Here is a 168,755-nt window from a genome sequence, read left to right as displayed (position 1 = left end):
AAAAACCCCCCCCCCCCCCCCCAAAAAAAAAAAAAAAAAAAAACACTGGGCAACGATGTTGACCAGTTGACCGGCTCCTACAGGGCTCCAACCACCTGAGGCACCGACATGGCTGCACCCACCAGTCACCAATCTACGGATCAGAGGATGAGATCAGGATGAAATGAGGTCAATCTACGAGCTCAATGAGCTCAAAAAAAAAAAACCATGTCCCGTATCCCCGTACTCTCCACTGTTTTCGAACAGGGCACCACCTTAAGTTCTGTCGAATTCCCTGCGTAATCACATCACGAAATCTCCGGGCGTAGGCCAGTGAGCCTCTTCCAACCTGTCAGTGAGGTCCGATAGTTGGCCGGTCCCGCAACATGAAGAAGCTCCTGGTAGACGGTGCTCGACCAAGATTCACCGTGTCCCACCAGGAGCCTCTCTTGCTTGTCTATCCGTCGGCGATCGATCTGTCCACCCGCACTCTCTGCGGCATCTGGCCGGGCAACTCGCCTCCCGCAGGCAGGAGATCGGTACGCGGTGGAGGTGGCTGACCGCAGGCCGTCAGGCCCTGCTCACTCTGGCGCATCTGCGGTGTGGTGACACCTACGCCCAGTTCGCGGCAGGGTTCGGTATCGGGCTCGCCACCGTGTACCGCTACGTCCGCGAGGCGATCGACGTCCTGGCCGTGCTCGCGCCGACGCTCAACGAAGCGATGGTGGCGACTCGCTCGAAGGCGTACGTGGTCCTGGACGGCACGGTGCTGCCGATCGACCGGATCGCCGCCGACCGCCCCTCCTACTCTGGGAAGAAGCGGCACCACGGCATGAACGTACAGGTGCTGATCGATCCGCGCGGCCGGCTGCTGTGGGCTTCGAACGCGCTGTCCGGTGCGACGCACGACCTGACGGCGGCCCGCGAACACGGCATCATCGACGCCCTCGTCGAAGCGGACCTCAAATGCTGGGCGGATAAGGCGTATCAGGGCGCGGCCGCAACGTGCGGGCCCCGTTCAGGGAGCGTCGGCTCAAGCAGTGGCAGCGGCGTCACAACACCACCCACGCCAAGATCCGCTGCGTCGGAGAGCAGGCCATGGCGGCTCTCAAGGGCTGGCGCCTACTTCGGAAGCTGCGCTGCGGCACCAACCGCATCACCGCGATCGTGAAGGCCGTCCTCGCCCTTCACCTCACTGCCAGGTCTGGATGAAAACCCCTCAGTGGCGCAGCGGAGCCGCTGCGCCTGCCGCGCTATCGGGCGCGGCGGGGGGGCTTATGGGTGGGCCGGGTTAGTGCACGCGGAATCCGTCGTGTCCTGTGTTGAACTTCAGGAAGTCCATCCAACCACTCATTCCATCAAGGAAATTCGGTGTTGACTTCCTTTTGGTCGTTCGGGTTGGCCTTGTTCCAGGGTTCGAGTGTGGCCGTGGTTTCTCGCTCGGTGACGAGCCGCCCGTCATTGCTCGTGAGGTTGTGGGCGGGAATTCCTGGTGTCTGCGGGTCCTGATCCCTGGTGTTGCGGGAGGCTTTGAGGAAGGCGCGTTCCCGGGGCGGTGAGGCGATCTTGTGCGGCTTCGTACTCGGAGCCTCGGGGGTGGTGGTCCGGGTCGTGTGTTGGCGGGCGGTGACCATGCTCCAGATGTTGGGGCGGATGTAGGGGCCGGTGCGCGCCTTGTCGTACGCGTCCCAGGCGGCGTCCGGTTCGCCCTCCATAGCGCGGGCGACCGTCTCGTTGCTGGCGTTCATGTAGTGGCAGCGCAGCTCTTCGACGCGTTCGGCGGCTTCGCCACCGTTGGTGCGTGTTGGCGCTGCTGTTTCGCGCTCGTGCGCTGCTGCGACCTGGCGTGGCGTACTCATCGGAGGTGTGTGGCACAGCCATGCGTCATGTGTCGCCGGGCTGCGGTGAACCTGTCATGGCCCTGTAACCGTCCTTTCGCAGGACGCGTCGGGTTCGGCAGGGTCGTTGGCGACCAAGCGCAACGATCAGCCGGTCAGCGACCGGTCCTTCACCGCTTCCGATACTTCGTCATGGGGGACATGCACATGCTCCGCAGTCACCGCCGCAACACGGTACTCGCCGCCACTGCTCTGCTGGCCTTGACCACGATGCTGACGGCCTGCCAGGAGAACGCCGACAGCGCCGGCGGCTCCGGGGCGTCCGCCGCCGCTTCGGACTCCGCGGCCAAGAACGACACTGCCAGCAGCAATGACCGCGGCAACGCCACCGGCGCCAAGGCCGCCGAGGGCTCGTCCGGTGACGACAGCACGGCCCCGGCCGCCGGCGCCTCCGTCGCGAGCGGCAATGGCGTCAGCCGCACCTACCTCGGCGTCGTCAAGTACCTCGCGCCCGGCAAGTTCACTGTCTCCAGCCAGGCCTTCAACGTCTCGGGCACCACCGGGATCGAGGGCCGCGGTGACATCTGTGGCCAGCCCGAGGGGCAGGCCACGAAGTGCTCCGGGGAGCAGTTGGAGAACGCCGCCAAGAACAAGCCCCTCAGCGCCGTGGTGAAGGTGGTGAACGGCCTCGCGGTCAACATCACCGATGACGCGAACGTCGGCAGCGGCGCCACGACCGGCAAGGTGTGGGGCAAGCTCGGTAAGGAGAGCCGGAACAGCTACTACGTGACGAACAGCGACGGCGTAAAGGTCTTCTTCGGGCTCCACCGCCTCACGACCTTCCTCGGCAGCGGACTGATCTGCGGCAGCGCGAGCGCACACGCCATCTGCACGCAGCCACAGTTCGACGCGGCCTCCCGCAAGGGCATCGAGGTCGTCGCCGACCTCGTCAACGGCACGGCCCTCAACATCGAGGAGAACCACAACTGACCCTGCACCACCATCGGCCCGGCCCCGTCCTCGGGCGCCGGGCCGCTTGCGGTTCACAGCCTGGGTGAGAGTGGCGGTGCGAGTCGTCGTGGCGCGTGGTCTCGGGGATTGTCGGCGTACACCTGAACGTGGCCCTGGCAAGATTTTCGTGAAGCCGGGGTGTGCCACCGTGCGCCGGTGACGCTCCGTCACAGGTAGCGGCGTCGGAGGTGGGCCATGAGAATGACGCGTTGACGGAGGAGCGGAACCCCCGCGCGGCCCGCCATGATCCTTTTCTGGAGCTTCAGATCCGTGATCCGGCCCTCGTTCACGCCCGAGTTGAACACTGTGGTGATCCCCTGCTCGACCGCGCGCTGGTCCTCACGGAGGGCTCTCGCCAGTCCGGCCATTGCCGGCAAGCGAGAGGCTTCGAGTTGGTCGAGCCAGTCCGGCAGTGGGGCAGCATCACGGGCATCGAGCATGGCGGCGAACTGCCGTACCAGGGCATGGGCGCGCTCCAGGCAGTGCTCCAGCAGCCGTCGGAGTGCCTCGGTAGCGTGCAGGCCGCGCCGGGTCGGTGTGGTGGTGATCCAGCGGGCGACCTGGCGGGGTGAGGGCGGCCGCTCGCGCGGTGTGTCGACCGGCAGCCCGAGACGCAGCGGTGCGATGGCCATTTTGACCCGCTGGTAGTGGCCCAAGTAGCCCTTGGCGACGATCTCCTGGTGCAGCACCGTCGCGGTGTGCTCGCCCTCCTCCCAGCGTCGGTGCAGATACTCCAGATACGGGTCGAGGCTCGTGGACCGGCGAGGCGGGGTGCGCCGTACGCACTCCTGCCAGGTGGCCGCACGTGCGTACTTGGCCACGGTGCGCCGGTTCAGCCCCAGCTCGCGAGCGATTGCGCTGAGCGAGCGGCCGGAGCCGGAGACCACGTGCACCGCCTCGAACAGTCGCTGGGCATGGCGGCGAGCGGGAGTGTCGGCTGCCTCGGGACGGTCCGTCAACGGCGTTGGAGCTGTGGCCGGTTCTGGTTCAGGTACTGCGGCGGGCAGGCAGGCGCGGTGGGCGGCGGCGATGTCCGACACCCATTTCGACAGTCCCTGCCAGAGATGAAAACGGTCACTGACCTGAACCGCGGCCGGGGCTCCGTCGGTGATGCCCTGCCGGTAAGTGAGCGAGCCGTCGCGGCACGCCACCTCGACGCCGACATGCGTGTGCAGCCAGGCGGCGAGCTGTTCGGCGTCGCGTCCGGCCCACAACGCGATGGGTAGCCGCGTGTCGGCATCTACCAGCAGCGTGCCGTAGACGTCCGCGTACAGCGCAAAATCGTCGACGCCCAGCACCCGCGGTGTCGCGACCGGTGGCAACGGCATGCGCATGAGGTGAAGCAGCACGCTCGTCCGTGACAGCGGCACCTTCAGGATGTGCAGGAGCCGGGCGCCGCCGCGGCCGGCGAGTAACACCCCGGCCATCTCCACGAGTTGCTGCAGGGGCGGGCTGCGGCGCTGGTATCGCACCGTCAGCCCCTCGACCTGCTCGGCAAAGGTCCGTCGTCCGCAGTTCGGACTGTCGCAGAACAGACGCCGCACCGACAGACCGATCAGCACCGGGCGGCCGCCGACAGCGACGTCGGCCAGCGTCCGGGAATACCGGCTGTGCACCCGCGCCGATCCGTGACCGCAGTCCGGACACGCCGCCCTCAACTCGCGGGTCCGAGCGGCGATACGGACCGCACCGCCCGCCGCCCACACCCGTTCCACCCGCACCACATCCAGATGCGGAGACACGACTCGTACGAGGTCATCACACTCGCCGACACTCCCGCTACCCGTGACGGAGCGTCACCGGCGCACGGTGGCACACCCCGGCTTCACGAAAATCTTGCCAGGGCCCTGAACGTCCCCACCCACGTACGGGCGAACGCGGCCAGTTTCTGATGTGTTGAGAAGGTCCGGTGGGCACTCTGCTGCGTAGTCGGTGTGCTGCGGCAGGGGGTGGTCGGCGGTGGTCCTGGATCCACGCCGGTGGTCCGAACTACGGCGTTTTCGCGGGTTGTTGGAGTCCGGGGCGATGAGCTTGTCGGAAATCGCCCGGGAGACGGGGCTGGACCGCAAGACGGTCCGCAAGTATCTGGCCGAGCCTTCGACGCCTCCGCGCCGCTCAGCGTTGGGCAAGCTGGTGCCTAGAGTGATCGACGAGTTCGCGCCGCTGGTCGACTCGATGTTGCGGGCCGAGATCCTGATGAAGGCGTCAGTGATCCACGAGCGGCTGGCCGCGGAGTACGGGTTCACCGGCAACTACCAGCGGGTCAAGCTCTACGTTCAGCAGGCCCGGCCAAGGGTCGCCGAGGAACTCGGCATCACTCCAAAGGAGTTGGCGGGCTGCACCGCCGCTTCGAAGTCATCCCCGGGGCTCAGGCCCAGGTCGACTGGGGTGATGAGGGCAAGATCCTCGCCCACATGGGCATCGGCAAGGTTTACTCGTTCCACATGGTGCTGTCGTACTCGCGCGACCCGTTCTGCTGCTTCACCACGAGTCAGGACCTGCAGGCCTTCTTCGAGTGCCACCGCCGGGCCTTCGCGCACTTCGGCGGGGTGCCGATGACGATCGTCTACGACCGGACCAAGACCGTCGTGCGCCGCCACGTCGCCCCGGGCGAGGCTGTCCCTCTGCATCCGGAGGCGGTCGGCTTCGCCGGGCACTACGACTTCGACATCGACGTCCTGGCCGCCTACCGACCCCAGGGGAAGGGCCGCGTCGAGCGGCAAGTTTTGATCGTCCGCGATCACGTCCTGTCCGGTCGGGCATTCTCCTCGATCGAGGAGATGGATGCCGCGTTCACCGCCTGGGTGCCGCAGCGGCGGGATCAGATCCACAAGACGCACCGAGAAGTCATCGGCATCCGGGCCGCCCGCGATCACGCGGCCCTCAGGCCGCTGCCGCCGACCCCGTACTTGGTGACCGCTCGGTATCTACGGCCGGTCGGCAAGGACTGCCTGGTTGCCTTCGACGGGAACCTCTACTCGGTGCCCGCCCGCAAGGTCCGACCCCGCCAGCTCGTCGAGATCCGAGCCACGAAGTCCCAGGTCATGCTGCATGCGACCGTTCCCGACGCCAGCAGGGAGGCCTTGTTGTCCACCCATGCGCGGGCGGTCGGCCGCGGTGCCATCGTCAAAGCCGACGAGCACTGGGACGGCCTGCCCACCGGCAAGAACCGTCGCACCACCACCGGCGACGGACCCCCGCCGCCGCGTCGTGAACCCACCTCCGTCGGTCAAGTCGGCTCGCTGCAGGCCCTGTTGAACCGGTCTGCGGCCACCCAGATCGAGGTCTCACGCCGTCCGCTGTCGGTCTATGACGAGCTGACCGGGACCCGGCCCTTCACCCCCAACTCGTCCACCAGGGAGTCGTCTTGAGCGAGCTGACCGGCAACCGCATCCGCAGCACGGCTGGCAAGCTCGGCCTGCCTCACCTGGTGGAGAACATCAACGAATACATCCGCCGGGCCGACGAGGGCAAGCTCGGCTACCTCGACTTCCTCGACCTGGTCCTCTCCGAGGAGCTGGCGGTCCGTGACGACCGCCGCTTCCGCAACGGCCTGCGGCTCTCGAAGCTGCCGCACCACAAGACGCTGGACGAGTACGACTTCTCCTTCCAGTCCGAGCTCGACCCGCGCAAGGTCAAGGACCTCGCCACCTTGTCCTTCGTCGAGGCCAAGGCCAACGCCGCTCTGCTGGGCCCGCCCGGGGTCGGCAAGACGCATATCGCCGTCGCGCTGGCGGTCGCGGCCTGCCGGGCCGGCTACTCGATCTACTTCACCAGCCTCGACGACATGGTCCGCCACCTCAAGGCCGCCGAGGCGGCCGGGCGGCTGACCAGCAAGCTCGCCACCTACCTGCGGCCCAGCGTCCTCGTAGTCGATGAAGTGGGCTATCAGCCCCTCGAGCGCGCTGAGGCGAACCTGGTCTTCCAGGTGATCTCCAAGCGTTACGAGAAGGGCTCGATCATCCTGACCTCGAACAAAACCTTCAGCGAGTGGGGCCAGATCTTCGGAGACGAGGTCCTCGCCACCGCCATCCTCGACCGCCTCCTGCACCACTGCGACGTCGTCTCGATCAACGGCAACAGCTACCGCCTCAAGAACCGGCTCCAGGCCATCGAGTGGGACACCGACGTCGCCTGAGCGGTGCACATAACTCTGTACTTGGTGGAGCATTCAGATCAGTACGGGGACAATCGGCACCGTCAAGGTCCTCGTCATCGAAGCTGAGATCACGGTTACCTGCACCAACGGAACCCTGTTCACCGGCTCCTACCGGCTGGTCACCACTCTGACCGATGTCTGCCGCCCCCCGTTATGGTCTTCGCGGTCCTGCAAGAGGGCCGCTGGCCTCCGGGCCCGGCATGACTGTGTCCCCCCTGTCGAACCGATGACCTGGGGGGTGGTGCCACCGGGCCCGAGAGGCGCCGTTGGAGACGCTGATGAGAGACCCGGCCACCGTCCCGCCGAGCGCAACGCCCGGCACCTCGAAGGCGGTAGGCCTGCATAACGTGGATGCGCGCACGACGCCAACGCCCAGGCCAGCACCGCACAATCCCGTTCGGGAGGACGGCTTGATGGACTACGACGAGACAGGCGTCCTCCTGGGCCTGGATGTCGGCAAGAGCACTCACCACGGCCACGGCCTCACCCCGGCCGGCAAGAAGGTCTTCGACAAGCAACTCCCCAACACCGAACCGAAGCTGCGGCAGGTCTTCGAGAAACTGAAGGCCAAGTTCGGCACCGTCCTCGTCGTGGTGGACCAGCCCGCCTCGATCGGCGCCCTCCCGTTGACCGTCGCCCGGGACACGGACTGCAAGGTCGCTTACCTGCCCGGCCTGGCGATGCGGCGGATCGCTGATCTGTATCCGGGTGAGGCGAAGACCGACGCCCGTGACGCCGCGGTCATCGCGGACGCCGCCCGCACCATGCCGCATACCCTGCGCTCGCTTCAGCTGACCGACGAGATCACCGCCGAACTGACCGTCCTGGTCGGCTTCGACCAGGACCTCGCCGCCGAGGCCACCCGCACCAGCAACCGCATCCGCGGCCTGCTCACCCAGTTCCACCCCAGCCTGGAACGCGTCCTCGGACCGCGTCTGGACCACCAGGCCATCACCTGGCTGCTGGAACGCTACGGATCGCCCGCCGCCCTGCGCAAAGCCGGACGCCGCAAACTCGTCGAGGCAATCCGCCCGAAGGCCCCCCGCATGGCGACGCGGCTGATCGACGACGTCTTCGACGCACTCGACGAACAGACCGTCGTCGTTCCAGGCACCGGCACCCTCGACATCGTCATCCCCTCCCTGGCCCGCTCGCTCGGCACCGTCCACGAACAACGCCGGGCCACAGAAGCGCAGATCAGCACCCTGCTGGAGGCACACCCTCTAATGCGGTGTGAAGGTCCGCACCCGCCTAGAGAAGCGAGTGCAGTCTGACAGTTGGGACTGGGTGCCCTTGTCTCCGTGACCTGTGGGGTCTCAAAGAAGAGCGACTCTGTTCCGGTGGTGAGCTTCGTGGCGGTGCGGTGGGCACCGGGGTGACTCCGAACCCTCTGCGGCACTGTGATGCCTATGGAAAGACCGGGAGCTCCCGGTGCTCTCCGGCCGCCGCGAAACTTCCCGGCCGGCGGTACGCGTTGAACATCGTGGTGCGAGCCCGCCGCACGGTGACCTCTTGCCTTTCCCCGCGAGCCGGTGAGCTCTGGGCAAGAACGGGGCCCGTGCGGTGCGCTGGTGTCACGAACGGCTAGTGAGATGGCGGACCGAGGAGTCCTGGCATTAGGGAGCCGCGTGACCCGCTTGCGCTCGCCACCAGCGCGAACGACCGGACGAAAGGCATGAACATGAACGTGTTCTGCGGGATCGACTGGGCCGAAACCCACCACGACGTCGCCCTGATCGACGACTTGGGCTCGGTGCTCGCCAAGACCCGCATCACCGACGACACGGCCGGCTACCAACAACTGCTGGATCTGCTCACCGAGCACGGAGACAGCCCTGACACACCGATACCCGTGGCGATCGAGACCTCCCGCGGCCTGCTGGTTGCGGTGCTGCGCACTGTCAAGCGGCAGGTCTTCGCGATCAACCCGCTCGCCGCCGCCCGCTACCGCGACCGGCACAGCGTCTCGCGCAAGAAGTCTGACCCCGGCGACGCCCTGGTGCTGGCCAACATCTTGCGCACCGACCTGCACATGCATCGGCCACTGCCCGCCGACAGCGAACTCGCGCGTTCCATCGCCGTGTTGGCCCGCGCCCAGCAGGATGCCGTCTGGAGCCGCCAGCAGCACGCCAACCAGCTGCGCTCGCTGCTGCGCGAGTATTACCCGGCGGCCCTCGCCGCGTTCGCCACCGGCCGCAAACGTGGCCTGGCCCACCCGGAGGCCCGCGCCGTCCTGGCTCTGGCTCCCACCCCGACTGCCGCCGCTAGGCTGACCAAGACACAGATTCAGGCCGCCCTCAAGCGGGCCGGCCGTCGGCGATATACCACCGCCGAGACCCAGCGCCTCCAGACAATTTTCCGGGCCGAGTACGCCCATCAGTCACCCCTGGTGGAAGAGGCCCTCGGACGGCAGATGCTGGCCCTGCTCGGGCAGCTCGACGCAGCGGCACAGGCCGCAGACGACCTCGCCGAGGCGGTCGAGGCGTCTTTCCACCAGCACCCGGACGCTGAGGTGATCACCAGTTTCCCTGGGCTGGGCTCACTCCTCGGCGCCCGGGTCCTGGCCGAAGTCGGCGACGACCGCAGCCGGTTCGCCGACGCACGGGCCTTGAAGTCATACGCCGGATCGGCCCCGGTCACCCGGGCCTCTGGCAAGAAGCGCCACGTCGGCCGCCGGTTCGTCAAGAATGACCGACTCATCCACGCGGGCTACCTGTGGGCGTTCGCCGCGATCACCGCCTCGCCCGGCGCTCAGGCGCACTACCGGCGCCGACGTGAGCACGGCGACTGGCACGCATCGGCGCAGCGCAACCTTTTCAACCGCATGCTCGGCCAGCTCTATCACTGCCTCCAGCAGAACATTCCGTTCGACGAACAACATGCCTTCACCCCCTTACCCCAAGCCGTTTCCGCTTGACGGCTTCAAGCCGTGAGATGTCTTTCCCAGGTCCTGACCTCGATCCCGGGAGTCGCGGTCAGGACCGCCGCCACCTTGCTGGTCACCGTCGGCGACGGCACCAGCTTCCCCACCGCAGGACACCTCGCCTCCTACGCCGGCCTCGCCCCGACCACGAAGACGTCGGGCACCTCGATCCACGGCGAACACGCACCCAGGGGCGGCAACCGCGTCCTCAAACGCGCCATGTTCCTCTCCGCGTTCGCCGCCCTGCACGACCCCGCCTCCCGCACCTACTACGACAATTGCCGGGCCAGAGGAAAGACCCACACCCAAGCCCTCCTCCGCCTCGCCCGACAACACATCAACGTGCTCTTCGCGATGCTCCGCGACGGCACCTACTACGAACCCCGAACCCCACGCACAGCTTGACCAAGGACATAGAGCCCCCCCCCCCCCCCCCCCCCGCGCCGTCACTCGATCATGGCCGGACGGAACCTTCGCTCGGGTGATCAGGCCGGTCTCGAGCAAGAGATGTGGGCCCCGCTCACCCTCTACCAGGCCCGGCGGTCCGTGGTGGTCGAGGCCGCCGAGTCCGTCCCCGGCACCGATCCGGACCGCTGCTACTCCCCCGTCGCACTCCAAAGCGCCCGTGACCAGGCCGAGCACGGCCATCTGATCTTCCTGGCCCTCCCAGCACGCCTGACGGATCTACCCGCGGCCGCCGTGGCAGATCGCCCGGGCGAGCCGGTGGCGGGACTCCTGCACGGTGAGCTGCCGGTTCATCAGACGCCGGTAGGTGTCGTCGACCGGGTCGACCACGGCGAGCAGGTACATGGTCTTGTCGGAGGACGCCGGGGCCCGGGGCGCCGTCTGGGCTGTAACGGTGCCCCGGGTGATGGTTTCCGCCTCACCTAATCGCCGCAGATGGGACGTAAACCACTCCGGCCAGGACCGGCCGGCCGCCAGACGTAATGGGAGCCGTCTGTCGGCCAGTGCTCCTGGACGAGCCGTGTCGCGTTCGGCGCGCGGCAGGCTCTCGGCCAGGGGCCCACGTGTCCGGTTGAATGGATGTGTGCCGCTGGCTTTTGCAGTTCTATCCCGAGGCCGCAGTGGCCGGGACACGGAGCGCGAGTCCCGAAAGCGGCTTCACTCATAAGTGTGACATCGAGGCGCCTTGGCTGACGCAGGTGAGCAACGCAGGAGCAGCACGGTCCGGGGGCCGGGCAGGGCGTGTGGCCGCGGATGGTGGGAGCGGGTTCGAGGCGGTGTTCCTCGACCCGGTGGGGCAGGCGGTCCAGCAGCGGTGGGCGGATGCCGCCATGACCGTGGCGTTCGAGGAGTTGCCGCCGGTGTCGGCGTTCCCGGCGGTCCCCGGGCGGCGCTGGGGGCCGGGCCTGTGGTGGTCGGCGACCACCGGGCGGCACGTGGTGGCGGGGTCGAACGCGATGCGTACCCAGCTGATGGTCCTGGACCGCGATCCGCTCTTCCGCGTCGAAGCGCTCGCCTTCATCATCGCTGTATTCCTCATGGTCCTTCACATCCCTTGACCACCGGGCCGGGCCGCGCGCACGGGGACCGGGCAGGACTGGGCGGGCGGGCGGTGAATGTGTCTCACAGTGAGACAGTTCCGCACCCGGCACATGACGAAATGGTCATGTACGGTGGGGGTATGACCGAGACACCGGTAAGGTCGACCGCTCAGGACGAGGTCTACCGGCACCTGCGCGACTACCGCGACACCTTCGCCGACGCGCAGCGCGAGAACGGCATGTTCTGGCCCGAGATCGCCGACAGCAAACTCGTCATGATGATGAGCCCGCGCCACCACCACCAGCGCATCAGCTCCAAGATCGTCCGCCAGCTCATGGAGCAGGCAGGCGACGACGTCGAGGTCTTCCAGGAAGTCGACACCGAGGACCTCGGCCGGGGCGTGCTGCGCGTGCCCGACATCGCCGTCGCCGATACCGACGCCCCGTCCACCGACACCGACCGCCTCGACCCTGTCGCGTGCCGGTTGATCATCGAGGTCGTCTCCCGGTCGAACCCGGACAACGACTACCTGGACAAGGTCCGCGACTACGCGTTCATGCGGATCCCGCACTACCTGATCGTGGACCCCCGCGACGGCACGTGCGTGCACTACTGGGAGCCGACCGCGAGCGGCGGGTGGGAGAACCGTCGGCACTACACCTTCGGCGAGAGTGTGCCCGTCGGTCAGTTCAAAATCGACACCTCGGTGATCCCCCGGTACAAGGAACAGCCGTGAGCACCGGCGACCTCGTGCGCGAATGGCGCACCCGGCGCGGCCTGACACAGGACCAGCTCGCCACCACCATCGGCACCGGACAAGCGGCGATCTCCCGTATCGAGAAGGGCACCGACGTGCCCACCCTGCCCCTGCTGGAACGCCTCGCGAGCGCCATGGGCTGCAGCGTGAACATCACCTTCACCGACAACCGTGAAGGCAAGGTCAGCGCCGACGAGCTCCTCGACGAGCTCATGGTCACCCATGCCGACACCCTGGAATACCTCAAGGCCAACGGCGACTGACCCGGCCGATAACCTGGCCCGCATGCCTGACAAACCCGCCCACGTCACCTGCGCCCAGTGCAAGACCACGGCCCCGATTCCCGAGGGCCGGGATCATCGGGGCCTGTGGGAGAACGGCTGGCGATGGAACGGCCCCGCGCTCGCCTCGTGCCCGGCCTGCCCGCCCGTCATCGTCGACGACGAGGACAGGCGCCACCATCTCGGCCCCGGCGCCACGGCGGCACCGGTGACAATGCTCTAAGCGCCCTCGCGGGGCGGGTCGATGTAGAGGGTCGCCACCCACTCCAGCTTCTCGCCGTCGAGCTCGACGTCGAACGAGACCAGATCGTACGGGCCTCCGGGCGCGCTGGCGGATGCTTCGAGGTAGTCCGCTGCGGCGCGCAGTACGGTGGCCGGATCGTCTGCACGGAACTCCACCCACGGACGCGTGCCGACACGGATCGCGGTGTCGGGGTTGCGATCGAGGATCCTGACCGTGGTCTCGGCGAGCCGGTGGGCGAGGTGCTTTTCCCAGGCCAGCCACGGGCTGGTCAGGTCGGCGTCGGCCAGGGCGAGCCGGTTGTAGTCACGGGGGATCTGGGCGAACAGAGGTAGCTGCCGCCAGCCAGGATCCGGGCGCCAGGCCGGTGCAGGAGGCGGCTTGCGCGGGGCTCCCCGCCGTCCTCCGCGCGTCCGAGCCGCGCGGGTCGGTCTTCTGCGGTAGTGCATCCCGACGAAGAACAGCTGGTGGTGTAGGACGACGGTGAGCCGGTTCCGCACGTCCGTCTCGTCCGTTGGCTGGCCGACGACGTCCTTCGCGCTGAGGTGGGCCTGGCACCAGCACAGGCGGCAGTAGTTCCACTTCAGCGGCTGGACACGGCGGCAGCCGATGCATGCGGCCGCGTCGTGGCCGCGGCCGAACATGTAGCAGGTGGGGCAGAGGCGGCCGCTGAAGTTTCCCCAGGCCAGGCAGCTGTCGCAGGAGTCGGTGGGCTTGACGTAGCCCTTCGGGAACCGTGCCACCGGATCACTCCGGCGGCAGCGACCGGCCGTCCCGGCGCTTGGGGATCACCCTCGGTGCGGCGGTTCCCGCACCGACGGCGGCCCGTTCCGTCTCCTCTGCCTGGCGAGGTCGGCTGACCTTCTCCGGTTCGTGGATCAGCAGGTCTCCGATCTCGCAGCCGAGGGCCACGCAGATGACGTCCAGGTCCTCCAGCTTGAGCGAGACCGGCTGGCCGGACCACAGCCCGGACATCTTGCCGGCCGAGATCACCAGGCCGTGCTCGGCCAGGCTCCGCTGGAGCTCGGACGCCTCCAGACACCCTTGTTCGCGGCGGTCAGCCGCAGGTTCCACCTCATCGGGCCAGTCCTTCCAGCCGCTTCGCGGCCCGTTCCATCCCGGCGGCCCAGGCGTCCTCGACCCGGGTCTGCTGCACGTGGATATATCGCATGGTCGTGGCGATCCAGGAATGTCCTAAGACCTCCCGAATTGCGAGCAAGTCCAGCCCGTTTCCGTAGAGTTGGGACGCGCAGAAATGCCGCAGGACGTGCGGTGTCAACCTGTCCGTCCAGGTCGGTAGATGAGCCTGGACTGCGTTGTCGAGCCCGTTGCGCAGGGCGTCGTCGCCGACCCGGCGGGCGGAGCCATTGGTGTTCTTGCGCTCAGAGGGGAACAGCGGGGCACCAGGGCGAGTGTGATCGTCGTCGAACTGGCCCCACACGTCCTCGATGAACCACCGCAGTGTCCGGTCGGCACCGTTGATCAGCGGGACCATTCGCTCGCGTGGACCCGAGCCGCGGGCGCCCTTGCCGTGGCGGACGTGGAGTTCGCCGAAGCGGCCCAGGTCCCACTTGATGTCGTCCAGGTCGAGGCCGCATGCCTCGCTCACCCGCAGGCCGGCCTGGGACATCAGCTTCGAAGCGGTGTAGTTCCGGGCGGTGGGGGCGAACTTCCGGCAGGTGGCCAGCTCGCCTCCCCCGGCCCGTGAACAGCGTCCCGATCTCGGGCTCGCTCGGTGGGATCCGCAGCTGGGCGTCCTTGGCCCCGCGCGGCCGGTTCATTTCGTCGATCGGGCACTCGACCACCCGGCCGGTCATCCGGTGCAGCTCGACCTTGTGCCGCAGCTCCAGGAACATGAAGTACGTGCTCAGCGCCTGCGACCGGCTCAGCCGGGTACCGCTGGGCGAGTGCCGCAGCACCTTCCCGAAGTACACGTCCGCGTCGGCAGGCTCCATGTCCCACAAAGGCCGGCCGAACCATGTCCTGATCTGATCCAGGTGACCGACGTCCCCGCGGATGGTGCCGTCCGCCAGCCCTGCGGAGGCCCGTGCGAGGACGAACCCGGACAGCACATCGGTCTCGAACCGCTCCAGCTCCTCAGCCAACGCGGGCGCCCGGTGCTCACGCAGGTCCCGTACGACCGCCAGCGCCGCCACCCCGAGCCTCCTCACCTTCGGCCCGACTGCGAATCGGTCGGACGAGATGAGAACGCTTCAAGAATCCCGAAGTTACGTCACAAGCCGACAGAGCACACGAAGGAGGAAGAACCCGCTGGCCACGAGCCCAGAGAATCAGCGGGGCTCGGGTGAACTCACGGGATGTCGCACAAGTGCGTCAGCCAGGAAGAACATAGGACATACTGCTCAGAAGGGACCTTTACTCGTATCGGAGGCAAATCGCATGACCGCAGTGACCGGGGGGACGCCCATCTGGGCGGACGCGATGTTCGATGACCTTGAGAAGGCCAAGGCGTTCTACGGGGACGTCCTCGGCTGGACCTTCGGCGAGTCCGGCGGCGAGGAGTTCGGGAACTACACCCAGGCCCAGGCCGGCGGGCATCCCGCCGCCGGTCTGTCACCGAAGATGCCGGGCATGGAAGACGTGCCCGCGGCCTGGACGCTGTACTTTGCAGCCCCTGACGCGTCCGCCACGGCCGGGAAGATCACGGCGGCCGGTGGTCAGGTGATGATGGGCCCGATGGCTGTCGGCCCGTTCGGCACCATGGCGATCGCCTCCGACCCCGCGGGGGTCGCCTTCGGTCTGTGGCAGGGCGGCAGCCACAGGGGCTGGGAGCCCCCGACCGGGCCGCCCGCACCCGGCATGTTCTGTTGGGCGGAGGTCAACACCCGCGATGCCGCCAAGTCAGACGCGTTCTTCCCCGCTGTCTTTGGCTTCGAGGCGAAGAAGATGCGGGACAAGGCGAACCCGGATATGGACTACGCGGTCTGGAGCCTCCCCGGCCAAGAGATGCCGGCGATGGGCCGGATGGCGATGCCCGCGAACGACTCCCCAGCCGAGGTCCCCTCGCACATCAACGTCTGCTTCTCAGTGGCGAACACCGACGAGGCCGTCGAGAAGGCGAAGAGTCTGGATGGCAAGGTGATCTGGGCGCCGTCAGACTCACCGTTCGGCCGCATCGCGACGCTCCAGGACCCGCAGGGCGCGGTATTCAAGGTCATCGACGTGACGTCGCCAGTGGGCGACATGCCGGAGTTCGACTGAGCCAGCGACTGACCGAAGGGACGTGACGCGAGGATTTCGCCACGCCCCTTCCACCGCAGGGTGGACTCGTCCGCAGGGAAACACCGCCCGGCGAGGCCAGTTGAAGGTCAGGCACCTCGTCCACGACCGCGAGATCGAAGACGGGTGCGGGGAAGACGGAGTGCTGGACCTCCTCGATCCTGGGGAGCGAGTCCAGGGTGACGAACACGGGTGCCCCAGGCGGCCCGGGTCGTGCCGGTCAGCCGTCCTGGAGCACGCCGAAGACGTTCCCGTCCACGTCCTTCAGGGATGCGATCCGTCGGCCGGGGCCGACCTCCGTGACGTCCTGGACGACCTCGGCGCCGGACTCGACCAGGGACTTGACGGTCCCCTGGATGTCGTCGACCGTCCAGTAGCCCACCGGACCGGTCATGCCCTGCTGGTGCCCGTTCGGATTCAGGCCGAAGTGCTGTCCCGCCACGTCGTAGCCCACGTAGTAGGCCTCGTCCGAGGACGGCTCGACACCGAGCAGCTTCGTATAGACGGCCTTGGCGGCAGCGAGGTCCCGGACGGGGGCGATGATCGTGTGCTGACCGCTGGTCATGGAGTACTCCTTCACTCGTTACGTGACTCTTACTGCTACGAACCAGGCCGGGGCCGGTGTGCGACGGCCGCCCGCGAAGAAATCCCGGAGAGGTCGTCTTACCCCATCATTCCAATCAAGGGTGGCATATGAGGATAAAACGACTTTTGGGGGTCGCTTTATCCTGCGCGACAGGACGAAGCCGCCGGCGGCGCGCCTCCACACCGGGGTATTCTTTCCGGTATACTTGTTGCGTGGATACGACGCTGAAGATCGGTGCAGAGACACGGGACAAGCTCGCCGCCCTGGCCGAGGCCAGGAACATGACGATGCGGGCGCTAATCGAAGAGTTCGCCGCGACCGCCCTCACCCCGGCGCAGCTGCAGGACCGGGCCGCGCGCACGGATGTCTTCCTCGCCGAGGAGTTCGGCCACCAAATCAGCGAGGACGAGGCCACGGCGCTGCGCGAGCGGATGCGCCAGGCGCAGAGCGCCCATCAGGTCAACTTCCGGGGCACGGTGGCGTGATCATCGAGCACTACGTCCTGGACACTCCCACGCTCCTGGCTCTCGGCTGCCACAAGCAGGTCTCCGGGCTCATCCATGTCGCCGCCGGCGACTCCACCGTGCGGTTGTGGGTGCCGATCGCGTGTGCCCTGGAAGCCGAGCGTGAACGAGCCGGCCTCGTCGGCTACCTCGGCATCCTCGATGTCCTGCACACCCTGGACGCCGACTATGCGACCGCCCACGCGGTCGCCGACCTGTACCGCCGAGGCATGCCTTACGGGATCGCGGCTGCTGCCCACTCCGTACGCCCCACCCTGGACCGCCCGGACGGCGCCCTCGTCGCCACCATCACCCCGGCCGTCTACGACAACCTCAGCACGCCGTTCGTGGACCTCAACCAATAGCGACCCGCGAGGACTTGGCGTGGTCAGCGGATCCGCATCACCGTGCCGTGCCGCCCAGGCCGGCGCTTCAACGACCAGGCCCGCTCCGTCGTTGTGTACCGCTCGCCGTCGTCCGTGCGCACCCTCCTGCCGGGCCCTGCATCGACGATGTGCTGGGCAATGTCCGCAGCCACCGGCGCGGTGCCTGTCGGGGAGGCGCAGCGCGCTGCCGTACAGGCCGCTTGGGAGCCGGGCACTGGACAACGAATTTCGCGACGGATGTCGACGAAGGCGGCCGCGCGAGAGTGGGCCTCCGCATGTGCCGTGCCGGTCTCTCTCAGAAATGAGTAGTTCCGAGAGAGACCGGACCCCCACCGGACTGCGCCCGATTTGCCCCTGATCTTCGTTCGCACAACCTAGAACGCTGTCATCAGCCGTAAGGGCAAGTGCCAGAAAAGCCGCCCACCAGGAGCTCCAGAGTTCAGCTCGACGCGCTCGCCGAGTCCGGATGCGACCCGGTCTTCTCGACCTCGCTCGGCAGCCGAAGTACTTCGCGCACTGGGTCTGGGTGAAACCGGCCGTCAGACGACAAGAACGACAAGAGCCGTATGACGCGAGAGTGTCACCTACGGATCTGTGCGAGCCCGGGGCTGAGATGCCCCGGGCTACCCGACCTTTGTCAAGAGGGCCTGCCGGGTTTCGCTAGGCTGAACAGCTGATCCGGCCCGGTCCTGTATCCAGTTGTGACAGCCCGCGTAACCGATGTCCGGACAGGTGAGGAGCAAGGCGCCATGGCGACCGTCTATCGGGTGGTGACCGTGGACGATGACGGCACCGAGACCGACGAGTGTTACCTCAACGCGGACGGTCGTGAGATTCCCGCCCCCGCCGCCGTCACGGAACACGCTCCGGCGGCTCGCACATCCGGGGTGACGGGGCGGATCGTCGCGCAGGCCCGGGGGGACACGGCGGAAGGAGTGCCCGTGGCGCCGGCCGAGGACGCGGCCGCGCCCCTCGGTGCCCGGCAGTGGGCTGCTCTGAGCAGGTGCACAGCGGTGTTCGTTCCCGACGATCCGGCCCGGGAAGGGCACGTCGCGTTCCACGCGGCCGGCGGCGGACGGTTCCCGGAGGGCCTTCCCGTCAGGGACTTCGACATCGCGGTGGCGCACGGGCGCGGTGCGCGGCGGCGGACCGTGCCCGCCGTGGTGCGGCCGGTCGCCGAGATCCTGCCGTGGCTGCTCACGGCGGACGGCTCGTCCGACGGCGCAGATGCCGGGTACACCGTCACGGTCAGGGCATGGCGTCACGCCGCGCTGTATGCCCTGCATATGGTGGGCCGGGGGCTGCTACTGCCGGGGCTGAGCGCGCAGGGGCACGATGCCTGGCGGCTGGGCCCGTACGCGGAGCAGGACGCGGCATGGGTCCGGGATCTGGTCGACGCGATGGCCCCCGCCGGCTACGCCGTCGCGCTGTCGCCGGAGCCGGGCGCGGGCAAGGGACCAGTACTGATCCCCGATCCGTACGAGCGGGTGCGGGCATACATGGACGCGGTCGCCGACCTTCTACCACGGACCGCAGCAGCGGCCGTCGCGGCGGGCATGGAGCCGTTCGCCGCGCGCGAGCCGCAGCACCTGCCCGAGCTGCGAGCCTGGGCGGCCCAGGTGGCGAACGGCCGGGATGCGGGAGTACGCCTCTCGCTGCGGATCGAACTGCCGGGCAGCCAGCGTGAGGCTGACAGCGAAGAACCTTACGGCGAAGAGCCGCAGGAGGACGCGCCGTATGGCGAATCCGACGACGGCTCATTCTTTGATGCCGATGCGGTACGGGCCGTGGTGCAGGTCCACGCGTTGTCCGATCCGCTGCTGCTCGCGGACGCGGCCGAGGTGTTCGCTGGTGTACCCGGAGGGTCGGGCACAGCCGGCTCGCTCCGTACCCCCGGCAGCTTCGGGCCGCGCGCAACCGACCAGGTACGCGAGCTGCTCGGCCGGGCCGCACAGGCGTGGCCGCCACTGGCCCGCCTCGTGACACGGCCGGTGCCGGACGAACTCGCCCTGGACGACGACACCTTCCTCTCGCTCCTCGACAGCGGCGCACAGGCGCTCGCGGTGACCGGCGTGGACGTACACCTGCCCAGGGAACTGGCCCGTGAGATGACCGGGTGGGCCCTCGTCGAACCGGATCGGGCGCCCGAGCGGGACGAGGAGGTGCCGGCGTTCTTCTCGTCCGAGCAGCTGCTCTCCTTCCGCTGGGAATTCGCCGTCGGTGACCGCACCCTCACCCAAGCCGAACTCGACCACCTCGCACAGGCGCGGCGCCCGCTAGTGCGGCTGCGTGATGAGTGGGTCGTCGTCGACGCCGACCTGCTGCGCAAGGCGCGGCGCGCCCGCCGCGAGATGGGCCCCCTGGAGGCCCTGGGCGCCGCGCTCACCGGCAGCGTGGAGGACTCGGACGGGACACTCGTACCGGTACGGCCCGGGGGCTGGCTGGCATCGCTCCAGGACCGGATCTCGGCGCCGGAGACGTCCGAGGCCGCCGCGCCCCAGGCTCTCCGGGCGGTCCTGCGCAGCTATCAGGCGCGAGGGCTCGCCTGGCTGGAGCGGATGACGGGCCTCGGTCTCGGCGCCTGCCTCGCCGACGACATGGGCCTGGGTAAGACGGTCACCACACTCGCCCTCCACCTGCGACGCCAGGAGAACGCGGATGGACAGGCGGGTCCGACCCTGGTGGTCTGCCCGGCCTCACTACTCGGCAACTGGGCCCGCGAGATCCAGAAGTTCGCCCCCGGCACACCCTGGCGCCGCCACCACGGACCCGGCCGCGACCTGGACGCGCTCAACCCGGACGAAATCGTCCTGACCACGTACGGCACCATGCGCCGTGACCTGGGAGAGCTGGCCAAGGCCGGGCCGTGGGGTCTCGTCGTCGCCGATGAGGCGCAGCACGTGAAGAATCCGGCGGGCGCCACCGCGAAGGCCCTGCGGGCCCTGCCCTCCCAGGCGCGTGTCGCCCTGACGGGCACCCCGGTGGAGAACAACCTCACCGAACTGTGGGCGCTGCTCGACTGGTGCACTCCCGGCTTGCTCGGCCCCCTGAAGACCTTTCGTGACCGCTACGGGAAGGCCGCCGAACGCGCCGCACGCTCCACCGCGGCCGAACAGGACACCGCGGCGGCCGAGCGCCTGGGCCGCCTCATCCGGCCCTTCGTGCTGCGCCGCCGAAAGTCCGACCCGGGCATCGCCCCCGAGCTGCCACCCAAGACCGAGACCGACCAGCGAGTCCTGCTCAGCCGTGAGCAGACCGTCCTGTATGAGGCACAGGTCCGTGAGTCCCTCGTCGCGATCCGCCAGGCCAAGGGCATAGCCCGGCATGGTCTCGTCCTCAAGCTACTCACCGCCCTCAAACAGATCTGCAACCACCCTGCCCAGTACCTCAAAGAGCCGGAAGGCGCCCACCTGACCGGACGTAGCGGCAAACTGGAACTGCTCGACGAACTCCTCGACGTGATCCGCGCCGAGGACGGCTCGGTCCTGCTGTTCACCCAGTACACGCAGATGGCCCGGCTGCTGCGCGAGCACCTGACCGCACGTGGCATCGACTGCCTTTACCTGCACGGCCGTACACCCGTCGCGCGGCGCGAGGAGATGGTGGACGCCTTCCAGGCCGGCCAGGCCACCGTCTTCCTGCTCTCCCTCAAGGCCGCGGGCACCGGCCTCAACCTCACCCGCGCCGGACACGTCATCCACTACGACCGCTGGTGGAACCCGGCCGTCGAGGACCAGGCCACCGACCGCGCCTACCGCATCGGCCAGACCCAGCCCGTCCAGGTCCACCGTCTTGTCACCGAGGGCACCGTCGAGGACCGCATCGCCCAGCTCCTCGCCGGCAAACGCGACCTGGCTGATGCCGTACTCGACGGACAGGGCGAGGCCGCCCTCACCGACCTGGACGACGACGAGTTGGCCGACCTGGTCTCCCTGCACAGCCCAGAAGGGACACTCCGATGAGTGGCCGCACGAGGGCCGGAACTCTTGTCGTACTTCCCGCGACGGGATCACTATGCGGGCGGCGGGAACTGGCGGACCAGTGGTGGGGCCGGTCGTGGACCGACTCCCTGGAGGACCCGGACGGACAAAGGGTGGGGTACGCCGACGGCTTCAGTTCCTCGGGCCGCGACGGCCGCCTCTCCCGCGCCCGCACCCTGGCCCGCAAGGGAGCCGTCGGCGAGATCGCCGTACGGGCCGGGTCCCTGACCGGCCGGGTCAAGGGCAGCCAGCGCAGCCCCTACCGCTGCGAGATCCGCGTACCCGAGCTCCCGGACGCGATGTGGGAGTCACTCCTGGACGCCTGGGCCGCCGCAGGGCCGGAGCTGCTCGCCGAGCTGAGCGACGGCCGGATCTGCGACCTGGCAATCGACACCGCAATCGACGCCGAAGTACTCCTCACTCCGACGCCCGACGAGTACGTCCACCACTGCTCCTGTCCTGACTGGGGCGATCCGTGCAAACACGCCGCGGCCCTGTCCTACGCCTTCGCCCACGCCCTGGACGCCCGGCACGACGCCCTACTCGCCCTGCGCGGCCGCCCCCTGGAGCGCGTATGCGCGGACCTCACCACCCGTATCTCACAGCGAGTACAGGAACAGGCCCTCTCCGACGAAGCTGCCGCACGGACGGCCCGGCCCGTCGGCGTACCGGCGGGCCCGGTCTTCGCCCGCGCCCGGAAGGCGAAGACCGGCCCCGCACGCCTACCAAACCTGCCCTCGCCCGTGAAAGCCCCAGCAGACATACCCACCCTGACCGTGCCGTTCACCATCGGGGAATCCCCCGACCCGGCCCCGCTACACCTCCTCGCAGCCGACACTGCCCACCGTGCCGCCACCCTTTACACACACCTGGTGGCGCCAGTCGGCGAAACGGGTACCACGGACGAGGCAGCCGCCACCACCGCACCCGCCCCTGGCCTGTGGCTCGACGCGGACCCCTGGCACGACACCGTCCGTCGCGCCGCCGACAGCGACCCGCACCAGTTCGGACGTCTTCTGAACAGCTCCGACACTGCACGCACCAACCTCGCCCGCGCCGCGCTCGCCTGGCGCCACGGCGGCCCTTCGGCACTCCCGGCCATGGACGGCACCCACGTACCCGACCGCGAGGCCGAGACCGCCGCACGCCACCAGCTCCTGCGGGCACTGGCCGGACGCTCCGCACCACCCCGCATCCGCCGAACTCGCGGCCGTCTGCACATCAACGGCGAGGACGTCGAACTGCGTTGGGGTCCCGACGGACGGTGGTACCCCTATCGCAAGGACCGCGGCCAGTGGTGGGCCGCCGGTCCACCGGCACGCGATGCAGCCGAGGCACTACGCGGAGCGCTCACTACCGACTGAGCGGGCAACACACCCTGCGGAACCTCAGAACCGGATCGCGGAGGGGAGCAGGGCTGGCTGGTGGAATGCCCGAGGGGCCGGTTCACCTGACGTGCACGGCATTCGGGGCTGTCCCTGCTGCCGGGTGATATTGCGGCGTGCCGTTCTGTCACCCCGCCCCATTGGTGGGTCATGGTGACGGCATGACTGTCCGGTTTCCCGAGGCCCGTGATCTCAGCGAGGACGAGCGGGGCATCCTCGTACGGCATGAGCAGGTGAGTATCGGGGAACTGTGTGACTTCTGCCGCATTACCGCCCCGGTCCGCTACTGGCATCTTGAGCCGGGAGCCGTCGACATTCCCGGGGCCACCGTCATCACCCCCGACTGCATGTATGCGTGCGGGGATTGTCTGCCCGCCATCATCGCCGCGCGCACCATGGACCAGCTCGACGTGGTGGCGGTTGTGCTGCCGGAGGAGAACCCTGCAGTGCGGCAGGCTATGTGGGCGGCATTCCTGACCCGCCGCCGGCACGTACCCATGTCGTCTACTCGGCCCGGCTGAGTTCTGTGTTATAAGACGTTATCTCATTTGGTGAGTCTGCGGTAGCAGATGAGGGTGCAGGCGATGCTGGTGAACGCGAGGAAGTGGTCGGCCTCGCGTTCGTATCGGCGGTGGAGTCGCCGGCATCCGGCGAGCCAGGACATGCTGCGCTCGATGGTCCACCGGTGGCGTCCGAGTCGCTGAGAGGTCTCAATGCCCTTCCGGGCGATGCGTGGCGTGATGTTCCTGCTGCGCAGCCAACGACGCAACGCCCGCTTGTCGTACGCCTTGTCGGCATGCAGCTTGGCCGGGCGGCGCCGCCGGGGACCGCGGCGGGACCGGATGGGCGGGATGCCACGCACAAGCGGCTCGAGTGCCTGGCTGTCGTGGAGGTTGGCTCCGGAGATACCGATGGACAGGGGCAGTCCGGTTCTCTCCGTGATCAAGTGGATCTTCGACCCGTACTTCCCTCGATCCACAGGATTCGGGCCGGTCAGGTCCCCTTTTTCATGGCCCGCATGTTCACCGAGTCGATGGCGCACCGCGACCAGTCCAACTCGCCGCGGGCGCCGAGCTCGTCGAGGACCAGGCGGTGCAGCTTGGCCCAGACCCGGGCCTTCGACCACTCCGCGAAGCGCCGGTGGGCCGTCGCTCCCGACGGCCCGAACGAGGCCGCCGGGAGCTGCTGCCACGTGCAGCCCGACGTGGCCACGAACACGATTGCAGCCAGTACCTCCCGGTCACCGTGCCGACGCCGACCACCGCCCTGCGGTCGGCTCGGCGCCTCAGGCACCAACCGCTTCACGATTCCCACAACCGCAGACTACCGAACCAGCCAAATGAGATGACGTCTAAAACTGAGGATCATGGTTGACACCTGGGTCTCCGATCACTACGGAGATCACCCCGAGAAGGTCAGTAGGCAGTCGAGGCGGTGTGACTGAACGCTTCGACTGGCCACTCTGTGCATCGCACCTGGTCAGGGTCCGACGATGGGGGGCTTTGCTCACGAGCCGCGGCAGCGAATGAGCACGGGCTTCGTGCAGCTCCTTGCCCGGCACGAATTCGAACTGTGCACGGCTTCGGCCGCGCCGATGAGAGACCGGACCCCGGCGTCCCGTGCTCGATACATCCCCGATTCCGGCCGTCCACGGTGATACATATGACTTCATCTCATTTTCTGACAAAAGGGGAGTCATGGCCGACCTGCATGACGCACGGCTGACGGGTGACGAGACGATCGAGACGTCGTTCGGCGCGCTCCGTCTGGAGCAGACGTTCCCGACCGACGACACCGCGACCCTGCTGTTCGACCAGCTCGACGCGCAACGCGCGGCACAGGCCTACTTGTGGTCACTGCCGCTGGCCGGGTTCGTGACGTGGCGCGAGCGCGCGGCACAGACCTTCGGGGCGTCCGGGTTCGACTTCGTCGTCTACGACTCGTTGCGGGAGAAGCGCGGGATCGTGACGGCGAACCTGACGACGCCGTACATCATCAACTTCACGAGCCTGGCGGACGGGCCCGTGCTGATCGACTATCCGGCCGGTCCCACGGCCGGCGGGGTCCTGGACTTCTGGCAGCGGCCGGTCACCGACCTCGGGCAGACCGGACCGGACCAGGGGAAGGGCGGCGGGTACGTCGTCCTGGGGCCCGACCACGACGCCGCCCGGTTCGAGGACTCGGGCCGGTTCCTGGTGCGCTCCGCGACGGTGAACGTGTTCATCGCGTTCCGGCTGCTCACCCAGGACCCCCAGCTCATCGCCGACGCCAAGAACGACCTGAAGCTCGCCCGGGCCGGCGCGCAGGCGGCACCGGTGCACTTCATCGAGGGCGTGGACCAGGAATGGAGCGCCACTCCCGCCCGCGGCCTGGACTACTGGCGCGACCTGGCCACGGTGTTGCGGGAGGAACCGGTCCGCGAGGTCGACAAGGCACTGATGGCGATGCTGGAGCCGCTCGGCGTCACCCGGGACCGCCCCTTCGCACCCGACGAACGCCAGCAGCGCATCCTGGCAGAAGGCGCGGCGCTCGGCGAGCTGATGGTGCGCAACCTTCAGGTCAACCCCCGCTACACGCACCCCTACTGGCCGGGCACCAGCTGGTACAAGAGCTTCGACTTCCAGACCGAGCAGGAGACCGACACCCTGCTCCAGCTCGACCAGCGGGCCACCTTGTTCTACGAGGCCGTCACCAGCACCAAAGGCATGGTCAACCCCGCCCCCGGTACCGGCCAGGTCTACATGACCTCCAAACGCGACAGCCAAGGGCGCCTGGTACGCACCGACCGCACCTACCGGCTACACATCCCCGCCGACGTCCCGGTCGCCCAGTTCTGGTCACTCACCCTCTACAGCGAGGACACCCGCCGCCCCTACGACAACGGCGGCACCGAGATCCGCAGCGTCAGCCTCGACAGCCGCGACCAGCAACTCACCTTCAACCCCGACGGCAGCATCGACCTCTACATCGGCCCCGACACACCCGCCGGAACCGAGAACAACTGGATGAAAACCCACGCCCCCGACGGCTGGTTCATCTACTTCCGCCTCTACGCCCCCACCCAACCATTCTTCGACAAAACCTGGACCCTCCCCGACATCGAAGCCATCTGACCACCCACACCCGCCCAGGCAGCACAACCCACCCTGCCCGAGCGGACGTGGCCATCCACCAAGGAACCACCCACTCCACAGTCCGAGTGCTGGATCTCCTCGATCCTGGGGAGCGAGTCCAGGGTGACGAACACGGTTGCCGGCTCGTCCTTCTTGGCGCGCTGGGCCAGCCAGTACGCCAGGTACTCCCCAGAGCCCGTGGACACCGCTCCTGCCGCGGCGAGCACGGGATGTCTGTCCGCGTTGAGTGACGAGACCGTCATCAGGGACTCGGTGTGGCCATCCGCACGGGCTGCTGCCGTCCGCTGTCGGGTCCCTGGAGGGCACCACCACCAGCAGGGCGGGTCTTGAGAGCTTCGGCTGTCCGTAGCGCGATGAGCGTCTTGCCCGTTCCGCGATGCGTGCCGACTGCGAGACCATTGTCTCCGAGACCGTCCACGCTCATGGTCTGCGCCACTGTCGCTGTCGAGGCTGGCGAAGGTACACGTTCAGCATGTCCTCACCGCCACCGGAACGAACATCATCCGGCTCAGCGAGTGCCTCCCGCCCGACACCACACGCCCACACATCCCATGGTCACTCACCCCATTCCAGCGACTCTGCCAGAACCCCGAACGCCCGCCTTCTGGCGGGCACCCTCCACAGCGTTGAGGTCTCGACGAGTAGGCCGCCCACGTTCGAGGCTCCGCAACAAGCAAGCGCCGCCAGCGCACGGGAGGGGTGCCGACGGGCGCGGCGACGACTTGCTTACAGAAGGAATATTTCCACACGAAGAGGCCGAAACCGGGTCAACGCGCCACCCCAAACCCACAAGACCAGACCATGGGCCGTAATCGGACAGAGTTGAGGACGGTATCTCCTGCGAGCGTCCATGTCCGCCCCCCTGGGAGACAAAAGGTGGCGCCCGGAGCTACAGCCCTCGAACCGGCGCGTTTTGATGCTCACCGAGCCCCGCCTCCTCCCCTCCCCCGAGTGCCGTTCGGTGGGCACACGACCAGTGGGGCACTGAGGTTTAAGATCCAATGTGGTGATCGAACTACCTGATAGTTTGATCGAATTGCAGCGCGTGACCGACGACGAGAGCCGGAAGCTGGAACACCTCGATGACGACCAGCACACGGTCTGGTTCGAGGCGGCGGCCCCCGTACGCATGCGAGAACGACCTCCACCAGTTCGACGTCGAGAAGCAACTCCGTCAGGTCACTGCGAAGCTGCAGGCTCTGCACGAGTAGGCCGCTCCTACCCGCCATCCCATTCCGTCAGGACCAGGTACCACGCCCTCGCGCACCGCCTCTCGGCGGAGCAATAGTCAAGACCTGTGGATCAAGTCATGGCGAGCTCACACCATGAGGCTGGCGGCCTCCTTCGTTGTCCATGGTTCAGTCTTCGGTCATGGGCCAGGTCTCCCGGACCAGGTCAAGGCGTCGGTATGCGTCGTCGAACCAGGCATCGACCAGTGGGATGGTGACCGTCACCGTCGTCAGGGACATTGAGTGGTCCTTGATCGTGACCTGGCAGCGGTCATCGTCCTCGTCGAGTTCGATGACAAGCCATGGAGCGCGTTTCCCCTCGCGCCAGGCGATGTCCTGTCCCGCGTCGAGTGAGTCCAGGGCCTGCTGCCATTGCCGCAGGTCCTCGGGGAAGATCCAGGTCTTGAGGGTGCCACGGACGAAGGGCGTATCGACCAGGAACTCTCCGACCAGGACATCGGCCTCAGCGGGACGCATCCGTTCCCCCTTCCCCGCGATCCGGAGAATGACGCTATTGCCCTCCCCTTCCAGGCGGATCAGGTCGATCGGATCCTCAGTCATGACTGCCCCTCCCAACTCGCGCATGCCGTCGAACACTAATCGTCGGCACGGACACAGGATCGGTTGAGGTGTGTCAGGCCGCGTGAGCTTCGGGGCGTTCGACGAGGTGTCCTCGTTCGAAGCGGGCTCCGGCGCGGACGAGGGCAACGAGGTGGGGTGCGTTCACGGCCCGCCACCTTTGCTGGGCGGACTCGACGAGCTTGAAAACCATGGCCAGGGCGGCGGTGCGGGAGCCGGCGCCGCGGGTGGCCTTGGTCCGCAGCCGGACGGTGGAGAAAGTGGACTCGATGGGGTTGGTGGTCCGCAAGTGGATCCAGTGCTCGGCCGGAAAGTCGAAGAACGCCAGCAGCTCCTCCTGATCGTCGGTGATCTTCTTGACCGCCTTGGGGAACTTCGCGCCGTAGAGCTGGGCGAACGTCTTGACCGCCTTGATGGCCTGGTCGCGGTCCTCGGCGTTGGAGATGTCCTGGATGGCCTTCTTCGCCCCGGGTTGCGCGGACTTCGGCATGGCATCGAGCACATTCGCGGTTTTATGAACCCAGCACCTCTGCTCGCGGGTTTCGGGGAACACCTCGGCCAGGGCCTTCCAGAAGCCCAGGGCGCCATCGCCGACCGCCAGGGCCGGGGCGCGCATGCCCCGGCGGGCGCAGTCGCGCAGCACATCGGCCCAGGACTCGCCGGACTCGCGGTAGCCGTCCTTGAGCGCCACGAGCTCCTTGGAGCCGTCGGCGCGCACCCCGATGAGTACCAAGACGCAGGCTTTGGCCTCCTCCAGGCGGACGTTGAGGTGGATGCCGTCGACCCACACGTACACGTAGTCGACCTCCGCAAGATCGCGGTCCATGAACGCTGTGTGGTCGGCCTGCCACTGCTGGGTCAGCCGCGTGATCGTGGCCGGGGAGAGCCCGGCGGAGCTGCCGAGGAACTGCTCCAGGGCGGGCACGAAGTCGCCGGAGGACAGGCCGTGCAGATAGAGCAACGGCAGCACCTCGCTGATCTTCGGCGACTTGCGGCACCACGGCGGCAGGATCGCCGAGGAGAACCGCTTGCGCTCGCCCGTCGCCTCATCGACGCGCTTGTCGTTCACCCGCGGGGCCTTCACCCTCGACCACGCCGGCCGCGGTGGTGACCTGCCGCGGCTGGTGGTAGCCGTTGCGGACCACGAGCCGCCGACCGTTCTCGTCGCGCTGGTCGGCCAACTCGGCTATGTAGGAGTTGACTTCGGCCTCCAGCGCGGCCGCCAGCATCCTTCTTGCGCCTTCCCGAACGATCTCGTCGATCAGCGACGACCCGTCGTGCGCGGAGCCGTCCTCGTTGACTACGGTGAGCACGGACGTACCTTCCCGGCCGGTGCTGCGAACACCGGTCTTGCTCGGTGACCTATCGATCAATCATCCGGGTAGGTACGTCCTCCCCGGGCTGATCCACAGGTTCTGAGCATTGCTCGCTCGGCGGCCCAAACCGCCAACCACCCCAGCAGGACGGCCCGAGGACACCGCCGCAGGGCCGATAGCGTGACGCGAGATGAGCAGCGCGCCGAGCTGGCCCGCCGGGCTCGCTTAGCAGGCCCACCGGGCGAGAAGCCGGCCGCAGGGCCAGGAGTGGGTGGCACTGGTGCGGCCTGGGCGTATGCGTGCGCGACGAAGGACCGATCGGGGACAAGACCATCGGTGGTCGAGGTTCGGCCTTCTGGGCCTGTGGCTTACTGCGCCGCTGTGCGGCACGTCTTCTGTGTGGATTCGGTGGCTTCCTGCTTCTTCGCGCCGTGCCGTTGCAGGCGCCCCTTCTCCTTGCGATGAGGGTGCCGGAGGCGACGATGTGCCGGGCGATCTCGTGGCCGGCTGGGCCGGGAATGTCACGGTCGAGGATGGTGATGCCGCAGGTGTTGATGTCCAGCAACTCGAACGCGGTGTCACCGTCGCTCGCGATGGCCGCGGCGGTCGCCTCCAGACGTAGGCCGTCACGGATGGCTTCCGCTATGTAGGGCCCGTCCTCGACGATCAGTGCTCGCATGTTCCGAATGCCATGAGTCGGGACATATCGCCGGCATATCGAAGACGGCATACACCCTGGCAACAGTGGATCTCCTTAACTTGTCGGCATGAACCACCGCGGATCACCGGACGAGCCCGTATCTGTCCATGCACCGACGCATCGCAAGACTCCCAGGGGCCTGGCTGTCGGCCTGCTGGTAGTCACGGTGACGGCGGCCACGGTTCTCGCGGCGCAGGCTCTGACACTCGAGTCCCAGTCCCAGACCGCGTCCCACTCTTCGGCGTCCCCGGCTGCGCACTCTCTCGGCGAGGACGGGGACGCCCCTGACGGCACGACTGTTTTCGACGAGGACGTCCGGGCCGTGGCCAACCTCGATCCGGATCTCCTCGACGCCCTGCAGCAGGCGGCGACGGATGCCGAGGACGACGGCGTCGACGCGTTCTACGTCAACAGCGGCTGGCGTTCCGAGGCGTACCAGCAGGAGCTTCTCGACGAGGCAGTAGCCGCGTACGGGTCCGAGGAGGAAGCCGCCCATTGGGTGGCCACCCCGCAGACATCCGCCCATGTGTCGGGCGACGCGGTCGACATCGGCGACTACGCCGCCACGACGTGGCTGTCCGCGAACGGTGTCGGCTACGGCCTGTGCCAGACCTACGCCAACGAGCCCTGGCACTACGAACTCCACCCCGAGGCGCAGGACGAAGGCTGCCCCGCCATGTACGCCGATCCCACCCAGGACCCGAGGCTCCAGCAGTGACCAGCGCTTTTCGTACGAGGAACAGCGACGATGAACGAGGACAGCAGATGACGAAGGTGGACACGGCGGAGACAACACAGGCCGAGGAGACGGGGTCGGCCAGGCAGCCCGTAGCCCCGAACCCAGGCAACCGGCGTGCGCGCGTGCGCCGAGCGGTCCGCCGCACACTCGGCTCCGTCGCCCGGCCTGAGCCCTGGAAGCGCGGCCGGGTGGTCGCAGCGCTCGCCCTGCTGCTGGGCCTGATCATGCTCCTGCACGCGCAGATACCGGACCTCGCCGGCCTCGGCAGCCTGGTGGAGACCTTCCTGCCATGGTTCGGCCTCCTGGGCATACCGGTGCTGTTCGTCGCCGCGCTCTGGCGCCGCTCACTGACCGCGGTAGCCGCTCTGCTCATTCCGGCCGTGGTGTGGACGAGCCTCTTCGGCGGCCTCTTCACTGGCACGTCCCACGAGGGCACCAGCGACCTCACCGTGGTCAGCCACAATGTCCGCGCGGACAACCCCGACCCGGCGGGAACCGCCGACGACCTGGCCGCCTCGGGCGCAGACCTCCTCGCCCTAGTGGAGATCACCCAGCAGGACAAGGGGACGTACGAGAAGGGACTGGCGCAGGAATACCCGTACCACACGGTGATCAACACGGTCGGGCTGTGGAGCAAGCTGCCCCTGTCGGACACCCAGCCCGTCGACACCGCGATGGACGCCGGGCCGCTGGGGGAAACCAAGTCAGCCGAGGAGAAGCAGGAATCGGCGCGGGCGTTGCGCACCACCGTGGCCACAGACGCGGGGCCGGTGGAGGTCTATGTGGCACACCTGGGGTCCGTACGCGTCCACGCCGACGGCGGCTTTACGACCGGCCAGCGGGACGACGGCGCCCAGGCGCTGGCCGACGCCGTCGCCGCCGATGAGCACGAACGCGTCATGGTGCTCGGCGACATGAACGGCACCACGGACGACCGCGCCTTCGACGCCCTGACCTCGGAGATGGACTCCGCCCAGGAAGAGGCTGGCGACGGCTTCGGCTTCAGCTACCCGGCCGCCTTCCCCGTCGTGCGGATCGACCAGATCCTGGTCAGGGGCATGGAGACGGACTCTTCCTGGGTCCTCCCGGCCACCGCCAGCGACCACCTGCCGGTGGCGGCGGGCGTCAGCTGGTGAAGCGGTCGGCCCGAGATCGTGTCGCCGACACCACCTGCATGGGCCGTACCCCGGGGCGGTGGGGATCGATCCGATCCGGTGTACCGGTCCGGGCACGGTGTGCGGGCGAAGCTCAGGCCGTGGCGGCAGTGATCACCATGGGCGGGTGTGCGCGTTCGGCCTCCCACCGGCTGCGGCGCAGCAGGGCCGGGTCCGCGAGGTCGCGGGCCTGTTCCACCGTGGGGCGGTACTGCGTGATGTCGGTGAAGCCTGCCTCGGTCAGCAGGCCAGGGTAGTGGCTGAGCGGCCAGTAGTAGTTGGTGAAGGTCTCCCACCTGTCGTCGGCGGCGCGCAGCTGGACCGGGACCGGGTCACCGGGCCGGTAGCGGGTGTCCGGCTCTGCGGTCCGTACCGAGGTGAAGGTCACTCCGTAGCAGGCGGGGTCGGTGTTGAGGAGGGTCAGCCGGGCTCCGGGGCGCAGCAGGCGACGGACCTCGGTGATGACGGCGCGGTGTTCGTTCTCGTCCGGGATGCAGGTCAGCACGAAGGAGCACATGGCTGCGTCGGCACACGCGTCCGGCAAGCTCTCCACTCGGTTGCCGGTGATGAGGTGGTATTCAGCGCCCGGTGTCGCGCGCCGACGTGCTGCCTGCAGCATGTCGGGGGCAGGGTCGGCTGCCAGCACATGCACTCCGTAGCGGCGGGCGATGTGATCGGTCACCATGCCGGGGCCACACCCGAAATCAAGGACGGTCGCTTTGCGTCGTGCGTTCAGGTCGAGTTCGGCGAAGACGAACGTATGGCCCAGCAGCCAGTCGGTCGCGCGGTCGGCCGTCAGGTAGGAGGCGGTCGCCTCCGCACTGTTGTACGACGGGTAGGGGCCGGGGATGGGTGGTGTGTGCATGCTGCTCCTCCTTGAGCGCCCACGCCTCGTGCCACTTCTGGGCGAAGGCCGGGTGTTGCGTGGCCTGGCGCCGCTTCCGGACGACACCCTGCTCGCTCTGCACCCGGTTCCTCATCGGCCTCCCCGTTCACGGCAGGAGGCCGAGGAAGTGATACTCCCTCGCTCCACCGTACGGCTCGGGGGCGTTTCGTGGGTGAACGTGTGCGGCTGTGGCCGTCAGTCCAGGGCGTGCCGGGGCCGAGGTAATGGATGCCGTTGCCTTCGTGGCCAGTTCCGGACTTCTTGCCGATGAAGCGGCGGCTGTGCGCCTTGTGCCAGCCCCACCGTTCGTCCCACACCAGTGCCGGCACGGGGGCGTTGGAGGCGAGGACCACAGCTGCGGTCACGACGCCGTCGGCCACGTACATCATCTCGGCTCGACGTCCTGCTGCTCCGCCGGTCCCTCGGCAACGAGCCTGTTCCGGTGTCAGGTCCTCCTCGCCTACGCAGAGGTCGGCGATCCTCTCTCCGCGTGGGCGGGGCATGGCCCGGGCGGCGGTCGAGTTGGCGATATCCGGCGCGTCGGTCAGCTTCGCCAGGGTCAACGCCGGGCCAGCGTCCAGGAGTTCACCGGCCCGGGCGCGGCTGGTCGCGGGGCACCATGCCGCCGCTTCCCTCGGGCCGGTGCGCAGCTCCGTCCGAGATTGCCGACGTCTCCTGGTAGGCGAGCAGGACCCCGCGCGGAGAGTGCTCCACTCCCCCGGCCTTCTGCCGGTGCGGCGCGGTCCGCGGGTCCTTCTTGTAGGAGTCCCAGGTCTTCGGCGACACGTTCAAGAATGCGGCCGCCACGGTCCGTTCGAGGAGGTCTTCGTCGTCATCGGTGTCGGGAAGCGTCGGCACCAGCGCGCTGGCGAGATATGCCGGGGTCTGCTCGCTGTCCCGCTGTATCCCCTTTGCCGAAGGGTCAGCGTCCAGGCCCTCCATCCTGGAGACCCCGCGCCCATGCAGCTCCGAGTCCGTCACCCTGACCAGCGAGCACATTTCAGGCATATTGGCGACGGTCGCCCGTCGGCGGACATAGAATGGTCGGGACACCGCCACGGGACAAGTCGGCCCGTGTGGCGTCAAAATCAGCTGTCATGGTTCCGAAGTACCGGTTCGCCCGTGAGCACGCGTTCACGGGCGTCTTGCTGTTCAGAGTCTCGGAGGACCAGGACGATCACCTCCGGCTCCCGCACAGGGCGGGACCGTTTTCGAGTCTCCAGGAGGACACATGGCCACCGGAACCGTGAAGTGGTTCAACACTGAAAAGGGCTTCGGCTTCATCCAGCAGGACGCCGGCGGCCCCGACGTCTTCGCCCACTACTCCAACATCAACGCCTCCGGCTTCCGTGAGCTCCAGGAAGGCCAGAAGGTCAACTTCGACATCACCCAGGGCCAGAAGGGTCCCCAGGCGGAGAACATCACCCCCGCCGCCTGAGCCGCAGCACCACGAGGGTCCGCCCCGGCCAAAGGCCGGGGCGGACCCTCGTGCGTCGAAGGGCCACATCTCCGGCGCGAGGGCAGGGGCGCGCGCCAGTGCCGTCGAGCGAGGAACCCGGCCGACATGCACGACGCCGCCGCTCACATGTGGGCGGCGGTGTGCGGGGCAGCACGGTGCCGTTCAGGGTCACGTACGCCTTCGAACTGGCTGCTGCCATCGCCTCGTCGAACGTCGGCGCAGGCAGAGACCGTTGGCATTTCTCGGGATTGACCTCACGTTCGCTTCGGTGCCGCGCGGAGAGCGCTGCGTCCTGGCCGTACGCCAGGGACGCTCGCCGGGCGTTCCGGCCAGCGAAGGCAGCGGGCTACGCACACCCCCGTGCGTGGGGCACCGACCGGAACACCCCCCATCGAGCCATCCGGACGAACCCGCACTCGCCGTACCGGCGCGCCGCCACCACCGGCACGCCCGCGCTCCGCTATAACTGGTCCAGGGCTGCACCTCTGTTTGCACCATCAGAGGACCGCCGTCCCACCGGCTGCCCAGACCTCTGAGGCATCTCGGCGGCCCGGCCCGCCCGCACTCACTTGCCAAGGTCTGCCGGGCGGGCCACCCCACAGAACTGTGGCTCCGGCTTCTGCCATTGTCGGCCAGAAGTCGGGAGTCGCAGCAGCGGATGCCGGGCACATCTGCCCGTTCCATGGCCTGGCGCGGTCACCCGCCCGGCATCCACATCCCCTTCCCGTCACACCTCTGGTCCTGACCGGTGGGCCGCTCGAGGTGTTGTCACCCGCAGTGCGGCGCGCCTTACCGGTTCCCTACAAGCGGAGCCACTTGCCTGGCTTGACGATTCATCAGACGAGTCGGGAGGCACGGGTGTTGGGGCCAGCGCGGAATGGACGCGTGAAGCGCGTAAGACGAGTGTCGGCAGCCAGCGCGGCCACCCCGCTCCTGTGCGGAGGCACACTTCTGAGCGCCGATCCGGCCGCCGCCGCAGAGGCATCACTGTCGGTCGCGATGAGCGCGGGGGCTACGGGGGCGGCTCCGTTCACCGCCACCGACGGGCCGGGTGGTGACTCCAGCGCCACGAACGGCATCGTGTACAGCAACGGCTCCGTCACCTACAACGTCGAAGTCGCAGCGAACCACGCCACGTCCGAGGACACGTCGATCACCATCGCCCTCGACGAGGGTACGGACCAGACGTGGCAGGAAGCGAACACCACTCAGGACACCGCTTCTGAGCAGCCACCGGATCTGAATGGGTGCGGCTCTTGCCCCATACAAGAATCACCAGATTCGGATCATCGAACCGGGTGCAGACCGCACCCGCAGCTTGGGGAAGATCGTGTCTCGGAAGTGCCTTGCTGATCGTGCGTGCTGGAAGGCTAAAAGGCTCCAACCATCGCAGGTCGCAAGGCACTTCTGCGTTCGTGTACTCGCTCACAGAAGTCGTGAGCCGGTGGGTCCGGGTTCAGGCGTTCACGTGACCGTAGAAGGTCGGCGTGATCCAGTCCGACATGTTGGAGATCTCCACCCCGGAGCTGGGGTTGGCGGCCGCCACGTACTGATCGCCGCCCATGTACATGGCGACGTGGTAGATGCCGTTGACGCTGCCGTCCCCGGACCAGAACAGCAGGTCGCCCGGCTGCAGCTGGCTCGCGGAGATCGGAGTGGTCGCCGTGTACTGAGCGGAGGCGACACGCGGCAGGGAGACCCCGGCCTGCGCGTAGGCCGCCTGGACCAAACCTGAGCAGTCCCAGCCGGAGGGCGAGGCACCGCCGTACACGTACGGGGCGCCGGCCTGCGACAGCATGTAGTCCAGGGCGGCCTGCTGCGCCGAGCCGTCGCTGCTGGATACGGAGCCGCTGCTCGACGTCGTGCTGTCGGTGGCCGTCTGCTCCGTGGCCGAGGACGTGCCCGTGTGCTGCTCGTACACGCTCTCGTGACTGGTCCAGTACCAAGCGCCGTTGGACTGATACCACCACACGTTGTCGGCCGAGTCGTGACCGGCCTTCCCCGTGAAGGTGGGATTGGTGCTGTGCCAGGACGACGAGGGCGTCGACGTGCCCGCAGCAGAAGAGGACGACGTGCTGCCCGTCTTCTGCTCGTACACACTCTGGTGGCTGGTCCAGTACCAGTGCCCCGTGGAGGCGTCCTGGTACCAGTACACGCCCTCGGCGGAGTCGTAGCCCTGAACCCACGGGCAGGCCAAATCGGCCGAGGAAGAGACCGTGGTCGTCGCGGGAGCGGTCGAGGCGAAGGCGCTCGAGCCCATGCCGAGCACAGAGCTGCCACCGATCGCCACCACAGCGGCGGTACGGGCCAGCCGGCGGCCCAGCCTCTTGCCGCCGGCGCGGCGGCGTCGGGCCGGGCCGTCGGCGGCAAGGCAGTGCTCGCAGGCGCAGCCGTCGGTCAGGTCTTCGGTGAAGTCGATAGCCACAGTGAGGTCTCGTCTTCCTGGTGGGGCGTTCAGAGAGTCAGCGTCTGACCGGCGTAGATCACATTCGGGTCGGAGCCGAGGGTGGAGGCGTTGAGCTGGTACAGCTCCTGCCAGCCGCCGTCCACGCCGTGGGCGGTCGCGATGGAGTGGAGGGTGTCGCCGCTCTGCACGGTGTACGAGCCGGCCTCCGTGCTCGCCGAGGTCGAGGAGCTGCTCGACGTGGACGAGTCCGAGGCGGCAGAGGACGAAGAGCTGCCGGACGTCGACGAGTCCGAGGCGGCAGAGGACGACGAGTCGTCCGACGTGGACGAGTCCGAGGACGACGAGGTCGCCGGCGGCGTGTACGAGGTGTCTGCGTTCGACTGGCTCAGGCCCGTGCCGCACACCGGCCATGCGCCCGGCCCCTGGTCGGCCAGGACCTGCTCGGCGACGGCGATCTGCTGCGACTCGGTGGCCTCGTTCGCCTGCGAGGCGTACTGCTGGCCGCCGTAGGCGTTCCAGGTCGACTCGCTGAACTGCAGGCCGCCGTAGTAGCCGTTGCCGGTGTCGATCGACCAGTTACCGCCGGACTCGCACTGCGCGACGGTGTCCCACTGGCTGGTGGTGGCGGCCGAGGCGGTGCCCGCGGCGAAGAGCGGGGCGACCAGGCCGACGCCGAGCGCACCGACCGTGGCGAGGCGCTTGCGGTGCGGGCGGGGCTTGGCGTGGCGGCGGCTCTGGGCGGGGGTGGTGTCCATATGGCGGTGTTTCCTCGTGGAACTCGGGTGCAATGAAATGACCCGGTTTCCCGGGCTATATCCACCTGAACATCAGGGATCACCCCGACGCAAGCCATTCACCGACCCCCGGGAAACAATGGGCGAATCCCGGACTAATTCCGGCCACATCATCACCGTTCGACTACACGGAATGGAGGAAATCCCATTCCGTGTAGTCGTTGGTACAAATTCGGATCAACTTTTTGGCCGAGCAGGGGAGAAAAAAGGTGACAGATCCCGAGAATCGGCAGGAGGCCCATGGCTTCCCGCCTCGCCGGACGTGGCCGCGCATGCATCTGGAGCTGTGGACCCGCCCGGCCGACATCCTCAACGAGACCCAGGACCGTACGGTCTGGCTGCCTGCCATCGGTGTCTCGGCCCTCGCCGGTGTGCTGGCGGTGCTCGGCGCGGACGGGCTGGCCGGCGCCTCGGCTGCCGCTGTATCCACCGTCTCGCCGCTCTGGCTGCACCTTCTCGTAGCGGCCGTCGCGCTCACCCTGGCGGGGCTCGGCCTGGGCGCGATGACCCAGCTGCTCGCGCACCGCAGCGGCGGGATCGGCCGGCCCGCTGCCACCGTGTCGATGTTCATGGTGATCCTGTGGACCACCGATCTCCCGCAGCTGGTCCTTGGCCTGTTCCTGGCCGACGACAGTCCGGCAATGCGCGCTCTGGCCTTCGCCACCTGGGTGTTCGGGCTGCTCATCGCGATGCTGATGGTCCGCGGCTACCACCGGATATCCGCGCCGCTTTCGACGGCCTGTGTCTTCGTGCAGATGGCGCTGGCCCTGCTCACGGTCAAGGGGCTGTCCGCCACCTGACGCGGGTGTGAGCAGGGCCACCGAGATCCTGCGGCTACTTCACGCGGTCCTCGACCTGCTTGGTGAAGTCGGAGGTCGAGATCGCCTTGCCGTCGCTGTCGATGACGGTCAGCTTCTTGCCGTTGAGCTCGACCGTCGGGGTACCGGTGACGCCCGAGGAACCGAACTGGTCCGACATCTTCTGCGCCCACGGGTAGTAGGTGCCGTTGTTCACGGCGTCGTTGAAGGACTGGTTGTCCTTGAGCGCCGGGACCTGCTGGGCCAGGTCGATCAGGTCGCTGTTGCCGGAGAACTTGTCGTCGTTCTCGTCGGGGTGGTTCTCCCAGAGCACGTGCTGGTACTCGGCGAACGCGTCGGTGGAGACGTTCAGTGCGGCGCCCAGCGCGTTGAGTGCGTTGATGGAGCCGGTGCCGCCGAGGTTGTCGTCCAGGAATGTGCCGAAGTGGTAGACGATCTTGTAGTCGCCGTCGTCGGCGAGCTTCTGGATCGTTGTGCCGTCGGTCTGCTCGAACTCGGCGCAGTACGGGCAGCGCATGTCCATGTACACGTCGAGGGTGTTCTTGCTGTCCTTGTCGCCGTAGGTGACGGTCGTCCCGTCCGTGCCTGATGTGTGCTTCGGGGCGGCGTAGGTCTGGCTGGTGAGCTGGCTCACCGACGGGCTGCTGCCGGCTTTCACCGCGTAGGCCACACCGCCGCCGAGGACCAGCGCGCCCGCGACGCCGAGCGCGACGAGAACGGTCCGCTGCCGCTTCTTGACCTTCCTCTTGTCCGCCTCACGCCTCGCCACCATCTCCTCGCGCCGCCTGCGCGCCTCGGCGTTGTTCTTCTTTCCCATCAGGACTCAGCTCCGTCTTCCAGCGAGGGCAGCACCTTCGTGACCGTGTCGGTCGGGGTGGCGAACCCGAGGCCGACGCTGCCGGAGTCGTCGCTCGGGGAGTGCATTGCCGGCCCGCAGCCCTCTTCACTCACACCCGGAAGCATCTCGCTAAGCCGTCTGGCATTCGCCCGGCGTAAACCGGCGAGAACGCTACCTTCCCCACGAGTCTATATTTTGAGGATTATGCCGAACAAAGCGACGAAGCGTTGAGTGCGGGGACTCCGGCAGCGGCCGGTGCCGTTACGGAGACGAAGCAGAAGCCGCCCCGTAAGGAAAGGATGAAGAAGGATCCGGTCGCCCGGCGCGCCAGTGTCACCGAAATCTCCATGCTGCTTTTCGCGGTACTGATCCCGGTCTACGCCTACATCGATACCGGCGTGAACATGTCCGGGAGCGTCCCGGTGGGCGCCGCCGAGTACGGCATCAGCCTCGTCGCGCTGGCATCGACCGCCCATCTGGCGGTCCGTCGCTTCGTGCCGTATGCCGACCCGTTGATGCTGCCGCTCGCGACCGTCCTCAATGGCATGGGTCTGGTCTTCATCTGGCGCCTGGACCAGGAGCCACAGCTGGCCGCCCAGGGACAGGCCGCCCCCAGCCAGTTGATGTTCTCCACGCTCGGCATCGGGATCTTTCTGCTGGTGATCATCTTCCTGAGGAACCACCGGGCCCTGGCCGGCTTCACCTACACCGCGCTCTTCGTCGCTCTCGCCCTGCTCATCTCGCCGATCTTCTTCCCGTCCATCAACGGTGCCAAGATCTGGGTGACGATCGGCCATTTCTCCATCCAGCCCGCCGAGTTCGCGAAGATCATCATCTGTATCTTCTTCGCCGGCTACCTGGCCCAGAAGAAGGACGCCCTCGCCCTCACCTCACGTCGCATCCTGCGGATCCGCGTCCCGCGCGGCCGCGACCTCGGCCCGCTCTTCGTGGTCTGGCTGCTCTCCCTGATGATCATGGTCATGGAGACCGACCTGGGTACCGCGCTGCTGTTCTTCGGCCTCTTCGTCGCCATGCTGTACGGGGCGACGCAGCGCCGGAGCTGGATCATCTTCGGCCTGGTCCTGTGCGTGGTCGGCCTGGTCGTCGCGTACTTCTTCGTGCCGCACGTCACCTCCCGCATCGACGACTGGCTGAACCCCTTCGCCTCGATCGATGCAGGTCAGGGCGCGAGCCAGTCCGCGCAGGTGATGTTCGCCTTCGGCGCGGGCGGCCTGTTCGGTACCGGACTCGGCCTCGGCCACTCCTACTTGATCGGCTTCGCCGCCAAGTCCGACTACATCCTGGGCACGGTCGGCGAGGAGATCGGCCTGATCGGCATAGCCGCGCTGCTCATCATGTACTTGCTGCTCGCCGAGCGCGGCTTCAAGACCTCGCTGCGTGCCCGCGACCCCTTCGGCAAGCTGCTCGCCTTCGGTCTGTCCACCGTCTTCGCCCTCCAGGTCTTCATCGTCGCCGGCGGTGTGACCGGCCTGATCCCGCTGACCGGGATGACCATGCCGTTCCTGGCCCAGGGCGGCTCGTCGGTGGTCACCAACTGGGCGCTGGTGGCCATCCTGTTGGTGATCAGCAACGACGCCCGCAAACCGGCTCCAGCGGACGCGGGCATCGATCTCGACGTGAATTCACTGGATGATCTGCCGACGCAGATCGTGCGCACAGCACCAATGGACTGAGGCGAAGCAGGGGACGCTCGGACCGTCGTCGCGGTGGGCCGTGCGGCGGCCACCGTGTCAGCGGTCACCCGGTGCCGGTGACCGAGCCGGCGCAGACCTGGGTGGACGGCCCGAAGCCCGGGTTGGACGAGGTCAGGATCGTGAGGTGGACGCGGCCCGGGCGTCGGTGGACTTGGGTATGCCGTGCCCATGGTCTTGACGTCACGGTCTGATGCGTTCCCGGGGTCCTGGCGGAGAGGCTGTTCGCCGGCCTCACTCCTTGTGCCCGTGCTCGGTCCTGAGCTGCGCCAGTTCCTCCCGTACCCGAGCCAGTTCGTCCTTCGTCTCGGCCAGCAGATGCCGCATCTCGCGGTCGCGGGCGTCGCCGACGCCGAAGCGGGAGGTGAACCAGGAGGAGAAGGAGGCGGTGAGGACACCGAGCAGGGCCACTCCCCCGGTCATCAGCAGGGCGGCGACCACCCGGCCCGTGGTGGTGACCGGATACGTGTCGCCGTAACCAACCGTGGTCAGGGTGGTGAAGGTCCACCAGATCGCGTCGCCGAAGGTCTGGATGGAGGCGCCGGGGGCGCCGCGCTCGGCGGCCAGGACGGTGAGGGCCGCGGTCAGGCCGAGCAGAACGACGGTGCCGGCGGTGTAGGTGAGGACCTGGCGGTGGAACCCGCGCTGGAAGCGGTGGTGGAAGCGCTGTGCGGCGGTGAGTATCCGCAGGACTCTGAGGGGGCGCAGGACCGGGATGACCAGGAGCAGCGCGTCGAGCCACTCTCGGCGTACGAACGCCTTGCGGCGGCGGGCGAGCAGCAGGCGTATCGCGTAGTCCGCGGCGAAGGGGGTCCACAGGGCGAGGTTCGCCGTCCGCCAGGCCCTGCGGCCGTCGGTGGACAGACCGGTGTCCAGGATGGGGACGGCGTAGGCGACGAAGAAAAGCACGGAGGCGGCGAGCAGCGGCCAGTCGGTGAGTTGCTGCCATCTCTCCAGGCGCTGCTCGCCGCCTGCGTTGTGCTGCGGCGTCATCGCGGGCGTCAGCGGGCCTTGCGGGCCGCCCGGCGGAACTCCTTGTTCATTGCCGCGATGGTGGGCAGCGGGATGCCCTTGGGGCAGGCGGTGGCGCACGCGCCGGTGTTGGTGCAGCCGCCGAAGCCCTCGGAGTCCATCTGCTCGACCATGTTCAGGACCCGGGTCTCGCGCTCGGGGGCGCCCTGGGGCAGGACGTTGAGGTGGGTGGTCTTCGCGGCGGTGAAGAGCATCGCGGAGCCATTGGGGCAGGCTGCCACACAGGCGCCGCAGCCGATGCACTCGGCGGAGACGAAGGCGGCGTCCGCGTCGTGCTTGGGCACCGGGGTGGAGTGGGCCTCCGGGGCGGCGCCGGTGGGGGCGGAGATGTAGCCGCCCGCGGCGATGATCCGGTCGAGTGCGGAGCGGTCGACGACCAGGTCCTTCACGACGGGAAAGACCGAGGCCCGCCACGGTTCGACGTCGATGACCGCGCCGTTCTCGAAGGACCGCATGTGGAGCTGGCACGTCGTGGTGCCCTCGGGGCCGTGCGGCTGCCCGTTGATCACCAACGAGCAGGCGCCGCAGATGCCCTCGCGGCAGTCGTGGTCGAAGGCGACCGGATCCTCGTTCCAGGCGACCCGGTAATCGCTCCGCTCGACCAGGTACTCGTTCAGTTTGTCGAGGACCTCCAGGAAGGACATCTCCGGAGAGACGTCCATGACGGGGTAGGCGACCATCCGGCCCTGCCCTCCGCGCCTCTCCTGCCGCCAGATCCGCAGCGTGACGTGCATGGTGTCGTTGTTCGTGCCGCTCATCAGGCGTAGCTCCGCTGGGTGGGGTGGACGTACTCGAACTGGAGGAATTCCTTGTGCAGGACGGGCGGCTTGCCGACGCCGGTGAATTCCCAGGCCGCGGCGTAGGAGTACTCCTCGTCCTGCCGCGCGGCCTCGCCGTCCACGGTCTGGGACTCGGTACGAAAGTGGCCTCCGCAGGACTCGGCCCGGTTCAGGGCGTCCAGGCACATCAGCTCGCCGAGTTCGAGGAAGTCGGCGATCCGGCCGGCCTTCTCCAGCTCCTGGTTGAGCAGGTCGCCGCGGCCGGCCACCTTCACGTCGCGCCAGAACTCCTTGCGCAGTTCGGCGATCATTCCGATCGCCTTTTTCAGTCCGGCCTCGTCACGGGCCATCCCGCAGTACTCCCACATGATGTGGCCGAGCTCCTTGTGAAAGGAGTCCGGAGAGCGCTCGCCCTTGATCGCCAGGAACTTGTCGACGCGTTCGTCGACGGCCTGCTGGGCTGCGAGGACCTCGGGGGCGCGCGGGTCGACCGGGTCCATCACGGTGGAGGCGATGTAGTCGTTGAGCGTGGCAGGGAGCACGAAGTAGCCGTCCGCGAGGCCCTGCATCAGCGCGGAGGCACCGAGCCGGTTGGCGCCGTGGTCGGAGAAGTTGGCCTCGCCGACGGCGAAGAGGCCGGGGATCGTGGTCTGCAGGTCGTAGTCGACCCACAGTCCGCCCATCGTGTAGTGCACGGCCGGGTAGATCCGCATCGGCTGGGTGTACGGGTCCTCGCCGGTGATCCGGGCGTACATGTCGAAGAGGTTGCCGTACTTGGCCTCGATGGCGGCGCGGCCCATCCGCCCGATCGCGTCGGCGAAGTCGAGGTAGACGCCCTGGCCGCCGGGGCCGACGCCCCGGCCCTCGTCGCACACGTTCTTCGCGGCGCGCGAGGCGATGTCGCGCGGCACGAGGTTGCCGAAGGAGGGGTAGATCCGCTCCAGGTAGTAGTCCCGCTCGGCCTCCGGGATGTCGGAGGCCTTGCGGGTGTCGCCCAGTGCCCTGGGTACCCAGATCCGGCCGTCGTTGCGGAGCGATTCGCTCATCAGGGTCAGCTTGGACTGGTGGTCGCCGGAGCGCGGGATGCAGGTCGGGTGGATCTGCGTGAAGCAGGGGTTGGCGAAGTGTGCGCCCTTGCGGTGCGCCCGCCAGATCGCGGTGGCGTTGCTGTTCATCGCGTTGGTCGACAGGTAGAAGACGTTGCCGTACCCGCCGGTGGCGAGCACCACCGCGTCCGCGAGATGCGTCGTGACGGTGCCGTCGACGAGATTGCGGACGACGATGCCGCGCGCCCGGCCGTCGACCATGACCAGTTCCAGCATCTCGGTGCGTGGGTGCATCTCCACCATGCCGGCCGCGATCTGGCGCTGCAGCGCCTGGTAGGCGCCGAGCAGCAGTTGCTGGCCGGTCTGGCCGCGGGCGTAGAAGGTCCGTGAGACCTGCACGCCGCCGAAGGAACGGGTGTCGAGCAGACCGCCGTACTCGCGGGCGAAGGGCACGCCCTGCGCCACGCACTGGTCGATGATCTGCACGCTGATCTCGGCGAGGCGGTGGACGTTGGACTCGCGCGAGCGGAAGTCGCCTCCCTTGACGGTGTCGTAGAACAGACGGTGTACGGAGTCGCCGTCACCGCGGTAGTTCTTCGCCGCGTTGATGCCGCCCTGGGCGGCGATGGAGTGGGCGCGGCGCGGGGAGTCCTGGAAGCAGAACTGCTTGACGTGGTAGCCCTGTTCGCCGAGTGTGGCGCCCGCACTCGCGCCGGCGAGGCCGGTGCCGACGACTATGACGGTGTGTTTGCGCCGGTTGGCCGGGTTGACCAGTTTGGCGCGGAAGCGGCGGGTGTCCCAGCGGTCGGCTATGGCGACGTCCGGGGCCTTGGTATCGGCAATCGGCTCGCCGAGGGTGAAGTTCGTGTAATCGGCCATGGTCGTGGTTCAGCTCACAATCCCGAAGGTCACGGCCAGCGGGACGATCATGAACCCGGCCGTGAGGAGAAGGGCGAGGACGCTCGAAGTGGCCCTCAGCGCGCGGTGGTTGCGCGCGGTGCACCAGCCCATGGACTGGGTGAGCGCCCAGAAGCCGTGCCGGATGTGCAGGCCCATGAAGACCAGGGCGAGCAGGTAGAAGACGGTGATCCACCAGTGGTCGGGCTGAAAGTCGGCGACCACGTTGCCGTACGGCTCGCCGGGGATCCCGGCCGGGTTCAGGTAGAGGAAGGTCAGGTCCAAGATGTGCCAGACCACGAAGAGTGCGATGACGATGCCGCCGTACCGCATGGTGTGGGTGGCGTAGCCGGTCGAGGGCCGCTTGTGCACGTACCTGCCCCGGCCCCGCTTGGCGCGCCGGGCGAGTTGGTAGGCGGCGGTGCCGTGGAGCACCACGCAGATCCCGAGCACGAGGCCGATGATCCACAGCGACCAGCCGTATGGGATGGCCGGAGTGCCGAGGCTCTTGAGCCACTGCGAGTAGTGGTTGTAGGCGTCCTCGCCGACGAAGATCTTCAGGTTGCCGACCATATGGGCAACCAGGAAGAGGATCATCAGCAGGCCGGTGACGGCCATGACCTGCTTCTTGCCGACCGAGGACTGCCAGTAGGCCCGTATCCGGGAAGGGCTCTTGTGGGGGGACACCGCTGTCATGATAATGGACATTACGCCGTAAACTTCACCTAATGGTCACCGGGTTGCGTGCCGACGCCCCCGGACACCCTCCCGCCCGTCAGGACGTCCCGTCGGACACCTTGGAGTCCGCCGGGTTCTGCCGCTGGCTGCCCACGATCGACGACGGGATCGCCTGGTCCTTCTTGAGTGCGTCCCAGACCTGACCGGCCTCCGGCTCCTTCGGCTCCACCCGGTTCGGGTCGCTCGGCGCCGGCTCGTTCGGCAGGGTCACCTGCGTGACGTCGCTCGGTCCGATGCCGGCCATGCCGCCCGCAAGCCCGAGCAGGGCATTCACCGAGGCGAGCCCGCTGTCGGTGGTCACCGACTTCGTCAGGTCAGAGGCGATGTTGTACGCCTGCTTCGGGTGTGCAGCCAGACCCAGGCTCTGCAGCCGGGTGATGATCGCGTCGGCCATCTGCTGCTCCAGCGTGATCCGGTCCAGATCCGAGCCGTCTCCGACGCCGTGTCGCGTGCGCACGTAGGCCAGCGCCTCGTCACCGCCCAGATGGTGTGTTCCGGCCGGCTCGTCGAAGCCACTGTCCGGGTCGTCGATGTCCTCTGTCGTCGTGATGGTCACGCCGCCGATGTCGTTGACGAAGCCCACGAAACCGGAGAAGTCGAGCTCCACGTAGTGGTTCAGCTCGAGGCCGCTCAGCTGCTCCACTGTCTTCACCGTGCACGCCGCGCCGCCCTCGCCGTACGCCGAGTTGAACATCGCGTCCTGCTGTGCGGGGATCGTCTGTCCGTCGCTGCCCGTGCACCGGGGGATGTCCACAAGGGTGTCCCGGGAGATCCACACCACGCTGGCCTTGGTGTGTTCCTGATTGATGTGCACGACGGCCGTCGTGTCGGAGCGAGAGGTCCCGTCGGTGTCCCCGCCCGCCAGGTCACCGTTCTCACCGGAACGTGAATCCACGCCCATCACCAGGATGTTCATCTCGCCCGAATCGTCACCCGGACTGAGTATGGAGGACAGGTCGAGGCTGGTGATGTTGTGGTTCAGTCGCCAGTACGCATAGCCGGCCGTACCGGCACCGGCGAGCAGAAGGGCCACACAGATCCACACGCCCCAGCGGACGACCTTCTGCCTACGGGTGCGGGCCTTCCTGCGGCGCCCCGGCTGGACCTTCCTGCGGCGTCCCGGCTTGGTCTTCCCACCCCTCCCGTCCTCCCCCGACGGCAGCGCGGACCACGCGGGCGAGAAGAGCTTCGCCTTGCCTCGGGAGCCCATACAGTCAAAACCTTTCACAATCAACGGCAAGTCGCCCCGGACAGCGCCGGACAGGCACGGCCGGTTGTATGCATCCCACTAGAGCTGTCCTCAAGGAGGATCAAGGCCATGCCATGACCACTTTCCATGGCCCGCAGGGATCCGGCGGAAGCGCAGTGGTCCGCGTTGGTGCCGTTGCCGCCCAAGCAGGTAGCCGGACAGCCTCCAACACACAGGAAGCGGAGGCTCGTTCGACGGCATACGCTTCCGCACCCGGGCGGCACGACCCGTGAGAGACCGTGGACACGCCCCTCCACATCGCCAGCGGGACAGTACCTGGCACCGGATCCGCAACGCGCTGCAAACCGACCCCGAAGTGCCCACAGCCTGGACCCCAAGCCGAGTCGCCCGGCGAGCACGGAATTCGGACGCTCCCGCGGCGGGCCGACCACCAGGATTCGCCTGGCGGTCGAGTGCGGGATCAGTCACCTCGAAAGGCACCGCACCGTGGCGGCACGCCATGACAAGCTCGCCGACCGCCGCGAGACGACCGTCCTCACCGCGGAAATCAACGAGTGTCCGTGACCAGTACTTTCGATACACGCCCCAAACCTGTAGATCTCGCGACGTTTTGGACAGGGCCGTACGACCCTAATACGTGAACGTCGCCTGGCCGACAGAGTCAGTGCCGCATGCTGCGCAGGACCGCGGTGACCTTGCCGAGGACGATAGCGCGGGAGGCATCCAGGGGCGCATAAGCGTCGTTGGCCGGCAGCAGCCAGGAACCGGTCGCGTCGCGCCGGTAGGCCTTGACGGTGGCCTCACCGTCGAGCATGGCAGCGACGATCTCGCCGTTCTCCACGGCGGGTTGGGAGCGGACGACGACCTGGTCGCCGTCGAGGATGCCGAGGCCGGTCATGGAGTCACCGGCGACGGTGAGGACGAAGAGGTCTCCGGAGCCGACGATGCTGTGCGGCAGCACGAGAATGTCCTCGACCTGTTGCTCGGCCGTAATGGGGGGACCGGCGGCGATCCGGCCGAGGACGGGGACGCGGGTTGCGTTGCGCGCGAACGGGCCAAGCTCGTCGGTGTGGAAGACACCCACCGCGGCCGACGGCCGGGAATCGTCGGCCGCGGTGGGGACGTAGGAACGTGGGCGGGCGGGATCCTTGCGCAGGTGTCCCTTTCCGACCAGCACGTTGATCTGGCGGGAGACCGAGGACATGCTGCGCAGTCCGGCGGCGTGGCCGATCTCGCGCATCGAGGGCGGGTAGCCGTGGGCGGAGATGTATGCGCTGATCGCATCGAGCACCTGGCCCTGCCGCTCCGTCAGACCTCGGCAGTCACCACGGCCTGAGCACTGATTCGCGGGGGCTGAGGTTAGTTCCATCAAAGGCTCCGTCGGGGGCGGTTGGCCGGGCAACCAGGGAAGTCACCTATGGGGCGAAAGTAACACAAACGACCTTGAGGGCTGCCCCTCCGACCCCCCGAACCCCGAGCCTGGAGATATGGCCGGGCGCGACGAAGATGTAGACCAAGGACCCCTTCTCCATGCCGGAAAGTTGACAGTTAGCACGACATACTGCGTTTTACTGCCATCTGACTTGGAGTCAGCTGGGGGCAGCGGCCTAGCGTGCCAGGGGGCCCCTCATCCGGGGCGCCGCATCCGCTCCCGACCCCGAAAGAAGCTCTGCCCCCATGGCCCGCCACTCCACGCCCCGCCGAAAGCCCATCCACACCGCCGTCCGCGCCGCAAGCGTTGCCGTGCTCACGGCGACGATCCCGCTGATGGCAGCGGCCCCGAGCTTCGCGGCGCCGGCGCCTTCCTCCTCTGTTTCCTCTACTTCCTCTTCCTCCTCTCCCGCGGAAGAGACCTACACGGTGAAGAGCGGCGACACGCTGGCCTCCATAGCCACCGCCCAGGACGTGGACGGCGGCTGGCAGACGCTGTACTCGGTGAACGAGGACACCGTCGGCCCCGATGCCGGGCTGATCCACCCTGGCCAGCAGCTCACCCTGCCCGCGGACACCCCGGCAGCTTCGTCCTCCGCCGCTTCGTCGTCCACGCCCGCCAGCTCCGCCACCGGCAGTTCGGCCGCGCAGTCGGCGGTCTCGTACTTCTCTTCGCAGCTGGGTGCCCCCTACGTGTACGGCGGGACCTCGACGTCCGGCTGGGACTGCTCGGGGCTGACGCAGGCCGCGTACGCGCAGGCCGGCATCTCGCTGCCGCGCACCGCCGACGCGCAGGCCTCGGCCACGGGGGCGACCGCGTACAACGACCCGTCCCAGCTGACCACCGGCGACCTGCTCTTCTGGTCCGACAACGGTGAGATCAGCGGCGTCTACCACGTGGGGATCTACATCGGGGACGGCCAGTACATCTCGGCCGCGAACCCCTCCAGCGGGGTCAAGCAAGAGGGCCTGGACTCCTGGATCTCGCCGACGTTCTACAGCAACCCGACTGCCTGACCGGCACGTCGACAAGAGAAGTGAGTGGTCCGGTGGCTGAGCCATCGGACCACTGAGCCTTTTCAGAGTTGCCGCTCCAGGGTGAGGACGGCCTTGACGACTGACGTCATTCGATTCGGGCTGCACCGTGACCTGCGGAAGATGTGCCACGACTTGAGTCGGGCCATGCCTTGCTCGACGGCCGCTCGCGCCGTCGAGAGCGCCCGGTTGACGGTCTGCTGAGTTGGCGTCAGCCCGCGCCCGGGCGGGCGTCGGAGTGGCGTGGTCACCCACGGTCCGGCGCCCGTATAGGCGCAGTCGGCCAGGATCGGGATGCCCTGGCGCTCGCAGATCCGGATGATCCGGTGGGTGCGGGCCGCGGTCAGGTCATGTGTGCGGCCGGGGAGGACAGGCGAGATCCACAGCGTGCGACCGGCTGGATCGGTTACCACCTGGACGTTCACCCCGTGTCGACGGTGCTTGTGGGAGTAGTCGGCCCGGCCGTCACCGACGCGGTCGCACTCGGCGAGGGCGCCGTCGAGCAGGACGTGGTCGGGATCGGTTTCACGCAGCGCACGCAGCAGGCCGGGGCGCGGTCGGCAAGCAGGTCGATCACGGAGGCGGTGTAGGCGTGGGCGGCGCCGACGGCGATGCCGAAGCCTGCTGCGATCTCGGTGAGTGTGTCGTGCCGGCGTAGGTACACCAGGGCGACGAGGGCACGTTGGTGCGGCGGGAGCTTGCAGCGGCGGTCACCCTCGCGGGCGACGATGAGCATGGTGACCCACTCGACCAGCGCGTGAGGCAGGTCGAGTGCGGCAGGATAGGGAACCAACGAGGCTCCTGTGCCAACGAGTTGAGACTTCGAACACCTCGCTCAACGGCACGGGAGTCTTGTGCGTTGCGGAGCACCAGCCCGTCACCCGATCAGTAGCCACGCTGAAAGAGCTCACTAACTTTTGCTGTCTCAGTTGCGGCGCTTGCGCGCCTTCACGACGCCCGCGACCGCGAGTCCGAGAATGACGAACGAGGCGGCGGCGATGCCAATGGAGCCGGCGCCGCCAGAAGAGCCGTCATCATTCCCGTCCGAGGACGCAGACGATTTGTCGTCGCAGCCGCCGTCCGGGTAGCCGTCGACCGCGCAGAGCAGCCCGCTGGAGTCGTAGCTCAGGTCGGAGTCCGCCTGGGCGAGGACGTCGGCGGCGCTCGCAGAGCTGTCGGCCTGAACACAGGCGGTCCGTTCGGCCGGGTGTGTGGCGCCGTTGGCGGAGTCGGAGCTGGTGCCGTAGTCGATGACCAGGCCAACCCGCTTCTGCTCGTCACTGGCGGAGATGGAGCTGCACAAGGAGGAGAAGTCGTAGTCGTCGCGAGGCGGTGCAGGGCTACCCGAGTCGTCGCTGGCTGCGAAGCGGAAGCCGATGACGGAACCGTCGGCCAGGACGTCAGTAGCGGGGCCTTGGGTGGCGTAGTCCCAGTCGCCGGAGGAACTCTGAGTCCAGTAGGCCCAGTAGCGGGAGGCGGCGGCAGAGTCGGCGGCCTGGGCGGGAGCAGCGGCGAACAGGACGGCAGCAGTGCAGGCGGCCAGCGTGGCGCCAACGCGGCGCAGAGGGGACACGGGGGATCCTTCCGGGCGTGGTCGGTGTCAGGCAGACCTCGCACATACAAGCCCTGATATTTTACGCCACTTTTATATAGATTTGCCGTATGCCCTTGGGCTACGCGCTGTCAGGCAGGCACCTGAGGGGCACCACATAGCAGGACCTGAGGCCCCTCTGTTCAGTCGGTCGGCACCGACACCAACCACCGCGTCTCCTGGCGGGGCCGCAGGTAAAAGGCCCAGTACAGCGTCGCCACCGCCATGATGCCGCCCGTCCACAGCAGGTACGTGACCTCCTGCTCGATCAGGATGTAGATCATCAGGGCGATCAGGATCACGGGGATGCCGGGCCACAGCGGCATCCGCCAGGCCGGCTGGTTCTTGTGGGTGCCGCGGCGGGCGAACAGGGCGGCCACCGCGACGAGGAGGTACATGCCGGTGACGGAGACGCCCGTCACGCCGTACAGGGTGTCGAGGTTGACGAAGCAGAGGGCCGCGCCGGGGACGCCGACGGCCAGGGTCGCGACCCACGGGGAGCCGAAGCGGCCGAGGCGGGACAGGGCGTTGTTGACCGGGCCGGGCCAGGCCTTGTCGCGGGCTGAGGCGAACAGGACGCGGGAGTTCTGGATGACCATGACGATGCCCGCGTTGATGATGGCGAGCGCGACGCAGAGCGAGACGAACGTGCCGACCGCCGAGTTCGACCAGGCGACGACCATGGTGCTGATGTCGCCCGAGGTGAGCGCCGAGAGGTCCTTGGCGCCCATCGTGATCGCGACGACGGGGATCAGGATGACGACGGTGGAGATGGCGAGCGTGGCGAGGACGGTGCGGGCCACGGACTTGCGCGGGTTCTCCAGCTCCTCGGAGAGGTAGACGGCCGTGGAGAAGCCCTGGGTGACGAAGAGGGCGATGGCGAGGCCCGAGACGACGAGCATGCCCGTCACCGCGTCCGTGTGGCCGCCCGAGCCCGCGACCTGCATCGAGCCGAGCGAGCCGATGCCGCGCTCGGCGTGCGCGAAGCCGAGGATCGCGACGAGGGCCGCCGCGATGACCTCGAGGACGAGGAAGATGCCGGTGATCCACGCGTTGGCGCGCAGGTCGAGCAGGCCCGCGAGGGTGGAGAGCAGCATCACGCCCGCGCCGGTCATCGCCGGGTCGAGGTGGATCAGCGGCTCCAGGTAGTCGGCCGTGCCCATGGCGATCACCGGCGGCACGATGAACACGACCAGCAGGGACAGGACGAAGACCAGCCAGCCCGCCAGGCGTCCGGCGAGCGTCGAGACCATGGCGTACTCGCCGCCGGCGCTGGGGATGAGGGTGCCCAGTTCCGAGTAGAGGAACGCCACGCCGATACAGATCAGTGAGCCGACGGCGATGGTGAGCGCCGTGGCGGTGCCGAGGCTGCCGAACAGGTCGGGGACGACGACGAAGAGCGAGGAGGCGGGCGTCACGCAGGACAGCGTGAGCAGGGTGCCTCCGACGACGCCGATGGAACGCTTGAGCTTCTGGGGAGAACCTTCGGGTGCCGTGTCCGGCAGGGGCTCCGCCGAGGGGGCGGCGGCGGTGCGAAGCGTGTCGGTCATGAAGCGGTTCCGATCGACTCGTGCGGCACTCAGAGGTCGAGCGGGCGGCGTCACCGCAGGTGCCGGTCCGGCCTCCAGGGATCCGAGAAGCCATCGGTGGAGCGTGGACGCTGAGATCTTCTGCCTCGCAGGTGTGCTCTGAGGGTAAAGAGCAGGATCGTTTCGTGACCGTCCCAGAAAGTTGACGAAGCGAATGCCATCGTCCAACCCAGCCCATCGCTGCTGTGGCAGGTCGGCCCTGTAGTGGGCGGCAGGCGTGTGGTGTGGCCGACGGTTCGAGAGTCCACGTGCCGTGCGGGCGGCGTTCCGGGGAGGTGCCCGGGGCGGGCACCTCGGCCAATTCGAGGGTGCCTCTGGCGGAGCGGGCCATGCGCGTGATCCGGAGTGCTTCGACATCGACGCATGACCCTGCCCGGGAACTCCCCGACCCCTGCCCCGAACTCCCCTTCCCCTGCTTTCCGTTGGCGCCGCGAGGACACGCTGCGCACGGCCGGCCTGATCGCGGTGATCGCCGCGCTGCACGTCGTCGCGTTCGGCGTGCTGTTCCTGCTCGTCGTCCCCGAGCACTACGAAGTGGGCAACAAGGCCTTCGGTATCGGCCTCGGCATCACGGCGTACACGCTCGGCATGCGGCACGCCTTCGACGCCGACCACATCGCGGCCATCGACAACACCACCCGCAAACTGATGGCGGACGGCAAGCGGCCCGTCTCGGTCGGCTTCTGGTTCGCGCTCGGCCACTCCAGCGTGGTGGTCGCGATGGCGGCGCTCGTCGCGGGCGGCGCGGCGCTCGCCGGCACCCTGATGAACGACGACTCCCGCACCCACCAGGCGCTCGGCATCGTCGGCACGACCGTCTCCGGCACGTTCCTGTACCTCATCGCCGCGCTCAACCTCGTGGCCCTGATGGGCATTCTGAAGGTCTTCAAGGCGATGCGCGCGGGTTCCTACGACGAGCGGAAGCTCGAGCAGCACCTGGATTCCCGCGGGTTCATGAACCGGATCCTCGGCCGCTTCACCAAGTCGATCACCCGGCCGGGGCAGATGTTCCCGCTGGGCTTCCTCTTCGGGCTCGGCTTCGACACCGCGACCGAGGTGACCTTGATGGTGATGGCGGGCAGCGGCGCCGCCGCCGGCCTGCCCTGGTACGCGATCCTGTGCCTGCCGCTGCTGTTCGCCGCGGGCATGAGCCTGTTCGACACGCTCGACGGCACGTTCATGAACTTCGCCTACCAGTGGGCGTTCTCGAACCCGGTGCGCAAGGTGTTCTACAACCTCACCATCACCGGCCTGTCCATCGCGGTCGCGTTCTTCATCGGCACGATCGAGCTCGTCGGCGTCCTGCACGACAAGCTCGACCTGAGCGACGCCGTCACCGGCTGGATCGCCGGTCTCGACCTCGACAACGTCGGGTACGTGATCGTGGGCCTGTTCGTGGTCGTGTGGGTGGCGGCGATCGCCTACTGGCGCCTGGCGCGGGTCGAGCAGCGGTGGTCGGCACGATTGGCCGACGCCGGATAAATCGGTTGCCGGGGTGCGCGGCCGAGCCGAGCTCCACCGCCGTCGGATGCGAGACCACGTTCGCGGGCTGTTCGCCCCTGTGCCTCACGGGTTACTCGCCCGGGCCATCCGCACGGTCAACGGCGGAATCGACCGCCCCAACAGAGAGCCCACCGCCACCGCCACCGCGGCCGCCTCCCGACCACCGAACCGCCCCGCTCCTGTCAGCCGGGCACGAACGCACCCGAACTCGCTGGAAAGCACGGCAAGTTCATCCCACCTAGCGAAGATCACCGACAGGGGACTCAGGAGCTAAGAGGAACGCGTGGCCTCCTCGAAACTCCTGGGCGGGGCCGAGCGGGGCGCGCGCTTCATATCGGGGTGACGACTCGCTGGAGACCGAGGCGCTCCAAGCCTCGCGGCGGTGCACGGTCCGGTCTGTCGTCGGGTCGTGAGTCATGACTTCATCGGGACTCAAGTCCCGCTGGTTCGCCGTGTCGACCGGGGCGGGCCGGGCCACACGGCGGAGGACGGGTCCGCAAAGGTCCCGCGGGCTACGCCTTTAATATCCGCATATTCCCCTTTCGTTCACCTTGAATTCGTAGCTTCCTCGGCATGGACAACCTGATGTTCCTCGTGACGATGGTCGTGCTCATGGCGCTCGCCTTCGACTTCACGAACGGCTTCCACGACACGGCCAACGCCGTCGCGCCCTCGATCGCCAGCGGCGCGCTCTCCCCGAAGGCCGCCGTCGGCATCTCCGCGGCCTGCAACTTCATCGGCGCCTTCCTCTCGGTCGAGGTCGCGCAGACCATCTCCGGCGGCATCATCAACGAGAGCGCCGGCATCCAGCCGGAAGTGGTGCTCGCGGCGCTCACCGGGGCGATCAGCTGGAACCTGATCACCTGGCTGCGGGGCATACCCTCCAGCTCCTCGCACGCCCTGTACGGGGGTCTGATCGGCGCCACCCTGGTGGCCGTCGGCACGTCCGGGGTGAACGGAGGCGTGGTCGTCGCCAAGATCCTCGTCCCGATGATCGTGGCCCCGTTCGTGGCGGGCGCGGCCTCCTGGTTCGCCACCCGCATCACCGACAAGATCGCCAAGAAGGGCGACGAGGCGACCAACCGGCGCGGCTACCGCGCGGGGCAGGTCGCCTCCGCCGGTCTGGTCTCCCTGGCGCACGGCACCAACGACGCGCAGAAGACCATGGGCGTCATCACCCTGACCCTGGTCACCGCGGGGCAGCTGCCCTCCGGCTCGGCGCCGCCCACCTGGGTCATCGCCGCCGCGGGCCTGGCGCTCGCGCTCGGCACGTACTCCGGTGGCTGGCGCATCATCAAGACGATGGGCAAGGACATCACCGAGCTGTCCGACGCCCAGGCCGCCTCCTCCCAGACCGCGTCGGCCGCCGTCATCCTCGCCTCCTCCAACCTGGGCTTCGGCCTCTCGACGACCCAGGTCTGCACCGGATCCGTCACCGGCGCGGGGCTCGGCCGCAAGGGCGGCAGGGTCAACTGGCCGATGCTGCGCACCATGTCCGCGACCTGGCTGATCACCCTGCCCGCCGCCGCGGTGGTCGGCGGCGTCGCCGAGCTGGTCGTCGAGCAGGGGCTGTGGGGCCAGTTGCTCGCGGTGGCCGGCACGATCGCCGTCGGCCTGTACGTACGGGTGGCAGCGCGCCGCGACAAGGTCACCGCCGACAGCCTCGACGCCACGAACTCCACCGCGGCCCAGGCCGCCTGACATCTAACGGCATGGGGTGGCTGACACCTCACCCAGACACAGGAGACACATCATGGGTATCGACTGGGCCGCCCTCGCGCTCGTCTTCCTCGTCGCGGTCGGCATCACCGCGATCCTGCTCGCCCTGTTCACCACCGGCATGGTCGCCCTGTCCCGCGCCCGCACGGCACACGGCGGCGGCGCCACCGCGACCCGCGGCGCCGCGTATCTGTGCTTCGCGGCCTGCGGCGGCGCGGCCCTGTACGCGCTCACCCTCGTGTCCTGACGGGCTCCGCTGCGGCCAGGTCCACGCCTACTCGCCCCGTCTTCACCGGCGTTGGATCGATCCTCCCGGTTCGCCTAATTAACCGCAAACCATGAACTATCGCTTCTCCAAGCGGGACGTCCTCTCAGATCCAGGTAGGCCACCACATGTGCTGGTGCCAGGTGTCATACGGAACCGCTGCCCCCACGTACAGCGGCAGGAAGTAGCAGAAGCAGCAGAAGACCGCGATCACGACTACCCCCGCCGCCACGGTCCCTATCCTCCGCCGTCGTCTGCTCGCCCCGTCTCTCCCCGCGATGATCGCCCCCAGCATCCCCGTTACCCCCAGGCACAGGAACGGGCTGATGACGACCATGTAGTACGAGAACGTCGTCCGTTCCTGCCACTGGAGCCACGGCACAAAGCCGGCCGCCACTGCGCACAGGACGGCTCCGAAGCGCCAGTCCCGGCGGAAGAACCACCGGTACAGGGCGTAGGCGAGGGACAGGCATGCGGCCCACCACAGCAGCGGGGTGCCGAGAGCGAGGATCTCGTGCACCGATCCGTCCGGGTCCTTCTGCCAGAAGAAGCAGACGGGGCGGCCCATGACCAGCCAGGACCAGGGGTTGGACTGGTAGGGGTGCGGAGCGGTGAGCGTGGTGTCGAAGTCCCATATCTGGAACTGGTAGTGGAACCAGGAGCCGATCGCGGTGGGCTCGGAGTGGCGGTCGTAGCCGTTGTCGGAGAGGAACCAGCCGGCCCAGGTCAGCACGTACACCGCGCAGGCGACCAGGACCAGCGAGGCGAAGGCGGGCAGCGCGTCGCGTCGGAGCATCGCGCGGTAGGGGTGGCGCGAGCCGAGGCGGCGGTGGTTGGCGATGTCCCAGCAGACGGTGAGCAGGCCGAAGGCGGCCAGGAAGTCCCACCCGTTCCACTTCACCGCGCAGCAGCAGCCGAGCAGTGCGCCCGCGGCCAGCCGCCACCAGCGCCATCTCGAGTACGGGCGCCCGGTGTCCCGTTCCCGGACGCGGTCGCGGTCGACGAGCAGGCAGCCGAAGGCGGCCAGCGCGAAGAACATCACGAAGATGTCGAGCAGGCCGGTGCGGCTCATCACCAGCTCCAGGCCGTCGCAGGCCATCAGGAGCGCGGCGGTGCAACCGAGCCAGAGCGAGCCGAACAGGCGGGTGCCGATCCGGGCGAGCAGGAAGATCGCGGCGGTGCCGAAGAGTGCCGTCATCACCCGCCAGCCGAGCGGGTTCATGCCGAAGACGAGCTCGCCCAGGCCGATGATCCATTTGCCGAGCGGGGGGTGGGCGATGAATTCGCCGCTGGTTCCCATAGGGATGTTCCCGGCCAGGATCTGCGAATTAGCGTCATCGGGCCAGACGGTCTCGGTTCCCTGGTGGACCATCGACCAGGAATCCTTGGCGTAGTACGTCTCGTCGAAGGTGAACACGTCCGGGTGGGAGAGGTCCCAGAAGCGCAGGATTCCCGCGAAGAAAGTGATCAAAAGTGGGGCCAGCCAGCTTCCGTGACGCCCCATCACACGAACCAGGAAGGCGTACGCGCGCAGGGTCGCAGTACGGAAGTGGATAAACACGTCGTCAATTCGCCGATTCGTCAGGAGGGTTCTTGCTGCACAATGCCGGGACTGCATGAGTCGTCATTGCGAAGCGTAGTCACCAGTTGATCCGGACCCGGAAACGGACCGGGGTCGGGAGTGGGAGCGGATGAGTAGCCGGACACGGCAGGCCGGGGGACGGGGCGCCGGCGCGGGAGGGCGGCCGCGGCGGGCGAGGAAGCCCGGCGCGCGCAAGCGGCGCGGCTGGCGGCGGATCTTCCCGACCTGGCGGATGGTGCTCGGCGCGTTTCTCGGGATCGTCACGAGCGGGGCGGTGGTGTTCGCGCTCGGATTCGTGCTCGTGGGTGTCCCGGACCCGAATGCGGAGGCGACCGCGCAGGCCAGTGTCTTCGAGTACGCCGACGGTTCGAAGTTGACGAAGACCGGTGAAACCAACCGTGAATCCGTACCGTTGAGTGAGATATCCGAGGCGGCTCAGCAGGCGGCGCTCGCCGCCGAGGACCAGAGTTTCTACTCCGAGGGTGCGATCAACCTCAAGGGGATCACCAGGGCGGCCGTCGACACGCTCGGTGGAAAGGGAATCCAGGGTGGGTCCACCATCACCCAGCAGTACGTGAAGAACTACTACCTCACGCAGCAGCAGACGCTGTCGCGGAAATTCAAGGAGATGTTCATCTCGGTGAAGCTGGACATCGCCGAGTCCAAGGACCAGATCCTGGACGGATATCTGAACACCGCCTACTACGGGCGTGGAGCCTACGGTATCCAGGCCGCCGCGCAGGCGTACTACGGCATCGATGCCGCACAGCTGGACGTGGCCCAGTCGGCCTACCTGGCGGCGCTGCTCAATGCGCCCGGCGTGTACGACGTCTCCACGGACACCCCCGACCAGCGGCAGGCCGCGATCGACCGCTGGGACTACGTTCTGGACGGCATGGTCGACATGGGGAATCTGAGCCAGTCGGAGCGGGCGGGGATGACCTTCCCCGAGCCGCTGCCGCCCCAGGCGTCGGACGGGATGAGCGGGCAGTCCGGGTATCTGGTGACCGCCGCCGAGCGGTCCCTCGTCGACAGCGGCACGCTCACCCAGGCGCAGCTCGACCAGGGCGGGTACACCATCGAGCTGACCGTCGACCCGATCAGTGAGAAGGAGTTGGAGGCGTCGGTCGAGAACAGCGGGGCGGGTGCCGAGGAGATGCAGACCGGGGCGGTGTCGGTCGATCCGCAGACCGGGGAGGTCGTGGCGCTGTACGGCGGCGCGGACTACGACACCCACTACGTCGACAACGCCACCCGGCAGGACTATCAGGTCGGTTCGACGTTCAAGCCGATCGTGCTCGCCGCCGCGCTCGAGGAGGGGGCGACGACTCAGGACGGGCGGAAGATCACGCCGGACACTGTGTACGGCGGAGACTCCGGTACCCCGGTGAAGGGGGGGACCGGCACGGCCTATGCCCCGCCGAACGAGGACGACAAGGACTACGGCGACGTCACCGTGCAACAGGCCATGGACTGGTCGGTCAACGCGGTCTATGCGCAAATGGCGCAGGACGCCGGGCTGCAGAACGTGGTCGACATGGCGCAGAAGCTGGGGCTGCCGTCCGACACACCAGGCCTGGACGCCCAGCCGTCGGTCGCGCTCGGTGTGTCGACACCCAGTCTGATGGACATGGCCGGGGTGTACGCCACCTTCGCGAACGAGGGTCAGCAGATCACGCCGTGGATCGTGAAGTCGGTCAGCCATGACGGACAGAAGGTCGAGCTGCCGGACCACACGGCGAAGCAGGCGATCAGCAAGGAGACGGCGGACACGGTCAACTCCGTGCTGCAGGGTGTGGTGAGCGGTGAGGGCGGCACGGGCTCGGAGGCCCAGAAACTCGGCCGTCCGGTGGCCGGCAAGACCGGTACCTCCGACGACGACAAGTCGGCCCTCTTCATCGCCCACACTCCCCAACTGGTCACCGCCGTCGGGGCGTTCGGCGAGGATCCCTCGACCGGGGCGCAGGTCTCGCTGGACGGGCTCGGCGGCAACGACCGGGTCAACGGCGGCGGCTACCCGGCGCAGATCTGGACCGCATACACCGCGGCGGCCCTGAACGGCACGCCGGTCCGGCAGTTCGACTCCGGCCCGACGCAGTCCGCGTACTGGCCGGACGGGCAGACGACGGCGGCGTCCGGCACCGGCAGCACCCAGCCGTCGCCCACACCGTCCCCGTCAACGCCCGTCTCGAGCGGCGGAAGCGGCGGAAGCGGCGGCGACGGTGACCCGGTCGGCGGCTCGCCGTCGAAGAGTGGGGACTCCTCCGGCCAGGAGACGCCGCGAAAGGACTCCGGGACGAAGAACTCCGGCCAGAAGGCGGAATCCGACGGCAAGGGCACGCCCACGACGGGCAGGGACGGTGCGAGCCCGTTGCCTTCCGAGGCCGGGACCGCCTCGCCGGGGGAGGGTGAGCAGAGCCCTGCGGCCTGACTCACGAGCGCTGCGTCTTGCTCTTCGCTGCGGTTTCGGTGACCGCCTCGACGGCCGGGTCCGTGACCGCCTGGTGGTCGGCGGCCGCCTGCAGCGGCGCCTCGGCCGCCGGGCCCGCCACCGGTATTTCGGGGCCCGAGGTCTGTGCGGTCGCCGGGAGGCCGACGGTCATGACGGCGGCGCAGGCGGCACCCGCGAGCAGGTAGCGGGCCCGGCGGAGGTTTCGTGTCAGGGTCTTCATTGTGGTTCGTCTCTTTCTGGATGACGAGTCGTCATATCTGAATTGTTCGTACATATCCCATTCCATCCAGGAGTGCTGGGAAGATCATCAACGGCTCCCTAAGAATTCATGAGAAACCCACAGGGAGTTGAAAGGACGTCACTAAGCGGCCGTGTGCCGCTCACGCACCGAGCGTGGCCTCCTCGAGGTCCAGCGCGTGAAGGATCCGCTGGCGCACCGCGTCAGGGACCTTGCCGGTGACGTACAGGTGCTGGAGTTCGGCGGTCTCGGCGGCCAGCACGTCACGGCGCAGGGTGCGATAGCGGTCCAGGGGGGTGGGACCCGTGGGGGCGTCCGGTCCGGACTCGGCGTGGGCGAGGCGGGCTTCGAGGGCCCGGCGGATCTGCTCGACCACGACCTCGTCGTCGTCGGCCGAGTCCTGCGGACCGACGCCGGTCGTCTCGCGCAGCCGAGCCAGGCCGGCCATGCTGATCAGGGCCAGCGCCTCGGCCTCCTCCTTCGCGGTGTCGGCCGGCTCCAGTGCGATGCCCGAGCGCCGCACCACCGTGCCGAGCGTGAAGCCCTGGCCCACCAGAGTGATCACCACCACGGCGGTCGTCAGGACCAGGACCAGCTCACGGTAGGGCAGGGGCGAACCGTCGTCCGTCACGTACGGGATGGACAGAGCAGCGGCCAGCGGCATCACGCCACGGGTGCCCGCCCAGGCCATCACCGCCGGGACCCGCCAGGACAGCGTGGTGGCGCCGCGGCGCTTCTGCATCGCCGCCGACAGGGGGAAGACCCAGAGCATGCGGGCCGCGACCGCGACCGCCGCGAGCACCAGGGCCTGCCACCACCAGCCGCCCTCGTCCGCCTTCAACCCGGCCACGAGCGAGGGGAGTTCGAGGCCGATGACCGCGAAGACGGCGGATTCCAAAATGAAGACCACGATGTCGTAGACCGCGTGCACCTGAAGCCGGATCCTGGGCGAGGTGAGCCGGTGCCCCAGCGAGCCGAGCATCACCCCGCAGACCACCACCGCCGTCACGCCCGAGGTGTGCAACTGCTCGCCGACCACATAGGACGCGTACGGAGTGACCAGCGCGATCACCGTCTCCAGGACCGGGTCCTCGGTACGCGACCGCAGCAGGGCGACCACGCCCGCGACCGCCGCGCCCACGGCCGCTCCGCCCCCGGCCAGCAGCAGGAACTCGCCGCCCGCGGCGGGCAGCGAGACCGCACCGCCCGCCACCGCCATGCCGATCGCCACCTTGAACAGGACAAGCGACGAGGCGTCGTTGAACAGGGACTCCGACTGGACCAGGATCTGCACCCGCGGCGGCAGCGGCAGTTTGCGGCCGAGCGCGGTCACCGCGACGGGGTCGGTGGAGGCGAGCACCGCACCGAGCACGAAGGCCGTCGCCGCGCCCATCGGCGTCAGCCACACCGCCACCGCGCCGATCGCGAACGCGGTCATCAGCACCAGGCCGAGCACCAGCACGGTGACCGGCCGCCACATCCGCCGCAGTTCCCGCCAGGGGATCTCGGTGGCCGAGGCGTACAGCAGCGGCGGAAGGACGACGGTGCTGATCAGCTCCGGCGGCACGTGCAGGTCGGGCACGAAGGGAACCAGACCGACCAGCACACCGGCCACCACAAGGAGTGAGGGCGCCGGCACCGACCAGTGCCGCGCCCCGGTGGCCACCGCGGTGCCCAGCATCACCAGCAGGACGACGGTGGTGATGCCACCCATCTCGTACTCCTTCTCCGCACCGAATGCCCCCCGGACCAAACGGTCATATTATGACCGGCTAAAGGCGCAATGCCTGTTTTGCCCCTTCCGAGGTTACGATTTGGCCGACGAATGCTGAACGCCGGAGCCCGGCACTGGCCCCCCATGACGATGCGAGAGACCCCCACGATGACCACCCGCTCGGACACCTCTACCAAGACCCGGGCCACACGGCCCTGGTGGCGCAGGAAGCGCTGGTACGCGCTGACGGCCGGCCTGATCGCGGTGGCGGTACTCGCCTTCGTACTGTTCGCGCCGACCTCGTCGAACACGATCAGCAAGGGCGGCCTGCCCTCCATCACCGCGGGCACCCAGTACGGCGAGAAGCCGACACTGGCCAAGGGCAAGGGCACCGCGCCCACCTCCCTGAAGACCGAGGTGATCAGCCAGGGCGACGGCACCACTCTCAAGGACGGCATGTCGGTCTCCGTCGACTACCTCGGCCAGACCTGGGACTCCACCAAGCCCTTCGACAACTCCTACGACCGAGACCAGAAGTTCACCTTCATCCTCGGCGAGGGACAGGTCATCAAGGGCTGGGACCAGGCCCTCAAGGGCCAGAAGCAAGGTAGCCGCCTCGAGGTCTCCATCCCGCCCTCCCTCGGCTACGGCGCCGCGGTACAGTCCGGCATCCCCGCCAACTCCACCCTGATCTTCGTCATCGACATCGACTCCGCGAAGGCCGGATAGACACACCAGCCCAGGCCAGCCTTCCCAGCCCCCCCGAACTCGCCGCCCCCACCGCATGAGTCTGCCCCGAACCCATGCGCTGGGGGCGGGCCCCGGGCAGCCACGGACGCGGCCGGGACGAGACTTCGGTCTACACGCAGAAGACCTTGGTTGACATCTCCTGTAGCCGGATCCCGGCAGGATTGAGCAGTTGGGCCGCGCGACCCGCGACGCCCCACCGCTCAATCCGCGTACCAAGAAGATCGGAACCACGTGAGCTCGCAGTCCGCCGGTGCCGCGCCCGGCGCCACAATCCAGCCCGACCCCCGCCGCTGGTGGGCACTGGCGGTCATCGCCACCGCCCAGCTGATGATCGTCCTCGACGCCACGATCGTGAACATCGCCCTGCCATCGGCCCAGGCCGACCTCGGCATGTCGGACGCCAACCGCCAGTGGGTGATCACCGCCTACACCCTGGCCTTCGGCAGCCTGCTGCTGCTCGGCGGCCGGCTCGGCGACCGCTTCGGCCGCAAGAACATCTTCATCGTCGGACTGCTCGGCTTCGCCGCCGCCTCCGCGCTCGGCGGCTTCGCCCCCGAGCAAGGGACACTGTTCGCGGCACGCGCGCTGCAGGGTGTCTTCGGCGCGATGCTCGCCCCCGCGGCACTGTCACTGCTGGCCACCACCTTCACCGACACCGCCGAACGCGCCAAGGCATTCGGCGTGTTCGGCGCGATCGCCGGCGGCGGCAGCGCCATCGGCCTGATCGCGGGCGGTGTGCTCACCGAGTACCTGGACTGGCGCTGGTGCCTCTTCGTCAACGTACCGATCGCCATCGCCGCCGCATTCGCCGCATCCCGCCTGATCAACGGCAACTCCACGCGGGACACCACCAGCTTCGACATACCCGGCGTACTCCTCGGCTCAGCAGGCCTGTTCGCCATCGTCTACGGCTGCAGCGAGGCCGGAACACGCGGCTGGTCGGACGGACTCGTCCTGACCCTGCTCATCGGCGGCGCGGCCCTGCTCGCCATCTTCACGCTGGTCGAGTCGAAGACCGCGAACCCGCTCTTCCCACTGCACCTGATCATGGACCGCAACCGCGGTGGCGTGGTGCTTTCCCTGGGCATCGCGGTCATCGGCATGTTCGGCCTCTTCCTCTTCCTGACCTTCTACCTTCAGGTCATCAAGGGATACTCGCCGATGGAGACCGGCTTCGCCTTCCTGCCGATGACGGCCGCAATGATCATCTCCTCCACACAGATCGCGGCTCGGCTGATGGTGAAGGTACCGGCCCGCGCCCTGATGGTGCCCGGCCTGCTGGTCGCTGCCTCGGGCATGGCGCTGCTCACTCAGATGACGCCGACCAGTTCGTACTGGGCGCTGGTCGCGCCCGTGGAAGTACTGCTCGGCCTCGGCCTGGGATGCACCTTCATGCCGGCCATGTCCCTGGCCACCTCGGGGGTCGCTCCGCAGGATTCGGGTGCAGCCTCGGCCAGTGTGAACACCGCGCAGCAGGTGGGCGGTTCGATCGGCACCGCGCTGCTCAATACCATCGCCGCCTCGGCGACCGCTGACTATCTTCTCTCGCATCCCGCCTCGCCCACCGCGCAGGTGGACGGCATCGTGCACGGCTACGTGGTGGCCAGTGCCTGGGCCGCGGCGCTGATGGTGCTGGCCGCGGTGGTGGCGTTCGTCTTCGTCAACCACCGTCCCGTGCCCGAGACGCGTACGGCAGAGCCCGTTCAGCAGAAGCGCGTGCCCGAATCGATGGGCTGACGGCCCGTCCCCACGCACCTCACGTCCGCTTCATTTCTTGTGGAGGTACTGGTCGGCCCAGGCGCTGAGAATGCGAGCGGCGCGCTGGGCCTGACCGCGTGCGGGCAGCAGGTGGTCGCCTCCTCGAGTGCGACGAAGCTCTGCGGATGCCGTGCCTCACGGAAGATCTGATCGGTGTTGCCGATGCCGACGGTGTTGTCGGTGGGAGAGTGCATCACCAGCAGCGGCCGGCGCAGCGAGCGGATCCGGTCGTGCAGTTGCGCACGGCGGACGTCCTCGACGAAGGCACGCTTGAGGACGAGAGTCCGCCCGCCGGCGCCCGCCGGGTGAACCATTCGTGCGCCGTTACTGAAAGTCTCAGCGGCTATCAGTAATTCCGACGTTTCTGACGGATTGGTTCGTGACGGTGTCACCAAAGCGTGAGCGCTTCGGTGTCCTGAGGACGGTCTCTCGTTTCCTTCCCGCGTGGTGCGGGGACTGCGCCACCTGCCCGCCCCGGCGTGGCCTTGTGGTCACGGCGGGTGGTGCGGGTCTTGTGGTCGGCTCCACGAGGTTTCGGCACCACCATGGTGGTGTCCTGGTCTCCGGCCACTCCGGTACCAGTGATACAGGCTGCCGCGAGGGCGGCGAGGTTGCGTGCGGCATTCGCGTCCCGGTCGAGGACCAGGGGGCAGGCCTCGCACTCGAAGGTCCGGATGTGCAGCGGCAGTTTGGCTTTCACCGCGCCCCAGCCGGAACAGGTCTTGGAGGAGGGGTACCAGCGGCTCGCAGCCACGAGGCGGGTGCCGTGGCGCTGGCAGGTCTTGTAGCCGAACTGGCGGCGGATCTCGGCGAATCCGGCATCCGCGATCTGGCGGGCCAGGCGCCGGTTTGTGAGCATCCCGGTGACGTTGAGGTCCTCGACCACTACGGTGCCGTACTCGGCGGCCACGGCAGTGGTGAACTTGTGCAGGGCGTCCTCGCGCAGGTGCGCCACCCGGTGGTGGACCTTGTTCTGCTGGGCGTTGGCCTTCTCCCACCTGCAGGATGGCTTCTGCCCGGTGCGCCGGTCGGGGCCCTGGCGGCGGGACACGATCCGCGAAGTACAGCGCAACTGCTTGCGTGCCCGGTCGTAGTGGTTCGGGTTGGGCACCTCGCGGACCTCGCCGGTGCTGTCTGTCATCACCGCGAGGGTCTTCACCCCGAGGTCGATCCCGACCGCCGCCTCGGGCCGGGCCACGCGCACCAGGTCGCGCTTCACCTCGCACTGGAAAGACACCAGCCAGCAGCCCCGCTCACACCGGACGGTCGCCGACAGGATCCGGGCCGTCCCGGCCCGCAGGCGGTCGAGAAGCTTGCCGGTGGGCTCGTGGACACGGACCGTGCCGAGCCGGGGCAGCGTCACATGCCGGCCGTCGGCCTCCACGCGCATCACGCCGGTCGTGAACCGGCAGGACAGGCGCGCCGTCCGCTTCGACTTGAAACGCGGCATACCAACTCGCTTGCCCTTGCGCTGTCCGCGCCTGGACTTCGCATAGGTGTCGAACGCGGCAGCGGCGCTCGCGAGCCCGGTGTTATATGCCTCCTTGGAATTGTCCTGCCACCAGGCGGCGAAGTGCGGGTCGGTGTGCTTCGCGGCGTTGAACGCCTTGCGCAGCGCGGGCAGCGACCACAACCGCCACGGCGTCAACTGTTCCTCACCCATGCCGTACGACTCTTCAGCCTTGCGCTGCCACCACGACGCCTCGACCCAGCCCACTGCCCAGTTGTAGGCGGCCAGCACCGCACCGCAGTGCGACCGCAACATCCGCTCCTGGGCGGCATTCGGGTACGTGCTCAGTCGTCCTTCTTTGTGCGGGCTATGCCGGCCACCCGGTACGCCTCGGCTTCCTCCAGCGTCTCGTTCTCCAGGAGCGCCTTGGCGAGTGCGTCGAGCTGTGGGCGGTGCTCGACGAGGAGTCGGCATGCCTCGGTGTACGCGTCGTCAACGATGCGGCGCATCTCGGCGTCGACCGCGTCCAGGGTCGCGGGCGCGGCGGTCAGGCCGTAGGGGGACTGGCCGTCGTTGGAGAGTGCGGTGAGCCGGCCGATGCGGGGGCTCATGCCCCAGCGGCCGACCATGCCGCGGGTGATGTTGGTGACCTGCTCGAGGTCGTTCTCGGCGCCGGTGGTGATCTCGTTGAAGACGGTCTCCTCGGCGGCCATGCCGCCCAGCGCGCCGATGATGCGGCCGCGCAGGTACTCCTTGGTGTACGCGTAGCGGTCGGTGTCGGGGGTGGAGAGGGTGACGCCGAGCGCTCGGCCGCGCGGCACGATGGTGATCTTGCGGACCGGGTCGGCGCCCGGCTGCAGCATTCCGAGCAGTGCGTGGCCGCCCTCGTGGTAGGCGGTGCGACGGCGTTCCTCTTCCGGCATGATCAGCGGGCGGATCGCGCCGAGTTGCACCTTTTCCAGGGCGTCGGAGAAGTCGGTGCCGGTGACGGTTTTCTGCTGGCGCTTCACCGCGAGCAGGGCGGCCTCGTTGGCCAGGTTGGCCAGTTCGGCGCCGGACATTCCCGGTGTGGTCTTGGCGAGCTGTTCCAAGTCGACTGTGGTGTCGAGCGGGATGTTGCGTGTGTGGATCCCCAGGATGGCCTGGCGGCCGGTCCGGTCGGGGGTGGCGACCTGTACGGTGCGGTCGAACCGGCCGGGCCGGGTGAGCGCGGCGTCCAGCACGTCCGCCCGGTTGGTCGCCGCGATCACCACGACACCCTCCGAGCCGGAGAAGCCGTCCATCTCGGTGAGGATCTGGTTGAGCGTCTGTTCACGCTCGTCGTGCCCGGACAGCGATCCTCCGCCGCGTTGCCGGCCGATGGTGTCGATCTCGTCGATGAAGATGATGGCGGGTGCGACCTTGCGGGCCTCGGCGAACAGCTCGCGTACACGCGAGGCGCCGACGCCGACGATCATCTCGATGAACTCGGAGGACGAGGCGGAGAAGAAGGGGACGCCGGCCTCGCCCGCGACGGCGCGCGCCAGCAGCGTCTTGCCGGTGCCGGGCGGGCCGGCAAGGAGCACGCCGCGCGGCATCCGTGCACCCATCACGCGGTAGGCGCCGGGCCGTTTGAGGAAGTCGACGACCTCGCTGAGCTCGGCCTGCACCTCGTCGATGCCGGCCACGTCCTCGAAGGTGGTGCGCTTGCCGTCCTGTTCCGGCTGCACCGGTTTGGGCCCCTTCTTCCCTCCGAGTCCGCCGGGTCCGGTGCCGCCGCCCATGGCTCCCATTCGTTTGGCGGCGTAGAGCCAGATGCCGACGATGAGCAGCATCGGGAGGAGCGAGATGAGCAGCGAGGTGAGGAACGAGCGGTGGGTGAGCACCGGTGTCGCGGTGATCGTGACGTTGTTCTTCTCCAGCGTCTGCCACACATTGTCGTCGGCGAACGAGGGGCGCTGGGTGGTGAAGTCCTTGTATTTGCCGTGGGCGTCCGGCACATCGGCGGACTTCTTCAACTCGCCCTGGATCTCGTCGCCCTGGACGTAGAGCTTGGAGATGTTGTTGGCGTGGGCCTGCTGGGTGAACTCGGTGTACGAGACGCTCGTCCCGTTGTCGAGGAACGACAACAGCAGCCGGGTGATCAAGAATGTCACCAACAGGGTCACGACCACCGGCCGCCAGCCGGGCATCTTGCGGCCCGGCTTGCGGTCCGGCGGAGGGGGCGGGGTGCCCTCCGATCGCCAGGGCCGGTCCGGGTTCTGCCTGGGTGGGGCGGGAGTGCTCATTCCTGCATCCTAGAGATGCAGTTGATATATACCGAAATCACGCGAGAAATCTTTATTCGCCCCTTAATTAATAGAGGGCGAGATAAACTTTCATTTGATCTTGTATGCGAGGATTCTCCCTATGTCTCCCATTCCTAGGAGCCCGGACCGCGAGCCCGACCTCGTCGCGGTCGCGGTCACCGTCGGCGTCGGGACGGCCCACGCGGTAAGGGAGATCGCGGCGGTCCGGATCCGTCCGGACGGGACCGTGCGGGAGGAGCTGTCCACGCAGCTCGCCGACGCGCCAGGAGCGCAGTCCGCGATCCTCCCGGACCTGGCGGCGCTGCTCAACGGCGCGGTGCTGCTCGGCACGGACGACAAGCGGCTCGCCCCCGCCCTGGCCGATCTGCTGTTCCTGGACGAGCGGGCCGTGGAGGAGCGCCTGCTGCGCATACCGGCCCTGGCCCGTGAACTCACCCTTGCCGACGGCTCCGACGTGGCGGAACTGACCCGGCAGCTGCGACCGGAGAGCTCCCCGCAGGAGCAGGGCACCCGGAAGCCGGGCGGCGTCCCGGCCCGCCCCACCCCGCTGCAGTCCGCCCGGCTGACCACGAGCTTGTACACGGCGCTCACCCCCCGCCTCGCCCGCGGCCGTCTGCCCGAACCGCTCGAACTCGGCGAGCCTCCGGCCCAGCCCGCCACCTGGCGGCCGCGCATCGCCCGGCTGCGCCGGGGCAGCCACGGCTGGCTGTGGTCGCTGGCCGAGCAACTCCCGTTCTCCGACCGGCCCGCCACCGACGAAGAGTCCGCGGCCCGTTACCGCGAACGCCTGGGGGAGCTGCTCGCCGGGGGTCCTCTCAACGGCAACGGCGCCAAGGAACTCGCCGAACTGGCCACCGCCGCCTCCTTCACCAGAACCACCCTGCACCGGACCCACGCCACCTGGCTGCGCGACTGGCGGGACCGGGAGACGGCCCGGCTCCTGCGCGAGGTGCTGAGCGAGGGAACGCACCGCGAGGTCGACGCTGGCACTCTGTCGGCCGAACTCCCGCGCAAACTCGCCGAGTTCGCCGAACTCCTCTCCGTCGCCGAGCTGTCCCCGGCCGGCGAGGACACCGTCGCCTGCGGCAGGGAACTCGAGGACGTGATGCTCCATCTCACCGCCCCCTCCGACGAGCTCTGTCTGACCGCCGCCACCCGCGCCCTGCTGCACGGCGCCCGCCTCACCAGCAACGCTGAACACCCCGGCACCACCGTCGCCCTCGTCCCGACGGCCACCGCCGGGCGGCTCGGGACGTCGCCCGCCCCCGCCTCGACCGTGGTCGTCGCCGAGGCCGCCCTGTCGTACATGGAGCGGCTGATCAGCCGTAGCCAGCGCAACGCCGACCTGCTCACGCTGTCCATCCCGAAGGTCACCCGCAAAGCGAGCCCCTATCTGCCGGGGCCCGACCGGCCGCTGCCGCGGATCGCCGGCGACATGTGGCGGGACACGGGTGGCGACGCCCGGCAAAGTAGCGACGCCGTACAGGAAGCCGTACAGGAAGGCGACACCCTTCAGATGGACGCCATCCGGATCGTGCCCGCGGACCGTCCCGACGGCGACGTCGGCCCCGCCCTGTCCGCGCACGACCGGCCCGCACCCGAGACCAGCGAGAACGGCGAGAACGCGCAGGCCGACGAAGACGCGCAGGCCGACGAGGCGCGCACAGGGCAGCGCACCGTCTCTCTCATCTGCGCCGCCCTGGCCGCCGTGGGACTTGCCGCGCTCGGGGGCGGACGCCTCGTCGCGCATGCGCAGCACGCGCTGCTCCCGCTCCTCCTCGGCCTGGCCATGCTGCTCCTCACCGCAGGCGCCGCGGCCCGCCGGCCCCGGAATTGACGCGGAGCGGCTATCGCGGCGCCGTGGTGTCACCGTCCAGAGCGACGATGTCGGTGGCCGAGTAGGCCATGTTCCCGGAGTCGGAGGTGCTGTCGGAGGTGCCGCGCACCCAGACCATGTCGCCCTTCTGCAGATCGGTGTTGCCGTACTCCTCGGCATCCGAGATGTCCCAGGTCCAGGTGGTGCCGTCGCCGCTCTTCACTGTGATCGAGTGGCCGCTGACGGCGGTGACGGTGCCGCGCTGGGTGGCTTGAGTCACCCACTGCCCCGTGGTCGTGTCCTTGACGGTGGACACGCTGTGCGCCGGTGCGGAGGCCAGCTTGGAGATGTACGAACCGGAGCCGATTCCGCCGTCCGAGCCGTCGCCCGGGAAAAGGACGCCTGGGCTGGACTGTGAAGTGGAGGACGCCTTGGCCACTCTGACCTCGTGCACCACGTAGCCCGCACCCACCGTGAGCACCGCGACCAGCGTCAGCATGACGCCGGACCGCGCGATCCGGCGCCGGCCCCGGGCCGGGGCCGGGGACACGTCGGCGCTCTGGTCCGATCCGGGATGCCCGGCCGGCAGGACCGGTGGTGGGCCGTCCGGGATGAGCGGTGGGCCGTCCGGGACAGGCGGTATCCGCATGGTCTGGTCGGGGACGGGCGGTATCCGAGTGGTCGGGTCGGTGTCGGGCTCCGGCGCGCCGGTGGCGTCCGGGCGTGGGTCCGTCATAGGGCCATGCCTCTCGTGCGGCGGCGGACCCGCGACGTGCTGTGGCGGGTCCGCGCGATGGAGGAGTCTTCCTCTCCATCGAAACACGACAAACCGTGCCAAAAGGCCGCACTGGGACGGTGCTGGAAGGCGCCGCCCTCCAGCACGGCCCTTTCGGCGACACCTCCCGGTACTTGTGGCCACAATCCCGGCCGCATCGGCACCCACCCCTCCACCCCGCACCCCTGTGGGATGGGGAGATGCTCAGCTTCGACAAGAACGGCACGGCACCGCCACAGAAACCCGATGCGGCCGATGCACCGCAGGTCACACTGCTGCCGCCGGACGCCGCAGACGCTGAGCGGCCCGCATCCGGTCCCGGATACCGGGTCCTCGCCGCCCCGGCCGTGCGGCTCGGCGCGCGGCTTCTGGACTGGCTGGCCATCCTGCTCTTCGGCATGACCGCGGCGCTGACCTTCGGGGCGTTCCTGCACGGTTCGGCGCTGGGAGTGGCGTACGTCGTGATCGGGCTGATCACTGCCGCCTACGAGCCGCTGATGGTGTGGCGCTACGGCGCCACCCTCGGCAAACTCTCCTTCAGGGTGCAGGTCGTACAGCGCGACCAGCCCGCCGAAACACCCGGCTTCTGGCGCTCCACGGCCCGCTGGGCAACCCGCTTCGTCCCCTCCGTCGTCCCGTTCTGGCTGCTGTTCGACTCCATCTGGCTGCTCTGGGACCGCCCGGGCTACCAGTGCCCGCACGACAAGGCCGCCAAGACGGTGGTCGTCCGGCGGCCGTGAGCGGAGCACTCCCACTCCCCCAGCCCTCCGGCCCCGGCAGCCCGAGGGCACTCACCGGCGCCCACGCCCGCCCGCGAGCCCCCCACCACCCCGGCGAACCCCCGCTCCCCTCCCACCTGTCCCCCCGCCGCCAACAAGCACGCCGGGACGAACAGGACCGGCGCAGGACCCAACACAACCCGCGCCGGCCGGACAGGCCCCACCGGTTCGCGAATCGGCCGCCGGCCGACTGGCGAAAGCGGATCAAACGCGGCGTGATCATCGCGCTCTGCCTGCTGCTGATCACGACCGGCGGCACCCTCCTGTGGGCCGACAACCAGCTACAGCGCACCGACGCGATCACCTCCTGGTCGGGTGAGCCGGCCGCCGGTCATGGCACCAACTGGCTGCTGGCCGGCACCGACAGCCGAGAAGGCCTGACCTCCGAGCAGAAGCAGCAGTACCACACCGGCTCCGCCTCCTCCGCCGAGGGCAGCCGCGCCGACTCGATCATGATCCTGCACGAGGGCGACGACGGCCCGGCCCTGATGTCGATCCCCCGCGACTCCTGGGTCACCATCCCCGCCTACACCGACTCCGACGGCACCACGCACCCCGAGAACCAGAACAAGATCAACACCGCACGCACCGAGGGCGGCCCCCAACTCCTGCTCCAGACCGTGGAGTTGAACACCAACATCCACATCGACCACTACATGGAGGTCGGGTTCGCGGGCCTGGTGAACGTGGTGAACGCCCTCGGCGGCGTCGACATGTGCCTGTCCGAGCCGGTCCAGGACGAAAAATCGGGCGCCGACCTGAACGCCGGCTGCCAGACCCTGAACGGCGAACAGTCCCTGGCATTCGTCCGAACCCGCTACTCGCTGCCCGACTCCGACCTCTCACGCATCCAGGACCAACAGCAGTTCATCAACGCCATGACCAGCGAGATGACGTCCTGGTCCACAGTCCTGAACCCCTTCAATCTCTACCCGCTGCTGAGCGCAGGCCTCAACTCGGTCACCGTCGACGACAACACCTCAATGTTCTCGATCTTCAAGATGGCCAAGAACCTGCTGAAGGCGGGTGACAGCAGCGGCACCGTCCTGACCGTTCCGATCTCGAACCAGGACTACGAGACCAACGCCGGATCGGCGGTCCTGTGGGACTCCGACGCGTCCCAGACACTCTTCGGCGAGATCCAGAACGATCAGCCGATCACCGTGACCTCTTCGGACGGCGGCTGACGACCGCACCCGCCGAAGACACAAGCCAACCGGAAAGCCCAAATCCCCCACATCCCAAGGAAACAAGGAAGGAGGAGCAAGCCGCATGAACAAGTCACTACGCCTGGTGTCGTCGTTCTGCATCATCCTGGTGCTGGCCCTACTGGCCCGGCTGACCTGGGTGCAGGGCTACCAGGCCCAGGCACTGGACGACAACAGTGCCAACCGGCGGGTCGCGATCACCCAGTACGACCAGCAGCTCGGCAACATCATGGTGGACGGCCAGCCGATCACCGGTTCCGCCGAGGAGTCGTCCGGCGACATGCAGTACAAGCGGACCTACACCGACGGCGCACTGTACGCCCCGGTGACCGGCTACAACTCCCAGGTCTACGGTGCCACCCAGCTGGAGGGCATCTACCAGGACGTCCTCGACGGCGAGGACCCCATGCTGGCCACCGTCGGCTCCACCCTCAACGGCAACCAGGCCAAACCGGGCGATGTGTACACCACCATCGACCCGGACGTGCAGCAGGCCGCGTACAAGGCGCTCGGCGACGACGTCGGCGCGGCCGTCGCGATCGACCCGCAGACCGGGGCGATCAAGGCAATGGCCTCGACCCCGTCGTACGACCCCTCGAAAATCTCCGGCGACACCTCCAGCGACCAGGAAGCCTGGAACAAGCTCCAGGACGACGACGATCCGCCGATGCTCAACCGGGCGCTGCGACAGACCTACCCACCGGGTTCGACGTTCAAGCTGGTGGTGACCGCGGCCGCGCTGGAAGGCGGCTACGTGGACAGCATCACCGCGCCGACCAACTACCCCGACACCTACACGCTGCCGGGCACCACCACGGTCCTCACCAACGAGAACCAGGCAGACCCGTGCTCCGGCGCCAGCCTCGAAGTGGCCCTGGAGTACTCCTGCAACACCGTCTTCGCACCGCTCGCGGTCGAGATCGGGCAGAAGAACCTCAAGGAGATGGCCGACAAGTTCGGCTTCGACGACGACAGCCTGGACGTACCGACACGGGCAGCGAAGTCCACTTACCCGACGGGAATGTCCCCCGACGAGGTCGCCCAGACCGGCATCGGCCAGTTCGACGTCACCGCGACCCCCCTCGAAATGGCCATGGTCTCCGCAGCCGTCGCCAATGGCGGCACGCTGATGCAGCCGTACATGGTCGACAAGATCACCGACTCCGGCGGAGAAACGGCCGAACAGACCAGCCCCACCACCTACTCCGAGCCGGTCTCCTCATCCGTCGCCGAACAGATGCAGCAGGCCATGATCGCGACCGTCACCGACGGCACAGCCTCGACGATGGCGATCGACGGCCTCACGGTCGGCGGCAAGACCGGCACCGCCCAAAACGGCGTCGACAACTCCAACAAGCCCTACGCCTGGATCACCGGTTACGCCGAGGACAGCTCCGGCAACGACGTCGCGGTCGCGGTCGTCGTCGCCGACTCCAACGCCTCGCGTGACGAGGTGTCCGGCGGCGGCCAGGCCGGCCCGGTCGCCAAGGCGATGATGGAGGCCGCGCTCGGCAACAGCTGATGCCGAGCGGGAAGAACCGACAAAAATCATGATGGGAACCACCCACGCCGCGATGGGCGCGGCCGTCACCACCACGGTGGCGGCCGTCGCCCATCGCGTGTACGGATACGACATCGGCGCCGCGCACCTGGCGGCGGCCGCGGTGACCTGCGCGGGTGCCGCGCTGCTCCCGGACCTGGACCACCCGGGCTCTACGGCAGCCCATGCACTGGGCCCGTTCACCGGCTTCCTGGCGCGGTGCACCGAGTGGTTGAGCAAGGTCGCCTACAAGCTCCTCCGGGGGCCGCTGGACCCGCCGGACGCGGGCGCCCACCGCACCCTGACACACACGCTGTTCACCGCCGCGGCGACCGGTTACGGCACCTGGGCGGCGATCACGGCCTGGGGAAACGCGGCAGCGTTGGTCACCCTCTTCCTGTGCTGGACACTCGCGGCCTATGGCCTGGCCGGCCACCGCGCACACAAGGCAGGCACCTGGATCACCGCCATCGCCGCCGCACTCGCGGTCTGGGCGGTGCTGCGCTGGGCACCACAGGCGGTCCCGCCCCCACTGGTGGCCTGGTCGGTCACGGCCGGCTGTGTGGTGCACCTGCTCGGCGACGTGGTCACCGACCACGGCATCCCGGCCTTCTGGCCGCTGCCGCTACGGGGCCGCCGCTGGTGGCACCTGTGCCTGCCGGGCCCGCTGCGCATCACCACCGACGGCCCGGTCGAGACCAAAGTCGTCGTGCCGCTCTGCGCAGTACTCACCCCGGTCGCCACCTGGTGCGCACTCACATCCCCGTTTCATCACTAACGTGCTGCCCTGCGTGGTCTCCCTGAACCGGCTTGAGCATCAAGGCCGTTGGAGGCCTTCACCCCATGTCAGCACACATACGATTCCGCAGCGTCGTCGACCCCGAGCTGGCCGGCACGATCGGCCTGCCGGAGGGCGAGGTACGCGACTGGGGACTCCTCGTCCACGGCTTCACCCTCGGCAAGGACTCCCCCGCCGCCTCCCGCGTCAGAGACTGTAGTCCTATCGATCTTGAGTGCGGTGTGATCGAAAGTGGCTGGTGGGCTGGGTGATTCTGCCGTGGCCGCGCATGAACACAGGGCCTCTGGTGCAGTTCGGAGTTGCTGAGACAACGAACGCGCCAGGAGGCCCTGATGACTCTGTTGTACGCGGTCGAGCCCGATGAGCTCAACTCGTCGGCCATGTCGTGCGATTGCCTCGCTCATCGGTTCGGGAACGCGGCCGACCAGCCCGACAGGGCCCGGGCCTACGACACGGACCTGACGGACGCCCAGTGGCAGGGAGATCCGGCCGCTGCTGCCGGTGCCGGGGTGGCTGGAGGGCCGGGGCGGACGCCCGGAGGGCTACTGCCACCGGATCATGCTGGACGCCGTGTTCTACGTGGTCGACGGCGGCATCAAGTGGCGGGCGGTGCCGGCCGATTTCCCTGCCTGGGACCGGGTTTACGCCTTCTTCCGCCGCTGGCGGGAGCGCGGGCTGATTGCCGAGCTCCACGACCGGTTGCGCGGCAGGGTCCGGATCGCGGCCGGCCGGGAGCCGGAGCCGAGCGCGGCGGTCATCGACTCGCAGTCCGTCAAGGCTGACGCGGTGGTCGGCTCCGGCAGCCGGGGCTACGACGGCGGCAAGAAGATCAACGGCAGGCGCCGGCACCTGATCTGCGACACACTCGGCCTGCTGTTGATGATCCATGTGAGTGCGGGTGATGTCACCGACCGGCAGGCGGCCACCGACATGTTGCCCGCTCTGACCGGCCGTTTCCCCACGGTCACGAAGCTCTGGGCCGACGGCGGCTACACCGGCACCCTGATCACCTGGGCCCTGGCCGTCCTGCACCTGGTCGTCACGGTGGTCAAGCGCACCGACGACCTCAAGGGTTTCGCCGTCCTCCCGCGCCGCTGGTGCGTGGAACGATCTTTCGCCTGGCTGCTTCGCTCACGCCGCCTCGCCCGCGACTACGAACGCAGGCCCGACTCCAGCGAGGCGATGATCCAGTGGTCGATGACGATGCTCATGATCCGCCGCCTCGCGGGCCCGCGGCGAGCGCGAACCGCCCCGACGGCTCCTTGACCAGCCAGCCCCTGCGCACCAGCCGGTTCGCCTTGGACCGCACTCCCTCCAGCTTCGCCGCCACCGGCTGCACCCCGAGCCCCGCAGCCAAGTCCTTGCAGGTCAACGCCGACGCGGAAGCGGTCAGGACCGCCAACATCCGCTGATACTCCGGCGACAGCGCCGACACCTTGAGCCCTTCGCACCACGCGGGCACCACCGAACCCGGCACCGCACCCGACGGCGACGGCGACGGCGACGGCGACGGCGACGGCGACGGCGACGGCGACGGCGACGGTTCAGGATCCCCGGACGCCGGCGGGTCCGCCTCCACCACACCGTCCGGGTCGGCGAGAACCTCGACGACAGTCTCCCGGGAGACGACGAACCGCTCCCAGTCGAGTTCCGCTTCCCGCAACGCGGCCAGCACCCGGTCCGCCTCGGCCCGCAGTACTTCCACCCGCTGAGCAGCAGCGCTCGTTCCCGCTCCTCCAGCAGCCCGATCACCGACGGCATCCCGCACCTCCACGACCGCACCGACACGACGTGTCCTTGCTGCCACAGAACCCATCACACTATGCCTGACCAGCGCGAACCCGACGATCAAGTACGGAAAGACAACAGCCTCTCAGCTTGACTCTGTCGGGGATCTTGGAGCTGGCAGGTCAAGTCCCCAGGGTGCGCCAGGATTTCGGCCGGGGTATCTCGCGTTGATCGAGGTAGCTCTGGAAGGCAGTCGGTCGCCGGGGTGTGGGGGCTTGTTCGGTCGGTGGTAGTCCGCTGAGGTGCTCAATGTTGACGGCGATGGCCGTCAGGACGTGCTGGACGTGGGCCTTTCCCTGTCCTCGGTAGCGGCAGCGTCGCATGCCGTGTCCGTGGGCGAACTCGTTGACCGTGCCCTCCACTCCGGAGCGGACGGCGTAGCGGGCCTTCCATTCGGGCGTCTGTTGCTCGGTGCGGACGCGGAGTTGCAGGTCGCGGAGCTCTCGTGGAGGAAAGCCCACGGTGCGGTGGGTTTCGCGGGAGGTGGTGCACTGAGCGCGAGCCGGGCAGGGTTGGCACTGGCTCTTGGTGAACCGTGCCACGATCAGCGGGGCCGCGGTGGGTGAGGAGGTCGGGTAGGGGCCATGCCAGCCCGCGCTGACCTGCCCCTGGGGGCAGGTGACCTGCCGACGCTCGAAGTCGATGTGAAAGTCGTCCCGGGCGAAGCCCTCGCCTCGGCGGTGCTGGCGGGTGGGGTTGCTCTTCAGCGGCCCGGAGACGGTGACCTGGTGGTCGCGGGCGGCCTGTTCCAGGTGGGGCAGGAAGGTGTAGCCGGCGTCGACCAGGTGCTCGGCGGGCAGCAGGCCGCGTCGGGCGAGACGGGTGTGGATGCCCGGCAGGATCTGGCTGTCGTGGGTGGTAGCCGCTGTGGTGGCCACGTCAGTGATCACGTTGGGGCCATCCGCAGCACAAGTCTCGGTCAAGTGGGCGGAGAACCCCTTCCAGCTGATGATGTGTCCGTGCCGTGCATAGCGGGCCGAGGTGTCGTAGGGCGAGACGATCGCCCGCGACGAGGGCGGCAGCCCGGGTCCGTCTTCCTTCTCGGCCGTGCGCCAGCGCAGGTGTCCTGCGGCGTCATGGTGGTAGTTCTGCACCATGATCTGGCGCAGAGCCTGGACACGGGGACCGGACGTGCGGTCCGTGCCGTGCCGGTAGAGGTGTTCCAGGAGCCGGACGGCGTCACCTCCGGTGGCAAGGATCCGGGTCTTCGGTTTGGTGGGGTTCTTGCCCAGGCGGACCGGCCGGCCGTAGCGGCGCCCCCAGTCCTCATCGACCAATTCATCGAGCAGGTTCGGGGCGCTGCCGACGACTTCTTCGAGCGCGGCGCGGACCGCCTCGGTGATCAGCTCCAGGCGGGTCAGGTCACGCACCGCGGCCAGGACGTGGGTGGAGTCGGTTCGCTGCGTGGTGCGCTCGCGCACCAGACCGGCCTCCTTGAGGCGGGCCAGCGCGAGGTCCAGGAGCCGGTCAGCGCGGTCGTCCTCGGTGAGACGGTCACGGAAGTCAGCCAGCACGCTGTGGTGGAAGCCGGGATCGTCCAGCTCCATGGCCATGGCGTACTTGAAGTCGATGCGACAGCGCACCGCCTCGGCCGCCTGCCGGTCCGACAGTCCGAGCAGGAACTGCAGCACGCAGACGGTGGCCAGCTGTGCAGGTGAGAGACCCGGGCGCCCGTCGCGGGGATACCAGTCGGCGAAGTCCTCGTCGCACCACAGCCCATCGAGGCGGTCGCGTACCCATATCGCCGTCGTACCACCCGGGTTGCTCGCCCGCGCGACCTGCGCAGTCAGAGACGGGACGTGCTCACCGGAACGCGGGCGCAGGGACAACGGGCACCTCGACAACTGCATCGGTCGGCGGAACCACCCGAGCATGCCCGTTGATCATGCTGCCACGCCGGGAAACTCCAAGATCCCCGACAGAGTCAAGCTCAGGTGCCAGCGGTATGGCCGTGCCGACCATCCGCACCTGCGCCAGCTCGGCCTTCTCAAGTGGCCATCCGCGCCGCTGGTCAACGCCTAAGACGATCTTGGAAGACCCGATCCCTATACAGACCCGGACCCGGGCACCGGTTCCTTCTGCGACCGCGCCCGCGCCCGTTCCCTGCGTCCCGGTCCCGCCGCCGGATCGGCGCGCAACTCCCGTACCAGCGCGGCGCACATGCCCAGAAGGACCAGTACGAATGGCAGGGCGACCACGATCGTCGCGCTCTGCAACGCGTCCAGCCCGCCCGCGAGCAGCAGGGCGGCCGCGGCTGTGGACATCACCAGGCCCCAGGTGACGACCAGCCAGCGACGGGGGTGCAGGGCGCCGCGTGAGGTGAGCGAGCCCATGACCAGCGATGCGGAGTCGGCGGACGTGATGAAGTACGTCATCACCAGGATCATTGCCAGGACGGAAGTGACCGCGCCGAACGGCAGTTGGTCGAGTACGGCGAAGAGGGAGGCCTCTGCGTCGGAGGCGGAGTTCACGACCGCGGTGACGTTCTGTTCGGCCAGGTGGAGGCCGGTGCCGCCCATCACGCAGAACCAGACGACGGTCGCGCCGGAGGGCACCAGAAGCACGCCGACCAGGAATTCACGGATCGTACGGCCCTTGGAGATACGGGCGATGAACGTGCCCACGAAGGGCGCCCACGATATCCACCAGGCCCAGTAGAAGATCGTCCAGGAGCCCATCCAGGACGGGTCGCTGAAGGCATCGGTTCGGGTGGCCATCGGGATGAGGTTGTCCAGGTAGCCGCCGACGGAGGCCGGGATCGTATCGAGGATGTACGTGGTGGGGCCGAAGAGGAAGACGAACATCATCAGCAGCGCGGCCAGGATGACGTTGAGCGTGGACAGCCACTTCACGCCCTTGTTCAGGCCGGAGAAGGCCGAGGCGGCGAACGCGGCCGTCAGCGCGATGATGATGATCATCTCGACGGCCTCGGTCTGCGTGATGCCGGTGGTGATGTCGAGGCCCTGCGCAACTTGAAGGGTGCCGATGCCGAGCGAGGTGGCGGTGCCGAAGACGGTTGCGAACACGGCGAGCAGGTCGATGACCTTGCCCAGCCAGCCGCGGGCGCGCCGCTCGCCGATGAAAGGGACGAAGGCGGCGGACATGGTGTTGCCGCGGCCCTTGCGGAAGCAGGAGTAGGCGAGCGCGAGGGCGGCGACGCCGTAGATCGCCCAGGGGGTGAGCGTCCAGTGGAAGAGGGAGTACTCCAGGGCGGACTGGGCGGCGTTGGTGGTCTGCCCGATCGCTTCGGCGCCGGGGCCGGGGTCCATGTAGTGCTGGAGCGGTTCGCCGACGCCGTAGAACATCAGGCCGATGCCCATGCCGGCGCTGAACATCATCGCGATCCAGGCCAGCCGGCTGAATTCGGGACGATCGCTGTCCTTGCCCAGGCGGATGCGGCCGAATCGGCTGAAGACCAGCCAGACGGCGAGGACCAGGAAGGTGTCGGCGGCCAGGACGAACAGCCAGTCGAAGTTGGTGAGGACCTCGCCCAGTACGGCCGAGGAGGCCGAGGAGAAGGAGCCGGGCCAGAGCAACGCCCACACGACGACGGCAAGGACGAGGATCAGGCCGAACAGGACCAGGAAGCGGTCGGGGCGATTGATGGCACCAGTATCCGCGTCGGGACCGAGCCCGGGGCCTGCGTCGAGGCCCGCGTCGGCGGAAGGTGGGGCGTGCGGGGCCGGAGCGGTGGCGCCGGGGTCGGTGCGGACGGTGAGCTCGGGATCATGGTGCTCCTTACTCATATCGGTCACCGTAGGCAGGTGGACGGGGCGTGGGAGTAGGCTCCCGGCCGGTTCCCCGCCCGAGGGACAGACTTCGGCGCCGGGAGTTGGTGCTCTTTATCCCCCGACGGCCCCCTCCGTGAATCCAAGGAAGACGTTTGGCGTGGCCAGGACTTGCTCGGCACGACGTCGCGTAGCGGGACGCTGGTGGCCGGTATCGCTCTGCGGGTGGCGGGTGTTGCGCGACACGGGTCTGGGCGCCCGGACCGGCCGGGGCTCCGGAGCGGGTACACGCGGGCCGGCCGTTACGTGTTCGGCTTCTTCTGCGACTTCTTCTGTCTCCCGTCCGGTACGGACAGCGCACGCAACACGGTTGGCAGGACGTCCCATTCGAGGCTCTCGTACGCGCCCGGCGGGCGGCCGGGGGTGGTGTACCGCTGGGCGGCGAGCCCCTCGTGCACGGCCAGGGCGAGGCGTCCCAGGTCGCGGGGAGGGAGGTCGCTGGTGCGGCCCCAGGACGTGAGGATGCGGCCGAAGATGGCGCCAACCCCCTGGTGACGTGCGGCCTCACGCTCCGCTAGGGCCTCGGCAACGGTCGCGTCGCGCATGGCGAGCAGGCCGAACTCGGCGGAGATCATCACCCATTGACGCTCGCGGTCGTCGTCGACGGCGGCCGGCCCGGGACTGCCCCCGGGCTTGAGCACGTGGCGCACATGGGCCTCGAACCGGGCCATCCGCTCGGCGACGACCCGGTCGTACAGGGCGAGGAAGAGGTCCTGTTTGGTGGCGAAGTTGGAGTAGAAGGCGCCGGTGGTCAGGCCTGCGCGCTCGCAGATGTGGCCGATGGAGGCGCCGTGGTATCCGCGTTCGGCGAAGGCGTCGAAGGCTCCGGCGAGCAGGGCGGCGACCGTCTGCGGGCGGCGGCGGGTGGGGTTCTTGGGCATGGGCGGTCTTCCATTCGGGAGGGACGTCTTGCAGGGGGCCGCTTGCATCGATAGGGACTGCTATCCGATAGGGACCTCTATCCGATATGTTACGTTCGCCCTATTACGCCACCTTCTTCTGTTTTCTTCGATTCTTTCGGATATGTCGCTTTCTACTCTTCATTCGCCTTCGCGCTGAAGTGACAGCAGGAACGGACCGCCCTTCTCATGCCCGCCACGACCCGACCGGCACCCACCACCCCAGGACCCGTGCACCACCACGACACCCCGCACCGCCACGACGGCCGCACCGTCCTGGCTCTCGCGTTCGCGGCGATCGTGGTGGCGATGACACAGACGCAGCTGGTGCCGATCCCCGCGCTGCTCGAACAGCAACTGCACACGAGCGCCGCGAACATCAACTGGGCGACCACGGCCGCGCTGCTCTCGGCGGCCGTCGCCACCCCGCTGCTCGCCCGGGTCGGCGACCAGTACGGCAAGAAGAGGACGCTGACCTCTCTCTTCCTGCTGATGATCGCCGGGTCGCTACTCGCGGCGCTCACCACCTCGCTGGCCTGGCTGATCGTCGGGCGGGTGCTCCAGGGCGCCGCGACCGCGATGTTCCCGATCGCCTTCTCGGTGGTGCAGGAGTCGGTGGCCCGGCGCCTGGTGCCCACCGCACTGGCCGTCATCAGCGCGGCGCTCCTGCTCGGCGCCGGCATCTCGATGGTCGCCACCGGCCTGCTCACGCACGGCCCCAACGCCGACTACCACGCGGTGTTCTGGCTGCTCGCCGCCCTGTCCGCGCTCGCACTCGTACTACTCGTCGTCTGCGTACCCAAGGACGACGCGGTACCGCGCGGCCGGGTGGACTGGCTGGGCGCGCTCACCCTCGGCGCGTTCCTGGTGACCCTGCTGCTCCCTGTCTCGGAGGGCGGCGACTGGGGCTGGTCGAGCCCGTGGACGATCGGGCTGTTCTGCGCGACACCCGCGCTGGCGGCCCTCTGGCTCATCACCGAGTCGCGGGTCCGCGCGCCACTGGTGGAGCTGCGCACCTTCTTCCTCAAGCCAGTCGCCTTCACCAACCTGGCCGGCCTCTTCTTCGGCTTCGGGATGTTCGTGGCCCTGATCGGGGTGTCCTATATCGCACAGATCCCGGATCAGTTGACGGGTTACGGGTTCGGGGCCTCGGCGCTGCGGGCGTCGTCGGAGTACCTGCTGCCGGCCTGCCTCGGCGGCCTGGTGGTGGCACCGGTCGCGGGGCTGCTCGCGCGGCGGCTCGGTCCGGCACCGGTCCTCGCGGCCGCCGGGCTGATCGGTGCGGCCGGATTCGTCTGGCTGGGCCTGGCCCACAACTCGACCTTCGACGTGATCGCGGCGGGCGTGCTGGCCGGTTCGGCGACCGCGATGGGATACGCGACCATGCCCTCCCTGATCGGGGCTGCGGCGCCCGCCGACCAGACCGGCATCGCCAACGGCATCAACTCCATCGCCCGTTCGGTCGGCAGCGCCGTCGCCTCGGCAGTGATCACCACGCTCCTCACCTCCGACCCGGTACCAACTGCCGTACCGGGCCTGTCCCTCCCGGCGGAGGACCGTTTCACCACGCTCTTCCTGATCGCGGCCGGCTGCTTTGCCACGGTCTCGCTGATCGCGGTGACCGTTCTGCGTACGCACGACAAGGCGGTGCGGGCGCGCTGAGAGCGAGGAGCGCGCCGACTACGAGTCCGTCCCCTGCTCGCGAAGCAGCGCCACGACTTCCTCGAAGGCGCCCTCGCGTACCTCGGGCAGCAGCAGCGCGAACGCCATGAGCAGTTTGCCGAGGAGGAAGGTGGTGTCGGGGGTGGAGCGCACCAACTCCCTTACGGTTTCGGTGTCTTCGCAGGCCACTGCGGTCAGGAGCAGAGCCGTCTCGGGGGCGCCCTCCTCGTCGGTGAGGACGTCGCGGGCGCTCTCCGGGTCCGGGGCGCGCCGGGCCAGGTGCCGCAGGACCTGGTCCGCGGCGGCGGGCAGGTGGGAACGGCGCACCCCTTCATTGGCTATCCAGCACAGTGCGCCGATGAGATAGCCGGACCTCTCGTCGGTGCCGGCCTTGGCGATCAGATCGTCGAAGGCGAGCTGGTTGCCGTGCCGGTAGGCCAGGAGGAGGTCGGCGGCGAGCGCCTTGCCCTCGTCGGCCACCGGTGACTCCGGTGGAGAAGGAATTGTCTGCTCAGGCATACGACAGATCCTATGGGCGATAACGGACAAACATGCGATTTCAGGACTGCGCTCTGTGTCACCCAGAGGGCGTTAAGCCCGTCCCTGGTAGCGGCCTCGTCCGGGTTGGGTGAGGAAGCCCGTTCCACCGGACTCTTCTTCCTCCGCGGGTTGTTGGCACTTCCCGACCCAGGAAGAAGAGTTCTCAGCCACCAGATCCCGCACCGAACCGCCCGGCCCGCTCACAGTCCGCGGCCGGCGCGAACAGGCCCGGGCCGTCCTCGGTGAGCCCACGCCGCCGCGCCAGCCGCCTCAGCTTCGCCCGCACCGACTCCACCCTCGAAGATCTCCCGCCCCGGCCGATACGGCCGTGAGCAACTCCTGCAGCTGCCGATGCGGCCAGCCATGCCGGCTCTGTGCCTCAGCTCTTGGTCTTGTACTTCCGGATCGCGATCGGCGCGCAGATCATGGTGATCACCACGGACCAGCCGATGGTGGTCCAGGCGCTGTGCGCGACCGGGCCGCCGTCGATCAAGCCGCGGGAGGCGTCCGCGAGCGTGGACAGAGGGTTCCAGTCGGTGAAGGTCTGCAGCCAGTCCGGCATGGTGGACGGCGGAGCGAAGATCGACGAGGCGAACTGCAGAGGCATCATGACCAGGAAGCCCATCCCCTGGATCGCCTGCGCGCTCTTCATGGTGACCCCCATGATCAGGAAGATCCACATGATGGAGGACCCGAAGAGCAGCGCCAGGCCGACCGCGGCCAGCAGGGCGACGAACGAGGTGTTCACGGTCAGGCCGAGCGCGAAGCCGACGGCCAGCAGGATGACGATGGCCACCAGCATCCGGATGACCTCAACGATGATCTTGGCGATCAGGACCGAGGAGCGCGATATCGGCAGTGACCGGAACCGGTCCATGACGCCGGTCTGGAAGTCCTGGTTGAAGCCCGTGCCGACGCCCATCGCGATCTGCATTCCCTGCATCGCGAGCATGCCGGGAATGATGTAGTTGACATACGTCTCCTGGTTGCCGTTGCCGGCGATGGCGCCGCCGAAGACATACACGAAGAGCAGCGTGAAGACGATCGGCATCAGGATGACGTCGAACATCGACTCGGGGTCCTGGCGGATCCACAGCAGATTGCGACGGACCAGCGCACCGATGTGGCGAAGGTTGCCCATCAGCCCGATGGAGGGCTCATCCGTGTCGGATGCAGCCGGCTTACGGGTGGGGGGCGCTGCGGTTGCCGCGCTCATGCAGCGACCTCCTTGTGCTCAGTGTCGGGGGTTGCCGGCTCGTTGCCGGTGATGGACAGGAAAACCTCGTCCAGGCTGGGCAGCTCAGTGGCGATGTCAGCGAGGCCGAAGCCGCGCGCACCGAGCAGGCCGACGACGGCGGTCAGTTGCTCGTCACTGAAGATCGGCACGTACAGTGCGTCGTCGCTGACTTGCGTGGCACCGAGCCCGTCGAGCCCTGCTTCGGCGACGGCGTCGGACATCGCCGCGAGCTGCGCGGGCTCGGACGGGCGGATCCTGATCTTGCGGCCGCCGACCTTGTCCTTGAGTTCTTCGATACCGCCCTCGGCGATGACCTGGCCGCGGTCGACGACGGTGAGCTCATTGGCGAGCTGCTCGGCCTCCTCCATGTACTGGGTGGTGAGCAGGACGGTGACGCCCTCCTCGTCGACCATGCGCTGGACTTCGTCCCACACCTCGTTACGGGTACGGGGGTCGAGGCCGGTGGTCGGCTCGTCCAGGTACAGGACGGACGGGCGGCCGATCATCGAGGCGGCCAGGTCGAGGCGGCGGCGCATACCGCCGGAGTAGGTCTTGGCGGGCCGCTTGGCGGCCTCGGTCAGCGAGAACCGCTCGAGCAGCTCGTCGGCGCGCTTCTTGGCGTCGCCCTTCGAGGCATCGAGCAGCCGGCCGATCATGTAGAGGTTCTCCCAACCGGAGAGCTTCTCGTCGACCGAGGCGTACTGCCCGGTCAGCCCGATCACCCGGCGGGTGGCGCGCGGTTGGCGCACCACGTTGTAGCCCGCCACGTACGCCGTGCCCGAGTCGGGCTGGATCAGAGTGGACAGGCAGCGCACCAGGGTCGTCTTGCCCGCGCCGTTCGGCCCGAGGACACCCATGACGGTGCCCTCTTTCACATCGAGGTCGACGCCGTCGAGCGCCTTGGTCTCGCCGTAATGCTTCTTGAGGCCCCTGACCTCCACGGCGTTTTCGGTGATTCGCGTCATGCCCCCAAAGTGCCACGCAATACTGACATTCGAATGGCAGCTGGCCGATAACGGGATCGAACAAAAGAGAATAGTGACGTAAGCCCCTTCAATGTGAAGGCCAATGGCCCACCGGGGGTGCCTCTACGCGCTCCGTCACACACGCATGGCCGGACGCCGGCTGAGGTCGGCGGACCCTGCCGGAATCACGCAGGAGATATGGGCTCTACTCACCCTCTATGCAAGTCCTCCGGATGGCCATGGTCGAGGCCGCCGAGTCCACACCGGACACCGACCCGGATCGCTGCAGTTTCACCGTCGCCCTCCAGGCCGCCCGCGATCAGGTCGTCCGAGCCGCCGACGTCCTCGTGACCGGAACCGCCCCGCCCCTCGGGCGCAGCGTTCTGGCCGCCGTTCTCCCGTCCCGGCGCCGGCGGGCGAGCACCCTCAAGGCCAAATCGCCCATCTCCCGTTACAACGAACGCTTCGACGACCTCGACTTTCGCTGTTCTGACCTACCGTCAGGCGGATAGCTCGCGCAGGTGACCTGTGGGCGTTGGCCTGCACCGGGGGCGGACAGTAGGGAAGCATCGGCGGTGCTTGCACCACCTCCCGAAGAAGGGGTCCGCCGATGCCTCCGGATCCGACCGTACCCGCATCCCTGCTCGCCGTGCTGGGTGCTTTGCCTGCGTTCCACAGTTGAGAGGGCTTCGCGGGGGTGCCGCGAGGTATCGGTGCAGGTCAGGCTGTTTCCGCTAGTGCGAAGAGTCGGATTCGCCTAGACGAGTAGTTCCAAATGCTGAGTGTCTGCCTGGAGACATGACGAGGGCGCCCAAGATCGTTTTGTGACGAACGAAAACCTGGACGCCCTCATCACCGGACTGTACGTGAAGATCGACGACGAGATCGGAGGGACCCGATGGCTGGGCAGGCCCCCGCAGTTGAGCGACTCCGAGCTGGTCTGCCTGGCCGTCGCGCAGGCGCTGCTGGGCTTCGCCTCGGAGGCCCGTTGGCTGCGCTTCGCCCACGCCAACCTTGGCGCGATGTTCCCGTACCTGCCCCGGCGGCCGGGCTACAACAAGCGGCTGCGGGCAGCGTTGCCGCTGGTCAAGCAAGCGATACGGCTGCTGGCCACGGACACCGACTTCTGGTTCGACAACCACTGGGTCGTCGAGTCCACGCCGGTGCCGTGCGGGATGTCGCGGCCGACGGTGAAGCGGTCGGACATGGCCGGCTGGGCCGGATACGGATACTGCGCCTCACACTCGCGGTTCTACTGGGGCCTGCGCCTGTTCCTGGTCTGCACGTCGACCGGGATGCCGATCGCCTGGGCACTCGCGAACCCGAAGGTCGACGAGCGGGAGGTCCTGGCCGCGATGCTGGATCGCGAACCGCACCTGACCGCGGACCGGCCCGGCCTGCTCGTCATCGCCGACAAGGGCTTCACCTCCAGGGAATTCGAGTCCCAACTCGCCTTCCAGGGCGCGGAGTTGCTCCGACCGTCCTTCAAGCGGGAGAAACGCCGCAAGGGCGAGTCGCTGCTGAAGTCGGTACGGCAGCTGATCGAGTCGGTCAACGACACGTTGAAGGGCCAGCTCGACCTGGAACAGCACGGCGGGCGGACCTTCGAGGGCGTCGCCGTCCGCATCGCCCAGCGCATCCTCGCGATGGCCTCAGCTATCTGGCACAACCACAAGACCGGTGCGCCGGTCCTGCGGTCGCTGACCGCATTCGATCACTGAACACATCGGAACTACTCGTCTAGTGGCAGGTCGCGTCCAGGTGAGGGTGTAAAAGCGCCATGAGCGTAGGTTTCGTACTGAACCGTCCAAAGTTCGTACGGAAGGACGCACGCCCGTAACTCGTCGAGTATCCCCGACCGAGGCCATCCGAAGCGAGATCGATGCCGTGTTCGCCCAGGGGCGGCCGCTGGCCGACTGTCTGGAGGATGTCGCCCGCCTCGGCGCGAAGCTGATCATCCAGTCCGCCCTGGAGGCCGAGGTCGATGAGTTCCTCGGCCGCGCCCGCTACCCGCGCACCGACGCCGCCCCCAGGCCGGTGACGTCGCCGACGAGGCAGAACAGACGGCCGCGCCGGTGGTGCGGGCCGGTCACCGAAACGGCCACCGCACCACGACCATCAAGACGACCTCGGGCCCGGGCCCGGTCACCGTCGCGCGCCCGAAGCTGCGGGGCACCACGGAGGCATTTGCCTCCCGCCTGTTCGGCAAGTCCGTGACCCGCACCAACGCGCTGGAGTCTTTGGTGATCGCCTCGTTCGTGCGCGGCCTGTCGACCCGGGACGTGGAGCACCGGATCGACGACTTCGCCGCCCACGGGGAGAAGACGTATCCGGCGGCGGTCACGTCCCTGCTCACCGACCGGAGTTCGCTCACCGCCTACCTGCGATTCCCCGCCGAGCACCACAAGAGGATCCGGCACTCGAACTTCATCGAGCGGACCTTCGGCGAAACCCGGCGACGGGTGAAGGTCATCGGCCGGCTCCCCGGCGAGACCTCCTGCATCTCCCTCGCCTTCGCCGTCCTGGACCGGGCAGCGTCCGGCCGGCGCGGCTTCACCACCACCCCCACCGGCCTACGCCAACTCGAGCGCATGCGCACCGACTTGCTCCACCCCGCCGACGTGATCCACCTCGCACCCCGCCCCAGCGTGTCCCTCACCAAGGCCGCGTAACATCAACCCCACGGAACCAGCCCTTGCGTGCTTTTACACCGCAGACTGGACGCGGCCCCGTCCGCTGCCCTCATTCGCGTGGATTCAGCGGCATGATGCCCGTACTTGCGTACAGGTGCGGTTGCAGAGAGAGCACGGTGAGCGGAGTGCCGGCGAGTCCGGCCTCCCAAGCAATTGCCGCCGGGTGGGCAGCAGCGATCTCGGTGCGCGGCCAGGCCACCGCCTGTACGGCGTGGTCGGTGGTGAAGGGCCGGTGTTCGACGTGGTGGAGCCGGGCCGCGTGAGTTCCGGCGCCGGCGCGGGCGAGCTCGGCGGCCCATACGCTGGCAGCGGGGATCACGATCCGCCCGCGCTGATGGCTGGCTTCGATGTACAGGCCGGTGAAGAACTCGTCGGCGTCGTACAGCGCAATCAACGCCGTGTGGTCCAGGGCCGCGATCTCGGTGTGGTCACTCACGCGGCGCGGCCGCCGCCACTCTCGGCCTTCCGGTGGGCCCGAATCTTTTCCCAGGCCGAAGCTCCGGCCGCCTTCACCTTCGGGGTGTAATCGACGCCGAGTTCGCTAGCGGCAGCCTGAGCGTGTTGCTCGCGCTCGGCCTCGGTCAGCTCGCCGACAGCGAGTTCCTCGAGGAGCGCGGTCACCGTCATGTGCCGCTCTTCCGCCAGAACCTTGAGGCGGTCCCGGACGGCTTCCGTGGTCTTGATACTGGTTCGTTTCGACTCCTCCATGCCCCAGAGTCTACCGCTGGTAGCCCCGCAACGGGGCCTTGCCCGCTGTGCAGCCCCGACTCACTGTGCACCCTCGCTGTGGGCAGGAGCAGATGGTCGGGTAGCCCGGGGCATCTCAGCCCCGGGCTCCCACAGATCCGTACGTGACGTTGGCGTCATACGGCTCTTGTCGCTCTGGTCATCTGACGGCCGCGAGGTCGCTGGGGTCAATGAGCCGCGCGGGGATGGGTTCTGGATGGTGGCCGAGGTCCTCAAGGTGTGGTCGGACCTGTTTGATCATGCCTCTCATCTGGTTCTCCCCGACGCGGAAGAGGTAGGCGGTCAACGCTTCCCCGGAGTCGAACTACACCCAGTTGGGACTGTCGCCACAGGCTCGGGTTGACGGTGGCAGGGGCCTCTCCGGCGAGGAAGGAGTAGGCGTCGTTGTCCCATACGACGCGGCCGTCATCGGCGGTGACAGCGTTGGGTGTGCGGCGCGCAATCAGACCGCGTGCCGCATCCTCGAAGTGAGGGGCGTCAGAGAAGGGGAGCCGGGCGCGAAGCGCCTCCTGCTGTAGGGCGATGAATGGTTGCGCAGCCTTCGGAGTGACAGCAATAGCATCATATGTGCACTTTTTATGCGTAACCGGAAGGTTTAAGAGGGTCCGCCGGCGCCTCGCCGACCGATACGTCAGGCGAGGGCCGGCTGGACCGCGTTCTCAGCCCATCTCCTCCAGGGCTTTGCCCTTGGTCTCGGGGACGAACTTGAGGACGAAGAGGATGGAGAGTCCGGCGAATACGGCGTAGAAGATGTACGAGAGCGACAGGTTCCACTCGGACATGCCGGGGAACGTCACCGTGACCAGCCAGTTCGCTATCCAGTTCACGGCAGCGCCCAGACCGAGTGCGGCGGCGCGGATCCGGCTGGGGAACATCTCGCCGAGCAGCACCCACATGACCACTCCCCAGGACGTCGCGAAGCAGAGGACGAAGACGTTGGCCGCGATCAGGGCGACGGTGCCTTGAAGGCTTGGCAGGATGCCGGCGGCGTTCTGGTAGGAGAACGCCCAGGCGCAGACGGCCAGGGACAGGGTCATGCCGACGGAACCGAAAAGGAGGAGCGGGCGGCGGCCGATCCGGTCCACCAGCGTCATCGCGATGACGGTGCCGACGATGTTCACCAGCGAGGTCTCGAAGGAGTAGAAGAACGAGCTGGAGGGGTCGATGCCGACCGACTGCCACAGCATCGACGAGTAGTAGAAGATCACGTTGATGCCGACGAGCTGCTGGAACGCGGCGAGGCCGATACCGATCCAGACCACCGGCTTGAGACCGAAATTCCTGTCTCGCAGATCCTTGAAGGTGGGCTTGTGATCACTCTTCAGGCTCTGCTGGATCTCATGGACCCGGGCGTCGAGGGTCTCGGGGGCGGCCTCGATGTCGGCTAGGACGCGGCGGGCCTCGGTGAGGCGGCCGACGGAGACCAGGAAGCGGGGCGACTCGGGGATGGCGAAGGACAACAGTCCGTACACCACGGCCGGGACCACCATGACGGCGAGCATCCACTGCCAGGCTTCCAGGCCCGCGATCTGGCCGCGCTGCTGCCCGTCGGCGGCTTCGATGATCGCCCAGTTGACCAGCTGGGAGGTGGCGATGCCGAGCACGATGGCGGCCTGCTGGAAGGAGGCGAGACGGCCCCGGTAGGCGGGCGGGGCGACCTCGGCGATGTACGCCGGGCCGATCACCGAGGCCATGCCGGTCGCGAGACCACCCAGGACCCGCCACAGCACCAGGTCCCAGGCCCCGAAGCACAGTGCCGATCCGACCGCGCTGACCGCGAAGAGGACCGCGGAAATCTGCATGACACGGATCCGGCCGATCCGGTCGGCCATCCGGCCAGCCAGTGCCGCGCCCACCGCGCAGCCGAGCAGTGAGGTCGCCACCACCTGGGCCAGCTGCCCGGAGCTCAGGGAGAACTGGTCCTGGATCGCCATTGTCGCACCGTTGATCACCGATGCGTCGTAGCCGAAGAGGAATCCGCCCATCGCCGCCGCAGCCGCGATGAAGATCACGTGACCGAGGTGCTCCCCGGCCGCCGGACGACTGCCGGTCCGGGCTTGCGTGCCTGCCATCGTGCACATACTCCGTTCGTCGGCCGGTTCCCGCACCGGGCAGGCACCGGACCGCGCGCAGCTCCGTTGCCGCCCGCGGGCGGAACCACACAACCATTCCGCCTCTCCGGCATGCTTGGGGCGCTGGTCCTGGTCGTCACAGGATTTTCATGGACTTCTGATGCATAAAAAGCATCTATGGGGCATTTCGCTTGCTCCGGTCATGAGCTGCCGCTGGCACACGCGACGGCCAGCGTTCGCCGCGCACTCTGGCGCGTACCACTCACAGCCGGCATCAAGGTGCCCGCCAGGAGAAGCCGTCTCATGTGGCGACCTCATAGGGTGCAAAGGTGAAGGAATGCCACGTTCTCACCTGAAGGTCCTCACCCTGGCCGAGAAGCGACGCCTGGCCGGCATGGGCGGCTTCGTCGCCCTCCTCCACGCCCTCGGCTGGGGCACCCTCCTCCTCTTCGTCGCACCCCACCACTGGGACATGGGCGGCGATGAGTACTTCGGCATCGGCATGGGCCTGACCGCCTACACCCTCGGCATGCGCCACGCCTTCGACGCCGACCACATCGCCGCCATCGACAACACCACCCGCAAACTCATCGCCGACGGCCGGCGCCCCCTGTCCACCGGCTTCTGGTTCTCCCTCGGCCACTCCTCGATCGTCTTCGGCCTCTGCGCCCTGCTGGCCCTCGGCATCCAGTCCCTGGCCGGCACGGTGGAGAACCCCGACTCCACCCTCCAACAAACCACCAGCCTCATCGGCACCGTCGTCTCCGGAACGTTCCTCCTCCTCATCGGCATGCTCAACCTGGCCGTCTTCAGACCTGTACAAAGTCTTCCGTCAACTGCGCGCCGGCACCTACGACGAAGCCACCCTCGAGGAACACCTCGCCCGCCGCGGCATGATCAACCGCCTCCTCCGCCCCGCGATGAAACTCGTCCGCAAGCCCTGGCACATGTACGGCGTCGGCCTCCTGTTCGGCCTCGGCTTCGACACCGCCACCGAGGTCTCCCTCCTCGTCCTCGCCTCCGGCGCCGCCGCCTTCCAACTCCCCTGGTACGCGATGCTCGTCCTGCCCGTCCTCTTCGCCGCCGGCATGAGCCTCCTCGACAGCATCGACGGCACCTTCATGAACTTCGCCTACGACTGGGCCTTCTCCCGCCCGGTCCGCAAGATCTACTACAACCTCACCGTCACCGGGCTCTCCACTGTCGTCGCCCTTGCCGTCGGCGGCATCGAGATCGCCTCCCCCGCGTCCTCAAACGCGCCATGTTCCTCTCCGCGTTCGCCGCCCTGCACGACCCCGCTTCCCGCACCTACTACGACAAATGCCGGGCCCGAGGAAAGACCCACACCCAGGCACTTCTCCGCCTCGCCCGGCAACGCATCAACGTGCTCTTCGCGATGCTCCGCGACGGCACCTTCTACGAACCCCGAACGCCTCGCTTCGCTTGACGAAGGACATAGAGGCACCCCCCCCGCCTGCGCCCGCGCGTGGTGGCGGCACGCTTGCGCTCGCTCAGCGGCGGGCCGGGGCCGGCGTGTGAGCCACTGCTCGTACACCGGGAGCACCCGGTTGACGGGGGTCTGCTGGAGCATGAACTCGCTGACCATCACGCCCCACGGGCCCGCTCGGACTCCGGTGGGGCGTCACCGGACTTGCCACCCTTGGGTCACCCCTGGACGTTCAAGAGCGGTGTGTGCCGCGCCGCGAGCGGCCGTCGCCCGCCGAGCCGTACCCGGCCCCGGCGGGCCCAGGACCGGCGAACCACCGCACGACCCCGTTCCCGGATCCCCGCATCGCCTCGGTCACCCGCGCTCCCGGCCGCGTCAACAGGCGTACGACGAGGAACGCGACCAGGGTGCCGAGCAGCAGCCCCACCGCGACGTCATGCGGGTAGTGCACGCCGACGAAGACGCGGGAGAACGCCATGAGGAGCGCCATCGGCACCGTCAGCCAGCCGATCCTCGGCCAGGCGAGCGCGAGGCCCACGGCCGCGGCGGCGGCGATCGTGGCGTGGTTGCTGGGGAACGACCAGTCGCCGTAGGCCGGGCAGTCGATCAGCGGGGCCAGCGCTCCGGAGACGGCCCGGCACGGGCGGTCCTCGTCGATCCCCGACTTGACCACCTCGCTGATCACGTACGCCACGGCGGTGGCCAGTGGCGCGAGCACCGCGACGGCGAAGGCCTTCGGGTCGTTGCCCCGTGCCCGCCACCAGGCGACGACGAAGAGCACAGCGAACAGCAGCAGCCCGACTTCCGTCCACACCTCCATGAGGTGCTGAAACCACGAAGGGGTGTCGTGGGCGAAGTCGAGGATGCCGCGATACAGGTCGGAGTCGATGGTTCCCATGGTGACGGACAGTATGCATGACCCTGTTATGCATGCCCCCCGTTACTGTCACTTCAAGTGATGGTTGGGCGGCGGCCGGACGGCGATGCACTGCCCGCGACGAGTCGGGCGGTTCCGGCGGCTCGGGTTCCGGGTCCGGCGGTAGGTACGCCGGGGACCAGGTCCCGGCCGACTCCTCCAGCCTCCCGGACTGCACGGCGGGCGTTATGGCCCTGAAGGTGCGCAGCGTCCACAACTCGTACGCGCCCGGGGACACTTCAACTCGTCGCCAAGAACACGGCGGACAAGTCCTGCAAGGTCGGCCGAGGGCCGAACACTGCGACAGGCCCTCGCGCAGGGCGGAGAAGGCACGTCGCGCGGGAGGGCGGGCTCCTCCGGCAGCCCACCGGCCCGGTGATGACGGTGGTAGGCGTGGGACAGTGGCGTGTTGTCTGTCTGGGGGTGTGCGGGTGTGCCGGGTGGTGTGACCGTGCCAGGCCGTGGAACGGGACAGGTGTGCCCGGCACCCGTTTCTGCGCTTCCTGGGCCTTTGGTCGGCAGACGTGGGAGGCCGGGATGCGCAGTTTGTGGTGTGGCCCGCCCGGCAACCTTGGCAGGTGAGCGCGGGCGGGCCAGGACCGTTCCGGACCGCGTGACCGGGACGGCCGGAGGAAGCAACTTTTCCCCGCTTGCGCGAACGGGGCTCCTCCTGCAGGCATTTGTATCGGAGTTCGAGGAGTTCGAGTGCCGGTGTGGATGCGACGTGCCGCGTATCGAGTGGAGGTTCGCCCGGATGGCCTGGACCGCGGGGGTTGCCAACTGCTTCCTGCGGAAGGCGGTTAAGAGATCGTCTCAATTGGTGAGTCTGCGGTAGCAGATGAGGGTGCAGGCGATGCTGGTGAAGGCCAGGAAGTGCTCGGCTTTGCGTTCGTAGCGGCGGTGGAGACGTCGGCAGCCGGCGAGCCAGGCCATGGCGCGTTCGACGGTCCACCGGTGGCGCCCCAGCTTCTGTGACGTCTCAACTCCCTTGCGGGCGATGCGCGGGGTTATGCGGCGTAGGCAGAGCCATTCCCGCAGGTGACGGTTGTCGTAGGCCTTGTCGGCGTGAAGCTTGGCGGGGCGCCGGCGACGTGGACCGCGCCGGGATCTGATCGGTGGGATGCCACGCACAAGTGGCTCGAGGGCCTGGCTGTCATGAAGGTTGGCGCCGGAGATGCCGACGGAAAGCGGCAGCCCTGTCCGCTCGGTGATCAAGTGGATCTTCGAGCCGTACTTGCCCCGATCTACAGGATTCGGACCCGTCAGGTCCCCTTTTTGAGGGCCCGCATGTTCACCGAGTCGATCGCGCACCGCGACCAGTCCAGCTCGCCTCGCGCCCCCAGCTCGTCCAGGACCAGACGATGCAGTTTCGCCCAGACCCGTTGTCGGCTCCACTCCATGAACCGGCGGTGAGCCGTGGCCCCGGATGGCCCGAACACGGGCGGGACCTGCGACCACGTGCACCCGGTCGTGGCCACGAAGACAATCGCCGCCAACACCTCACGGTCACCATGGCGGCGCCGACCACCACCCTGCGGCCGAGTCGGCGCCTCCGGCACCACCCGCTGGAACAACTCCCACAGCCCCTCGGGGACCAGACGCTCAGTCAGCAACACAACGCCACACTACCGGCATCACCAATTGGGATGACCTCTAAGTGTGCGTAACCTTGCGGGAGCGGTGGCGTTATCGGCATATGAACCTGACTGAGCTTCCCCCGCTGTTCGGGAGTCGCTGATCAGCAGGTCAGGGCGGGTTGACGGGGCTTCAGGTTCGTTCGTTCGGCCGGTACCTGGTCGGCGTAGTGCTTCTCCTCGAACTCGATCGGGCTGAGGTAGCCGAGGCGCTTCTGGATGCGTCGGCTGTTATAGAAAGCCGTCGATGTACTCGAAGAGTGCGAGGTTCGCCTCGGCCCGGGTGGCGAAGACGCGGCCGCGCACGCACTCGGTCTTGATCAGCATCCACAGATTTTCCGCGAGTGCGTTATCGTACGAATCTCCGACGGAGCCCATCGAAGCCTCAACTCCCGCTCTGAGTAGGTGGGTTGTGATCTTGATGGAGGTGTATTGGGTGAGTTCAACCGGTGGTTGCAACATCGGGTTGTTGTAGCGAGCGTAGCTGTTCTTCGAAGACCTCGTTCGGCGTCCGCCAACCGAGGGCCTTGCGGGGCCGATTGTTGATCGCCATGGCGACGGCTTCGAGGTCCGCGACCGACCACCGGGAGAGGTCGGTGCCCTTTGGGAAGTACTGACGCAGCAGCCCGTTGGTGTTCTCGTTCGTCGGTCGTTGCCAGGGCGAGTGCGGATCGGCGAAGAACACCTTCGTCCCGGTGTCGAGAGCGAATTGGGCGTGGCCGGAGAGTTCCTTCCCGCGGTCCCAGGTGAGGGTCTTGCGTAGCTGCTCGGGCAGCCGGGTCATCGACGTCGTGAGCGCCGCGTTCATCGCAATCGCGCCGTATCCGCCGAGCGAGGTGCCGTTCTTCACCGGCGGAACCGTGCCCCAGCCCTCGAGTCGGGGCAGGTGCACCAAGAGCGTGGAGCGGCTGCTGCGCTCGACGAGCGTGCCGATCGCGGAGCGGCCCGTCCCGATGATCAAATCACCCTCCCAGTGTCCCGGGACCGCGCGGTCCCCAGCCTCGGCGGGGCGTTCACTGAGGACGACGTCCGCAGTGACATGCCCTTGCGGCTTGTTCTGCGACCGTGCCCGGGGAGTGCGCAACGCCCGGCCGGTACGCAGACACATGACCAGCTCCCGCTTGAGCGCGCCACGGCCCTCGATGAACAGCGCCTGGTAGATCGCTTCGTGGCTGATGTGCATGGACTCATCATCGGGGAAGTCGACACGGAGGCGGTGTGAGATCTGCTCCGGGCTCCGTGCCGTCGCCCATCTTCTGTCCTGCCGGTGCGGCTTGTTCAGCCCCTTCCACGCGGGCGTCCTGGGCCCGGAGACGATCGTGCCGTCGGGACGACGGACACTGCCGGCGAGCCGTTCCTGTACATATTCACGCAACCTGTCGTTGCCTGCGAGCTTCGCAGTCTTCGGGCGCTTCGCGGCCTGTTGGGCCTTCCACTGAGCGACCGTGGCCCGGTACTCCTGCTTCCCGCTGCGGGTGGCGGCGTTGCGGCGCAACTCGCGTGAGATCGTCCCCGGGTCACGCCCGATCGTGCGGGCGATCTCCCTCACGCCCTTGCCCTGGGCCCGCAGAATCGCGATCTCCTCACGCTCCTCGAAGGTCAGGTAGCGGCCGGCGGACTCGGCCAGAGAGATCGGCGGCATGCCGCCAGCGTGACGGAACCACCGAGTACCGACCGGCCATGACACCCCGACCCTCAGCGATGCCTCAGCCGTCGTGACGCCCGTGGCGATCAGCCGCCAGAACTGCCGCTGCACCACCCGCGACGGATCAGGCCGACCAGGCGAGCGCATCGCCGGCCTCAGCGCCCGGTCAGCGCGCCACTGCCGCCGAAGCACCTCGGGCGCGTCGCCGGTCTTCCTGCTCCAGTCCTCCGTAGCGATCTTGAACACCTCCGGAATCAAGGTGTTGCGACGACGAGTTGAATCCGCCTTCACTGCCGCGGTCCGCGTGATGGATGAGCTGTCCGGGCTCGACCTCGCGCGAGGCCAGTGCGTACTCGAGCGAGGACAGGACCAGGTCGGCGTCCGCGCGGGCCGAGGTCTCCCAGGCCACCACCCGTCGCGAGAACGCGTCGCGGATCGCGGAGAGAGCCACAAGGGCCCCTCGCCGGTGGCGATCATCGTGAGGTCGGTGACCCACAGCCGGTTCGGTCCGGGCGCGGTGAAGTCCCGCTAGACCAGGTCCGGGGCGAGCGTGGCCTTCGGGTCCCGGCGCGTGAAGCCCTTGCGGCGTGGGCTGAGGCCCGCGATGTCGGCCTCGCGCATCAGACGCTCGACCCGCTTGCGCCCGACATGCACGCCGTGGCGTTTCAGCACGGCGTGCACCCGCGGGGATCCGTAGATCCCGCCCGAGTCCGCGTGGATCTCCTTGATCTGTTCGGTCAGTTCCGCGTCCCGGCGCTTGCGCTCGCACGGATCGCGCTCCGCGCGGCGCCAGCGGTAGAAGGTGGAGGAGGCGATGCGCAGTTCCCGAAGTACGCACTCGACTCCCAGGCGGGGATGCTCGTCGATGAGCGCCGTCACCTGGGCCGGGTCGGGTCGAGTTGCGCCGCGAAAAACGCCGAGGCCGTCCGCGGGACCTCGTTCGCGCGCTTGAGCTGGACGTTCTCCGCAGGGCCTCGGGGTGCACACCGAGCTGGACGGCGAGCTTCTTGATCTCTGGCTTCGGCTCGGTGGTGCGATACATCCGTACCGCACGCTCGCGCAATTCGAGCGAGTATTTCCGGGGTGCAGCCATGGTCGATGTTCCTAATCAGTTCTGGGAGTCGGCCATCCGGCAGACTCCTGGCGGTAGCCGGCGGCAGGTGAGCACTCGTTGTTCCCGGATGTTGAGTCCTGATGAGAGACCGTGCCCCTGCCGTCCGGCCTGGAGAGTTGATCGCTGATGGGATGTCGTGCCCGCCGTTGCCGGCGTGAGCACTGCTTGATTAGGTCGCTGATAGTTCTCCGGCTGGCTGCTGAACGTGACCGGTATCGAGAGCGGGAGGATCGTTGCGACTGTTCGTGGGAGACGACTGGGCCGAGGACCATCACGACATCGAGGTGATGGACAGCTCCGGCCGGCGGCTGGCCAGAGCCCGGCTGCCCGAGGGTGTGGCCGGGATAGCCCGGCTGCACTCGATACTCGGGGAACTGGCCGGAGAGGACGCCGACGAGGTCGAGGTCCTCGTGGGCATCGAGACCGACCGGGGTCCGTGGGTACGCGCCCTGATCACCGCGGGCTACACGGTACTTGCGGTCAACCCGCTGCAGGCCGCCCGGTTCCGCGACCGGCTGGGGGTCTCCGGGGCCAAGAGCGATCCCGGCGACGCGCACGTGCTGGCCGACATGGTCCGCACCCACGGCCACGAACTTCGCCCGGTTGCCGGCGACTCGGCGCAGGAATGTGGCCACCAAAGCAGCGGCGATCCAGACGGCGCTGCGCGCCGACCACCTCGGCCAGCCGGAGGCGGTCACCGCCGCCTACGCCGCCTCCGTTGGCGCGCTGCTCGCCGTCCTTGACGTGCTGAACAGCCAGATCAAAGCCCTGCAAGGGCAGGTCGAGGCGCATTTTGGGCAGCACCCGGCTGCTGAGGTCATCCTCTCCCAGCCCGGGCTGGGAATCGTCCTCGGCGCCCGGGTGCTCGCAGAGTTCGGCGACGACCCCGCCCGCTACACCTCCGCCAAGGCCCGCAAGAACTACGCCGGAACCTCCCCGATCACCCGCGCCTCCGGCAAGAAGAAGGTCGCCCTGGCCCGCTACGTCCACAACGACCGGCTCATCGACGCCCTGCTCACCCAGGCGTTCAGCACCTTGCGCGTCTCGCCCAACGCCCACGCCTACTACCAGCGGCAACGAGCCCGCGGAGTCGGCCACAACGCCGCCCTGCGCCAGCTCGCCAACCGACTCGTCGGCATACTCCACGGATGCCTCAAAACAGGCACCCGCTACGACGAGGCAACCACCTGGTCGCATCACGCGGAATTGGCTACGAGTTGACATCTACGCTCCTGGGATGTCTCTCATGAGAACCATCTGACCCACTGTCAACAGACTCCGCATCTCGGGGAAGCTCACCCCTGGAACACCGCCTCGACGCTGCCCGCACCGAGTGGGAAGCCGGTGTCGTGCACGTCGTACGCGGCGGGAAGAAGCTCCTCAGCACCCGCCACCATCTCGCTGCCACCGACAAGACGCCCGAGCAGTGGCATATTTACTTACGGTCGCGTAGGTACCATGCGGGGATGAGCGTCGCCACCGAGCAGCCCGAAGCCCCAGCAGCCCAGCCCTCCGTGCTGAAGCCAAGACTGCGCGGCTGGCTGCACGCGGGCATGTTCCCCGCCGTGCTGATCTCGGGCCTCTTCCTCACGGCACTCGCGGACTCGACGCGCGGCCGGATCGCGTGCGCCATCTTCGTGCTGACCGCCTGCCTGCTGTTCGGCGTCAGCGCGCTCTACCACCTGGGGAACTGGGGGCCGCGCGCGGGCGGAATCCTGCGCCGCCTCGACCACGCGAACATCTTCCTGATCATCGCCGGCACGTACACGCCGCTAACGGTGTTGCTGCTGCCCGACGCCAAGGGGCAGTGGCTGCTGTGGGGCATCTGGGGGGCCGCCGCGGCGGGCATCATCTTCCGCGTGTTCTGGGTCGGCGCCCCGCGCTGGCTCTACACGCCGTGCTACATCGCGATGGGCTGGGCCGCCGTCTTCTTCCTGCCGGACTTCATGCGCACGGGCGGCATCGCGGTGCTCGTCCTCGTGATCGTCGGCGGACTGCTCTACAGCGCGGGCGGCGTCATCTACGGCATCAAGCGCCCGAACCCCTCCCCGCGCTGGTTCGGCTTCCATGAGGTCTTCCACTCGCTCACCCTCGCGGCGTTCGTCGTGCACTACGTCGCCATCTCGCTGGTCGCGTACCAGCACGGCTGACCCCCCCCTCCCCTCCACCTGGCCGCGGCTTCTCGTCGCGGCCTTTTTCATGCCCTCTTTCACGCCCTCCTGAATAATATTGACAGTCAGCCTTCTCCAAGCTGGCGGTGCTGACCACGAGTTGGACGGTCCTGCGTAACGACGAAGCTCCTGGTAGACGGGTTCTCGACCAAGATCACCCGTGTCCGCCAGGAGCTTCGCGTGCTTGTCTACCCGTCGTCTATCGATCTGTCCACTCGCACTCTGCGCTTCCTCGCCGGGCAACTGACCGCCCGGCGGAAGGAGATCGGCACGCGGTGGCGGCGGCTTCCCGCAGCGCGGCAGGCCCTCCTGGCCCTGGCCCACCTGCGGTGCGGTGACACCTACGCCCAGCTCGCGGCCGGATTCGGCATCGGGATCGCAACCGTCTTCCGGTACATACGCGAGGCCGTCGACATCCTTGCCGCCCTCGCCCCGTCACTGGCCGAGGCGATGAAGACGATCGGGGTGAAGACGTTCGTCATCCTCGACGGCACTCTGTTGCCGATCGACCGGATCGCCGCCGACACCCCGTACTACTCCGGGAAACATAAAGCGCCATGGCATGAACGTCCAGGTCCTTACCGATCCGTTCGGACGACTGCTCTGGGCCTCGCCCGCTCTGCCCGGCTCCACGCACGACCTCACCGCCGCGCGGCAGCACGGGATCATCGAAGCCGGGGCTTCCCCTTGAAAGCTGGACACGTCTTATGCCGCTTGCGGCAGGGTAGTTGATGGTTCGTCAAGGTGGTGTTCGTAGGCGATCGGGCTCTGTTGTCCGAGACGGGAGTGGCGGCGTCGGGTGTTGTAGCGGCCGGCCCAGCGGAAGGTGTCGAGGCGGGTCTGATGCGCCGATGGCCATGCCCTCGCGCCCTTGGGTGTCTCCCGTTTCAGGGACGCGTTGAACGACTCGGCGGCGGCGTTGTCCGCGCTGCTGCCGACCGCGCTCATGCTCCTGTGCACGCCTGCTGACCTGCAGGCTTCGGCGAAGGCCCGGCTGGTGTACTGGGCTCCGTGGTCGGCGTGGAAGATCGCGCCGGCCAGGCTGCCGCGGGTCCGCTCGGCGGCCGCCAGGGCGTCGATGACGAGCTCGGCCCGCATGTGATCGGCGATCGCCCAGCCCGCCAGGCGGCGTGAGCACAGGTCGATGACGGTGGCGAGGTAGAGCGGTTTCGCGCCGCTGACCGGCAGGTAGGTGATGTCGCCGACGTATTTGGTGTTCGGGTACTCGGCGGTGAAGTCCCGTCCGATCAGGTCCGGTGCCTTCGCGGCGGCCGGGTCCGCGATGGTGGTGCGGTGCTTCTTGCGCAGGCGGATGCCGACGATGCGGCGCCGGCGCATGGGGCGCTCGACGCGCTTGTGGTTGACGTGCTCGCCGTTCTCGCGGAGTTCTGCGGTGACCCGCGGGGAGCCGTAGGTGCCGTCGGAGTCCTGGTGGACTGTGCGTATTCGGGCGGCGAGTTCGTCCTCGGCCGCCACTCTCGCCGCCCGGCCCGGTGCGGCCTTGACCCAGTGGTAGAAGCTCGAGCGCGCGATATCGAGCACCGAACACAACCGCTTGACGCCGAAACGGCGCTTGAAGTCGGCAACGAACTGGAAGCGGTTCACGAGCGCGTCTCCCCGGCGAAATACTTGGCCGCCCGGCGCAGGATCTCCCGCTCCATCTCCAGCTCCGCGATGCGCTTGCGCGCCGCGGCGAGCTCGGCCTCCAGCCCCGTCACCGGCACCGCCGGGGTGGTCTTCCCGGCCCGGCGTCCGCCGTCGCCGGCCGCCCGCAGCCAGTTCCGCAGTGTCTCCGGGTTGATGTCCAGATCGGCGGCGATCTCCTTGATCGTCGTCCCGGGCCGCGACTGGCACAGCGCGACCGCGTCCGCCTTGAACTCGGCGGGGTAGTGCTTCATCCCCACAGGGACTCCGTTCTCCCGGATCCTCAGATCCAGTGTCTACGGTGTCCAGCTTTCAGGGGAATGCCCCAGGTCATCGAACTCCTCGTCCTTGAACACCACATCCAGCCGGTCCTGTATCAGCATCAACACCGTTCGCGCCGGGATCCGTTGGTAACTCCTGGCCCGGAAGGACATCTCCGGCCCTCTCCCCGGAACCACCCCGCCTCACTCCAGGGAACTGCCGAACAGGCGAACTGTCAGCACCCCCGGCAAGATCGCCAACAGGGTCACAACATTGACCCAAAGGCCCCGAGACCAAGGGCTTTAGCCCTTGGCGCAGGGCGCGACGTACACGCCAAGATGATCTTGGTAGGCACTCGCTCTGGGCAGGCATCAGCGCAGGGACGCTGGAAAGTCCCTTGACGCCGTCCAGCCGCTCGTCTGCCGTGCAGTGCTTCCCAGGAGAAGGGTGAGCCACTGAATGTGGAAGTACGAGTATTCGTTCTGGACCGATGCCGCCAGCGAGTCGATCTGGCCGCTGTACACCCACTGCGATCAATGGCCCTTGTGGGACTGGGCAATAACAGAGGCCACGTTAAACGGTCCGTTCCGCTCAGGAGCGGAAGGCACGGTGACGCCCCGGGGAGAACCCCCCATGCCTATCGCGCTCACCGATATTGCAGAAGGAACGGGGTTCGCCTACCGCGCCCGCATCGGCGAAGCCGCACACCTGCAGGCCCTGCACCACCTGACCCCGGTGGAAGCCGGAAGGTGGTCGACGCTGCCTGGCGGCGGCACGAAGATCACACACAGGTACGAGATCACCGGCCTCGCCGCAGGCCGGATCGCGCCGGGCTTCGCCACCAACATCGCGCACGCAGTGACGCGTCTGGCGGAACTGGCATGTCTGAATGAGGTAACGGAATGACAACGTCGGAACAAGCCCCACAGAATGCGCGGGGCCGAGGCCGCTTCCTGGCCAACCTCTTGAAAGAGGAGCGACGCTTCGCGCCGCCCGCTGACCTGGCCGCGAACGCCAACGTCACGGCCGAGGCGTACGAGCAGGCCAAGGCTGACCGGCTCGGTTTCTGGGCCGAGCAGGCCCGCCGCCTCACTTGGGACACCGAGCCGACCGAGACCCTCGACTGGTCGAACCCGCCGTTCGCCAAGTGGTTCAAGGACGGCAAGCTCAACGTCGCGTACAACTGCGTCGACCGCCACGTGGAAGCGGGGAACGGCGACCGCGTCGCGATCCACTTCGAGGGCGAGCCCGGCGACAACCGCGCGATCACCTACGCCGAGCTCAAGGACGAGGTCAGCCGGGCCGCGAACGCCCTGACAGAGCTGGGAGTTCGGACCGGGGACCGGGTCGCGGTCTACCTGCCGATGATCCCGGAAGCCGTCATCTCGATGCTCGCCTGCGCGCGCATCGGCGCCGCGCACTCCGTCGTCTTCGGCGGCTTCTCGGCCGACGCCATCGCCAAGCGCATCGAGGACGCCGACGCCAAGGTCGTCATCACCTCCGACGGCGGCTACCGGCGCGGCAAGCCGTCCGCGCTCAAGCCGGCCGTCGACGAGGCGGTCAGCCGCGTGGACGGCGTCGAGAAGGTCCTCGTCGTGCGCCGCACCGAGCAGGACGTGGAGTGGACCGAGGGCCGCGACGTCTGGTGGCACGACCTCGTCGGCCGCCAGTCCGCCGAGCACACGCCCGAGGCCTTCGACGCCGAGCAGCCGCTCTTCATCCTGTACACGTCGGGTACGACGGGTAAGCCGAAGGGCATCCTGCACACCTCCGGCGGCTACCTGACACAGGCCAGCTACACGCACCACGCCGTCTTCGACCTCAAGCCGGAGACCGACGTCTACTGGTGCACCGCCGACATCGGCTGGGTCACCGGCCACTCGTACATCACGTACGGCCCGCTCTCGAACGGCGCGACGCAGGTCATCTACGAGGGCACCCCGGACACCCCGCACCAGGGCCGCATCTCCGAGATCGTGCAGAAGTACGGCGTCACGATCCTCTACACGGCGCCCACCCTCATCCGTACGTTCATGAAGTGGGGCGACGACATCCCCGCGAAGTACGACCTGAGCAGCCTGCGCGTGCTCGGTTCCGTGGGCGAGCCGATCAACCCCGAGGCCTGGGTCTGGTACCGGAAGAACTTCGGCGCCGACAAGTGCCCCGTCGTGGACACCTGGTGGCAGACCGAGACCGGCGCGATCATGATCTCGCCGCTGCCGGGCGTCACCGAGGCCAAGCCGGGCTCCGCCCAGCGCGCGCTGCCCGGCATCTCCGCGACCGTCCTCGACGACGAGGGCAACGAGGTGCCGAACGGCGGCGGTGGCAACCTGGCCCTCACCGAGCCGTGGCCCTCCATGCTGCGCACCATCTGGGGCGACGACCAGCGGTTCATCGACACGTACTGGTCCCGCTTCGAGGGCACGTACTTCGCCGGTGACGGCGCCAAGAAGGACGAGGACGGCGACATCTGGCTGCTCGGCCGGGTCGACGACGTCATGCTCGTCTCCGGGCACAACATCTCGACCACCGAGGTCGAGTCGGCGCTCGTCTCGCACCCTGCCGTCGCCGAGGCCGCCGTGGTCGGCGCCGCCGACGAGACGACCGGTCAGGCGATCGTCGCCTTCGTGATCCTGCGCGGCAGCGCGAACGCGGAGGACGAGTCGCTGGTGGCGGACCTCCGCGCCCACGTGGGCACCGCTCTCGGCCCGATCGCCAAGCCCAAGCGGATCCTGCCACTGGCCTCGGTCCCCTACACGCGCTCCGGCAAGATCATGCGCCGCCTGCTGCGCGACGTCGCGGAGAACCGGGCGGTGGGCGACGTCACCACACTCGATGACCCCTCCCTCATGCACCTCATCCAGTCAAAACTGGCAACACCATCCGCCCCCACCGGCAATGAGCTTGATGTTTAGTACTGCAACGGCCTTTGTCCTGATGGCTGGGCAGTTTCTGGTGGTGTGTGCCCGCGTCGTTTGTAGTGGCTGATGCGGGCTTGGTGTTGTCGTCGGCGGCGCCAGTAGGACCAGTGCAGGATGTGGTCGATGTGGGGTGGTCGGCGGTGTGTGAGGCAGGTGGTCAGGCGTCGTATTTCGGCGAGGCTGAGGTGGATGAGCTGGGAGGATCCGTTTCTGCTTTGTCCGTGTCGAGCTCTCGGGCCCGCAGGACGGTCAGGCAGGCGTGGCAGCCATGGCGAGAGTCATGTGACGGTGCCAGCCGGGGTAGCGGCGGACTTGGTAGTCGCCCAGGCCGCATTCCTGCTTCGCCGTCTGGAAGCATTCCTCGACCGCCCACCTGCTTCCGGCGATGCGGATCACCTCGTCCAGCGTGGTGTCGGCGGGGCAATAGGCGATGTAGTAGGAGATCTGATCGGGCCGGCTAACGCTGCGGCGGGCGAGCACCCAGTGCCGGCGGTCTTCGCGGTGCCAGGGGCGGACTTCGACGCGTGCCCAGTCGTAGATGCGTTGCCCGTGGGCTCCCGCGCCGCAGGACCGGCGTTTCCACTTCTGCCGCGGCAGGCCGGTGAACAGGTCGTGGACGGGATGGTCGAGTGCCCAGCGGGTAACTACGGTGTCGTGCCTCGTGGTGGCCATGACGTGGAAGACGTCCGCCTGCTCGAGCTCGAACCGCCAGCCCTTACTGAAGCCGTAGGCGGCGTCCGCGGTCACCCAGCAGGCAGCGTCGTTGACCGCGCGCAGGGTGCGCTCCAGCGCGGACGCCTGCACGGCGTCCGGCACGAGCTTCACCTGCACGACGGTCTTCACGCCGTTCACTTTAGCATTGATCTATGTCACCTCGATGGGAACCAAACCCCAGCATCCGCAGGGGAAGAACAGTCATCTACACCCTCCACGCCCACTTGGTCTTCACACCGAAGTACCGGCGCGGACCCTTCACCGGCGAGATTCTTCGCCGTTGCGAGGACGTCATGCGTGACGTCTGTGCCGACTTCGGCGCGGAGCTGGTCGAATTCAACGGCGAGAAGGACCACGTGCACCTGCTCGTGCACTATCCGCCCAAGGTCGCCCTGTCCCGCCTCGTCGGCTCCCTCAAGGGCGTATCCGCCCGCAGGCTCCGCCAGGAGTTCCCCGAGCACATCCGCACGTACCAGTGGGCAGACCACTTCTGGTCCCCGTCCTACTTCGCCGCCTCATGCGGTGGCGCACCCTTGGCGGTGGTCAAGGAGTACATCGAAAACCAGAAGCGCTCGGAGTGAGGCATTCGCCTGCGGCCCACTGCTGCGGCGCTCCGCGCCGCTTACCCAAGGAAGCGATTCCTCCCGGGCGTGAACACCCGGGGTTCCTCGCTAGATCATGCTGAAGTCTGCGCCGCAGCTTGAGGTCCAGCTCGCGGCGCCGGTTGCGCTTGCGGCCGGAGTGTTGGATGCCTGCGCAGAGTTGACCCCGTAAGTGGGTCCACAGACGGGCGGGCCACAGTATGCACATACGCGGGCCGACAGAACCGAACCCGGACCCCGCCCCCGACACGTGAGTGCCCCGCCGATGCCATCGCCGGCGGGGCACTCACGCCCGGAAAGCAACGGCACCGGAGTCGCACCCCCGGACCGCCCGCATCCACCCTCATTGACCACGTCGTCGCAAACCAAAGTCAACAAGAACACACACGTTGCTCACCAAAGCGTAAGCGGGACCATCCTATATATCTAGTTTGTCCAATTTTCCCTGCAGGATCCCGACCCCACACCCGAGCGCAGCCTGCTACGCCCTCTGCTTGGGCAGTTGGCCCGCCAGGCCCCGCATCTGACGGCCCCGGCTCACGCCCTACTGGCGGATGCTCTCAGTGAGCCGCGCGCCTCCGTCGCCGCACGCGCACCACGCCGCTGATCGCCAGCGCCCCGAAGATCACGGCCGAGACGAGCAGCTGATCACGGCCGTCAGGGGTGGAGGCGAGCACCACGAAGATGCCCGCGATCGCAACCAGGACGAGATAAGTGAGGTACGGGAAGCCCCACATCTTCACCACGAGCAGCTCGGGTGCCTCGCGCTCCAGGCGGCGGCGCATCCTCAGCTGGGTGACGCAGGTGAGGGTCCACACGATCAGGATCGCGACGCTGGTGGTGTTCATCAGCCAGGTGAACACCTTGTCCGGCGAGACCATGTTCAGTACGACGGCGAAGAAGCCGAAAGCGCAGGACGCCATGACCGCCGACATCGGCACCCCCTTGACGATCTTGCGCAGGAAGGCCGGTCCCTCGCCGCGCAGCGCGAGCGAGTGCGACATGCGGGAGGCGCCGTAGATGTTGGCGTTCATCGCGGAGAGCAGTGCGACCAGGACGACGGCCTGCATGATCTTGCCGGCGGCGGGGATGCCGAGCTCGTCGAGGACGGCGACGTACGGGCCGTCGGTGGCGAGGGCCGGGGAATCCCAGGGAACCAGGGTGACGACGACCGCCATCGAGCCGACGTAGAAGATCGCGATGCGCCAGACGGCGGTGCGGACGGCGCGGGCGACGTTGCCGACCGGGTCGTCGGACTCGGCGGCGGCGATGGTGACGGTCTCCAGACCGCCGTAGGCGAAGACGGCGGTGAGCACACCGGCGGCCAGTCCTGACATGCCGGTAGGGAAGAAGCCGCCGTGGCCGGTGAGGTTGTCCATGCCGGGGGCGTCGCCGATGACACCGCAGATGCCGAGGACGCCCAGGATCAGGAAGGCCACGATCGCGCCGACCTTGAGGGCGGCGAACCAGAACTCCAGTTCGCCGAAGTTCTTCACCGCGGCCAGGTTGGTGAAGCAGAAGAAGGCCATGAACAGGGCCATCCACGCCTGTGCGGGCAGCAGTCCGATGAGATTCTCGGCGTAGGCGCCGGCCGCTACCGCCTCGGAGGCGACGCCGACGCAGAGCATGATCCAGTACGTCCAGCCGGACATGAAGCCGGACCACGGGCCCAGCTCCCGCTCTGCCTGCACGGAGAAGGAGCCGGAGGCCGGGCGGGCCGCGGACATCTCGCCGAGCATCCGCATGATCAGCATGACCATGAAGCCGGCGCCCGCGAAGAGGAGGACGATCGCGGGGCCCGAGGCGGCGATGCCGGCGCCGGAGCCCACGAAGAGGCCGGCACCGATCACGCCACCGAGCGCGATCATCGAGAGATGGCGCTGCTTGAGGGTGTGCTGGAGCTCCGGAGTCTCGCCGGGCTGCTTTGGCTGCGTGTCCGTCGGGGTCATCGTGCTGCCTGTTCACTGGGGGGACACAGAGGGCGACATTCTGGTTTATATATCTTGAAAGAGGATATAAACGCCTGCTATTCGGACGTCAGTGTCACGTTTGGTGACCGATCGTGCGCAACCGGGTGCGGTTCACGAACTTGGTATGGGTCCCCAACGGGGCGGGACTTCGCGGCAGCCGGGTACGCTAGCCGCGAAGGATGGCGTCCCGTCGGACGGTGCAGCCGGTCAACTGGTCGGCTTGTTGGTGGCGTTGGGTAGTGCGGGGCACTGTCCGGGAGCTCGAGGCAGATCTCGTCCATGCTGCCTTCGGGGAGGTAGCGGCGGGGGAAGGCGATCTACTCGTCGTGCTCTCAGCGCCAGAACAGAAGACTCGCTTCCCCCGACCTGACGACCGATGCACTACGAAAGAATCTCGGTCGCGGTCCTGCCCGGGAAGGATCGCATCCCGTTGTAGCGGTGTGGAGCACCGCAGCAGCGTGGGGCGCGGAGCGGTCTCAGGAGGGCCGGCTCGGAGAGTCCGGTGAGGAATATTCGGCGTTCGAATGCCGGGGCATGGGTGGGTGTGTAGCGTCGGGTGGGTGAAGTTGGCCGTGCAGGTGAAGTTGCTCCCGACGCCCGTGCAGGCGGCGGCACTTGAGGCAACCCTGCATACGTGCAACGTGGCGGCGACCTGGGTTTCCGAGGTCGCTTTCGAACAGGACGAGAAGTTCGTCTACGCCTTGCGCAAGCACACTTACGCCCAGGTCAAGGAGCGGTGGGGGCTGGGCGCGCAGGCGGCCCAGCACGTCATCAAGAAGATGTGACGCGTATACGACCCTCGAGGCGAACCTGGCAGCCGGGAACCTCGGCAAGCCCTTCTCCAAGCGCTACCGGCGGGCGGTGGAGAAGCCGGTGGCCTTCCGGCCCGAGGGCGCACAGCCCTATGACGACCGGATGCTGTCCTGGCAGATGGAGGACCGCACCGTTTCCATCTGGACGCTTGAGGGTCGGGTCAAAGGTGTGGCGTTCACCGTCTCCCCCGAGCACCTGGAGCGACTGGCCCGCTACCGCAAGGGTGAGTCGGACCTGCTGTACCGCGACGGCATGTGGTTCTTGAACGCCACCTGTGAGATCCTCGAGGCCGAACTGAACACCGGCGCAACCCAGTTCCTCGGCCTGGACCTGGGGATTGTGAACATCGCGACCACGTCGGACGGCGAGATCATGGCCGGGCGGCAGCTGAACCGCGGCCGGTCCCGCGAGCGTGGTTTGCGGACGAAACTGCAGCGCAAGAACACCCCGTCGGCCAAGCGCCGCTTGAAGAAGCGGCGGCGCAAGGAGGCCCGGCGGGCCAAGGACATCAACCACAAGATCGCGAAACATGTGGTGGCCGAGGCGACACGCACCGGTCGCGGAATCGCCCTGGAAGATTTGACAGGGATCCGTGATCGGGTACGGCTTCGCAAGCCCCAACGGGCCACCCACTCCTGCTGGTCCTTCGCCCAGCTCGGAGATTTCATCGCGTACAAGGCCCGCATAGCAGGGGTGCCGGTGGTGCACGTCGATCCGGCGTACACCTCGCGCACGTGCGCCGAATGCAGTCACGTAGACAAAGCGAACCGGGTCTCCCAGGCCTGGTTCGCGTGCCGGTCCTGTGGATTCGTTGATCACGCAGACCGGAACAGCTCCCGCAACATTCGCCAGCGCGGCGAAGTGTTGTGGCGACGCGGGGTGCAGTCAACCGCCCCAGGCCCACGCCGAAAACCACGGCGGGGGACCGGACGCAAACGCAGCACCACAGCCAGTGGCGCCCGTTGTGCAAGCCCAGGACTTTAGCCCCGGGTCGTTGACGCATGGGCCAGTTCCAGGAACTCGTGCAGGGCGTGTGCCGCTTCGAATGCGCACAGGCTGCCAGCCAGCAGGAGAGTGCCGGTGGCCAGCAGAAGGAGAGGTCGGCTGCGTGGCGGGGGCTGGAGCAACGCGGCCACCCGTCGAGGCACTGTCCCCGGACCGACCGCACGGTCGAGCAGGCCTAGGGCAACGGCCGGCACATACCGCCCGCTCTGGTGGCTGCGCTTGGTGGCGACGGCGGCTCTCGCGACGGTCTCGGCGACCGCCCGCCGGTTGCCGGTGTCCTCGGCGGCTTGTTCGTCGGCCCACCGTTCCACGGTGTACGCCACGGTGTTGGCCAGCGGTCGAAGCAGGGGGTTGGCCGCAGCGCACAAGTGAGTCAGAGACACGAAGGCGTAGTGGTGGTGGCGCAGGTGGGCGTATTCGTGCGCCAACAGGATCTCGCGGCCGGCGGGGCCGAGGGCGTCGAGCATGCCGTGGGAGATCACGATGCGGCCGGGCAGTCCGGGAACGGCGTAGGCGTGCGGGCCGTGGTCCTCGGTGACGACAACAGTGCCGGGTCCGGGCAGGCACGCGGCGTCGAGCGCCGCCGACCACAGTGCGCCGGCCCGGCGCACGGCCAGGCGCGCGGTGGCGGCGGTCACGAGCACGAGCAGGATGCCCGCGGCCACGGCCGCCGGCCAGGCGGTCGGGTCGTGGCGGGCGACGGCCTCGGGGGAATAGCCCTTCAGTGATTCCACCAGTGGGATACGGGCCAGTCCGGAGACGGTGAGCAGCCCTAGGACCAGAGTGCTGGAGCCTGCCAGGATCAGGGCGGCGGTGGTGAGGAGCCAGGTGGCCGGGCGCGGGTTCATCCGCCGGGCGAGGGGGCCGGCGGCGAAGGCTCCCACGGCGGGAAGCAGCAAAGGCAAGTACAGGGCGGGGCGCACGGTTGCCCTCTACTCGCCGCTGCCCAGCAGGGCCCGCAGGAGTTCTTCGTCGTCGTCCGACAGCTCGCCCACGAAGTGCGTGAGGACCGACGTGCGGTCCTGCCCCTGAGTCATGACCGTGTGCATGTGTCGTGCGGTCAGACCGGACTCGTCCGCGACTGGTGCGTAGGTGTAGCTGCGCCCTCGGGGTGAGCGTTCCAGCAGGCCGCGGGTCTGGAGGCGTGCCAGAGTCGTGGCCACCGTGGTGTGCGCGGGGGAACGGGTGAGGCGTTCGCAGACCTCGCCGGGTGTCAGGGGCTGACCGGCGGCGTGCAGGACGGTGAGGATCTCGCCCTCCAGGGCGCCGTTCGCGCGGCGCCGGCCCTCTGGGCCCGGCAGTTCTTCCTGAGCGCCCAATTTCGCCCTCCCGGTATGAGTCGTCTACGCTCACCGTATCTTCTATTCGCGCATAGAAGATACGGTACGTTCAGTGGCCCCAGCGCCCAGGGCGTTTCCGCGACCGCACAGCCCTGTCAAGGATGCCTGATGCCCGAGCCCTCCGGTTACGTCCCCCGACACTCCGGCCCCCGATGGCGGGCGCCACTCGTCCTGTCTCTGGTCGGCTGCACCTTGCCGACCGCCCGGCTGGTGGTCACGGCGCACCGTGATGGCGCTCCGTTCGCCGTGGCCTGCGCCCCTCCATCGCCTGGCGGCTGCAGTTCGTCGCCAAGGACGCCTTCAACGCGTTCGTCGTCCACCGCATCGCGGCTGGCATTCTGCTGATCACCCTCCTGAGCACCGGAGTGCTCAACGCCTGACCCGCCCGCGCCCCGGGCGAACAGGGGCCGGCCCGCCGCCCCTTACCCCGCCCCCCCTTTCCCTCAGGAGCTCCAGCATGCCGCTCGCCCTCGGTCCCCAGTGGATCGATCCTGACCACCTCATCTCGACCTTCGGGCTCCTCGGGATCCTCGTCATCGTCTTCGCCGAGTCCGGCCTCCTGATCGGCTTCTTCCTCCCCGGAGACTCCCTGCTGTTCACCACCGGCCTGCTCGTGGCCGGCCACCAGTACCTCACCCAGCCCCTGTGGCTGATCTGCCTCCTCGCCACTCTGGCAGCCGTCCTCGGAGACCAAGCGGGCTACCTCTTCGGCCGCAAGGTCGGCCCCGCCCTCTTCCGGCGTCCCGACTCCCGCCTCTTCAAGCACGAGAACGTCGACAAAGCCCGCGCCTTCTTCGACAAGCACGGCCCCCGCTCCCTCGTGCTGGCCCGCTTCGTCCCCGTCGTACGCACCTTCACCCCGATCATCGCCGGGGTCACCAAAATGCCCTACCGCACCTTCACCCCGTTCAACATCATCGGAGCCACCCTCTGGGCCGTGGGCGTGATCGTCCTCGGCTACTTCCTCGGACAGATCGCCTTCGTCAAGAACCACATTGAGTTCATCCTCGTCGCTCTGGTCACCCTCTCCGTCATCCCCCTGCTGGTCGAGTACGTGCGCGCCCGTCGACGCAGCCGATCGTCTACTTCTCGGGGCTGAAGCCCCGAGCCTGCAGGTAGCGCCCGGCTGGCTGTCGGGTTGGCTCCCGCGTCTTGGCCGCTCAGCCAGGTGTCTGGGTGGCCGGAACGCGTGACTCACGCCCCGCGTTCCACACGATCACGCCGCGCTGGGCGATGTTGTGGGAAGCGTTCCGGTCCGCGTGCGCAACAACGCCGCAGCCCCGACAAATGAAAAGTTCCTGGCCACACGGTTCTTCCGGTCTGTGTGGCCGCACGCGCAGCACCACTGCGACGTGCGGCCGATGGCTGTCCTACTCGGTCGGCGTGACCATCACCGACGCCATCCATCAGGCCATCCTCAAGGTGCCCGGCTTCGCGTGGACGCCCGCCGTCGACGGCGACGGTAACGTCCGTGACAGCGCCTGGGTCGCCGAAAACGACGCCGTCAGTGACTGCCCGAAGGGCATGCGTCTCATCGTGCGCAGAGAACGCCCGTACCCCGGCGCCCAGTTGAGGCTCACCGACGCAGGCGGGCTGCGACTCACCACGTTCGCCACCAACCCGCCCGGCAAATCGGTCGCCGCACTCGAACCGCGCCACCGCCGTCGCGCCCGCGCCGAGGACCGCATCCGCGCCGCCCGAGCCACCGGCCTGCGCGACCTCCCACTGCACGACACCACGCATAACCAGATCTGGCTCGAGATCGTCCAACTCACCCTCGGCTTCCTGGCCGCCAGCTCGTCACCACCGCCCGCCGTCGAAACCTGAGGTTCGCCTGCCACTGGCCCTGGACCGACGTCACCACCGGCGTGATCGGACGACTCGGCGCACTGCCGAACCACGGCTCGTCAGCACGTCCCCGCCCTACGAGCAGCACCACCGGGCCGAAGCCGTGACATAGGACCTGGTCGCCGACCTGTCCTCGGGTGTGAGGCGGGTCAGCCGAGGCTGTCGCCGGTCTTCTCGCGCTCCCTTGCGATCGCGGCGACGCGGCCGCGGACCTTGAACCAGCCCGCGACGAGTGCGAGAGCGATCAGCGGCAGGCAGAGAATCGTGGTGCGCCCGATGGGCTGGTCGAACCACATCAGGACCAGGACACCGAGCAGGAAGGCGATGGTGACGTAGTTGGTGATCGGCGTGCCGGGCAGGCGGAACGTGGGGCGTTCCAGCTCACCCTGCTCCGTCTTCTTCACGAACTTCAGGTGGCAGATCATGATTGTGATCCAGGTGGAGATGATGCCGAGCGAGGCGAAGTTGATCACGATCTCGAAGGCCTGTTCCGGCAGCCATGCGTTGAGGGCGACACCAAGCACGCACACGAGCGAGGTGAGGACGATGCCGCCGTAGGGCACCTGGTTCTTGTTCATGCGCGCGGTGAACTTCGGGGCCGAGCCGGCCATGGCCATCGAGCGCAGGATGCGGCCGGTGGAGTACAGGCCGGAGTTCAGTGACGACATGGCCGCGGTCAGGACGACCAGGTTCATCACGTCACCGGCGTGCGGGACACCGATGTTGGAGAGCACGGTCACAAACGGGCTCTCGTCCGCCGAGTACGCCGAGGACGGCATCAGCAGGGCCAGGAGCACGACCGAGCCGACATAGAAGACGAGGACCCGCCACATGATGGCGTTGACGGCCTTGGGTACGACCTTGCGCGGCTCGGCGGTCTCGCCGGCGGTGACACCGACCAGCTCGAGGGAGGCGTAGGCGAAGACGACGCCCTGCATCACCAGGACGACGGGCAGGATGCCGGAGGGGAACCAGCCACCGTTATCGCTGATCACGGAGAGACCGGGGGTGACCTGGTCGACCGGCTGCTGGGTGACGAGCAGCCAGATGCCGATCAGCATGAAGGCCACAAGCGCGGCGACCTTGATCACCGCGAACCAGAACTCCATCTCGCCGAAGAGCTTCACCGAGATCATGTTGACCACGAACACCACAGCGAGCGCGATGAAGGCGAGTACCCACTGCGGGATGCTGGTGAAGGCGGCCCAGTAGTGGGCGTAGAGCGCGACGGCGGTGATGTCCGCGATACCGGTCGTAGCCCAGTTCAGGAAGTACATCCAGCCAGCGGCGTAGGCGCCCTTCTCGCCGAGGAACTCTCGTGCGTAGGACACGAACGAACCGGAGGAGGGCCGGTAGACGACCAGTTCGCCGAGGGCGCGCACGACGAAGAAGGCGAAGATGCCGCAGACCAGGTAGGCGATGGCCAGGGCGGGACCCGCGTCATGGAGGCGGCCGCCTGCTCCGAGGAACAGGCCGGTACCGATCGCGCCACCGATCGCGATCATGTTTACGTGACGGGCCTTGAGGCCCTTGCTGTATCCGGCGTCGCCCGCGTCGTGCGCGGTTGACTGTTCGGCGGCGCCGCCCTTGGAGGCGGTTTCCGTGCTCACAGTTGTTACCTCGTCTTTGAGGCCGGGGCCGTCGCTGCGTCCCGGACCAGAGTGTGCGGATGACACAGCTCCGGAACCAAGCGCACACTAAAGCGGGATGGTCTATTCCATGTCGGTGCGCGATCTCGCTTCGCGGTCACCTTTCATGGGTGTGGGGCGCATTCTGGCGTTTCCTGTGACAAGTCCGCGTAAGCGCAGGGGGTGCGCGGGCGACTCTGTCCTGATGCTCCGCCTACGGACCATCTTGCGGTTGGTGGTCTGGGGCGCGGTCGGGGAGCCTGCCCTCCACCTGGGACTCGGGCCAAGTCGAAGGGCATGTCTGCAGAGTCAGAAGCTGTTTTCGATCCGCTGATCTGTGACGCTCCGTGAGAGTCCATTTTTGATCTTCGATTTGCGCTGCTGGTAGGTCCCGTGGCCGGGCACCTGCATGGCTCCCGGAGGCGCTCCTGATGACCGAGGCCATCAGGGGGGACGGGCAACGGCCGGTGATTTTCTCCACGATCCGCAGTCATAGATCATGGTTGGTGCGCTGCAGCCACGAGTGTGGTCACAGCGTGCACCGACCGAGCCTGCTGAGAACCGGCCACGAGACACCGAGGAACCTTAGATGCGCACCCTGATCAGCACCGCCTTCATCTCGCTCGACGGCGTCGTGGAGGCTCCGGGCGGCGAGCCCGGCTACCGGAACTCGGGGTGGACCTTCAAGGACATCGAGTTCCTCCCCGAGGCGTTCGCCATCAAGGGCCAGGAGCAGCAGGAAGCCACCGCGATGCTGATGGGCCGGGCCAGCTACGAGGCGTTCAGCCCGGTGTGGCCGGACATGGAGGACTTCGCCGACTACAAGGTGATGCCGAAGTACGTCGTCTCCACCACCCTCACCGACGACGGCCTGGTATTGAACTGGGGCGAGACCACGATCCTGCGCTCGCTCGACGAGGTCGCCGCATTGAAGGAGACCGAGGGCGGCCCGATCATCGTCCACGGCAGTGCCGCCCTGAACCAGAGCCTCTCGGACGCCGGCCTGATCGACCGCTACCACCTGCTCGTCTTCCCGCTCCTGCTCGGCGCCGGCAAGCGTCTGTTCAGCGCCACGGACAAGGACACCCAGAAACTGAAGCTGGTCGAGCACGAGGTCTACGCCAACGGCCTGCAGAAGAACGTCTTCGACGTCGTCCGCTGACAGGGGATCCCGCCCTGCCGTCGCGTCCGGTGGAAGTTCACCACCTCCGGCCTGGACGGTCTGCTGGCCAGGCTCGACCGGCACACCGCCGATCGCCCAGAAGAATCCTCCGTCGCCCCTGACAGCATGATCACCCCCCGGAGGATTCCCGGAGCCGGCTTAGTCAGTTCAAGGAGGCGGAAGCCAGGCGGATGGTCTGCGCCTGCGGCCTCAGGCGGATGGGCTTGAGCTCGGTGACCTTGGCGATCTCCTCGACAGGGCGGGGCGCCGAGCGGGGCGGACGGGGCGGACGAGTAAGACGACGGGCCATCAGCGTGACGAAAGTCCAGAGAAGGTGGGCCTCGCTGTGCGAGATGAGCCGCTCGTAATCGCGGACGTTTCTGCGGGCCCGCATGATCCACGAGATCGCCCGCTCGACGCGCCACCTTTTTGCCAGGACGGCGAAGCCGTCCTGGTCGGTGCGGCGGGGGACGGTCTTGAGGGTGAGGTCCAGGCGGTCGTGGGACCAGCCGATGAGGGTGCCGCCGTAGGCGGAGTCGGCCCAGACCGCGGTGAGTTCGGGATGCGTCAGGCGCAGGCGGAAGAGCAGGTCGCGGGCCGGAACGCTGTCGTGCGGGGTGGCGACGCCGACCATGACGGACAGGGGCATTCCCCGCATGTCTACCGCTATGTGTCGCTTCCTCCCGTTGATCAACTTCCCGCCGTCAAATCCGCGGGTGTCCTGGCCGACCGTCTCGGCGCCCTTGACGGACTGCGAGTCCAGGATCACGGCGACGGTGCGGGGGTTGAGCCCGTCATGGACGCGGACCTGTTCATGCAGCTCGGCATGGAGGCGGGCCAGGGCTCCGCTGGCCCGCCACCGCTTGAAGAACCCGTAGACCGTAGGCCAGGGGATTTTGAAGTCGGCGGGTACGGAGCGCCATTTGCATCCGTTGTCATTCACGTAGCGGATGGCATCGACGACGTTGCGGCGCGGGTGCTTCTCGGGGCGCCCGCCGCCGGGCAACTGGCAGGCGGGGGTGGGAAGGAGGGATTCGATGACGGCCCACTCGGCGTCCGTCATGTCGCTGGGGTAGAACGGTCGGCGCTCGGCCGGGGTGTTGTCGGTGCGGGTCATGTCAGCGTTCCATGCGGGAGAGGACTTCCAGGGTGGCCTTGACGCCGCCGAGCTGGTCGAGCACGAGGCGGGCCCACTCGTCATCAGGGGTGCGTTTGGCGTGCGAGGCGACGATCCCGGTGATGAAGTTGGTGATCCGGTGCAACTCGGCCGTAAAGATCGCGCGTTCGTAGGCGATCCACACGGCGGGGTCGTCGGACAGCTGGAAGCCGTCCGTCTTGTTGAAGGTCACTGGCGGCAGCCCTTCCTTGACCGCGACTTTCCGCAGGAACCGGATGCCCGTCCAGACCTGCGCGGGCGTCCGCTTGGTGGCGTAGATCAGCTGCTTACGACTCAGGCCGGCGGGCTTGGCTTCGAGCAGGGCCTTGCGGACGGCATCGCCGTGATTGTGAGCGGGCAGTCCCGCCCGCCGCTTCATGGCTACTGGCCCCGCAACAGCTCGGCCAGGGCCTCATCGAGGTCGACCTTGCCCGTTGAGACGGCGGTCTCTATCCAGTCCGCCGTCGCCCGAATTTTCTCCAGGTGGCGTGTGACCAGGGCGTGTTGCGACTCGGTGAACTCGCGGCCGCGGAGCTTGGGCACCAATCGGCTCGCCCCGGCGACGAACCCCTGGCACACCCCGATCAAGTCGGTGAACTCCATCGCGCGATGAAAGCCCCGCACGATCGTGACCGGATCCCCTTCGTCCTCGCCATCGGTCCCGGACGCGTCCCACCAGTCCTCCTCGTCGCTGTCCTCGACGAGTTCGGCCTGCTCGAACTGGGCCTGATTCACCAGCTCACGGGCTTCCGCATCACGCATGGCACGGAAAACCACTTCGGGCCGGTGCAGCAGCTCGCACGCCGCCAGGGCAGCGACCTGCTCGTCGGCCGCGAGATCCCGGATCGCATCAACCTTCTCTGCCACCGTCACCGGCGTCGCGGTCGCCCACCCCGCCGCCCGCTTCGCGGCATCCCCGCTCCACCTCGCCTGCCCCGTCCGCTCGTTCACCGGCGGATTCCGGATCAGCTCGTACGCGTCCTCACTCGCCGCGAGGATGCGGTGGACCTCGAAAGAGACGCCGTCCTGGCGCTGGTCCTGGGGCCACTGCGCGGCCACCCACCGATACGTGCGCACCGTATGGAAGGACAGCCCCACCGCTTCGGCGAACAGGCGCAACGCGCCCTCCACTCCGATCTCCTCGCCCTCGCCGAGAGCCATGTTCCCGCCGTGCGACCGCAAGGGGGCGATCTCCAGAGCGATGTCCCCCAGGGCCCACTGGCACCCCGTCATCACCCTGACCAGCTCTACCGACTGGTCCACGAGAGCATCGAAGCGGTCGTACGGCACGCTGCCGATCGTCTGGGTCACAGGAACCCACTCCTGGACGGGCCGAAGGAGGCCGGCGGTCCACCGGCCTCGACAGCCCCAGCCCGCATGCCCGACAGGCTCCGCCGACCGCACTATGGTCACCATGCTTGACCGGGAATATCCCGCTTCACGCACGAACCGTCCCGCTCCTGCCCGAACGCATCTCCTATCGCGGCACACAGTCGACCGATTCCGCCTGCCGCCACGGAGTGTCACAGATCAGCGGATCGAAAACAGCTTCTCAGGCTCCTCAAGAGCATGGACTTCGGTCGCGCGCACTTCGACCTTCTCTGCCGATGCGCACTCCTCAACCGCTGAACCCGACCGGCATCACAAGATCTCCCACAGAGCCGGAACCCGTGACCGCTCGCAGACCGCGACGCTCTCGTACATGTCCAGTAGTACGTCACCGGAAGTCTCGATCTTGGCGTCGCTGACGTTGCACCAGGCACCCAACGACGCCTCTGGCGGCGCCAGTACGCCCTTGAAGACGCGGGGCCACATCGCCGGCAGATGGACCAAGATCACGAACTCTTCACGTAAGAACTATGATTTCGAGAGATCTCACCGAGCCCCACCCGTCCAATCACCTCAGGTCGTCCGGTGGGCACCCCCACTGGTTCGTATAGAAAAGGAAGTAACGGCATGTCCACTCTTGCTGCTGAGGTCTCCGGCTCCCTCGGTTCCATCGGTTACGGTCTCGCTGCCATCGGCCCCGGCATCGGCGTCGGCATCATCTTCGGTAATGGCACCCAGGCGCTGGCCCGCCAGCCCGAGGCCGCCGGCCTCATCCGCGCCAACCAGATCCTCGGCTTCGCCTTCTGTGAGGCGCTCGCCCTGATCGGCATCGTCATGCCGTTCGTGTTCGGCACATGATCACCGTCTGAATCGCCCCGGGTCTGATGGAGACATTGGTGTGTTCCGGGTTGGACGCCGAGCTTGGCTGGACCTCGCCAGTACCCGGACGAACTGCGCAAGCGTGCAACGCGGTTGACGATCGAGGCCCGCAAGGACCCGGCCAGCCGGGCCGCGGCGATCAAATGCACCGCCGACCAACTGGAAGCGCATCCCGAGGCTTTGCGGGGATGAGTGAAGCGGGGTCGAGGTCGACGACGCCGTCCTGCCAGGCATGACCAGCGCAGAGGCGGCTCGGATCGTGGAGCTGGAGCATCCGCTGCGATGAAGGTCGCCTACATCGACCAGCACGAGGAAACGTTTGGCGTCCAGCCGATCTGCGACGTCCTCGCCGAGACGGACGCACCGAGCACCTGCTACGCCGCCCACACCGGCCCACAGTCGGCCCGCGGCCGGCGCGACGATCAACTCACCAAACGGACAGGCCGGATCCACGCCGACAACTACGGCCCTTACGGAGCCCGCGGGGTCCTCTCCCTCGTGGCCACGGGTCGCTCGAACGCGGCCTGCACGTCTCGTCCGGGACCGTCGAGAAGGTCGAGAAGCAGGTGGCCGCCATCTCCGACCATCTCCGCACAGCTGGGCCTACCGGTCTCTCCGAGGACCACAACCGCCGCATCCTCGCCGTCACTCGTATCCTCCACCAGGCCCCGGAGAACTGACCGCCACCAGCCTCTCCAGACAGCAGTACCGCGCACCCTCCCAACGGATCCCTCTGTGGGCTGTCCGCGTGCTTACGGTGGTGTGAAGTCGTCGGCGGCCATGCGCAGGGGGCGGAGGAGGGCGACGATCTCTTCGCATTCCTCGGCGTCGTAGGCGCCGAGACCGAAGTTCATGAGCATCAGATCACGTGTCGCCGCCTCGACAACCTCCCGCCCCTTCACGGTGATCGATGCCAACGTCCCCCGCCCGTCCTTCGGGTTGGGCCGCTTGTCGACAAGCCCGGAGCTCACGAGCCGGTCCACCGTGTTCGTGACAGATGCCGGGTGCACCATCAAACGCTCACTGATCTTCGACATGGTCAGCTCCCCCACTCTGGAGAAGGTGAGCGGCACCAACGCCTCGTACCGCGCGAACGTCAGCCCGTACGGCCTGACCACCGCGTCGACCTCGGTGAGAAGGATCTGCTGGGCCCGCATGACAGACGTGATCGCCGCCATCGACAGCACGTGACCCCAGCGCTGCCTCCAGTGCTCCTCGGCACGCGCGATGGGATCGAAGGAAAGATCGAACGGCTTTGAGAGGGCGTTAAGTCCGATCTTCCTCGGTTCGTGATCGCTCGATCGTGGGACTGATCGTCGCGCGGGCCGCCTGGTGAGCATGTCCATGCTGAGGTGCGGGGCGTGAAGAGAGATCCGTACCCGAGTGACTTAGCGGACGAGCAGTGGGCGTTGATCGAGCCGATGATCACGGCCTGGAAGCAGGGCCGGGTGAAGCGGTCGGCGACCGGCGATCCGGGGTCCTGTGACCTGCGGGAGGTCGTGAACCCGATCTTCTATCAGAACCGGACGGGCTGCCAGTGGCGCTATCTGCCTCACGACTTCCCGGCCTGGTCCGCGGTGTTCTACTACTTCGGCCTGTGGCGCGAGGACGGGCTTGACCAGCGCATCCAGGAGCTTCTGCGCTGCCAGGTGCGGGAGAAGGCCCGCCGATTAGAGGACCCGTCCCTCGTCATCATCGACACCCAGTCCGTGCGCGCGGCCGCGGGTGTCCCCAAGGTCACGACGGGGCTGGACGCGAACAAGAAGGTGTCGGGCCGCAAGCGGGGACTCGCCGTCGATGTCCTGGGACTGATCATCGGCGTCGTCGTGCTGGCCGCCTCCACCCACGACAACACGGCCGGCACCACCCTGCTCGACCAGGCGGCCGAGAGGTGCGGCAACCGGCTGGAGAAGGCCCTGGTCGACCAGGGCTTCAAGGACGAAGTCCTCATCCACGGCGCCCTGTTGGACATCGACGTCGAGGTCGTCCGCCGCAACCCCGACGACCAGGGCAAAGGCTTCGCCCCCCAACCGAAAAGGTGGATCGTGGAGCAGGTCAACGGCACCTTGATGCTGCACCGCCGCCTGGCCCGCGAGTGCGACCACCGCCCCGACACCTCCGCCTCGCGCGTCTACTGGGCCTCGATCGCGAACATGACCCGCCGCCTCACCACCCCGAGCCCGGCCTGGCGCGACACCTTCGAGCTGACCGCGTGAACATCACCGAACTCCTCGTCGACCTCCAGCCCAGCACGACACGACCGCAGCCCGTATCGGCGAACTGCACGACCAGATCGAGCAGTTGACCGCCGCTCTGGCGGAGGCCGAAGCACGGCTCGCCGACCTGGCGACCGCCCGGAAGGTCATCACGGAACTCGCACCGGCCCCAGGCGCCCCCGAACCGCCCGAAACGAACAGCGCCTACCAGGCCATCGTGAACGCCTTCAACGAGCATCCCGACCGGGAGTTCCGGGCGCGTGAGCTGCACGAACTCCTCGGCATGCCCACCGACGAGGCATTGATCAACGTCACCCGCGCCCGCCTCGCACGTCTCCTCCGCCAAGGCTTCCTCACCCAGCCGGGACGAGGCCGCTACCAGAAACGGACTTAACGCCCTCTGACACGCAGTCGCCAATCCCTTTGAGCTGTACAGACCTTCCAACTGGCCACCTACCGCGCAGAGTTGACCCCGTAGACGTGTCCACAGCCGAGCAGGCCACGGCATGCGCACACGCCGGGCCGGCAGAACCGAACCCGGGCCCCGCCCCCAACACGCGAGTGCCCCGTCGATGCAATCACCGGCGGGGCACTCGCGCCCGGAAGCAACGGCACAGGAGTCGCACACCCCGGACCGCCCGCATCCACCCTCGTTGACCACGTCGTAGCCAACCGAAGCCAACGAGAACAAACACGTTGCTCGCCAAAGCATAAACGGGACCACCCCATATCTCTAATTTGTCCCACTTTCTCTGCAGAATCCCGACTCCACGCCCGAACGTCACCCCGACAGCGCCGATTGAGCATCACGGGGCCTCCTGGCCGACCCACAAGCGGAGGTCCGGTTCCGGCGGAAGTGTGCCGACACCCACCGAACAGTGAAAACGATTATCATGTATGTACAGTGGTCGGGTCGCCGCCCCGCCCGGCGCATTCAGTATCAAATTCCTGTAACCAAAGGCGAATCGTGCCCATAGCTGTATCCCTGTGCACCTTCTTCGTGACGCTGGCCGGCGGTCTGACCGCGGGTCGGGTCACCGACCGCAGACACCTCGTCCTCGGTCTCGCGGGCGGCCTCACGCTCGGTGTGGTCGGCCTCGATCTGCTTCCCGAGGCCCTGGAGGCAATGGGAGGCGAACTGCACTGTGTGCCGGTACCGCTGCTGCTCTTCGTGGCCGGCTTCCTGCTCGCCCACGCTGCCCGGCACCTGACCGGGCAGCGCAGGGATCGGCGGGTGGGGCTCGTCACCGTGGCCGGTCTGGTCGGGCACAGCTTCCTCGACGGCGTCGCAATCGGTGCGGCGTTCCAGGTCGGCGGCGGCATGGGCGTCGCGGTGGCGATCGCGGTGATCGCGCACGACTTCGCGGACGGCTTCAACACGTACACCCTGGCCGAGCTGTACGGGAATTCACGCCGCCGGGCCCTGAGCACGCTCGGCGCGGACGCGCTGGCCCCGGTGGCGGGCGCCGCCTCCACCCTCCTGATCGCCATCCCTCAACCCCTGCTCGCCGGCTACTTCAGCCTCTTCGGGGGCGTCCTGCTTTACCTGGCCGCCTCCGAGATCCTCCCTGAGGCCCACCACGACCACCCGGCCGTGCCGACGCTACTGTGCACGGTGGGCGGCACGGCCTTCATCTGGCTGGTGGTGGGGTACGCGGGCTGAAGTTGCCCCGTGGGCTCAGATGCTGAGACGTTATCTCATTTGGTGAGTCTGCGGTAGCAGATGAGGGTGCAGGCGATGCTGGTGAACGCGAGGAAGTGGTCGGCCTCGCGTTCGTATCGGCGGTGGAGTCGCCGGCATCCGGCGAGCCAGGACATGCTGCGCTCGATGGTCCACCGGTGGCGTCCGAGTCGCTGAGAGGTCTCAATGCCCTTCCGGGCGATGCGTGGCGTGATGTTCCTGCTGCGCAGCCAACGACGCAACGCCCGCTTGTCGTACGCCTTGTCGGCATGCAGCTTGGCCGGGCGGCGCCGCCGGGGACCGCGGCGGGACCGGATGGGCGGGATGCCACGCACAAGCGGCTCGAGTGCCTGGCTGTCGTGGAGGTTGGCTCCGGAGATACCGATGGACAGGGGCAGTCCGGTTCTCTCCGTGATCAAGTGGATCTTCGACCCGTACTTCCCTCGATCCACAGGATTCGGGCCGGTCAGGTCCCCTTTTTCATGGCCCGCATGTTCACCGAGTCGATGGCGCACCGCGACCAGTCCAACTCGCCGCGGGCGCCGAGCTCGTCGAGGACCAGGCGGTGCAGCTTGGCCCAGACCCGGGCCTTCGACCACTCCGCGAAGCGCCGGTGGGCCGTCGCTCCCGACGGCCCGAACGAGGCCGCCGGGAGCTGCTGCCACGTGCAGCCCGACGTGGCCACGAACACGATTCCAGCCAGTACCTCCCGGTCACCGTGCCGACGCCGACCACCGCCCTGCGGTCGGCTCGGCGCCTCAGGCACCACCCGCTGAAACAGTTCCCACAACTCGTCCGGCACCAACCGCTTCACGATTCCCACAACCGCAGACTACCGAACCAGCCAAATGAGATGACGTCTTACTCGTTATGCCACGAAGGTGCCGCCGTCTGGTCTCGGCTGGACTGAGGTGGCCGAGACCTTGCGGCTGTTCAGGTAACGACGGTCGTAGAAGTTCTTGTTGAAGGTGAGGCCTCGGCACGTGCGGTGGCACGACTGGGCCAGGCCCGGGTTCCAATCTCCTCGTTGGGCAGGGGCCAGAAATACTCCGCGGCGGCACTGCCGAAGCACGATCCCGTGCATCCGCAACTCTGCTGAAGACCCAACGCGCGCATACATGCGTAGAGTTGATACCGGGCAGGAGAGCCGATTTACCCGACTCCCACCCACACACCGCCGGAGCGGGCCCGCATCTGGCGGTTCGCCGAGCTGATCTCAGGCCGTTCGCAGCTTCGAGCGGGGCCAGGACTCCTCTCCTCCTTGAAGGACCTGTAACCCTCCCTCCCAATAGGCGTTGTCCATGGCGATGCAGACCGACATGACCTTGGACTGGCGCCAGGAACGCTTGCATGCGATGACGTAGCCCTGAGTCGAGCTGCGGTCCGGGTCGAAGCCGAGCCGGCGAAGCATCTTCCGCTTCCGCTCGTACGTCTTCCACTGCACCGTCTGCACTTGACTTGACATCACCTGCAGCGGGTCCAATGGTCGACCTCCGCGAACACCCTGACGGAGTCCGCGAGTCCGAAATAGGCAGCCCAGCCAGCGGTGAACCGGTTGAGCCTGTATGCCATCGAGACACAGCCGCGGGACCCGGCGCCCACCCAGGGTCGTTGCGCGTTTGGGATTGGTCCGGTTCGCCGGTCTGGTGAGTGACGTGGTGTCATGTCCGTTGTATGGCAGGGCCCCGGAGAGCAGAGCAGGCACGGTGCTGGTGATCATGTGGTTGTCGAGACCCATGAGAACCGAGCGAGACCGTGCCTGCCCGAACATCTTCGCCCATCCCTTCCGCGCTGGAGCAACTGGGCTCCCCGATTGATCCGCTCACCTCAAGCGATGTCGCTGACCTGCGGCGTTTCCTGATCCTGGTCGCCGATCCCCGCGATGCGCGAGGTCTGCGGTATCCGGCCCTCGCGTTGCTGTGCGCGGCCGTCTCGGCGGTCCTGACCGGGGCCCGGTCACTCATCGCGATCAGCGAGTGGATCACGGACGCCCCGCAGGACGTGCTGGGTGTCCTCGGCTTCGCTGCCGACCCGCTCACCGGTCTGCGGCCGGTGCCACACTCCGCAACCGTGCGCCGCCTGCTGCAGCGTGTGGACGGTGACGCGCTGGATGAGGCGGTCAGCGCGTATCTGCAGGCCAGAAGGCCGCCCCCGGTCGAGCCGGACGTGCAGGAGCGGCCGGTGCGACGGGTGATCGCGGTCGACAGCAAGGTGGTCCGCGGCTCGCGAACCCAGACGGCCGCGGCGATCCAGTTGCTGGCGGCGATGGACCACCATGGCGTGGTCCTGGCCCAGCGGCAGGTCGCTTCCAAGAGCAACGAGATTCCGTCCTTCGCGCCGTTGCTGGACGGCCTCGAGCTGGAGAGCACGGTGGTGACTGCCGACGCCCTGCACACCCAGCACGACCACAGTGCCTATCTGACCCGTCGCGGCGCGCACTACGTGGCCGTTGTGGAGAAGAACCATCCGGGCCTGTATGCCCAGGTCACAGGGCTGCCCTGGAGGGACATCCCTCTCGGGCACCGCACGCGTGACCGTGCCCACCACCGCGATGAGGTCCGCCGGCTCAAGGCCGCCGCGTTCAGCCACCTCGATTACCCGGCTGCCCGTCAGGCCATCCAAGTCGTGCGGTGGCGACGCGCCTTGAGTACCGGGAAGCTGACTATCGAGCGCGTCTACCTGACCACCAGCCTGACCGTCTTCGACGCCACCTGCACCGAGCTCGCCACCTGGATCAGGGGACACTGGGGTATCGAGAACCTCCTCCATCACGTCCGGGACCGCACGTTCCGCGAGGACGACTCCAAGGTCCGCACCGGCACCCTGCCCCGCGCCATGGCATCCCTGCGCAACCTCGCCATCAGCGTCTTCCGCCAGGACGGCCAGACCAACATCGCCGCCGCCCTCCGCCACACCGGCCGCGACCCCCACCGGCCCCTACGAGCCCTCGGCCTCACGTGACGAACCCAGACAGATCTTGATCATGCAATGCCCCTGGGCGCCCACCCGACGCGACAGCCGGGCGATCAACCTACCCGCCTCCTGCACAACAAGACGAAAAGGCCCACCAGCCGCCCCGATGAGCCGTCACGAAAGTTGGAGGTTAGATCACTCCCCCTGTTCGGCCTGCTCCGCTTGTCCGGCCTGTTCCGCCTGTTCCGCCTGTTCGACGCGCTCGCGGCCGACCAGCATCATCAGCCAACCGACACCGATCAGCGAGACGAGCAGCAGACCGCAGTTGCTGAAAACCGTGTAGAGGTGCTGCTGGGCATCGGTCGGATGGGGCACGTAGCCGTAGGAGAACAGGGCGCGCTGCAGGCCGTCCCCGGTGAGGCGGCAGGTCAGCCAGATCGCGATGCCGTGCATGGAGTCCCAGAGTGCGTGCAGTGCCGCTACGCCCAGGTAGGCGGTGATCACCGGGCTGGTGAAGCGGAACCTGCCGTCCGCCTCACGGAATTTCAGCAGGACGCCGCCCGCGATGGCGGTCCACAGCCCGTGCCCGAACGGGGCGAGCAGGCCGCGCAGAACCTCGGTCCCGAGCAGTGCGTGCAGGTCCAGGCCCTGCAGGGTGATGGTGGCGTTGAAGGCGTAGCCGGCGGACTCGACGGCAGCGAAGCCGAAGCCCACCGAGGCGCCGAGCATCATGCCGACCCGTAGTCCGCGCAGATGAGGCTTCTTGCGGATCATGTAGATCAGGGCGCCGAGTTTCACGCCTTCCTCGATCAGTCCGACGCCGACGAAGAGCCAGACGGAGGGGTTGAGGAAGTAGTACTCCAGGACGGAGGCGCCGAGAACACCGAGCACGCCGCCGATGGCGAAGCATCCGACGATCAGGCCGAGTCCGAGGTCCGAAGCGTGCTTCTCGTAGGCCCACAGCACGAAGCAGCCGGGCACGAGGAAGGAACCGAGCAGTATCAGGGTGGGCAGGAGGGTGGTGTTTTCCGTGTAATAGGTGACGGCGGCGGTGAGTACCCAAAGCACCAAGCCGCCGGTCAGGCAGCTCTTCCACAGGCCGGGGTGGCCCCCTGGGGGCGGCAGCGGCTGCGGCGCGGCTGGTTCCGGATCGGGGGTGTCTGCCGGCTGAGGTGTCTGCTCCACTGTGTACCGAACTTTCCGCCCAACCCGGGCTTTTACGCTGCTAAGCTCGCCGATCGTCTTATACAAGCATATTCACGGTTTCTTTCGATGAAAGCCTTCGACGCGAGCAGAGGCCATGGCACACGCCTGTGAGCAGGACCCTTCTGGTTCCGACGACGAGATATACCTGGCCGGCCGCACCGTCCTCTTCCCCGCCGCCCGCCGCCGCCCGCCGCTGCGCCGGGTCACCCACCGGTTGCTGCTGGCCACCTCGGTGCTGCTGCTGGCCGCCGTGATCGTCTATATCGGCCGGGACGGCTACAACGACAACTCCGACGGCGACGTCGACTTCCTGGACGCGCTCTACTACGCCGCTGTCTCGCTCTCGACCACGGGTTACGGCGACGTCGTCCCGGTCGACAACGCCGCCCGCCTGGTCAATGTCCTCGCCATCACTCCACTGCGGATCGTTTTCCTGATGATCCTGGTCGGTACCACCCTCGAGGTGCTCACCGAGCGGTCCCGGCACCAACTGCGGCTGCGCCGCTGGAGGTCACACGTGCACCACCACACGGTCGTCATCGGCTACGGGGCCAAGGGCAGGCACGCAGTGCAGACCCTGCTCACCCACGGCGAGAAGAAGTCCCACATCGTGGTGGTCGACCCCCAGCGCCGGGTCTGTGAGGCCGCCACCCATGCCGGGCTGACCGCCGTCCAGGGCGATGCCACCCGCTCCGAGGTGCTGCGCCGGGCCCGCGTCGACGAGGCGGGCAAGGTGCTCGTCGCCCCGCAGCGCGACGACACCGCCGTCCTGGTGACCCTGACCGCACGCCAGCTCAACGACCGGGCCACCGTGGTCGCCGCGGTCCGCGAGGAGGAGAACGTGCCGCTGCTGCGCCGCTCCGGCGCGGACAGCGTGATCACCTCCTCGGGCTCGGCGGGCCGGCTGCTCGGCACCGCCTCGGTCTCCCCGGACGTCGGGACCGTCCTGGAGGACCTGCTCAGCTACGGGGACGGGCTGGACGTCGCCCAGCGGCCGGTGCACCAGGACGAGATCGGCCTGGCACCACGCGCCTGCACGGACCTGGTGGTCTCGGTCGTCCGGGAGCGCACGCTGCTCCACTTCGCCGACCCCGGCCTCGGTGAACTCCGGGCCGGGGACCATCTGGTGGTGATCCGGCCGGCAGCCGAGGGCGACTGAGCCCGGTGAGGCAGTGTCGTTGACGGACGAGTCGTGAACGGCTGGGGCCCGGATCGACAGCAGTCCCGCTGCGCTCAAGGCGGAGATCGCCAAGGCCGGTCCGCACACCGCGCTGCCCAACATCAGCCAGGGCCTGCAAAAAACGGTCAAGACGCTCACTTGACCGACCCCACCCCTTCAGGAATGACACACCGTCGCCCGTCGCCCGTCGCCATCAGCCCCTCCACGACTCCGAAGACGACCACTACATGAGCGGAAATACCTATATATAACGGGCGATTGGTACGTTGGCTACCCGCACAGGCATCCGCGTACGTGGTTGATCAGCGCAAGGAGGGGCCGTGTCAGCGAGTTCTCACGGCGAGAGTCCGGGCATCGACGGAGCAGTCAGCGATCTGCTTCTGAAGACTGGCAAGTTCTTCACCAAGGGCAAGCCGTCCGACGACCGGCGCGCCATCTACAAAGAGGGCGGACGCCAGGGCGACGTCTTCTACCGCGACCGGTGGAGCCACGACAAGGTCGTGAACTCCACGCACGGGGTGAACTGCACGGGATCCTGCCGCTGGAAGGTGTACGTCAAGGACGGCATCATCACTTGGGAGACACAGGCGACGGACTATCCGTCGGTCGGCCCCGACCGTCCCGACTACGAGCCGCGCGGTTGCCCTCGCGGCGCGGCGTTCTCCTGGTACACGTACTCGCCGACCCGGGTGCGCTACCCGTACATCCGCGGCGTCCTGCTCGAGATGTACCGCGAGGCGAAGCAGCGCCTCGGCGACCCGGTGCTCGCCTGGGCCGATATCCAGCAGGACCCGCAGCGGCGCCGGCGCTACCAGAAGGCGCGCGGCAAGGGCGGCCTGGAGCGGGCCACATGGGACGAGGCGGTGGAGATCGTCGCCGCCGCACATGTGCACACCATCCGCACCCACGGCCCCGACCGCGTCGCCGGCTTCTCGCCGATCCCCGCCATGTCCATGGTGTCGCACGCGTCCGGCGCACGGTTCATGTCCCTCATCGGCGCCCCCATGCTGTCGTTCTACGACTGGTACGCCGATCTGCCCGTCGCATCCCCGCAGGTCTTCGGCGACCAGACGGACGTGCCCGAGTCCGGTGACTGGTGGGACGCCGCCTACCTGATGATGTGGGGCTCCAACGTCCCCGTCACCCGCACCCCCGATGCGCACTGGATGGCCGAGGCACGCTACCGCGGCCAGAAGGTCGTGGCCGTCTCCCCGGACTACGCGGACAACACCAAGTTCGCCGACGAGTGGCTCCACCCTCATCCCGGCACCGACGGCGCGCTCGCCCTGGCCATGGGCCACGTCATCCTCAAGGAATTCTTCGTCGACCGCACCACCCCGTTCTTCGACGGCTACGTGCGGCAGTTCACCGACCTGCCCAATCTGGTCACCCTCGTGCCCCACGCCGACGGCAGCCTCATACCCGACAAGTTCCTGCGCGCCTCCGACCTGGGTGACACCACCGAGGGCGCCGAGTGGAAGACCGCCGTCATGGACGAACGGACTTCCAAGCCCGCCGTCCCCAACGGCTCGCTCGGCTTCCGCTGGACCGAGAGCGGCAAGGGCAAGTGGAACCTCGACCTCGAGGAGATCAGCCCCAAGCTGAGCCTGTACGGCGACGCCACCGGTGTGGAAGTGCGTCTCCCGCGCTTCGACACCGACGGCGGCCCGCACGGTCAGGGACGCGGCGACACCGTCACCCGCGGAGTGCCCGCCACCCGGCTCGGCGGCCAGGACGGGCCGCTCGTCACCACTGTCTATGACCTGCTGCTCGCGCAGTACGGCGTCGGCCGTGACGGGCTGCCCGGCCAGTGGCCCCAGGGTTACGAGGACGCGGCCACCCCCGGCACTCCCGGATGGCAGGAGGAACACACTTCCGTGCCGGCCGCGACGGTCGCCCGCATCGCCCGCGAGTTCGCGACGACCGCCGAGAAGTCCCAGGGCCGCTGCATGATCCTCATGGGCGCCGGCACCAACCACTGGTTCCACTCCGAGACCATCTACCGCACCTTCCTTGCCCTGCTGCAGCTGACCGGCTGTCAGGGCCGCAACGGAGGCGGTTGGGCCCACTACGTCGGACAGGAGAAGTGCCGCCCCGCCACCGGCTGGGCCACCCTCGCCTCCGCCAACGACTGGTCTCGCCCGCCCCGTCAGATGATCGGTACCGCCTACTGGTTCCTCAATACCGACCAGTGGCGTTACGACCAGTTCAACACCGACGTCATGACGTCGCCGCTGGCCAAGGGCAAACTCGCGGGCATGACCGGCGCCGACTGCGTGGCCGCCGCGACCCGCGCCGGCTGGATGCCGTCGTATCCGACATTCGACCGGAACCCGCTCGACCTCGTCGACGAGGCGGGCGACGAGGACCCGGTCGCACACACCGTCGAGGAGCTCAAGGCGGGCAGGCTCGGCTTCGCCTGCGAGGACCCCGATGCCCCCGAGAACTGGCCGCGCGTGCTCACCCTGTGGCGCTGCAACCTGCTCGGCTCGTCCGCCAAGGGCGCCGAGTACTTCTCCCGCCATCTGCTCGGCACCGACTCCTCGCTGAACGCGGCCGAAGCGCCGCCGGAGGTCCGCCCGAGCACCGTGCGCTGGCACGACAAAGCCCCCGAGGGCAAGCTCGACCTGCTGCTCACCCTGGATTTCCGGATGACGTCCTCGACCCTGATGTCGGACGTGGTTCTGCCGTCGGCCACCTGGTACGAGAAGAACGATCTGGCCAGCACGGACATGCACCCCTACGTCCATTCCTTCACCCCGGCCGTCGACCCGCCCTGGCAGGCGCGCAGCGACTTCGACGCCTTCCACGCCATCGCCCGGCGTTTCAGCGACCTCGCCCGCGTACATCTGGGTGTACGGAAAGACATCGTTGCCACCCCGCACCAGCACGACACACCCGGCGAGATCGCCCAGCCAGGCGGGGTGCACCTCGACTGGCGGGCCGGCGAGTGCGAGCCGGTGCCGGGCAAGACGATGCCGCAGCTCACCGTCGTCGAGCGGGACTATCCGGCCGTCGCCGACAAGATGGCCACGCTCGGGCCGAACGTCGAGACACTCGGTACGCCGGTCAAGGGCATCGTGGTCAAGCCGGACGAGGAGGTCGGGCACCTGGGGCGGCTCAACGGCACCTTCCGTGGCGGAGCGGCCGACGGCAGGCCCCTGATGGACACCGCCGTCAAGGCCTGCAACACCATCCTCGCGCTGTCCGGCACCACCAACGGCCGGCTCGCCACCGAGGGCTTCCACACCCTGGAGAAGCTCACCGGCCAGGAGATGGCACACCTCGCCTCCGAACACGAGGGCAAGCGCGTCACCTACGCCGACACGCAGGCTGCCCCCGTCCCCGTGATCACCTCGCCCGAGTGGTCGGGCAGCGAGTCCGGCGGCCGCCGCTACACCGCGTTCGTCCTCAACACCGAACACCTCAAGCCCTGGCACACCCTCACCGGACGCCAGCACTTCTTCATCGACCACGACTGGATGCACGAGCTCGGCGAGGCGATGCCCGTCTACCGGCCGCCCCTGGACATGAACCGGCTCTTCAAGGAGCCCGTCCTCGGCCCCGACGGAGAACGCCACGTCACCGTCCGCTACCTGACCCCGCACAACAAATGGTCCATCCACTCCGAGTACCAGGACAACCTGTTCATGCTGGCGCTCTCCCGCGGCGGACAGAACATCTGGATGTCCCCGCAAGACGCCGCCTCCATCGGCGTCAGCGACAACGACTGGATCGAGGCGGTCAACCGCAACGGCGTCGTCACCGCACGTGCCATCGTCTCCCACCGCATGCCGCAGGGGACGGTGTTCATGTACCACGCGCAGGACCGCACGGTGAACGTCCCGAAGACGGAGACGACCGGCAAGCGCGGCGGCATCCACAACACACTGACCCGGCTCATCCTCAAGCCGACCCATCTCATCGGCGGCTACGCGCAGCTCTCCTGGGCCTTCAACTACCTGGGCCCGACCGGAACCCAGCGCGACGAGGTCACCGTCATCCGGCGCCGCTCCCAGGAGGTGACGTACTGACATGCGTGTCATGGCACAGATCGCGATGGTGATGAACCTCGACAAGTGCATCGGCTGCCACACCTGTTCCGTCACCTGCAAACAGGTGTGGACCAACCGTGACGGAGTCGAGTACGCCTGGTTCAACAACGTCGAGACCCGCCCCGGACAGGGCTACCCGCGCCGCTACGAGGACCAGGAGAGGTGGAAGGGCGGCTGGGAGCTCAACAAGAAGGGCCACCTCAAGCTCAAGGCCGGCGGCCGCTTCACCAAGCTCGCCTCGATCTTCTCCAACCCCAACCTGCCGGAGATCAAGGACTACTACGAGCCCTGGACGTACGACTACAAGAACCTCATCGACGCCCCTCTCGGCGACGACATCCCCGTCGCCGCCCCGCGCTCCCTCATCACCGGCAAGCCCACGAAGATCGAGTGGAGCGCCAACTGGGACGACAACCTCGGCGGCGCCACCGAGCACGGCGGCGCAGACCCGATCGTCGCCAAGGTGCGGCAGGAGGCCGAGGAGAAGGTCAAGTTCGAGTTCGAGCAGGCCTTCATGTTCTACCTGCCGCGGATCTGCGAGCACTGCCTCAACCCGGCCTGCGTGGCCAGCTGCCCCTCGGGCGCGATGTACAAGCGCAGCGAGGACGGCGTCGTCCTGGTCGACCAGGACCAGTGCCGCGGCTGGCGGATGTGTGTCTCTGGCTGCCCGTACAAGAAGGTGTACTTCAACCACCGCACCGGCAAGGCCGAGAAGTGCACGCTGTGCTACCCGCGCCTGGAGGTCGGCCTGCCGACCGTCTGCTCCGAGACCTGCGTCGGCCGTCTGAGGTACCTCGGCGTCATGCTGTACGACGCCGACAAGGTCCTCGAAGCGGCCACCGTCAAGGACGACAAGGACCTGTACGAGGCACAGCTCGACGTGTTCCTCGACCCGGCCGACCCCGCCGTACGCCGGGAGGCCGAACGCGCGGGCATCCCGCACGAATGGATCGAGGCGGCACGCCGCTCCCCGGTACACGCGCTGATCAGCAAGTACAGGATCGCGCTCCCACTGCACCCGGAGTACCGCACCATGCCGATGGTCTGGTACATCCCGCCGCTCTCCCCCGTCGTCGACGCGCTCACCGCCACCGGCCACGACGGCGAGGACGCCGGCAACCTCTTCGGCGCCATCGACACCCTGCGCATCCCGCTGGAGTACATGGCCGAGATCTTCACCGCCGGTGACACCGGACCCGTCCGCGCCAGCCTGGACAAGCTCGCCGCGATGCGCAGCCACATGCGGGCGATCAACCTCGGCGAGGCCGAGGAGGGCAGCACCGAACCGGATGGCGCCCTCGACGCGGTCGGCATGAGCGCACGCGAGATCGAGGACATGTACCGGCTCCTGGCCATCGCCAAGTACGAGGACCGCTACGTCGTTCCGACCGCGGCCCTGGGTGACGCACGCCGTCTGGAGGAATCCGCACTGCCGGACACCTGCAGCCTCGACCACAGCGACGAGGACACCGGAAGGGAAAACGTCCCGGCCGGCGCGACGGCGAGCTTCCACGCCCTGCGCGACCGGCAGACCGCCGACGAACCGTCACCGCCCACAGCGGGCCGCGTCAACCTCCTGAACTGGGACGGAAACGGCCGTCCCGACGGCCTCTTCCCCCCTGACAACGAGCAGGGGGCCACCCGATGACCGCGGCACTGCACCAGGCGGCCGCCCGTCTGCTCACCTACCCGGACAGCGGCCTGTACGGTCAACTGCCGCTGCTGCGAAGCGTGGTGGATGCCGAGCGCGGCCAGGCGGCCGACTCACTCACGTCCTTCCTCACCCACGCCGAGGCCACACCGCAGGCCGAACTGGCACGCCACTACGTGAAGACATTCGACTTCAAGAACCGCCGCTGCCTGTACCTGACCTGGTGGACCGACGGCGACACCCGCCGCCGCGGCATGGCACTCGTACACATCAAGCAGGCGTACCGGGCGGCGGGACTGGAGTACACCGACGCAGACGGCGAACTGCCCGACTTCCTCCCCGCCGTCCTGGAGTTCACCGCCAGGGCCGGTGACACCACCCTGCTGCAGGAACACAGGCCCGGCCTCGAACTCCTGCGCCTCTCGCTGACCGAATGCGGGACACCGTACGCGCAGATCCTTCAGTCCGTCTGCCGCACCCTGCCCGGCGCCTCGCCGAAGGACATGGAGGCCGCCCGCGCGATGGCCCGCAAGGGGCCGCCGCGCGAGGACGTCGGACTCACCCCGTACGGAAGGGAACTCCCGCTGCTCCCCGTCTCTCCCGGAGCCCCACGATGAACACGTTCCTGTGGGGCTCCGTGCCCTACATCGCCCTCGCTGTGCTGGTCTCGGGCCTCGTCTGGCGCTACCGCTACGACAAGTTCGGCTGGACGACGCGCTCGTCGCAGTCCTACGAGACGAGGATCCTGCGCATCGCCTCGCCGCTGTTCCACTTCGGCATCTTCGCGGTGATCGCCGGCCACGTCATCGGTCTGGTCATCCCCGAGGGCTGGACCGAGGCGCTCGGTGTCACCGAGCACCAGTACCACCTGGTGTCGCTCTACACCGGAACAATCGCGGGCATCGCCGCAGTGCTGGGCATCGCCCTGCTGATCTACCGCAGGCGCACCAACAGGGCCGTGTTCAGGGCAACGACCATCAACGACAAGTTCATTTACGTCGTGCTCTTCGGGGCATTGGTGTGCGGCGTGGCCGCCACCCTCAGCCAGGCGAGCGGCACCGGCTACGACTACCGCGAGACCATCGCCCCCTGGTTCCGCAGCCTGTTCACCCTGCACCCCAAGACCGACCTGATGGCCGATGTGCCGACCATCTACCAAGTGCACATCCTCATCGGGCTGACCATGATTGCGGCGATCCCGTACACCCGGCTGGTGCACATCTTCAGTGCACCCCTGACGTACCTGTTCCGCCCGTACCTCGTCTACCGCAGCCGGGACCAGCGAAAGCTCGGCTCCCGTCCCGACCGTCCCGGATGGGAGAAGAACCGATGAGCATGACCACTGCGAAACCGACTCAGGTGCAGGTGTCCGGGGCCGGCTACCGCAACCTGGTGATGGCCACCATCACCTTCGCCGTGACCTTCTGGGCGTGGAACCTGATCGCCCCGCTCGGAACACAGTTCGCGGAGAACCTCGGTCTCGACTCGTTCTCACAGTCGTTCATGGTCGCGATCCCGGTGATCGTGGGCTCGCTCGGCCGCGTGCCAGTGGGTGCGCTCACCGACCGCTACGGCGCAAAGCTCATGTTCCCACTGGTGACCGCGCTGACGATCATTCCCGTTCTGCTGCTCACCGTCGTCAAGGACAACACGGTCGGCGTCTTCATCGTCGCCTTCTTCCTCGGCCTGGGCGGCACGACCTTCGCGATCGGCATCCCGCTGGTCAACTCCTGGTTCCCGCCCGCCAAGCGCGGTCTCGCGCTCGGTGTGTTCGGCATGGGCATGGGCGGAACCGCGCTCTCCGGGTTCTTCACCCCGCGCATCTACGACAGCAACGAGAACCTGCCGTTCTTCGTGGTGTCAGCGGCCCTGGCCGTCCTCGTCGTGCTCGACTACTTCCTGATCACGGACCACCCCGGCCGCGTCGTCCCGACCACCCCGCTCGGCCAGCGCCTCGGCGCGGCCGGCCGGCTCAAGGTGACCTGGGAACTGTCCGCCCTGTACGCCATCGGCTTCGGCGGCGTTGTCGCCTTCGGCGTGTACCTGCCGACATACCTGAAGACCTGGTACGGCCTCGACCCCACCGACGCCGGCACCAAGGCCGCCGGATTCGCCCTGGTCACCGTCATCTTCCGCCCCATCGGCGGCTGGCTCTCGGACCGGGTCCACCCTGCGGTGGTCACCGCCTGGGCGCTCGGCATCGCCGCATTCTTCGCCGTCTGCCAGGCCTTCGACCCCGAGCTTTACCCCATGGGCACGATTTTCCTGCTGGTGATGGCCGCAGGACTCGGTACCACCAGCGGCTCGGTGTTCGCACTCGTCTCCCAGGTCACTCCGCAGCCGCAGGTCGGCAGCGTCACCGGCATCGTCGGCGCCATCGGCGGACTCGGCGGCTTCGTCCCGCCCCTGGTCATGGGCGCGATCTACAGCAACAAGAACTCGTACGCCATCGGGTTCATGCTCCTGGCGATGCTGGCCATGGCGGGATGTGTCTACGCCTACGGCAGGATGCGGGACATCCAGCCGGACAGCTGACACCTCGCTGCACGCGCAGGCCGTCCAGGCGTTCGCCCCGGCCTCAGCCCTGCCACCAGCGGCGGATGGAGGCGACGACGGACGTGGCAGTGTCGTGATCAGTGCCGACACTGAGCCTTTGCCTCCCTACGAAAACGACGAAAGGCGAGAGCTACCGCACCGAACTTATCCTGAAATGATCGGCACGCTCGTATGGTTGGGAATGGCCAAGTGCACCCAGCAAATGGGAGGTTCGCCATGGTTCCCACCGCCCCCGCATCCGCCAGCGCATGGGTGTCTCTCACCCTCGGTGAAGGTGTTACCGGGAACGGCTTCGCGCGCCTGAACGGCGACAGGGTCGAGACGTTCGGACGACTGTCCAAGACCGACGGGTTCACGAGCGGCGACGTCATCGCCACCCTGCCCGAGGCATTGAGGCCCACATCGACGCAGGACGGCATCTATGCCGCCACGAACGGTGGTGTCTAGACGCTGGGCCTGGTGCGCTGTGACATCTACACCGACGGAACGATCACGGTGATCAGCCAGCTTGGCCAGATCGACGTGGCAGGCACTCCGACGGCGACGGGAACTGGCGGCCCCTACCCCTGGATCTCCCTGTCCGGCTCGTTCTACAAGACCTCCCCGGAAAAGGAGGGGCCGATCACCACGACGGGGACGCCTGCTCTCCTCCTCGACTCGGTGCCCACCCAGAGCACTTCCACGGTGATGCAGTCGTTCGCGATCGACTCCGATGCGCAGGAGCTCTACGTCGTCCAGTGCATACCCGACGGGGTTCAACTCGACGGCGAGAGCGCTCCAGTGTCCTACGCCGACCGTGCAAAGGACGGTGACCTGCTGCTCTCTCGCATGAACCTGGCCACGGGTGACGTGCTCGACTACATGTACCTGCGAGGGTTCGGCCACGGCACCCAGTTCGGCGTGCAGCGCACCTCGAGCGGATCGGTCAGCCTGTGGCTCGAAGGGGACTCCACAGCGGAGTACTTCACAACCAATGGCTACGGAACGGCGATCAGCACCACCCCGTACAACGCTGGCGCCACCGTCGACTGCTCCGACACCACCACCGTCACCACCTACACCGATGGCACCACCCCTGCCTTCACCTTCCCCGCCATCGACCCCACCACCAACAGGCTATGCGTCGCCGCCAACTCTGGCTCCACCGACGAGTACGTCTACTCCCTCTACGATCTCGCCCAGGTCGAGCAGGGCACATGGACCCCGCTGAAGCGCATCACCAGGAACGGCGGCGAAAAGGGCTTCCCCCAGGGAATGGCGTCCATCGGCGAATACCTCTACATGTGGGTCGGCCACGGCGACAAGGACGACGCCTACATCACCACCCTCGACTGGAACACCGGCGACGTCGTCCAGCAGACACAGGTCCCCCGCGAGCCCACCGACGGCGAACGCGAACCGGAGGGCCTCTCGGCCCAGGCCACTGCCTCCGCCGTCCGCCTGTGCTGCGGCTTCACGATCCGCGATGTCGAACGCGACAGCGACGGAACCCCCATCTACGACCCCGACGGCAACATGACCGGCACCGGCCCACGCACCTACACCATCAAGCACTGGGAGTGAACGGCTCAAGGACGCGCCAGCAGACGGCGGGAGCCGCAGAGTCAGTCTCTCCCGCCACTCAGCTTGACTCTGTCGGGGATCTTGGAGTTTCCCGGCGTGGCAGCATGATCAACGGGCATGCTCGGGTGGTTCCGCCGACCGATGCAGTTGTCGAGGTGCCCGTTGTCCCTGCGCCCGCGTTCCGGTGAGCACGTCCCGTCTCTGACTGCGCAGGTCGCGCGGGCGAGCAACCCGGGTGGTACGACGGCGATATGGGTACGCGACCGCCTCGATGGGCTGTGGTGCGACGAGGACTTCGCCGACTGGTATCCCCGCGACGGGCGCCCGGGTCTCTCACCTGCACAGCTGGCCACCGTCTGCGTGCTGCAGTTCCTGCTCGGACTGTCGGACCGGCAGGCGGCCGAGGCGGTGCGCTGTCGCATCGACTTCAAGTACGCCATGGCCATGGAGCTGGACGATCCCGGCTTCCACCACAGCGTGCTGGCTGACTTCCGTGACCGTCTCACCGAGGACGACCGCGCTGACCGGCTCCTGGACCTCGCGCTGGCCCGCCTCAAGGAGGCCGGTCTGGTGCGCGAGCGCACCACGCAGCGAACCGACTCCACCCACGTCCTGGCCGCGGTGCGTGACCTGACCCGCCTGGAGCTGATCACCGAGGCGGTCCGCGCCGCGCTCGAAGAAGTCGCCGGCAGCGCCCCGCACCTGCTCGATGAATTGGTCGATGAGGACTGGGGGCGCCGCTACGGCCGGCCGGTCCGCCTGGGCAAGAACCCCACCAAACCGAAGACCCGGATCCTTGCCACCGGAGGTGACGCCGTCCGGCTCCTGGAACACCTCTTGTCCGCGTACTCCTTGAAGTGCTCAGCCGAGTACGGATAAACGTGCTCAGCTCTCAGGCCACTTCGGTCTCCCGCTCGATGGCAGCGAGGCGGTTCTTGAGCCTGTAGCTGGGGCCGTTGATGCTGATCACATCGCAGTGGTGAAGGAGCCGGTCGAGGATGGCGGTGGCGAGGACTTCGTCGCCGAAGACCTGCCCCCACTCGCTGAAGGTCTTGTTCGAGGTCAGGATGATCGATCCCTTCTCGTAGCGCTTGGAGATCACCTGGAAGACCAGGTTCGCCTCGGCGCGTTCGAGGGGCTGACAGCCGACCTCGTCGACCACGAGAACGCTCGGCCGCAGGTAGGTGCGGAGCTTGCCGGCGAGTCGGCCCGCGGTCTCGGCGGTCTTGAGCTGGCGGACCATGTCGTCGAGCGTGGAGAAGTAGATCGAGAATCCGGCCCGGCAGGCAGCGACGGCCAGGGCGACCGCGAGGTGTGTCTTGCCCACTCCGGGCGGGCCCAGCAGGGCGGCGTTGGCCTTGGCCTCGACGAACGACAGGGTGGCCAGGTCCTTGACCTTGCGCGGGTCGAGTTCGGGCTGGAAGGAGAAGTCGTAGTCGTCCAGGGTCTTGTGATGCGGCAGCTTGGACAGCCTCAGCCCCTGACGAAAGCGCCGGTCGTCGCGAACACCGAGTTCCTCGGCCAGCACAAGGTCGAGGAAGTCGAGGTAGCCGAGCTTGCCCTCCTCGGCCCGCTGGGCGTACTCGTTCAGGTTCTCGGCCAGGTGAGGCAGGCCGAGCTTGGCGGCCGTGCTGCGAATACGGGCAGTGACCAGCTGACTCAACGGGCTTCCCTCTTCTGTGAGTTGGTGGTGAAGGGGCGGGTGCCGGTCAGCTCGTCATAGACCGACAGCGGGCAGCGCGAGACCTCGACGCGGGTGGCCGCGGCCCGGTTCAGCAGGGCCTGCAACGAGCCGGCCTGCCCCAGGGCCTCCTGGTGGCGAGGACGGGCCGGCTGATCACCTGTGGTGACGCGGCGGCCTTCGCCCTTGGGCAACCCCTCCCAGTGCGCCTCGTCGACGACGCGGGCACCGCGGCCGACCGCCCGAGGATGGACGGCCAGCAGAGTGTCCCCGTCTGCATCGGGGACCGTGGAGTGCAGCATGACCTGGGACTTTGTCGCCCGGATCTCGACGAGTTGACGTGGGCGGACCTTGCGGGCCGGCACCGAGTAGAGGTTCGCGTCGAAGGCGACCAGGCAGTCCTTTCCGACATGCCGCAGATGCCGCTGCGTGACCACATACGGCGATGCCGGCAACGGCCGCAGGGCCGCCTGATCACGGACGGCCCGGACGCCGATGACCTCCCCGTGAGTGGAGTGCACCTTCGCCCGCCGCAACGGGACCCAGGAGGTGAACGCGGCATCCATCTCCTGGACGGAAGAGAACGACCGGCCCGCCAGCACGTGGTCCCGGACGATCAGGACCTGCCGTTCGACCCGGCCCTTCCCGGTGGGCCGGTAGGCGGCCAAAACGTCGATGTCGAAGTCGTAATGGCCGGCGAACGCGACGGCTTCCGGATGCAGTGGAACGGCCTCGCCCGGAGCGACGTGCCGACGCACGACGGTCTTGGTGCGGTCGTAGACGATCGTCATCGGCACCCCGCCGAAGTGCGCGAATGCTGCCCGGTGGCAGTCGAAGAACGTCGCCAGGTCCTGGCTGGTGGTGAAGCAGCAGAACGGGTCGCGCGAATACGACAACGTCATGTGGAACGAGTAGACCTTCGGGATGCCCACATGGGCGAGAACCTTGCCCTCGTCACCCCAGTCGACCTGGGCCTGAGCTCCGGGAATCACCTCGAACCGGCGGTGCAGACCGGCGAGTTCACCCGCGCTGATGCCCAGCTCCTCCGCGATGCGCGGCCGGGCCTCCTGCAGATAGAGCTTGATCCGCTGATAGTTGATGGTGACGCCGTACTCCTGCACCAGGCGCTCGTGGATCACTGCCCCCTTCAGCAGGATCTCCGCCCTCAGCATCGCGTCGATCAGCGGCGCCACCTCGTCCACCAGCCGGGCACGGGGCTTCCTGTTCGACGCCCGCTTCGGCGGCGCGACCGGTGTTGGCCCCTTCACGTACTTGCTGACCGTGCGACGGTTCAGCCCCGTCTCCTTCGCGATCTCCGACAGGCTCATTGCCCCGGACTCGTACAGACCGCGAAACCGCCTCAACTCCATCCAGCGATGCGGATCCAAGACCACCGTCAGCCGCCTCTCTGCCATCCCGAACAGACAGCAGCAGACTGCCGACACGTCTCTCTCAGCGCGTCAAGAACTGGGCACGTTCATCCGTACGCGGCTGTGCACGTTCACTTGTACGCCGACACCTCTACCGGCACGGCACGGACCGCACGTCCGGTCCCCGTGTCCAGGCTCTGCGCCAGATCATGGTGCAGAACTACCACCATGACGCCGCAGGACACCTGCGCTGGCGCACGGCCGAGAAGGAAGACGGACCCGGGCTGCCGCCCTCGTCGCGGGCGATCGTCTCGCCCTACGACACCTCGGCCCGCTATGCACGGCACGGACACATCATCAGCTGGAAGGGGTTCTCCGCCCACTTGACCGAGACTTGTGCTGCGGATGGCCCCAACGTGATCACTGACGTGGCCACCACAGCGGCTACCACCCACGACAGCCAGATCCTGCCGGGCATCCACACCCGTCTCGCCCGACGCGGCCTGCTGCCCGCCGAGCACCTGGTCGACGCCGGCTACACCTTCCTGCCCCACCTGGAACAGGCCGCCCGCGACCACCAGGTCACCGTCTCCGGGCCGCTGAAGAGCAACCCCACCCGCCAGCACCGCCGAGGCGAGGGCTTCGCCCGGGACGACTTTCACATCGACTTCGAGCGTCGGCAGGTCACCTGCCCCCAGGGGCAGGTCAGCGCGGGCTGGCATGGCCCCTACCCGACCTCCTCACCCACCGCGGCCCCGCTGATCGTGGCACGGTTCACCAAGAGCCAGTGCCAACCCTGCCCGGCTCGCGCTCAGTGCACCACCTCCCGCGAAACCCACCGCACCGTGGGCTTTCCTCCACGAGAGCTCCGCGACCTGCAACTCCGCGTCCGCACCGAGCAACAGACGCCCGAATGGAAGGCCCGCTACGCCGTCCGCTCCGGAGTGGAGGGCACGGTCAACGAGTTCGCCCACGGACACGGCATGCGACGCTGCCGCTACCGAGGACAGGGAAAGGCCCACGTCCAGCACGTCCTGACGGCCATCGCCGTCAACATTGAGCACCTCAGCGGACTACCACCGACCGAACAAGCCCCCACACCCCGGCGACCGACTGCCTTCCAGAGCTACCTCGATCAACGCGAGATACCCCGGCCGAAATCCTGGCGCACCCTGGGGACTTGACCTGCCAGCTCCAAGATCCCCGACAGAGTCAAGCTCAGGGCGAAATCGTCAATGCCCAGCACACGGGGTGCGGCGCCTCTGGCCTGCACCCGCGCCAGCCACTTCGCAGCATTCCGCCCCGCTGGATCTGATCCAGCGGGGCGGAATTGACCAACAGGGTCGGGAACACCCGGCCGGGCAGTGTCGTACCTGTGTGGTGTGCAGTTCTACGGGCTCACCGCGGGGGTGGGCCTGTCTGGATCAGTCGATGGTCCAGGTCTGCTCGTCGGTACCGGTGTAGGTGGTGTTCTGGGTGCCGTTGGTGGCGGTCTCGGTCAGGCCCAGGCTGTCACCGGTCGCGGCGAAGGAGATTTCACCGTTGCTGGAGGTGATCTTCTGCTCGTCCTTGAGGGAGCCGTCGGTCGGCGGGGCGACCGCGCGGACTGTACCGCCCGATGCGGTCTGCCCGTCGTGCAGGTCGAGGACCACACGCTGGCCGGTGCGGGGGTCCACCCCGGCCTTGCTGATCAGCGCGCCGTCGTCGGTGAGCATCCACTGCTGGTCGGTGTCACCGTCCGCGGGCAGGGCCCTGGTGGACACACCGGCCTCCCCGGTGGTGGAGTCGATACCGGTCGCGCCGTGCACGGTCAGCTTGTCGCCGGTGCCGGCGGTGACGGTGCCGAACTCGTCATTGGCGCCGGACGTGGCCGTCCAGGACTGGTTGTAGGCGCCGGTGTAGTCCTGCACCGAGGCACCCGTCGCGGCCGAGCCCGTGGCCGCCAGCGATTGACCGCTGGCACTCTCGCTGGACAGCTGAGCGTGGTCGCCATTCAATTTCCAGACCTGCGAGTGGTTCGCGTCCTCGTCCTCGGTCAGCGGGTCCTCGTCCCAGGTCTGCGGGGAGTCGATCAGCGCCGAGGCCGCACCCTCGTTCAGGTCCAGCACCAGGTGTGAACCGGTGTCCGGATCGACCGCCGCGGGGTCCTCGTTGATCAGATGCCCGTCATCCAGCGTCCACCGCTGTGCCGTCTCCGAGGAATCGACATCCATCGCGTGCACCGAGGCACCGTGACCGGTCGCACCGTCCTGCACGCTGCCGGTCGCCTCCAGAGCCTGCCCCTGGTCGTTCACCAGCTGCTGGTTCTGGAACCCCGACGGGTCGTGGACCGTGACCGTCACCGGCGCGGTGAACTCGGTGCCTTCGGAGTCGGTGGCGGTGTAGGTGAAGGTGTCCTCACCCGAGAAGCCGGTGTCCGGCGCGTAGCGCACCTTGCCGTCGACGATTTTCGCCGTACCGTGCTCCGGATCCGACGCCGACTTCACGTCCGTCAGACCGGTGTCATTGGCCAGCACATCCACGTCCGTGGCCGTCTCATAGTTCGTCGACGCCACGTCATCCAGCGCCCCCGCCGGCTGGTCGAACACCGTCATCGTGACGTTCCCGGTGTGATCCGTATTGCTGTAGCTGTCGTGGATCGTGTAGGTGAAGGTGTCCTCGCCGCTGTAGCCGTCGTCCGGCACGTAGTGCACGTTGTCGCCGGAAACAGTCGCCGTACCGTGCTCCGGGTCCGACACCGACGCCAGCGACAAGGCCGACCAGGAGTCCTTCTCTAGCACGCTCACATCCGCGGGCATCTCATATCCCGTTGACTGGGCGATATCCTCCGCTGGCGTCGGAATGTTAATGTGCACGGTCGCTGTATCGTTGGTTTTGTCGGCGTCGGTGGCGGTGTAGGTGAAGTAATCAGAACCGACGTAACCCGGGTCCGGACGGTAGGTGAGGTGGGCAGTGCTTCCACCAAAATTAACCGTGCCGTGCTTCGCTTGCGTATGCGCGTATGCGGCGAGGTGGTCGCCGGTATCGTTAAGTAGCACGTTCAGAGAGGAACTTGCGGTCCCGTAGTTGATCGTGTATTAGTCATCATTCGCTTGCACAGTAGACGTCGCCGCGGCCGTCGCCGTCGGTGCCGCTAGCGCCGATCCAGCGCTCGCCATTGTCAGCCCCGTCGCCATCAGTACGGTCGCGCACGCCGTGGCCAGCCGCTGCTTCGACAACATCGGATCCGACTTTCTCGAGAAGGAGATACCTCTCACTCATGCGTGACAAGAGGTCTAACACCACGATCTTCTACTCCCCTCCACTTCTGCCGCATCGACGAGAAGTTGATGTGGCGTCATCAAAAGTCAACAACTCGTACTACAGCCGGAGATAGGGATGGGCGAAGATGTTCGGGCAGGCACGGTCTCGCTCGGTTCTCATGGGTCTCGACAACCACATGATCACCAGCACCGTGCCTGCTCTGCTCTCCGGGGCCCTGCCATACAACGGACATGACACCACGTCACTCACCAGACCGGCGAACCGGACCAATCCCAAACGCGCAACGACCCTGGCTGCAGCACCAACCGGATCACCGACGTCGTGAAAGCCGTCCTCGTCCTTCACCACCACGCGTCAGCATGAAGTTGGAAAGAGCTCAATCTATAGACGTTCAGAACGCCGTCCGGGAAGCGCGAGGCGCCTCATTGCGTCCCGGTTCCGAAGCCGTACACGCTGAACAGGCGTGCGCCACCCGTACCCGACGCGAAGCCCGTGCACAATGCGCCACCGGAAGCCGTGGTGACCGCTACTCCCTCCGGCTCCCGGTAGGAAAGGGCCGGCGCGGCGGTGACCTTGCGCCGGCCGGCCAGTTCTCCCGACTGGATGTCGATCGCGGAGAGGTAGGTGTTTCCGCCGCCCGTGGGATCGCTTTCACCGGCAATTTCGGGGTACGGGTTTCCGGTGATTTGATAGATGTAGGGTCCGAACAGCGTGTAGCCCTGAAAGGTCTCATCGGATGCGAAACCGGCCCGGCTCACGTCGTACAGCGGCTTCATAACGCCAGCGGTGAAGTCCGTCAGGTCGTACACCGCGTACCGGAATTCACCGGCCAAGGTGTATCCGAGCACCAGACGGTTGTGTGTGAAGTCGACGGCGGGCGCGTTGTACAGGCTGCCAGGGACCGGCTGGTAGGAGCGCGCCGGCAGGTTGTCGGTGTCGAGAACTGCCTGATCGCTGAACGGGAAACGCGTGATGGCCGTCCCGTAGCCGTCCTTGCTGTGGCGTGCTCCGCACTCCGTCCAGATGTAGGGCGTGCCGGAGCGTGGCTGTACGCCGAGGGCCACACCATGGCCGAACCCCTTCAGGTACATGGAGCCACGCAGGACGCCGGAACGGGTCAGGTGGCTGAGGCACAGGTCACCGTCCTGTCTTCGGACGTCGGCGGCGACAGGGGCGTCCTCTCCCTTGAGCTGGATGCCGCCTTCCATGAGTTGCAGCGTGTAAACCGTGCCGTCCGAGTGGTCGAAGGCGAAGGACTGAGCGACCGTGACGTTCGCGAGCGGGGCCGGTGCGAACACGGTGTGCACGGTGTCGCTCGTCACGGCGAAGTCGCCCACGGCGGTGGGACTCCGGGACTGCGTGGCGTGACGTCGTCTTCGCCACAGCGCTGTGGCGCCGGTGGCTCCCGCCGCGGCGGCGCCCAACTGCAGCAGACGCCGGCGGGAGATCGTGGGGGAGTTCCGCGGGGGCTGTCCGCCGGTGTGGCCGGGCGCCTCCTGAGAGGGGGCCCCTGTCTGGCGTGTGCTGCGCCGCATGCGCTATCGGTTCTGTCCGGCAGGCGGGACGTCTACGGGGCCGAAGCCATTGAGTACCCCCGGTGCCGGGGTGATCGGCGCACAATATTCGAGGCCGAACAGGCGGACACGTAGCTGTACTTCGTCGTCCTGGGACTCGGACGGGAGCCGGACGGTGCCGCGTACGGGGATCCGGTAGACCTGTACGGGCTCGCCTGTTCCGACCGGGACCGCAGCCACCGGATACAGGGTCGCGGCGTAGGACCGCTGACACGGGGCGGCGCTGTCGTTTGTCGTGGAGACGACCGCTTCTGCTTCGGCCGTCTCGAGCCGTTGGGACGGTTCGTGCCCGAGAGTGGAACCGCTCGGCGACAGCCAGGTCAGCCGGCCGTTGTCGTGGAGGAATCGCAGAGGCTGTCCGCCGTTCGGGCTCGTGTCGCGATGCACGAGCTCTGCTTCGAACCGCAACAGTGCCGTATCCGCTTCGTCCTCGTCGACCGTGAACGACTGCACCTTGCACGACATGTCGAGGGCGAGCGGCGCGTCCGTCTCCCCGTCGAGTCCGCGTGCGGAATTCAGGGGGCGAGGTAGTGCCTGTGGCTCGGGCAGGCTCGCCGAGATCTCGTGGCCGGTCCGGGCCGGGTCCTTGAGCAGGGCACGGCAGACGCGCTCCTGAAGCCGAAGGCGGTGCACGCCTGCGGGAGCCTGCTGCCGTATCTGCTTGCGGATCTTGTCGGGGTCGGGGTGGGGTGGGTCCGGAACATCGGCTGTGGGGGCGGCCCCGGGGACGGCCAGCCGCTGCACGGGGAGACATACCTGTCGCGTGTCGTCGTCGGCGAGTTGTGGTGCGAAGGTGCGCAGGAATTCCGTGTTCCACACCTGGTGTGTTCGTACCGGTACGGGCACAGGGCTTTCCGGTGCCGCGAGGTGTTCCAGGTCGGTTCCGGGTTCCACCGTGACGGGCAGCCACAGCCGCTCGGAGGGGGCCAGCCCGAGGATGGCTTCGGTGGTGGTTGCACCGGCACGAAGCATCCGAAGGGCGGTGCGGACCTGTGCGGGCCACAGGTCTCCGGGCGTGGCGAGGAGCAGGTAGGTGCCACGGGCATGTTCGCAGGCGAGGGCCGCGGCGCTCTGCGGTCCCACGGCGCTCGTCCGCACGTGGCGTACGCGCGGTACATCCGTCTTGCCTGCTGGAGCCCGGGCCAGCAGGAGCACTTCACAGTTCTCGGGTACCGGGGTGTCCAGGGCCGTGCTGGCGTCGGCTTCCGCGACGGGGAGTACCACGCTGATCAAAGGGGTCACCTCAGTACTCCTCGTCTGCCTGGATGCCGGGGGGCCGGCCGGGATAATGGTGCGTCATCTGCTGGATGAGTTGCGGCCAGTAACTGGCTTGGGGCCGGCCAAGAGAGTGGATGATGCCTCGAACCGGCTTCTCATCGAGCAACGGGTCGGGCTCGTCCGGAGTGTCTGCCTCCAGCGCTTCCATGATCCGCTCGCGCAGCAGGGCGGGCAGCGTCCAGGACAGGGCGAGACGTCGAAGCTCCGGGGGGTGATCGCACAGGGCCACCAGCATGTCCCGGTTGTCGAGACATTCTTGGACCACCGATGGCAGTTCCTGTTCCCAGGCTGTGGCCAGGGCGTCGAGGTGTACGTCGAGCGTCTGCTCGTCCGGGGCCGCGCACAGGTTCTGGACGGCGATGCGGATCGCGTCCTGGTTGAGGTCGCCTGCGAGCTCCAGGCAGCGCGACAGCAGCGCGCGTGCGGAAGACACGGAGGCGGCGCGCGGCCAGAGGGCGAGGGCGGCCTGCTCGGCGGCTGGTGCCTGCGGGGAAGCGATCATCAGGAGGTCGGTGACGCCGCGCTCTGTCAGGGGGCGCAGGAGATGGTGCCAGTGCTCTGTGCTGTCAGCGGGGCCGGTTGCGGTCCCGTGCACGGCGTATTGGCCCGAAGCCTCGATGGTCAGCACGACATTGTAGGTGTGGCCTGTGTCGCCCCCGTGCTGCTCGGGCAGCGTGAACGACTCCGTGAACAGGAGGGGCAGGCAGTAGGGCGGTGGTGTGTCGGGCTCCGGGGTGGTGTCGTCCTCTGGGGTGGTCGCGAGGACTGTCCCGTTGGTGATCTTGAGTGGTGTGTGGGCGAGCAGTCCCCGGATGGACGGGGCGTGGGTGTGTTCGACGGTGAGGGTGATCAGGCCCGGAGGCAGATCGGGCTGCAGCACGGTCTCGAGCTCAGCGTCGTTGTGTCGGGTCAGCGGGTAGACACGGGAGGTCCCGTCCCGGTGCGTGGCGCGCAGGGACAGGGGCGGCCCGGTGTGGCTGCCGGGGATCCGGACGTGGAAGCGTGGGGACTCGTGCTCCTGCCCGTCGGGGACGGGCAGCTCCTGGATCTCGGCCAGGCCGGGAAGCTGTTCTCGTTGTGACAGAGACTGGAACAGATTACGGAACTGGCGGCTGTCGTGCTTGTCCGCGTAGCGCAGGGCGGACTGCGCGGCGTTGCGGCCGAGGGAGCGCCGGAGTTCCTCGTCCTGGATGAGGAGTTCCATGCCCTGGGCCAGGGCGTCCTCGTCGTTATCGGGGACCAGCAGGCTGTCGTGGCCGTCGGTCAGGACCTCGCGGGGACCGTTCGGGACGTCCACGGACAGGACGGGTACCCCGGCCTGCAGGGACTCCACCATGCCGATTCCCTGGGATTCCGCGACGGACGTGCACACCGAGAAGGACGCCTTGGCCCATTCCTCGGCGAGCCGCCGATGGGCTCCCATGAGCAGGATCTGATGGTGGAGTCCCAGACTGTCGACCATGTCCTGCAGACGGGCCCGGTCCTTGCCACGGCCGTACAGACGAAGCTGCCAGTCCGGGTGCTGGGGCGCGATGCGGGCAAAGGCACGCAGAGCGAGGTCGTAGCGTTTTCCGCGGATCAGTCTCCCGGCCATCATGATGATGTTCGCCTGTTGCCGGCTGGCGGGCAGCGGGGAATCCGGAACCGAGCAGGGGATGGGCAGCACGAGCCGGCTCGCGGTGTGCTGTGATCCGCGTCGATTGCGTACGACCACATCACTGGGGCCGACCGTAACCAGGGCGTCCAGGCGGTCCTGATGGTCATCGAAGTAGGACTGATTGGGCCCGTAGGTTTGCTCTCCGAGGGCGTATTCCATGGTCACCCGGTAGTAGCGGTCGGATCCGTAGTCGTTGAGCAGGACGGCCAGAATCGGGTGGGTCGCGATGACCACGTCTGCGTCGGTGGTGTCCAGGTATTGCAGGATGCGGGCCTCGGTGAGTGCGTCCAGGACAGGGAAGTACTCTTCGGCGATGTCTGTGTCCACCAGTTGCGGAGGGCGTCCGCGGTCGGGGTGGTAGGCGTCCGCCGGCGAAGGTGCGATGCGAACGTCGGTGAGCGCACGAATGGTGACGCCCGGCGGTGTGTCGAAGAACGTCGTCGCGGTGGTGCGTATCGCTGCGATGATCTCGGCCTGGTGGTCCTGGGCGAACTGTCCGGCCGCGCTGAGAGCGGCGCGGATCGCTCCGCCCATGCCGCTCACGTCGCGATGCAGATAGGCGATCTTCATGGCGCGCGCATCGGTGAGGTCACGCCGGGGACCGGCGGGGCGCTGGCTGGGCGTGCACGGCAGGAGCCGCTCACGCCGTGTCAGAGCCTGTACCTCGGGGTCTTCGCACGGTTCCTGCGGGAGGGGTTCGGGTGCTGCCAGTGGCACGGCTGCCAGGAGATTTTCCGCTGAGTCGTCGGTACCGCTCAGGATCAGGGTGCCGTTGGCGGCGTAGTGCACGCGGTAGCGGGACCGACCGCGGGGGCCGGCCTCGTGCAGCAGGTGGGGGAAGTTGTAGACCCGGTTCGGCTCCGTGATGTCGGGGATATCCGGTATCAGGGGCAGCCGCGTCGCGCCAGGACGGGGCTCCAGCCGGATGTCCCACACGTCGTTCTGGACCCGCCTACGGGCAGCGAGCACCCCCACAGGGATGCGGAAGGAGAGCTCTCCGGGCGCTGTCGCTGTCTCGTCGGGAGGCAGCGCCACGCTGGATCGGGTGTTCTTGCGGTGGACGAGGTGCAGGCGGGGGGCGGTGGCTGACGCCGGGGCAGCGAGCCGCAGGAGAACGGCACCCTCGACCGGGTCGCACGTCACGTGCAGGCAATGCACCGTCGCCTTCGGTGCCGCCCGTACTTCCAGCTCTCCGCCCCCTGCCCGGCAGGGACGGAGCAGGAACCGGTGCCCGCTGTCGCCGGCCAGGACCGTGGTATCGAGGTGAAGTGCGAACAGCGGTCGGCGGACACGCTGATTCGCGGCTGTTTCGACCTGTATCCGCCACTTGCCGGGAGCCAGGTTCGTCGGCAGTACGGCGACACGACGTGGTGTACCGTCAGCCGGTTCCAGGGCCAGGATGTGCCGGGCCCCGTCCGGGTGGCAGGCACGCAGCCGGAGCGGGGCAGCGGTGCGAGGGACGTCCAGGGACACCGTCACCGTGCCGTCCTGGTGCAGCACGGCATCCGCCGAGCGTGGCAGCTGCTGCCCGGCATGCAGATCGTCAAGGAGCCGGCTGAAGGAGGCCGCGTCCCGCATCGACGTCGCATCGGCATGCAGTACTCCTGCATGCGCCAGCCGGAAGAGCCGCGCTTCGTCCCGGTCCTCCGGTGGGTACGCGAGCAGCACGGCGTTCATCCGGCCCAGGTGCTTGGCGCACAGGGTGGCGAGCGGCTTCGGGTGGCTGGAGGGGCGCTCCGTCTCCAGCGCCAGGCACAGCCCTGTTTGTGGCCTGTGTACGGCGAGCAACGCGCTGAGCGCGGGATGGGTGGCGATGATGACGTCGGCCTGAGTGTGCCGCACCGTCTCAAGGACCCGCAGTTCGGCAAGGCGGTTGAAGGGAACGTCTGCAGACACCGCTTCGGGGGGCAGGAACTCGGGAGGAAGGCTCGCATCAGGACCGTGCGTCGCTTCGCTGTCTTCCCGTGGAAGGCAGCGTTGGCTGTTCGAGGGAGGTGTCCCCTCGAACAGGGGTACCTCCTCCACCGCGTGCTGTTCCGCCAGAAGCGCGACGAGACGCGCGGTCTCGCTCAGGGGCGGCGGGGTGGCCGTGTGCAGAACGAGAATGCGCATCGTGATTACCGGTCCAGGCGTGGTCAGGACTCAGGAAGCCGGGCTGGAACGGACGGAGAGTCCGTTGAGACCTGTGTAGTAGGCCCTGACCTTGCTGTGGGCTCCCTCGTCGGAGGCGGCAGTGACGACAGGGTAGGAGATCACCTGCTTCACCTGGAGGATTCCGGTGCGGTACTTGCCGACCCGCGGCGCCGGTCCGGTGACGTCACCGGACAGCTTCAGATCCCAGATCATGTCCTTGTCCTGTGCGACCTCGGCCAATTGCCGGCAATCCACGACGGCGCGGAATCCATGGGTTCCTTCACCTTCCACGGGAAAGCTCTTGTTGTGCTCGCCGGGGGTGCCCTGGCCCTTGCGTACCGCAGCCAGCAGCTGGGTCCCGTCGGGGAGTTCCGATCCGTACACGGTGCCGGTGACCACGAGGAAGTGGTCCTGGTCGATGTGCACGCCGGTGACCTCAGCGTAACCGGGCATCGCCCACTGGCGCAGGCGGAGCCCGCCGTCAGGGTCGGCGAACGGCACCAGGACCCCGGCGGTGTCGGGCAGGTCTGCCTGTGAGGCCTGTCCCGTGGTCTGGGGCAGCGGGGGGGACACCAGGGCTCCCGCCTGGAGCGGCCGCACCGACTGCGGGCTGTTCGTGTGCCGGACGGCCAGTCGCCAGTCGCCGTGTGCCAGGCCGTCCGTACTGCCGATACGGCAGCCCACCATCGAATCCGTGCTGCCATCGCCCTCTCGGACGATGGGATACACGTGTTCGGCGGCCTTGCCCTGGTCCGGGACGCAGACCAGTTCCAGAGGTTCCGGCAGATTCGGTCCCTCGTCCGGGAAGGACACGTCCAGTGCCTGGTCGTCCCGTACCCGGCAGTGCGCCCGGGACGGCAGGGCGCGACGCGCGACCAAGGCGGCGAGCAGTTCCTCGTACGTCCCGGTCCGTTCGGTCTTGCGCAGGCGCGCGGCCAGTTCGGTAGCCCTGACGGCCATGACGTTGGCGTGCCGCGGATCGGTGATCAGCTCGCGCAGAGCGGTTGCCATCGCCCTGGGGCTGGAGGGCGGCACACAGATGCCGTACTCCTGCTCACCGGACAGGAGCTCGCGCGTACCCACTGCGTCCTGGGCAACGATCGGCAGCCCCATGCCCAGTGCGCGCAGGAGGCCCGCAGGGTGGGCGTCGTCGGCCGCCGGGAACAGAGTCACAGCGGCGGCGGCCCAGTCCGAGGTTTGCGGGACCGAGCCCATGAGCAGGACGCGGTCGGCCAGGCCGAGACGCTGGATCTCCGCCCTCAGCCGCTTCCGGCCCGGACCCTCGCCCCAGATCCTGAGCTGCCAGTCGGGGGCGCTCTTCGCGGCGATCCCGAAGGCCTCAACGAACTCGTCCGCCCATGCGGCGTTCGCGGCCAGCGGACCGTAGGCCATGATCACCTTGGAGGTGCGCTCAGCCGCGGGGAGCGAGGCGCGGGGGGCAGTACACGGGACGTGCGCGCCGAGCGGGCCGAACCGGTCACCGCTCTCCTGGTACACGAGGGCCTGCGCCTCACTGCAGTACACGACGCCGTCGAAGCCGGCGGATTCGACCGGGGCGGGCAGTGACCCCGCGCATTCGAGGCAGCCGCAGACGCGCAGTGCCACCTTCAGGGCGTCCGGCCTCCCATAACGGGCGACGATGCTCTCCAGGGCAGGGTCGGCGCACACCAGAACGTCGTGGCCCAGACCTGTGAGCAGATCGAGCAGCCGTTCCTCGACCAGCACGTTCCACTCCCCCGGCACCTCCTTCAGCACGGTGGGGGCGCGGTCGAAGGACGGGGCGAGCCGGTCCCGGTTCGACGGCAGGTCGCGAAAGTCCACCAGCGAGCGGTTCAGCACATCGGGGAGGGCGTAAGTCGCGCCATCCCCTCGCAGGGTGACGATCTCGACGTCGTGATTCACGCTCAGTGCGGCAGCCGCGGTGAGCGCACCGTGGATGCCGGTTCCGCCCGGGCAACGCCCTGCGCTCAGGACTGTGACCCTCATGAAATATTTCCTTCTCTGAAGCCGTGCGAAGAAGCCGTGCGAACGTCAGTTGTCCGGCGTATTGGGTAGCGGCAGCCGCTGCGACACCTCGACGGTGAGCAGGCCTTCCGACGAGTAGTAGGGCATGGCGATGACCTCGTGGTCTGCCGCTGGGCTGACGATGATCGGACGGCGGGCAATGAAGTCCGTGTTCTTCAGCCGTGGGATGCTCACCGGCACTTCCCGGTTGATCCCGTTGTAGCGGGTTCGGATGAAGACATCCCATCTCCCGGTAGGAATCGGGTAGCCGTCCCCGGTCTGACTCAGGTCGACCTTTACATGAAACCCGCCCATTGCACGCGATTCACCCTTTTTGTTCTTCAGTCGGGCACGCGGTGAGCGATGACACCGGAATTGTTCCTCGATCTGCTCGGACCTTTCGCGGAAGACGAGGTGGGTGACCTCATGCCCTTCGGCTGGCAACTCCTCGAAGAAGGCGTGCCCGATCACGCCGAGGACCGGGCCGTCCCACTCGAAGCGCCCGATGCTGCACGTGAGGTTCAGAAGGTGTGTGCTGTCGAAACAGATGTCCGGCAGCCCCACCGTCGGGTCACGGAAGTACGGGTACGCCTGGTAGACCCGGCCCTTCTCCACCACCTGCTTCGGCACCTGACCATTCAGCTGGAACTTGACGACTTCCTCGGCCTCGGAGAACTTCCCCAGCCCGACGAGTGCGTAGCGCACCACGAGGGCGACGGGTAGCAGTCGTTGCACATCAGCGGTGAGGTAGGTACGCACCAACACCTGGGCGTGTTCCCAAGTCCGTTGGCGGTCGGCGGCATCCTTGTTACCCAGCAGCCTTTGCCCCGTGTCGTGAGCGAGTTCGATCTCGAAGTGCCGGGCCAGCGCGAGGTTCCGCAGTGCCCCGGGGGAGGTGCTGTCGATGACTGTTTGCATTAGCCGGGCGGTTGAGTCCAGCAGCTGCCTGCTGGTGGGCCGCTGGCGGTCGATACGGTTGCGCGGATCGCCGCGGGAGACGTACTCACGGTCGGCCAGGACTGTGAGTCCTTCTGCCTGAAGCGTGGCGGCCGCCGTAAAGAGATCGACACTGCGGGCCGGGGCCGTTTCGTCGAAGCGCAGCCCGACTCGTTCGAGGAAGGACCTGCGGATCAGGCGTTCCGGGGTCAACGTGAGGTAGACGCGGCTCGCGGCGAGATCGACATGTGGTTCAGTGCGCTTAAACATTGAGCCGGGCGGCTTCCTCCCGGTATGGTCCGCCAGCTTCCCGAACACCATGTCCGACTCGTACTGGTCAGCGGCCGCCGTGAGTTCCTCCAACGCTCGGGGGGCCAGTCGGTCATCGCCGCACAGGAACAGGACGTACCGGCCACGGGCCTGATCGAGGCCGATGTTGCCTGTCGATGCCGGTGAGAGGTGCGCGGGGTGGGAGAGCACCTTCCCGGCCGGAGAACGAGCCTGCAGCATCGTTTCCGCGATGTGGCCGCTGTCGTCGCGCGACCCGTCGTCCACAGCCAAGATCTCGAACCGGTCCGAAGGCATGGTCTGGGCCGTCAGTGACTCCAGGCAGGCCGGCAGCGTGTCCGCTGTGTCCCGGATCCTTACGATGACCGACACGTCCGGAGGACAGGTCGGGTGGAAGACAGCAAGGGAGTGCTCGGTCATCGGCTGCTCGCCTTCGTGTTCGTCTCACGGCCGGTCGTGTGCGAACCCGGCCAGGGCAGCTCGCCCGTCACTGTGCTGGGCCGCCACGGCGACGGCTCGATACTGACCGCCTGGTGAGTGGGACCGGATGTCACGCCCAGCGCGACGCTCTGGTCGCCCTGTCCGACCAGTACGGTGACCACGCGGTCCTGCATGGCTTCGTCCTTGGTGCGCACCGTGTAGGCGAACCGGTCGTAGCCCAGGTGGCCCGAGGGCGCACGGTATTCCGCGGTAGCTGGGCCGAGCATCCGGACTTCCCCGAAAAGCGGGCGGCCGACCTCGTACACTTCCTCGCCGCCGGGGACATCCTGCAGCAGATGCGCCCCCGCCACCCCGTCCGCACCGGTGGCGAGACGCAGCCCCGGCAGCAGACGTGGCCGGATCCGTAGGGCACCCTGCGTGACGGGGTTGGTCCGGTGCAGTGGCAGTTCAGGGGAGAGCCGGGTCGCGAGCCTGACCGTCGGCCGCAGCACGGGCTTGTCCGTGTCGGCCACCCGGATTCGGATGGCCCCGCTGGTGGACTCGCCCGCTCCGGCCCGCAGGCGGAAACGTCCTGGAGAGCGCAGGTACTCAAAGCCGTCGGCCTCCAGCACCACACAGACGTCCTCCATAGAGACCGTGTCGAGATAGCCGTAGACCGGGGCTGCGCCGGTGTCCCGGAGCGTCATGCGCAATTCGATCTGCGCTCCGGGACGCAACGGTACCCACGGGGGAGCGTCGCTCTCCAGCAGGACCTCGCCGAGAGGCGCAGCGGAGTGAGGATGGTGGAGCTGGGCACGACACAACAGATGCTGCACGGGTCAGTCCTTCCCTGTGAAGTTCTGTGCCGGGGTGGAGACACGCGAGCGGATCCGCTCGTCGTGGGTGGCACGGTCCAGCCAGCCGAGCTCATCGGTATCGAAGGCGGTACGGTGCAGATCGACGACCTGATCCGGGTCCACGATGCCCTGCTCGCTCAAGGAACGTGCGATGTAGCGGGCACACTCCAGACCGCCGGGGGCCCGTAGATGGCCGTCGTCCAAGGCTTGCACCCAGGGAAGCTTCGGCTCTCCGGAACGTAGGTACACGAAGACCTCTCGGGTTCCCTGGTCACCCAGTTCCTGCCACCACAGGATGCTCTGCCCGTACAGGTCGACCAGCGGGGCGAGTTCTGCCTCGGCAACCTCGTGGGTGGCCAGAACATAGTCGGCCAGCGACCAGGTGAGATTCCCGTCGCTGTCCACCCTGCGCCGCTCGTGCGGAGTCACCAGGACCGGGCAGCCACCCGCGCTGCGGATCTGGGTGACATAGGCACTCAGGATCTCCTGGAAATCCCCAAAGGGGGTGGTGTGCAGCCCCGGTTCATTGAGACGGTCGATCGTGCCGAGGGAGACCAGCACGAGGTCCCCCGGGGTGAGGTTGTCGACGATCCACTGGAGACGGCCACGTTCCATGAAGCTCTTGGAACTGGCCCGGCCGCGGGCGCAGTTGACGATGGTCGTGTCTGGGCTGAAGAAGAGCGGCAGGACCTGCCCCCACCCCAGCATCGGCAGGAAGTCCACGGACCGGGTCGTCGCGGTGGAGTCGCCTGCTATGTACAGGTTGCTGCGGCGGCTCGCGGTGCGGGGGTGGCGCGAGGGTGTCTCGCCCACATGAATGTCGTTCACGGTATGTCCTTGACGCTGACGGACAGTTCGGCGATGTGCTTCTTCACGTATGCGCCCTCGAGTCGGCAGTCGGCTTCGTTGCGGGCACAGCCTCGTTGCGGTTTCACCGGGCCGTGCCTCCCATCCGTGCCGCCTTGTTCCATCCCGCAAAACGAATGCGTGCGTTGGGGTCCCAGGTTCCCAGCCCGACGGCGGCCTCCGGGCTGACCGTCGCGGAGCCGTGCAGCACCACGCGGAAGCGGTCACTGAACATGCTTCCGGTGCCGCTTTGCACGGCGACTTGGATGCGTTCGGGAGTCGCCTCCACAGGTACGGAGATCTCGGCGGACGACTTGCGGTTACGGAGGGCGATTTCCAACTTGGCCTTCTTCACCTTGACCCTCGTGTCTGCGCCCACCTTCGCGATGATCTCCTTCGCCGCATCCGACAGCGGGGCTTCCAGTACGTCCGCACCGCCCACCTTGCGGAGCAGGAGAGGCTGTTCGCCGACCCGCAGTTCGGCGCTCACCTCCAGACGCACCTTTCCCTCAGCCCACTCCATACGATCGATGGTGCTGTGCACCCGCAGGCCGCTCTCCCACTGGGCGAACGCAAGCAGGTCCTCGGTGAGACCGCCCACCAGCAGGGAGGCGATGATCTGCTGCGCGGGCTGCAGGCCGGAGATCACCGCCGGCGAGAACCGGGACGCAATGGTGCTGCGCATCCACTCAAGCATGGCATCCCGCTGCGGCGTCAGCTGCTTGAGCAGGCGCTGACCGCGCATCCGTTCCACCATCTCGACCCGCAGCCAGCGACGGAAGAGCTTGTCGCGCAGCTCCCCCGGCGCAGTGTTGCGTTCCACCACGGAGAAGGACTCGTCCAGACTCTGGAAGAACTCTTCGGTGCTGAAACTTTCGAAGCCGCCGGTCGTGCTGGGCGGGCTGAGATAGAAGCAGATGTAGTCGCTGAGCACGGCGACGTTGCCGGCCAGCAGGTAGGCGCCGGCGACGAATGGGTGCGACACCAGCGTTCGGCGACCTTCCGGGAAACGCAGCCCGGTGGCGATAAGGAACTCCCGCCGCAGCATCTTGTGAGCCGTCAGACTGTCGATCAACGGAGCCGTGTCCAGCCGAGCCTGCGGACGGTTTTCCTGGAACAGCACCCGGGGCACCGCGCGCTTCTTGCCCACGAGCCGCCCCGCGAGCACGTCGGCGTTGTTGGCGGTGGCGAAGTCGTACATCCGTTCCAGGGCCTCGTCGCCCAGCCAGTCGTCACTGTCCAGGAAGACAATGTACTCACCCTGCGCCTGCTGGGCCCCGACGTTACGCGGCTGTCCAGGGCCCCCGCTGTTGGCCTGGTGGATCACGCTGAAGGTCGGCTGGGTGCGGCACAGCTCCTCCAGACGCTCCTCCGAACCGTCCGTGCTGCCGTCGTTCACGAAGACCACCTCGAACTCCTGCTGCGGCATGCTCTGCCGGAGCAGGGAATTCACGCATTCGTCGAGGAAAGGCCCCGGATTGAAAACCGGCACGACCACACTTACTTTCAGTGACATCCAAGAACTCCACAGTTTCCTGCAACTACGGCGGGTACGCAGTACCGATCCGGGTGGCTCGGAAACCGCATGACGGGTGGGGCTGTGTCTGTGACTTGATCGTGGGCCCGTCTCTCAGCATGACATGCAACGCACCGTGAAACCGTAATCCTTTTGCGTAAGTGAAACTACTTCCGGCCCTGCTGGCGTCAACTTTTGTATCGAATGTCTCTTCTTCATCTCCCTCGAAGGGAGGATCAATTTTAGAGCGCTTACGGTGGAGCTATGACCGAACAATTCTGCGCCGTAGTGCTTGCCGCAGGAGAGGGGAGGCGGCTGGCCGCCTCCCAGCTCCCCAAGCCGCTTCAGCCTGTCTGTGGGCGACCCATGGTCGGGCATGTGCTGACGTCTTTGCGTGAGGGCGGCATCGACCGAGCGCATGTAGTTGTAGGCCACCGGGGCGACGAAGTGGCGGGCTACCTCCAAGAACATTTCCCGGAGGTCGGTGTCATCTGGCAGGCCGCCCCGCTCGGCCCCACGGACGCGGTTTTGGCTGCGGTGAACGCGCTCACTGCCGCGGGCGACACCGCTCACCATGTACTGGTCGTCAACGCGGACCTTCCGCTGCTCAGTACCGAAACCGTGACCCGCCTGCGGGAGACTCACCTGACGCGTGCGCACGCCGCGACGGTGGTCACCGCTCGGGTTCCGGATCCAGCCGGCTACGGACGGGTCGTCCGCGATACTGACGGGCTTTTCCGCTCAGTCGTCGAGGATCCCGGCAGTGACGGCCAGGAAGTGTACGGAGGCATCCAACTCCTGCGCTGGCGCGAACTGGAGGAAGCCTGCGAGCCGTTGGCCAAGGGCGGCCCGCACAGCTTCGACCGGCACGTCATCCTAGACGGCCTGAGCGAGGCCGGCCATCGGATCGGCACGGTCGCCGCGGCATCCACGCACGATGTACTCAACGTCAACTCCCCCCTCGAGCTCAACGCGGCGGGCCGACTCCTCAACGACAGGCTGGTCGAGCGAGCCGGCCTCGCTGGCGTGCTGATGCCCGACCCGGCCTCCGTATACCTGGACTCGGACACCGAAGTGGGCACCGGCACGGTGCTGCACCCCGGTACCCGGCTACGGGGCGCGACCCAGATCGGCCGGGACTGCGAGATCGGTCCTTACGCCGAACTGGAGCGGGTCAGTGCGGGACACGGGGTGCGCATCGGGGCATACACCGAGGTCACTGACAGTGTCCTCGGTAATGAGGTGGACGTGCACCGGTCCGTCGTGGACGGATCGACCCTGGGGGACCAGGTTCGTGTCGGCCCCTTCGCCTATATTCGCCCCGGTACCGTCCTGGACACCTCGGTGAAGATCGGCAGCTACGCCGAGCTCAAGAAGACGAGTGTCGGCAGGAGCTCCACCGTGGCCCATTTCTCGTACCTGGGCGACACGGAAGTGGGGAGGGAAGCTCATGTCGGAGGCCGGGTAGGCACGGCCAACGCCCAACGCGGTGGCGACGGTCGCTGGGTGAAGTCCACCACGGTAATCGGCGACGGCTGTGACGTCGGCGCGGGCTCCGTGTTGATCGCCCCCCTCACGATGGGGCCCGGGTCTGCCACCGCCGCAGGCTCACTCATCACAACGGACATACCCGCCGGTGGTATGGGCTACAGCCGGGCGCCTCAGCACACCGTGGAGAACTGGACGCCCGCTCAGCACGCGGCGAGCGTGGACAGCGCCAGCAGTGAGGTACCCGGCACGCCACTTCCGCAGGTGAAGTCCTTCCCTCCTGCCTCTGATGAGGCGGCGGACGGGGCGGCTGAGTCGCTCGACCTGGAGGCAGCGCATGCCGCGGTGGGAGATGCCCTCGAGGAGATCAACGGGACGCGGGTTCACCCCTCGCAATTCGACGCCCCCCTATCCCGCTTCGGCGCGGACTCACTGACGGTGCAGGAGCTCTCCGTCTGCTTGGAAGAACGTTTCCACACCACGATGGCGGTGGGAGAGGTCTCGGCCGACGACAGCATCCAGCAGATCGGCCACCTCCTGTACAGCAAGGTGGGCTGCCGAGCATGAGCAGGTTCAGGCTGCTTGGGCTTGGGCTCGAGCGCAGACGCGCCATTCGAGTGAAGCGCCGCACCAACTCTCGTCGTTTGCGGGGCTTGCTCTACTCCTTCGCACTGCTGGCCGCGTACCCCGCGCTGGCCGCGTCCGCGATGACGGCCGCGCCCCTGTGGTTCGCTGCCTTCTGGATGCTCGCCTACTGCCTCGAGATCTATCTGCACCGGCACGAAGGGAAGATGCTCAAGCGGCTGGGGCAACTGCGTGCCAGTCTGCCTGTCCGGGTGGGTACGCGTGGCATCTTCCTCATCGCTCTGCTCGCCTTCAGCGAGACGGTGGATGAGCAGGTGTTCAAGATCGCTGTGGTGGCCCTGCCCTCCTGGATCGGCATCCAGGCCCTGTACGCGGGTGAACTCGCCGTCATCAAGAATCGCCGCACCCTGCCGGTGGTCACCCGCGGCATCGATCTAACCCAACTCCGCATACCGTCAGGTCCCTTCCCCTGGCTGGTGCGCAACCCAGGCCGAAGGATGATCCACCAGGAACTGTTCCTCATTGCCGGAACAGCCCTGTGGGCCTTGACCGGCAGCCTGGTCTGGCTCGTCACCGGGGTCGCCTGCGCCCTCGCGGTGGCCGTAGGGCTGATGCTGCTGGCTCTCCCCGCCCTGACACGTTCTTTCAGGGTCCCCTCGCCCGCCGCGGTCACCGAGGCCACCGAGAGCTGGCTGGCCCACTACGGGCCCGACACCGTCCTGTACTTCAGCGGCGACCAAGGTTCGGCATTCCAGGCCAACATGTGGCTGGAGACGCTGGAACGCACTGCGGAGCGTCCTTTGGTCCTGATCCGTGAGCGTTACCTTGTGGATCAGCTCGACCCGACGACCATTCCCGTCCTGTGCCTCCCCGCGGGCGTGGACGTCATGAACATCGAAATGCCCACGGTCACCACCGCTCTCTACACCACCAACGTGGGTAAGAACGTGCATTTCGTGCGACGCCCAGGAGTCCGCCATGTGTTCATCGGCCACGGCGACAGCGACAAGACCGCGTCGGTCACCCCGGTGAGCCGGATGTACGACGAGATCTGGGTCGCTGGCCCCGCCGCCCGTGAGCGCTACGACACGTCCGGCATCGGTGTGCCCGACGAAGAGATGATCGAGGTGGGGCGCCCCCAACTCGACAGCATCTACGCGGACGCCTCCCTCCAGCGCACGCCCGGCCGGATCCCCACCGTCCTGTACGCGCCGACCTGGGAGGGCTGGTCCGAACTGGCGGGTGCCACCTCGGTGCTTGACGCCGGCGAAAACCTCGTCCGGCGCCTGCTGGACAGCCCCACCCCGGTACGCGTGATCTACCGGCCGCACCCCTACACCGGACGACGCGACGCGCAGGTACGCAAGGCGCACCAACGCATCATTGCGCTGCTGGAACAGGACAATCATCAGCGCGGCAAGGACCCGCAGTGGCGTGCGACGGCGCAGGAAGGCGCCCAGGAACGCGACGAGGCCTGGCGCCTGCACCAGGACCTCGAGCAGAGGCTGAGCAGGCTCGGTGACAAGCTGCACTGGACGTCGGTCGACGAGGCCACCTCCAGCTACGCCTCGGCCTCGCCGGATACCTCGCTGTGCCGCCTCTACCGCAAGGAGCGGGACGCCTGGGAGCAGGCCTACTGGGACTCCTTCGGCCCCTGGGAGCACCACGCCATCCTCGACGGTGAGCCCCGGCTCTACTCTTGCTTCGACCAGGCGGACATGCTCATCGGCGACATCTCCAGTGTGCTGTCGGACTTCATCGCCACACTCAAACCCTATGCCGTGGTCAACAACACGCTGCTCGGCGACGAGGAGTTCCGTGATGCCGTCACCAACGTACGCGCGGCGTATCTGCTGCCGGCGTCGGGGGACGGACTGCTCTCACTAGTGCGTGCCCTGTACGACCCGGCCCGTGACGTGCTGGCCGAGCACCGTGTGGAGTTGCGCCGCTATCTGCTGGGGGACGAATCGGTGAGTGCTACGGAACGCTTCCGGCGCGCCGTGCACCAGGAAGAGCCGGTGCTGGAGCAGGGACCCCGGCAGGTCACCATCGCCGATCTGTTGGGCGCCGGCACGTCCTGAGGGTTCCGCGTACGTGCCTCGAAGGCATGTGCAGTTATCGGCACTTATTGCCCGCTTGCCCACAGCAGAGCGAATGTCGGGCGCCACGACCTTGATTACCAACCGAATGAAACAGGCTCCACGATGAAGATTGTCTTTCTCGCGCACACCAGCTACGGCATGGGTGGGGTGGTCACTGCGGTGGCCAACCTGACTGCCGGGCTCGTCGAACGTCACGAAGTCGAGGTCATTTCCGTCTACCGATCAAGGGACCAGCTGTCCATTCCGCTGCCGGACGGCGTTGCGTTCCGCTCCCTGATCGATCTACGCGCCACCAGTCCGCACTGCGGCCACGACGACCCCCGCCACCAGGAGGAGTCGCGCATCGTGCCGAAGAACGCTCGGCGGCGGTTCTCCTTGCTGGCGGAAGTACGCTTGATCGACTTCCTCTCTGAGACTGATGCCGACGTCGTCGTGGCAACGTGTCCGGAACTGGGCGTACTTCTGGCCAACCAGCCGGGGCCGTACCTCAGGATGTACCAGGTGCACGCCGGGGGAGCTCGCTCACCCGGGAAGTGATTGATGCACTCAGCAAGGTGCCTGATGGGCTGGATGCCATCGCGCCCGTCAGCAAGGGCCTCACGGATCAGCACGTCCATCGACTGCCGGGGAATAGCGCACACTTCGAAGCCCTCCCGAACTGCGTGGAGCCCTCGCTGATCCCCACCGCGCTAGCGGGGTCGAAGATCATCATGGCGGCGGGCCGACTGGTCAACGGGAAGAACTACGACCTGATTATTCGGGCGTTCGCCGGTCTGTCGGCGGAATTCCCCGATTGGACGCTGCGTATCTACGGCGAAGGGGCCGAGGAAAAGTCGCTGCGTGAGATGGCTGTCCAGCTCGGCCTGACCGACCGGGTCCAGCTGATGGGGGGCAGTAACTTCATGGACGGCGAATGGGCGAAGGCGGGCATCGTGGTGAGCGCGTCCAATGTCGAGTCGTTCGGCATGACTCTGGTCGAAGCCATGCGGATGGGGGTCCCTTCGGTCGCGGCCGACTGCAACTACGGCCCGCGCGACATCATTACGCACGGTGAAGACGGCCTGCTCGTCCCGGTCGGCGATGAAGCAGCGATGCGGGAAGCCCTGCGATCCCTGATGGGCGATGATGAGCTGCGCGAGCGGATGGGGGCGCTGGCCCAGAAGAACATGCGGCGTTATCTCCCGGATGTGGTGTCCGGTCAGTTCGAAGAGCTCGTCGAGCGGCTGCACCGCCGTCGCTGCTTGCCGCGCAAGGCGTTCTGGACCGTTGACGCGTCCGGCACCATCAGGGTGTCCGTGCATTCCACGGGACTTGGACCGAACGAGCCACTGGAACTGGTGGCGCGGCGGAACGGTCGGGCGCCTGCCGAGGAGCGGTTCCCATTTGTTCCGGATCTCATCGCCGAGCAGGCCGGGGACCATTCCGCTCTGCGTTGGACCGCTACGATTCCTGCGGGTGAGGACTCCCTGGCAGGTGGCGCCTGGGATCTGCTCATCAGTAACGGCGACGACGGTGGCGGGGGTGGCCTCGCCCTGAAGACGGCGGGGTACGACGAACGCGAGTTGGTACACCTCCAGCCTTACGGCGAGCACGGTGTGTGTTCGCGAGTCCCCCGCATGAACGACAACGGCACCATCACGATTCTTTGCCGGATCGCCCCAGTGTGGGCAGAGCTTGATCACGTGTCCCCCGAACCTGACGGGTTCACCGTACGGGTCCGTGTCTACGGTCGCTCACCGAGCTCCTCGGACCAACTTGCCCTGGTGCGGCGTGGAGCGCAGGACGAGACACACTATGTGGCGCTCAACATGCGGCAGGACGGCGCCTTCGAAGCACGTGTCCCCTACGCCGACATCCTTGCCGACTCGTCCGAGAGCATCGGAATCTGGGACGCCTACCTCCAGATGGATACCGACGACGTGGCCCGTATCCGTATCGCGCAGGTGGCGGGCGACCACAGCAACAAGCGCCGCGTCTACAACTACCCCTTCGCCGAACTTTCAGAGGAACGGCTCGCACGGCCGTACTTCACAGGGGGCGGGACCCTGTGCGTCGACATTCGGAAGGCCTGAGCGGGGAGCGTGATCCCAACGGATCTGGCCCGCGTGTCCCCCACCGTGGGCAGCTTCTCGAAGACTGTGCCCTGATCGCCGCGGTCTCCCTCGGCGACGGTCTCGTCGTCCAGCTTGATCGAGCGGAACGTGTGGGGCATGGTCCGGGCGGCGTCCGCGATGATGGGGCTTCCCCGGGGGAATGCCCGATCGACGCGTCCCTCGCGTCGGCCTTGCCCTCACCCGGGTAGAGGTCCGCGATCCGCCGCATCGTCAGCCCCGGAAGGTAGGCGACCTCGCAGCCCGCATCTTCGGCTCGCTGCTCGGCAGCGGCTTGTCGATCACGTTCTTGCCGTCCGGCGTGAGGCCGGTGGCGTGGTGTTCGCCCTTGCCGACGTCCAGGCCGAGGAAGACGGCGACGCCGCGGGTGTCGAGTACTTTGTTCCTCCGATGCGGGTCTGTCTTCCCGGCCAAGGCACGGCGCCGACATCCAGCAACCACGTTACGAAGATCGTTGCCAGAAGATCCGGCGCTCCTGCCCCTAGAAGTCTGCTGAAGATCTTGCCTGGTCGCTGCGGTCTTCCAGGGGCGGGATCCCCTCTGCTGTCATGGGGTGGCAGGGGTGATCGTCCAGGTGGTGTCGGTGTGGGTGAGTCCGAGGTTGACGAGTCGGCGGAGGTTGAGGGCTGCAGCCCGGGTGTGGAGCCAGGTGTCGTTCTTGAGGGTGCCGCGGTAGCGCAGTCTGCGGTTGCCGTGGGCGACGAGCCAGGCGACGCCGCGTTCGACGGGTGGGCGCCAACGCTGGTAGGCGGATTTCCAGTCGGGGTCCGTGGCCGCCTGGCGCCGGGCGGCGGCCTGTTCGTCATGGTGCGGACGGATGGTCACGATCCTGCCCCGCCGGGCGGTGGTGCAGCGGGGCCGCAGCGGGCAGTCGGTGCACTGTTCGCTGAAGAAGGCTTTGCGCTGGGCGAGCTGTCCGGCCGGGGCTGCGAGCGCCGTGGTGTGGCCGGCCGGGCAGGTCACGGCCCCGGCGGTGGTGTCGATGAGGAAGTCGTCCAGGGTGAAACCGCCGGTCATGGCGGCCTTGAGCGGAGCGGGTTTGCAAAAGACCTGGTGTCCGGCTTCGACCAGCGCGGCCCGGTAGCGGTGTCCCGAGTAGGCGGTGTCCCCGAAGACCTCGCGAGGTCCGGTCTCCTCGGCCAGCAGGTCCAGGGCGATCCGGCCCTCGGTGTGGTCGGCGCCGCTGGCCGGGTGCAGGGCCACCGCGGTGAACAGGCCGGTCTCGGGTTCGACGGCGAGGTGGCCCTTGAAGCCGTCGGTGCGGTGGTGGGTGGTCTTGTGGACGTGCCGGGCCTCGGGGTCGACCGTGGAGATCGTGCGGTCGGGGACGGTGCGGCGGGCGATGCGCCAGCGGCCGTCGCTGCCGTCGGTGTCCTCGGCGGGCTCGACGTCCTGGCCGGCGACCAGGGCCAGGATGCCGACCGCGTTCGCGGCCGTCTCGTCCAGGTTTTGTTCGGGCAGGTGGGCCAGGACCTGGATCGCGTCGGTGACCAGTGCGTCGACGAGTTCGGTGCGGGCCTTGTCGTCGTCCCAGGCGATCTTCGGCTTTCCGGGGCCTGCGAGGTAGTCGTGCCCGCTGCAGCGGGCGGTGACGGTCTCGGCACCACCGGGCACGTCCCGGGCGACGCGGCGGATCGCGGAGGTCAGCTGGGTGACGGTGTCCTGGGTGGCCACCGCGTCCACCGCGGAATCCAGGGCCCGGCGGGAGCGGCCGCGCAGGACGCCGGTGGCCTCGACCACCGCGCGCACCGCGGTGAACAGACGGTGCGGGTCCCGTGAGTGCTGCAGCCTGCGGCGGAAGTAGGTCAGCAGCGACGGATGGAAGCCGCCGTCCAGCAGCCCGAGCCCGCAGGCTGCCTTCCACCGCAGGTCACAGCGGACTTCCTGGACCGCTTCCGCGTCCGACAGACCGTTCAGGACCTGCAGAACCACCACGGCGGACAACACCTGCGGCGGGTACTCGGGCGCCCGTCGGACGAGGGATACATGTCGACGAACATCCCCGACGGGAACAGTGCCTCCCGCTGCTCGGCCAGGAACGCGTACACGCTCCGCTCCGGGACCAACTCCCGGCAGACTTCCCACACATCGGGCCCGGACAGCCCGCGAGCCTCGTTCCCCTGCATACATACGAGTCTGGCCCCAGCCCCTCCGGGCCGGGGCCAGAACCCCAACATCTTCAGCAGACTTCTAGCGATATCGAGCACCGAACACAACCGCTTGACGCCGAAACGGCGCTTGAAGTCGGCAACGAACTGGAAGCGGTTCACGAGCGCGTCTCCCCGGCGAAATACTTGGCCGCCCGGCGCAGGATCTCCCGCTCCATCTCCAGCTCCGCGATGCGCTTGCGCGCCGCGGCGAGCTCGGCCTCCAGCCCCGTCACCGGCACCGCCGGGGTGGTCTTCCCGGCCCGGCGTCCGCCGTCGCCGGCCGCCCGCAGCCAGTTCCGCAGTGTCTCCGGGTTGATGTCCAGATCGGCGGCGATCTCCTTGATCGTCGTCCCGGGCCGCGACTGGCACAGCGCGACCGCGTCCGCCTTGAACTCGGCGGGGTAGTGCTTCATCCCCACAGGGACTCCGTTCTCCCGGATCCTCAGATCCAGTGTCTACGGTGTCCAGCTTTCAGGGGAATGCCCATCTACCGGCGTCTCCCGACCCGGTGACACCCCCCGGGTCATTGGCGCGAGCACCGTCGACAGGGGCAACGAGTCAGACCGGCTCCGAGGCCACAAGCCCGAATCGGACTCTACGAACGAAGGTAATGGGCAAAAGTTATGCCGGGCCAGAAGGCCGGGAGCCTCATGATCGAGGCCGCCTAAGACGTCATCTCATTTGGCTGGTTCGGTAGTCTGCGGTTGTGGGAATCGTGAAGCGGTTGGTGCCGGACGAGTTGTGGGAACTGTTTCAGCGGGTGGTGCCTGAGGCGCCGAGCCGACCGCAGGGCGGTGGTCGGCGTCGGCACGGTGACCGGGAGGTACTGGCTGCAATCGTGTTCGTGGCCACGTCGGGCTGCACGTGGCAGCAGCTCCCGGCGGCCTCGTTCGGGCCGTCGGGAGCGACGGCCCACCGGCGCTTCGCGGAGTGGTCGAAGGCCCGGGTCTGGGCCAAGCTGCACCGCCTGGTCCTCGACGAGCTCGGCGCCCGCGGCGAGTTGGACTGGTCGCGGTGCGCCATCGACTCGGTGAACATGCGGGCCATGAAAAAGGGGACCTGACCGGCCCGAATCCTGTGGATCGAGGGAAGTACGGGTCGAAGATCCACTTGATCACGGAGAGAACCGGACTGCCCCTGTCCATCGGTATCTCCGGAGCCAACCTCCACGACAGCCAGGCACTCGAGCCGCTTGTGCGTGGCATCCCGCCCATCCGGTCCCGCCGCGGTCCCCGGCGGCGCCGCCCGGCCAAGCTGCATGCCGACAAGGCGTACGACAAGCGGGCGTTGCGTCGTTGGCTGCGCAGCAGGAACATCACGCCACGCATCGCCCGGAAGGGCATTGAGACCTCTCAGCGACTCGGACGCCACCGGTGGACCATCGAGCGCAGCATGTCCTGGCTCGCCGGATGCCGGCGACTCCACCGCCGATACGAACGCGAGGCCGACCACTTCCTCGCGTTCACCAGCATCGCCTGCACCCTCATCTGCTACCGCAGACTCACCAAATGAGATAACGTCTCAGCGGAGCCGAAGAAGTTGCGTGCGTCGGGTAGGTGTCCGGTGGGAGGGACGCCTTGGGGAAACTTCACCCGGCGCCCCGTCCCGACCTCGGACACGTCCTGCACTGGTCCGCCTGGCGCCGCCGTCATCAACACCAGAACACCGAAGCGCACCGCTGATGGAACAACATCACCGCGGCGGCGACCACCTGACCGGAATCGGACGATCAAGATTTACACCTGCCGTGACTGATCAGCGCAGCTTCCACATCCTGCTCGCCGGCGAGATGCTTCGCACCCGCTCCTCGCGGCTGGCCGTACGAGATATCAAGGCCCTGATCAACAACGGTGCACACATCTCCATCATCACGGGAGTCGTGCCCACTTCCGTCCCGGCGCCCGCCAACGGGACGGATCGTCACCCACCTCCCAGGCATGCACTTTGCCAAGGCCCTGCAACATTCTAGCCACGGCGAGAAGGGGTCCCCTATCACAATCAGCCGCAGCTTGGGTAGCCCCAAATGGGCAATCAATGCGATTATTGATTCCAATACTGATGGCCCGAGCGCTTGGCAATATCTCCATTAGTGGCAGAGGATTCTGCTTCCGACGCTCTAGTGTTGATATCGGGCCGTATTGCTGTCCATTCAAGAAATGTCACCGAGGGATCATGCGCCAAGAAATAGCCACCTGGAATTGCCCAATGAAGGGCGGCTTCACAATCGTTGGAGATGAGCTCGGCCCCGTACCTTCCCGGCGCGGCACGTTTCCGCCTCGATCCCCGGAAGGCAGCAGATGAGCAGCCAGGACATCGAAGCACCGCCAGAGGCGTCGCTCGCCCCTGCGGAGCTGGCCGCC

133 protein-coding genes and 21 pseudogenes (1 of these 154 cut by a window edge) are annotated in these 168,755 nt (G+C 67.7%); 74 read left to right on the top strand and 80 right to left on the bottom strand.

The features are described 5' to 3' along the window. Window positions 1-428 precede the first annotated feature (428 nt). Window positions 429-1,191 (top strand): annotated as a pseudogene (locus ACP4E5_RS02160) (transposase family protein). A 146-nt stretch (window positions 1,192-1,337) separates the two neighbouring features. Here ACP4E5_RS02160 and ACP4E5_RS02155 read toward each other — a convergent pair. Continuing rightward, window positions 1,338-1,838 (bottom strand): hypothetical protein, encoded by a 501-nt coding sequence (locus ACP4E5_RS02155; protein WP_425824939.1) that lies wholly within the window; start codon window positions 1,836-1,838, stop codon window positions 1,338-1,340. 186 nt (window positions 1,839-2,024) lie between these two features. On the opposite strand from ACP4E5_RS02155, the gene ACP4E5_RS02150 reads away from it, so the two are divergent. Continuing rightward, window positions 2,025-2,807: a hypothetical protein gene (locus ACP4E5_RS02150; RefSeq protein ID WP_425824938.1), complete on the top strand. Its 783-nt coding sequence runs from the start codon at window positions 2,025-2,027 to the stop codon at window positions 2,805-2,807. A gap of 188 nt (window positions 2,808-2,995) precedes the next feature. Here ACP4E5_RS02150 and ACP4E5_RS02145 read toward each other — a convergent pair whose 3' ends face one another. Continuing rightward, a complete protein-coding gene (locus ACP4E5_RS02145) occupies window positions 2,996-4,570 on the bottom strand; it encodes an ISL3 family transposase (protein WP_425824937.1) in 1,575 nt (524 codons plus the stop codon). A 594-nt stretch (window positions 4,571-5,164) separates the two neighbouring features. Here ACP4E5_RS02145 and istA (ACP4E5_RS02140) point away from each other — a divergent pair. From istA (ACP4E5_RS02140) to ACP4E5_RS02120, 5 genes and pseudogenes are all read left to right on the top strand, one after another. Next, the gene (gene istA / locus ACP4E5_RS02140) at window positions 5,165-6,199 is read left to right on the top strand and encodes an IS21 family transposase (protein WP_483030239.1); all 1,035 of its coding nucleotides are present in this window, start codon (window positions 5,165-5,167) and stop codon (window positions 6,197-6,199) included. Then, complete coding sequence (gene istB, locus ACP4E5_RS02135; RefSeq protein ID WP_425824936.1) at window positions 6,196-6,966, top strand: IS21-like element helper ATPase IstB; 771 nt, start codon at window positions 6,196-6,198, stop codon at window positions 6,964-6,966. The genes istA (ACP4E5_RS02140) and istB (ACP4E5_RS02135) overlap by 4 nt, the downstream gene beginning before the upstream one ends. Window positions 6,967-7,400: 434 nt before the next feature. Beyond that, window positions 7,401-8,213, top strand: a pseudogene (locus ACP4E5_RS02130) (IS110 family transposase); the annotation flags it as partial. A gap of 455 nt (window positions 8,214-8,668) precedes the next feature. Continuing rightward, window positions 8,669-9,904 carry an IS110 family RNA-guided transposase gene (locus ACP4E5_RS02125; protein WP_425824954.1) on the top strand — a complete coding sequence of 412 codons (1,236 nt, stop codon included), beginning with the start codon at window positions 8,669-8,671 and terminating at the stop codon, window positions 9,902-9,904. 21 nt (window positions 9,905-9,925) lie between these two features. Beyond that, a pseudogene (locus ACP4E5_RS02120) lies at window positions 9,926-10,315 on the top strand (transposase); the annotation flags it as partial. Between the two features lie 210 nt (window positions 10,316-10,525). Here the strand turns inward: ACP4E5_RS02120 and ACP4E5_RS02115 are convergent. Then, window positions 10,526-10,726 (bottom strand): annotated as a pseudogene (locus tag ACP4E5_RS02115) (Tn3 family transposase); the annotation flags it as partial. A 479-nt stretch (window positions 10,727-11,205) separates the two neighbouring features. Between ACP4E5_RS02115 and ACP4E5_RS02110 the strand changes: the two are divergent. From ACP4E5_RS02110 to ACP4E5_RS02095, 4 genes and pseudogenes are all read left to right on the top strand, one after another. Next, window positions 11,206-11,367 (top strand): annotated as a pseudogene (locus tag ACP4E5_RS02110) (TnsA-like heteromeric transposase endonuclease subunit); the annotation flags it as partial. Between the two features lie 188 nt (window positions 11,368-11,555). Further along, window positions 11,556-12,152, top strand: coding sequence for a Uma2 family endonuclease (locus ACP4E5_RS02105; protein WP_425824935.1), 597 nt, complete (start codon window positions 11,556-11,558; stop codon window positions 12,150-12,152). Beyond that, the gene (locus tag ACP4E5_RS02100) at window positions 12,149-12,436 is read left to right on the top strand and encodes a helix-turn-helix domain-containing protein (protein ID WP_425824934.1); all 288 of its coding nucleotides are present in this window, start codon (window positions 12,149-12,151) and stop codon (window positions 12,434-12,436) included. Before ACP4E5_RS02105 ends, ACP4E5_RS02100 begins: the two co-directional genes overlap by 4 nt. A 22-nt stretch (window positions 12,437-12,458) precedes the next feature. Next, window positions 12,459-12,677 carry a hypothetical protein gene (locus ACP4E5_RS02095; RefSeq protein ID WP_425824933.1) on the top strand — a complete coding sequence of 73 codons (219 nt, stop codon included), beginning with the start codon at window positions 12,459-12,461 and terminating at the stop codon, window positions 12,675-12,677. Here ACP4E5_RS02095 and ACP4E5_RS02090 read toward each other — a convergent pair. The 3 genes and pseudogenes from ACP4E5_RS02090 to ACP4E5_RS02080 form a co-directional block, all read right to left on the bottom strand. Beyond that, the gene (locus ACP4E5_RS02090) at window positions 12,674-13,438 is read right to left on the bottom strand and encodes a hypothetical protein (protein WP_425824932.1); all 765 of its coding nucleotides are present in this window, start codon (window positions 13,436-13,438) and stop codon (window positions 12,674-12,676) included. The genes ACP4E5_RS02095 and ACP4E5_RS02090 overlap by 4 nt on opposite strands. A gap of 4 nt (window positions 13,439-13,442) precedes the next feature. Then, window positions 13,443-13,774: pseudogene (locus tag ACP4E5_RS02085) on the bottom strand (helix-turn-helix domain-containing protein). After that, window positions 13,771-14,325 carry a tyrosine-type recombinase/integrase gene (locus tag ACP4E5_RS02080; RefSeq protein ID WP_425824931.1) on the bottom strand — a complete coding sequence of 185 codons (555 nt, stop codon included), beginning with the start codon at window positions 14,323-14,325 and terminating at the stop codon, window positions 13,771-13,773. The pseudogene ACP4E5_RS02085 and the gene ACP4E5_RS02080 overlap by 4 nt, the downstream one beginning before the upstream one ends. Before the next feature lie 770 nt (window positions 14,326-15,095). Here ACP4E5_RS02080 and ACP4E5_RS02075 point away from each other — a divergent pair. Next, entirely contained in the window at window positions 15,096-15,917 is an 822-nt protein-coding gene (locus ACP4E5_RS02075; protein WP_425824930.1) for a VOC family protein, read from the top strand. A gap of 238 nt (window positions 15,918-16,155) precedes the next feature. Here the strand turns inward: ACP4E5_RS02075 and ACP4E5_RS02070 are convergent, their stop codons facing one another. Continuing rightward, window positions 16,156-16,500: a VOC family protein gene (locus ACP4E5_RS02070; RefSeq protein WP_425824929.1), complete on the bottom strand. Its 345-nt coding sequence runs from the start codon at window positions 16,498-16,500 to the stop codon at window positions 16,156-16,158. A gap of 233 nt (window positions 16,501-16,733) precedes the next feature. Here ACP4E5_RS02070 and ACP4E5_RS02065 point away from each other — a divergent pair, with 233 nt between their 5' ends. The 5 genes from ACP4E5_RS02065 to ACP4E5_RS02045 all read left to right on the top strand — a co-directional run bounded on the left by ACP4E5_RS02065 (window position 16,734) and on the right by ACP4E5_RS02045 (window position 23,296). Continuing rightward, window positions 16,734-17,006, top strand: coding sequence for a hypothetical protein (locus ACP4E5_RS02065; protein ID WP_425824928.1), 273 nt, complete (start codon window positions 16,734-16,736; stop codon window positions 17,004-17,006). Further along, window positions 17,003-17,389: a PIN domain-containing protein gene (locus tag ACP4E5_RS02060; RefSeq protein ID WP_425824927.1), complete on the top strand. Its 387-nt coding sequence runs from the start codon at window positions 17,003-17,005 to the stop codon at window positions 17,387-17,389. Before ACP4E5_RS02065 ends, ACP4E5_RS02060 begins: the two co-directional genes overlap by 4 nt. A gap of 770 nt (window positions 17,390-18,159) precedes the next feature. Then, a complete protein-coding gene (locus tag ACP4E5_RS02055) occupies window positions 18,160-21,372 on the top strand; it encodes a DEAD/DEAH box helicase (RefSeq protein ID WP_425824926.1) in 3,213 nt (1,070 codons plus the stop codon). Next, window positions 21,369-22,754: an SWIM zinc finger family protein gene (locus ACP4E5_RS02050; RefSeq protein ID WP_425824925.1), complete on the top strand. Its 1,386-nt coding sequence runs from the start codon at window positions 21,369-21,371 to the stop codon at window positions 22,752-22,754. Before ACP4E5_RS02055 ends, ACP4E5_RS02050 begins: the two co-directional genes overlap by 4 nt. 182 nt (window positions 22,755-22,936) lie before the next feature. Beyond that, entirely contained in the window at window positions 22,937-23,296 is a 360-nt protein-coding gene (locus ACP4E5_RS02045; RefSeq protein WP_425824924.1) for a hypothetical protein, read from the top strand. A gap of 23 nt (window positions 23,297-23,319) precedes the next feature. Here the strand turns inward: ACP4E5_RS02045 and ACP4E5_RS02040 are convergent. Beyond that, window positions 23,320-24,089, bottom strand: a protein-coding gene (locus tag ACP4E5_RS02040; RefSeq protein WP_425824923.1) for an IS5 family transposase whose coding sequence is annotated in 2 segments (ribosomal slippage) — window positions 23,320-23,771 and window positions 23,771-24,089 — 771 coding nt in all. Because the reading frame shifts where the segments join, the coding sequence is not laid out codon by codon here. A gap of 383 nt (window positions 24,090-24,472) precedes the next feature. Between ACP4E5_RS02040 and ACP4E5_RS02035 the strand changes: the two genes are divergently transcribed. Further along, a complete protein-coding gene (locus ACP4E5_RS02035; protein ID WP_425824922.1) occupies window positions 24,473-25,888 on the top strand; it encodes a DUF1214 domain-containing protein in 1,416 nt (471 codons plus the stop codon). Window positions 25,889-27,267: 1,379 nt separating this feature from the next. Here ACP4E5_RS02035 and ACP4E5_RS02030 read toward each other — a convergent pair. From ACP4E5_RS02030 to ACP4E5_RS02020, 3 genes and pseudogenes are all read right to left on the bottom strand, one after another. Further along, entirely contained in the window at window positions 27,268-27,699 is a 432-nt protein-coding gene (locus ACP4E5_RS02030; protein WP_425824921.1) for a DUF5959 family protein, read from the bottom strand. A 73-nt stretch (window positions 27,700-27,772) separates the two neighbouring features. After that, a pseudogene (locus tag ACP4E5_RS02025) lies at window positions 27,773-29,030 on the bottom strand (IS256 family transposase). A gap of 469 nt (window positions 29,031-29,499) precedes the next feature. Next, window positions 29,500-29,712 (bottom strand): annotated as a pseudogene (locus ACP4E5_RS02020) (response regulator); the annotation flags it as partial. Between the two features lie 187 nt (window positions 29,713-29,899). Here ACP4E5_RS02020 and ACP4E5_RS02015 point away from each other — a divergent pair. Further along, window positions 29,900-30,451: a M15 family metallopeptidase gene (locus tag ACP4E5_RS02015; protein ID WP_425824920.1), complete on the top strand. Its 552-nt coding sequence runs from the start codon at window positions 29,900-29,902 to the stop codon at window positions 30,449-30,451. 47 nt (window positions 30,452-30,498) lie between these two features. Next, window positions 30,499-31,608, top strand: a complete 1,110-nt coding sequence (locus ACP4E5_RS02010) for an endonuclease/exonuclease/phosphatase family protein (RefSeq protein ID WP_425824919.1) — start codon at window positions 30,499-30,501, stop codon at window positions 31,606-31,608. A 112-nt stretch (window positions 31,609-31,720) separates the two neighbouring features. Here the strand turns inward: ACP4E5_RS02010 and ACP4E5_RS02005 are convergent, their stop codons facing one another. After that, on the bottom strand, window positions 31,721-32,491 hold the full coding sequence (locus ACP4E5_RS02005; protein ID WP_425824918.1) for a class I SAM-dependent methyltransferase: 771 nt from the start codon (window positions 32,489-32,491) through the stop codon (window positions 31,721-31,723). A gap of 606 nt (window positions 32,492-33,097) precedes the next feature. Continuing rightward, window positions 33,098-33,520: a hypothetical protein gene (locus ACP4E5_RS02000; RefSeq protein WP_425824917.1), complete on the bottom strand. Its 423-nt coding sequence runs from the start codon at window positions 33,518-33,520 to the stop codon at window positions 33,098-33,100. Window positions 33,521-33,743: 223 nt separating this feature from the next. On the opposite strand from ACP4E5_RS02000, the gene ACP4E5_RS01995 reads away from it, so the two are divergent. Further along, window positions 33,744-33,950: a cold-shock protein gene (locus ACP4E5_RS01995; RefSeq protein ID WP_425824916.1), complete on the top strand. Its 207-nt coding sequence runs from the start codon at window positions 33,744-33,746 to the stop codon at window positions 33,948-33,950. Window positions 33,951-35,427: 1,477 nt separating this feature from the next. Here ACP4E5_RS01995 and ACP4E5_RS01990 read toward each other — a convergent pair. Both ACP4E5_RS01990 and ACP4E5_RS01985 read right to left on the bottom strand, forming a co-directional pair. Continuing rightward, window positions 35,428-36,396 (bottom strand): C40 family peptidase, encoded by a 969-nt coding sequence (locus ACP4E5_RS01990; protein ID WP_425824915.1) that lies wholly within the window; start codon window positions 36,394-36,396, stop codon window positions 35,428-35,430. A gap of 29 nt (window positions 36,397-36,425) precedes the next feature. Then, window positions 36,426-37,133 (bottom strand): LysM peptidoglycan-binding domain-containing protein, encoded by a 708-nt coding sequence (locus ACP4E5_RS01985; RefSeq protein WP_425824914.1) that lies wholly within the window; start codon window positions 37,131-37,133, stop codon window positions 36,426-36,428. Between the two features lie 311 nt (window positions 37,134-37,444). On the opposite strand from ACP4E5_RS01985, the gene ACP4E5_RS01980 reads away from it, so the two are divergent. Then, window positions 37,445-37,972 carry a YIP1 family protein gene (locus ACP4E5_RS01980; protein WP_425824913.1) on the top strand — a complete coding sequence of 176 codons (528 nt, stop codon included), beginning with the start codon at window positions 37,445-37,447 and terminating at the stop codon, window positions 37,970-37,972. A gap of 34 nt (window positions 37,973-38,006) precedes the next feature. Here the strand turns inward: ACP4E5_RS01980 and ACP4E5_RS01975 are convergent, their stop codons facing one another. Together ACP4E5_RS01975 and ACP4E5_RS01970 are read right to left on the bottom strand one after the other, a co-directional pair. Next, complete coding sequence (locus ACP4E5_RS01975; protein ID WP_425824912.1) at window positions 38,007-38,807, bottom strand: thioredoxin domain-containing protein; 801 nt, start codon at window positions 38,805-38,807, stop codon at window positions 38,007-38,009. Continuing rightward, window positions 38,807-38,941 (bottom strand): hypothetical protein, encoded by a 135-nt coding sequence (locus tag ACP4E5_RS01970; RefSeq protein ID WP_425824911.1) that lies wholly within the window; start codon window positions 38,939-38,941, stop codon window positions 38,807-38,809. Before ACP4E5_RS01970 ends, ACP4E5_RS01975 begins: the two co-directional genes overlap by 1 nt. Window positions 38,942-39,127: 186 nt before the next feature. Here ACP4E5_RS01970 and ACP4E5_RS01965 point away from each other — a divergent pair, with 186 nt between their 5' ends. Beyond that, entirely contained in the window at window positions 39,128-40,522 is a 1,395-nt protein-coding gene (locus tag ACP4E5_RS01965) for an FtsW/RodA/SpoVE family cell cycle protein (protein ID WP_425824910.1), read from the top strand. A gap of 252 nt (window positions 40,523-40,774) precedes the next feature. Here the strand turns inward: ACP4E5_RS01965 and ACP4E5_RS01960 are convergent, their stop codons facing one another. The 6 genes from ACP4E5_RS01960 to lexA form a co-directional block, all read right to left on the bottom strand. Next, entirely contained in the window at window positions 40,775-41,533 is a 759-nt protein-coding gene (locus ACP4E5_RS01960; protein WP_425824909.1) for a potassium channel family protein, read from the bottom strand. A gap of 8 nt (window positions 41,534-41,541) precedes the next feature. Further along, on the bottom strand, window positions 41,542-42,306 hold the full coding sequence (locus ACP4E5_RS01955) for a succinate dehydrogenase/fumarate reductase iron-sulfur subunit (protein ID WP_425824953.1): 765 nt from the start codon (window positions 42,304-42,306) through the stop codon (window positions 41,542-41,544). Between the two features lie 23 nt (window positions 42,307-42,329). Beyond that, complete coding sequence (locus tag ACP4E5_RS01950) at window positions 42,330-44,276, bottom strand: fumarate reductase/succinate dehydrogenase flavoprotein subunit (RefSeq protein WP_425824908.1); 1,947 nt, start codon at window positions 44,274-44,276, stop codon at window positions 42,330-42,332. A gap of 9 nt (window positions 44,277-44,285) precedes the next feature. Continuing rightward, complete coding sequence (locus ACP4E5_RS01945; protein WP_425824907.1) at window positions 44,286-44,990, bottom strand: succinate dehydrogenase cytochrome b subunit; 705 nt, start codon at window positions 44,988-44,990, stop codon at window positions 44,286-44,288. Window positions 44,991-45,069: 79 nt separating this feature from the next. Beyond that, window positions 45,070-46,242 (bottom strand): LCP family protein, encoded by a 1,173-nt coding sequence (locus ACP4E5_RS01940; RefSeq protein WP_425824906.1) that lies wholly within the window; start codon window positions 46,240-46,242, stop codon window positions 45,070-45,072. A 661-nt stretch (window positions 46,243-46,903) separates the two neighbouring features. Continuing rightward, window positions 46,904-47,611 (bottom strand): transcriptional repressor LexA, encoded by a 708-nt coding sequence (lexA, locus tag ACP4E5_RS01935; protein WP_425824905.1) that lies wholly within the window; start codon window positions 47,609-47,611, stop codon window positions 46,904-46,906. 491 nt (window positions 47,612-48,102) lie between these two features. Here lexA and ACP4E5_RS01930 point away from each other — a divergent pair, with 491 nt between their 5' ends. Further along, the gene (locus ACP4E5_RS01930; RefSeq protein WP_425824904.1) at window positions 48,103-48,690 is read left to right on the top strand and encodes a C40 family peptidase; all 588 of its coding nucleotides are present in this window, start codon (window positions 48,103-48,105) and stop codon (window positions 48,688-48,690) included. 62 nt (window positions 48,691-48,752) lie between these two features. Here the strand turns inward: ACP4E5_RS01930 and ACP4E5_RS01925 are convergent. The 3 genes and pseudogenes from ACP4E5_RS01925 to ACP4E5_RS01915 form a co-directional block, all read right to left on the bottom strand. Then, window positions 48,753-49,501, bottom strand: a pseudogene (locus ACP4E5_RS01925) (transposase). A gap of 132 nt (window positions 49,502-49,633) precedes the next feature. Then, window positions 49,634-50,281, bottom strand: a complete 648-nt coding sequence (locus ACP4E5_RS01920; RefSeq protein WP_425824903.1) for an SCO2322 family protein — start codon at window positions 50,279-50,281, stop codon at window positions 49,634-49,636. A 161-nt stretch (window positions 50,282-50,442) separates the two neighbouring features. Next, the gene (locus ACP4E5_RS01915; RefSeq protein WP_425824902.1) at window positions 50,443-51,849 is read right to left on the bottom strand and encodes an APC family permease; all 1,407 of its coding nucleotides are present in this window, start codon (window positions 51,847-51,849) and stop codon (window positions 50,443-50,445) included. A gap of 402 nt (window positions 51,850-52,251) precedes the next feature. On the opposite strand from ACP4E5_RS01915, the gene nicT reads away from it, so the two are divergent. The 3 genes from nicT (at window position 52,252) to ACP4E5_RS01900 (ending at window position 55,357) form a co-directional block, all read left to right on the top strand. Further along, window positions 52,252-53,370, top strand: coding sequence for a Nickel transporter NicT (nicT, locus tag ACP4E5_RS01910; RefSeq protein WP_425824901.1), 1,119 nt, complete (start codon window positions 52,252-52,254; stop codon window positions 53,368-53,370). A 594-nt stretch (window positions 53,371-53,964) separates the two neighbouring features. After that, window positions 53,965-55,092: an inorganic phosphate transporter gene (locus ACP4E5_RS01905; RefSeq protein ID WP_425824900.1), complete on the top strand. Its 1,128-nt coding sequence runs from the start codon at window positions 53,965-53,967 to the stop codon at window positions 55,090-55,092. Between the two features lie 52 nt (window positions 55,093-55,144). Then, complete coding sequence (locus ACP4E5_RS01900; RefSeq protein ID WP_425824899.1) at window positions 55,145-55,357, top strand: hypothetical protein; 213 nt, start codon at window positions 55,145-55,147, stop codon at window positions 55,355-55,357. A 124-nt stretch (window positions 55,358-55,481) separates the two neighbouring features. On the opposite strand, the gene ACP4E5_RS01895 is transcribed toward ACP4E5_RS01900, so the two are convergent. Next, on the bottom strand, window positions 55,482-56,846 hold the full coding sequence (locus ACP4E5_RS01895) for a dolichyl-phosphate-mannose--protein mannosyltransferase (RefSeq protein WP_425824898.1): 1,365 nt from the start codon (window positions 56,844-56,846) through the stop codon (window positions 55,482-55,484). 220 nt (window positions 56,847-57,066) lie between these two features. On the opposite strand from ACP4E5_RS01895, the gene ACP4E5_RS01890 reads away from it, so the two are divergent. Continuing rightward, window positions 57,067-59,388 (top strand): transglycosylase domain-containing protein, encoded by a 2,322-nt coding sequence (locus ACP4E5_RS01890; protein WP_425824897.1) that lies wholly within the window; start codon window positions 57,067-57,069, stop codon window positions 59,386-59,388. Between the two features lies 1 nt (window position 59,389). Here the strand turns inward: ACP4E5_RS01890 and ACP4E5_RS01885 are convergent, their stop codons facing one another. Together ACP4E5_RS01885 and ACP4E5_RS01880 are read right to left on the bottom strand one after the other, a co-directional pair. Continuing rightward, window positions 59,390-59,629, bottom strand: coding sequence for a hypothetical protein (locus ACP4E5_RS01885; protein ID WP_425824896.1), 240 nt, complete (start codon window positions 59,627-59,629; stop codon window positions 59,390-59,392). Between the two features lie 160 nt (window positions 59,630-59,789). After that, window positions 59,790-61,361: a Na+/H+ antiporter gene (locus tag ACP4E5_RS01880; protein ID WP_425824895.1), complete on the bottom strand. Its 1,572-nt coding sequence runs from the start codon at window positions 61,359-61,361 to the stop codon at window positions 59,790-59,792. Window positions 61,362-61,505: 144 nt separating this feature from the next. On the opposite strand from ACP4E5_RS01880, the gene ACP4E5_RS01875 reads away from it, so the two are divergent. Together ACP4E5_RS01875 and ACP4E5_RS01870 are read left to right on the top strand one after the other, a co-directional pair. Next, entirely contained in the window at window positions 61,506-62,090 is a 585-nt protein-coding gene (locus ACP4E5_RS01875; RefSeq protein ID WP_425824894.1) for an FKBP-type peptidyl-prolyl cis-trans isomerase, read from the top strand. A 252-nt stretch (window positions 62,091-62,342) separates the two neighbouring features. Next, window positions 62,343-63,848, top strand: a complete 1,506-nt coding sequence (locus tag ACP4E5_RS01870; protein ID WP_425824893.1) for an MFS transporter — start codon at window positions 62,343-62,345, stop codon at window positions 63,846-63,848. On the opposite strand, the gene ACP4E5_RS01865 is transcribed toward ACP4E5_RS01870, so the two are convergent. The 3 genes from ACP4E5_RS01865 to ftsH form a co-directional block, all read right to left on the bottom strand. Then, window positions 63,815-64,183: an alpha/beta hydrolase gene (locus ACP4E5_RS01865; protein WP_425824892.1), complete on the bottom strand. Its 369-nt coding sequence runs from the start codon at window positions 64,181-64,183 to the stop codon at window positions 63,815-63,817. The two genes, ACP4E5_RS01870 and ACP4E5_RS01865, sit on opposite strands and share 34 nt — an antisense overlap. Window positions 64,184-64,257: 74 nt before the next feature. Beyond that, window positions 64,258-65,667, bottom strand: coding sequence for an IS607 family element RNA-guided endonuclease TnpB (gene tnpB, locus ACP4E5_RS01860; RefSeq protein ID WP_425824952.1), 1,410 nt, complete (start codon window positions 65,665-65,667; stop codon window positions 64,258-64,260). Continuing rightward, the gene (gene ftsH / locus ACP4E5_RS01855; protein WP_425824891.1) at window positions 65,664-67,586 is read right to left on the bottom strand and encodes an ATP-dependent zinc metalloprotease FtsH; all 1,923 of its coding nucleotides are present in this window, start codon (window positions 67,584-67,586) and stop codon (window positions 65,664-65,666) included. The genes tnpB and ftsH overlap by 4 nt, the downstream gene beginning before the upstream one ends. Window positions 67,587-67,707: 121 nt before the next feature. Between ftsH and ACP4E5_RS01850 the strand changes: the two genes are divergently transcribed. Continuing rightward, on the top strand, window positions 67,708-69,444 hold the full coding sequence (locus ACP4E5_RS01850; protein ID WP_425824890.1) for a hypothetical protein: 1,737 nt from the start codon (window positions 67,708-67,710) through the stop codon (window positions 69,442-69,444). Between the two features lie 10 nt (window positions 69,445-69,454). On the opposite strand, the gene ACP4E5_RS01845 is transcribed toward ACP4E5_RS01850, so the two are convergent. After that, window positions 69,455-70,159, bottom strand: coding sequence for a hypothetical protein (locus ACP4E5_RS01845; protein WP_425824889.1), 705 nt, complete (start codon window positions 70,157-70,159; stop codon window positions 69,455-69,457). Between the two features lie 239 nt (window positions 70,160-70,398). On the opposite strand from ACP4E5_RS01845, the gene ACP4E5_RS01840 reads away from it, so the two are divergent. From ACP4E5_RS01840 to ACP4E5_RS01820, 5 genes are all read left to right on the top strand, one after another. Then, entirely contained in the window at window positions 70,399-70,938 is a 540-nt protein-coding gene (locus ACP4E5_RS01840) for an RDD family protein (protein WP_425824888.1), read from the top strand. Between the two features lie 254 nt (window positions 70,939-71,192). Next, window positions 71,193-72,164 carry an LCP family protein gene (locus tag ACP4E5_RS01835; protein ID WP_425824887.1) on the top strand — a complete coding sequence of 324 codons (972 nt, stop codon included), beginning with the start codon at window positions 71,193-71,195 and terminating at the stop codon, window positions 72,162-72,164. A gap of 85 nt (window positions 72,165-72,249) precedes the next feature. Beyond that, on the top strand, window positions 72,250-73,707 hold the full coding sequence (locus tag ACP4E5_RS01830) for a peptidoglycan D,D-transpeptidase FtsI family protein (protein ID WP_425824886.1): 1,458 nt from the start codon (window positions 72,250-72,252) through the stop codon (window positions 73,705-73,707). 31 nt (window positions 73,708-73,738) lie between these two features. Beyond that, window positions 73,739-74,503, top strand: coding sequence for a metal-dependent hydrolase (locus ACP4E5_RS01825; protein WP_425824885.1), 765 nt, complete (start codon window positions 73,739-73,741; stop codon window positions 74,501-74,503). Between the two features lie 522 nt (window positions 74,504-75,025). Beyond that, a complete protein-coding gene (locus tag ACP4E5_RS01820; protein ID WP_425824884.1) occupies window positions 75,026-75,790 on the top strand; it encodes an IS5 family transposase in 765 nt (254 codons plus the stop codon). On the opposite strand, the gene ACP4E5_RS01815 is transcribed toward ACP4E5_RS01820, so the two are convergent. The 4 genes from ACP4E5_RS01815 to ACP4E5_RS01800 all read right to left on the bottom strand — a co-directional run bounded on the left by ACP4E5_RS01815 (window position 75,732) and on the right by ACP4E5_RS01800 (window position 80,981). Further along, window positions 75,732-76,229: a hypothetical protein gene (locus ACP4E5_RS01815; protein WP_425824883.1), complete on the bottom strand. Its 498-nt coding sequence runs from the start codon at window positions 76,227-76,229 to the stop codon at window positions 75,732-75,734. The genes ACP4E5_RS01820 and ACP4E5_RS01815 overlap by 59 nt on opposite strands. A 205-nt stretch (window positions 76,230-76,434) precedes the next feature. Further along, window positions 76,435-78,141 carry an IS1182 family transposase gene (locus ACP4E5_RS01810; protein ID WP_425824882.1) on the bottom strand — a complete coding sequence of 569 codons (1,707 nt, stop codon included), beginning with the start codon at window positions 78,139-78,141 and terminating at the stop codon, window positions 76,435-76,437. Between the two features lie 216 nt (window positions 78,142-78,357). After that, window positions 78,358-80,058 carry a BCCT family transporter gene (locus tag ACP4E5_RS01805; protein ID WP_425824881.1) on the bottom strand — a complete coding sequence of 567 codons (1,701 nt, stop codon included), beginning with the start codon at window positions 80,056-80,058 and terminating at the stop codon, window positions 78,358-78,360. A gap of 284 nt (window positions 80,059-80,342) precedes the next feature. Beyond that, complete coding sequence (locus ACP4E5_RS01800; RefSeq protein WP_425824880.1) at window positions 80,343-80,981, bottom strand: TetR/AcrR family transcriptional regulator; 639 nt, start codon at window positions 80,979-80,981, stop codon at window positions 80,343-80,345. Window positions 80,982-81,188: 207 nt separating this feature from the next. On the opposite strand from ACP4E5_RS01800, the gene ACP4E5_RS01795 reads away from it, so the two are divergent. Continuing rightward, a complete protein-coding gene (locus tag ACP4E5_RS01795; RefSeq protein ID WP_425824879.1) occupies window positions 81,189-82,661 on the top strand; it encodes an MFS transporter in 1,473 nt (490 codons plus the stop codon). A gap of 18 nt (window positions 82,662-82,679) precedes the next feature. On the opposite strand, the gene ACP4E5_RS01790 is transcribed toward ACP4E5_RS01795, so the two are convergent. The 3 genes from ACP4E5_RS01790 to ACP4E5_RS01780 form a co-directional block, all read right to left on the bottom strand. Further along, window positions 82,680-83,180: a hypothetical protein gene (locus tag ACP4E5_RS01790; protein ID WP_425824878.1), complete on the bottom strand. Its 501-nt coding sequence runs from the start codon at window positions 83,178-83,180 to the stop codon at window positions 82,680-82,682. A 400-nt stretch (window positions 83,181-83,580) separates the two neighbouring features. Next, window positions 83,581-84,417, bottom strand: a complete 837-nt coding sequence (locus ACP4E5_RS01785) for an ABC transporter permease (RefSeq protein WP_425824877.1) — start codon at window positions 84,415-84,417, stop codon at window positions 83,581-83,583. Then, window positions 84,414-85,403, bottom strand: coding sequence for an ATP-binding cassette domain-containing protein (locus ACP4E5_RS01780; protein WP_425824876.1), 990 nt, complete (start codon window positions 85,401-85,403; stop codon window positions 84,414-84,416). The genes ACP4E5_RS01785 and ACP4E5_RS01780 overlap by 4 nt, the downstream gene beginning before the upstream one ends. 233 nt (window positions 85,404-85,636) lie before the next feature. Here ACP4E5_RS01780 and ACP4E5_RS01775 point away from each other — a divergent pair, with 233 nt between their 5' ends. The 4 genes and pseudogenes from ACP4E5_RS01775 (at window position 85,637) to ACP4E5_RS01760 (ending at window position 88,075) form a co-directional block, all read left to right on the top strand. Further along, window positions 85,637-85,915, top strand: a complete 279-nt coding sequence (locus tag ACP4E5_RS01775; protein ID WP_425824875.1) for a hypothetical protein — start codon at window positions 85,637-85,639, stop codon at window positions 85,913-85,915. 312 nt (window positions 85,916-86,227) lie between these two features. Next, the gene (locus tag ACP4E5_RS01770) at window positions 86,228-87,124 is read left to right on the top strand and encodes an IS982 family transposase (protein ID WP_425824874.1); all 897 of its coding nucleotides are present in this window, start codon (window positions 86,228-86,230) and stop codon (window positions 87,122-87,124) included. 351 nt (window positions 87,125-87,475) lie between these two features. Beyond that, window positions 87,476-87,700: pseudogene (locus ACP4E5_RS01765) on the top strand (transposase); the annotation flags it as partial. Then, window positions 87,686-88,075 carry a transposase gene (locus ACP4E5_RS01760; RefSeq protein WP_425824951.1) on the top strand — a complete coding sequence of 130 codons (390 nt, stop codon included), beginning with the start codon at window positions 87,686-87,688 and terminating at the stop codon, window positions 88,073-88,075. The pseudogene ACP4E5_RS01765 and the gene ACP4E5_RS01760, both read left to right, overlap by 15 nt. A 70-nt stretch (window positions 88,076-88,145) precedes the next feature. On the opposite strand, the gene ACP4E5_RS01755 is transcribed toward ACP4E5_RS01760, so the two are convergent. From ACP4E5_RS01755 to ACP4E5_RS01745, 3 genes are all read right to left on the bottom strand, one after another. Then, window positions 88,146-88,532 (bottom strand): PIN domain-containing protein, encoded by a 387-nt coding sequence (locus ACP4E5_RS01755; protein WP_425824873.1) that lies wholly within the window; start codon window positions 88,530-88,532, stop codon window positions 88,146-88,148. After that, a complete protein-coding gene (locus ACP4E5_RS01750; protein ID WP_425824872.1) occupies window positions 88,529-88,804 on the bottom strand; it encodes a hypothetical protein in 276 nt (91 codons plus the stop codon). The genes ACP4E5_RS01755 and ACP4E5_RS01750 overlap by 4 nt, the downstream gene beginning before the upstream one ends. A gap of 698 nt (window positions 88,805-89,502) precedes the next feature. Further along, complete coding sequence (locus tag ACP4E5_RS01745) at window positions 89,503-90,915, bottom strand: sugar porter family MFS transporter (RefSeq protein WP_425824871.1); 1,413 nt, start codon at window positions 90,913-90,915, stop codon at window positions 89,503-89,505. Window positions 90,916-91,075: 160 nt separating this feature from the next. Here ACP4E5_RS01745 and ACP4E5_RS01740 point away from each other — a divergent pair. Continuing rightward, window positions 91,076-92,093: pseudogene (locus ACP4E5_RS01740) on the top strand (HoxN/HupN/NixA family nickel/cobalt transporter); the annotation flags it as partial. Between the two features lie 65 nt (window positions 92,094-92,158). Further along, window positions 92,159-92,362, top strand: a pseudogene (locus tag ACP4E5_RS01735) (IS110 family transposase); the annotation flags it as partial. A 56-nt stretch (window positions 92,363-92,418) separates the two neighbouring features. On the opposite strand, the pseudogene ACP4E5_RS01730 reads toward ACP4E5_RS01735, so the two are convergent. From ACP4E5_RS01730 to ACP4E5_RS01695, 8 genes and pseudogenes are all read right to left on the bottom strand, one after another. Continuing rightward, window positions 92,419-92,539: pseudogene (locus tag ACP4E5_RS01730) on the bottom strand (A/G-specific adenine glycosylase); the annotation flags it as partial. A 55-nt stretch (window positions 92,540-92,594) separates the two neighbouring features. Further along, on the bottom strand, window positions 92,595-93,260 hold the full coding sequence (locus tag ACP4E5_RS01725; protein WP_425824870.1) for a phosphatase PAP2 family protein: 666 nt from the start codon (window positions 93,258-93,260) through the stop codon (window positions 92,595-92,597). 831 nt (window positions 93,261-94,091) lie between these two features. Beyond that, window positions 94,092-94,888, bottom strand: a protein-coding gene (locus ACP4E5_RS01720) for an IS5 family transposase (protein WP_425824950.1) whose coding sequence is annotated in 2 segments (ribosomal slippage) — window positions 94,092-94,553 and window positions 94,556-94,888 — 795 coding nt in all. Because the reading frame shifts where the segments join, the coding sequence is not laid out codon by codon here. Window positions 94,889-95,143: 255 nt separating this feature from the next. Next, on the bottom strand, window positions 95,144-95,239 hold the full coding sequence (locus ACP4E5_RS01715; protein ID WP_425824869.1) for an IS3 family transposase: 96 nt from the start codon (window positions 95,237-95,239) through the stop codon (window positions 95,144-95,146). A 115-nt stretch (window positions 95,240-95,354) separates the two neighbouring features. After that, window positions 95,355-96,704 (bottom strand): IS30 family transposase, encoded by a 1,350-nt coding sequence (locus tag ACP4E5_RS01710; protein ID WP_425824944.1) that lies wholly within the window; start codon window positions 96,702-96,704, stop codon window positions 95,355-95,357. Between the two features lie 19 nt (window positions 96,705-96,723). Beyond that, window positions 96,724-97,008, bottom strand: coding sequence for a DDE-type integrase/transposase/recombinase (locus ACP4E5_RS01705; protein ID WP_425824956.1), 285 nt, complete (start codon window positions 97,006-97,008; stop codon window positions 96,724-96,726). Window positions 97,009-97,085: 77 nt separating this feature from the next. Further along, window positions 97,086-97,436: an IS3 family transposase gene (locus ACP4E5_RS01700; RefSeq protein WP_425824868.1), complete on the bottom strand. Its 351-nt coding sequence runs from the start codon at window positions 97,434-97,436 to the stop codon at window positions 97,086-97,088. 94 nt (window positions 97,437-97,530) lie between these two features. Beyond that, a pseudogene (locus ACP4E5_RS01695) lies at window positions 97,531-97,650 on the bottom strand (transposase); the annotation flags it as partial. Window positions 97,651-97,958: 308 nt separating this feature from the next. Between ACP4E5_RS01695 and ACP4E5_RS01690 the strand changes: the two are divergent. Beyond that, window positions 97,959-98,892, top strand: a pseudogene (locus ACP4E5_RS01690) (IS110 family transposase). 74 nt (window positions 98,893-98,966) lie between these two features. Here ACP4E5_RS01690 and ACP4E5_RS01685 read toward each other — a convergent pair. Continuing rightward, complete coding sequence (locus ACP4E5_RS01685; protein ID WP_425824867.1) at window positions 98,967-99,104, bottom strand: hypothetical protein; 138 nt, start codon at window positions 99,102-99,104, stop codon at window positions 98,967-98,969. Between the two features lie 33 nt (window positions 99,105-99,137). Between ACP4E5_RS01685 and trhA the strand changes: the two genes are divergently transcribed. Both trhA and ACP4E5_RS01675 read left to right on the top strand, forming a co-directional pair. Then, entirely contained in the window at window positions 99,138-99,821 is a 684-nt protein-coding gene (gene trhA / locus ACP4E5_RS01680; RefSeq protein ID WP_425824866.1) for a PAQR family membrane homeostasis protein TrhA, read from the top strand. 201 nt (window positions 99,822-100,022) lie between these two features. Beyond that, window positions 100,023-100,518, top strand: a pseudogene (locus ACP4E5_RS01675) (transposase family protein); the annotation flags it as partial. A 29-nt stretch (window positions 100,519-100,547) separates the two neighbouring features. On the opposite strand, the gene ACP4E5_RS01670 reads toward ACP4E5_RS01675, so the two are convergent. After that, window positions 100,548-101,746, bottom strand: a protein-coding gene (locus ACP4E5_RS01670; RefSeq protein WP_425824865.1) for an IS3 family transposase whose coding sequence is annotated in 2 segments (ribosomal slippage) — window positions 100,548-101,458 and window positions 101,458-101,746 — 1,200 coding nt in all. Because the reading frame shifts where the segments join, the coding sequence is not laid out codon by codon here. Between the two features lie 634 nt (window positions 101,747-102,380). Between ACP4E5_RS01670 and ACP4E5_RS01665 the strand changes: the two genes are divergently transcribed. Continuing rightward, window positions 102,381-102,653 carry a hypothetical protein gene (locus tag ACP4E5_RS01665; RefSeq protein ID WP_425824864.1) on the top strand — a complete coding sequence of 91 codons (273 nt, stop codon included), beginning with the start codon at window positions 102,381-102,383 and terminating at the stop codon, window positions 102,651-102,653. Continuing rightward, entirely contained in the window at window positions 102,650-104,662 is a 2,013-nt protein-coding gene (gene acs, locus ACP4E5_RS01660; protein WP_425824863.1) for an acetate--CoA ligase, read from the top strand. The genes ACP4E5_RS01665 and acs overlap by 4 nt, the downstream gene beginning before the upstream one ends. 163 nt (window positions 104,663-104,825) lie before the next feature. Here acs and ACP4E5_RS01655 read toward each other — a convergent pair. Further along, window positions 104,826-105,418 (bottom strand): annotated as a pseudogene (locus tag ACP4E5_RS01655) (IS701 family transposase); the annotation flags it as partial. Window positions 105,419-105,534: 116 nt separating this feature from the next. Between ACP4E5_RS01655 and tnpA the strand changes: the two are divergent. Then, window positions 105,535-105,963 (top strand): IS200/IS605 family transposase, encoded by a 429-nt coding sequence (gene tnpA / locus ACP4E5_RS01650; RefSeq protein ID WP_425824862.1) that lies wholly within the window; start codon window positions 105,535-105,537, stop codon window positions 105,961-105,963. A 581-nt stretch (window positions 105,964-106,544) separates the two neighbouring features. Here tnpA and ACP4E5_RS01645 read toward each other — a convergent pair. Further along, a complete protein-coding gene (locus ACP4E5_RS01645; protein WP_425824861.1) occupies window positions 106,545-107,933 on the bottom strand; it encodes an amino acid permease in 1,389 nt (462 codons plus the stop codon). Between the two features lie 581 nt (window positions 107,934-108,514). On the opposite strand from ACP4E5_RS01645, the pseudogene ACP4E5_RS01640 reads away from it, so the two are divergent. Further along, window positions 108,515-109,751: pseudogene (locus ACP4E5_RS01640) on the top strand (RNA-guided endonuclease InsQ/TnpB family protein). Here the strand turns inward: ACP4E5_RS01640 and ACP4E5_RS01635 are convergent. Both ACP4E5_RS01635 and ACP4E5_RS01630 read right to left on the bottom strand, forming a co-directional pair. Then, the gene (locus ACP4E5_RS01635) at window positions 109,748-110,656 is read right to left on the bottom strand and encodes a M56 family metallopeptidase (protein ID WP_425824860.1); all 909 of its coding nucleotides are present in this window, start codon (window positions 110,654-110,656) and stop codon (window positions 109,748-109,750) included. The pseudogene ACP4E5_RS01640 and the gene ACP4E5_RS01635 sit on opposite strands and share 4 nt — an antisense overlap. Before the next feature lie 48 nt (window positions 110,657-110,704). Beyond that, entirely contained in the window at window positions 110,705-111,091 is a 387-nt protein-coding gene (locus ACP4E5_RS01630; RefSeq protein WP_425824859.1) for a BlaI/MecI/CopY family transcriptional regulator, read from the bottom strand. A 478-nt stretch (window positions 111,092-111,569) separates the two neighbouring features. Between ACP4E5_RS01630 and ACP4E5_RS01625 the strand changes: the two genes are divergently transcribed. Both ACP4E5_RS01625 and ACP4E5_RS01620 read left to right on the top strand, forming a co-directional pair. Continuing rightward, entirely contained in the window at window positions 111,570-112,211 is a 642-nt protein-coding gene (locus ACP4E5_RS01625; RefSeq protein ID WP_425824858.1) for a DedA family protein, read from the top strand. Between the two features lie 239 nt (window positions 112,212-112,450). After that, window positions 112,451-113,067: pseudogene (locus ACP4E5_RS01620) on the top strand (transposase); the annotation flags it as partial. A gap of 42 nt (window positions 113,068-113,109) precedes the next feature. On the opposite strand, the gene ACP4E5_RS01615 reads toward ACP4E5_RS01620, so the two are convergent. Then, complete coding sequence (locus ACP4E5_RS01615) at window positions 113,110-114,570, bottom strand: amino acid permease (protein ID WP_425824857.1); 1,461 nt, start codon at window positions 114,568-114,570, stop codon at window positions 113,110-113,112. Between the two features lie 607 nt (window positions 114,571-115,177). Between ACP4E5_RS01615 and ACP4E5_RS01610 the strand changes: the two genes are divergently transcribed. Next, window positions 115,178-115,750: a dihydrofolate reductase family protein gene (locus tag ACP4E5_RS01610; RefSeq protein WP_425824856.1), complete on the top strand. Its 573-nt coding sequence runs from the start codon at window positions 115,178-115,180 to the stop codon at window positions 115,748-115,750. A gap of 163 nt (window positions 115,751-115,913) precedes the next feature. On the opposite strand, the gene ACP4E5_RS01605 is transcribed toward ACP4E5_RS01610, so the two are convergent. The 4 genes from ACP4E5_RS01605 to ACP4E5_RS01590 all read right to left on the bottom strand — a co-directional run bounded on the left by ACP4E5_RS01605 (window position 115,914) and on the right by ACP4E5_RS01590 (window position 118,745). Then, on the bottom strand, window positions 115,914-116,867 hold the full coding sequence (locus ACP4E5_RS01605) for an IS5 family transposase (RefSeq protein WP_425824855.1): 954 nt from the start codon (window positions 116,865-116,867) through the stop codon (window positions 115,914-115,916). Between the two features lies 1 nt (window position 116,868). After that, window positions 116,869-117,285, bottom strand: a complete 417-nt coding sequence (locus ACP4E5_RS01600) for a hypothetical protein (RefSeq protein WP_425824854.1) — start codon at window positions 117,283-117,285, stop codon at window positions 116,869-116,871. Window positions 117,286-117,287: 2 nt separating this feature from the next. Beyond that, window positions 117,288-118,217, bottom strand: a complete 930-nt coding sequence (locus ACP4E5_RS01595; protein ID WP_425824853.1) for a DUF6192 family protein — start codon at window positions 118,215-118,217, stop codon at window positions 117,288-117,290. Between the two features lie 330 nt (window positions 118,218-118,547). After that, a complete protein-coding gene (locus ACP4E5_RS01590) occupies window positions 118,548-118,745 on the bottom strand; it encodes a hypothetical protein (protein WP_425824852.1) in 198 nt (65 codons plus the stop codon). A 117-nt stretch (window positions 118,746-118,862) separates the two neighbouring features. On the opposite strand from ACP4E5_RS01590, the gene atpE reads away from it, so the two are divergent. After that, window positions 118,863-119,093: an ATP synthase F0 subunit C gene (gene atpE, locus ACP4E5_RS01585; RefSeq protein ID WP_425824851.1), complete on the top strand. Its 231-nt coding sequence runs from the start codon at window positions 118,863-118,865 to the stop codon at window positions 119,091-119,093. A gap of 773 nt (window positions 119,094-119,866) precedes the next feature. Here atpE and ACP4E5_RS01580 read toward each other — a convergent pair. Beyond that, window positions 119,867-120,460: a MarR family winged helix-turn-helix transcriptional regulator gene (locus ACP4E5_RS01580; RefSeq protein WP_425824850.1), complete on the bottom strand. Its 594-nt coding sequence runs from the start codon at window positions 120,458-120,460 to the stop codon at window positions 119,867-119,869. A 15-nt stretch (window positions 120,461-120,475) separates the two neighbouring features. On the opposite strand from ACP4E5_RS01580, the gene ACP4E5_RS01575 reads away from it, so the two are divergent. The 3 genes from ACP4E5_RS01575 to ACP4E5_RS01565 all read left to right on the top strand — a co-directional run bounded on the left by ACP4E5_RS01575 (window position 120,476) and on the right by ACP4E5_RS01565 (window position 122,993). Continuing rightward, window positions 120,476-121,330: an IS5 family transposase gene (locus ACP4E5_RS01575; protein WP_425824811.1), complete on the top strand. Its 855-nt coding sequence runs from the start codon at window positions 120,476-120,478 to the stop codon at window positions 121,328-121,330. 85 nt (window positions 121,331-121,415) lie between these two features. Further along, on the top strand, window positions 121,416-121,724 hold the full coding sequence (locus tag ACP4E5_RS01570) for a hypothetical protein (protein ID WP_425824849.1): 309 nt from the start codon (window positions 121,416-121,418) through the stop codon (window positions 121,722-121,724). Between the two features lie 573 nt (window positions 121,725-122,297). Further along, on the top strand, window positions 122,298-122,993 hold the full coding sequence (locus ACP4E5_RS01565; protein WP_425824848.1) for a ZIP family metal transporter: 696 nt from the start codon (window positions 122,298-122,300) through the stop codon (window positions 122,991-122,993). Window positions 122,994-123,028: 35 nt separating this feature from the next. Here ACP4E5_RS01565 and ACP4E5_RS01560 read toward each other — a convergent pair. Next, a protein-coding gene (locus ACP4E5_RS01560; protein ID WP_425824943.1) for an IS5 family transposase occupies window positions 123,029-123,828 on the bottom strand; the annotation gives its coding sequence in 2 pieces (ribosomal slippage) (window positions 123,029-123,480 and window positions 123,480-123,828; 801 coding nt in all). A gap of 647 nt (window positions 123,829-124,475) precedes the next feature. Then, the gene (locus tag ACP4E5_RS01555; protein ID WP_425824847.1) at window positions 124,476-124,583 is read right to left on the bottom strand and encodes a group II intron maturase-specific domain-containing protein; all 108 of its coding nucleotides are present in this window, start codon (window positions 124,581-124,583) and stop codon (window positions 124,476-124,478) included. Window positions 124,584-124,766: 183 nt separating this feature from the next. Here ACP4E5_RS01555 and ACP4E5_RS01550 point away from each other — a divergent pair, with 183 nt between their 5' ends. Continuing rightward, window positions 124,767-125,972: an ISAs1 family transposase gene (locus tag ACP4E5_RS01550; protein ID WP_425824846.1), complete on the top strand. Its 1,206-nt coding sequence runs from the start codon at window positions 124,767-124,769 to the stop codon at window positions 125,970-125,972. 147 nt (window positions 125,973-126,119) lie between these two features. Here ACP4E5_RS01550 and ACP4E5_RS01545 read toward each other — a convergent pair whose 3' ends face one another. After that, window positions 126,120-127,109: a PrsW family intramembrane metalloprotease gene (locus tag ACP4E5_RS01545; RefSeq protein WP_425824845.1), complete on the bottom strand. Its 990-nt coding sequence runs from the start codon at window positions 127,107-127,109 to the stop codon at window positions 126,120-126,122. Between the two features lie 115 nt (window positions 127,110-127,224). Here ACP4E5_RS01545 and ACP4E5_RS01540 point away from each other — a divergent pair, with 115 nt between their 5' ends. From ACP4E5_RS01540 to ACP4E5_RS01500, 9 genes are all read left to right on the top strand, one after another. Continuing rightward, on the top strand, window positions 127,225-128,289 hold the full coding sequence (locus tag ACP4E5_RS01540; protein WP_425824844.1) for a potassium channel family protein: 1,065 nt from the start codon (window positions 127,225-127,227) through the stop codon (window positions 128,287-128,289). A 341-nt stretch (window positions 128,290-128,630) separates the two neighbouring features. Next, window positions 128,631-132,344 carry a nitrate reductase subunit alpha gene (locus ACP4E5_RS01535; RefSeq protein ID WP_425824843.1) on the top strand — a complete coding sequence of 1,238 codons (3,714 nt, stop codon included), beginning with the start codon at window positions 128,631-128,633 and terminating at the stop codon, window positions 132,342-132,344. A gap of 1 nt (window position 132,345) precedes the next feature. Beyond that, window positions 132,346-134,013, top strand: a complete 1,668-nt coding sequence (narH, locus tag ACP4E5_RS01530) for a nitrate reductase subunit beta (RefSeq protein WP_425824842.1) — start codon at window positions 132,346-132,348, stop codon at window positions 134,011-134,013. Beyond that, window positions 134,010-134,633, top strand: a complete 624-nt coding sequence (narJ, locus tag ACP4E5_RS01525) for a nitrate reductase molybdenum cofactor assembly chaperone (RefSeq protein WP_425824841.1) — start codon at window positions 134,010-134,012, stop codon at window positions 134,631-134,633. The genes narH and narJ overlap by 4 nt, the downstream gene beginning before the upstream one ends. Next, window positions 134,630-135,349: a respiratory nitrate reductase subunit gamma gene (gene narI / locus ACP4E5_RS01520; RefSeq protein WP_425824840.1), complete on the top strand. Its 720-nt coding sequence runs from the start codon at window positions 134,630-134,632 to the stop codon at window positions 135,347-135,349. Before narJ ends, narI begins: the two co-directional genes overlap by 4 nt. Beyond that, complete coding sequence (locus tag ACP4E5_RS01515; protein ID WP_425824839.1) at window positions 135,346-136,551, top strand: nitrate/nitrite transporter; 1,206 nt, start codon at window positions 135,346-135,348, stop codon at window positions 136,549-136,551. Before narI ends, ACP4E5_RS01515 begins: the two co-directional genes overlap by 4 nt. Window positions 136,552-136,788: 237 nt before the next feature. Continuing rightward, window positions 136,789-137,019 (top strand): hypothetical protein, encoded by a 231-nt coding sequence (locus tag ACP4E5_RS01510; protein WP_425824838.1) that lies wholly within the window; start codon window positions 136,789-136,791, stop codon window positions 137,017-137,019. 12 nt (window positions 137,020-137,031) lie between these two features. Then, window positions 137,032-138,135: a phage baseplate protein gene (locus ACP4E5_RS01505; RefSeq protein ID WP_425824837.1), complete on the top strand. Its 1,104-nt coding sequence runs from the start codon at window positions 137,032-137,034 to the stop codon at window positions 138,133-138,135. Between the two features lie 162 nt (window positions 138,136-138,297). Beyond that, the gene (locus ACP4E5_RS01500; RefSeq protein WP_425824836.1) at window positions 138,298-139,014 is read left to right on the top strand and encodes a transposase; all 717 of its coding nucleotides are present in this window, start codon (window positions 138,298-138,300) and stop codon (window positions 139,012-139,014) included. A gap of 13 nt (window positions 139,015-139,027) precedes the next feature. Here ACP4E5_RS01500 and istB (ACP4E5_RS01495) read toward each other — a convergent pair whose 3' ends face one another. Beyond that, a complete protein-coding gene (gene istB, locus ACP4E5_RS01495) occupies window positions 139,028-139,798 on the bottom strand; it encodes an IS21-like element helper ATPase IstB (RefSeq protein WP_425824835.1) in 771 nt (256 codons plus the stop codon). Beyond that, window positions 139,795-141,144 carry an IS21 family transposase gene (gene istA / locus ACP4E5_RS01490; protein WP_483030236.1) on the bottom strand — a complete coding sequence of 450 codons (1,350 nt, stop codon included), beginning with the start codon at window positions 141,142-141,144 and terminating at the stop codon, window positions 139,795-139,797. Before istA (ACP4E5_RS01490) ends, istB (ACP4E5_RS01495) begins: the two co-directional genes overlap by 4 nt. Window positions 141,145-141,395: 251 nt before the next feature. Between istA (ACP4E5_RS01490) and ACP4E5_RS01485 the strand changes: the two genes are divergently transcribed. Then, window positions 141,396-142,370, top strand: coding sequence for a transposase (locus tag ACP4E5_RS01485; protein ID WP_425824833.1), 975 nt, complete (start codon window positions 141,396-141,398; stop codon window positions 142,368-142,370). 240 nt (window positions 142,371-142,610) lie between these two features. On the opposite strand, the gene ACP4E5_RS01480 is transcribed toward ACP4E5_RS01485, so the two are convergent. The 9 genes from ACP4E5_RS01480 to ACP4E5_RS01440 all read right to left on the bottom strand — a co-directional run bounded on the left by ACP4E5_RS01480 (window position 142,611) and on the right by ACP4E5_RS01440 (window position 157,959). Continuing rightward, on the bottom strand, window positions 142,611-144,257 hold the full coding sequence (locus ACP4E5_RS01480; RefSeq protein ID WP_483030238.1) for an Ig-like domain-containing protein: 1,647 nt from the start codon (window positions 144,255-144,257) through the stop codon (window positions 142,611-142,613). Window positions 144,258-144,872: 615 nt separating this feature from the next. Next, complete coding sequence (locus ACP4E5_RS01475) at window positions 144,873-145,787, bottom strand: phage baseplate protein (RefSeq protein ID WP_425824832.1); 915 nt, start codon at window positions 145,785-145,787, stop codon at window positions 144,873-144,875. A gap of 201 nt (window positions 145,788-145,988) precedes the next feature. Continuing rightward, window positions 145,989-147,266, bottom strand: coding sequence for a hypothetical protein (locus ACP4E5_RS01470; RefSeq protein ID WP_425824831.1), 1,278 nt, complete (start codon window positions 147,264-147,266; stop codon window positions 145,989-145,991). A gap of 1 nt (window position 147,267) precedes the next feature. Next, window positions 147,268-150,855, bottom strand: coding sequence for a glycosyltransferase (locus ACP4E5_RS01465; protein ID WP_425824830.1), 3,588 nt, complete (start codon window positions 150,853-150,855; stop codon window positions 147,268-147,270). 246 nt (window positions 150,856-151,101) lie between these two features. Next, on the bottom strand, window positions 151,102-153,078 hold the full coding sequence (locus tag ACP4E5_RS01460; protein WP_425824829.1) for a glycosyltransferase: 1,977 nt from the start codon (window positions 153,076-153,078) through the stop codon (window positions 151,102-151,104). 45 nt (window positions 153,079-153,123) lie between these two features. Further along, entirely contained in the window at window positions 153,124-154,740 is a 1,617-nt protein-coding gene (locus tag ACP4E5_RS01455; protein ID WP_425824828.1) for a glycosyltransferase family 2 protein, read from the bottom strand. Then, window positions 154,737-155,576 (bottom strand): hypothetical protein, encoded by an 840-nt coding sequence (locus ACP4E5_RS01450; RefSeq protein ID WP_425824827.1) that lies wholly within the window; start codon window positions 155,574-155,576, stop codon window positions 154,737-154,739. Before ACP4E5_RS01450 ends, ACP4E5_RS01455 begins: the two co-directional genes overlap by 4 nt. A 3-nt stretch (window positions 155,577-155,579) precedes the next feature. Continuing rightward, window positions 155,580-156,425, bottom strand: a complete 846-nt coding sequence (locus tag ACP4E5_RS01445; RefSeq protein WP_425824826.1) for a GDSL-type esterase/lipase family protein — start codon at window positions 156,423-156,425, stop codon at window positions 155,580-155,582. Between the two features lie 103 nt (window positions 156,426-156,528). After that, window positions 156,529-157,959, bottom strand: a complete 1,431-nt coding sequence (locus ACP4E5_RS01440; protein ID WP_425824825.1) for a glycosyltransferase family 2 protein — start codon at window positions 157,957-157,959, stop codon at window positions 156,529-156,531. A 264-nt stretch (window positions 157,960-158,223) separates the two neighbouring features. Here ACP4E5_RS01440 and ACP4E5_RS01435 point away from each other — a divergent pair, with 264 nt between their 5' ends. The 4 genes from ACP4E5_RS01435 (at window position 158,224) to ACP4E5_RS01420 (ending at window position 164,206) form a co-directional block, all read left to right on the top strand. After that, window positions 158,224-160,014 carry an NTP transferase domain-containing protein gene (locus tag ACP4E5_RS01435; RefSeq protein WP_425824824.1) on the top strand — a complete coding sequence of 597 codons (1,791 nt, stop codon included), beginning with the start codon at window positions 158,224-158,226 and terminating at the stop codon, window positions 160,012-160,014. Then, window positions 160,011-162,113 (top strand): hypothetical protein, encoded by a 2,103-nt coding sequence (locus ACP4E5_RS01430; protein WP_425824823.1) that lies wholly within the window; start codon window positions 160,011-160,013, stop codon window positions 162,111-162,113. The genes ACP4E5_RS01435 and ACP4E5_RS01430 overlap by 4 nt, the downstream gene beginning before the upstream one ends. A gap of 123 nt (window positions 162,114-162,236) precedes the next feature. Continuing rightward, complete coding sequence (locus ACP4E5_RS01425; RefSeq protein ID WP_425824822.1) at window positions 162,237-162,671, top strand: glycosyltransferase family protein; 435 nt, start codon at window positions 162,237-162,239, stop codon at window positions 162,669-162,671. 17 nt (window positions 162,672-162,688) lie between these two features. Beyond that, entirely contained in the window at window positions 162,689-164,206 is a 1,518-nt protein-coding gene (locus ACP4E5_RS01420) for a glycosyltransferase (RefSeq protein ID WP_425824821.1), read from the top strand. A gap of 89 nt (window positions 164,207-164,295) precedes the next feature. Here ACP4E5_RS01420 and ACP4E5_RS01415 read toward each other — a convergent pair. The 3 genes and pseudogenes from ACP4E5_RS01415 to ACP4E5_RS01405 form a co-directional block, all read right to left on the bottom strand. Further along, window positions 164,296-164,659, bottom strand: a pseudogene (locus ACP4E5_RS01415) (IS110 family transposase); the annotation flags it as partial. 132 nt (window positions 164,660-164,791) lie between these two features. Beyond that, window positions 164,792-166,371 (bottom strand): annotated as a pseudogene (locus ACP4E5_RS01410) (IS1182 family transposase). 140 nt (window positions 166,372-166,511) lie between these two features. Beyond that, window positions 166,512-166,808, bottom strand: coding sequence for a transposase (locus tag ACP4E5_RS01405; RefSeq protein WP_425824820.1), 297 nt, complete (start codon window positions 166,806-166,808; stop codon window positions 166,512-166,514). A gap of 299 nt (window positions 166,809-167,107) precedes the next feature. Between ACP4E5_RS01405 and ACP4E5_RS01400 the strand changes: the two genes are divergently transcribed. Next, window positions 167,108-167,907, top strand: a protein-coding gene (locus ACP4E5_RS01400) for an IS5 family transposase (protein WP_425824945.1) whose coding sequence is annotated in 2 segments (ribosomal slippage) — window positions 167,108-167,456 and window positions 167,456-167,907 — 801 coding nt in all. Because the reading frame shifts where the segments join, the coding sequence is not laid out codon by codon here. A 785-nt stretch (window positions 167,908-168,692) separates the two neighbouring features. Next, a protein-coding gene (locus ACP4E5_RS01395; RefSeq protein ID WP_425824819.1) for an ABC transporter permease crosses the window boundary here: on the top strand, window positions 168,693-168,755 show its 5' end (the start). It continues 849 nt past the right edge of the window; the window shows 63 of its 912 coding nt (coding positions 1-63); its start codon is at window positions 168,693-168,695; its stop codon lies beyond the right edge, outside the window.

It is taken from the genome of Streptomyces fractus, from assembly GCF_049844455.1.
Lineage (GTDB): Bacteria > Actinomycetota > Actinomycetes > Streptomycetales > Streptomycetaceae > Streptomyces > Streptomyces fractus.
The sequence above is the reverse complement of the archived record's forward strand: the minus strand, read 5'-3'. Positions and strand labels throughout refer to the sequence as shown.

Bases quoted from the DNA above. Each gene is read 5' to 3' on its own strand.
- ACP4E5_RS02155 (WP_425824939.1), bottom strand. From the start codon at position 1,838: ATGAGTACGCCACGCCAGGTCGCAGCAGCGCACGAGCGCGAAACAGCA.
- ACP4E5_RS02150 (WP_425824938.1), top strand. From the start codon at position 2,025: ATGCTCCGCAGTCACCGCCGCAACACGGTACTCGCCGCCACTGCTCTG.
- ACP4E5_RS02125 (WP_425824954.1), top strand. From the start codon at position 8,669: ATGAACGTGTTCTGCGGGATCGACTGGGCCGAAACCCACCACGACGTC.
- ACP4E5_RS02105 (WP_425824935.1), top strand. From the start codon at position 11,556: ATGACCGAGACACCGGTAAGGTCGACCGCTCAGGACGAGGTCTACCGG.
- ACP4E5_RS02095 (WP_425824933.1), top strand. From the start codon at position 12,459: ATGCCTGACAAACCCGCCCACGTCACCTGCGCCCAGTGCAAGACCACG.
- ACP4E5_RS02080 (WP_425824931.1), bottom strand. From the start codon at position 14,325: ATGTCCCAGGCCGGCCTGCGGGTGAGCGAGGCATGCGGCCTCGACCTG.
- ACP4E5_RS02075 (WP_425824930.1), top strand. From the start codon at position 15,096: ATGACCGCAGTGACCGGGGGGACGCCCATCTGGGCGGACGCGATGTTC.
- ACP4E5_RS02070 (WP_425824929.1), bottom strand. From the start codon at position 16,500: ATGACCAGCGGTCAGCACACGATCATCGCCCCCGTCCGGGACCTCGCT.
- ACP4E5_RS02055 (WP_425824926.1), top strand. From the start codon at position 18,160: ATGGCGACCGTCTATCGGGTGGTGACCGTGGACGATGACGGCACCGAG.
- ACP4E5_RS02050 (WP_425824925.1), top strand. From the start codon at position 21,369: ATGAGTGGCCGCACGAGGGCCGGAACTCTTGTCGTACTTCCCGCGACG.
- ACP4E5_RS02045 (WP_425824924.1), top strand. From the start codon at position 22,937: ATGACTGTCCGGTTTCCCGAGGCCCGTGATCTCAGCGAGGACGAGCGG.
- ACP4E5_RS02035 (WP_425824922.1), top strand. From the start codon at position 24,473: ATGGCCGACCTGCATGACGCACGGCTGACGGGTGACGAGACGATCGAG.
- ACP4E5_RS02030 (WP_425824921.1), bottom strand. From the start codon at position 27,699: ATGACTGAGGATCCGATCGACCTGATCCGCCTGGAAGGGGAGGGCAAT.
- ACP4E5_RS02010 (WP_425824919.1), top strand. From the start codon at position 30,499: ATGACGAAGGTGGACACGGCGGAGACAACACAGGCCGAGGAGACGGGG.
- ACP4E5_RS02005 (WP_425824918.1), bottom strand. From the start codon at position 32,491: ATGCACACACCACCCATCCCCGGCCCCTACCCGTCGTACAACAGTGCG.
- ACP4E5_RS02000 (WP_425824917.1), bottom strand. From the start codon at position 33,520: ATGCCTGAAATGTGCTCGCTGGTCAGGGTGACGGACTCGGAGCTGCAT.
- ACP4E5_RS01995 (WP_425824916.1), top strand. From the start codon at position 33,744: ATGGCCACCGGAACCGTGAAGTGGTTCAACACTGAAAAGGGCTTCGGC.
- ACP4E5_RS01985 (WP_425824914.1), bottom strand. From the start codon at position 37,133: ATGGACACCACCCCCGCCCAGAGCCGCCGCCACGCCAAGCCCCGCCCG.
- ACP4E5_RS01980 (WP_425824913.1), top strand. From the start codon at position 37,445: ATGCATCTGGAGCTGTGGACCCGCCCGGCCGACATCCTCAACGAGACC.
- ACP4E5_RS01975 (WP_425824912.1), bottom strand. From the start codon at position 38,807: ATGGGAAAGAAGAACAACGCCGAGGCGCGCAGGCGGCGCGAGGAGATG.
- ACP4E5_RS01965 (WP_425824910.1), top strand. From the start codon at position 39,128: ATGAAGAAGGATCCGGTCGCCCGGCGCGCCAGTGTCACCGAAATCTCC.
- ACP4E5_RS01960 (WP_425824909.1), bottom strand. From the start codon at position 41,533: ATGACGCCGCAGCACAACGCAGGCGGCGAGCAGCGCCTGGAGAGATGG.
- ACP4E5_RS01955 (WP_425824953.1), bottom strand. From the start codon at position 42,306: ATGCACGTCACGCTGCGGATCTGGCGGCAGGAGAGGCGCGGAGGGCAG.
- ACP4E5_RS01950 (WP_425824908.1), bottom strand. From the start codon at position 44,276: ATGGCCGATTACACGAACTTCACCCTCGGCGAGCCGATTGCCGATACC.
- ACP4E5_RS01945 (WP_425824907.1), bottom strand. From the start codon at position 44,990: ATGACAGCGGTGTCCCCCCACAAGAGCCCTTCCCGGATACGGGCCTAC.
- ACP4E5_RS01940 (WP_425824906.1), bottom strand. From the start codon at position 46,242: ATGGGCTCCCGAGGCAAGGCGAAGCTCTTCTCGCCCGCGTGGTCCGCG.
- lexA (WP_425824905.1), bottom strand. From the start codon at position 47,611: ATGGAACTAACCTCAGCCCCCGCGAATCAGTGCTCAGGCCGTGGTGAC.
- ACP4E5_RS01915 (WP_425824902.1), bottom strand. From the start codon at position 51,849: ATGACCGACACGCTTCGCACCGCCGCCGCCCCCTCGGCGGAGCCCCTG.
- nicT (WP_425824901.1), top strand. From the start codon at position 52,252: ATGACCCTGCCCGGGAACTCCCCGACCCCTGCCCCGAACTCCCCTTCC.
- ACP4E5_RS01905 (WP_425824900.1), top strand. From the start codon at position 53,965: ATGGACAACCTGATGTTCCTCGTGACGATGGTCGTGCTCATGGCGCTC.
- ACP4E5_RS01900 (WP_425824899.1), top strand. From the start codon at position 55,145: ATGGGTATCGACTGGGCCGCCCTCGCGCTCGTCTTCCTCGTCGCGGTC.
- ACP4E5_RS01890 (WP_425824897.1), top strand. From the start codon at position 57,067: ATGAGTAGCCGGACACGGCAGGCCGGGGGACGGGGCGCCGGCGCGGGA.
- ACP4E5_RS01885 (WP_425824896.1), bottom strand. From the start codon at position 59,629: ATGAAGACCCTGACACGAAACCTCCGCCGGGCCCGCTACCTGCTCGCG.
- ACP4E5_RS01880 (WP_425824895.1), bottom strand. From the start codon at position 61,361: ATGGGTGGCATCACCACCGTCGTCCTGCTGGTGATGCTGGGCACCGCG.
- ACP4E5_RS01875 (WP_425824894.1), top strand. From the start codon at position 61,506: ATGACGATGCGAGAGACCCCCACGATGACCACCCGCTCGGACACCTCT.
- ACP4E5_RS01865 (WP_425824892.1), bottom strand. From the start codon at position 64,183: ATGGTTCACCCGGCGGGCGCCGGCGGGCGGACTCTCGTCCTCAAGCGT.
- ftsH (WP_425824891.1), bottom strand. From the start codon at position 67,586: ATGAGCACTCCCGCCCCACCCAGGCAGAACCCGGACCGGCCCTGGCGA.
- ACP4E5_RS01850 (WP_425824890.1), top strand. From the start codon at position 67,708: ATGTCTCCCATTCCTAGGAGCCCGGACCGCGAGCCCGACCTCGTCGCG.
- ACP4E5_RS01845 (WP_425824889.1), bottom strand. From the start codon at position 70,159: ATGACGGACCCACGCCCGGACGCCACCGGCGCGCCGGAGCCCGACACC.
- ACP4E5_RS01840 (WP_425824888.1), top strand. From the start codon at position 70,399: ATGCTCAGCTTCGACAAGAACGGCACGGCACCGCCACAGAAACCCGAT.
- ACP4E5_RS01830 (WP_425824886.1), top strand. From the start codon at position 72,250: ATGAACAAGTCACTACGCCTGGTGTCGTCGTTCTGCATCATCCTGGTG.
- ACP4E5_RS01825 (WP_425824885.1), top strand. From the start codon at position 73,739: ATGGGAACCACCCACGCCGCGATGGGCGCGGCCGTCACCACCACGGTG.
- ACP4E5_RS01805 (WP_425824881.1), bottom strand. From the start codon at position 80,058: ATGAGTAAGGAGCACCATGATCCCGAGCTCACCGTCCGCACCGACCCC.
- ACP4E5_RS01800 (WP_425824880.1), bottom strand. From the start codon at position 80,981: ATGCCCAAGAACCCCACCCGCCGCCGCCCGCAGACGGTCGCCGCCCTG.
- ACP4E5_RS01795 (WP_425824879.1), top strand. From the start codon at position 81,189: ATGCCCGCCACGACCCGACCGGCACCCACCACCCCAGGACCCGTGCAC.
- ACP4E5_RS01790 (WP_425824878.1), bottom strand. From the start codon at position 83,180: ATGCCTGAGCAGACAATTCCTTCTCCACCGGAGTCACCGGTGGCCGAC.
- ACP4E5_RS01785 (WP_425824877.1), bottom strand. From the start codon at position 84,417: ATGAGCGCGGCAACCGCAGCGCCCCCCACCCGTAAGCCGGCTGCATCC.
- ACP4E5_RS01780 (WP_425824876.1), bottom strand. From the start codon at position 85,403: ATGACGCGAATCACCGAAAACGCCGTGGAGGTCAGGGGCCTCAAGAAG.
- ACP4E5_RS01775 (WP_425824875.1), top strand. From the start codon at position 85,637: ATGGCCATGGTCGAGGCCGCCGAGTCCACACCGGACACCGACCCGGAT.
- ACP4E5_RS01750 (WP_425824872.1), bottom strand. From the start codon at position 88,804: ATGGAGGAGTCGAAACGAACCAGTATCAAGACCACGGAAGCCGTCCGG.
- ACP4E5_RS01745 (WP_425824871.1), bottom strand. From the start codon at position 90,915: ATGGCAGGCACGCAAGCCCGGACCGGCAGTCGTCCGGCGGCCGGGGAG.
- ACP4E5_RS01725 (WP_425824870.1), bottom strand. From the start codon at position 93,260: ATGGGAACCATCGACTCCGACCTGTATCGCGGCATCCTCGACTTCGCC.
- ACP4E5_RS01715 (WP_425824869.1), bottom strand. From the start codon at position 95,239: ATGCTGATCAAGACCGAGTGCGTGCGCGGCCGCGTCTTCGCCACCCGG.
- ACP4E5_RS01710 (WP_425824944.1), bottom strand. From the start codon at position 96,704: ATGCGCTCGCCTGGTCGGCCTGATCCGTCGCGGGTGGTGCAGCGGCAG.
- ACP4E5_RS01685 (WP_425824867.1), bottom strand. From the start codon at position 99,104: ATGCCACTGCTCGGGCGTCTTGTCGGTGGCAGCGAGATGGTGGCGGGT.
- trhA (WP_425824866.1), top strand. From the start codon at position 99,138: ATGAGCGTCGCCACCGAGCAGCCCGAAGCCCCAGCAGCCCAGCCCTCC.
- ACP4E5_RS01665 (WP_425824864.1), top strand. From the start codon at position 102,381: ATGCCTATCGCGCTCACCGATATTGCAGAAGGAACGGGGTTCGCCTAC.
- acs (WP_425824863.1), top strand. From the start codon at position 102,650: ATGACAACGTCGGAACAAGCCCCACAGAATGCGCGGGGCCGAGGCCGC.
- tnpA (WP_425824862.1), top strand. From the start codon at position 105,535: ATGTCACCTCGATGGGAACCAAACCCCAGCATCCGCAGGGGAAGAACA.
- ACP4E5_RS01645 (WP_425824861.1), bottom strand. From the start codon at position 107,933: ATGACCCCGACGGACACGCAGCCAAAGCAGCCCGGCGAGACTCCGGAG.
- ACP4E5_RS01625 (WP_425824858.1), top strand. From the start codon at position 111,570: ATGCCGCTCGCCCTCGGTCCCCAGTGGATCGATCCTGACCACCTCATC.
- ACP4E5_RS01610 (WP_425824856.1), top strand. From the start codon at position 115,178: ATGCGCACCCTGATCAGCACCGCCTTCATCTCGCTCGACGGCGTCGTG.
- ACP4E5_RS01605 (WP_425824855.1), bottom strand. From the start codon at position 116,867: ATGACCCGCACCGACAACACCCCGGCCGAGCGCCGACCGTTCTACCCC.
- ACP4E5_RS01600 (WP_425824854.1), bottom strand. From the start codon at position 117,285: ATGAAGCGGCGGGCGGGACTGCCCGCTCACAATCACGGCGATGCCGTC.
- atpE (WP_425824851.1), top strand. From the start codon at position 118,863: ATGTCCACTCTTGCTGCTGAGGTCTCCGGCTCCCTCGGTTCCATCGGT.
- ACP4E5_RS01580 (WP_425824850.1), bottom strand. From the start codon at position 120,460: ATGGACATGCTCACCAGGCGGCCCGCGCGACGATCAGTCCCACGATCG.
- ACP4E5_RS01555 (WP_425824847.1), bottom strand. From the start codon at position 124,583: ATGGCATACAGGCTCAACCGGTTCACCGCTGGCTGGGCTGCCTATTTC.
- ACP4E5_RS01540 (WP_425824844.1), top strand. From the start codon at position 127,225: ATGGCACACGCCTGTGAGCAGGACCCTTCTGGTTCCGACGACGAGATA.
- narH (WP_425824842.1), top strand. From the start codon at position 132,346: ATGCGTGTCATGGCACAGATCGCGATGGTGATGAACCTCGACAAGTGC.
- narJ (WP_425824841.1), top strand. From the start codon at position 134,010: ATGACCGCGGCACTGCACCAGGCGGCCGCCCGTCTGCTCACCTACCCG.
- narI (WP_425824840.1), top strand. From the start codon at position 134,630: ATGAACACGTTCCTGTGGGGCTCCGTGCCCTACATCGCCCTCGCTGTG.
- ACP4E5_RS01515 (WP_425824839.1), top strand. From the start codon at position 135,346: ATGAGCATGACCACTGCGAAACCGACTCAGGTGCAGGTGTCCGGGGCC.
- ACP4E5_RS01510 (WP_425824838.1), top strand. From the start codon at position 136,789: ATGGTTCCCACCGCCCCCGCATCCGCCAGCGCATGGGTGTCTCTCACC.
- istA (WP_483030236.1), bottom strand. From the start codon at position 141,144: ATGAGCCTGTCGGAGATCGCGAAGGAGACGGGGCTGAACCGTCGCACG.
- ACP4E5_RS01485 (WP_425824833.1), top strand. From the start codon at position 141,396: ATGGTGCAGAACTACCACCATGACGCCGCAGGACACCTGCGCTGGCGC.
- ACP4E5_RS01460 (WP_425824829.1), bottom strand. From the start codon at position 153,078: ATGAGGGTCACAGTCCTGAGCGCAGGGCGTTGCCCGGGCGGAACCGGC.
- ACP4E5_RS01455 (WP_425824828.1), bottom strand. From the start codon at position 154,740: ATGACCGAGCACTCCCTTGCTGTCTTCCACCCGACCTGTCCTCCGGAC.
- ACP4E5_RS01440 (WP_425824825.1), bottom strand. From the start codon at position 157,959: ATGTCACTGAAAGTAAGTGTGGTCGTGCCGGTTTTCAATCCGGGGCCT.
- ACP4E5_RS01435 (WP_425824824.1), top strand. From the start codon at position 158,224: ATGACCGAACAATTCTGCGCCGTAGTGCTTGCCGCAGGAGAGGGGAGG.
- ACP4E5_RS01430 (WP_425824823.1), top strand. From the start codon at position 160,011: ATGAGCAGGTTCAGGCTGCTTGGGCTTGGGCTCGAGCGCAGACGCGCC.
- ACP4E5_RS01425 (WP_425824822.1), top strand. From the start codon at position 162,237: ATGAAGATTGTCTTTCTCGCGCACACCAGCTACGGCATGGGTGGGGTG.
- ACP4E5_RS01405 (WP_425824820.1), bottom strand. From the start codon at position 166,808: ATGAAGCACTACCCCGCCGAGTTCAAGGCGGACGCGGTCGCGCTGTGC.